General features: G+C 63.6%; 176 protein-coding genes, 1 tRNA gene and 2 pseudogenes (1 of these 179 cut by a window edge). 74 read left to right on the plus strand and 105 right to left on the minus strand.

All coding sequences use genetic code 11. From position 1 onward, the window contains the following. Positions 1 to 4,577: the 3' portion of a dermonecrotic toxin domain-containing protein gene (locus CDV46_RS05970; RefSeq protein ID WP_087722062.1), read on the plus strand. 25 nt of this gene lie to the left of the window's left edge; 4,577 of the gene's 4,602 nt are visible here — the last part of the coding sequence; the start codon falls outside the window, past its left edge; the stop codon is at positions 4,575 to 4,577. Positions 4,578 to 4,654: 77 nt separating this feature from the next. Here the strand turns inward: CDV46_RS05970 and cobA are convergent, their stop codons facing one another. The 5 genes from cobA to CDV46_RS05995 all read right to left on the minus strand — a co-directional run bounded on the left by cobA (position 4,655) and on the right by CDV46_RS05995 (position 9,691). Beyond that, the gene (gene cobA, locus CDV46_RS05975; RefSeq protein WP_087722063.1) at positions 4,655 to 5,446 is read right to left on the minus strand and encodes a uroporphyrinogen-III C-methyltransferase; all 792 of its coding nucleotides are present in this window, start codon (positions 5,444 to 5,446) and stop codon (positions 4,655 to 4,657) included. A gap of 113 nt (positions 5,447 to 5,559) precedes the next feature. Next, positions 5,560 to 6,861 (minus strand): sulfate adenylyltransferase subunit 1, encoded by a 1,302-nt coding sequence (locus tag CDV46_RS05980; RefSeq protein ID WP_087722064.1) that lies wholly within the window; start codon positions 6,859 to 6,861, stop codon positions 5,560 to 5,562. Between the two features lie 148 nt (positions 6,862 to 7,009). Further along, positions 7,010 to 7,957 carry a sulfate adenylyltransferase subunit CysD gene (cysD, locus tag CDV46_RS05985; RefSeq protein ID WP_058375508.1) on the minus strand — a complete coding sequence of 316 codons (948 nt, stop codon included), beginning with the start codon at positions 7,955 to 7,957 and terminating at the stop codon, positions 7,010 to 7,012. A gap of 114 nt (positions 7,958 to 8,071) precedes the next feature. Next, the gene (locus CDV46_RS05990; RefSeq protein WP_087688695.1) at positions 8,072 to 8,884 is read right to left on the minus strand and encodes a phosphoadenylyl-sulfate reductase; all 813 of its coding nucleotides are present in this window, start codon (positions 8,882 to 8,884) and stop codon (positions 8,072 to 8,074) included. 30 nt (positions 8,885 to 8,914) lie between these two features. Further along, positions 8,915 to 9,691 carry a sulfite exporter TauE/SafE family protein gene (locus CDV46_RS05995; RefSeq protein ID WP_087722065.1) on the minus strand — a complete coding sequence of 259 codons (777 nt, stop codon included), beginning with the start codon at positions 9,689 to 9,691 and terminating at the stop codon, positions 8,915 to 8,917. Between the two features lie 132 nt (positions 9,692 to 9,823). Here CDV46_RS05995 and CDV46_RS06000 point away from each other — a divergent pair, with 132 nt between their 5' ends. From CDV46_RS06000 to CDV46_RS06015, 4 genes are all read left to right on the plus strand, one after another. Then, positions 9,824 to 10,765 (plus strand): CysB family HTH-type transcriptional regulator, encoded by a 942-nt coding sequence (locus CDV46_RS06000; RefSeq protein ID WP_058375510.1) that lies wholly within the window; start codon positions 9,824 to 9,826, stop codon positions 10,763 to 10,765. Between the two features lie 181 nt (positions 10,766 to 10,946). Continuing rightward, positions 10,947 to 12,116: an ABC transporter substrate-binding protein gene (locus CDV46_RS06005; RefSeq protein ID WP_058375511.1), complete on the plus strand. Its 1,170-nt coding sequence runs from the start codon at positions 10,947 to 10,949 to the stop codon at positions 12,114 to 12,116. Positions 12,117 to 12,123: 7 nt separating this feature from the next. Continuing rightward, positions 12,124 to 13,008 (plus strand): NAD(P)-dependent oxidoreductase, encoded by an 885-nt coding sequence (locus CDV46_RS06010; RefSeq protein ID WP_087722066.1) that lies wholly within the window; start codon positions 12,124 to 12,126, stop codon positions 13,006 to 13,008. A 169-nt stretch (positions 13,009 to 13,177) separates the two neighbouring features. Then, a tRNA-Leu gene (locus CDV46_RS06015) sits at positions 13,178 to 13,262 on the plus strand. A 152-nt stretch (positions 13,263 to 13,414) separates the two neighbouring features. Here the strand turns inward: CDV46_RS06015 and CDV46_RS06020 are convergent. The 4 genes from CDV46_RS06020 to CDV46_RS06035 all read right to left on the minus strand — a co-directional run bounded on the left by CDV46_RS06020 (position 13,415) and on the right by CDV46_RS06035 (position 16,641). Then, the gene (locus tag CDV46_RS06020) at positions 13,415 to 13,741 is read right to left on the minus strand and encodes a hypothetical protein (RefSeq protein ID WP_087688698.1); all 327 of its coding nucleotides are present in this window, start codon (positions 13,739 to 13,741) and stop codon (positions 13,415 to 13,417) included. A 185-nt stretch (positions 13,742 to 13,926) separates the two neighbouring features. Next, complete coding sequence (locus CDV46_RS06025) at positions 13,927 to 14,391, minus strand: coiled-coil domain-containing protein (RefSeq protein ID WP_176399019.1); 465 nt, start codon at positions 14,389 to 14,391, stop codon at positions 13,927 to 13,929. Positions 14,392 to 14,629: 238 nt separating this feature from the next. Beyond that, positions 14,630 to 15,757: an ArsO family NAD(P)H-dependent flavin-containing monooxygenase gene (locus CDV46_RS06030; RefSeq protein ID WP_441339310.1), complete on the minus strand. Its 1,128-nt coding sequence runs from the start codon at positions 15,755 to 15,757 to the stop codon at positions 14,630 to 14,632. Beyond that, on the minus strand, positions 15,754 to 16,641 hold the full coding sequence (locus tag CDV46_RS06035; protein ID WP_254915945.1) for an AraC family transcriptional regulator: 888 nt from the start codon (positions 16,639 to 16,641) through the stop codon (positions 15,754 to 15,756). The genes CDV46_RS06030 and CDV46_RS06035 overlap by 4 nt, the downstream gene beginning before the upstream one ends. A 116-nt stretch (positions 16,642 to 16,757) precedes the next feature. On the opposite strand from CDV46_RS06035, the gene CDV46_RS06040 reads away from it, so the two are divergent. Continuing rightward, positions 16,758 to 18,152 (plus strand): FAD-dependent oxidoreductase, encoded by a 1,395-nt coding sequence (locus tag CDV46_RS06040; protein WP_176399020.1) that lies wholly within the window; start codon positions 16,758 to 16,760, stop codon positions 18,150 to 18,152. A 68-nt stretch (positions 18,153 to 18,220) separates the two neighbouring features. Then, positions 18,221 to 19,084, plus strand: coding sequence for an NmrA family NAD(P)-binding protein (locus CDV46_RS06045; protein ID WP_087722068.1), 864 nt, complete (start codon positions 18,221 to 18,223; stop codon positions 19,082 to 19,084). Between the two features lie 40 nt (positions 19,085 to 19,124). On the opposite strand, the gene CDV46_RS06050 is transcribed toward CDV46_RS06045, so the two are convergent. From CDV46_RS06050 to CDV46_RS06060, 4 genes and pseudogenes are all read right to left on the minus strand, one after another. Then, positions 19,125 to 19,967 carry an alpha/beta hydrolase family protein gene (locus CDV46_RS06050; RefSeq protein WP_087722069.1) on the minus strand — a complete coding sequence of 281 codons (843 nt, stop codon included), beginning with the start codon at positions 19,965 to 19,967 and terminating at the stop codon, positions 19,125 to 19,127. Positions 19,968 to 19,978: 11 nt separating this feature from the next. Further along, on the minus strand, positions 19,979 to 21,139 hold the full coding sequence (locus tag CDV46_RS27705; protein WP_441339313.1) for a glycosyl transferase family 8: 1,161 nt from the start codon (positions 21,137 to 21,139) through the stop codon (positions 19,979 to 19,981). Positions 21,140 to 21,439: 300 nt separating this feature from the next. Then, positions 21,440 to 22,156 (minus strand): annotated as a pseudogene (locus CDV46_RS27710) (tetratricopeptide repeat protein); the annotation flags it as partial. A 136-nt stretch (positions 22,157 to 22,292) separates the two neighbouring features. Continuing rightward, a complete protein-coding gene (locus tag CDV46_RS06060; protein ID WP_087722071.1) occupies positions 22,293 to 30,116 on the minus strand; it encodes an ESPR-type extended signal peptide-containing protein in 7,824 nt (2,607 codons plus the stop codon). Between the two features lie 752 nt (positions 30,117 to 30,868). Between CDV46_RS06060 and CDV46_RS06065 the strand changes: the two genes are divergently transcribed. After that, positions 30,869 to 31,414, plus strand: a complete 546-nt coding sequence (locus CDV46_RS06065; protein ID WP_087688705.1) for a glutathione peroxidase — start codon at positions 30,869 to 30,871, stop codon at positions 31,412 to 31,414. Positions 31,415 to 31,496: 82 nt separating this feature from the next. On the opposite strand, the gene CDV46_RS06070 is transcribed toward CDV46_RS06065, so the two are convergent. From CDV46_RS06070 to CDV46_RS06155, 18 genes are all read right to left on the minus strand, one after another. Then, positions 31,497 to 32,468, minus strand: a complete 972-nt coding sequence (locus CDV46_RS06070) for a VOC family protein (protein ID WP_087722072.1) — start codon at positions 32,466 to 32,468, stop codon at positions 31,497 to 31,499. Between the two features lie 35 nt (positions 32,469 to 32,503). Further along, positions 32,504 to 33,478, minus strand: a complete 975-nt coding sequence (locus tag CDV46_RS06075) for a PDR/VanB family oxidoreductase (RefSeq protein ID WP_087722073.1) — start codon at positions 33,476 to 33,478, stop codon at positions 32,504 to 32,506. 77 nt (positions 33,479 to 33,555) lie between these two features. Beyond that, positions 33,556 to 34,014 carry a Rid family hydrolase gene (locus CDV46_RS06080; protein ID WP_087722074.1) on the minus strand — a complete coding sequence of 153 codons (459 nt, stop codon included), beginning with the start codon at positions 34,012 to 34,014 and terminating at the stop codon, positions 33,556 to 33,558. Positions 34,015 to 34,031: 17 nt separating this feature from the next. After that, positions 34,032 to 35,066 carry an aromatic ring-hydroxylating oxygenase subunit alpha gene (locus CDV46_RS06085; protein WP_087688709.1) on the minus strand — a complete coding sequence of 345 codons (1,035 nt, stop codon included), beginning with the start codon at positions 35,064 to 35,066 and terminating at the stop codon, positions 34,032 to 34,034. A gap of 72 nt (positions 35,067 to 35,138) precedes the next feature. Beyond that, positions 35,139 to 35,357 carry a recombinase-like helix-turn-helix domain-containing protein gene (locus CDV46_RS06090; RefSeq protein ID WP_087688710.1) on the minus strand — a complete coding sequence of 73 codons (219 nt, stop codon included), beginning with the start codon at positions 35,355 to 35,357 and terminating at the stop codon, positions 35,139 to 35,141. Continuing rightward, positions 35,357 to 35,701 (minus strand): hypothetical protein, encoded by a 345-nt coding sequence (locus CDV46_RS06095; RefSeq protein WP_087722154.1) that lies wholly within the window; start codon positions 35,699 to 35,701, stop codon positions 35,357 to 35,359. The genes CDV46_RS06090 and CDV46_RS06095 overlap by 1 nt, the downstream gene beginning before the upstream one ends. Positions 35,702 to 35,723: 22 nt before the next feature. Continuing rightward, entirely contained in the window at positions 35,724 to 36,728 is a 1,005-nt protein-coding gene (locus tag CDV46_RS06100) for an ABC transporter substrate-binding protein (protein ID WP_087722075.1), read from the minus strand. A gap of 74 nt (positions 36,729 to 36,802) precedes the next feature. Continuing rightward, complete coding sequence (locus CDV46_RS06105; protein WP_087722076.1) at positions 36,803 to 38,299, minus strand: aldehyde dehydrogenase; 1,497 nt, start codon at positions 38,297 to 38,299, stop codon at positions 36,803 to 36,805. A 19-nt stretch (positions 38,300 to 38,318) separates the two neighbouring features. Then, complete coding sequence (locus CDV46_RS06110) at positions 38,319 to 39,137, minus strand: aspartate dehydrogenase (RefSeq protein ID WP_087722077.1); 819 nt, start codon at positions 39,135 to 39,137, stop codon at positions 38,319 to 38,321. Further along, a complete protein-coding gene (locus CDV46_RS06115; protein WP_087722078.1) occupies positions 39,130 to 40,782 on the minus strand; it encodes a thiamine pyrophosphate-binding protein in 1,653 nt (550 codons plus the stop codon). The genes CDV46_RS06110 and CDV46_RS06115 overlap by 8 nt, the downstream gene beginning before the upstream one ends. Then, the gene (locus tag CDV46_RS06120; RefSeq protein WP_087722079.1) at positions 40,775 to 41,581 is read right to left on the minus strand and encodes an SDR family oxidoreductase; all 807 of its coding nucleotides are present in this window, start codon (positions 41,579 to 41,581) and stop codon (positions 40,775 to 40,777) included. The genes CDV46_RS06115 and CDV46_RS06120 overlap by 8 nt, the downstream gene beginning before the upstream one ends. Then, positions 41,578 to 42,450 carry an IclR family transcriptional regulator gene (locus CDV46_RS06125; RefSeq protein ID WP_087722155.1) on the minus strand — a complete coding sequence of 291 codons (873 nt, stop codon included), beginning with the start codon at positions 42,448 to 42,450 and terminating at the stop codon, positions 41,578 to 41,580. Before CDV46_RS06125 ends, CDV46_RS06120 begins: the two co-directional genes overlap by 4 nt. An 82-nt stretch (positions 42,451 to 42,532) precedes the next feature. Further along, entirely contained in the window at positions 42,533 to 43,447 is a 915-nt protein-coding gene (locus CDV46_RS06130) for an alpha/beta fold hydrolase (protein WP_087722080.1), read from the minus strand. Positions 43,448 to 43,555: 108 nt separating this feature from the next. Continuing rightward, positions 43,556 to 44,113 carry a cupin domain-containing protein gene (locus CDV46_RS06135; RefSeq protein ID WP_058375531.1) on the minus strand — a complete coding sequence of 186 codons (558 nt, stop codon included), beginning with the start codon at positions 44,111 to 44,113 and terminating at the stop codon, positions 43,556 to 43,558. A 54-nt stretch (positions 44,114 to 44,167) separates the two neighbouring features. After that, entirely contained in the window at positions 44,168 to 44,959 is a 792-nt protein-coding gene (locus tag CDV46_RS06140; RefSeq protein WP_087722081.1) for an SDR family oxidoreductase, read from the minus strand. 42 nt (positions 44,960 to 45,001) lie between these two features. Further along, on the minus strand, positions 45,002 to 45,784 hold the full coding sequence (locus CDV46_RS06145; RefSeq protein WP_087722082.1) for an ABC transporter permease: 783 nt from the start codon (positions 45,782 to 45,784) through the stop codon (positions 45,002 to 45,004). A gap of 43 nt (positions 45,785 to 45,827) precedes the next feature. Then, positions 45,828 to 46,694, minus strand: coding sequence for an ABC transporter ATP-binding protein (locus CDV46_RS06150; RefSeq protein ID WP_087722083.1), 867 nt, complete (start codon positions 46,692 to 46,694; stop codon positions 45,828 to 45,830). A gap of 338 nt (positions 46,695 to 47,032) precedes the next feature. Further along, on the minus strand, positions 47,033 to 48,109 hold the full coding sequence (locus CDV46_RS06155) for a porin (protein ID WP_087722156.1): 1,077 nt from the start codon (positions 48,107 to 48,109) through the stop codon (positions 47,033 to 47,035). A gap of 501 nt (positions 48,110 to 48,610) precedes the next feature. Between CDV46_RS06155 and CDV46_RS06160 the strand changes: the two genes are divergently transcribed. The 4 genes from CDV46_RS06160 to CDV46_RS06175 all read left to right on the plus strand — a co-directional run bounded on the left by CDV46_RS06160 (position 48,611) and on the right by CDV46_RS06175 (position 52,662). Beyond that, positions 48,611 to 49,768 (plus strand): FAD-dependent monooxygenase, encoded by a 1,158-nt coding sequence (locus CDV46_RS06160; RefSeq protein ID WP_087722084.1) that lies wholly within the window; start codon positions 48,611 to 48,613, stop codon positions 49,766 to 49,768. 75 nt (positions 49,769 to 49,843) lie between these two features. Continuing rightward, positions 49,844 to 50,719 (plus strand): IclR family transcriptional regulator, encoded by an 876-nt coding sequence (locus CDV46_RS06165; protein ID WP_087722085.1) that lies wholly within the window; start codon positions 49,844 to 49,846, stop codon positions 50,717 to 50,719. Between the two features lie 346 nt (positions 50,720 to 51,065). Continuing rightward, positions 51,066 to 52,067, plus strand: coding sequence for a hypothetical protein (locus CDV46_RS06170; RefSeq protein ID WP_087722086.1), 1,002 nt, complete (start codon positions 51,066 to 51,068; stop codon positions 52,065 to 52,067). Positions 52,068 to 52,353: 286 nt separating this feature from the next. After that, positions 52,354 to 52,662, plus strand: a complete 309-nt coding sequence (locus tag CDV46_RS06175; protein WP_058375536.1) for a DUF4148 domain-containing protein — start codon at positions 52,354 to 52,356, stop codon at positions 52,660 to 52,662. A 194-nt stretch (positions 52,663 to 52,856) separates the two neighbouring features. Here the strand turns inward: CDV46_RS06175 and CDV46_RS06180 are convergent, their stop codons facing one another. After that, positions 52,857 to 53,558: an ArsR/SmtB family transcription factor gene (locus CDV46_RS06180; protein ID WP_058375537.1), complete on the minus strand. Its 702-nt coding sequence runs from the start codon at positions 53,556 to 53,558 to the stop codon at positions 52,857 to 52,859. A 136-nt stretch (positions 53,559 to 53,694) separates the two neighbouring features. Between CDV46_RS06180 and CDV46_RS06185 the strand changes: the two genes are divergently transcribed. The 3 genes from CDV46_RS06185 to CDV46_RS06195 all read left to right on the plus strand — a co-directional run bounded on the left by CDV46_RS06185 (position 53,695) and on the right by CDV46_RS06195 (position 57,816). Further along, the gene (locus tag CDV46_RS06185; protein ID WP_140413308.1) at positions 53,695 to 54,873 is read left to right on the plus strand and encodes a cytochrome P450; all 1,179 of its coding nucleotides are present in this window, start codon (positions 53,695 to 53,697) and stop codon (positions 54,871 to 54,873) included. A 182-nt stretch (positions 54,874 to 55,055) separates the two neighbouring features. Beyond that, complete coding sequence (locus CDV46_RS06190) at positions 55,056 to 56,444, plus strand: MFS transporter (protein ID WP_087722088.1); 1,389 nt, start codon at positions 55,056 to 55,058, stop codon at positions 56,442 to 56,444. A gap of 118 nt (positions 56,445 to 56,562) precedes the next feature. Next, positions 56,563 to 57,816, plus strand: coding sequence for an Hsp70 family protein (locus CDV46_RS06195; protein WP_087687443.1), 1,254 nt, complete (start codon positions 56,563 to 56,565; stop codon positions 57,814 to 57,816). A 120-nt stretch (positions 57,817 to 57,936) separates the two neighbouring features. Here the strand turns inward: CDV46_RS06195 and CDV46_RS06200 are convergent, their stop codons facing one another. The 7 genes from CDV46_RS06200 to zwf form a co-directional block, all read right to left on the minus strand. Next, positions 57,937 to 59,313 (minus strand): GntT/GntP/DsdX family permease, encoded by a 1,377-nt coding sequence (locus CDV46_RS06200; protein WP_087722089.1) that lies wholly within the window; start codon positions 59,311 to 59,313, stop codon positions 57,937 to 57,939. 193 nt (positions 59,314 to 59,506) lie between these two features. After that, positions 59,507 to 61,006: an AMP nucleosidase gene (locus CDV46_RS06205; protein ID WP_087687406.1), complete on the minus strand. Its 1,500-nt coding sequence runs from the start codon at positions 61,004 to 61,006 to the stop codon at positions 59,507 to 59,509. 148 nt (positions 61,007 to 61,154) lie between these two features. Then, entirely contained in the window at positions 61,155 to 61,364 is a 210-nt protein-coding gene (locus CDV46_RS06210; RefSeq protein WP_058375543.1) for a dodecin, read from the minus strand. 103 nt (positions 61,365 to 61,467) lie between these two features. Continuing rightward, positions 61,468 to 62,037 carry a MarR family winged helix-turn-helix transcriptional regulator gene (locus tag CDV46_RS06215; protein ID WP_176399022.1) on the minus strand — a complete coding sequence of 190 codons (570 nt, stop codon included), beginning with the start codon at positions 62,035 to 62,037 and terminating at the stop codon, positions 61,468 to 61,470. Positions 62,038 to 62,202: 165 nt separating this feature from the next. Next, entirely contained in the window at positions 62,203 to 64,074 is a 1,872-nt protein-coding gene (locus CDV46_RS06220) for a bifunctional transcriptional regulator/glucokinase (protein ID WP_176399023.1), read from the minus strand. Continuing rightward, positions 64,052 to 64,729 carry a 6-phosphogluconolactonase gene (pgl, locus tag CDV46_RS06225; protein WP_087722092.1) on the minus strand — a complete coding sequence of 226 codons (678 nt, stop codon included), beginning with the start codon at positions 64,727 to 64,729 and terminating at the stop codon, positions 64,052 to 64,054. Before pgl ends, CDV46_RS06220 begins: the two co-directional genes overlap by 23 nt. 79 nt (positions 64,730 to 64,808) lie before the next feature. Further along, positions 64,809 to 66,269: a glucose-6-phosphate dehydrogenase gene (zwf, locus tag CDV46_RS06230; RefSeq protein ID WP_087722093.1), complete on the minus strand. Its 1,461-nt coding sequence runs from the start codon at positions 66,267 to 66,269 to the stop codon at positions 64,809 to 64,811. A 282-nt stretch (positions 66,270 to 66,551) separates the two neighbouring features. Between zwf and edd the strand changes: the two genes are divergently transcribed. Further along, entirely contained in the window at positions 66,552 to 68,399 is a 1,848-nt protein-coding gene (edd, locus tag CDV46_RS06235; protein ID WP_087722094.1) for a phosphogluconate dehydratase, read from the plus strand. A 5-nt stretch (positions 68,400 to 68,404) separates the two neighbouring features. Here the strand turns inward: edd and CDV46_RS06240 are convergent, their stop codons facing one another. Continuing rightward, the gene (locus CDV46_RS06240) at positions 68,405 to 69,397 is read right to left on the minus strand and encodes a LysR family transcriptional regulator (protein ID WP_087722095.1); all 993 of its coding nucleotides are present in this window, start codon (positions 69,395 to 69,397) and stop codon (positions 68,405 to 68,407) included. Positions 69,398 to 69,498: 101 nt separating this feature from the next. On the opposite strand from CDV46_RS06240, the gene CDV46_RS06245 reads away from it, so the two are divergent. The 4 genes from CDV46_RS06245 (at position 69,499) to CDV46_RS06260 (ending at position 73,040) form a co-directional block, all read left to right on the plus strand. Beyond that, a complete protein-coding gene (locus CDV46_RS06245) occupies positions 69,499 to 70,920 on the plus strand; it encodes an aldehyde dehydrogenase family protein (protein WP_087722096.1) in 1,422 nt (473 codons plus the stop codon). A gap of 109 nt (positions 70,921 to 71,029) precedes the next feature. Beyond that, positions 71,030 to 71,470 (plus strand): hypothetical protein, encoded by a 441-nt coding sequence (locus CDV46_RS06250; RefSeq protein WP_087722097.1) that lies wholly within the window; start codon positions 71,030 to 71,032, stop codon positions 71,468 to 71,470. A gap of 79 nt (positions 71,471 to 71,549) precedes the next feature. Further along, complete coding sequence (gene dapA / locus CDV46_RS06255; protein ID WP_087687389.1) at positions 71,550 to 72,431, plus strand: 4-hydroxy-tetrahydrodipicolinate synthase; 882 nt, start codon at positions 71,550 to 71,552, stop codon at positions 72,429 to 72,431. 72 nt (positions 72,432 to 72,503) lie between these two features. Continuing rightward, positions 72,504 to 73,040 (plus strand): helix-turn-helix transcriptional regulator, encoded by a 537-nt coding sequence (locus CDV46_RS06260; protein ID WP_087722098.1) that lies wholly within the window; start codon positions 72,504 to 72,506, stop codon positions 73,038 to 73,040. A 10-nt stretch (positions 73,041 to 73,050) separates the two neighbouring features. On the opposite strand, the gene mgtA is transcribed toward CDV46_RS06260, so the two are convergent. From mgtA to CDV46_RS27045, 3 genes are all read right to left on the minus strand, one after another. After that, the gene (gene mgtA / locus CDV46_RS06265) at positions 73,051 to 75,792 is read right to left on the minus strand and encodes a magnesium-translocating P-type ATPase (protein ID WP_087722099.1); all 2,742 of its coding nucleotides are present in this window, start codon (positions 75,790 to 75,792) and stop codon (positions 73,051 to 73,053) included. A 92-nt stretch (positions 75,793 to 75,884) separates the two neighbouring features. Next, positions 75,885 to 76,064, minus strand: coding sequence for a hypothetical protein (locus CDV46_RS26755; RefSeq protein WP_140413309.1), 180 nt, complete (start codon positions 76,062 to 76,064; stop codon positions 75,885 to 75,887). A 462-nt stretch (positions 76,065 to 76,526) separates the two neighbouring features. Next, entirely contained in the window at positions 76,527 to 76,670 is a 144-nt protein-coding gene (locus tag CDV46_RS27045; RefSeq protein ID WP_176399024.1) for a hypothetical protein, read from the minus strand. A 37-nt stretch (positions 76,671 to 76,707) separates the two neighbouring features. On the opposite strand from CDV46_RS27045, the gene CDV46_RS06270 reads away from it, so the two are divergent. Further along, the gene (locus CDV46_RS06270) at positions 76,708 to 77,310 is read left to right on the plus strand and encodes a phosphatase PAP2 family protein (RefSeq protein ID WP_176399025.1); all 603 of its coding nucleotides are present in this window, start codon (positions 76,708 to 76,710) and stop codon (positions 77,308 to 77,310) included. 177 nt (positions 77,311 to 77,487) lie between these two features. Here CDV46_RS06270 and rnk read toward each other — a convergent pair whose 3' ends face one another. Further along, positions 77,488 to 77,913, minus strand: coding sequence for a nucleoside diphosphate kinase regulator (rnk, locus tag CDV46_RS06275; RefSeq protein WP_058375555.1), 426 nt, complete (start codon positions 77,911 to 77,913; stop codon positions 77,488 to 77,490). 393 nt (positions 77,914 to 78,306) lie between these two features. On the opposite strand from rnk, the gene hemL reads away from it, so the two are divergent. The 5 genes from hemL to ribD all read left to right on the plus strand — a co-directional run bounded on the left by hemL (position 78,307) and on the right by ribD (position 82,957). Beyond that, entirely contained in the window at positions 78,307 to 79,611 is a 1,305-nt protein-coding gene (gene hemL / locus CDV46_RS06280; RefSeq protein WP_087722101.1) for a glutamate-1-semialdehyde 2,1-aminomutase, read from the plus strand. Between the two features lie 90 nt (positions 79,612 to 79,701). Further along, positions 79,702 to 80,331: a LemA family protein gene (locus CDV46_RS06285; protein ID WP_058379812.1), complete on the plus strand. Its 630-nt coding sequence runs from the start codon at positions 79,702 to 79,704 to the stop codon at positions 80,329 to 80,331. A gap of 10 nt (positions 80,332 to 80,341) precedes the next feature. Continuing rightward, positions 80,342 to 81,307 (plus strand): TPM domain-containing protein, encoded by a 966-nt coding sequence (locus CDV46_RS06290; protein WP_254915947.1) that lies wholly within the window; start codon positions 80,342 to 80,344, stop codon positions 81,305 to 81,307. Between the two features lie 27 nt (positions 81,308 to 81,334). Beyond that, entirely contained in the window at positions 81,335 to 81,853 is a 519-nt protein-coding gene (locus CDV46_RS06295; RefSeq protein ID WP_170935881.1) for a TPM domain-containing protein, read from the plus strand. A 6-nt stretch (positions 81,854 to 81,859) separates the two neighbouring features. After that, positions 81,860 to 82,957 (plus strand): bifunctional diaminohydroxyphosphoribosylaminopyrimidine deaminase/5-amino-6-(5-phosphoribosylamino)uracil reductase RibD, encoded by a 1,098-nt coding sequence (ribD, locus tag CDV46_RS06300; RefSeq protein WP_087687382.1) that lies wholly within the window; start codon positions 81,860 to 81,862, stop codon positions 82,955 to 82,957. A 93-nt stretch (positions 82,958 to 83,050) separates the two neighbouring features. On the opposite strand, the gene CDV46_RS06305 is transcribed toward ribD, so the two are convergent. Genes CDV46_RS06305 through CDV46_RS06315 form a run of 3 tightly spaced genes read right to left on the minus strand, consistent with a single transcriptional unit; the run spans position 83,051 to position 84,827 of the window. Continuing rightward, complete coding sequence (locus CDV46_RS06305; RefSeq protein WP_058375559.1) at positions 83,051 to 83,812, minus strand: 2-keto-4-pentenoate hydratase; 762 nt, start codon at positions 83,810 to 83,812, stop codon at positions 83,051 to 83,053. Then, positions 83,809 to 84,618, minus strand: coding sequence for a 2-keto-4-pentenoate hydratase (locus CDV46_RS06310; RefSeq protein ID WP_087722102.1), 810 nt, complete (start codon positions 84,616 to 84,618; stop codon positions 83,809 to 83,811). The genes CDV46_RS06305 and CDV46_RS06310 overlap by 4 nt, the downstream gene beginning before the upstream one ends. Beyond that, a complete protein-coding gene (locus tag CDV46_RS06315; protein WP_023597244.1) occupies positions 84,618 to 84,827 on the minus strand; it encodes a tautomerase family protein in 210 nt (69 codons plus the stop codon). Before CDV46_RS06315 ends, CDV46_RS06310 begins: the two co-directional genes overlap by 1 nt. Positions 84,828 to 85,046: 219 nt before the next feature. Between CDV46_RS06315 and CDV46_RS06320 the strand changes: the two genes are divergently transcribed. The 6 genes from CDV46_RS06320 to CDV46_RS06345 all read left to right on the plus strand — a co-directional run bounded on the left by CDV46_RS06320 (position 85,047) and on the right by CDV46_RS06345 (position 91,278). After that, positions 85,047 to 85,952: a LysR substrate-binding domain-containing protein gene (locus CDV46_RS06320; protein WP_087687374.1), complete on the plus strand. Its 906-nt coding sequence runs from the start codon at positions 85,047 to 85,049 to the stop codon at positions 85,950 to 85,952. Between the two features lie 437 nt (positions 85,953 to 86,389). After that, the gene (locus tag CDV46_RS06325) at positions 86,390 to 87,502 is read left to right on the plus strand and encodes a branched-chain amino acid ABC transporter substrate-binding protein (RefSeq protein WP_087687373.1); all 1,113 of its coding nucleotides are present in this window, start codon (positions 86,390 to 86,392) and stop codon (positions 87,500 to 87,502) included. A gap of 104 nt (positions 87,503 to 87,606) precedes the next feature. Beyond that, on the plus strand, positions 87,607 to 88,530 hold the full coding sequence (gene livH / locus CDV46_RS06330) for a high-affinity branched-chain amino acid ABC transporter permease LivH (RefSeq protein ID WP_087687372.1): 924 nt from the start codon (positions 87,607 to 87,609) through the stop codon (positions 88,528 to 88,530). An 8-nt stretch (positions 88,531 to 88,538) separates the two neighbouring features. Beyond that, positions 88,539 to 89,813: a high-affinity branched-chain amino acid ABC transporter permease LivM gene (locus CDV46_RS06335; protein ID WP_058375564.1), complete on the plus strand. Its 1,275-nt coding sequence runs from the start codon at positions 88,539 to 88,541 to the stop codon at positions 89,811 to 89,813. After that, on the plus strand, positions 89,810 to 90,577 hold the full coding sequence (livG, locus tag CDV46_RS06340) for a high-affinity branched-chain amino acid ABC transporter ATP-binding protein LivG (protein ID WP_058375565.1): 768 nt from the start codon (positions 89,810 to 89,812) through the stop codon (positions 90,575 to 90,577). Before CDV46_RS06335 ends, livG begins: the two co-directional genes overlap by 4 nt. Continuing rightward, on the plus strand, positions 90,577 to 91,278 hold the full coding sequence (locus CDV46_RS06345; protein ID WP_058375566.1) for an ABC transporter ATP-binding protein: 702 nt from the start codon (positions 90,577 to 90,579) through the stop codon (positions 91,276 to 91,278). Before livG ends, CDV46_RS06345 begins: the two co-directional genes overlap by 1 nt. Positions 91,279 to 91,398: 120 nt before the next feature. On the opposite strand, the gene CDV46_RS06350 is transcribed toward CDV46_RS06345, so the two are convergent. Beyond that, the gene (locus tag CDV46_RS06350; protein WP_087687371.1) at positions 91,399 to 91,896 is read right to left on the minus strand and encodes an SRPBCC family protein; all 498 of its coding nucleotides are present in this window, start codon (positions 91,894 to 91,896) and stop codon (positions 91,399 to 91,401) included. Then, positions 91,896 to 92,231 carry an ArsR/SmtB family transcription factor gene (locus tag CDV46_RS06355; RefSeq protein ID WP_087687370.1) on the minus strand — a complete coding sequence of 112 codons (336 nt, stop codon included), beginning with the start codon at positions 92,229 to 92,231 and terminating at the stop codon, positions 91,896 to 91,898. The genes CDV46_RS06350 and CDV46_RS06355 overlap by 1 nt, the downstream gene beginning before the upstream one ends. 163 nt (positions 92,232 to 92,394) lie before the next feature. Here CDV46_RS06355 and ribBA point away from each other — a divergent pair, with 163 nt between their 5' ends. The 4 genes from ribBA (at position 92,395) to CDV46_RS06375 (ending at position 95,921) form a co-directional block, all read left to right on the plus strand. Continuing rightward, positions 92,395 to 93,516 carry a bifunctional 3,4-dihydroxy-2-butanone-4-phosphate synthase/GTP cyclohydrolase II gene (gene ribBA / locus CDV46_RS06360; protein ID WP_058375569.1) on the plus strand — a complete coding sequence of 374 codons (1,122 nt, stop codon included), beginning with the start codon at positions 92,395 to 92,397 and terminating at the stop codon, positions 93,514 to 93,516. A gap of 128 nt (positions 93,517 to 93,644) precedes the next feature. Next, positions 93,645 to 94,160, plus strand: coding sequence for a 6,7-dimethyl-8-ribityllumazine synthase (gene ribH, locus CDV46_RS06365; RefSeq protein WP_058375570.1), 516 nt, complete (start codon positions 93,645 to 93,647; stop codon positions 94,158 to 94,160). Further along, positions 94,160 to 94,609 (plus strand): transcription antitermination factor NusB, encoded by a 450-nt coding sequence (gene nusB, locus CDV46_RS06370; RefSeq protein WP_058375571.1) that lies wholly within the window; start codon positions 94,160 to 94,162, stop codon positions 94,607 to 94,609. The genes ribH and nusB overlap by 1 nt, the downstream gene beginning before the upstream one ends. A gap of 109 nt (positions 94,610 to 94,718) precedes the next feature. Then, positions 94,719 to 95,921: a pyridoxal phosphate-dependent aminotransferase gene (locus CDV46_RS06375; RefSeq protein ID WP_087722103.1), complete on the plus strand. Its 1,203-nt coding sequence runs from the start codon at positions 94,719 to 94,721 to the stop codon at positions 95,919 to 95,921. Between the two features lie 147 nt (positions 95,922 to 96,068). Here CDV46_RS06375 and CDV46_RS06380 read toward each other — a convergent pair whose 3' ends face one another. Continuing rightward, positions 96,069 to 97,124, minus strand: a complete 1,056-nt coding sequence (locus CDV46_RS06380) for a lytic transglycosylase domain-containing protein (protein ID WP_087687368.1) — start codon at positions 97,122 to 97,124, stop codon at positions 96,069 to 96,071. 568 nt (positions 97,125 to 97,692) lie between these two features. On the opposite strand from CDV46_RS06380, the gene CDV46_RS06385 reads away from it, so the two are divergent. From CDV46_RS06385 to CDV46_RS06395, 3 genes are all read left to right on the plus strand, one after another. Next, entirely contained in the window at positions 97,693 to 99,243 is a 1,551-nt protein-coding gene (locus tag CDV46_RS06385) for a UbiD family decarboxylase (RefSeq protein WP_087722104.1), read from the plus strand. A gap of 175 nt (positions 99,244 to 99,418) precedes the next feature. Further along, a complete protein-coding gene (locus tag CDV46_RS06390; RefSeq protein WP_087722105.1) occupies positions 99,419 to 100,930 on the plus strand; it encodes an NAD-dependent succinate-semialdehyde dehydrogenase in 1,512 nt (503 codons plus the stop codon). Positions 100,931 to 101,390: 460 nt separating this feature from the next. Beyond that, positions 101,391 to 103,007, plus strand: coding sequence for an APC family permease (locus CDV46_RS06395; protein ID WP_087687365.1), 1,617 nt, complete (start codon positions 101,391 to 101,393; stop codon positions 103,005 to 103,007). Positions 103,008 to 103,094: 87 nt separating this feature from the next. Here the strand turns inward: CDV46_RS06395 and CDV46_RS06400 are convergent, their stop codons facing one another. The 9 genes from CDV46_RS06400 to CDV46_RS06440 form a co-directional block, all read right to left on the minus strand. Continuing rightward, positions 103,095 to 105,014 carry a GGDEF domain-containing protein gene (locus tag CDV46_RS06400; protein WP_087687364.1) on the minus strand — a complete coding sequence of 640 codons (1,920 nt, stop codon included), beginning with the start codon at positions 105,012 to 105,014 and terminating at the stop codon, positions 103,095 to 103,097. Between the two features lie 404 nt (positions 105,015 to 105,418). Further along, positions 105,419 to 106,231, minus strand: coding sequence for a MetQ/NlpA family ABC transporter substrate-binding protein (locus CDV46_RS06405; protein ID WP_087722106.1), 813 nt, complete (start codon positions 106,229 to 106,231; stop codon positions 105,419 to 105,421). A 65-nt stretch (positions 106,232 to 106,296) separates the two neighbouring features. Then, positions 106,297 to 106,950, minus strand: a complete 654-nt coding sequence (locus tag CDV46_RS06410) for a methionine ABC transporter permease (RefSeq protein ID WP_058375579.1) — start codon at positions 106,948 to 106,950, stop codon at positions 106,297 to 106,299. After that, entirely contained in the window at positions 106,940 to 107,974 is a 1,035-nt protein-coding gene (locus CDV46_RS06415; RefSeq protein ID WP_087687362.1) for a methionine ABC transporter ATP-binding protein, read from the minus strand. The genes CDV46_RS06410 and CDV46_RS06415 overlap by 11 nt, the downstream gene beginning before the upstream one ends. A 166-nt stretch (positions 107,975 to 108,140) precedes the next feature. Continuing rightward, positions 108,141 to 108,563: a response regulator gene (locus CDV46_RS06420; RefSeq protein WP_087687361.1), complete on the minus strand. Its 423-nt coding sequence runs from the start codon at positions 108,561 to 108,563 to the stop codon at positions 108,141 to 108,143. Positions 108,564 to 108,575: 12 nt separating this feature from the next. Beyond that, the gene (locus CDV46_RS06425) at positions 108,576 to 109,217 is read right to left on the minus strand and encodes a response regulator (RefSeq protein WP_058375582.1); all 642 of its coding nucleotides are present in this window, start codon (positions 109,215 to 109,217) and stop codon (positions 108,576 to 108,578) included. Between the two features lie 63 nt (positions 109,218 to 109,280). Further along, positions 109,281 to 109,892, minus strand: coding sequence for a ferritin-like domain-containing protein (locus CDV46_RS06430; protein WP_087687360.1), 612 nt, complete (start codon positions 109,890 to 109,892; stop codon positions 109,281 to 109,283). A gap of 107 nt (positions 109,893 to 109,999) precedes the next feature. Next, positions 110,000 to 110,161 carry a DUF1328 domain-containing protein gene (locus CDV46_RS06435; protein WP_039374862.1) on the minus strand — a complete coding sequence of 54 codons (162 nt, stop codon included), beginning with the start codon at positions 110,159 to 110,161 and terminating at the stop codon, positions 110,000 to 110,002. 103 nt (positions 110,162 to 110,264) lie between these two features. Next, positions 110,265 to 110,441, minus strand: coding sequence for a DUF1328 family protein (locus tag CDV46_RS06440; protein ID WP_064674981.1), 177 nt, complete (start codon positions 110,439 to 110,441; stop codon positions 110,265 to 110,267). 309 nt (positions 110,442 to 110,750) lie between these two features. Here CDV46_RS06440 and CDV46_RS06445 point away from each other — a divergent pair, with 309 nt between their 5' ends. From CDV46_RS06445 to CDV46_RS06465, 5 genes are all read left to right on the plus strand, one after another. Further along, positions 110,751 to 112,274 (plus strand): sensor histidine kinase, encoded by a 1,524-nt coding sequence (locus tag CDV46_RS06445; RefSeq protein WP_176399026.1) that lies wholly within the window; start codon positions 110,751 to 110,753, stop codon positions 112,272 to 112,274. 185 nt (positions 112,275 to 112,459) lie between these two features. Then, positions 112,460 to 112,666, plus strand: coding sequence for a CsbD family protein (locus CDV46_RS06450; protein ID WP_058375584.1), 207 nt, complete (start codon positions 112,460 to 112,462; stop codon positions 112,664 to 112,666). Between the two features lie 148 nt (positions 112,667 to 112,814). Further along, positions 112,815 to 112,952, plus strand: a complete 138-nt coding sequence (locus CDV46_RS06455) for an entericidin A/B family lipoprotein (RefSeq protein ID WP_084656361.1) — start codon at positions 112,815 to 112,817, stop codon at positions 112,950 to 112,952. 67 nt (positions 112,953 to 113,019) lie between these two features. After that, entirely contained in the window at positions 113,020 to 113,601 is a 582-nt protein-coding gene (locus CDV46_RS06460) for a hypothetical protein (RefSeq protein ID WP_254915948.1), read from the plus strand. Positions 113,602 to 114,156: 555 nt separating this feature from the next. Next, positions 114,157 to 114,471 carry a hypothetical protein gene (locus CDV46_RS06465; RefSeq protein WP_058375586.1) on the plus strand — a complete coding sequence of 105 codons (315 nt, stop codon included), beginning with the start codon at positions 114,157 to 114,159 and terminating at the stop codon, positions 114,469 to 114,471. Between the two features lie 142 nt (positions 114,472 to 114,613). Here CDV46_RS06465 and CDV46_RS06470 read toward each other — a convergent pair whose 3' ends face one another. Together CDV46_RS06470 and CDV46_RS06475 are read right to left on the minus strand one after the other, a co-directional pair. Further along, complete coding sequence (locus CDV46_RS06470) at positions 114,614 to 116,026, minus strand: methyl-accepting chemotaxis protein (protein WP_087722108.1); 1,413 nt, start codon at positions 116,024 to 116,026, stop codon at positions 114,614 to 114,616. A 252-nt stretch (positions 116,027 to 116,278) separates the two neighbouring features. Then, positions 116,279 to 117,199: a LysR substrate-binding domain-containing protein gene (locus CDV46_RS06475; protein WP_254915949.1), complete on the minus strand. Its 921-nt coding sequence runs from the start codon at positions 117,197 to 117,199 to the stop codon at positions 116,279 to 116,281. A 118-nt stretch (positions 117,200 to 117,317) separates the two neighbouring features. Here CDV46_RS06475 and CDV46_RS06480 point away from each other — a divergent pair, with 118 nt between their 5' ends. The 3 genes from CDV46_RS06480 to CDV46_RS06490 all read left to right on the plus strand — a co-directional run bounded on the left by CDV46_RS06480 (position 117,318) and on the right by CDV46_RS06490 (position 120,102). Continuing rightward, complete coding sequence (locus CDV46_RS06480; RefSeq protein WP_087687357.1) at positions 117,318 to 118,088, plus strand: sulfite exporter TauE/SafE family protein; 771 nt, start codon at positions 117,318 to 117,320, stop codon at positions 118,086 to 118,088. Between the two features lie 100 nt (positions 118,089 to 118,188). Then, entirely contained in the window at positions 118,189 to 119,121 is a 933-nt protein-coding gene (locus CDV46_RS06485; protein WP_087722109.1) for a carbohydrate kinase family protein, read from the plus strand. Positions 119,122 to 119,193: 72 nt separating this feature from the next. Beyond that, positions 119,194 to 120,102 (plus strand): LysR family transcriptional regulator, encoded by a 909-nt coding sequence (locus tag CDV46_RS06490; protein ID WP_087722110.1) that lies wholly within the window; start codon positions 119,194 to 119,196, stop codon positions 120,100 to 120,102. An 87-nt stretch (positions 120,103 to 120,189) separates the two neighbouring features. Here the strand turns inward: CDV46_RS06490 and CDV46_RS06495 are convergent, their stop codons facing one another. Continuing rightward, the gene (locus CDV46_RS06495; protein ID WP_058375591.1) at positions 120,190 to 121,296 is read right to left on the minus strand and encodes an SDR family oxidoreductase; all 1,107 of its coding nucleotides are present in this window, start codon (positions 121,294 to 121,296) and stop codon (positions 120,190 to 120,192) included. 59 nt (positions 121,297 to 121,355) lie between these two features. Further along, positions 121,356 to 122,234 (minus strand): MipA/OmpV family protein, encoded by an 879-nt coding sequence (locus CDV46_RS06500; protein ID WP_087722111.1) that lies wholly within the window; start codon positions 122,232 to 122,234, stop codon positions 121,356 to 121,358. 265 nt (positions 122,235 to 122,499) lie between these two features. On the opposite strand from CDV46_RS06500, the gene CDV46_RS06505 reads away from it, so the two are divergent. From CDV46_RS06505 to CDV46_RS06530, 6 genes are all read left to right on the plus strand, one after another. Further along, on the plus strand, positions 122,500 to 123,204 hold the full coding sequence (locus CDV46_RS06505) for a response regulator transcription factor (RefSeq protein ID WP_058375593.1): 705 nt from the start codon (positions 122,500 to 122,502) through the stop codon (positions 123,202 to 123,204). A 3-nt stretch (positions 123,205 to 123,207) separates the two neighbouring features. Continuing rightward, complete coding sequence (locus tag CDV46_RS06510) at positions 123,208 to 124,509, plus strand: ATP-binding protein (protein ID WP_087722112.1); 1,302 nt, start codon at positions 123,208 to 123,210, stop codon at positions 124,507 to 124,509. A gap of 108 nt (positions 124,510 to 124,617) precedes the next feature. After that, positions 124,618 to 125,754: a porin gene (locus CDV46_RS06515; protein WP_087722113.1), complete on the plus strand. Its 1,137-nt coding sequence runs from the start codon at positions 124,618 to 124,620 to the stop codon at positions 125,752 to 125,754. Beyond that, entirely contained in the window at positions 125,754 to 126,482 is a 729-nt protein-coding gene (locus CDV46_RS06520; protein WP_249277432.1) for an ABC transporter ATP-binding protein, read from the plus strand. The genes CDV46_RS06515 and CDV46_RS06520 overlap by 1 nt, the downstream gene beginning before the upstream one ends. A gap of 39 nt (positions 126,483 to 126,521) precedes the next feature. Further along, positions 126,522 to 127,460, plus strand: a complete 939-nt coding sequence (locus CDV46_RS06525; RefSeq protein WP_237171978.1) for an ABC transporter substrate-binding protein — start codon at positions 126,522 to 126,524, stop codon at positions 127,458 to 127,460. Positions 127,461 to 127,466: 6 nt separating this feature from the next. Next, complete coding sequence (locus tag CDV46_RS06530) at positions 127,467 to 129,125, plus strand: ABC transporter permease (protein ID WP_087722114.1); 1,659 nt, start codon at positions 127,467 to 127,469, stop codon at positions 129,123 to 129,125. 77 nt (positions 129,126 to 129,202) lie between these two features. On the opposite strand, the gene ahpF is transcribed toward CDV46_RS06530, so the two are convergent. From ahpF to CDV46_RS06550, 4 genes are all read right to left on the minus strand, one after another. After that, positions 129,203 to 130,792 (minus strand): alkyl hydroperoxide reductase subunit F, encoded by a 1,590-nt coding sequence (gene ahpF, locus CDV46_RS06535; protein ID WP_087722115.1) that lies wholly within the window; start codon positions 130,790 to 130,792, stop codon positions 129,203 to 129,205. Positions 130,793 to 130,960: 168 nt separating this feature from the next. Further along, complete coding sequence (gene ahpC / locus CDV46_RS06540; RefSeq protein WP_058375599.1) at positions 130,961 to 131,524, minus strand: alkyl hydroperoxide reductase subunit C; 564 nt, start codon at positions 131,522 to 131,524, stop codon at positions 130,961 to 130,963. Positions 131,525 to 131,676: 152 nt separating this feature from the next. After that, complete coding sequence (locus tag CDV46_RS06545) at positions 131,677 to 132,351, minus strand: PQQ-binding-like beta-propeller repeat protein (protein WP_087722116.1); 675 nt, start codon at positions 132,349 to 132,351, stop codon at positions 131,677 to 131,679. 85 nt (positions 132,352 to 132,436) lie between these two features. Then, positions 132,437 to 133,666, minus strand: a complete 1,230-nt coding sequence (locus tag CDV46_RS06550; protein WP_087722117.1) for a helix-turn-helix domain-containing protein — start codon at positions 133,664 to 133,666, stop codon at positions 132,437 to 132,439. A gap of 81 nt (positions 133,667 to 133,747) precedes the next feature. Between CDV46_RS06550 and CDV46_RS06555 the strand changes: the two genes are divergently transcribed. Then, entirely contained in the window at positions 133,748 to 134,290 is a 543-nt protein-coding gene (locus CDV46_RS06555) for a cysteine hydrolase family protein (protein ID WP_087722118.1), read from the plus strand. Between the two features lie 6 nt (positions 134,291 to 134,296). Here CDV46_RS06555 and CDV46_RS06560 read toward each other — a convergent pair whose 3' ends face one another. The 3 genes from CDV46_RS06560 to CDV46_RS06570 form a co-directional block, all read right to left on the minus strand. Beyond that, on the minus strand, positions 134,297 to 135,823 hold the full coding sequence (locus CDV46_RS06560) for a YfcC family protein (RefSeq protein WP_087722119.1): 1,527 nt from the start codon (positions 135,821 to 135,823) through the stop codon (positions 134,297 to 134,299). A gap of 106 nt (positions 135,824 to 135,929) precedes the next feature. Next, entirely contained in the window at positions 135,930 to 136,739 is an 810-nt protein-coding gene (locus CDV46_RS06565) for an IclR family transcriptional regulator (protein ID WP_087687344.1), read from the minus strand. Next, positions 136,736 to 137,611, minus strand: coding sequence for an N-formylglutamate amidohydrolase (locus CDV46_RS06570; protein ID WP_087722160.1), 876 nt, complete (start codon positions 137,609 to 137,611; stop codon positions 136,736 to 136,738). Before CDV46_RS06570 ends, CDV46_RS06565 begins: the two co-directional genes overlap by 4 nt. A 378-nt stretch (positions 137,612 to 137,989) precedes the next feature. On the opposite strand from CDV46_RS06570, the gene CDV46_RS06575 reads away from it, so the two are divergent. Beyond that, positions 137,990 to 139,213, plus strand: coding sequence for a porin (locus tag CDV46_RS06575; protein ID WP_087687343.1), 1,224 nt, complete (start codon positions 137,990 to 137,992; stop codon positions 139,211 to 139,213). 131 nt (positions 139,214 to 139,344) lie between these two features. On the opposite strand, the gene CDV46_RS06580 is transcribed toward CDV46_RS06575, so the two are convergent. After that, positions 139,345 to 139,587: a hypothetical protein gene (locus CDV46_RS06580; protein ID WP_058375606.1), complete on the minus strand. Its 243-nt coding sequence runs from the start codon at positions 139,585 to 139,587 to the stop codon at positions 139,345 to 139,347. A 241-nt stretch (positions 139,588 to 139,828) separates the two neighbouring features. Between CDV46_RS06580 and CDV46_RS06585 the strand changes: the two genes are divergently transcribed. Then, positions 139,829 to 140,281: a MarR family winged helix-turn-helix transcriptional regulator gene (locus CDV46_RS06585; RefSeq protein WP_087722120.1), complete on the plus strand. Its 453-nt coding sequence runs from the start codon at positions 139,829 to 139,831 to the stop codon at positions 140,279 to 140,281. Positions 140,282 to 140,325: 44 nt separating this feature from the next. Then, on the plus strand, positions 140,326 to 142,080 hold the full coding sequence (locus CDV46_RS06590) for a chloride channel protein (protein WP_087722121.1): 1,755 nt from the start codon (positions 140,326 to 140,328) through the stop codon (positions 142,078 to 142,080). Positions 142,081 to 142,159: 79 nt separating this feature from the next. Here CDV46_RS06590 and CDV46_RS06595 read toward each other — a convergent pair whose 3' ends face one another. Beyond that, positions 142,160 to 143,542 (minus strand): MFS transporter, encoded by a 1,383-nt coding sequence (locus CDV46_RS06595; protein ID WP_087687341.1) that lies wholly within the window; start codon positions 143,540 to 143,542, stop codon positions 142,160 to 142,162. Positions 143,543 to 143,781: 239 nt separating this feature from the next. Next, positions 143,782 to 144,960 (minus strand): 4-hydroxybenzoate 3-monooxygenase, encoded by a 1,179-nt coding sequence (locus CDV46_RS06600; protein WP_087722122.1) that lies wholly within the window; start codon positions 144,958 to 144,960, stop codon positions 143,782 to 143,784. 253 nt (positions 144,961 to 145,213) lie between these two features. Here CDV46_RS06600 and CDV46_RS06605 point away from each other — a divergent pair, with 253 nt between their 5' ends. Then, entirely contained in the window at positions 145,214 to 146,173 is a 960-nt protein-coding gene (locus CDV46_RS06605; RefSeq protein ID WP_174996005.1) for a helix-turn-helix domain-containing protein, read from the plus strand. Between the two features lie 2 nt (positions 146,174 to 146,175). Here the strand turns inward: CDV46_RS06605 and pcaD are convergent, their stop codons facing one another. The 5 genes from pcaD to pcaH all read right to left on the minus strand — a co-directional run bounded on the left by pcaD (position 146,176) and on the right by pcaH (position 150,211). Then, positions 146,176 to 146,970 carry a 3-oxoadipate enol-lactonase gene (gene pcaD, locus CDV46_RS06610; protein ID WP_087722124.1) on the minus strand — a complete coding sequence of 265 codons (795 nt, stop codon included), beginning with the start codon at positions 146,968 to 146,970 and terminating at the stop codon, positions 146,176 to 146,178. Positions 146,971 to 146,983: 13 nt separating this feature from the next. Then, complete coding sequence (gene pcaC, locus CDV46_RS06615) at positions 146,984 to 147,409, minus strand: 4-carboxymuconolactone decarboxylase (RefSeq protein WP_087687337.1); 426 nt, start codon at positions 147,407 to 147,409, stop codon at positions 146,984 to 146,986. Further along, positions 147,406 to 148,782, minus strand: coding sequence for a 3-carboxy-cis,cis-muconate cycloisomerase (locus CDV46_RS06620; protein WP_087722125.1), 1,377 nt, complete (start codon positions 148,780 to 148,782; stop codon positions 147,406 to 147,408). Before CDV46_RS06620 ends, pcaC begins: the two co-directional genes overlap by 4 nt. 115 nt (positions 148,783 to 148,897) lie before the next feature. Next, entirely contained in the window at positions 148,898 to 149,497 is a 600-nt protein-coding gene (gene pcaG / locus CDV46_RS06625) for a protocatechuate 3,4-dioxygenase subunit alpha (protein ID WP_087687335.1), read from the minus strand. 3 nt (positions 149,498 to 149,500) lie between these two features. Further along, positions 149,501 to 150,211, minus strand: a complete 711-nt coding sequence (gene pcaH, locus CDV46_RS06630; RefSeq protein ID WP_058375615.1) for a protocatechuate 3,4-dioxygenase subunit beta — start codon at positions 150,209 to 150,211, stop codon at positions 149,501 to 149,503. A 140-nt stretch (positions 150,212 to 150,351) separates the two neighbouring features. Between pcaH and pcaQ the strand changes: the two genes are divergently transcribed. Then, positions 150,352 to 151,299, plus strand: a complete 948-nt coding sequence (gene pcaQ / locus CDV46_RS06635; RefSeq protein WP_087722126.1) for a pca operon transcription factor PcaQ — start codon at positions 150,352 to 150,354, stop codon at positions 151,297 to 151,299. A 10-nt stretch (positions 151,300 to 151,309) separates the two neighbouring features. Here the strand turns inward: pcaQ and CDV46_RS06640 are convergent, their stop codons facing one another. From CDV46_RS06640 to CDV46_RS06705, 14 genes are all read right to left on the minus strand, one after another. After that, on the minus strand, positions 151,310 to 152,218 hold the full coding sequence (locus CDV46_RS06640) for an amidohydrolase family protein (protein WP_087687332.1): 909 nt from the start codon (positions 152,216 to 152,218) through the stop codon (positions 151,310 to 151,312). Beyond that, positions 152,215 to 153,936: an acyl-CoA dehydrogenase family protein gene (locus CDV46_RS06645; RefSeq protein ID WP_087722127.1), complete on the minus strand. Its 1,722-nt coding sequence runs from the start codon at positions 153,934 to 153,936 to the stop codon at positions 152,215 to 152,217. Before CDV46_RS06645 ends, CDV46_RS06640 begins: the two co-directional genes overlap by 4 nt. Position 153,937: 1 nt before the next feature. Further along, positions 153,938 to 155,809, minus strand: coding sequence for a feruloyl-CoA synthase (locus CDV46_RS06650; protein ID WP_441339311.1), 1,872 nt, complete (start codon positions 155,807 to 155,809; stop codon positions 153,938 to 153,940). A 134-nt stretch (positions 155,810 to 155,943) separates the two neighbouring features. Next, positions 155,944 to 157,395, minus strand: coding sequence for an aldehyde dehydrogenase (locus CDV46_RS06655; RefSeq protein ID WP_087722129.1), 1,452 nt, complete (start codon positions 157,393 to 157,395; stop codon positions 155,944 to 155,946). 68 nt (positions 157,396 to 157,463) lie between these two features. Further along, positions 157,464 to 158,294: a p-hydroxycinnamoyl CoA hydratase/lyase gene (locus tag CDV46_RS06660; protein ID WP_058375621.1), complete on the minus strand. Its 831-nt coding sequence runs from the start codon at positions 158,292 to 158,294 to the stop codon at positions 157,464 to 157,466. Between the two features lie 161 nt (positions 158,295 to 158,455). Next, positions 158,456 to 159,592 (minus strand): porin, encoded by a 1,137-nt coding sequence (locus CDV46_RS06665; protein WP_087722130.1) that lies wholly within the window; start codon positions 159,590 to 159,592, stop codon positions 158,456 to 158,458. A 147-nt stretch (positions 159,593 to 159,739) separates the two neighbouring features. Further along, positions 159,740 to 160,996: a 3-(3-hydroxy-phenyl)propionate transporter MhpT gene (mhpT, locus tag CDV46_RS06670; protein WP_087722131.1), complete on the minus strand. Its 1,257-nt coding sequence runs from the start codon at positions 160,994 to 160,996 to the stop codon at positions 159,740 to 159,742. Between the two features lie 332 nt (positions 160,997 to 161,328). Beyond that, on the minus strand, positions 161,329 to 161,907 hold the full coding sequence (locus tag CDV46_RS06675; protein WP_249277431.1) for a MarR family winged helix-turn-helix transcriptional regulator: 579 nt from the start codon (positions 161,905 to 161,907) through the stop codon (positions 161,329 to 161,331). Between the two features lie 163 nt (positions 161,908 to 162,070). Beyond that, positions 162,071 to 162,436: a response regulator gene (locus CDV46_RS06680; protein WP_058375623.1), complete on the minus strand. Its 366-nt coding sequence runs from the start codon at positions 162,434 to 162,436 to the stop codon at positions 162,071 to 162,073. A gap of 57 nt (positions 162,437 to 162,493) precedes the next feature. Beyond that, positions 162,494 to 163,135, minus strand: coding sequence for a chemotaxis protein CheX (locus CDV46_RS06685; RefSeq protein ID WP_087722132.1), 642 nt, complete (start codon positions 163,133 to 163,135; stop codon positions 162,494 to 162,496). A 34-nt stretch (positions 163,136 to 163,169) separates the two neighbouring features. Then, entirely contained in the window at positions 163,170 to 163,736 is a 567-nt protein-coding gene (locus CDV46_RS06690; protein ID WP_087722133.1) for a hypothetical protein, read from the minus strand. A 12-nt stretch (positions 163,737 to 163,748) separates the two neighbouring features. Beyond that, positions 163,749 to 164,477, minus strand: coding sequence for a methyl-accepting chemotaxis protein (locus CDV46_RS06695; RefSeq protein WP_176399027.1), 729 nt, complete (start codon positions 164,475 to 164,477; stop codon positions 163,749 to 163,751). A 75-nt stretch (positions 164,478 to 164,552) separates the two neighbouring features. Next, the gene (locus tag CDV46_RS06700) at positions 164,553 to 167,009 is read right to left on the minus strand and encodes an MCP four helix bundle domain-containing protein (protein ID WP_254915951.1); all 2,457 of its coding nucleotides are present in this window, start codon (positions 167,007 to 167,009) and stop codon (positions 164,553 to 164,555) included. Between the two features lie 283 nt (positions 167,010 to 167,292). Beyond that, positions 167,293 to 168,222, minus strand: a complete 930-nt coding sequence (locus tag CDV46_RS06705; RefSeq protein ID WP_087722134.1) for a LysR family transcriptional regulator — start codon at positions 168,220 to 168,222, stop codon at positions 167,293 to 167,295. A gap of 122 nt (positions 168,223 to 168,344) precedes the next feature. Between CDV46_RS06705 and CDV46_RS06710 the strand changes: the two genes are divergently transcribed. The 3 genes from CDV46_RS06710 to CDV46_RS06715 all read left to right on the plus strand — a co-directional run bounded on the left by CDV46_RS06710 (position 168,345) and on the right by CDV46_RS06715 (position 171,101). Continuing rightward, positions 168,345 to 169,607, plus strand: coding sequence for a flavin-dependent oxidoreductase (locus CDV46_RS06710; RefSeq protein ID WP_087722135.1), 1,263 nt, complete (start codon positions 168,345 to 168,347; stop codon positions 169,605 to 169,607). A gap of 127 nt (positions 169,608 to 169,734) precedes the next feature. Beyond that, complete coding sequence (locus tag CDV46_RS27265; protein WP_217896718.1) at positions 169,735 to 169,962, plus strand: hypothetical protein; 228 nt, start codon at positions 169,735 to 169,737, stop codon at positions 169,960 to 169,962. Then, positions 169,890 to 171,101 carry an MFS transporter gene (locus CDV46_RS06715; RefSeq protein ID WP_217896719.1) on the plus strand — a complete coding sequence of 404 codons (1,212 nt, stop codon included), beginning with the start codon at positions 169,890 to 169,892 and terminating at the stop codon, positions 171,099 to 171,101. Before CDV46_RS27265 ends, CDV46_RS06715 begins: the two co-directional genes overlap by 73 nt. On the opposite strand, the gene CDV46_RS06720 is transcribed toward CDV46_RS06715, so the two are convergent. From CDV46_RS06720 to CDV46_RS06745, 6 genes are all read right to left on the minus strand, one after another. Beyond that, positions 171,102 to 172,739 (minus strand): gamma-glutamyltransferase family protein, encoded by a 1,638-nt coding sequence (locus CDV46_RS06720; RefSeq protein WP_087687312.1) that lies wholly within the window; start codon positions 172,737 to 172,739, stop codon positions 171,102 to 171,104. A 102-nt stretch (positions 172,740 to 172,841) separates the two neighbouring features. Further along, entirely contained in the window at positions 172,842 to 173,780 is a 939-nt protein-coding gene (locus tag CDV46_RS06725) for an ABC transporter permease (protein ID WP_087687310.1), read from the minus strand. 22 nt (positions 173,781 to 173,802) lie between these two features. Then, a complete protein-coding gene (locus CDV46_RS06730) occupies positions 173,803 to 174,747 on the minus strand; it encodes an ABC transporter permease (protein WP_058375632.1) in 945 nt (314 codons plus the stop codon). 16 nt (positions 174,748 to 174,763) lie between these two features. Further along, positions 174,764 to 176,266 carry an ABC transporter substrate-binding protein gene (locus tag CDV46_RS06735; protein ID WP_087722136.1) on the minus strand — a complete coding sequence of 501 codons (1,503 nt, stop codon included), beginning with the start codon at positions 176,264 to 176,266 and terminating at the stop codon, positions 174,764 to 174,766. A 42-nt stretch (positions 176,267 to 176,308) separates the two neighbouring features. After that, positions 176,309 to 177,388, minus strand: coding sequence for an ABC transporter ATP-binding protein (locus CDV46_RS06740; protein ID WP_087722137.1), 1,080 nt, complete (start codon positions 177,386 to 177,388; stop codon positions 176,309 to 176,311). Beyond that, positions 177,385 to 178,446 carry an ABC transporter ATP-binding protein gene (locus CDV46_RS06745; RefSeq protein WP_371328736.1) on the minus strand — a complete coding sequence of 354 codons (1,062 nt, stop codon included), beginning with the start codon at positions 178,444 to 178,446 and terminating at the stop codon, positions 177,385 to 177,387. The genes CDV46_RS06740 and CDV46_RS06745 overlap by 4 nt, the downstream gene beginning before the upstream one ends. Positions 178,447 to 178,537: 91 nt before the next feature. On the opposite strand from CDV46_RS06745, the gene CDV46_RS06750 reads away from it, so the two are divergent. Further along, positions 178,538 to 179,419, plus strand: a complete 882-nt coding sequence (locus tag CDV46_RS06750; protein WP_058375636.1) for a LysR substrate-binding domain-containing protein — start codon at positions 178,538 to 178,540, stop codon at positions 179,417 to 179,419. Positions 179,420 to 179,491: 72 nt separating this feature from the next. On the opposite strand, the gene CDV46_RS06755 is transcribed toward CDV46_RS06750, so the two are convergent. After that, complete coding sequence (locus CDV46_RS06755; protein ID WP_058375637.1) at positions 179,492 to 180,826, minus strand: MFS transporter; 1,335 nt, start codon at positions 180,824 to 180,826, stop codon at positions 179,492 to 179,494. A 159-nt stretch (positions 180,827 to 180,985) separates the two neighbouring features. Here CDV46_RS06755 and cyoA point away from each other — a divergent pair, with 159 nt between their 5' ends. From cyoA to CDV46_RS06780, 5 genes are read left to right on the plus strand one after another with little or no spacing between them, the layout of a single operon-like run. Beyond that, the gene (cyoA, locus tag CDV46_RS06760; protein ID WP_087687301.1) at positions 180,986 to 182,098 is read left to right on the plus strand and encodes a ubiquinol oxidase subunit II; all 1,113 of its coding nucleotides are present in this window, start codon (positions 180,986 to 180,988) and stop codon (positions 182,096 to 182,098) included. Positions 182,099 to 182,151: 53 nt separating this feature from the next. Further along, positions 182,152 to 184,155, plus strand: coding sequence for a cytochrome o ubiquinol oxidase subunit I (cyoB, locus tag CDV46_RS06765; RefSeq protein WP_058375638.1), 2,004 nt, complete (start codon positions 182,152 to 182,154; stop codon positions 184,153 to 184,155). Further along, complete coding sequence (gene cyoC / locus CDV46_RS06770) at positions 184,148 to 184,816, plus strand: cytochrome o ubiquinol oxidase subunit III (RefSeq protein WP_087722138.1); 669 nt, start codon at positions 184,148 to 184,150, stop codon at positions 184,814 to 184,816. Before cyoB ends, cyoC begins: the two co-directional genes overlap by 8 nt. Continuing rightward, positions 184,813 to 185,220, plus strand: coding sequence for a cytochrome o ubiquinol oxidase subunit IV (gene cyoD, locus CDV46_RS06775; protein WP_058375640.1), 408 nt, complete (start codon positions 184,813 to 184,815; stop codon positions 185,218 to 185,220). Before cyoC ends, cyoD begins: the two co-directional genes overlap by 4 nt. A 12-nt stretch (positions 185,221 to 185,232) precedes the next feature. Continuing rightward, positions 185,233 to 186,048 carry an SURF1 family protein gene (locus tag CDV46_RS06780; protein ID WP_303395611.1) on the plus strand — a complete coding sequence of 272 codons (816 nt, stop codon included), beginning with the start codon at positions 185,233 to 185,235 and terminating at the stop codon, positions 186,046 to 186,048. On the opposite strand, the gene pdxR is transcribed toward CDV46_RS06780, so the two are convergent. Beyond that, positions 186,017 to 187,477: a MocR-like pyridoxine biosynthesis transcription factor PdxR gene (pdxR, locus tag CDV46_RS06785; RefSeq protein ID WP_087722139.1), complete on the minus strand. Its 1,461-nt coding sequence runs from the start codon at positions 187,475 to 187,477 to the stop codon at positions 186,017 to 186,019. The two genes, CDV46_RS06780 and pdxR, sit on opposite strands and share 32 nt — an antisense overlap. Positions 187,478 to 187,646: 169 nt before the next feature. On the opposite strand from pdxR, the gene CDV46_RS06790 reads away from it, so the two are divergent. Both CDV46_RS06790 and ggt read left to right on the plus strand, forming a co-directional pair. Next, a complete protein-coding gene (locus CDV46_RS06790) occupies positions 187,647 to 188,306 on the plus strand; it encodes a M24 family metallopeptidase (RefSeq protein WP_087722140.1) in 660 nt (219 codons plus the stop codon). 571 nt (positions 188,307 to 188,877) lie between these two features. Beyond that, the gene (gene ggt, locus CDV46_RS06795) at positions 188,878 to 190,500 is read left to right on the plus strand and encodes a gamma-glutamyltransferase (protein ID WP_371328738.1); all 1,623 of its coding nucleotides are present in this window, start codon (positions 188,878 to 188,880) and stop codon (positions 190,498 to 190,500) included. 111 nt (positions 190,501 to 190,611) lie between these two features. Here the strand turns inward: ggt and CDV46_RS06800 are convergent, their stop codons facing one another. From CDV46_RS06800 to CDV46_RS06810, 3 genes and pseudogenes are all read right to left on the minus strand, one after another. Continuing rightward, positions 190,612 to 191,256 (minus strand): methionine ABC transporter permease, encoded by a 645-nt coding sequence (locus CDV46_RS06800; protein WP_058379821.1) that lies wholly within the window; start codon positions 191,254 to 191,256, stop codon positions 190,612 to 190,614. 73 nt (positions 191,257 to 191,329) lie between these two features. Beyond that, positions 191,330 to 192,130, minus strand: a pseudogene (locus CDV46_RS06805) (methionine ABC transporter ATP-binding protein); the annotation flags it as partial. 18 nt (positions 192,131 to 192,148) lie between these two features. Further along, positions 192,149 to 192,979: a MetQ/NlpA family ABC transporter substrate-binding protein gene (locus tag CDV46_RS06810; protein WP_087722142.1), complete on the minus strand. Its 831-nt coding sequence runs from the start codon at positions 192,977 to 192,979 to the stop codon at positions 192,149 to 192,151. Between the two features lie 353 nt (positions 192,980 to 193,332). Between CDV46_RS06810 and CDV46_RS06815 the strand changes: the two genes are divergently transcribed. Beyond that, positions 193,333 to 194,553: a serine hydrolase gene (locus CDV46_RS06815; RefSeq protein WP_254915952.1), complete on the plus strand. Its 1,221-nt coding sequence runs from the start codon at positions 193,333 to 193,335 to the stop codon at positions 194,551 to 194,553. A 49-nt stretch (positions 194,554 to 194,602) separates the two neighbouring features. Here the strand turns inward: CDV46_RS06815 and CDV46_RS06820 are convergent, their stop codons facing one another. Beyond that, complete coding sequence (locus tag CDV46_RS06820; protein ID WP_087722143.1) at positions 194,603 to 195,385, minus strand: IclR family transcriptional regulator; 783 nt, start codon at positions 195,383 to 195,385, stop codon at positions 194,603 to 194,605. Between the two features lie 225 nt (positions 195,386 to 195,610). On the opposite strand from CDV46_RS06820, the gene CDV46_RS06825 reads away from it, so the two are divergent. Then, a complete protein-coding gene (locus CDV46_RS06825; protein ID WP_087722144.1) occupies positions 195,611 to 197,068 on the plus strand; it encodes an MFS transporter in 1,458 nt (485 codons plus the stop codon). Between the two features lie 34 nt (positions 197,069 to 197,102). Then, the gene (locus CDV46_RS06830; protein ID WP_087722145.1) at positions 197,103 to 197,552 is read left to right on the plus strand and encodes a type II 3-dehydroquinate dehydratase; all 450 of its coding nucleotides are present in this window, start codon (positions 197,103 to 197,105) and stop codon (positions 197,550 to 197,552) included. Positions 197,553 to 197,556: 4 nt separating this feature from the next. Here CDV46_RS06830 and CDV46_RS06835 read toward each other — a convergent pair whose 3' ends face one another. Further along, complete coding sequence (locus CDV46_RS06835) at positions 197,557 to 199,071, minus strand: MFS transporter (RefSeq protein ID WP_087722146.1); 1,515 nt, start codon at positions 199,069 to 199,071, stop codon at positions 197,557 to 197,559. Positions 199,072 to 199,399: 328 nt separating this feature from the next. Between CDV46_RS06835 and CDV46_RS06840 the strand changes: the two genes are divergently transcribed. Then, on the plus strand, positions 199,400 to 201,481 hold the full coding sequence (locus CDV46_RS06840; protein WP_087722147.1) for an OPT family oligopeptide transporter: 2,082 nt from the start codon (positions 199,400 to 199,402) through the stop codon (positions 201,479 to 201,481). Positions 201,482 to 201,903: the final 422 nt, after the last annotated feature.

Here is a 201,903-nt window from a genome sequence, read left to right on the forward strand (position 1 = left end):
GCGCCGTACCGGGTGCCATGCCGAAACCCGCGATCAATCCGCCCCGGCACACGCCCAACAACGCGTTCCTGCAACTCTCCGAAGCGGCGCGCGAGATGCTCGATATACCGCACGATCTCGCAGCCGCACTCGGCTTCACCCTGCATGTCATCGAGTCGAGACTGTCGCAGAGCGAACTCGACCAGTTGATCAGAAACGATCTCCCCGACATCGCTCAAGTCCTCGCCGCGAACGAAGACCTCGCCCCGCTCATTCTCGATAGCCTGACGAAGGCATTGAGTCTGCGCCGCCCGTCGGAGAGCGTGCGAGACGTTATGCAACGTGCCGTATCGACAAGCGCCTTGCGCGACCTGCAACGCTCCGTTTCGCGGGTAGAGGCCGGCGACTTGGCGCATACCCTCCCCGCAGACCAGTGGCGCGCGCAGGTCACGCAATGGCTTCGCCTTCTGCACGAGGCGGCGGTACGCTTTCGCTGGGCCGGCTCCGGCCACGATCCGAAGGCGCGCCACGGCCATTCGTCCGAATCGGCATTCCCCGCAGCACAACCGCTCCCCTCCGCGCCGCGCCCGCCGAACTTCCGGGACGCTGGGGTCATGGGCTTCGTGCTCTGGTGGTTGTACGCCACACAGACGGCTACCGCGCTGGCAAGCCGGGCGGCATCCGGAACCACGCGTTCAGCGCATCTCGTCGACGCCGCGTCACCGTTCGCCGAACCATCCGGCGAAGGCACCCTCACGCGTCTGGCCGACGCGGTGCTGGCCTACCGTTCAGGGCAGTACGCGCCTGGCGTGCCAGATCAGGCATCCGATGTCATCCCGTTTCGGGACAACGTCGCGCATGTGAACGATCTGCGTGCGCGACGTAGCGCCGAGCAAGCATCGGTATCCAGCACGGCAACGCCAGCCACGCAATTCATCGAGGCATCGTCAACACCGGCCGTCGTTCCCGCGCCGCGCCCGGAAATCGACGGCATCGCATCGTCCGCGACGTTTCACGAGGAAGTGGCGGCGTTCATTGGATTGCTGCGAAATCGCACCATGGAGCACAGGACGGCTTTCCGGCTGACGCAAAACACGGTGAACCTCACGCGAATCGTCGAGACCAGTTTCACGCGACGACTGACCAGTGCAGCATCCCCGGACAAAACCGCCCCCACGCTCGACAACGTGTTCCTTTACCAATTCGACACGTTCGACTTCCCCCACCCGTCGCCAGCCTACGACATCGCACACCTGCAACGCTCACGGCCGCATCCGCCGACGCCCATCGTGGCGGCGGCAATGCGCATCGTCAGCGGCGAGACATCGATCCGGATCGAGAACTACGGCGTCTATGCCGGCAGGCTGCAAACGGACCGCAAGTATCTGGCCGGCGAGCAAGTGCCGGGACTGCCGATCGACACGCTCCTCAGGGCACTCACCGAATGGAAATGGCTGGGACAACAAGACGCGTCGAGCCCCGAAGCGCAGGCCTTTCTGGAGAAACTCGATGCGTCCCAGCGTCACATGGCCCGCGACGACCTTCAGTTGTCCTACGCCGCCGGACAGCTATCGGCGGACGCTGTCGTCCTCGGCCAGATCGTTCTGGACACCCCCGTCTACGCCAGTCAGGGACCGCTCGAGTACGTGCGCACCTACACCGTGCACCCCACCGGCTCGGGCGTATCGGATGCGCTGCCGATCGCTGCCATGTTCGCGGCCACCGAACACGAAGACGACGGACGCGCGTTGCTATATCTCGCTGGCGACGCCCACCCTTGGCGGGAATACGCAAACCTCTCGGCGTTGCAGGCGGACCTCGCGTCGGCGACATCCGGCCTGGCCGGCGCCGTACGGGCTCGTCTGCCGCTGCGCGTGACATCACCGGCCCGATCGACGCCACCAGACACTCAGCACGCCCCGCGCAACGACACAGGCTTCCACTTGAAGCCCACCGCGGCCGACCCGCTGGTCGTGGCGCGGGCCGCTTCTCTCACCGTCGTCCTCGACGACATTGCCTTCGACGTGACACGGGCCACCGCCCCCGCACGGGCGGGTGACCACGCCGCGTGGTTTGCGGGCGCGACGCCGCATGCCCGCTATCAATCACTACAGTCAGGCGCCTCACCGGGGACGAGCCTCCCCCCGGGCGCACGGCCGACCGCCCGCGTGATTGCGTTGCCGGAAGACATCGAGTCGTCCATCGAATCGCTGCTCGATCTGCGCGCACAAGTCTCGATGTTGTTGCCCGATGAGCGGCGCATTGCGCGAGCCGCCGCGCGAGATGCGCTCAAGGCACTCGACGCCGAGGCGCTAGACCCCGATCTCATCCGGCTGGAGATCTGCACGCAAACGCCGTCACCTCCCGGCACCTCATCCGGCAACGCGACCACCATCACCTCGATGAGTCTGACCAACGCCGTTCTCGAAGCGGTCAGCGGCAGGCCACCCGTTCCGCTCGCAGGACAGGTCATGCGACTTGCGCGGGTGGCACGCTCCCCCAACGCCCCGGCCGGACAAGCGACTTCGACGCCTCCCCTGCCTGACGCGAACGCTTTCATGCGCCGCGTTCCCTTCGACCATTTTCAGGAGAATTACCGGAACGCACTTGAGGATTTCATTGCCGCGCGGCACGGGTCGTTGCGTCAGGTGCTCAGGGCAAGCTTCGGTATCGATGCGCTCTCGCTGGCGTTGCAACAGAAGCTCGACCCGGCCCAAGTCGCCCTCGCCCAAGCCGTGGCCGAAGACTCGCAGCGCGGCGACAACCGCATCCCCATCGGGGTCGCACCGCCCACGCGATATTCGCGCGAGTGGATCAGTCTCGGCGGCGTACCGACGCGGCTAATGCTCTTCACGGACGCGCAAACGCATAAGGTGCTGATGTACGCCCCCGGCACGGGAAACGGTGAGGTCACGGGCTTCGACAGCCGGGCTGCCACGCAGGCGTGGCTGACGGAGCAAGCACGCAGCCCCGATGGCAGACGCCGTCTCCTGTCTTTGCTTCAACCGCATCGAAAACGCGAGGCCACCGCGAGACTGGAAGCGTTTGCCGCCGGTGCTTCAACCACGGACACACTGGCCGATACCGTTGGCACACCTGTCGACGGCGATACCTTTCAGGTGGTCGCCGACCGGATGTTGAATCATTCGAGCGCGTATCTCAACGCGACGCTGACCACCGGCAATTCGGGGGAATCGGTGGTCGGCGTAGCGCGCGCGATCCGCTGGATAGACATGACGATGGGGCTGGGCACCTGGGCCGCCGATATCGTCCGCCCGGCGTCGATTTCCGCGAGCATCTCGGACGGCATGATCGGCGCGCTTCTGGCCGCGTTCGGCGATGAAAATACCCGCCCTGAGGGCTGGAAATCGCTGGCCACCGCCATTGGCAGCCAAGGCATCTCTGCGCTGCGGCTTCAGATACTCAGCCGTCTGCCCGGCGGCGCCAAGTATCACTTTTTCGTCGACGGCCCGTTGGATGGCGTGAACGGGGTCATTGACGGGCTGTACTACGTCGACGGTGAATTCATCGCGCATGTCGACGAATTCACCTATGCCCATCTCACCTTCGATTTCGGTGCGGGCGAGTTCCGGCTGTGGCATCCCGAGACCAACGAGTTGGGACCTTACATGCAACTGGACACCATCGGCGGGTGGCGCGTGATACCGCAGCCCGAAGTCGGGGCAAGTTCGTCCCTCAACGAACCCCATCTGGCGTACGAAATCGATCAGGCCTACGGGGCACGCCTCGAAGCCGTGCGCAACGAGGCGACGCTTGCCGAACGCAAGGTCTTCAGAAACGCGAAGAACGAGGCCTATATGCGGGGGACCCGGCCCATCGGAGAGCGCGCGCCCGCCACTTATCACATGCTGCTCTTCATCGCGCCGGAGATCTCCGATTACGCCGCGCTGGGTGAGATTGCCGGCGAAGTCGAAAACGCCTTGGCCGCGGAGGCGTCCAGTGAGCTGGTGTCAGATATCGAGACCGAAGCGGCCGCTGCGGGGGCCGTCGTCACACGCGTGACCGAGATTCCCGGGGTGCCGGCCGGCACGCTCCACAACGGCATGGTGCGCGCGATGGCGGTGGCGGTACGCGATGGGGAAGAAGGGACGCTATTGGCCCATCAGAGCGAGTTCGCGATGGCGCCCGAGGCACCGGCGACGCAGCAATACGTGGACCAGATGCAAAGTCTGGGGGCGAGCGAGTACGCCGGTAGTGCCATCCACTCGGGCGCCGACAGCGTGCGCACCTTCAGCATCGACAATCTCGGCGCGGCACTCGATGGCAAAGCGAACATCGAGCGCATCTACGAGATGACGACCCCGCATCACATCATGCTGTTTGGACGCCGGGTCATCAGAATGCGCACCGAGTATTTCTTCTTCGACCCGGCGACGGGCATCGTCGTCCATCCCGACAAGTCCGTTGTACTCGAGACCACAATCCGGCACCTCAAGCGCATGAGCGCAACCTACGGCGCGTTCAGGTTTCCGGGCGGCCCTGCGGTCATGATGCGGCGCGTCGATGTCGCCCAACTGACACACGTGCCGATCGCCGAGGGGCGCAGCGTGCAGGATCTCTTCCGTCTGACGCAGTAAGGTCTTGTTCGCGGCAGGACGTGGGCCCGGTGCGTGGGGCTCCGGAACGTGCCGTTGCTTTGTTATGCCGCGAAAGGTCAGGCGGCCAACGATGCGTCGGCGTGCATCGCAGGCGAGGACGTCGACACCTGCGCCTGCGCAAACGCCTCGCCGATCAGCAGCACGCTCGGCTGCGTGCTGTCGAACCAGTTTGCCGCGACACCGCGCGAGATATCGTCCAACGTCATGACGACGCTGCGCTCCCGGGGTGTGGTCGCGGCTTCGACAATGGCCACGGGCGTGGCAGCCGGCTTACCAGCAGCGATCAGTTCGCCGGCGATGCGTTGGGCGGCGTCGCGGCCCATGTAGTAGACCAGCGAATCGGCCGACGCTTGTGCGGTGATCTCAGCCGATTCCGGCGCCCGGCTCTGCGTGGCAAAAGCCACACTGCGGGCAACGCCGCGCAGCGTCAGCGAGCTTTTCAGCGTGGCAGCACTGGCGAGCGCCGCCGTAATACCCGGCACGACTTCCACCGCAATACCGGCGGCCTCCAGTGCGCGCAACTCTTCGTCGGCGCGCCCGAACAGCATCGGGTCGCCGCCCTTCAGGCGCACCACGAGCGCATGCGTGCGCGCGTTGTCGATCAACTGCTTGTTGATGAAGTGCTGTGCGCTGGAGTGCTTGCCGCAACGCTTGCCCACGGCGATCAATTTCGCCTGCGGGCAAAGCGCGAGCATTTCCGGCTCGACCAGTGCGTCGTGAAGCACTACGTCAGCCTGCGCGAGCAAGCGTGCGCCGCGCACCGTAATCAGGTCTGCGGCGCCGGGGCCGGCACCGACCAGATAGACCTTGCCCGGAAGTGCGGCAGATTGCGAAGAAGTCACCGTCATGTTGCAGCCGTCGTCGTGAGGAGTGAGCGCCGGCCCCTTCGAGAGGGAGCCGTGCGCCGTGAAAAGCCGATGAGTACCTGTGATTGACGCGTGATCGACGCGTGGCAAACCGGTTATGCCGCCAGCGAGCGGATCATGCCGGCGGCGACCGTGTGATGCGTCGCTTCGTCGATCAGCACGAACGCGCCCGTGGCCGGGTTGGCGTCATACGTATCGGCGGCGAGCGGCTTTTGCAGGCTCAACTGCACGCGGCCGATGTCGTTCATCGCGAGCGTGGTCTTGTCCGTGCCATGCAGCAGCGTCGTCACGTCGAGCACCGTATCCACGCTGCCGATCTTCACATACACCGAGCTGGTCGCTTGCTTGAGCACGTACTTGCGCTGCGGCGCCAACGCGTCTTCATCGAACCAGCACACATCGGCAGACAGCTTGCGCGACGGTTGCAGGGCCGACTCAGCCGTGACAAATGTGTCGCCGCGCGAGACATCCACATCCTCCGCCAGACGAATCGTCACGCACTGGCCGGCAAACGCTTCTTCGAGCAGACCGCGCGGGCCGACGATTTCGGCGACCGTCGCATCGCGCCCGGCGGGCAGTACGCGCAGCGCTTGACCGACGCGCACCGAACCCGATTCCACACGGCCCATGTAGCCCCGGAAGTCATCGGCGTGCGAGCCGTCCTGACGTGCCACCAATTGCACCGGGAAGCGCAGTTCGCGGCCCGTTTGGGCGACCGGCAGCGATTCGAGTACGTCGAGCAGCGGCTCGTCCTGATACCAGGGCATACGCTCGCTGGCCAGCACGATGTTGTCGCCCTTGAGCGCCGACACCGGCACGAAGCGAACGTCTTGCAGGCCGAGGCGGTGGGCCAGTTCCAGATAGGCTGCGCGAATCGCGTCGAACGTGGCTTCGCTGTAATCGACCAGATCCATCTTGTTGATGGCAACGATCACGTGTTGCAGGCCCAGCAGCTTGACGATGGCACTGTGACGCTTCGTCTGTGCGAGCAACTCGGTCCGGCCATCGACTTCGGTCACGCGTGTGGCGTCGACCAGAATGATGGCGGCGTGAGCCGTCGACGCACCGGTAACCATGTTGCGCGTGTATTGCTCGTGGCCCGGCGTGTCCGCGATGATGAACTTGCGGCGCGCCGTCGTGAAGTAGCGGTACGCCACGTCAATGGTGATGCCCTGCTCGCGCTCGGCTTCGAGGCCGTCGGTGAGCAGCGAGAAGTCGATATCTTCGCCGGCCGTGCGCTTGTGCTTGGCACGCGCGAGGGCCGAGAGCTGATCCGTCAGCACGGCCTTGCTGTCGTACAGCAGGCGGCCGATCAGCGTGCTCTTGCCGTCGTCGACGCTGCCTGCCGTGATGAAACGCAGCACGCCGAGATCTTCTTGGTGAGGGGTGAGGCTCATGGTCAAATCCACTCGAATCCGTGGCCCCGGCGCTTGCGCGCAATCTGCTGCGCGCGCCGGCGGGCCGTTATTTCCGTTAGCTCAAAAAGCCGGGGTGCTCTGTCGCTCGACGATCACTCGTAGCTCGTGATGTCTGGCGTCATGCGACTTAGAAGTAACCCTGTTTCTTGCGCTGCTCCATCGCTGCCTCGGACGCTTGATCGTCCATGCGCGTGGCGCCGCGCTCGGTGATATCGGTCACGGCCGTCTCGGCGATGATTTCCACCGGGCTGGCGGCGACGCTGGCCACCGGGCACGTGCAGCTGATGTCGCCGACCGTGCGAAAACGCACCGACGCCAACTCGCTCGACTCATCGTCCTGTTTCGGCGTGAGCGGCGTCACCGGCACCAGCAAGCCGTTGCGGCGCACGATCTCGCGCTCATGCGCGTAATAGATCGACGGCAGATCGAGATTCTCGCGAGCGATGTATTGCCACACGTCGAGTTCGGTCCAGTTCGAAATCGGGAACACACGCAGGTGCTCGCCGTTGTGCAGACGCGCGTTGAACAGATGCCACAGTTCCGGGCGCTGCGCCTTCGGGTCCCACTGGCCGAATTCGTCGCGGAACGAGAAGATGCGCTCTTTCGCACGGGCCTTCTCTTCGTCGCGGCGCGCGCCGCCGATCATCGCGTCGAAGCCGTGTTCGGCAATCGTCTCGAGCAGCGTGACGGCCTGCGCGGCGTTGCGCGAATCGGTTTCACGACGCAGACGCACCGTGCCGCGCTGAATCGAATCTTCCACGTGACCGACGATCAGTTCGGCGCCGAGTGCCTTGGCATGACGGTCGCGGAACTCGATGACTTCCGGGTAGTTATGGCCGGTGTCGATGTGCACGAGCGGGAACGGCAGCACCGTCTTGCGGTTCGGGCCAAGACCGAAGGCCTTGAGCGCGAGGTGCAGCACCACGACAGAATCCTTGCCGCCCGAGAACAGCAGCGCGGGTTTGCGGCACTCGGCCACCACTTCGCGCAGGATGTACATCGATTCCGCTTCCAGCCAGTCCAGATGATCCATCCGCGCGCCGCTGGCCTGCGCGACTTCGTGCATCGCACCCATAGTGTTCCCTTCCTTGACGATTCCGTGATTCGTTTTGCTTCGATGCGTCGCTCGCGGCCTATTCGTGAAGCGCGGCGTCGCATCGCATGGTGTTGTTGGTCTGTCGCGTGCGCGTCAGTTCGACTGCACCGAGACCGGGATCTTGCTCAGGTTGCCCGCGTGCAGCCCGCATTCCTTGCTGTCGCGCGACTCCCACCACCAGCGGCCCGCCCGGCTGTCTTCACCGGGACGGATCGCTCGGGTACACGGTTCACACCCGATGCTCGGGTAGCCGCGCGCGTGCAGCGGGTTGACCGGCACATCTCGCGCGGTGAGGTACGCCCACACCTGCGCTTCCGTCCAGTCGAACAGCGGGTTGTACTTGGCGATACCGCGTGCCTCGTCTTGCTCGGCGAATGCCAGCTCGCCACGCGTCACCGACTGCTCGCGACGCTGGCCCGTGAGCCATGCGTCGGCATCGGCCAACGCACGGCCGAGCGGCTCGACCTTGCGAATCTGGCAGCAGGCCTTGCGCAGGTCCACGCTTTCATAGAACGCGTTAGCGCCGTGCTCGCTGACGTATTGCGCTACCGCGTCGGGCTGCGGCGTGTACTGCACCACGTCGTAGCCGTAGCGCGCCTTGATCTTGTCGATCATGCCGACGGTCTCGTCGTGCAGTCGACCAGTGTTGAGCGAGAAGATCGTGATCGGCAGTTGCTGGCGCAGAATGACGTGCGTAATCAGCATGTCTTCGGCGGCCAGACTGCTCGCAAACTTCACGTTGCGATGCAGCGAGGCGATGCGCGCCAGGCGCTCGGCCAGCACGGCCTCCATGTCATCGAGCAGTGCCGCGTCCAACTGTTCGGCGTGCGCGACGGTCGACGGCACGGCAGCCGGGGAAGCGGGCGATGCAGACACCGCCGGCTGCCAACGGGATTCGTTTCGCATGTCGCGAACTCCTTGTTTTATGTGGGGGTGTCAGCCGACCAGCTTGACTGCTGCGAGCGTGAGCGTGGCCGCCAGCGCCCCGCGCACGATGCGCTCGGGCAAATGACGGGTAAGCTTCGCGCCCAGCCAGATTCCTGGCAGCGAGCCGATCAACAAACTGCCGAGCAGTGCCCAGTGCACCGTCTCAAGCCAGATATGGCCCAGCGCCGCAATCGCCGTGAGCGGCACCGCGTAGGCGATATCCGTACCGGCGACTTCTGCCGGTTCCAACTGGGGATACAGCATCAGGATCAGCGTCGCGCCAACTGCGCCGGCGCCAATCGAGGAAATCGTCACGAGCACGCCGATGACCGCGCCCACGAGGACCGTGGCAATCGTCTGCGTGCGGCCCGTCAGTTGCCAGTTCGGGTGCGCCCGCAGTGCCGCCAGCAACTTGGCGCGGAACAGGAGCGAGAGCACCGTGAGCAGCACCGAGGCGGCAATCGTCAGTTTGATGACGTGCAAGGCGCTGTCCTCGATGCCGCCAAGGCGCTTCAACCCGAGAATGGTCACCAGCGCCGCCGGCAGCGCGCCGAGCGTGAGGCGTCGCACGATATGCCACTTCACGTGGCCGTGCGAGCGGTGTGCGACCGTGCCGAAACTCTTGGTGACGGCGGCAAACGCCAGATCGGTGCCCACGGCGACCGGCGCCGAGTAACCCAGCAGCAGCGTCAGCAGTGGCGTCATCAGCGAGCCGCCGCCCACCCCGGTCAGGCCGACCAGCAGGCCGACGCCAAATCCGGAAATGGGTTCGAGCCACAGCGACATGTATGACGTTCCTGATGGGTCTAAATGACTGAAAGGAATAACGTTATCGAAACAGTGGCACCCACTGTAATGAAAACGCTATATACTTCAAACGAATTAAAAATTGTTTGTATATTTTCTAAAGTTATACAAATGAACCTGCACCAGTTCCGTTTTGTGCGCGAGGCCGTTCGTCAGAACTTCAATCTGACGGAAGCGGCCAAGGCGCTGTTCACCTCCCAGCCTGGGGTTTCAAAGGCGATCATCGAGCTAGAAGAAGAGCTGGGTGTCGACATCTTTGCCCGTCATGGCAAGCGCGTCCGTAACCTGACGGAGCCGGGGCGCATCATTTTCGAGTCCATCGAGCGGATCTTGCTCGAGGTCGAGAGCCTCAAGCGCATCGGCAAGGACTACGCCGCACAGGATCAGGGCAACCTGACCATTGCGACGACCCACACGCAGGCGCGATATTCGCTGCCGCACGCGGTGGCCGAGTTCAAGCGTCGTTACCCGAAGGTGCGTCTGTCGATCCTGCAAGGCAGTCCGACGCAGATCGCCGAGATGGTGCTGCACGATCAGGCCGATCTGGCCATCGCGACGGAAGCCATCGCGGGCTATAAAGATCTGGTCTCGCTGCCGTGCTATCAGTGGCAGCACGTGGCCGTGGTGCCGCCTGACCATCCGTTGTTGCAACTGTCGTCGGTCGGCATCGAGGATCTGGCGAAGTACCCGCTGATCACTTACGACCCTCAGTTCGCCGGGCGCGCCAAGATCGATCAGGCGTTTGCGCTGCGCCATGTGCAGCCGGACATCGTGCTCGAAGCCATCGACGCGGACGTCATCAAGACTTACGTGGAGCTGGGGTTAGGCGTGGGCATTCTGGCGGGCGTGGCGTTCGACCCCGAGCGCGATCGCAATCTCCGCGCGCTTCAGGTCGGCCATCTGTTCGGCACGAACGTCACCCGTGTGGCGCTCAAGCAAGGCGCTTACCTGCGCGGCTATGTGTATACGATGGTCGAGCTGCTGTCGCCGATTCTCACGCGCAAGCTGGTCGAACAGGCCTTGCGCGGCGAGCACGAAAGCTACGAGCTCTGACGTCGCGCGGGGACGGCCCCGTTTAGCCCCTCCACCCGCCATCCCCCTCCCGATCGCATCAGGCGCTGCTATCCAATAGCAGCGCCTTTGTTTTATGTGGCTCGCAAGCCGGTCTTTTGACAGCGTTTGCGCGGCTCGCAGCGTACGGTATCCTTGCGTGATTCGACCAAAAGGAGACCCCATGCGCTCACCCCTTCGCGGTATTCGCCTGTCGGGCGTGTTACTCGCCATGACCCTGACGGGTGTGGTGACGGCAGCACACGCCGACATTACCGTCGGCATCGATCTGTCATCTACCGGCCCGGCTGCGGCCATCGGTATTGCCAGCAAGAACGCCATGCAGTTGTGGCCCGACGAGATCGGGGGGCAGAAGGCGCATTACATCTTCCTGGACGATGGCTCCGACCCTGGCACCGCGGTGAAGAATGCCCGCAAGCTCATGAGCGAGAACAAGGTCGACGTCATCGTTGGCCCGAACATCACGCCGAGCGCCTTGGCGATGCTCGATCCGATCTCGGAAGCCAGCACGCCGATGATCACGCTCATCGGGTCGGCCGTGGCGGTTGAGCCGCAGGATGCCAAGCGCCGCTGGGCGTTCAAGATGGCGGCCAACGATTCGGCCATGGCCGACGTGATGACGCGCTATATGGCGAACCACGGCATCAAGACCGTTGGTTTCATTGGCTTTGCCGACGCTTACGGTGAGAGCTGGTGGAAAGAATTCTCGAAGTTTGCCGAGCTGCGCAAATTGAAGATCGTCGCGCAGGAGCGTTTCAACCGCACTGACACGAGCGTGACCGGACAGGTACTCAAGGTCATGGCGGCCAAGCCCGACGCGATTCTCGTGGCTGGCTCGGGCACGCCTGCGGCACTGCCGCAGCGCACGCTGCAAGAGCGTGGGTATGCCGGCAAGATCTATCAGACGCATGGCATCGCGACCTATGACTTCGTGCGCGTAGGCGGCAAGGATGTCGAAGGCACGCTGTTCCCGACGCAACCGGGTGTTGTCGCCAAGACGCTGCCCGCAGGGCATCCGGCACGTACTGCTGCGCTGGCGTTCACGAAGAAGTACGAGACGAAGTACGGCGTGGATACGGTGACGCAGTTTGCTGCCGATGCTTATGGCGTGTGGGACTTGCTCAACGATGCGGTGCCTCGCGCAGTCAAGACGGCGCAGCCGGGTACGCCGGCGTTCCGTGCGGCGTTGCGCGATGCGCTCGAATCGACGCATAACCTGGCGATTCCCAACGGCATCATGAATCTGAGCCCGGCCGATCACGTTGGTCTGGACCAGCGCGCGGGCGTGATGGGCCAGATCAAGAACGGCAAGTTCGTGTACGTCTCGGACTGATCGCGGCATGACGACATACACCATTGCATTTATCGGTCTGGGCGCGATGGGCGGCCAGATGGTGCGTCATTTGATGGCGGCGGGTCACAAGTTGCACGTCTACGCGCGGCGCCCGGAAGCTGCGGCTGCGTACGTTGAGAATGGCGCACGGGCGTTTTCGAGCCCTGCGCAGGCAGCGGCGGAAGCCGACTTCGTGATCACCAACGTGACCACCACGCACGACGTTGAGCAGGTTCTGCTTGGCGAAGACGGCGTGATCCATGGTGCACGGCCCGGCACGATCTGCATCGACCACAGCACGATCTCGGCGGAGGCCACCCGTCGTATGGCGGTGCGTCTGGCACGCGAGGGCATTCAGTTGGTGGATGCGCCCGTGTCGGGTGGGCCGTCGCGGGCAGCGGACGCGTCGCTGTCGATCATGGTCGGAGCACCGCGCGAGGCGTTCGAGAAGGTGAAGCCGTTGCTGGCGACGCTGGGCACGACGATCACGCACGTTGGCGACACGGGGGCGGGTCAGGTGGCGAAGGCCTGCAACCAGATCGTTCAGGTGATCAACATCCAGGGGATAGCCGAAGCGATGTTGTTTGCCGCCAGAAACGGCGTGGATCAGGACAAGGTCATCGAGGCGATTTCGCAGGGACTGGCGGGCAGCCGCATGCTGGACATGATGGGGCCGAAGATGGCGCACCGGGACTTCTCGGCGGGCATTGAGGCACGGCTGCACGACAAGGACTTCTCGATGATTCTGGACGCCGTGGCGGACGCGGGGCTGGCGTTGCCTGCGCTGTCACTGGTGAAGGGACAGTTGTCGACGCTGATGGAAAACGGCTGGGGGCACGACGACACGTCGTCGTTGCTGCGCGTGCTGGAAGGCCAGCAAAAGCTGCATTGAGCATGACGAACGCCGGGTCTGGGGGACGAAATATCCGGCCCGGCGTTTGATATTGTCGATGGGCTTGTGGGCATCGAAAAATTCGGTCATAATCTCGCCTTCGTCCGGTAGCCGAACAGGCCAACAAGACGAGTATCACGCTGCGACACCGTTCGGTGAACGCACACCTGCCCAGGTGGTGAAATTGGTAGACGCAGGGGACTCAAAATCCCCCGCCGCAAGGCGTGCCGGTTCGATTCCGGCCCTGGGCACCACTCCTGCCGGTTCTGGCAAATATTCCGAATCATCTTTCAGATTCTCTGGCTTTGCTATTGATCTGTTCGTGCCTTCCCGCTTTAAACAAAAAAACGGCCCACCTGAAATGGCGAGCCGTAATCCGTACTGACGCTGTCGCTTATTCCATCGCCTATCCCATCACTGTCGGCGACATACCCGGCCCGGGCGAATGCAGTACCCGACTCGGACTGATCAACTTCGCTGACACGACGGCGGCCTGCGCAAAGGTATCGAAGTAAATCGCGTGCTCGGCGTTCTTCACATGGGCACGCCGGATTTCCTGCTCCGGTTCACTCCATGCATAGCCGAGAAATTTGCCGTGGTTCAGAAACCAGACGACGTAGCCCTCTCTTGGGAGCGCCTGAGGCACCGGATGCGGCTTTGCCGCCCCGGCGCGCTTGCCTTTGCCTCGCTTGCGCTTCGGAGGTTGCGTGTCATCATCTTTCGCGTCACTCATCGATCGCTCCTTGAACAGAAGTTGCCATACCAAAGTGGGGGCACCTCCATCATCGCAGCGAGGAGGGCACTTGAGTTTCAGTAACTTCCGAATCACGTGACACAGCGCGTTGACATTCGATAAGCGCCGGTCCTTTTCCCATGCTGTCCCACGCTTTACGCGGGAGTTCCCGAGGCATCGACCAATTAGCCACTTCTCGATATGAAGTGGGTAGCAGCGACCAACGCCGTGCAAACCGTGATCAACGTACCGATCAACCGCCACATTAGCGCCCCCATCGACTGATGCATCTCGATGCGCAATCCGTTGATTTCGGAGAACACCGTTTGGCGTAGCTCGCGGACTTCCTCCTTGACACTGCCAATCTCGCCTCGGAGCGTGGAGACCTCGCCGCCGATCTCTTGTCGGACTTTGGCAAACTCACCGCTTATCTCCTGCCGGACCTTGGCAAACTCACCGCTCATTTCCTGCCGGACCTTGGCAAACTCACCGCTCATTTCCTGCCGGACCTTGCCAAACTCCAGATTCACTTTCGCGAATCCCTGATGCATTTCGGAGCGCAGCGTGCCCACCTCGCGCGCCAGGTCTTCCTTGGTCGCAAGCGTCGGCAAGACCGCTTCGATTTTCGTTACGCGTTCGTGAAGTCTCATGCTGTCGTTCCTGTCGTGACTGTCGGCGTCGCCGATACCTGCGCGCGCTTGGCGCGGGACTAATTTCCGGAGTGTTCCCATCTCTACCTGCACCTTCCGCCGTGCCGACACGTCTGAAACGTCTCGTCACGGCAGGTTGAATACGAAGTGCAGCACCTGTTATTTCGCGAAAAAACGCGGACATTTACCAAACTCTCCGCGTCGCCCTCGCATCCATCGGGCACTGCATGGAATCACTCTATCCCGCCACCCCACCCCGCTGGTTCTGCGTAGTCCGCGCAGCCCCTTGCGCCAGACATGCCACGACGTCCTGTACCGTCGCACGCGCACTGCGCATCACACCGATGAGCGTTGCCGACGCGTAGCCCGTCCACTCGCCATAGCCGACCAACCACAGCCGCGGCTCGTCAATCGCTCGCGTGCCCTCAACGAGAATCCGCCCGGCGTCATCGGTAAGACCCAAGCCCGCCAAGTGCCCCAGCGCCGGACGAAACCCCGTACACCAGATCACCGCGTCCACCTGCGTATGCGTGCCATCCGTCCACACGACGCCATCGTCGACAAAACGCTCGAAGGGTCGCACGGCCTTCAACACACCACGCTCACGCGCCTCTCGTACCGGCGGCACCATCACGATGCGTCCCAGTCCACTGTCCGGAAATGGATCAGGCAACCCACGCTGTCTGGCTTGCCATCGTGCCGTCGCCTGCTCGAAAAGCACGCGCCCGTCGACATCGTCCGGAAGATACTCAGGCCGCGCCAGCGTGACCCACGTTGCGTCGCACATCGATGACAACTCTGCGAAAATCTGCGCCCCCGAATTGCCGCCACCAATCACAAGCACACGCGCACCACGCAAATCGCCGGCATCGCGGTAGTCGGCCGAGTGCCATTGCCGTCCGCGAAACAACGCGTGCCCCGGGTACGCCGGGATATACGGTGAACGCCACGACCCAGTCGCGCTAATCACTGTCTTGGCCAACCAAGCGCCTCGGTCCGTTTCCACTCGCAACACGCTCCCGCCCGGTTCACGAACGACGCGCTCCACCCGTACCGGCCGCTCAACAGGCACGGCGTAGCGCGCCTCATACGCGCGCAAGTACGCCACCACCTCATCGCGCGACGGATAGTGCCGCTCGCCACCGGGCATCGGCCACCCCGGCAACGAACTCCACTGCGCCGGCGAGAAAAGTCGCAGCGACGGCCACGCGCGCTGCCACGCCCCTCCCGCTTCAGGCTGATCGTCGAGCAACACATGATCGACTTGCCACCGCCGCAGGAAATACGCTGTTGCCAACGCCGATTGCCCGCCACCGATCACCAACGTATCGACGGTCCTCACGGACGACTCCCCCATGCGGCTCATGCGTCATCTCCCTCGCTCACGTGCACACGTGGCCCCACCTGCTTGAAATAGCGGCCCGGCGACTCGCCGAACGCCCGCCGGAACATGGCAATGAAATTGCTCGGGGTGGAATAACCCAACGAATCGGCAATCGTGCTGACCGACTCGCCTCTGGCCAGATGTTCCAGCGCATTCACCAGCCGCGCCTGCTGTCGCCATTGCGTGAATCCCATGCCGGTCTCCGCAACGAACAGACGCCGTGCGGTGCGCGACGACACCCCAGCATGCTGCGCCAGCGCCTCAAGCGACGCCTGCCCGCCAAGGTCTTCCAGCACGGCACGCGCGATCCGCGACACACGGGCATCGATCGGCATCGGCAAGCTCAGCGGCTCCGCCGGCGCCCGCTCGATTTCATCGACCAGCACCTGCGCCAGACGCAATTCGTCCTCGGTCAGTTCGTCGCGCGCCGCCCACGTCACCGCCCGCTTGACCAGCGCCGCCAGCAGTTCTGAAACCCCGACCACACGTGGCGTCACCGGCAGGCGCTCGCCGGCCGAAGGTGCCACCAGCACGATCCACCCGCTCACCACACCGATAAATGCCACGCGGTGCGTCATACCCGGCGGAATCCAGCCCGCGCGGTACGGCGGCAACAACCATGACCCGTGGGGCGTATGCACATGCACCAACCCCGAGTGGATACAGAACAGCTGGCCGCGCACATGCGAATGCCAGTCGAGCTCCCGCGTGCCCATCCTGAAGAGACTCCGCTCGTGGTCATGTCCGCCGAACGCCCAGATCGGCGGTCCGTCGAGCCGGTCGTTAGGCTTGTACCGCGCAAAGGGAGAGTCAGAGAACGAGATCAGCACCTCGTCCGTATTCATGGGCGTTCGGTCGGCGGTCATGAGTTTGTCCGATTCTCATTATTGAATGACCAAACGATGTTATCAGGTCAATCACCGTCGCGCAGACAATGATCGCAGTGCAACAACCGACCGCCCGAGGGGGGTCACCGAAAATCATGTCTGCCTTGCATGTCACCATCATCGGCGCCGGCCTTGGCGGCCTGTGTCTCGCGCAGGGGCTGCGCCGTGCCGGAATCCCGTTCGACGTCTTCGAGCGCGACAGCGCCCCCGCCGCCCGCTTTCAGGGCTACCGTCTGCGTATCGATGCCAACGGTTTCGACGCCATCGACCAATGCCTCCCGGACGGACAAGCACAGCGCTTGCGCCAGCACGCCGCCGTGGCACGAAACGGCGGCCATTTCGTCACGCCCGCACTGGACGATGCGGACATCGTTCTGCCGCCGAGCTGGCACGAGTCACATACCGAGTCGCCCACCGAGCCAGCGGTTGTGCGCCACCCTGCCCCTCAACAGCGCCGAAACACTGCACGCGCCAAGACCCATGACGGTGCCCCGCCCGGCGATCTGAGCATGCACCGCCAGACATTGCGCGAGATTCTGCTCGACGGCATTCTCGATCACGTGCATTTCGGCAAGACCTTCACGCACACCACACGCACTGCCGACGGGCAACGCGTCGCGCATTTCGAGGACGGTACGTGCAGCGTTCCGGGCCTCGTCGTTGCCGCCGACGGCACCCACTCGCGCGTGCGTGAGCACCTGCTGCCGGGCATGACGCCGCGCGACACCGGCAACGTCTGCTTCTACGGCCTCACCCCCGTGTCGACGGCGCTGCTCGTACTCATGGACAGCCACGGTGAAGCGACGTTGATGGAAGGCAGCACCGTCGTGTTTGCCGATGGTTTCGCCGTCGTGGTCGATGCCATGCTGTTCCGTCGCGAATCGGGCACTGGCATGTACGCGACGCCTAACCTGCAAAACGATGGCACGAACGACAGCGCCGACGACGCAGCCCGCATGCCGCTCTCGCCGGTCTCCGACTATCTGTACTGGGCGTTCATCGGTCCGTCGCAAGCGCTGCTCGGGCGCGAAGGGATGGCGGCCGAAGCCTCCGGCCTCGTGCCGCTCGCCCACATCGACACGCTCACGCGCCGCTGGCACCCGCACCTGCGGTCGCTCTTTGCGCACGCAGTGCCCGACACCGTGCGCACCATGCCGGTACGCAGCACGGCAAGCCCGCTGCCGTGGCAACTCGACGGTGTGACAGGACTGGGCGACGCCGTGCACACCATGAGCCCCGCCGGTGGCCTGGGCGCCAACACGGCGCTTTGTGACGCCGCCATGCTGACCCGCCATCTGCAAGCTGTCGCCGCCGGAGAGCAGCCGCTCGCGCAGGCCCTCACCGCTTACGAGCGAGATATGTGCGAGCGCGCACGCGAAGCCGTGAGACTCGCGGACGCAGCCGCCGCGATGCTCAATGCACGCCGCGCAGCCCCGCACGAAGCCGCGCCGACAAGCGCGTCGACCAGCGCCGACGCGGTCCACCTGTAGGCCTCCTGTGAAGCGTCGACGCTCCCGTGGTACTTTTACGGCAACGACATTGCGCGCGAGGATTGGCCATGTACACCGTAATGGGTATCACGGGGCGAGTGGGCGGCGTTATCGGACACGATCTGCTCAAGGCGGGTCTGCCGCTGCGGGCCATCGTTCAGGACCCCGTCAAATCGAGCCGATGGGCGACGCTGGGCGGCGAGATTGCCGTGGCCGAGAATGGCGACGTCGAAGCGCTGACCAACGCCTTCCGTGGCAGCGAGGCCGTGTTCGTGATGTTGCCGCCCAACGCCGACCCCGAGCCGGACTTCTCGCACGCGCGGCATCTGATCGACGCCATCCGGCAGGCGCTCGCCGCTACGCGCCCGAAGCGGGTCGTATGTCTTTCGAGCATCGGTGCCGATTGCGATGCGCCGAGCCTGCTGACGGCGCTGAGCATGTTCGAGACGGCGATGATCTCGCTCTCGCTGCCGGTCACGTTTCTGCGTCCGGCGTGGCTGATGGAGAATTTTTCGTGGGATATCGCGCCAGCGCGCGAGCGTGGTGTACTGCCGAGTTATCTACAACCGGTGGAGCGCGCCATTCCGATGGTCTCGACCAGCGACGTCGGCCACGTAGCCGCACGTGCCATGCAAGACGACATCGATGGCGAACGCGTGCTTGAGATCGAGGGGCCGGAGCGCTACTCGCCGGACGACATCGCCGCAGCGTTAGCCCGCGCACTAGTGCGAGACGTACACGCCGAAGCGGTACCGCGCGCAGCGTGGGACCCGCTCTTTCGCGCCCAAGGCATGCGCAACCCGCTGCCACGTATTCAGATGCTCGACGGCTTCAACGACGGCACGTTCCGCTTTGCTGACGATGGCCGTCATGCCGTGCGCGGCGAGGTCACGCTCGTCGAAGCCATTGCCGCGCTGGTGCGCGAAAGCTGAACCAGCGTCTGGATCTGCACGATCGGCACCATCTGCACCGCTAGCGATTCTCGCGGCATACCGGCGCCACGGCGAGCAACGCGGGCCATTGCTGCGCCCACTCGCCATCGTGGGCCACACCACTCACCACGCGGGTGCTCACGCAACGGCCACCCACAGCGGCAGCAAATCGCGTGGCCACAGACGGCGGCACAACAGTGTCTTGTGCACTACTGAAATGCACCTGCGGCATCGCAACCACTTGCGCGGCGACATCCATTGGATTGCGCGACGCCGGCATCGGCGACACACGATGCAACTGGTTCACATACTCCACATCGAGGTTACCGGCCACCGTGCGCAGTGATGCCACGTCGCGACGGCGCGCCGCAATCAATACCGCAATCGCACCGCCTCCCGAGTAGCCAATCAACTCGATACGCTGCCCCGGCACCTGCGCGGCAATACGATCGACCGCCTCGTTCATCGCATCGATCACTTCCGGAGAAAATCGCTTGCCGGTCCAGTACGGAACACCGCATCGCGGGTTCTGCGCCATCGGCGTGAACTGACACGGGCGCGCCAGATACACCACGTTAGGCGACGGATCCACGGCGGCGAGCGCCAGCCCGGTCGCGGCAACGGGCGTCGGATCGAGCGACGGTTCGGAGCGCGAGAGCCACGCCAGTCCGTCGCCCTCGATGTAAATCCGCACCGGCGCATCGGCGTGCGCAATACGGGCGAAAGCAGTCAGCACGAAGTCCCGGGTCTGCAACGTCTCGCGATGCAGACCGGCGGGCTCAGCAAGCGCTTCGGCGTGTTCGTCGCGATCGAGACTGGAGCAGCCCGACATCAGCAATATCGCGCCAAGACTCAAGCCCGCGATATACCGAATGGCGGCCATCGCAGACCACGTCACTTCGCAACCTCGCCGCGCTCGGCCACCCAACGGGTCAGATCCGCCGCCGCACGTTCGATCACCGGCTGCCATGCCGAGCGCGCAGGTTGCCTCAGCAAGCGCATGCCCGGATACCATGGCGTGTCGTCACGATCGAGCAGCCAGCGCCAGTCCGGTACGAACGGCAGCAACACCCACACCGGCCGTCCCATCGCCCCGGCCAGATGCACCGGCGACGAGTCGACAGAAATCAGCAGATCGGCCAAATGCAGAATGGCCGCAGTATCTTCGAAGTCGCGAATCTCATCGCTCAGCGACACGATCGACATGCCATCCGGTGGCGTATCGGCTTGCGGTGCCGCCGGCCCTTTCTGAATCGACAGGAACGTCGCGCCCGACGCCCCTAATGGCGCCAGTTGATCGAGATGCACCGACCGATTGCAGTCGTTCACATGCTCGGGCCGACCGGCCCAGACCAGCGCGACCCACGGCTTGGGCACATCGGCAAGGCGCGCCTGCCAATGCGAAATGCGCGCCGGGTCGGCGCTTAGATAAGGCAGTTGCCCCGGCAAGTCGTCCAGCTTGAGCCCCATCGCCATGGGCAAGCTCATCAACTCGCAATGCTGATCGAACACGACCGGCAGCGTGCCGCGCGCGACGATATCGTCCTCACCCCACATGCGCTTTGCGATGGAGAACGTTTCCTGATTGACCTCGAAGATCACACGCGCCTGACTGCGTTCGCGCGCCCATCGGGCCATTCGCATGAACTGGAACGTATCGCCGTAACCCTGTTCGTCGTGAATCAGCAGCGTCTGCCCGGGAATGGGCTGGCCATCCCAGCGCGGGCGTTGCACCTTGCGCTCGATCGACTGGGTATGTTCGAGACTGTAGCGATAGCGATACTCGCGCCAACCGCGCTCGAAGTCGCCAAGCAGCAGCAACGCCTCGGCGAGGTCGAAGCGATTGGCCAGATCTCCCGGAACTTGTTGTGCAAGCATGGCGAGCACATCACACCCGGCCTGCGCCTTGCCCTGCGCCCGCAGCACCATCGCCAGCAGGCGCCACATCGACATCGGGGCCACCCCCTGCGAGACGACCTCGCTCAACAACGCTTCGGCGGCGGCGAAGTCCTGTTCACGCACCAGCGCCAGCGCCCGTTCGTGAATCGCCACCACGTCCGAGCGCTCTTGATGGGTATTCGGCGTCGCGTGGTGCGGATCGTTCGCCTGCGCGCCCGCCTGAGTAGCCTGAGGCACTGTGCGCGACACGTCAGCGTCGGCTTGCCCGCCAGCACGTTTGTCGACTTCCGCCTGAATCGCGGCCAGCACCGCACGCGCGTCCGCACTCTCCGGTTGCAACGCTACCGCTTCGCGTGCGCTCGCCAGCGCGTCGTCCAGGCGACCGACAAGCCCCATTATTCGCGCGCGTGCGCCATGTGTGGACGGATGCCGTTCGGCAAACGCGCTCATCACCTCGACAATCTGCAACGCCCCTGCCACATTCCCGCGCGACAGCTCCACGTCGGCGAGATTGCGATAGGCGTCCACAAACTGGGGATCGATCTCGATTGCCCGGCGAGCCAGCACGGCCGCTTCGTCAAATCGTTTCGTGGCACTCAATAGCGCCGCCAGATTGCTATGCGTGTCAGCACGCTGCGGCGCCAGTTCTAGGGCGCGACGATAGTGTGCCTCTGCGGCTTCGGCACGTCCGAGCAATCGCGCCGTGTTGCCGAGATTGTTCTGTGCATCGGCCGATGCCGGTTGTAGTTCGCTCACACGCAGCAGGCACGTCATGCTCTGTTCGAGCTCGCCCGCTTCCTGCAACACGATGCCGAGATTGTTCCATCCGGCAGCGAATGCCGGATCGATCGCCACCGCCTGCTGCCCGGCCGACTTGGCGTCCTCCAGACGTCCTGCCTGACGGCACATCTCCGCAAGATCGGACCAGAACGCCGCCGGTGCACCCGGCGCGTCGCAGGCCTTTTTCAGGTGGTCGATCGCCATCTCGCGCTTGCCATAGGCATGCGCCATCAGCGCCAGCAGGTAGTGCGCGTCGGGCTGACCGGGGTCGACCTCCAGCACCCGGCGGCAGAGCGTCTCGGCCTGCGCGGCCTGTCCGGCCTGCCAATGCGACTGCGCCAGTGCGATAGCCTGAGCGAAGGTAAGTGTGCCGGGAGCGGGAGCGGAGGACATCGGGGAACGGGGTGTCGTGCTGAAGGGGAGGAGGAACCGGCGATGAGGGACTGCGCAATACTTCCACGGCGGTCGCAGCCATGTCAAATGGTGCGACCGCCGTGTGTTACATCAGCGCATCAAAAGCACTAACGCATCAGAAGCGCTGTTGCACGCGCACGATACCCGTGTGCGAGATGAAGCCCGAACCTGCTTGCAGTTGGTAGCGCACGGACGCCGTCAGGTTGTTGGCGCGCACCAGCGTGAGACCCAGCGAAATATCTGCCAGATCCGACACCGGCGTTGCGCCCACCGTCGTGAAGCCCGTCTGACCGATCGGGTCAGCCGCGAAGCTCGCCCCCGTGGCCTGACGCGTACGGTTGTACTCGTGCACCCAACGCAGGCTCAGCTCCGGCACCAGGTTGCCATACGACGTCTCGAACGGCAGGGCAAACTTCGCACCCAGCGCGCTGCGCACCGAGCTCGCCGACGCACTGCCCACCGACAACGCCGCGCCGTTACCGCCCGTTTCCGTATAGCTGTTCTGGTTCAGATAGCTATACGTGAGGCTGGCGAGCGGCGTCACGACCGCGCGGCCCACCGCCAGCGGATAACCGAACTCGGCGCTGGCCACGTATTGCTGGCCGTTGAAGTTGCCGTTGGCCATGCCGTTGAAGCCTTGCATCGTCACGATGCGCTTCGTGTCGTAGCGTTGCATCACGACCGAGCCCGACAGGTTCACGTACCACGGCTCGCCCGTAAAGGCGGCGTAGCCGATCAACCCGTAGCCGTTCACACCCGTGCTGTTGCCCGACGTGCTGCCGTCGTTGTTGATGACCGTGCGCGAGAACTGGAATGCACCACCGCCACGCCAGTGATCACCGAACGCGCGATCGGCACCGACCAGCAGGCCGCCGTAGTTGGCGCTGTAGCCATCGACACCGTCACGCGCCGACTGGCTGGCATGACCGCCGAAGGCCTGACCCCATGCCGCCCAGTTCGAAGCGCTGTCGCCAGTCGCCACACCGGTGCCACCGGCCTGCGCAACGCGCAGGCTGTTGACGTGCGAGTTGACCACACCGAGCGAATCGAACGTGGCGGCACCTGCGGCACGCGTGTGCTGTGCCGGGGCAAGTTGCTGGCCGACGCGATTGGCCGAACCCGTCGACTTATCGCTAAGCGAACCCAACGTGGCGTTGTACAGGTTGAGCAACTGCGGATCGCTCACGCCGGTATAACCCAGCAGCCCGCGCAGCGACGACACGGCATTCTGACTCGACGCGATGGTGGCATTGGTGCGCGGGTCGAACGTCGGCTGACCGCCGTTGTTGCCGCCTTCGCTGCCGCCCGGGGTACCGCCGTTGTTACCGCCGTTGTTGCCGCCGTTATTGCCACCGTTGTTGCCCGAGCCTTGCGCCAGCGTCACCACCAGATCCTGATGGGTGCCATTGGCCACCGAGGCACCGGTCGCGGCAAGCGTCGTCGAGCCGTTGACGCTGTACACCAGCGAATCGGCGTTGTAGGTCGCCGTACCGGCGGTGTCGATCACCACGTAACGCTGACCTGCGGCGAACGTGTAGCCCAACGATTGCAGCGCGACTTTCGAACCCGAGGCGAGCGTCGTGTTGCCGCTCACCACCAGGCGGCCATAACCGCTATCGGTCGTCATATCGCCCGTGGTCACGGCGTTGCCCGCCACGCCAATTTGCAACGTTGCCCCTGCCGCCTGTGCGTAGTTACCTGCGACCTGAAGCGGACGATTGATCTGCAACACCGACGAATCGTTGTAAGCCGTACGCGTTCCGCTCAGGTTGAAATTGTTGTTGATCAGCAGGTTACCGCCGTTGAAGTGCACATCCGCGTTGCTGCTCACGATGGTGCCGGGGTAGGTGGAGAAACCCGTGATCGTACCGAACGTCGAGTCGGTCGCGCCGCTAATGTGCAGATCGGTGCCCGAACGGTTGATGATCCAGCCCGCGATCGTGCCCGCGTTATTGATCTGACCGATAGTGCTGCCCGGCTCTTGGTTCGAGATCGCACCGCCCAGTGCCGTGATCACGCCTCCGGCGGCGTTGTTGATCGTGTCGATTCGGGCGGAGTTGTAGATCGCGTAGTAATCGCCCGTGATCAGACCCGCGTTGTTGATAGCACCGATCGTGCCGCCGTACAGCGTACCGGCGATAACCGATGCGCTGTTGCCAATCCCGGAGGGCAGACCCGCGCCGGTAGCGGTGATCTTGCCGCCGGCGAGGTTGTTGATCGCACCAATGTAGCCACCAAAATTCGACACACCATGCGCCGCGCTGCTGATCGTGCCACTAGCGCCCGCAAGGGTACCGCTGTTCGTCAGCGTGCCCAGCGTGGCACTCGACGTCGGGTTGCCCGCCGCCGTGACCAATATCCCGTTAAACCCGCTGATCAGCCCGCTATTGCTGAGCGAGCCGATCTGTCCGCTGCTGAGCAGACCGATGGCAGACGTCGAAACATCCGTCGCCGCAATGGTGCCGTTGTTCACGGCGGAGGTGATGACGCCATTGTTGTTCACGGCCAACGTGTTGCCGGAGATGAGCCCGTTGTTTTCCAGACGGGTCAGCGTGCCATTGTTCGTGAGCGTACCGAGCGCGCCAACGATCGAGCCGAAGGTCGTCCCCGTGACCGTGAGGTTTGCGCCGTCATACGTCCACACTGGCGAGGCATTGATCGGTGTTCCCGAGACCAGCGGCGTGTTGCCGCCGATGGTACCGACGTTGGTCGGCATGAAGAGCGTGACCACCAGATCGTTGTTGGCACCGTTGGCGACGCGTGCACCGGTCGCGATCAGCGCCGGGTAGCCGTTGACGACATAGCGCAGCGTCCCTTCGTTGTAGTCACTGGTGCCTGCCGTATCGATGACGACGTAACGCTGACCACCCGCAAAGGCATAGCCCATCGATTGCAGCGCAATGGTCGAGCCCGGTGCGATGTAGCTGTTGCCCGAAACGACCAGACGCCCGTAACCGCTGTCGGTATTGAAATTACCGGCCGTGTTGGCACCGCTCGCTACACCGATTTGCAACGTGCCCGCCGCGGCCTGAGAGTAGTTGCCGGTCACCTGAAGCACGCGATTGACCTGCAACACCGACGAATCGTTATAAGCGGTGCGCAAACCTGCGAGGTCAAAGTTGTCATTGAGCAGCAGGTTGCCGCCATTGAAATGCACGTCGGCGCTGGTGCTCACGATGTTGCCCACGCCACCGCCAAAGCCCGTGAGCGTACCGAACGTCGAGTCGGTGGCACCGCTGATGCGCAGATCGTTGTTCGAGCGGTTGATGATCCAGCCCGCAATCGTGCCCGCATTATTGATCTGACCGATGCTGCTGCCAGCGAGCTGATTCGAGATCGCACCACCCAGCGCGGTGATCACACCGCCCGCGAGGTTGTTGATCGTGTTGATCCGGTCGGAGTTGATGATCGCGTAGTAATCGCCCGTGATCAGACCCGCGTTGTTGATCGCACCAATCGTGCCGCCGTACACCGTGCCGGCAACGGCCAACGTGCTGTTCTGAATCCCGGAGGAGAATCCGCCGCCAGTCCCCGAAATCTTGCCGCCAACGAGGTTGTTGATGGTCCCAATGGTGCCACCGAAATTCCCCACACCATACGCCGATGAGGTGACGGTCGTGCCGCCGCCCCCCGCGATCGTGCCACTGTTCGTCAGTGTGCCGAGCGAGGTAACCGGTGTGGCATTGCCCGACGCCCAGTTCACGAGCCCGCTATACCCGCTGATCAGCCCGGTATTGGTGAGCATACCGAACTGTCCGGTGTTGACCATACCGACTGCATTCGCCGTGCCATCCGTCGCGGTAATCGTGCCGGTGTTCATGGCGGACGAGATCACGCCGCTGTTGTACACGCCCGACATCCTGCCCGAGATGAGACCGTCGTTTTCCAGACGGGTCATCTCCGTCACGCTATTGATCCCGGACATGTTGTCCGAGACCAATGTCCCGCCGTTGAACATCGTGCCGACCACACCGCCGTTGTAGAGAGCCGAACTGGTCGGGCCTGTCGAATGAATCAGGCCATTGTTCTCGATGCGGGCAATGCCGCCACCGTTAGTGCCAACGGACAGTGCCGATGTCCCCGTGAGCGTGCCATTGTTCGTAAGCGTACCGAGCGAGCCGTTGATCGACCCAAAGGTCGTCCCCGTGACGGTGAGGTTTGCCCCGTCAAATGTCCACGATGGCGATGCATCGATCGGCGTGCCTGCCACCAGCGGCGTCGTGCCGGCGATGGTACCGAGGTAGTTCGGCGAGAAGATAGTGACGACCAGGTCGATCTTGGCGCCATTGCCCACACGCGCACCGCTCGCGGACAACGACGGATAGCCGTTCACGACATAGCGAAGCGTCGCTTCGTTGTAGTTACTGGTGCCCGCTGTATCGATAACGACGTAACGCTGGCCGCCTGCAAAGGCATAGCCCAGCGATTGCAGTGCAATCGTGGAACCCGGTGCAATATAAGTGTTGCCCGTGACGACCAGACGGCCGTAGCCGTTGTCAGTGCCGAAATTACCCGTCGTGTTCGCCCCGCTCGCCACACCAATTTGCAACGTACCCGTGGCTGCCTGCGTGTAGTTACCCACCACCTGAAGCACGTTATTAACCTGCACCACCGACGAATCGTTGTAAGCGGTACGCAAACCGGCCAGATCGAGATTGTCGTTGAGCAGCAGGTTGCCGCCGTTGAAGTGCAAGTCGGCACTGGTGCTAAAGATGGTGCCGACACTACCGCCAAAGCCTGTGAGCGTGCCGAACGTCGAGTCGGTGGCACCACTGATGCGCATCGCACTCGACGAGCGATTGATGATCGAGCCCGCGATGGTGCCTGCGTTGCTGATCTGACCAATCGACGATGTCACTACCTGATTCGAAATAGCGCCGCCAACGCCGGTAATCAATCCGCCTGCGAGGTTGTTGATCGTGCCGATCGTGTAGTCGTTGCTGATGCCGTAGAAGCCGGAAATCACGCCGGCGTTGTTGATCGTGCCGATCGTTCCCTGAGCTGTCAGCGTGCCGACGGCAGCGCTCGTGTTGACGATCCCGCTGACAAACCCACTGGTGTCGGTCGCGGTAATCAAGCCGCCGGCCTGATTGTTGATCGTTGTGATCGTTCCGCCCATGTTGCTCACACCGCGCGCCGTGCCCGAAATCGTGCCGCTGTTCGTCAGCGTACTCAGCACCGAATTGGAATAGCCGGTCCCCCCGTTTGCCACGGCCCATTGACCGGACATCTTCCCGCTGTTGACCGCCGTACCCAACGTACCGGTGTTGGCAAGACCACTCGTCGTGCCGGCAAGCGTGCCGCTGTTGTCGAGGCGGGTCAACGAACCGTTGTTGTTCACTGCGGCAAAAGATACCGAGGAAACTTGTCCGCGATTGGTCAACGTCCCAATCGTGCCGGCATTGAAGAGGCCGGAGTTACCCGAACCGGTTGCCGCGATGGTGCCGTCGTTTTCGATAGTGGCGATATTGCCCGTACCGGCGACCGAAAACGCGTAAGTCCCGGTCAGGGTGCCCGTGTTCGTGATCGTGCCGAGGCTGCCCGCGATCGTGGTAAACGTCGTGCCCGTAACCGCAAGGTTCGAACCGTCGAAGCTGAAGACCGAAGGCACGCTGGTGGGCGTACCGGCAGTCAGCCCATACAGGCCACCCATCGTGGCGTCATAGTTCGGACCGAACAGCGTGACGACGAGATCCTGCCGCCCGTTGATGAGCAGCTGCGCACCGCTACCCGTGAGTGTCGGGTTGCTGACAAGGTAGTTCAGCGCGCCGGCATTGTAGGCGGCGGTATTCGCGTCGATGACGATAAAGCGCTGACCGGCCGCCAGCGTGTAGCCCATCGACTTGATAGAGATAGTCGAGCCCGCAGCGACCGTAGCGTCGCCATAGACCAGCAATCGACCGTAGCCGAAGTCCGTCTGAATATTGCCTGTCGTGTCGGCGCCGTTCGTCACGCCGATTTCGAGCGTGCCGCCTGCGTCCTGCTGATAGTTGCCGTAGACCGGGATCGTCCCATCGAGGTGCAACGTGGCGCCGCTGTTGTACAACGTGCGCATGCCAATCAGATCGACGGCTTCGTTCAGCACGATGTTGCCGCTGCTCAGTCGCAAATTCGAATTGGCGTTCATGATGCTTCCCATGAACGTGCCGTACGTATTGCCCGTGCCACCTGTGATCGTCAGATCTTGCATCCCGAGGTGCACAACGTCACCTTGAATGACACCCGCGTTGTTGATCGTGCCGATCCCGCCGGTGCCCGAAACGATGGCAGCCATACCCCCGAAAATCGTCCCGCCTGCCAGGTTGCTGATCAACCCGATCGTGCCGTAGCTGTTGTTGATCCCGTACGTATCGCCCGAAATCAAGCCGCCATTGGTGATCGTGCCGATCGTGGCATTAAAGGTCGTTCCCCCGACGAGGTAGCCCGAATTGTCGATACCGTGAACTTGGCTGCCAATGCCCGAACCCGAAATCGTCCCTGCGGCGACGTTACCGTTCGCGCCCGCGTTGACGATCGACGTGATGGTGCCCCCGAGGTTTCGCACCCCCGCGCTCTGTCCGAAAATCGTGCCTGCGTTGGTCAGCGTGCCGATGGAGTGCCCGTTGGCATCGTTGAACACGCCGAGATCCGACTGGATCAGCCCGCCGCTTGCGTTGCTCAGTGAATCGATGCGATTGGCGTTATACACGCCGCTGCTGCCGTTACCGGCCACGGAACTGGCAAGGATCTGCCCGCTGTTCGACAGCGTGCCGAGAATGCCGTAGTTCTGCACGCCGTTGGCCACCGCCGTAGTAGTTTTGCCCTGAATCGCGCCGGTGTTGGTCAACGTCCCCATTCGCGAGGTGTTGACCACCCCGACCGAGTTGCCAGCAATCACGCCCGCGTTGTTGATCGACGTGATGGTGCTCAGATTCTGGACACCGAAAATGCCACCCGAGATGCTTCCGCTATTTTCAATCGCGGAAATCAGGCCGAGGGCGTTGCGAACCCCGTACGAACCGGTGCCCGAGATCACACCGGACGCGTTGTTGTGAATCGTTCCGATCGTCGATGCGTTGGCAATACCGACATCCGTCCCGGTGATCACGCCGGAGTTCTCGACACGATCGAGCGAGCCGTTCACCGTAGTGCTGTTGACGTACGCGGTCGTGTTGAGAATGCCGACCTGCCCCTTGATCGTGCCCGTCGCGGACCCGGCAACGTTGTTCGAGATCGTGCCGATCGTGCCGCCCGTGTTGCTGATGCCGTTGGTGCCACCGGAAATCGTACCGGTGTTGCCGATGTTACCGAGTTTGGCAGGCACGGCAGGGTCCGCTGCCGCCACGGAAACGCCGTTGCCGCGGTCGCTCGCGCCGGCAATAGCGCCGGTATTCGTCAGCGTCCCGAGCGTGCCCGAGACCTGAACGGCAGCCGCGTTGAACAAGCCATTCGAAATCAAGCCATTGTTGACGATCGAGCCCAGCGCCCCGGCCACGGTCACGCCGGTTTGTGTTGCCGAGATGGTGCCATTGTTCGTCAGCCCCGACTGATTCGACAGGACGCTGTCCGCCGTAATGGCAACGCCCTCCAAGCCGCCGGAGATCGCGGCGCCAGCGCCCACCGCGATCTGCCCAGTCAGGTTGTTGAAGTTCACCGACTTAACGCCGGACATCGAGACGTTCAGATCGGTGCCGTTCCAGTCCCAGACCGGGAACCACCCCGTTGCGGCGCCGGGGGTCAGCGCGTAACCGTTGTTATCCGATTGGGTGAGGATCCCCGCGTAGGGCGGCGCCGCATGAGCTACCCCCGACAGTACCGCGAGTGCTGCGGCTGCGGCCGCCTTGCGCGCCCGGCGACGATCGACCGAACGCGACTTGCCGCTATGGCCGCACGCGATTTCCGATGCGACCTGATACATGCCAAGACTGGCGCTCCACACCACGCGGTAGACGTGATTCATCTGATTCCCCTAATAAGTATTCTTTTAATGCGAGAGATTGCGAATTCGGTACGGTCCACGCCTGAACACCCGTCATGCCAACGCAAAAGCTCCGCCACGCGGGCGAAGTCCGTTGATAAGGGGCGATGAAGGCGAGACGGTGCGCCGACGCTATTGCGTCATGACGCTAGACAAGCGGACGAGTCGGTCGGGCAGGACGGAAAGCGCTGACGACGCGTTGTTTTGCCGTGCAGCAAAGGGAATTTGCGCTCGTGCAAAAGCCACAAACGCATCAGACGCCTGAAAAGCAGTACGAAGCATTCGGACAACCCCGTTTTATTGACCTGCGCCGTCGATCAGCGCTGTGTGCTTGTTATATTCGGTAACTATTTTTAATTCCGCGAATACTTTCACAAGCTTTCACGACTGTCAATCGGGAATCACCGATGAAAAATAACCCATTGATTTCAATGAAATCTTCGTTGTCCTTCCGAAACAACACCTCACCAAAAAATATCGGAAAATATGTAACAGCAACGTAAGAACCGAGAAAATTCGCCAAAACAGCGACCCTCCCGATTTAACTCTCGAAGTGCAACCCGAATGTGCAACCTCTTTCGGCTTACATGTTCCTTACATCGGGGCGAAATCAACCAAATCGTATAAATCGGCACCTCATCCGGGCGCCGTCAGCACCGTTTGCGGGCTTCCGATACACTCGACTTCGTTGATCCTCGCCACTCCCGGGCCACTCTCGAAAAAGGAATTCACGCATGAGCACGAATATCGAAACCATTGCCGTCAACCGTAACGACGGCACCCCGTCCAAGCTGGGCGATTACGCCGGCAAGGTACGTCTGGTGGTGAATGTCGCGTCGAAGTGCGGCCTCACGCCGCAATACGAAGGGCTGGAACGCCTGTACGAAGACAAGCGCGGTGCGGGGCTGGAAGTGCTGGCCTTCCCTGCGAACAACTTCAAGGGGCAAGAGCCGGGCACCGATCAGGAAATTCTGGATTTCTGTTCCACGCAATACAACGTGACCTTCCCGCTGTTTGCCAAGATCTCGGTGCTCGGTGACGACCGCCATCCGCTCTACGCGGCGCTGGTCGATGCCAAGCCGGAAGCCACGGGCGAAGGCCCGTTCCGTGAACGTCTGAAAGGATTTGGCGTCGAGCGGGAGAACCCCGCCGATGTGCTGTGGAACTTCGAGAAGTTTCTGGTTGGCCGCAACGGCCAAGTCGTCGCGCGCTTCTCGCCCGACGTGAAGGCCGACGATCCGCGTCTGGTCGCCGCCATCGACGCCGAACTGGCTAAGTAAGCCGGCGCGCCGAAAAGACGCCGATAAGACAGGTGCAGGGCGCGCCGTTCCCCCCGGATCGGCGCGCCCCGCAATGACCGGCTCAGCGCTTGGCCGTGTCGGTCATGAACTTGCCGGTCGGCGCTTCGCCGCCCTTCTTCTGACGGCGCGACGTGCCGTCGATACCACCATCGACTGCCCACTCCGCGAACACCGTCGGCCCCGGCTCAAAGTCGCGCGGCTGCCACTCCGGCGTCAGCACATCCTCGTCCGCGTAATACTCGATCAACGCGCCGCACGGGTTTTTGAAGTACCAGAAGTACGCCGACGAGATCGGATGACGGCCCGGGCCGAGTTGCGTCTCCCAGCCGCAGCGATCGATGTGCATGCCGCCACCGAACACTTCGTGGATATCTCGCACCGTAAACGCCACGTGGTTCAGACCACGCTTGCCGTTCGGCAAGGCCAGCAGGAACAAATCGTGGTGCCCGCCGTGCGGTGCGCAGCGCATGAACGCGCCGCGATCCGGATAACGGTCGGATAGCTCGAAGCCCAGCTTGTCCTCGTAAAATTTCTGCGTCGCTGCAAGCGCATTGGTGAAGAACACCACATGCCCGACTTCAATCGGCTGCGCCCGCTCGTACACTGGGCTCGGCGTATTCACGCGCTGCGCGGGAATACCCCACGGGTTGGTGGGCGCGCCTTGCACGTCGAGCGCCCGCTTGGTGCTCACTTCCACGCGCACGGCCAAACCGTTCGGATCGATGCAGCCCGTCGCGCCCTGTGCGAAGTAGTACCCCGGCTGCCCCGCCAGCTTGTCGGCAATGGCCGCGACCTCGTCGGCGGTCGCCACGCCCCACGTCACCTCACGCAGCGTCGGGCCCTCTTCCATCGCGGGCGGCAGCGACGGATCGTCGTGGCGCACGGCCAGCACGCGGCCACCGTTGAGCGTTTCGAAACGCGCTCCGTCGGCGTCGGCCGAGACTTCGGTCAGGCCCCAGTCGGCGAGAAAGCGGCGGCAGGTGTCGAGGTCGGTCACCCCGTAAGTAATCTGTTCGATGCCCAGAATCGTCATGGCAGTCTCGGGTGATAAGTCGGGATAAATCGGTTTCAAAGATCCAGCGTCAGGCGGTCGCCTTTGCAACCGGACACGCAGATCATCATCACGTTATTTGCCGCGCGCTCACCAGCGCTCAGCACTGAGTCACGGTGATCGGGGCAGCCTTCCAGCACACGCGTTTCACACGCGCCGCAGATACCTTCCATGCAGCTGTGCTCTGCATCGATGCCCGCGGCAAGCAGCGTGTCGAGCAACGTTGCACCCGCAGGCACCGCAAGCTCCTTACCGCTTTTCGCCAGCTTGACGACATAGCCCTCGCTGGTCGCGGGCGGTGGCGCATCGGGTGCCGCCGCAAATCGTTCGATATGCACGTTGGCGATACCGGCGTCGGCACATGCCGCTTCGAAGGCGTCGAGCATCACGCCCGGGCCGCAGCAATAGGCATGCGTACCAGCGGGTTGTCCGGCGAGGAAGCCCGCCAACGAGGCAGGCTTGCCACCCTGCTGATCGTCGAAGTGATAAGTGACGTCGCCACCCAGCGCGCGGATCTCGTCGACAAAAGCGGCCTGCGGTGCCGTGCGCGCGCAATAGAGCAACTTCACGCTGCGCCCCAGCGCGCGCAGGCGGCGATACATACACAGAATCGGCGTGACGCCGATACCGCCCGCGACAAGCACCGTATGTGCTGCACTCTCGTCGAGTTCGAAGTGATTACGCGGCGCCGAAATATCGAGCGTCATGCCCACGCGGAAGTTGTCGTGGATGAAGCGTGACCCGCCACGGCTCTTCGGATCGGCGAGGATGCCGAGCACGTAGCGGTTAGTCTCACCCGGCGCGTTCACGAGCGAGTAGCTGCGCAACAGCCCGCTCGGCAGATGCAGATCGATGTGCGCACCCGGCGTGAAGCCGGGGAACGTGCTGGACTGTGCGTCGCCGCCAGCGGCAGGCACGAGTTCGATACTCATGATGCCGGCCGCCTCGTAACGAAGCGTGCGCACCATGGCGCTCAGGTTTGACTTGCTCATGACCCAGCTCTCTGATGTTGCTCGCAGGGGTGTCCTGCGTCGGTATTGATATTCACCGGTCCCGGGGTTCGTTCCCGTCAGCCGGCTTCGGACAAATCGATATCGAGACGCGCGAATGCCTCGATTTCCACGCGCAATTCGGGAAACACCAGCCCGCTCACTGCCACGAGCGTCGAGCACGGATACGCGCCACCGTTCGCCGCCACGTCAGCGAAAAACTCGCGGCGCGCGCGGCCCACTTCATCCTTGTCGGCGATATCGGTCACGTACACGACCAACTTGTAGATGTTGCCGAGATGACCGCCGCCCGCTTCGACCAGCGCCCGAATCTTGCCGAGCACCACCAGCGTCTGCTCGTAAGCCGTCAACGGTTGCGCGGCGTTGCGCGTTGCCGGATGCGCGGTCATACCCGACATCAGAATCTCGTTGCCGAAGCGAATGCCGTTCGTCCACGTCGCCGTGCCCAGATCGGGCACGGTCGGCGCGTGAATGCGTTCAGCCTTCGGTGCGATGGCGGCTTGTGCGTTCGATGACATGTGTCGTCTCGTGCGGCTTACGCCGCCTTACCCTGTTGCAGGCGTTCAAGCTCGGCCTTCGCCAGATTCTTCAGATGGCGGCGCAGACGCACGATGCCCATATCGTGTTGATACAAGTGCTCGTTCTGATTCGCATCGAGCTCCATGTCTTCGAGCATCACACGGTCTTGTTCCAGCACGGCCCAGTGGCGTGCCTCAAGGCGATTGCGATACAGGAAACGCCACGTATCGCGCTGCCAGTCCTGCAACTTGCGACAGCGCCAATGGAACACCGCGGCGAGCGTCGGCGAAATCGGCGTGTAGCTGCCCACGATCACGAAGTTGCCGCCCGGGCCGCCCGTCTTCGGGTACGGAATCTCCAGCCGCATCCAGTGCGTGCCAGTGTCTGCCCACTCGGTCCAGTCGAAGTTAACATCGCGCTGGCCTTCCTTCTCGAACACGAAGCCACGGTCGGTATCGCGAATGCGGAACGCTGCCGTGTTGTCCCCCTCGGCCATCGAGTGCGACTGCTTGTGCAGATACGTGCCGTGCATCGGATCCATCACGTTATCGAGCACGTAACGGTAATCGCCCTTCCACTCGGTGTAGCAGAGGAACGACGAGAATTCGCCATCGGCGTCGAGTTCTTCCGGCAACACCAGCGGCGGCGGCGTGTCGATGTTTTCCGTCGCGTTGTACAGCCAGATGGCTTCGTTGCGCTCAACGATGTGATACGCCTGCGTTGGGCGCGAGCCTTCGAGCTTGCAGCCCGGGCTGCCGGGCACACGCATCACCGTGCCGTCGCTGCGCACCTGCACGCCGTGATAACCGCAGGCGATGCGGTCGCCCATCACGATGCCCTTCGAGAGCGGCGCGCCCCGGTGTGGGCAATGGTCGTCGAGCGCGTGCACGTTGTTGTCCTGATCGCGCCAGAACACGAGCTTCTTGCCCAGACGGCGCAGCGAGACCGGCTCGCGGCCAACCATGTGCGACGGGCAAATCGGATACCAGAGATTCTTCAGACCGCGCTCGAGGATGGCGTCGGCAGTGAGAATGGGTTGTTGCATAGTCATGGGGGACCTCTTCATCGTCGGCGCCGCGCCGGGGCTTATGCCAGCGGGCGAGCGCATCGTCAGGTGATGTTGTTACGCTTCGGCCATGCGGGCGATCTGCGCCTTGTAGACCGCCTCCGTCCACAGCTCGCCCTCTTGCGGGCCGGGGCCCGTGCGATTCAGGTAGGCGACGAGGCCAGCCAGATCATGCGTACCGGCCGCATAGGCGCGCTCGATGGCGTCGCCCAGCAGGCTTTCGTATTGCGTCGGCACATGGCGACGCGCTTGATGCGGGTCAAGATAACGGTCCATTATTTCCCTCCTTGGCGAACCCGTTCGCGAATGCGTGCGTGCACGGGTACAAAGTCGTAAGTCGGATAGCATTCGGTGCGAAATACCCCCCACGCCGAGCGCTCCAGCTCGACGTTGACCACCGGCAGCAGGTGGGGCGGCAACTCCAGCGTCACGATCTGGCCGAAGCCCATCGCCACCGTCCACGAGACCACCTTCACGCCTTCCGGCGGAAAGCGCTCCCACCACTCGACGGCCTTCAGGCGCTCCTGAAACGCGTCGAGATTGTTCGACTGGTCGTGACGCAGAACCACCGTCAGCAACATCGTCTGCGGGGCATCCGCCGGCGTAACGTTTTCGGTCATCGGTTGCATGGGGGCGCCTGCCTTACTGCACGAACTGGTTGGTGTACAGGTCGGCCGGATTCGACTTCTCGCGAATGACCTTTTCCTGAGCGTAAAAGTCCTGAAGCTTCGTCACGCGCGCCGGATCGAACGCGCCGAGGCGTTGCTGGCCCGGATACACATTGCGGGCGTAGTACGTGAGAATCTTCTCGATCTCAGCTTCCTTGCCCTTGTAAGCGGGCACCGCTGCGCAGTAATCCTTCGCCGCACCGGCCGGGTCACGCATGATCTCGGCGACCGACTTGAGCGTGGCATGCACGAACTTGCGGATCATCTCGGGCTTCTCGGCAATGGTCTTGTCCGAGGCGAGAATCGCCTGCGCCATGCCCGGGAAATACTTATCGGTCGACGTCATGGTGATCTTCACGCCGGCGTCTTCGATGTTCTGCGCCCACTCCGGCGTGCCCACCATCACTTCGGCCTTGCCCGTGGCCACTTGCTGCCACACGCCTGCGGGGCCGGCGCCTTGAATGCGCGCATCGTTACGGGTGAGGCCCGCCGACGCCAGCAGCCCCAGCGTCGCGTAGAAGCCCGTGTCCTGATAAGCCAGTACGGTGATCATCTTGCCCTTCAGATCGGCCGGCGACTTGATGTTGGCGTCGTCACGCACGACCAACTGATGCAGTGTGCGGCCGCCAAGGAGTGCCACGCCCTTGATCGGAATACCGTTGGGTCGCAGCACGATGGGCGTGTCGCCCAGACCGCCACCCAGATCGCCGTTACCCGACGCCAGTTGCTTGCCAACGTCGGCGCCGCCCTGCACGGTGAGCCAGCGCACCGACAGCCCTTCGGCGGCGTAGTAGCCCTTCTTCTCGGCGAGCATCAGCGGCGCGAACGCCGGCAGATTGGCCGGGGCCGGCAGCAAATAGGTGATCTGCTGGGTCGGTTGCTGCGCCCAGACCGGCGCGGCGGCCAGTCCGGTGATGGCACACAGGCCAGCCGTCAAAAAGGCGCGACGCGCCAACGATGCACGGAAAATCGACAACATATCTCTGCCTCGCTCAAGTCTCGGGTTACCGCGATGCCCCGTGCACCGCAGCTTGTGATGCCACAGCTTGTTGTTCAGACCTGCCCCGCCCAGCCGAGCGGGTTGTCGTTCATGCCCCAGTAGAGGCTCTTCTGATTGGTGTATTCGAGCAGCCCCAGACGCCCCTTCTCACGCCCCATGCCGCTCTCCTTCCAACCGCCGAACGGCGTCGAGATCGAGAACTGCTTGTAGGTGTTGATCCAGACCGTGCCGGTCTCCAACGCGCGCCCCAGACGCCACGCGCGCTTGTAGTCGCGTGTCCAGATGCCTGCCGCCAGCCCGTAGACGCTGTCGTTGGCTTCGGCCAGCAACTCGTCTTCGTTCTCGAACGGCAGCACCGCCAGCACCGGGCCGAAGATTTCTTCCTGCACCATGCGCGCCTGATTGGTCAGCCCTGCGATGATGGTCGGCTGATAGAAGTAGCCCTTCTCGCGACCGTCTCCCGCCGGACGCTCACCACCGCACAGCAGGCGGCCGCCGTCTTCCAGCCCGATGGCCACATAACGCTCGATCGACTCGCGATGCGACGACGTCACCAGCGGGCCCATCTGCGTGTCTTCGCGCAGCGGGTCACCCACGCGCAATTGCTTTGCGCCTGCGACCAGCCTCTCGACAAACGTGTCGAAGATCTTCTTGTGCACGAACAGGCGCGAGCCCGCGATGCACGACTCGCCCGACGAACTGAAGATGCCGTAGAGCACACCGGCCACGGCGTGATCGATGTCCGCGTCTTCGAACACGATGGTCGGCGACTTGCCGCCCAATTCGAGCGAGACAGGCATGAGCTTTTCCGCCGCCAGACGCGCAATGCCGCGCCCGACTTCGGTGCCGCCCGTGAACGCGACCTTCTTGACCTTCGGATGCCGCACGAGAATGTCGCCGATCACCGAGCCCTTGCCCGGCAGCACCGACAACACACCGCGCGGCACACCCGCGGCTTCGCAGATACGGCCCAGTTCGAGCGACGCCAGCGGCGTGACTTCCGCAGGCTTGAGCACCACGGCATTACCTGCGGCGAGCGCAGGCGCAAGCTTTTGCGCGTCGGACGCAATCGGCGAGTTCCACGGCGTAATCGCGGCCACCACACCCAGCGGCTCGTGAACGCTCATCGTCAGATAGTCGCCACGCGACGGCGTGAGCGTCTCTTCCAGTGTTTCGAGGCATGCGGCGAAATAGCGGAACGTGCCTGCTGCGCTCGCAACAAGCGCCCGCGTCTCGCTGATCGGCTTGCCGTTGTCGCGGCGTTGCAGGTGCGCCAGTGCCTCGGCGCGCTGCGTGATGCCATCGGCCACGCGATGCAGTACGGCGGCGCGCTGGTGCGGCTTGAGGCCCGCCCAGTCGGCACGGCGCCACGCGGCATCGGCAGCTTCCACCGCGTCGGTCGCATCCTGTGCGCCCGCAGCCGCGATCTCGGCATTCACGCTCTCGTCGGCCGGATACAGGCTCTGATAGCGCTTGCCCGAGCCGGCACGCCATTCGCCGCCGACCAGAATGTCGCTCGAGAACCCTTGCAGCAAATCTTGATGACTCATGGTGCTTGTCCTGCGAGAACTAGATCACGCAATTCGCGACGCGGTTCTTGAGCGCGCGAATCGCCGAATAAGCGGTCAGGGCAGACGTCTTGGGGTTGTCCGGCAACGGCTTGCCGCACATCTCCAGCGACATCTCGCCAAACGCACCACGCGCCGCAATGTGATGCACGTTGCGCGAGGTGGCCGGGTCGGCAATCAGGCGCACACGCGTGGCGTCGAGCCCCAGACCGGCGATGGCCACGGTGGCCGCCACATTGGCGTTCTTCGGGTACAGACGCGCCGCATCGCGGGCGCTGCCTTCGAAGATCACCGTAGCGGTGGCAAGCGTCGTCAGATCGCACACTTGCTCGGCCGGCGTGCCCTGCCAGCCCAGCGGCGGCTTACGGCCGGTGTAGACCACTTCATCCAGACCCCCTTCGCGAGCGGCGGAGATGGCGTCGATTCCACCGATGGCACCCGAGAGCAGCGTGACGGTCGATGCGCCTTCCTTGGCGGCTTGCTCCAGCGCGGCAAGCAGTTCCGAGTCGGACAGCGCGCCGATGGAAGCCACCGCGCAATCGATACCTGACTTCAGCAATGGCACGACGTGCGCCGACAGTGCGCTGTGACCTGCGCACTCAAGGACAAAGTCCGGACGGCGGGTGAGCGCGGCGGCCGACGACACCACTTCGGTGCCTTCACGCACGCTCTCGCGCACGCGCGCCGCAGCGTCTTCGGGCACGATCACGTGGCCAATGCGCAGATTCGGATCGCCCGCGCAGGCTTCGTAGACTTTGGAGCCGATGGCGCCGAAGCCGATCAGCGCGACATCAACCGGTCGATGATTCATTTCACGCATTCGCGGGCTCCCGCACCGGCGGACCGGCAAAGTGCGACGCGAAGCTGCCGACCGACAGCATGTCGACTTCGAGCAGCACCGGCCCGTCGTGAGCCACGGCGCGCGCGACGGCACCTTCGGCCTGATCGATGGCCGTAATGCGCTCGTGCTTGAGTTGCAGGCTGGCGCAGAACGCAGCGAAGTCCGGCTGATGCAGTTGCACGTAGTGACGGCGGCCGCCGTACTGCGCATCCTGAATATTGCGAATCACGCCGTAGCACTGATCGTTCATCAGCAGGATGATGACCTGCGCTTTCTCCTGCACAGCCGTGGCGAGTTCGCCCACGTTGACCATCAGGCCACCGTCGCCGCACAGCGCCACCGTCTTCTTGGCATTGCCGGCGAGCGCCGCGCCAATGCCCATCTGCATGCCCTGACCGATACCGCCGCCCAAGGCGTGCACGCCCGCACGCGGCGAGAAAATCTTCAGCAGGCGGTTGCCCCACGTGCTGTTCGAGATCGTGACGTCGCGCACCCAGTTGAAGTCGCGGCCCAGTGCGCCTTGCAGCGCTGCCACGAGTTGGCGGTACGGGCCAAGACCTTCCGCGACCTGTTTGACGGCGGCATCGCGCGCGGCGGCCAAGTCGGCGTGGAACGCCGGGTCGACCGACAAGCGGCCTTGCAGGCGGTCAGCCAGCGCGTTCAGTACGCGTGCGGCATCGCCCTGCACGAACAAGTCGTTGCGATAGCCCCGGTTGTCCGCGAGCCCATCAGCGTCGACACGATAGAGCGGACGCGGCAGGCCGAGCTTGTACTTGAGCGTTTCGTTACCGCGCAGACGCGAGCCGACCACGAGCACGGCGTCGCACGTCTTGTAGAACGCTTCGACCGTCGGGTGAATGTTGAATGCGCCCAACGTGGCGGCGTGGTCTTCCGGCACGATGCCGCGACCTTGCACGCTGGTGACCACGCCAAAGCCCATGTCGACCAGTCGCTTGACGGCCGCCTCTGCGCCGCGCGCGCCACCGCCCAGCCAAAGCAACGGGCGATGTGCCGCAGCCAGCTTGTCGGCGAGTTCCGCCACGCGTTGCTCGTCGTGCGACGGCACTGTCACGTGCGGCGCTGCCAGATCGGCCGGCCATTCGATTTCCGCCGCCTGAATGTCGATCGGAATCTCGACGCTGACCGGGCCGGTCGGTGCGGTCAGCGCCGCGCGCACGGCTTCACGCACGGTCGAGAGTGCCGTGTCGACGCAACGCACGCGATAGGCCGCCTTCGAGATCGACTTGAGCATGCTCAGTTGATCGGGCGCTTCGTGGATGTAGGCGAGGTCGCGGTCGAGGAATTCGGTCTCGATCTGGCCGGTGATGTGCAGAACGGGTGTGCCGGCGGTCAGCGCTTCGACCATGGCACCGGCGGCATTCCCCGCTGCCGTGCCAGTGCTCGTGAACGCCACGCCCAGACCACCCGAGACACGCGACAGGCCATCGGCCATGTTCAGTGCACCGGCTTCGCCGCGTGCACCGACGTAACGGATTTTTTCGCGGCGCGCGATGGCGTCGAGAATCGGCATGTTGTGAATCGAGATCACGCCGAACGCGGTTTGCACACCGCATTGTTCGAGGAACGCCGCGATGACTTCGCCGACGGTGGTTTTGTTAGACATGTCTTGCCAAGCCTCCGGAAACATCGATATGGCTGCCCGTCGTGTAGGACGATTGCGGGCTCGCCAGGAAAAAGATCGCTGCGGCCGCCTCTTCAGGCCTGCCCAGACGCTGCAACTGGATTTGCTTCTTGCGGGCCAGCTCGCCGGTCCACTCCTTCCACGTCTTGCCTTCGCCCTGCGCGGCGAAGCGACGGCGCCACTGTCCCGACTCCACTAGTCCGATCAGAATCGAATTGACTCGCACACCGTCCGGCGCGAATTCGCTCGCCATCGAGCGCACCAGATTCTGGATACCGGCACGCGCCGACGAAGTGGCCACCATGTGGGGTTCCGGCTGAAGCGCGAGCAGCGAATTCACGCAGACGATTGCCGCATCGCCCGTCTCGCGTGCAGCGTCGCGCAGCATCGGCAAGCAGGCGCGTGTGGTGCGGATCACGCTGAAGTACTTCAGTTCAAGCTCTTCGCGCCACGCGTCGTCGGTGGTGTCGGCAAAGGTCGACACGCGGCCCTGACCGGCGTTGTTGATCAGCATGTCCAGACGCCCGAATTCGCGCTGGATACGCTCGGCGAGCGCGGCAACATCGCCCGCATCGAGCACATTGCATTGCGCCGCGATAAGGCGCGCGTCCGGATGGCGCTCGCGCAGGTGTGCTTCAGCCTGCGTCAGCCGCTCGGCGTTACGCCCGCAGATCGCGACAGCGGCACCCGCTTCGAGCAGGCGCTCGGCGGTGGCGAGCCCGATGCCGGACGAACCGCCCGTGACCAGCGCCGCGCGTGCGGAAAGGTCGATCTTGATCATTTCAATCCCAGTGACTTCATGTAGGGGGTGGTCCGGCCGTCACTGCCCGGCCGGTAATTCAGACGGTGCGACAGCGCATCGGCGGCTTCGCGCACTTGGCCGATCAGGCCCGCATCGAGCATCGACGCGTCGATGTTGGCGCGCGGAATCGTGACCGTGATGGCCGCGCAAATGCGGCCCGTGTCGCTGCGCACCGGTGCGCTCACCACACTGATGCCGCGCTCGAACGACGAGGCCGACACGGCATAGCCACGCTCCGCGTCTTCGCGCACGCGCTCGAAAAGCTCGGCGAGCGTCTCGGGCGTTTGCGGCGTGAATTTCTCGAGCGTCTTTTCCGGATAGAGCGCCTTGAGCTCGGTCAGCGTCAGATCGCCCATCAGCACGTGACCATGCACCGTCGCGTGGGCGGGCAAGCGCGTGCCGACGTTCACCTTGATCGAATTGAACACGCCCGCCACGCTCTGCGCCTTCGCCACGAAGACGATGTCGCGGCCATCGCGAATCACGATGTGCGAAGTGAGTTGGGTCGCGTCGCGCAGGCGCTCGATGATCGGAATGCCCAGATCGGTCAGCTCCAGCGAACTCAGGTATTCGAAGCCCAGACGCAGCACGGCCACGCCTAGACGGAAGTTCTTTTCACTGCCTGCGCGCTCCAGAAACCCCATGGCTTCGAGCGTCTGCAACAGACGGAATACAGTGGTGCGCGGAATGCCGAGACGCTGCGACAGCTCCGGTGCGCTGAACACGGATTCGCGCGGCGAGAACTGCGTGAGGATGCGCAAACCGCGCTCCAGTCCCGGCACGAGGTAACGTGACTCGGACGGCCCGGCATCAGCGGCATCGAGGCCTTCGGCGTCTTGGTCGCCCATCGCATCGATCGCATCGATGTCGTCGCGCGCGTCGTCTTCAGGCAGCGCGGTCGTGTTGCGTTTCGGGGTTGCCGGTGCCATCTCAACGCCCTCCCGCCGCCACCCGGTCCAGCCACGCCGCAAGTGCAGCGTTCAGAACGTCGGGGGTTTCGATATACGACGCATGACCTGCGCCGTCGATGATTTGCAACGGCACACCGGCCACGTCGGCAATGACCTGACAGGCGGCGGGCGTCGTGATGCCGTCCTGCGCGCCAACAGCCACGGCCACCGGACCTGCGTTGGCGGCCACGTACTGCGCCAACTCGCCCGCGACATCGCCGTTCGACAGCAGATGCGTTGCCTGCCGATAACCGGCGGGCAGCACACGGCTCATATTCCATTTCACCCAAGCGCGCGGCAGTTCCGCGGCATTCGGCGCGACCAAGTTGTCGCTGCGCTCGCGCGCCATACCGGCCGGCCCGAGTTTGTCGAGCATCGCCAGACGGCTATCGCGCTTCGACACGCGCACTGCCGGATCAGCCTTGCCGTAGCCGCCTGCGGGCGAGCAGAGAAAGAGGCCGCGCACGCGCTGCGGTGCACGGCTGGCGAACTTCGTCGCCATGATTGCGCCGAGTGAATGGCCAACCAATGCGACGCGATCCAGACCCAGCGCGTCGAGCCATGCTTCGAGCGCGTCGGCGTAGGCGACGGCATGCGGTTCGGCATCGCTCACATTCGACGTCTGGCCGTAGCCCGGCGCATCCCATGCATACAGCGCGACATCCAGACCGGCCGCTTCAAACTGGGCAAGCCACGACGCGGCGCCCGAGCCGATGCCGTGCAGCATCACGACCGCGATGCGGCCATCGTCAGCGTTGGCGGTACTGCGATAGCCAACCGTCCCCGCACGCGTGGCGATGGTGCGATACGCAAACGCATTCAGTCGCGCGCAAAGCGGGGCGACGATGCCGTCGTTGGCGTCGGGCAGTTCGGACTTGAGAGCTTCGGCTGACATGGCTTCGGGTAACGTCTTCTGCAATGACTCGGAGAAAATTCCTGCCGGCGTGGCGCTTGCCTGTGGCTTGCACCCGCCGGACTTTCGGGAAAAACGAGGCTCCCGCGCTTACTTCTGTTCGCGCTTGATCTTGGCGAGCGGCGAATCCGGCGGATACGTCGGCGTGACCGGCTTTTGCGAGCCGAGCATCACGCACATGAGTGCGTCTTCGTCGCCGATGTTGATTTCCGTGCGGTACACGCCCGGCGGCACCGAGATCAGATCGCGTTCGCCGAGAATGGCTTCCCACGTCTCGCCGTCGCGCTCGCAGACCACTTTCATCTTGCCGCGCATGACGAAGAAGATTTCTTCCACGTCCATGTGGATGTGGCTCGGGCCGATGTTGCCGGCCGGAATCACCATGGTCGAGAACGTGAAATGTCCGGCGGGCACCGTGTTGACATCCTTGGCGACGCCCGTGCCGCCCGTGCCGACGTAGCGCATCTGCGCACGGCGATACTTCGGGTCGTAGTCGGCCTGAAACTTGAGGGCATCCCAGTCGTACTTGCGCGTCGAAAAACGCGCCACACGCGAGTCCAGCCAGTCGCTGAACGGCTGACCTTCGGCCTGCGTCCAGCTCTCGACGGCCTGAGGCGTCGCGGTGTTTTTAGCTTCGGCTTGCGCCATGTTGTGACTCCTTTAAGGCGTTGCGAATAAGGGAAGACGATTCGTCGTGCCGCGTCACGGCATGACGAAACCGCCGTTGACCGGCAGCACCTGACCGGTCACGAAACGGGAAGCATCGGAGAGCAGGAACAGCACCGGCCCGACCACGTCGTCCGGCACCTGTGCGCGCGGCAACGCGCGTCCTTCCAGATAGTGGCGATGACGCTCGGCCGGCACGTAAGCGGTGGCTTCGACCTCCACCAGCCCGGGCGCAATGGCGTTCACGGTGATGCCGTCGGGGCCGAGTTCGCGTGCCAGCGAGCGGGTCATCGCCATGACGGCACCCTTGCTCGCGGCATAAGCGAGCAGGCGCGGTGCGCCCCAAAGTGCCGTGTCCGAGGCGATGTTCACGACACGCCCCTGCCCCGATACGCGCAGATACGGCAGTGCCGCCATCGTCATGAGCCACGTGCCACGCACGTTCACGTTCATGACCGCGTCCCACGTCTCGATGCTCAACTCGGTGGCGAGCTTGCCACCGGAGTTGGTGATGGCGCCGTTGTTCACCAGCCCGTCGATGCCGCTCATTTGTTCGGCGGCCGCCTTGGCAGCGGCTTCAACTGAGGACGGATCGGACAGATCGACGCGAACGAACGAGACCGCGCGGCCCGCATCGCGGAGTTCGGCAGCGAGCGCTTGTCCCGCGTCTGCCGCGATATCGGCAATCGTCACCTGCGCACCGCGTGCGACGGCGGCGCGTACGAAGCCTTCGCCAAGACCGCGAGCGCCACCGGTCACCAGCAGCTTCTTGCCGTCAAGCGGCGCGAGCGTGGCGGTGTCGAGCGGGAGGATGGGCAGTTTGGTCACGATGCGTTCCTTGTTGGCTGAAGAGCAGGTCGCTTCATCACGTCAGGCGATGTTCATCGATGCACGCGGCACGTAGTGCAGTGCGCGGCGCTCAAGCCAGACCACAGCCGCGTAGGCGGCGATACCGATGACCGTCAGCCCCGCGATGGCGACAAACACCATGGCGGTGTTGCCCTGCCCTTCGCCGTAGACCAGCAGATAGCCCAGCCCGCGATCGCCACCGACCAGCTCACCGACGGTCACGCCGATCACGGCGAGCGTCGATGCGATGCGCAGCCCGGCGAACAGGGCCTGCATGGCCGACGGGAATTCGACGAAGCGGAAGATCTGCCAGCGGCGGCCGCACAGCGCGCGCACCAGATTGACCATGTCGGGGTCGACCGAGCGCACGGCGCCCAGCACGTTGATCATCACGGGGAAGAAGACGATCAGTACGGCCACGAGAATCTTCGGGTAGATGGTGTAGCCCATCCACATCACGAACAGCGGCGCAAACGCCACCTTCGGTGCAATTTGCAGCGCGAGGATGTACGGCGAGAGCATGGCTTCGGTCGACGGCGACAAGCCGAGGACCACCCCGATCAGCACGCCCAGCGCCGAGCCGATCACAAAACCGGCAATCACTTCGAGGGCCGTCACGCCGACGTGCAGCCACAGGTTCTCGACCTGAAACATGCGCACGCCTTCGACGAGCGTCGACGACAGCTTGGGCAGCACGAACTCGGGCACGCCGAACGCCGTCGGGCCCCATTGCCAGGCGGCCGCGAAGAGCAGCAACAGCACGAAACTGCCAGCGGTCAGTTGGGCTTTGGTGAGGGTTTTCATAGCGGGAATTCCAGTGTCTTGGGCAAGAGATGACCGGCGAGCATCAACCGAGGTGATCGTCGCGGCCGACCTTGAGCAGTTCCATCAGATGGGCGACGTATTCGTTCATGCCCGCCTGCTTGCGGCGCTCGATGGGGTTGTCGCGATGCGGCAGATCGACGGTGATCTCTTCGATGATCGTGCCCGGGCGCTCGCTCATCACGAACACGCGATCCGACAGCGCAATCGCTTCGGCCAGATCGTGCGTGATCATCAGCGCGGTCTTGCCTTCGGCGGCCAGCATCTGCGCGAGATCCTGTTGCAGCACCATCTTCGTTTGCGCATCGAGCGCGGAGAACGGCTCGTCCATGAGCAGCACGTCGGGCTCGACGGCGAGCGTGCGTGCCAGCGCCGCGCGTTGGCGCATGCCGCCCGAGAGCTGGTGCGGATAGTGATTCTCGAAACCCTTCAGGTGGCAGCGCGCGAGCAGCGTCTTGGCCACCTCAGCGCGCTCGGCCTTGCTGCGGCCGCGAATCTGCATACCCAGCTCGACGTTCTTCTGAATCGAGCGCCACGGCATCAGCAGATCTTTTTGCAGCATGAAGGCGACCTGTTGCGACGGGCCGCGCACCGGCTTGCCGGCCAGCGTGACCTGCCCTTCGCTGGGCGCATACAAACCGGCGCCCATATTGAGCAGCGTGCTCTTGCCGCAGCCGCTCGGACCGATCAGCGAGACGAACTCGCCGGTCTTGATCCCGATAGAGACGTTGGACACCGCCGTCATTTCGCCCTTGCCCTGGCGATTTTTGAATCGACGCGTCACGCCGCGATATTCGATGGCAAACGGCAGCGGTGCCGCCGCCGGCGTGTGACGTGCGTCGGCATACGCCTCGGCTACGTTCGCGTCTTGCAATTGAATCGACCTGAGCATGGGAAACCACCGTGTTTCTGGATGTTCAACTTGCCTCGGGCAGCGTGCCGCTTCTCCTTCGCTGCATCGCCTGCCAACCTGTCCTTCGCCTTGCGGCTACGTTTCATATGTGAAACGTTGATTTACTTATGGATCAATTATAGGGAGTGACGGCCGGAGTCAAAATTGTTTTTTGACTAGGGGAAACCCCAACCCATGGGCTTTGCTGCGAGAACAGCGCGTTTGCGGGGCGAAAAAAACGCCGGCCAACGAATGCCGGCCGGCGCGAGTTGAGCCCACTTGTTGAATGCGCAAAGTGAGATCACTGGGTGATGCTCGGTGGTGAAGATCGGTGCGCGTCAGAACGCGTGATGCACGCCCGACATGATCACGACCTGATTGGCGGTCGACGACGCGCCGATGGTGTTGATGGCGGTGATTGCGCCGTTGCCGCTCGCGTGCTGATACACCCCGCTCACATACACCTGCGTGCGTTTCGACAACGCGTAGACGTCGCCCAGACTCACCTGCGTCCAGCGCTTGCCCGACATGGTCGTCGTGGCCGCCCCGAAGGTGATCGTGTTGGCGATGCTGGTGGCGTAGTTCGCGCCGGCGTCGAAAGCCTGATAGGTGTCGCTGTAGCCCGGCGATTCGAGCTTCACGCGCGTGTACAACGCGTGCAGCAACCACGCGCCAAAGCCATACGAAGCGCCCGCCCCCATGTTTTCGACGTTCGACGCCGTATAGGTTGCGACCGGCTGGTTCTGGAAGGTGGCGCCACCGAGCACGGCAACGTTCGGCGTACGGTTGTTCTCGTTCGAGTAGACAGCCGACGCCTTGAAGCCCCCGTTGGTGTAGTTCGCGGCCACGCTCCACTTCTTGCCGTTGGCGAAGTTCGCCGTGTTGCCCAGCGAGATCATGGCGCCCGCCTTGAAGCCCGCGAAGTCCCGGGTGACGTAGCGCACCGAGTTATCCACCTGCACCACTGACGTATTGGCCAGTTCGTCGAGGTTGCCCGGGTGGAACATGTACCAGTTCATGCCCAGATACGACGTGCTGAACGGGCCGAGCCAGTCGAAGTTGAACGTGGTCATGTGGCCGATCGTGACCGTGCCCAGCGTGTCCGATTGCAGACCGACCCACGACTGGCGGTTGAACATCGCGCCCGCCTTGAGGGTGTTGCCGGTGAGCGTGGAGAAACCGTTCTCCAGCAGGAAGATCGCGCGATTGCCGCCGCCCAGATCTTCAACGCCGCGAAAACCCCAGCGATCCGGCTGCGTGCCGCCTTGTTGCGCGAGAAAGTTGCTGCTGCCGCCCTGATTGTTCACGTACGCCACGCCAGCATCCATGCTGCCGTAGATCGTCACATTGCTTTGCGCATGCGCTGCCATCGGCACGCCAACGGCGAGCAGCATCGCTGCCGCCAGTTTTGTCATCCCCGAGATCCGCCCCGTCGGAAACCGCTTCATCTGTGTACTCCTGTCGTTCGATGATTCGCTGACTCGAAAACGGTGGTGACGCCGACGGCGACTCACGGCAACCCAAGCCGGTCACGCCCTTCATACCGTCGCATTTCGACGTTCCACCTATGAAACGTTGGATTACTTATGAAACCAACAATGCGGAGCTTAGGCCAGGTGATGCGTGAGTCCCGCAGCGGAGATGCACGAATTGATGACAGGAATTTGGCGTGCTACCGCGCGCGCATTCAGCCGCTGGCATCTCGTATTCAAAGCTTTGGTGAGGTGCTGTTCGTCCCGCCGGCGTTGCCGTGCGTCTGATGGGAGCGTTGTTCCGGCCGAACACGTTGCGTCCGGATTTACCCGAGGAAGGCTTGCAGTTGATCGAATCAAAAACAATAATATTTGAACATTACGTTCATATTTGAACGTTTTATTTTTCCGAATTCGTCGCAACGTTTATCAAAAGGTGTCCCCATGCAAGCTCCCCTCATCGGCATCAACGGTGCCGGCATCGGCGGTCTGGCCGCCGCCATCGCGCTGATTCGTGCCGGTTTTCGTGTGCGCGTCTACGAACAGGCTGCGCAGTTCGCCCGCGTCGGCGCCGACATCAACCTGACGCCCAATGTCGTGCGGGCACTCGATGGTCTGGGTGTTGGCGAAGCCTTGCGCGAAACCGCTGCACAGCCGAGCCATCGCATCAGCCGCACGTGGGATTCGGGTGAAGAGACCTCGCGACTGGAGATGGCACAGACGGCACAGACCAAATACGGCGCGCCGCAACTCACAATGCATCGCGCCGATTTGCTTCAGGCGCTGGAGCAGGCGGTGCCCGCAGAGAGCATCGCGCTGGGCAAGAAGCTTGTCGCCTTCGAAGCGCCGGGCGTTGGCGAGACGGGCCGCATTCGGCTGAGCTTCGCCGACGGCACGCACGACGACGTGGATGTGCTCATCGGTGCCGACGGCATTCATTCGGTCGTGCGCACGGGCCTGTTCGGACCGGAATCGCCGGAATTCACGGGGGTGGTCGCCTATCGCGCGGTCGTCCCGGCGAACAAGCTGGGCGGCGTGCCGAATCTGGGCGCGTTCACCAAGTGGTGGGGGCCTGTCGCGTCGAGCCAGATCGTGACGTTTCCGCTCAATCTCGGCCGGGACATTTTCGTGTTCGCCACCACGGCGCAAGACAGTTGGACGCTGGAATCGTGGACCGCACCGGGCGACGTGCTGGAGTTGCGCGCGATGTATGCCGACTACCATCCCGAAGCTCGCGCGTTGCTCGATGCCTGCGACAGCGTGCTGAAGTCGGCGTTGTACGTGCGCGACCCGCTGCCGCAATGGTCGCGCGGCCGGGTTTCGCTGCTTGGCGATGCGTGTCACCCGATGATGCCGTTCATGGCGCAGGGGGCCGGTATGGCCATCGAAGACGCTGTGGTAATGTCTCGCCACCTTGCTGAAGTCGGCCCGAACGCCGATGCGGATGCACTGGCTGGCGCGCTCGCCCGTTACGAAGCGGCACGTCGCGAGCGCACTGCGCGCGTGCAGATCGGTTCACGCGGCAACCAGTGGCTCAAGGAAGGCGGCAACGCCGATTGGGTCTACGAATACGACGCGTGGCAAGTGCCGTTGGCCGCTTGAGAAGCCGCTAACGCCAGCCGGTAACAGATCGTTGATCGCCCCTTCGTTTCGACACAACCAAACGTACAGCACCGCATGACGAAAGCAACGCCCGCCACCGCCCGTGATTCCAGCAATGCCAGCAATGTCAGCGCAGAGAGCGACGATCGCGACGCCACTCAGGCCGGGCTCATCACGCCGGTCATTCGTGCGCTCAAGCTCCTGCGCTTTGTGGCTGACAGTGGCTCGACGGCCAACATGAGCGAAGTGGGCCGGCGTATCGGTGTCAATCGCGTGACCGTCATGCGGCTGCTCGCCACGCTTGAGCATGAAGGTGTGCTTGAACCGCTGCCGCACGGCGGGCATCGGCTCGGTCTCGGCTTTCTCACACTTTCCGCTGCGGCGCTCGCAGGCGAGGATCATCTCGCCACGGCGCGCCGCGTACTCACGCGTGTGACCAGCGAGACCGGGTTATCCAGCTACCTCACCGTGCTCGACGGCACGCAGGTGCGGTATCTGTTGTGCGAAACGCCTGCCCTGCCCCTCGTAAGCAATATCCGTGCGGGGAGTCGTGTCACCGCGCACCTGACCGCGCCGGGGCGATCGCTGCTTGCACACTTGAGTCCCGAGCGCCGCCGGGCCTTGCTTGGCCCCGAGCCGCTCGCGGCCGCAACAGCGCAGAGTGCGCGGACCTACGCGGCGCTGGACGCCCAATTGGCGCGCGACCGGGAAACCGGCTGTGCGTGGAGTCAGGATGGCTTCGAAGCCGGTATCGACGCGTGCGCGGCGGCGGTGCTCGATGCGCAGGGACGTCCGTTGGCTGCACTGAGTGTGGCGGGGCCGCGCTCGCTCGTGGGCACCGACACGCTCAGCCGGGAGCGTACGGCGGCCGTGGTCAAATCTGGCGCAGCCGATCTCACCGTATTACTGGCAGACGCGCCAGCTTTTTTGGCGGCGGCGGAAAGAGCCTGAGTTTCAAGCCATTGCATCGGTAACCTCACACCGCGGCGAGATCGCGCAAATACAGGGGAAACGACCGCCAGACCTTCCAACGGACTGGCCTCGGTCGCAACCCCTTTCATTCCCTGACATCTTGTTTGACTAACTGTTTCGGCATGCCATACGATGTGCCGTCGCCGATGCCGTAATTTTCGGTAATTTGAAGCGGCGGCCTGTTGTCTCGCTCCGGTCCGTGGGCGGCTGCTACGATAGAACGAACATAGGCGCACCGCGTAGATGCGGCGTATCGAATACATAGCCGTCGCTAACGCTGAAGCGGCGAACCAACGCGCGTAACGCGTATTGCGGCGAATCAAACATGAAAAACAAACCATGGTGGGTGCGCTCGGCATTGGCCGGCGTCGTCTGCGGTGCATCGGCTTTCGCACATGTCGCGCAGGCGCAGGAAGCCACCGTCTATGCCGGGGCCATGAACGCCCGCAACGACGACAACGCGCACACCTACTCGTGGGGCATGGATTACCGGCAGGGGCTTGGCGAACACTTCGCCGCGAGCTTCACGTGGATGAACGAGGGCCACGTGCCCGATCATCACCGGGACGGCTTTGCGTTGCAGGTGTGGGCGCGTCAGGCCTTCTTCGACCGCCGCTTCGACGTTGCCGTAGGCGTTGGCCCGTATCGCTATTACGACACCGTGGCCGGCAATCGCGGCAAGCGCTATGAGGACGCCCACGGCTGGGGCGCCATGTTCTCGGCCACCGCCACGTACTATTTCGCGAGCCGCTGGTACGTGCAGGCGCGCGCCAACTATGTGCAATCGCCGTCGAGCATCAACACCGTTCAATACCTGCTTGGCGTGGGCTATCAGTTGGACAAGCCGTCGACGCCGGGCCCGGTCATCGGCAACATGGATCCGCCGGTGCCGACCGGCGACGTGCTGTCGGTGATGGCCGGGCTTTCGATCGTGAACAGTCTCGACTCGCAGAACGCGGCGGCGGAAGGCATCGAATACCGGCACGGGTTCGGCCGGTGGTTCGACGGCACGGTCTCGCTGATCAACGAAGGCCATAGCGACATCGGCAACCGTCAGGGCATTGCGGCGCAGGCGTGGATCAAGAACGACTTCTTCAGCGATCGCTTTAGTCTCGGCCTCGGCTTCGGCCCCTATGTCACGTGGAACAAGTACAAGCAGAACCGATCGGCGGGTGGTGCGCAGAACGTCGTGGCCGGTCTGCTGACGATGAGCATGGCGTACCGGTTTGCCGATCATTGGGTCGGACGCCTCTCATGGAACCGCGTCGTAACCGGTTACGACCGCGACAGCGACATCTTCCTCGCAGGCGTCGGCTACAAGTTCTGATCGCCCTGCTGCGCGCCGTCGCTTCTTCCGACGGCGCTGCGACATCCTGTCGCACTCCTGTTAATTAACATCTTCATTAGAGTCGGCATTCGACTGATTCGAAAACGTCGACTGCCTTGAAACCCTTTCTGCATGCGGGTTTCGAGATGGCCCGTTATCTGCAATGCATTGTTGCGCCGCATGCGGTTACTCCTGCGACGTGGTCGTCCTACCTTAGAGGCGTAGGCGGTGCCGGACATTCAAGTGAGCCGGCCGACCACCAGACAATAAAGACAGGAGAAACATCATGACCCGCACTCTTTCGCATCTGTTGATTGCCGCGACGTTGACTGTGGCAGCCGCACCGGCCGCATTTGCAGGCACTGGCGGTAACGGCTATCCGAACGAAAACCTGTTCTGGCAATCGAGCGTGTATAGCGAAAAGCTGGCCGTGCCGAGCGCACAGGTTCGTCAGGAACTGATCGAAGCCCAAGCGCAAGGCAAGCTCACGCAGACCGACAGTCAGTATCCGCAACTGAAGACTTACGGCCATTCGGTTGGGGCACGTGTCCAAGGCTCGACTGCACTGATAAATTCGACTTACGCTGGTAGTTAAAGCCAGCCTCTCGCGTCGGCGCTGGTTGACGGCGCGAGGACACGCAAAGTTTGAAGCGTGCTCAAGCGGCAACCGGCGACGACGCTACGGCGGCCAGGACGATCGACTTCGGATCCTGTCCCGTAGCCCACCGCTCCCGGTGCCTCACACCCCGCGTATTTCCGCGGGGTGTTTCTTTTTGTGCGCCTGATAAATCAGGTGGCGAAGTCGGCGAGATGGCGTTCGCCCAACGGCGTGACGCGTAGGGCACGTGGTTCGCGAGTGGGTTCAAGCCATTTGGCGTGCAGGCAGGTGGTGAGGAGTGCCGCGCCGAGTGCACCGCCGAGGTGGGGTTTGCGCTCGCTCCAGTCGGGGCAGGTGCAAGCGAAGCGACGGCGGCGGGCGCGGGCGGTGGTGAGGTCGACACCGAGGGCGGTGAGGCCGTTGACGCCCGAGTCGGTCAGTGCGACATCGCTGCCGTCGATGCGAAGCCAGCGACGCTCGCGCATGCGCGCGAACAGGTCGACGGCGACTTCCCCGGCAAGATGGTCGTAACAGGTGCGTGCGTGACGTAGCGGGGGCGGTGTTGCGCGGCTGACGGGGACCGGACGCGGGCGGAGTTCGCGTGTTGCCAATGCGGCACTCGCGAGCGCTTCGATGGCCGTGGCGGTTTCCGGCGTGGCGATGCGGAAATATCGGTGGCGTCCGCGGGCTTCTTGGGCGAGAACACCGCCGTCGACGAGACGGGCGAGATGGCCGCTGGCGCTGGAAGGAGAAAGCCCGGCAACCAGTGCCAGTTCCCCCGCCGGGCGGGCCGAACCGTCCATCAATGCCCAGAGCATGGTCATGCGGCCCGCATCGGCGAGCAGGGATGCGAGTGAACTAACGCCAGGGGCGTAATCGCGGGTGAGGTCCATGGCGGGCTCCGTAGGAGAATATGCATCGCAGTATATGTCCGGTGCCGCGCTCGACACTTCAGTGCGTGATGAAACGTGCCACGCCGACAGAACAGAAAATGGCATCACTCTCTCGCCGCATATCGAAGGATGCACCATGCACATCGACGACTCCCCCCCGACGAACGCCCTGACTGCCGTCACCCACCCCGATCCTTATCCGTACTACCGCGCGCTCGCGGCACAGCGGCCGTTCGACTTCGATGCGTCGCTCGGTATGTGGGTCGCCGCCGGGCCGGAGGCGCTCGTTGAGGTGCTGCGTCATCCGGCATGCGGCGTGCGGCCGGCGGGGGCGCTCGTGCCCGCTGCGCTCGCCTCTGGTGCGGCTGGAGAATGGTTTGGGCGGCTCGTTCGCATGAATGACGGTGCGGAACACATCACGCTCAAGCCGTGGCTCGCCACACAGCTTGCCTCACTGTCCGCCGACGCCCCAACGCTCGACCGACTCGGCTACGCCAGCGCCGCCGCGTACTCGGAAAAACTCGATGACTACGTCTTCCGCCAACCCATCTATGCACTCGCCGCTTGGCTTGGGGTTCCAGAATCGCAATGGGCCGACGTCTATGCGAACACCCACACCCTCGTCGCCGCAATGGCGGAATCGGCACGTCCTGCACCACGGGCCGAGGTCATCGCCGACGGCCACCGCGCTGCGACGACGCTGAATGATTTCGCCCGCCAATGGCTCAGCACCGACAACGCACCCGATACTTGGCTTCAGCGCACCGCGAATCTCGCCGCCCTTGAACCTGCGATTGACCCGCGTGCGCTGACGGCCAACATCGTGGGTCTGTTCACACAAACCCACGATGCCTGCGCAGGACTCGTCGCCAACGCGCTTCGCCGTCTGGCGCGCGCCGAACCGTCGACAACGGCAACCGAAGCGGGAACGCCAGCAGTCAACCGCCCCGCCACGCCCCCCCATCTCGCCACGGCCATTGCCGCCGTCCGTGACGTCATCCGCTTCGACCCGCCCGTCCAGAACACGCGCCGCTTTCTGCACACCCCGGCGGTTATCTGCGAACGGCAACTAGCGCGGGGCGATGTCGTGCTGGTTGTACTCGCCGCCGCCCCAACACCGGTCAGCCCCGACGACACGGCATGGACGTTCGGGCACGGCGGACACGCATGCCCCGGCCGGTCTCCCGCCAGTACGCTCGCCGCCGTCGGCGTGCAAACGGTACTCGCCAGCGGACTCGACCTCGCTTTGCTAGCGTCAGGCACGTCATATCACCCGCTCGGCAACGCCCGTATCGCACGCTTCGGGAATGACTGAATTCACGTGTTTTATCTGATGGAATTTATATTCCATCAGATAAAACAGACTTCAAGAAACCCAACCCCTTTGTTTATAAGGCTCCCAGCCCAGCCGACGCCGATTTCCGCGATTTCGGGCACGATTACGCTTTCGCCGGTCGTGTCGCGCTGACTCACCGGCAGTCTCGCCTCGCTGCCCTCATGTCCGAAAACTATGCCGACGGCATGCCCATGCCCGCCCGGGTCTGGGCCATCGCGACCGTCATGCTCGCCATCTCGCTTTCGGTGCTCGACAGCGCCATCGCCAACGTCGCCCTGCCGACCATCGCGCGCGACCTCAACGCCAGCCCCGCCACTTCGATCTGGATCGTCAACGCGTACCAACTCGCGATCACGATCTCGCTGCTGCCGCTCGCCGCGCTCGGTGAAATCGTCGGTTACCGGCGCGTCTATACGGTCGGTCTGGCGCTCTTCACGCTGGCGTCGCTGGCCTGTGCACTCTCCGACTCGCTCGTCACACTCACGCTCGCCCGCGTAGCCCAAGGCTTTGGCGCGGCCGGTATCATGAGCGTGAACAGCGCGCTGGTGAAAATGATCTACCCGCGCGCGTGGTTCGGACGCGGTGTCGCCCTCAACTCCCTGATCGTCGCAGTGTCGTCAGCCGCCGGACCAACGCTCGCCGCCGGTATTCTCTCCATCGCCCACTGGCCGTGGCTGTTCGCCGTCAACGTGCCGCTCGGCATCATCGCGCTGGACATCGCCATGCGCTCGCTGCCCGACAGCATCCGCGCCTCCCACGCCTTCGACTGGACCGGTGCGCTGCTCAGCGCGCTCACCTTCGGGCTGCTCATCTCCGGCATCGACTCATTCGGCCACGGTCAGGAACGCTGGCTCGTCGCCGTCGAACTCGTGGCCGCCGTCATCATCGGCACGATCTTCGTGCGGCGTCAGCGCACGCAACCCGTGCCGTTGCTGCCCGTCGACTTGTTGCGCATTCCGATCTTCGGCCTGTCGATCTGCACGTCGATGGCATCGTTCTGCGCCCAGATGCTCGCGTTCGTTGCGCTGCCCTTCTATCTTCAGGATTCGCTTGGTTTCGACCACGTGCAGACCGGCCTGCTGATGACCGCATGGCCGCTGACCATCGTTGTGGTTGCGCCCGTCGCCGGACGTTTGCTCGAACACTACAAACCCGGCCTGCTCGGTGCGATCGGCATGGCGGCCTTCGCGCTCGGCCTGCTCGCGCTCGCCATGCTGCCCGCGCAGCCGCACTCGTGGGACATCGTCTGGCGCATGGCGTTGTGCGGTTTCGGCTTCGGTCTGTTCCAGTCGCCCAACAACTACGCGATGCTCACGGCCGCCCCCGCGCATCGCAGCGGTGGCGCCAGCGGCATGCTCGGCACAGCGCGCCTGACTGGGCAAACGACCGGCGCGGCGCTCGTCGCGCTTATCTTCAGCGTGGCCCCGCAAGGCTATGGCACGCGTGCGGCGCTGTACGTCGCGGCAGTCTTCGCAGCCGTGGCCGCCGTGGTGAGCAGCCTGCGCACGCTGCCGGCCGCGCAGCCGCCCGCCAAAACATCGCACGGTTGAAAGCCCTAACTGGCCGCGAGCGGGTCCTGAAGGTATTCTGGGACACTAAATTTGGCCGGCCGCCCGGCCGTGCTACACTGCCGACCTTTTACGGCTCGCCTGCATGAGCCGCAATGCCATGAGTTTCTGCGCCATCGATTTCGGCACTTCGAATTCAGCCGTCGCTGTACGCGACGGTGCCGCCATGCGTCTGGTCGAGCTGGAAGCCGGCTACGGCACGCTGCCGACGGCCGTCTTCTTCAACGCCGACGAAGGTGGCCGCGCGACATTTGGCCGCCAGGCCGTCGCCGACTATATCGACGGCTACGACGGGCGCCTGATGCGCTCGCTCAAGAGCCTGCTCGGCTCCTCCCTCATCGAAAGCACCACCGATCTCGGCAACGGGTCGGCGATGCGCTATATCGACATCATTGCGACGTTCCTGCGTCACCTTCGCACGCACGCCATCAAGTCCGATGGCGACGACCTGCGCCAAGTGGTCATGGGCCGCCCGGTGTTCTTCGTCGATGACGATCCCCGCGCCGATGCCGCCGCACAACGCTCGCTCGAACAAAGCGCCCGCGACGTCGGCTTCAAGGACGTGCATTTCCAGTTCGAGCCGATCGCGGCCGCCTTCGATTACGAATCGCGCCTGACCGAAGAGCAACAAGTGCTCGTCGTGGACATCGGCGGCGGTACCTCTGACTTCTCGCTGGTGCGCGTAGGCCCGGACCGTGCCCAACGCCTCGAACGCAAGGACGACGTGCTCGCGCACCACGGCGTGCACATCGCCGGGACGGACTTCGATCGCCGCATCGAACTCGCCACAATCCTGCGTGAAATCGGCTACAAGGCCCTCGGCCCGGATGGCAAGGAAGTGCCGAACCGCATCTACTTCGATCTGGCCACGTGGCACCTGATCAACACCGTCTATACGCCCAAGCGCGTCGGTGAACTGGCTCTGACGGCGCACCTGTACGCCGACCCGGTCCACCATCGCCGCCTGATGCGCACGGTGGACCAACGCCTCGGTCATGCGCTGGTCGGTCATGCGGAAGATGCCAAGATTGCCGTGGCTGCCGGCGGTGAGACGCGTATCGACCTCGCCGTCATCGAGCGCGAACTCGGTGTGGCCTTCTCGGAAGCGGGACTGGTCGACGCGGTGAGCGACGAAATCGCCAGCATCACGGCGGGTGCCGTGCACACGGCATCGCTTGCCGGACTGCGCGCGGAAGACGTCGATGCGCTGTACTTCACCGGCGGCTCGACGGGGCTGCGCTGCCTGTCGGGCGCCATGTGCGCAGCGTTCCCGAACGCGACGCCGGTCTTCGGCGACCGCCTCGCCAGCGTGGCGCTCGGCCTCGGCATTCACGCGAAGCGCGTGTTTTCGTAAGCCACGCCGCAGCAACAGAGACGGCGACATCGCAAAGAAAAAGCGCGCAACCTCACGGTCTGCGCGCTTTTTTCATGGCTGGCAATGCCAGCGTCTCAGCCCGTCATGCGGGCCGAAGCATCACACCAGAATCTGCCAGAGCAACAAGGTCATCACCAGCCCCACGACCGAGACGATGGTCTGCAACACGGACCAGACCCACAGCGTCTCCTTGAGCTTCAGGCCGAAGTACTCCCGCACCATCCAGAAGCCCGCGTCGTTGACGTGGCAGAAGAACACCGACCCCGCCCCGATCGCCAGCGCAATCAGCGAGCCCTGCACGGGCGGCAGATGCATCACCAGCGGCGCCACGATGCCGGCCGTCGTGGTCGTGGCGACCGTCGCCGAGCCCGTCGCTTGACGCAATGCCACCGCGATCAGCCATGCCAGCAGAATCAGCGGCATGTGCGTGCCGACCGCCACCTTGCCGATGGTCGTCGCAATGCCTGCCGTCACCAGCGCCTGCTTCAAACCACCGCCTGCACCAATCGTCAGCAACAGACCAGCGATCGGCGGCAGCGCACGGCGCAGCGTTTCACCCACGCGGGCACGCGGCAGACCGCGTCCCCAGCCGAGTACGACAATCGCCACGATCACCGTCAGCGCCAACGCGATGATCGGCTCGCCAAGGAAGTCGAGCGCTTCGAAAACCGGCGTCTCGGGGGTGAGCGCCACCTTCGCAAGCGTGCGGCCCAGCATCAACACCACCGGCAGCAGAATCACCAGCAGCGCAGCGGCAAACGGCGGCGGCGCGAAGTCGTCGTCGCGTTTGGTGAACAGATCACCCAGTTGCTGCGGCGCTTCCACATGCAGGCGCGGCGCAAGCCACATGCCATACAGCGGCCCGGCCAGAATCACCGCCGGAATGGCGATCAGCAACCCAAGTCCCATCGTCATGCCGAGATCCGCATGCAGCGCCGACACGGCGATCAGCGGGCCCGGATGCGGCGGCACCAGCGCGTGCAACGTGGTCATGCCGGCCAGCGCCGGAATGGCCACGCGCAGAATCGGCGTGTTCGCACGGCGGGCCATCACGAAGATGATCGGCACCATCATGACGAGGCCCACTTCGAAGAACAGCGGCAAACCGATGATCATCGCCACCACCGCCATCATCCACGGCAGCGCGCGGCCCTTGGCAAAGGTAAGCAAGACGGTCACGATGCGGTCGGCCGCCCCGGTGTCCGCCATCAACGCACCGAGCATGGCCCCTAGCGCGATGATCATGCCCGCGTCGCCCAGAATGCCGCCCGCGCCCTTGCTGAAGGCACTGGCGACCGAATCCAGCGGCAAGCCGGCACCCAGACCCGCGATAAACGTGCCGATCAGAATCGACAGGAACGGCGAGAGTTTTAGCGCGCTGATGAAGAGAATGATGGCGACGAGGCCGACGAGGCAGGACAGCAATAGACGCGTGTCGTGCGCTGCCCAGGGCACGACGTGGTTGACTAGCTCCACGATGATCCTTGATGACGAGAAACAAAAACACCGGTAGAACGCACGCGGGGAAGCGGCGTCGTACCGGTGTGCGAAGGCATTGTGCTACTAGCGGCGGCCGCATGCACGCATGGGGCGCAACGCCCCGTGATACGGGGCAGGCGGGGCGCGGCGGCAAGTTTCAGGTGTCGAAACATCGCCGCCGCCGGGTGCTTTACTGGAACGCGACTTCGTTGAAACTCCGGAGCTTGCGGCTGTGCAGACGGTCCAGACCGTTATCGCGCAGCAGCTCCATGGCCTTCACGCCGATCTTCAGATGCTGATCGACACGCTCGCGATAGAACCGGTCGGCCATGCCCGGCAGCTTCAGTTCGCCGTGCAGCGGCTTGTCGCTCACGCACAGCAACGTGCCGTACGGCACACGGAAGCGGAAACCGTTGGCGGCAATGGTCGCGCTTTCCATATCGAGCGCAATCGCGCGGCTCTGGCTCATGCGCTGCACCGGCTCGCGGTGATCGCGCAGTTCCCAGTTACGGTTGTCGACGGTCACGACGGTGCCCGTGCGCATCACGCGCTTGAGCTCGAAATCGTCCAACTGCGTCACATCGGCCACGGCGCGCTCGAGCGCCACCTGCACCTCTGCGAGAGGCGGCACCGGCACCCACAGCGGCAGGTCGTCGTCGAGCACATGGTCTTCGCGCACATAACCGTGGGCCAGGCAGTAATCGCCCAGACGCTGCGAGTTACGCAGGCCCGCGCAGTGGCCCAGCATGACCCACGCGTGCGGGCGCAGCACAGCAATGTGGTCGGTAATGGTCTTGGCGTTCGACGGGCCCACGCCGATGTTGACCATCGTGATGCCGGTGTTATCCGGGCGCACGAGGTGGTACGCCGGCATTTGCGGCAGACGCGGCGGCGGTGTGCCCTCCGAATCGCGCGCGGCAATGTTCTGGTTCCAGTGGATGACGTTGCCCGGCTCGACGAATGCCGTGTACTGGCTGCGATACTCGCGCTCCGCCGGGTCGTCGCTCGCACTCATCAACTCGCGGCCCAGTTCGACGAATTCGTCGATGTAGAACTGGTAGTTGGTGAACAGCACGTAATTCTGGAAGTTCTCGGGCGACGTGGCCGTGTAGTGGCGCAGCCGATGCAGCGAGTAATCGACACGCGGCGCGGTAAACAGCGCGAGCGGCAGAATTTCGCCGGGCAGCGGATCACGCGTGCCGTTGACGATGCTGTCGTCCATCTTGGCGAGATCGGGCACGTCGAACGCCGTGCGCATGGCGCGCAGGTGTGACTGGTCGAGATCGCCTTCGAGATACACGCCGTCACGATAAGCGAAGTGCACGGGAATCGGCTCGTCGGATACACCGACTTCGAACGCTACGCCGTGGTTGTGCGTGAGGCGGCGCAACTGCTCGATGTAGTAGTTCTCGAAGAGATCGGGACGCGTGACGGTCGTCTGATAGCTCCCCGGGCCCGAGACGAAGCCATAGGACAGGCGCTTGTCGAGCTGGGTGATGTCTTCGGTGGTGATGCGGATGAAAGGATAGTGCGCGCTGACACGGCGCGCCGCGTCTTTCTCGGTGGAAAAGCGCTCGAAAGCCGCCCGCAGATACGCGGTGTTGGCGTCGTAGATCGTCTTCAGATAGTTGACGGCTTCCACCGGGTCGGAGATCGATCGGGTGGCGTGGACCGGTTCTTGTTCGGACATGCGCAAACCTCTTCTGTCTTTTCGTGTTGTCGAGTATGCGCCTATTGTGGCACGACTGTATGACGCCCGCGGTGCCGTGTTTTGAGCCTGATTTGGCTTGCGTTAGCTCAATTCCCGGCCGCCGCGAACGCCTTCCCGCCACCCGCCGTCAGTCCTCCAGACGCATGCCGACCTTGAGCGTCACCTGCCAGTGAGCCACCTTGCCGTTTTCGATATGGCCGCGTGTTTCCGTGATCTCGAACCAGTTCAGATTGCGCAACGTCTTGCTCGCGCGCTTGATGGCCCCTTTGACGGCGTCATCGATGGACTTCTCCGACGAGCCGGTGAGTTCGATCTGCTTGTAGACATGCTGCGTCATGACTGCCTCCCGAGAGGTGGTTGGAACGACTCCTCATGCTAGGCGCATGCCTCCCCCACGGCAAGTCGGGCTTGTCCGATAGGGTTGTCGGGATTGTCTTGCGTCAGTTGGCGGGGATGTCGTCGTCCGGCCCGCCGTCCGGATCGTCGTTTTGGCCATCATTGGCCGTCGCGGCGGGTGAATGGTCCGCAACGTCGATCCCCCGCAGCGCCGCCGGCAGCACGGTATCGAGCGGCTTGGGCACCACACTCGTGAGGTTGCGGCGCACCTTTTGCAGCAACTGCATGAGCTGCACCGTCTCGAAGGCCGTCAGCCCGGTCAACGCCTCGTTGCGCACCTCATCGGAGAGCTTGCGCGCCACCGCCAACTGTTCGACCGCCGCACGCGTCACGTAGAGACGATGCAAGCGAGGGTCGCGGACGTCCGGGCGGCGACGCACCCAACCGGCCTCTTCCATCCGTTCAAGTGAGCGTGCGAGCGTCTGAGGGGAGACTTCGAGAATATCGGCCAGCACGGTCTGGCTCACGCCGCGATTGTCGGCGAGATAGACGAGCAGACGGCACTGCGCGCGCGTCATCGGCAGCGCGCGTTGGGCAAACTGCTCGAAGCGGCGCCCGTACAGACGCTGAACGTCTGCCACGAGAAAGCCGAAACGTTGGGCGGAATCGGTCACTTTCATAGGCCGCATTATGATAAACATGTTTACGAATATCAAGCAGCCAAAACAGTCTCAAAAATCGTATACGGATTACGTCGGACTCCTTGACTGATACCGGCGATTCAAACGGTCGACTGACCCGAACGAGCCGATCGAATCGCGACCCGCCACGCCATCGATCTACGCCGCCGCTTCGTCCGCCGCGTCCTGTCCGCTGCCGTGACCGAGCCAGTCGAGCGCCCCCTCGCCAGCCGTCTGTGCCCCCGGGCCAGCACGCCGGATCGCAACCCCCACGGCCAGCACGTCGATCGTCGCGAGATGCAGAATGCGCGCGATCATCGTGACGTGTGCGCCCATCGTCTCCACGTGATCGTTCGGCAGCACTAGCGTGGCCTTGCGTGCGAGTGGCGAATTGCGCGAGGTTAGCGCAATGACCTTCGCCCCGCGCCCGACAGCAATATCGACTGCGCGGTTCAGATCGGCCGAACGGCCCGACGCCGAGATCGCCACCACCACGTCGCCTTCATTCAGCAACCCCGCCGACGCCTGCAACAAATACGGGTCGCCGTAGGCAATCGTCGGCATGCCGAACCGGAAGAACTTGTAGTGAGCATCCTGCGCAATCACGCCCGAATTGCCCAGCCCGTAGAACTCGATACGGCGAGCACTATCAAGCAGCGACACGGCCGCCTCAACGGTGCGTGCGTCAAGATGCTCGCGCAGTTGCAGAATCGACGAGACGGTGTTGTCGAGCACCTTCGCGCTGAACTCCGCAGCCGAATCGCCGACATGCACCTGACCGTGGCGCACCGGCAGCGTCCCCGTCAGCGCGCTCGCCAGCTTCAACTTGAAATCCGACAGCCCCTGACAGCCCAGCTTGCGGCAGAACCGGATCACCGTTGGCTGGCTCACGCGCGCCAGCCGTGCGATTTCAGATACCGGTTCGGCCAGCAGTGCGCGAGGCTGTTTTAGCGTGAGTTCCGCGACCCGTTGCTCGGCCGGGCTAAGCCGGTCGCGCAAGCGATGCAGGCGGTCGATCAACGCGCCCGCCCCTGCCGCGTGCGTGCCCAACTGCTCCGCAAGAATCGCCGAGGTGCCGAGAAACGCCGGATGATCGGCGGTGATCACGAACGTCGGAATCTTCTTCAGATACGCTTCAAAACGCCCCTTCGCCTCGAAGCGCGCGCGAAATGGCGAGTCTCCGAAGAGCTTGCCAAGCTTGGGAATCACACCGCCGCCAAGGTACACGCCGCCGACGGCGCCCAACGACACGGCGACATTGCCGGCCAACGTACCGAGCATGGCGCAGAAGCAATCGACCGTCTCTTTGGCGAGCGCATTGCCCGCTTGAGCGAGTTTCACGATGTCGGGCGTTTCCAGCGGTTTGACGCGCTTTTTCGCACGAAGGGCCAACGCCTGATAGACCAGCGCCATGCCGGGCCCCGCGACCAATCGCTCGAACGACACATGGGGAAAGTGCTGCCATGCGTAGCGCAACACGTCGATCTCGCGCTCGTCGGCCGGCGCGAACGTGGTGTGTCCGCCCTCGCTGCCTAACGCGATCCAGCGGTCACCGGCCGGGATCAGACCCGACACCCCAACGCCGGTCCCCGGCCCCAACAGGCCGAGCACACCATTCGGCCGAGGCTCACCACCACCGATCTGATGCTTCTGCGTGTCGTTCAGATACGGCAGCGCCATCGCCAGCGCCGTGAAGTCGTTGACGACGAGCAGCGTCTCGAACCGCAGCGCACGGCGCGTGGCTTCGATGGAGAAGTGCCAGTCCCGATTGGTCATGCGGACTTCGTCGCCTTCGATGGGATTGGCAATCGCAATCGCCGCGTGGCGCACGGGTTCGGCGTGATCGGCCTCATCGAGATAGGCGCGGATGACTTCCGGCACGCCGGAATAATCGTCGCAGGCGTAGTCGCGAATCTCGACGAGATCGCCCGGTGCAATCTCAAGCGCGAACCGGGCGTTGGTGCCGCCAATGTCGGCGAGCAGCCGCGGGCCGCTCACATGCGGGGGATTATTCCTCACTCCAGAAGACATCGATCTTGACTCCTTCACGGTGAATCAGCCGGGAGATAGCGTTGTCCTGCGGTTGCGCCTGCGCAGCTTCGAGCACGGCGCGTTTGGCCTTGCCCTGAATCTGCAACAGCAACCGCTCGCTCGACGCCAGCGCAGACAACGACCACGACACGCGCGTGTACGGGGCGTGCTGCGGCTGCACGAGGACGAACTTGTCATGGGTAGTGATGGCGTCGTGCCATTGCGGCGCGTCGGCGAAGAGCGACGCGGTGTGACCGTCTTCGCCCATGCCCAGCACGCAGACTTGCGGCACGCCGTGCGTCCATGTGTCGTTGAGCGTGCGCACTTGCAATTCGGGGGCAGCGGAGGTGTCGACAAGCGGCAGCCACTGCGCCCCCTTGGCGCCCGGCAGCAATGTTTCACTCACCAATCGGGCATTGCTGTCAGCATGCGTATCGGGCAGCCAGCGATCGTCGACGAGGGTGATGCCGATGTCGCGCCACGCCACGGGCAGGCGCGCGAGTTGAGTGAGAAACGGCTTGGGGCTCGTGCCGCCCGAGACCGCGAGCAGCGCACGCGGGCGAATCGTCGGCGCCTCGTCGAGGCCTGCAACCACCGCATTCGCCAGCGCATGCGCCTGCGCTTCGCGGGTCGGATACATCCGCCAGTGAATCATGTCTCGCTCCTTATGCTTGCTGACTTCGCCGCCTCGCCGGTCTGTTTGCCTGACTTCGTGCGCGCTCGGCTGTCTTTTATCAGTTGTCTTCCTCTACCCAGCAGGTGCCGTATTGCGCGAGCAGTGCGCTCGCGGCGGGCGGCCCCCAAGTGCCGGCGGCGTAGCGCTTCGGCCCCTTGTGCTGGCGCGCCCAGTACGCCTGAATCGGTGCCACCCAACGCCATGCCTGTTCCTGCTCGTCGCGGCGCACGAACAACGCCAGCCGGCCGTGGATCACGTCGAGCAGCAGGCGCTCGTAAGCATCCATGGTGTGGCCTTTGAAGAACTGGTCGAACGCCAGATCCAAATGGACCGTTTGCAGATTCATGCCCTCGCCCGGCTGTTTGGCCAAGCAATACAGGCGCATCGATTCGTTCGGCTGCAAGCGAATCACGAGACGGTTAGCGCCCGCATGCGCGGTGGCTTCGCCCAACAGCGGATACGGCGTGGGACGATAGTTCACCACGATCTCCGCCACGCGCTCGCCCAGCCGCTTGCCGGTGCGCAGGAAGAACGGCACGCCAGCCCAGCGCCAGTTGTCGATCTCGACCTTGAGCGCAACGAAGGTTTCGGTCTGACTGTCAGACGGCACGCCGGGTTCGTCCGTGTACGCCGGCACGGCTGTCTTGCCGATGGCCCCGGCGCCGTACTGGCCGCGCACCACGTTGCGCGCCACCGTATCGTCATCCAGCGCACGCAGTGAGCGCAGCACGCGCAGCTTCTCGTCGCGAATGGCGTCGGCGTCCATCGCGAACGGCGGCTCCATCGCGACGATGGCGAGCAGTTGCAGCAAGTGGTTCTGCACCATGTCGCGCAATGCGCCGGTCTGCTCGTAGAACTCGCCGCGCCCTTCCACACCCAGCTCTTCGGCAATCGTGATCTGAATGCTTTCGATCAGATCACGCCGCCACATCGGCTCGAAGATCGCATTGCCGAAGCGCAACGCGAGCAGGTTCTGCACCGCCTCTTTCCCGAGGTAGTGGTCGATCCGATAAATCTGGTCTTCGCGGAAAATTGAGCCCACGGCGTCGTTGATCGCCACGGACGAGGCGAGATCATGACCGAGGGGCTTCTCCAGCACGATGCGGCCGTTCTCGTTGAGCTTGGCGCTGCGCAGCCCTTCGCAAATTGGAATGAAAAGCGACGGCCCGGTCGCCAGATAGAAGATGCGCACACCGTCGCGCTTCGCCAGCCGTTCGGCCAGCGTATTGAATTCTTCTTTGCGGCCCAGATCGAGCGGCAGGTAGTCGATGGTGCCGAGAAAGCGCTTCCACTGCGCCTCGTCCCAGACGTCGGCCCCGATATGTGCGCGCACATGCTGCTCGCACCATGCGTGATACGCCTCGGCGTCCATCGGACTGCGCGCCACGGCCAAAATGTTGCCGACCTCCGCCAACTGGCCCGTGCAGAACGCCCTGAACAGTGACGGAAGCACCTTGCGCAGCGACAAATCGCCGGTGGCGCCGAACAAAACAAAGGTATAGGGTGAAGGCGTGTTCATGGAGAGCGTGGACTCCGTGCGGTCGGAACGTGAAACCACCCGCGCCACTAAGGCTTACCGGCGTTGCGAGTGGTTTCTGACGTCACTGGGAAGGCGCAACTTTGACACTGCATTGTAGTTTAACTACACTGCAATTCAACTAAATCTCGTGCTTTGACTACATCGTCAACCGGTTTTTGGGGCGACGCAGGACAGAGCACTTCCCAGCCAGCATGCGGGCCGCGCGCCGCAGGTATCGAGCGCGCGAGACGTATGGGCGACCCACAACGTCCCGGAATCCCCATGACCCAGTCTTCGCACAACGTGTCGCTGCATCCGGTGGTCAAGCGTGTGACAGAACGCCTGATCGAGCGCAGCCGAAAGTCACGGCAGGCCTATCTGGCAGGTGTCGAGCGCGCCACCCAAGGCCAACCCGGGCGCGAATCGCTCGGCTGCGCCAACATGGCCCACGCACTCGCCGCCGCGCCCGCCGACGACCGCCTGAAAATCCGCTCCGAACGCACCCCGAACATCGGCATCGTCACGGCTTACAACGACATGCTCTCGGCGCACGCGCCGTTTGTCGAATTCCCCGACATCATCAAATCGGCCGCCCGTGCGCATGGCGCAAGCGCGCAGGTCGCCGGCGGCGTGCCCGCCATGTGCGATGGCGTGACACAGGGTTACGCGGGCATGGAGCTGTCGCTGTTTTCGCGCGACGTGATCGCCATGGCCTCGGTGGTCGCACTCTCGCACCAGATGTTCGATGCCGCCATGTTCCTCGGCGTGTGTGACAAGATCGTGCCCGGGCTGGTCATCGCCGCGCAGGCGTTCGGACACTTGCCCGCCGTGTTCACACCGGCTGGCCCGATGCCCTCTGGGCTGCCGAACGACGAGAAGTCACGCATCCGGCAGGAGTTTGCCGCCGGGCGCGTCAGCCGCGCCGCGCTGCTCGACAGCGAGCTTGCCGCGTATCACACGGAAGGCACCTGTACCTTCTACGGCACAGCCAACAGTAATCAGATGCTCATGGAATTCATGGGACTGCATCTGCCGGGGGCCTCGTTCATCAATCCGCATACGCCCTTGCGTCACGCCCTCACGCAGGCCGCGACCGCACGCGCCGTGGCGCTGGCCAAGACGGGGATCAACACCTCGCACATTCTCGACGAGCGCGCCTTTATCAACGGCGTAGTCGGCCTGCTCGCCACGGGCGGCTCGACCAATCACACGCTGCACCTCGTTGCGATGGCGCATGCGGGCGGCATTCTGCTCGACTGGCAGGACTTCGCCGAACTCTCCGACGTCACACCGCTGCTCGCGCATGTGTACCCGAACGGCAAGTCCGACGTGAACCAGTTTCATGCGGCGGGCGGGCTGAATTTCCTTATCCGGGAACTGCTCGACGCAGGCTTCCTGCACAACGACGTGACGACCGTCATGGGACACGGCTTGCGCGCCTACACGCAGGAAGCGACGCTGCGCGACGACGTGCTCTCGTGGCAGGACGCACCCGCGCAGAGTCTTGATGAGAACATCGTGCGCCCGGCCGCCCGGCCGTTTGCACACGAAGGCGGCTTGCGCATGCTCGCGGGCAATCTCGGCCGCGCCGTGATCAAGTCGTCCGCCGTCAAACCGGAACACCAGAAAGTGCGCGCACCGGCGCGGGTGTTTCCCGATCAGGAATCGGCGCAAACAGCCTTCAAGGCGGGCGAGCTCACACGTGATGTGATCGTTGTGGTTCGCTTCCAAGGGCCGCGTGCGAATGGCATGCCGGAGCTGCACAAGCTCATGCCGATGCTTGGCCTCTTGCAGGACGAAGGCCATCATGTCGCGCTGGTAACTGACGGGCGCATGTCGGGCGCGTCGGGCAAAGTGCCCGCCGCCATCCACCTGTCACCGGAAGCGGAACAAGGCGGCATGCTCGCGCGCGTGCAGGACGGCGACATCATCACCATCGATTGCGAGAAGAACCTGCTTCACATGGAAGTGGACGCTGCCGTGCTCGCGGCGCGCACGCCGGCGCCGACGCCGCAACGCGCGTTCGATCCGTGGCGCAACACGTTCGGCCTGTTTCGGAACAACGTGGGCGCAGCACCGCACGGCGCTTGCGTGCTGTTCAACGACGCCGAGTATCCGCCGAGCGCCTGAGCGCCCTAGGCTTTTTTGTCGTTCGCCTTGCGCGACAGGCTGCGCACTCGCCCCTTTGACGCGGGCGGGCGCGCGGGCTGAACGCCAAGCTCTCCACGCTTGCGCTCCACCTCGGCGTGCTCACGAATCATGTCGATGAGCGCTCGCAACCCCGCGGGCGCGTGGCGGCGGCTCGGGTAGTACAGACACACGCCATCGAGCGGCGGCGTCCACGCCGTCAGCACCCGCACCAGCGTGCCCGCTTGCAGGTCGGCCGCCACGTTCCATTCGCTCAGATACGCGAGCCCCAGACCGGCGCGCGCCGCTTGCAGCATCAGGTCGGGTTCATCCAGCGTCAACACACCGTCGACGTCGATGCGCGCCACTTCGCCGTGCCGCTCGAACTCCCAGTGATAAATCACGCCACTCGGCATGCGCATGCGAATACACGCATGGGCCAGTAGATCGGCGGGCGCGCGCGGCGGCTTGTGCCGGGCGAAGTAGTCCGGGCTGCCGACGACGGCAAAGCGCAGTGCGCCACCGAAGGGCACCGCCACCATGTCTTGCGGCACGGCTTCGGCCAGCCGGATACCCGCGTCGAAACCGCCCGCGACAATGTCGACCATCTTCCCCTCGGTGACGATATCGAGCGTCATGTCCGGGTATCGCTGCAAGAACTCGAGAAAGAGCGGCATCACCACACGCGCAGCCCCTGCGGAGGTGTTGATACGCAACACCCCCGACACCGAGTCGCGAAAACTGCCCGCCTGTTCGATCGCCACGCGAATGGTGGAAAGCGCCGGAGCCACGCTGTCAACGAACTGCGCGCCCGCCGCCGACAGCGACACGCTGCGTGTCGTGCGGTTGAACAGGCGTACACCGATGCGCGTCTCCAGACCGGCCACCGCATGGCTGAGTGCCGATGTCGAGACACCCAATTCGGTCGCCGCTGCGCGGAAATTGCGATGGCGCGCCACCGCCAGCACCGCTTCAAGCTCACCCAGACCGGAGGTTTTCATTGTCCTGAATCTCTCAACGTGACATGCCGGATTGTACGGCTACTCAACACAATGCTGCGCACCTATGATGAACCCATCCCCTCACGCCACCGCGAGTCATCATGCAGATCATCGACAAGATTTATATCGACGGCGCGTTCGTCACCCCGCACGGCGACGAATCGTTCGACCTCTTCAACCCGGCCACTGAAAAAGTGATCGGCCGCGTGCGCCTCGCCGATGCGCAGGACGCGCGCGATGCGATTGCCGCCGCGAAGCGGGCCTTTCCGGCGTTCTCCCGCACGAGCAAGCGTGAGCGCATCGAGATGCTCAAACGCATGCACGCCGCCGTGCTCGCAAGAGAAAACGACCTGCTCGACGCCATCGTCGAAGAATATGGTGCGCCGGTCTCGCGCGCCGGATGGATGGCGCGGCACGCCAGCGACGTGCTGCTCGAAGCCGTGAAGGTGCTCGAAAGCTACGCGTTCACGCGCCCGGCGGGCACGGCCGAAGTTGTGATGCAGCCGCTCGGCGTCGCTGGCCTGATTACCCCGTGGAACAACGATGCAGGCTTTATCTGCGGGAAGCTCGCTGCCGCGCTGGCGGCGGGTTGCACGGCCGTCATCAAGCCCAGCGAGATGAGCGCCATTCAGACGCGCATCGTGACCGAAGCGTTGCACGCAGCCGACTTGCCACGCGGTGTGTTCAACATCGTTACGGGGCGGGGCGAAACGGTCGGCGCCGAAATCAGCGCGCACCCTGATGTCGCGAAGATTTCGTTCACCGGATCCACGGCAGTCGGAAAGACCATTTTGCGCTCGGCGGCTGAATCGTTGAAGCGCGTGACGCTGGAGCTCGGCGGCAAGTCGCCCTTCGTCGTGCTCGACGATGCGAACTTTGACGACGTGGTACCGATGGCGCTCGGCGCGGGCTTCATGAACAGTGGTCAGGCGTGCATCGCGGGCACACGCATTCTCGTGCCGCAACACCGGCTGGCCGAATTCGAAGCCCGCGTGCGCGAGGAAGTGGCGCGCACGCAAGCGGGCAACCCGCGTGATCCGCAAACGGCCATCGGGCCGATGGTCAGCCGCAAGCAATGGGAGCGCGTGCAAGGCTACATTCGCATCGGCACCGATGAAGGTGCGCGCTTGATTGCGGGTGGCGAAGGACTGCCGGAAGGCGTGGATGGCGGATGGTTCGTGCAGCCGACCGTGTTCAGCGATGTGTCGAACGATATGCGCATTGCCCGCGAAGAAATCTTCGGCCCGGTGCTGTCGATCATTGCCTACCGCGATACCGAAGACGCGATCGCCATTGCGAACGACACGCCATACGGCTTGCAGGCGTATGTGTTCGGTGCCGATAAGCAACGTGCACGCGAGGTTGCTGCGCGGCTCGAAGCCGGCCGTGTGATGGTCAATACGCTCAACCACGAGCCCGCTGCGCCGTTCGGCGGCTTCAAGCAGTCGGGGATTGGCCGCGAGTACGGCACGTACGGATTAGAGGCATTTCTCGAACCGAAGGCCGTGCTGGCCGCGTCCTGATTCCCTCCGGCATCCCTCCAAGATGGCGTCAAAAATCTTGACGCCATTTTTATCCCCTCCTACTTAGACTGGCCTCGTTGTCACTTCAGTCGCTTGTCGACACGCAGCCATGCCTACGCTAGCTCAACGCGCCAGTCTCGAACCTCCCGGTGCTCGTCTCGCACCCGCTGGCGCCCCGTTCGAATCGCACGACGCCATCGGGGCCATCGGGGCCATCGATACGCCCAACTCGCGCACGCCGCAAAGCCTGCAAAGCCCGCGTCCGGCGCCTACCGTACGGCAACGCAACCGGCACACGCCGCGCGCGCGTCTGGACGCCACGCTCGATATCACGCTCAGCCGCGCCGCCGTTTCTACGCTGGCCGTCACGCTGGCGATGAGCCTGCCGCTGCCGTGGCGCGTGGAGACGATTCGACCGATCCGGCGCGATACCGCCGCCGTCGTGTCGATTGCCCTGCCGCGTGTTGAAGCGTCGCGCGCCATGCATGTCGTCATGCAGTCGCTGCCGGAAGCCGAGTTCGGTGCGCTACGCCTGCGCCCGGCTGTCTGAGCGAACCGAATTGAACTGACTTGAATGAATACCCGTCGTGCCTCAAGGCCGACGGGCTGCCCTCACCCGACATCACGTTATGAACACTGCCATCTTCGAAGGCGTGTGGATTCCGCTCGTTACTCCCATGACCGGCGCCAACGGCGCGACCATCGACCACGATGGGTTCAAGCTGCTGGTCGACTACTACCTCTCGGCCGGTGTGAACGGTCTGGTCGTCGCCGGTACCACCGGTGAGGGCACGCTGCTCACCGACGAAGAGCGCTACTGGCTCGCCCAGACCGCCTGCCAGTATGCCAACGGCCGTACGCCGGTGATGGCCGGTGTGGGGGCCGCCGATACGGCCAATGCGGCACGCCAGATTCGCCGGCTCGACGATCTGCCGCTCGCCGGCTATCTCGTGCCGCCGCCCTACTATCTGCGTCCGTCGCAGGAGGGCATTCTCTGGCACTACCGCACGCTGGCCGCCGGTACGCACAAACCGATCGTGCTCTACAACGTGCCGCTGCGCACGGGCGTCACCCTCGGCGTGGACACCATTCGCGAACTGGCCGCGCACGAGTCGTTCCCCTGCATCAAGGAATGCGACGCGCATCCGCTGCTGCATCTGCCTTCGCAAACGACCATGCGCGTGATGTGCGGCGACGACATGCAGTGGCTCCCCGCGCTACAAGCGGGCGCCGTCGGCGGCATCTCTGCTGCCGCGCATATCCGTCCCGATCTGTATCTGAAGTTGATGCGCTATGTGCGCGAAGGCGATATGGCGCACGCCAACACGCTGTTCAACGGCATGAAGCCGTTGATCCGCCGCCTGTTCTCCGAACCCAATCCGGTCGCGATCAAGGCTGCGCTCTCGTCGCTGGGGCTGTGTTCGCCGATCGTGCGCCGTCCGCTCATGCCATGCAGCGCCGCCCTGCGCAAAGACATCGACGCCCAACTCGAAGTGATGATGGCGTTCTGATCAACGACCCGTTGCACTGATTGCGCTCACTGCGCTGACCGCTCTGATCGCTCTGACTTGAGGACATTCGCCATGGATGACATCGAACAACGCCACCGGACTGTCGCACGCCTGCTCATCAAACTCTCGGGCACCACGCTGGCCCGGCTGGCATATGCCACCGGCATCACCGGCAACACGATCTCGCGCTGGGTGCATGGCGACTACTGCGTGCTGGGCGCGCAGGGGCGTGACAAGCTGCTCGCCGCACTCGGGGCGTCCACCGATGGCACGAACATCCGGCTGGCACCGCGCGCGACCGGCGCTGCGCAACCGATGTTTCACATCACGGGGCTCGTGCAGGCCGAGCGCTTTGCCACGCTCGCGGCGCTAACGTCGTCGCGCTTCGTCGCCGCACGCGAAACGTGTCAGGGGCAGACGCTCGTGAGTCTGGTCACCGATGCCGACGGCCAGACCACGGCGCTGCTCATCGGCCCGCGTGAAGCGCTCGACGAGGTGTACGCCGAGCTGGGGATTGCGATGTCGCCGAAGCGCCAGCGGGAGCCGGCGATCGGCCACTACAGCGCAGGCGGCGCAGGCAGCGAAACTGCACGTGCGCACTCGCATTGATTTTGACGCCTCACTGCCAGCCGAACCGCCGTGCAAACATGCCCTTCATCATCTGCGTCAGCACGGCATAAGCGAGCAGAATCGCCGCGAGCAGCGGGAAGTACGCGAGCGGCAGCGCTTGCATCTTGAAGGTATCGGCGAACGGCGACATCGGCAGCATCAGCCCGATGAGCATCACCGCGCCGGTCATCATCAGCAGCGGCCACGCGGCGCGGCTTTGCACGAACGGAATGCGACGCGTGCGGATCAGGTGCACGATCAGCGTCTGCGAGAGCAGCCCTTCGACAAACCAGCCCGACTGGAACAGCGTCTGATGCTCGGCGCTGTTCGCGCCGAACAGATGCCACATGGCGACGAACGTCAGCACGTCGAAAATCGAACTGATCGGCCCGAAGAAAATCATGAAGCGCGACAGGTCGGCCGGGTTCCAGCGCTGTGGCTGCGTGAGTTGCTCGGGGTCGACGTTGTCGAACGGAATCGTCGTCTGCGACAGATCGTAGAGCAGGTTCTGCGTGAGCAGTTGCAACGGCAACATCGGCAGGAACGGCAAAAACGCGCTGGCGATCAACACCGAGAAGACGTTGCCGAAGTTCGAGCTGGCCGTCATCTTGATGTACTTGAGCATGTTCGCAAACGTGCGACGCCCTTCGATCACGCCCTGCTCCAGCACCATCAGGCTCTTTTCGAGCAGGATGAGATCGGCGGCCTCCTTGGCGATATCGACCGCCGTATCCACCGAAATACCAATATCGGCGGCGCGCAACGCCGGGGCATCGTTGATACCGTCGCCCATGAAACCGACGACGTGACCATTGGCGCGCAACATGCGCACGAGCCGCTCCTTGTGGGCCGGCGTGAGTTTCGCAAACACGTTGGCGCGCTCGACCGTCTGCGCAAGTTCGGCGTCGCTCACGTTTTCGATGTCGTCGCCGAGCACGCAGCCGTCGACCTTCAAACCGACTTCACGGCACACCTTGGCGGTGACCAGATCGTTATCGCCGGTGAGTACCTTGACGGCCACGCCCGAGGCGGCCAGCGCCTTGAGCGCAGGTGCGGTCGACTCTTTGGGCGGATCGAGAAACGCGATGTAACCGACCAGCACGAGCTCGCGCTCGTCGGCAATGCCGTAGCTCTCCTGCACCGGCGGCAGATGGCGTGTCGCCACTGCCACCACGCGCAGGCCCTCGGCGTTCAGGTCGGCCGTCACACGGCGCAGACGCGCAAGGACATCGGGGGTCAGCGGTTCGACGTTCGCACCGTGTTGCACGCGGTCGCACACGGCCATGACCTCTTCGACCGCACCCTTGCAGATCAACTCGTGATGCTCGCCGTTCTCGCTGACCACGACCGACATGCGACGGCGCTGGAAGTCGAACGGAATCTCGTCGATCTTGCGATAGCGGTTCACCACGTCGAGCCGCTGATGCAGTTCGCCATGGTCGAGCACGGCGACGTCGAGCAGGTTCTTCAGACCGGTCTGATAGAAGCTGTTCAGATAGGCGTACTCCAGCACGTATTCCGAGGCGTGGCCCCACACGTCGGTATGGCGCTCCAGACAAATCTTGTCCTGCGTGAGCGTGCCGGTCTTGTCGGTGCACAGCACGTCCATCGCGCCGAAATTCTGAATCGCATCGAGCCGCTTGACGATGACCTTCTTGCGCGAGAGCACGACGGCACCTTTGGCAAGCGTGGCCGTCACGATCATCGGCAGCATTTCGGGCGTGAGCCCCACGGCCACCGACAGCGCGAACAGCGACGCTTCGAGCCAGTTGTGTTTGGTGAAGCCGTTGATGAGCAGCACGATGGGCGTCATCACCAGCATGAAGCGGATCAGCACCCACGACACGCGGTTCACCCCCTGCTGGAACGACGTGACCGTGCGCTGCTGCGCCGTCACGCGCTGGGCCAGCGAGCCGAAGAACGTGCGCGCGCCCGTCGCCACGACCACCGCCGTGGCCGAACCGCTCACCACGTTGGTGCCCATGAAGGCGAGATTGTCGTAGGCCAGCGGGTTGCTGCCGCCCGCATCGCAAACATGCGCGAATTTCTCGACCGGCAAGGCTTCGCCCGTGAGTGCCGATTGCGAGATGAAGAGGTCTTTCGCGGCGAGAATGCGCACGTCGCCGGGAATCATGTCGCCCGCTGCGAGCAACACGATGTCGCCGGGCACCAGTTCGGCCAGCGGAATTTCGCGGCCCATGCGCGCCGAGCGGGCGCCTTGCCGGGTTGACGCTTCGCCAGCGATCTCAACGTCGCGGCGCAGTACGGTGGCGGTGGTGCTGACCATCGCCTTGAGCTTCTCCGCCGCCTTGTTCGAGCGCGCTTCCTGCACGAATCGCAACACCGTGGAAATGATCACCATCGTCGCGATGATGATCGTTCCCTCGGTGTCGTCGGTCGCATACGACACCGCTGCCAGAATCGAGAGCAGCAGGTTGAACGGATTGCGGTAGCAGTGGAAGAGGTGCAGCCACCAGGGCAGCGGCTTTTCGTGCTCGACTTCATTGCGGCCGACGTGCGCGCGAACGGTCGCGGCTTCGTCGTCGGAGAGCCCTTCGCGGGTCGTGCGCAGACGCACGAGCAGATCGGGGCCGGCAACGCGGGCAGCGTCGGCCAGACCTGGCGGTGCCTCGTGGCCGTGCGCCGGCGCATCGAGGGTTTCGAGCATGTCGCGACGGCGGAAGAAGCGCAGGCCGAGGCGCGCGCCGAGTACCGTCATCAGACGCTCGCTGAGCGTGAGGGTTTGTTGCATCGGAGACATCCTGAAGGATCGCGGGCGCCGGCCCCGGTCTGTCGCGACCGGGCGGCGCCCGAGGGCTGGGTTTTATTGTTTGAAGGCCCGGCTCAGCGCACCGGCGCAGCCTTGCGCGTCACCGCACGCCACCACTGGTGCAGACGCGAGCCTTGAGGGGCCTGTGCGTCGATTTGCGCTTGATGGTCGACGTGAAAGTGATGCAGGCACTCGGTGGGCAGCATCAGGGCTTGCGGATTGCTTCCGCGAAAGGTCATGGAGTAACGGAACACGGTGAATCTCCCGGCCGCACAGCACCCTCCGGCCCGGCACGCGCGGTCAGTTCGCGGTCCTGCGTGGCAGACGGTCGGCAGAAAGCGACAACCGGCGTGCGCGCGGAATGCGAACGAACCTGCGTTACGAGGCGTGAGACGGCCCGAACGGCAGACGTAAAACAAATAAGGGAGCGTGCTACGAACGACGGTCAGCTTCGGACTTGCCCTGCCCGGCTTGGCCACAATGGCAAAGCAGCAACGTGCAAGGCGATCGAAACGTACGTCAGAGGTGCGCGCCAACCCGACAAATGCGAGTTAGCGGCGGGGAGATACCCGGGGGACTAACTCGCGGTGATGGTGTCGACCTGCGTCGACCGGCAACTACCACTAGAACAACTGTCCACGGAGAAATCTCCTGAGAGCTATGACGGCGCGATTTTACCTCCGAGTGCGTCGAAAGAAAAGTGACAAATCAACGTGTTACAAAATGATGACAAAAGCGGCTTTCCTCCGCGCCGGGGTTCGTCCAGAATCTGTCATGCTTTCGTCATAAACCGCCTGCCGGCGGCCGTCGATGCGCCGGCTCAAGGGTTTCAACCCAAGTTTCAGCCAGCGTTTTGCCACGGGTCTCCGGTGCGGACTTCTCGCCCCTCGACGCCCTATGGAACAACTCAATCGCGCCCTCTTTCTGGCCATCAACGCCTCGCCGGCTGTCAGCGACGGTGAACTGGCCATTGCCATCTTTCTCGCCAAATACCTGATCCTGCTGCTGCCGGCCGGTCTCGTCATGCTCTGGCTGGCGGGCGGACGCGATCGCGAAGGCGCGGTGCACGGCCTGCTGGGCGTGGGGCTCGTCCTGCTGATCAACTTCGTGATCGGGCTGGCTTGGTTCGAACCGCGCCCGTTTGTCGTCGGTGTGGGTACCAATCTGCTGGCCCATGCGCCCACGAGCGCGTTCCCGAGCAACCATGCCTCGATCATGTTCGCGTCGGCCTTCGTGCTGATGGGCACGGCCGCTCGCTCGCCGCGCGGGCTCGGCAAGTTGCTGTTGCTGTGCGCACTGCCGGTTTGCTGGGCGCGTGTCTATCTGGGCGTGCATTGGCCGCTCGACATGCTCGGCGGGTTCTGCGTCTCGATCGTGGTCGCGCTCATCATGCGCACGGCGTCGGCACGTGAGACGAGCCGCATCGTGGCCGCCATCTTCGAAGGCATTTATCGACGCTTGCTGGCTTGGCCGATTGCGCGCGGCTGGCTGCGTCGTTAAGGCTTAAGTCGCGTAAGACGGCAAACGTTTCGCGAGAAAACAAAACGGTACGGCGGGGATGTTCGGCGGGACCTGCAAGGGCACTGCGGAAAAACTACCGGGAAACTGCGGAACTGCGGAAGAGAGTTGGGAGACTCGGGAGATCCGAATCTCCCAATGGTGCTGCGGAGATGTGATTTAGCGGTGGTACTCGCCAGCGGCTTCAGGCTGGTAATCGATGCCGAGCAATTCCAGCTCGATCAGGTGGCCGCCCGGCACTTGCCAGTGAATCGACTCACCGATACGCAGGCCGAGCAGCGCGCTGCCGACCGGGGCCAGTACCGAAATACCGCCTTCCGTGGCCGCCAGATGCTGCGGATAGACGAGCGTCACGCGATGCTCCTGCTGCGTGGCGAGATCACGGTAGCGCAACACCGAATTCATCGTGGCGACGTCGGCCGGCATTTGCTCGGGTTCGACGACACTCGCCCGGGCGAGCTCTGTTTCGAGTGCCTCCACATACGGCAATGCCGCGCGCGGGGCCTGCGCCATGAGCGCTTCGAGGCGGTCAAGGTCGAGAGTCGAGACAGTGATCGGAGGACGTTGCGAATTGACGGTGGACATGTCGATGGCCTTGTTTTTCCTTGAGCGTTGGGTAAATCGGTTGAAAGGTTGGCCTTCAATCTAACAGAAGCCCCGCGCCGCGAGAAGCCCTTGCCAGCCGGGCCGGCGCGTGCATCGGGCACCGCCACACGGGGCTCACAGGGGCTACAAGCGGGGCATATTGGCCCGAGTGGGTCCGGTTCCGATAGAATCGACGCATTCGACGCCGCTGACCGACACCTGCCCGCGCGCCCTGCATGACGCGGGTGCTGCGCGACAAATGCCGGTCATCGGCGCGGCGTATTCTCCCTCTTCAACGCCGGCGAACCGACGCCCGACGTACCGCCTGCACAGTGCACCCGCCGTACGCCGCCGCGCATCGCCCAGCCGGCCTCATCAGGTAAAGCAGAAGTCATGTCCGCACACACTACGAACGACGCCCTTTTTGAACGCGCCCAGCAAACCATTCCCGGCGGCGTGAACTCGCCGGTCCGCGCGTTTCGCTCGGTCGGCGGCACGCCGCGCTTCATCGCCCGTGCACAAGGTCCGTACATGTGGGATGCCGAAGGCACGCGCTTCATCGATTACATCGGCTCGTGGGGCCCGATGATCGTGGGTCACCTGCATCCGGAAGTGCTCGCCGCCGTGCAAACGGCCATGGCACAGGGCTTCAGCTTCGGCGCCCCGACCGAAGGCGAAGTCGTCATGGCCGAAGAAATCTGCCGTCTGGTGCCCTCCATCGAGCAGGTGCGTCTGGTGTCTTCGGGCACCGAGGCGACGATGAGCGCGCTGCGTCTGGCACGCGGCTTCACGGGCCGCAACAAGATCGTCAAGTTTGAGGGCTGCTATCACGGCCACGCCGACAGCCTGCTGGTCAAGGCCGGGTCGGGCCTGCTGACGTTTGCCGATTCGACGCGCAACGCGCCGTCCTCAGCCGGCGTGCCGCCCGAAGTAACGCGCGACACGCTCGTGCTGGAGTACAACAACGTCGAGCAACTGCGCGAACTGTTCGCGCAACAAGGCGGCGAGATCGGTGCCGTGATCGTGGAGCCGGTCGCCGGCAACATGAATCTCGTGCGCGGTTCGCGCAACTTCCTGCAAACGCTGCGTGAGCTCTGCACCGCGCACGGCGCCGTGCTGATTTTCGACGAAGTGATGTGCGGGTTCCGCGTGGGTCTGGGCGGTGCGCAGGCGCTGTACGGCATTACTGCCGACCTGACGTGTCTGGGCAAGGTCATCGGCGGTGGCATGCCGGCGGCAGCCTTCGGTGGGCGCCGCGACATCATGGCGCATCTGGCACCGCTCGGTGGCGTCTATCAGGCGGGCACGCTCTCGGGCAACCCGCTCGCTGTCGCTGCGGGCCTCGCCACACTCAAGCTGATTCAGGCGCCCGGCTTCTATGAAGACCTGTCCAAGCGCACCTCGAAGCTGGTCGCCGGTCTGGTCGACGCCGCACAAGAGGCGGGCGTGCCGTTCTCTGGCGACAGCGTCGGCGGCATGTTCGGTCTCTACTTCCGCGCCAACGTGCCCGCGAGCTTCGCCGAAGTGACCACGTCCGACGTGCCGCGCTTCAACAAGTTCTTCCATGCCATGCTCGATCGCGGCGTCTATCTGGCGCCGAGCGCGTTCGAAGCAGGCTTCGTCTCTGCCACGCACGACGACACCGTGCTCGAAGCGACCCTCGACGCCGCCCGTGCTGCGTTCAAGACCATCGCCTGAGCGGGGCGCGATCCGTGACTGCATTACCGCATTTGTTGCCGCATTACATAACGATTCACTCCTGCTAAAACAAGGACACACATCATGCTCATGCTGCTGCCGACAAAGTTCCGTCAGACGTTCGCCGCCCGTCGCGGCACGTTCGCACGCTGGCTGGCGCTGGCATTCCTCACGTCGTTCCTCTCCGCCTGCGGCTACAACGACATTCAGGTCAAGGACGAAGCCGTCAAGGCCGCGTGGAGCGAAGTCGTCAACCAATATCAGCGCCGCGCCGATCTGGTGCCGAATCTGGTGAACACGGTCAAGGGCTACGCCACGCACGAGCAGACCACGCTCACCGACGTGATCAACGCGCGCGCCAAGGCGACGAGCATTACGGTCACGCCGGAAACGCTCAACGACCCGGACGCATTCAAGCGCTTCCAGCAGGCGCAGGGCGAACTCTCGGGTGCGCTCTCGCGCTTGATGGCGGTCTCGGAGAACTATCCGAACCTGAAGGCCGATGGTCTGTTCCGCGATCTGCAATCGCAACTGGAAGGCACCGAAAACCGCATTACCGTGGCGCGCAACCGCTACATCCAGTCGGTGCAGGACTACAACGTGTACGTACGTCAGTTCCCGAACAACCTCACCGCCAAGATGTTCGGCTACGGACCGAAGCCGAACTTCACGGTCGAGAACGAGAAGGCGATTTCGACGGCGCCGACGGTCAAGTTCTGAGGATCGGGCCATGGCTGACGTCCTGATGCGTCGTTCGTTGCAATCGTGGGGCCTGTCTGGCCTCACGGCCTCAGCGCCTTCACTCGGGCGCGGGCTCGCGCGCCTGCTGTGGGCGCTGGCCCTCGCCTGTCTGTGCTGGCTGGCGCTGCCGGCCGGTGCCGAATCGCTCGTCGCGGTGCCTGCCCTCACCGCGCGCGTGACCGACCTGACCGGCACGCTCACGCCCAAGCAACGCAATGCGCTCGAGACCCAGCTCGCTCAGTACGAACAACAGCGCGGCAGCCAGATCTTCGTGCTGATGGTGCCGACGACGGCGCCCGAGACGATCGATCAGTACAGCATCCGCGTGGCCGACGCGTGGAAGGCCGGTCGCAAGGGTGTGGACGACGGCGTGATCATGCTCATCGCGAAAGACAATCCGAACGACTTGCGCAAAATGCGCATCGAAGTCGGACGCGGTGTGCAGGGCTCGCTCACCGATGCGATCTCCGGGCGTATTCTGCGCGACGTGATGGCACCGTACTTCCGCAATGGCGACTTCTTCGGCGGTCTGGCCGCCGGTGTCGCAGCGGTGGAAGCGGCGATCAACAACGAAGCGCTGCCGGCACCGCAATTGCCGTCTACGCGTGCGCCGCACTCCAATCTTTCCGACTTTCTGCCGCTGCTGTTCATCGTCTTCATCATCGCGATGGTGGTGATCATGGAAAGCCGCCGGCGCTTCAAAGGCCCGGGCCTGCCCGGCGCCCTGAGCGATCCGAACGACCCGCGCTCGCGCGTGCTGACCGGCCAGCGCGGCCGTATCGGCCCGGGTGGCTTTGGTGGCGGACTGGGTGGCGGTATCGGCGGCGGCTTAGGCGGTTTGGGTGGCCTTGGCGGCTGGGGACGCGGCGGCGGTGACGATAGCGGTGGCGGCGGTGGATTTGGCGGCGGAGGCGGCGGCGGTTTCGATGGCGGCGGCTCGTCAGGGAACTGGTGAACGGCGATGGCACACGAGGAAATCGCGATGCAACATCGGCAACACAATCTCTCGCGCTGGCTGCGCCATCTCGGCACGTGGCGCGCGCACGCCCGCTGGCTGTTCTCGGATAAGGCGCTCGATACGCTCGAAGCTGCGATTCGCGATTCCGAAGCCGATCATCGCTGCGAGATTCGTCTGGTGATCGAAGCGGCGATGCCGCTCGGCGCCGTCTGGCAGGGCCACACCTGCCGGCAGCGCGCCTTGCAGTTGTTCCGCCAGCTCGGCATTGCCCACACGGGCGACCGGACCGGCATTCTGCTTTACATCAACATTGCCGATCACGATATCGAGCTGATCGCCGACAAGGGTGTCAATGCGCTGGTGGCACCGCGCACGTGGGACACCGTGGTCGCGCAGATGAGCGCCGGTTTTCGTGACGATCAGTATGTTCCGAGCGTGCTCGACGCTCTGAACACCTTGCGCGGCATTGCGCGCGAACACCTGCCGGCGCATGCCGGCGCGGCCCCGGACAATGCCTTGACCGACCGGCCGCTGATGATCTGACGGACCATGTTCTCGGAACAGGATTTTGCTTACATGCGCCGCGCACTGGCTCTGGCCGAGCGCGGCATGTTCACCACCGCGCCGAATCCGCGCGTGGGGTGTGTGATCGTCAACGAAGGCCGGGTGATCGGCGAAGGCTTCACACAGCCGGCGGGTCAGGACCACGCCGAAGTGCAGGCCATGAAGGACGCCCGCACGCGCGGCGAATCGCTGCGCGACGCCACAGCCTACGTCACGTTGGAGCCGTGCAGCCATTACGGACGCACACCGCCGTGCGCAAAAGGCTTGATCGAAGCCGGCGTCAAGCGCGTGATCGCCGCGATGGAAGATCCGAATCCGCTCGTCGCCGGGCGCGGCCTGACGATGTTGCGCGATGCCGGTATCGAAGTGCGCTGCGGGTTGCTCGAACAGGAAGCGCGCGAACTCAATATCGGGTTTGTCGCGCGCATGACGCGTGGCACGCCGTGGGTGCGCATGAAAGTGGCCGCCAGCCTCGACGGCAAGACCGCGCTGCACAACGGCGTGAGTCAATGGCTGACCGGGCCTGCCGCACGCGCCGATGGCCATGCGTGGCGCGCCCGCGCTTGCGCGATTCTCACGGGCATCGGCACGGTGCGTGAAGACGATCCGTCGCTGACAGTGCGTGAAGTGCCGACGCCGCGTCAGCCGCTGCGCATCATCGTCGACTCGCGGCTGGATATTTCACTGACCGCCAAAGTGCTTGCCGACGGCAACGCGCTCGTGGTTTGTGCAAACGGCGACGAAGCGCGGGTGGCACGCCTGCGCGATCACGGCATCGATGTGCTCGACTTGCCCAACGCCAGCGGCAAGGTCGAACTCCCGGCGCTCATGCGCGCGCTCGGCGAGCGGCAGATCAACGAGTTGCACGTGGAAGCGGGCTTCAAGCTCAACGGGTCATTGCTGCGCGAGCACTGCGTGGATGAACTGCTGGCGTATTTCGCCCCCTGCATCGTCGGCGACGCCCAAGGCATGTTCAATCTGCCCGCGCTCACGTCGCTCGACGACAAGATCCCTCTCACGTTCTCGGACGTGCGGATGATCGAGGGCGATCTGCGCGTCATGGCGCGCATCAAGCGGACCTAAGACAACGCAACCGGCAAACGAAAAGCGGGGCGTGTCGATGCGACACGCCCCGCTTTTTCATTCAACCGCTTCGTGGTTTCGTCAGGGTGACGCTCAGACGTGGAAGCCCACGCTGCCCAGCTTTTCCATTTCAACCGACACGTACTGACCCGGCTTGATGTACTCGGCCGGCGTTGCGCCGCCTGCCATCACGATCCAGCCGGCTTGCAGCGGCTCACCGGCAGCAGCCGACAGACGTGCCGCCGCGACCAGCGAACGCAACGGATGACCGAGCAGCGCCGCCGTCGAGCCAACCTGCACCGTACGGCCGTTGATCGTCATCGCCAGCCCCAGATTCGAGAAATCCGTGCGCGGGTCGTGCCATGCGCCGATCACGAAGCCGCTCGACGAGGCGTTGTCCGCGATCACTTCCGGCAACGTGAACTTGAAGTCCTTGTAGCGCGAGTCGATGATCTCGATGGCCGGCGCAATCGCTTCGACCGCAGCCAGTGCCTGCGGGCCGGTCACGTTGCCTTCGAGCGGCTTCTTCAGAATGAAAGCGATCTCGGGTTCGACGCGCGGATGCACAAAGCGCTTGAAGTCGATGGCCGTACCCTCTTCCACTTGCATGCCCGACGTCAGACGGCCCCAGATCACGTCCGAAAGGCCCATCTGAACCATCTTGGCGCGGCTGGTGAAGCCCATCTTCACGCCGACACGCGTCTCGCCGCGCGCCGCACGCCGAGCCAGCGAAGCGGCCTGAATGGCGTACGCGTCGTCGAGCGAGAGGCGGTTGTCGGTATCGAACTGTTCGACCTCGTGCGCATGATGCGCGGCGTCGTCGAGCAGCTTGGCGTAATCCTGAATATGGCTCATCGTGCGGCCTCGCTGGCGGGTTCAAACACGGCGCGGACCGAGCCCAGGCCGTTGATACGGGTCTCGAAGATGTCGCCCGGCGTGACGGCCGCCATCGGGCCGAGTGCGCCGGAGAGCACCAGATCGCCCGCCTTGAGCGGCGTGCCCACGGCGGCCATCGTGCGGGCCAGCCACACCACCGCGTTGATCGGGCTGCCCAGACACGCGGCACCGGCGCCCACGGAGACGGGTTCGCCGCGACGCTCCATCACCATGCCGCACAGGCGCACGTCGAACTCGGAGAGCTTCTTCGGCGTGTTGCCGAGCACATAGGCCGACGACGAGGCGTTGTCGGCAATGGTGTCGGTGATGCGGATATTCCAGTCGGCCACGCGGCTGCCCACGATTTCGAGTGCGGGCAACGCATATTCGATGGCGTTCAGCACATCGAGCTGGCCCGGGTTCTCGACATTCAGATCGCGCCCGATCACGAAGGCGATCTCGGCTTCGATCTTCGGCTGCGTGAGAATCGACGCGGGAATCGGTTCGCCGTCGCCAAAGCCCATGTCGTCGAACAACAGGCCGAAGTCGGGCTGGTCCACGCCAAGCTGCTTTTGCACGGCCACCGACGTCAGGCCGATCTTGCAGCCAACGATGCGGCGACCCGCAGCGAGACGGCGCTCGGTGTTAATGCGCTGGATGGCATAGGCATCTTCGATCGACAGCGGCGCGAAAGTCTCGCGCAGCGGGGCGATGAAGTGGCGTGACCGTTCGGCTTCGACGAGGGCGTCGGCGGCCGCTTGCAAACGTTGCTTGTCCGTCGCCATTACGCGCCCGCCTTGGCCGGTGCGGCCGGCTCGTCCTTGGTGCGCTCACCCACGGCCCAGTGGGCGGCGGGGACCTGCGTCGCATAGACGCGAATCGATTCGAGCGGTGCGCCAAGCGTCTCGTGCACGGTACGTGCCACGGCCTTGACGCAGGCTTTCACGGTGGCGTCGTCGCGACCTTCCACCAGATTGATATGTACGATAGGCATGACCCTGTCCTCGGAAATTGCCGCATTGATGCTGTAACTCGTCGCTATAACGCGCAGCTGAAACGAGCGGCTTCGACGGGCAATGATGCGCGCGCAACGAGATACCGTCCAATACCGTTTTTCCAGAATCTGATACCTTTTCGGTATTGAGTTTGGATTGAGCGTTGAGGCTGACATCCGCCATGAAGGCGGCCAATGCCCATCGCGACAGGGGTATTCATGGACATCAAGCAGATGCGGTACTTCCTCGCTGTGGCCGAGGAAGGCAATTTCGGACGCGCCGCCGAGCGGCTGAACATGGCGCAGCCACCGCTCACGCGGCACATTCAGGCGCTCGAAGCGCAACTGGGCACGCAGTTGTTCGTGCGCACCCCCAAGGGCGCGACGCTCACGGCAGCGGGCGAAACGCTGCTCGCCGAGGTGCCCAACATCCTGTCGCTTGCCCGGCGCGCGGAAGAACAGACGCGTCTGGCCGGCGAAGGCTATATCGGGCGGCTCGACGTCGGTATCTTCAGCTCGGGCATTCTCAATGTGATTCCGCGCCTGCTGGCCAACTTTCACACCGCCCGGCCCGAGGTGAAGATCGGGCTGCATAACCTGTCGAAAGCCGAGCAGATCGCCGCGCTTCGCGAGCGCCGTATCGCTATCGGTTTCAACCGCCTGATTCCGGACGAGCCCGACATCGCCGTCGACTGGATTCATCGCGAGCCATTTCTCGTGGCGCTCTACGAAGGGCATCCGCTATGCAAGCGAACTTCGCTCTCGCTCGCCGATCTCGATAACGAACGGATGATTCTTTATCCGAACGCACCGATGCCGGGCTTAGCCGAAGAAGTGACGGCGGCGTTTCGTGCGGAGGGGGTGACGCTGCGCGTCGAACAGGAGGCGGAGGACGTGGTGACGTCGATCGCGCTAGTGGCGAGCCGCTTCGGTATTTGTGTGACGACCGAGTCCGCGGCGAACCTGCGCCTGCCCGGTGTGGTGTACCGGCCGCTCAAGTCGCAGCGCCTGCGCTCCATTGAACTGAACTGCATGTACCGGCGCGACGACACGTCGCCGATTCTTGCCGCATTTCTGGCGCTGATCCGGCAGTCGAGAAATCAACGGCACGCGCTGACGATGTGAGGCTGCGACGGGTGATGTCCGCACTGAAAACCAGGCCGCTGAAATATACGCAATCGGATGCAAAGTAAAAACTTTGGATTTCATCGGCGAGCGGATTGTATCCAAAATGTCCTGATGTCCTAGGGCGTCTCGTAAATCATCGTGGCCCCGATTTGTGCGGCAAGTCGAAATGCTGCGCTGCACCCATCTGCGTAGTACTACGGAGTGTCCTTGTGACGCCTCCGATATTCGTCATCCGACCCCTTTGAAATCCTTTATCCATGCGGGTCTCCAGCCCCCTTGGGATAGTGGTTCCAATTGGACTCCGTATTACGCTAACATGGCGCATCGTTCGCACCTCATGGGGTGGGAATGATCGAATAAACAGGTTCAGCAGTCGCTTAAGACCACCGCACGCCCGGGTAGTCAAAAAAATACAAATCAAGGAGATGTCCACAATGCAGTTCCGTCACAAATCCCTGTTCGTCGCCGCTGCGCTCGCCTTCATTGGTACGGCTGCCAATGCCGAGACCGTCAAAATCGCCATCGCCGGTCCGTTCAGCGGCTCGGTTGCCCAATACGGCGACATGGTCAAGGCCGGCGCGCTGACCGCCATTGAAGAAATCAATGCGGCCGGTGGCGTCAACGGCAACAAGTTTGAAGCGGTCATGATGGACGATGCATGCGAGCCGAAGCAGGCCGTCGCCGTCGCCAACAAGATCGTCAGCCAGAAGATCAAGTACGTGATCGGTCACGTGTGCTCGGGTTCGACGATTCCGGCATCGGACATCTACGAAAACGAAGGCGTGGTGATGATCACCCCGTCGGCCACGGCCCCGCAACTGACCGAAGGCAAGAAGCGCCACTTCATCTTCCGCACGATCGGTCGTGACGATCAGCAAGGCCCGGCGGCTGCCCAGTACATCATCAACAAGGTCAAGCCGAAGAAGGTTGCCGTGCTGCACGACAAGCAGTCGTACGGTCAGGGCATCGCCACCTCGGTGAAGAAGGACCTCGACGCGGCCAAGATTCCGGTCGTGCTGTTCGAAGGCATCAACGCCGGCGACTCGGATTACTCGGCAGTCATCACCAAGCTCAAGGCGCAAGGTGTCGACTTCGTGTACTTCGGCGGCTACCACCCGGAAATGGGTCTGCTGCTGCGCCAGGCACGTGAGCAAGGCGTGAAGGCCACGTTCATGGGACCGGAAGGCGTGGGCAACAAGGACGTGACGGCTATCGCCGGCCCGTCGTCGGAAGGCATGCTGGTCACGCTGCCGGCCGACTTCGCTGCCGACCCGGCCAACGCGAAGCTGGTGAAGGCATTCGCCGACGCCAAGCGGGATCCGAACGGCCCGTTCCAGATGCCGGCTTACACGGGCGTGCAACTGATCGCCAAGAGCATTGCCGGCGCGAAGAGCACCGACTCGGAGAAGGTTGCCGACTACCTGCACAAGAACACGTTCGACACGCCGATCGGCAAGGTGTCCTACGATGCAGCCGGCGATCTGAAGTCGTTCAAGTTCGTCGTCTACACGTGGCACAAAGACGCGACCAAGACGGCCGCCAACTGATTCCCTGACGCTTTAAAGGCCAGCGAATCACCCCCTGCCGCCCGCCGATTCCGGCGGGCGGCGCGCATTCGCGCTCGGCCCCCGCACGTCGCGAGGCTTCCCGCATGAACGAATTTTTCCCACAGCTCGCCCAGCAACTGGTCAATGGCCTGACGCTGGGTGCGATCTACGCGTTGATTGCCATTGGCTACACAATGGTCTACGGCATCATCGGCATGATCAACTTTGCCCACGGCGAGATCTATATGATCGGTGCCTACGTCGGGCTTGTCACACTGACTGCGATCGGTACGTCGGCGGGTTATCCCCTGCCCCTCGTGCTGGGCGCAGCGCTGCTGGTAGCGGTGCTGATCACGGGCCTTTACGGCTTCGCGATCGAGCGGGTGGCGTATCGCCCGCTGCGCGGCGGCCCCCGCCTCGGACCACTGATCTCCGCGATCGGTATGTCCATCTTCCTGCAAAACTACGTGCAGATCGGTCAGGGCGCGCGTGACGTGTCCGTGCCGATGCTGATCTCGGGCTCCATCGATATTCCGATGGGCGACTTCACCGTGACCATTCCGTACGCCCGCATGCTGATCATGGGTGTCACGCTCGCGTTGATGATCGCGCTCACGCTGTTCATCGCCAACTCGCGCATGGGCCGTGCCTGCCGCGCGTGTGCCGAAGACATGCGCATGGCCAACCTGCTCGGCATCGATACGAATCGCGTGATCTCGTTCACGTTCATCCTCGGCGCCATGCTCGCGGCCGTGGGCGGCGTGCTGATCGGCCTGACCATCGGCAAGCTCAATCCGTATATCGGCTTCATTGCCGGCATCAAGGCCTTCACGGCCGCAGTGCTCGGCGGTATCGGCAGCGTTCCCGGCGCCATGCTGGGCGGCGTGCTGCTGGGGCTGGCGGAAACGCTCGCGTCGGGCTACATGCCCTCCGAGTACAAGGATGTCGTGGCCTTCGGCCTGCTGGTGCTGGTGCTGCTGTTCCGCCCGACCGGCCTGCTGGGCAAGCCTGACATCGAGAAAGTCTGAGGTCGACCATGACACAACAACTCACGCTCAAGTCCGGCGCCGTCAACCGTGCGCCGGCCGGAGAGACGCTCAAGGGCGCGGTCATCGCCACGCTCGTGACGATCATCCTCACGGCCCCCATCCTGGGCCTGCAACTGAAGCTCGAAGGCTATCAGGTCGTGCTGGAGCAACACTGGCGTCCCGTGTGGATCGCCGCCGCGATCGTGTTCATCTTCCAGATGATCAAGCCGATGCTGCTGCGCTCCAAGCGTGCGGTGAAGCTGCCGACCATGCCCACGCTGGGCCGCCGTCAGCAACTGCTCGCGATGTGGGTGCTGCTCGCCATCGGACTCGTGTGGCCGTTTGTCGGCTCGCGCGGTGCGGTGGACGTGGCAACGCTGGCGCTCATCTACTGCATTCTGGGTCTCGGCCTGAATATCGTGGTGGGCTTCGCCGGTCTGCTCGATCTGGGCTATGTCGGCTTCTACGCCGTCGGTGGCTACACGTATGCGCTGCTCAATCAGTACTTCGGCCTGACGTTCTGGGAATGCCTGCCGCTGGCCGCACTCATGTCGGCGACGTTCGGCTTTCTGCTCGGCTTCCCGGTGCTGCGTCTGCGCGGTGACTATCTGGCCATCGTGACGCTCGGCTTCGGCGAAATCATCCGCCTGCTGCTCAACAATCTGACGAGCATTACGGGCGGCCCGGACGGCGTGTCGGGCATTCCGAAGCCCAGCGTGTTCGGCTTCGAAATGGCGCGCTCGTCGAGCGTCGAAGGGGCGAAGACTTTCCATGAGTTGCTGGGCATGTCGTACAGCGGCTCGCACATGGTGATCTTCCTGTACCTGCTCGCGTTCGTACTCGTCGGCTTCACGCTGTTCGTCACCAGCCGCCTGATCCGCATGCCGATCGGCCGTGCGTGGGAAGCGCTGCGCGAAGACGAAATCGCCTGCCGATCGCTCGGTCTGAACCCCACGCGCATCAAGCTCTCGGCGTTCACGCTGGGTGCGTCGTTCGCGGGGCTGGCCGGTGCGTTCTTTGCGGCGCGACAAGGGCTCGTAACGCCCGAGTCGTTCACGTTCATCGAATCTGCGCTGATTCTCGCCGTCGTGGTGCTGGGCGGCATGGGCTCGCAGGTCGGCGTGATTCTCGCGGCCATCCTGCTCACCGTGTTGCCGGAAGTGGCGCGCGGTTTTGCCGAGTACCGGATGCTGATCTTCGGTCTGGTGATGGTGCTGATGATGATGTGGCGTCCGCAGGGCCTGCTGCCCGCCACTCGCCCGCATGTGGAGTTGCCGCAATGAGTGCAGACCTGTTGAAACTTTCCGGCTTGCAGATGCGCTTCGGCGGTCTGCTGGCTGTCGACGGCGTCGAGTTCGCCGTGCGCAAGAACGAAATCTTCGCCGTGATCGGCCCGAACGGTGCCGGCAAGACCACCGTGTTCAACTGCGTGGGCGGTTTCTATCGCCCCACCGCCGGTTCGATCATGCTCGACGGTGGCGACATCACGGGGCTGCCGAGCCATATGGTGGCGCGTCGCGGGCTGGTGCGCACGTTCCAGAACATTCGCTTGTTCCGCCAACTGACGGTAGTCGAAAACCTGCTGGTCGCGCAGCACATGCGCGTGCACAGCGGTTTTCTGCAAGGGCTCTTCTCGACCGGCGCATTCCGCCGTGCCGAGCGCACCGCCCTTGAGCGTGCCAAGCACTGGCTCGACCGTCTGGGTTTGACGGCCGTGGCCAATCGCGAAGCCGGCACGCTCTCGTACGGACATCAGCGCCGGCTGGAAATCGCGCGCTGCATGATCACCGAGCCGCGTCTGCTCATGCTGGACGAACCGGCTGCCGGTCTGAATCCGCAGGAAAAGATCGAGTTGCAACAACTCGTCGACAACCTGCGGCATGAGTTCGGGATCTCGGTGCTGCTGATCGAGCACGACATGAGTCTCGTGATGGGTGTCTCCGACCGGATTCTCGTGATGGAACACGGCAAGCCGATCATGACCGGCAAGCCCGACGAGGTGCGCAACGACCCGCGCGTCATCAAGGCCTACCTCGGGGAGGAATAATGCTGAAGCTGGAACAGATCCACACCCATTACGGGGCCGTCGAAGCGCTCTCGGGCGTATCGATCGAAGTGAACAAGGGCGAGATCGTCACGCTCATCGGCAGTAACGGCGCGGGCAAGACCACGCTGATGATGACGGTATGCGGCACGCCGCGCGCATCGAGCGGGCGCGTGATGTTCGAGGGCAATGACATCACCGGCAGCCCGACGCACGAAATCATGCGCATGGGCATGGCAATTTCGCCGGAAGGCCGTCGCGTGTTCCCGAGTCTGACCGTCATCGAGAACCTCAAGATGGGCGGCTTTTTCGGGTCCAAGCATGAGATCGAAGCGGGCATGGAGCACGTCTTCAAGCTGTTTCCGCGGCTGGCGCAGCGCGGCAAGCAACGCGCGGGGACGATGTCCGGCGGCGAGCAGCAGATGCTTGCCATCGGGCGCGCGTTGATGAGCCGTCCGCGTCTGCTGCTGCTCGATGAGCCGACGCTGGGCCTCGCACCGCTCGTGATCGCGCAGATCTTCGACATCATCCGCACGATTCGCGAAGAAGGCGTGACGGTGTTTCTGGTGGAGCAGAACGCGAACAAGGCCTTGCACGTCGCCGATCGCGGCTACGTGCTCGAAACCGGACGCGTGGTGCTCGCCGACTCGGCCGACAACCTGCTGGCGAACGACGACATCAAGCGCGCGTATCTCGGCGCGTGATGGGTGCAGTCGCCGCGCGAAGGCGACGTCGACACGTCATGTGAGCGATAAGGCCTGAGTGCAAAAAGGGGACACGTTTTCGCGTGTCCCCTTTTTCATTTCAACGCCCGCGCATCAGCGTCACTTCATCAGTTCGACCAACTGATCGAGCGCCTTGCCCCAACCGTCGTGGAAGCCCATCGCTTCGTGCTGCGCGCGCGTGGCCTCATCGCCATGCATCGCGATCGCCGTGTAACGGGTGCCCTTGCCATGCGCCTCCATCAACACCGCCGCCGTGAAGTGGAAACCGCCATGTTCGGCGACCGGCGCAGGCGCGGGACGAAAACCCGGCAGCACTGCGTTGGTCCACACGAGACGCGAGTTCTCCTCCACTTCCAGATAGCAGCCCACGTTGGGGAATTGCTGCCCCTCCGGCGAGCGCATCACGGTATGAAAAAGACCGCCCGGGCGCAGATCGATCTCGCACTCGACGGTCTGCCACGGCGCTGGAGTGAACCACTTCTTGAGATGTTCCGGCTGCGTCCATGCCGCCCAGACACGCTCACACGGCACGTCGACGTAACGTTCGAGCACCAGATCGAGTTTGGGGTCGACCGAGAAGAGATTGGCATGGCTCATTAGGGTGTCTCCTTCATCTGCAACAGGTAGTTGTCGAGTTGATCGAGCCGGCGGGTCCACTTGTCACGCTGCAATTGCAGCCAGTCCTGCGCGCTCGCCAACGTTTCGGTCTCGAGCGCATAGGTGCGCACGCGGCCCGCTTTGGTTGACACGACCAGCCCGCACTCCTCAAGCAGCTTCAGGTGCTGCGAGAACGACGGCAACGCCATCGAAAACGGTTGCGCCAGCTCGCTCACCGACGCCGGACCGAACGTCAGACGTTCGACCACCGCCCGGCGTGTTGGATCGGAGAGCGCCTGAAAGACTCGATCGAGAGGGATGGAATGGTTAGTCATGTGCCTAACTATAGTGATCGACATTACTTAGGTCAAGACCTTTGTTTTCAAATGTCCTTGATTGCCGGTTTTCAGGGCGATTCGACACGAGAATCGGGCGCAGCCGTGCACCGGCTTGGCGTAGAATAGAGCCTTTCCAAATTCAGCCCCCGCGTTGCCCGCTATGCCGTTGGCCACTACAGAAGAAATCATTGCCGAGCTCAAGGCCGGCCGCATGGTTGTCCTCGTCGATGAAGAAGATCGCGAGAACGAGGGCGATCTCGTCATGGCAGCTGAGTTCGCAACCCCGGAAGCCATTAACTTCATGGCGAAGTACGGGCGCGGGCTGATTTGCCTCACGCTCACGCAGGCGCGCTGCAAGCAACTGAACCTGCCGTTGATGACCTATCGCAATGGCACGCAGTATGGCACCGCCTTCACGCTGTCGATCGAAGCTGCCGAGGGCGTGACCACCGGCATTTCGGCCGCCGACCGCGCTTATACCGTCAAGACCGCGATTGCCAAGGAAGCGCGCCCGGAAGACATCGTCCAGCCGGGCCACGTGTTCCCGATCATGGCGCAGCCGGGTGGCGTGCTGGTCCGCGCGGGTCACACCGAAGCCGGCTGCGATCTGACAGCGATGGCCGGTCTCACGCCCGCCGCTGTGATCTGCGAGATCATGAACGACGACGGCACGATGGCACGCCTGCCGGAACTGCTGGTGTTCGCCGAGCAACACGACATCAAGATCGGCACCATCGTCGATCTGATCCATTACCGCAGCCGCACCGAGTCGATGATCGAGACGGTTGCCACGCGCGAAATGCAAACCGCATGGGGCCCGTTCCAGGCCACGCTGTACCGCGACAAGCCGAGCGGCAACCCGCATCTCGCGCTGGTACGCGGCACGCCGTCGCCGGACGACGAAACGCTGGTGCGCGTGCACGAGCCGCTGTCCGTACTCGATCTGCTCGAAACCGGTGTGTCGACCCACTCGTGGACGCTCGCCGGTGCGATGAAAGCCATTGCCGAAAACGGCAAGGGTGTGGTCGTGCTGCTGAATTGCGTGGAAACGCCCGACCATCTGTTCGGCCAGTTCGAAGCCCTCGACGAAACCGAGAAGGCCGCGCGCGCCAAGCGCCGCCCGGTGGACTTCCGGACGCACGGCGTCGGCGCGCAGATCCTGCGCGAGCTGGGTGTCGGTAAAATGCGAGTGCTCTCCAGCCCGCGCAAGATTCCGAACATGGCAGGTTATGGCCTCGAGGTCACCGGCTTCCAGCCGATGCCCGGCGCCGAAGTTGCCTGAGCAACATTGAATCATTGCCCCGCCGTCTGACGGCGGGGGTATGACAACGCCGAGCGGCGCTCCTCGCGGGCCCGCTGGCACAACGTAGGCCGCACCGCCTGGACGGTACTTTTTTAAGGAAGCCCATTATGGACATCGGACAATACCAGCCGGAACTCGACGGTGAAGGCCTTCGCGTGGGCATCGTGCAGGCGCGTTTCAACGATGCGGTTTGCACGGCATTGCGTGACGCCGCCATCGCCGAACTCGACCGTCTGGGTGTCGACGGCGAAGACGTGCTGCTCGTGTCGGTGCCCGGCGCACTGGAAATCCCGCTGGCATTGCAGAAGATGGCCGAAAGCGGTCAGTTCGACGCACTCATCGCGCTGGGCGCGGTGATTCGCGGCGAAACGTACCACTTCGAGCTGGTCTCGAACGAAAGCGGTGCCGGCATTACGCGCATCGGCCTCGATTTCGGTATTCCCATCGCTAACGCGGTGCTGACCACCGAAAACGACGAACAGGCCGAAGTGCGCGCCGCCGAGAAGGGTCGCGATGCGGCCCGCGTGGCGGTGGAAATGGCCAATTTGCTCGAAGCCCTGGATGTACTGAACGGCGACGACGAAGCGGATGAAGACGAAGACGAAGAAGAGGAAGATCGGTAATGAAGAGTGCTCGCCGCCGCGCGCGCGAATTTGCGCTGCAAGGGTTGTATCAATGGCTGCTCTCGCGCGACCACGCGGGTGAGATCGATGCGCACCTGCGCACCACCCCGGGCTACGACAAGGCTGACCGCGCCCACCTGGATGCCTTGCTCCATGGCAGCATCCGTGAAGCGGATGCCTTGTCGCTGCAACTGCAACCGTACCTTGACCGTCCGGCAGCCGAGCTGTCGCCGGTCGAGCACGGGGTGCTCGTGCTCGGTGCCTACGAACTGATTCACCACCTGGACATTCCGTACCGCGTGGTGATCAACGAGGCAGTGGAGTTGGCCAAGACCTTTGGCGGCGTGGAAGGCTTCCGTTACGTGAACGGTGTGCTCGACAAGTTCTCGGCCGAAGTGCGCCCGGACGAAGTCGCCGCCAATCGCGGCGGACGCGGCAAGAGCGCCTGATAGCGTCTGAAGTCCCGGGAATTCGTCAGCACCCATGTGCGCCGGCGAATTCCCGCCAGTTCTCCCCGCCGTATCCCCCCTCCACCCTCTCCATCCGCCCCCCGCCAACATGGACCGTACGCCCGACCTCGCCCCCGCGCTGAAACTGGCACAACGTGTCGACGACATCGCGCCGTTCCACGTCATGGAGCTTGCCAAACAAGCCGCCCTGCGTGAAAAGGCCGGACACGACGTCATCCACATGGGCATTGGCGAGCCCGATTTCACCGCGCCCGAGCAAGTGATCGAGGCCGCGGCGAAGGCGATGAGAGACGGGCGCACCCAGTACACCAGCGCGATGGGATTGCCCGCGCTGCGCGAAGCCATCTCCGACTACTACCGTAGTTACTACGGGGTTGAGGTCGACCCGTCGCGCATCGTCGTGACGGCGGGTGCCTCAGCGGCACTCGTGCTAGCTTGTGCCGCACTGGTCGGCGTGGGTGACGAGGTGCTGATGCCAGACCCGTGCTACCCGTGCAACCGGCACTTCGTGTCGACGTTCGACGGCAAACCGGTGCTGATTCCGTCCGGCCCTGCCGAGCGTTTTCAACTGACCGCCGAGCGTATCGAATCGCACTGGGGCCCGGCGACACGTGGCGTGTTGCTGGCTTCGCCGTCAAACCCGACCGGCACGTCGATCGAAACCGCAGAGTTGGGCCGCATCGTCAAATCGGTACGGGCGCGCGGTGGCTTTACGCTGGTCGACGAGATTTATCAGGGGCTGAGTTACGACGGCAAGCCCACCACGGCACTGAGCTTCGGCGATGACGTGCTGGTGGTGAGCAGCTTCTCGAAGTATTTCAATATGACGGGATGGCGTCTGGGCTGGCTGGTTGTGCCGCCCTCGCTCGCGCCGACGTTCGAGAAGCTCTCGCAGAATTTGTTCATCTGCCCGTCGGCGGTTGCGCAGCATGCGGCGATCGCCTGCTTCCGCCCCGACACGCTGGCGATTTACGAAGCCCGCAAGGATGCCTTCCGCCATCGCCGCGACTATGTGGTGCCGGCACTTGAACGACTCGGCTTCAAGGTGCCCGTCATGCCGGACGGCGCGTTTTACGTCTACGCCGACTGTTCGGGCGTGCAGCATCCGGACGCTGGCGACAGCGACCGCCTCACGCAAGCGCTGCTGCAACAGGCGGATGTCGTGCTGGTGCCGGGACTGGACTTCGGTTTTGCCGAACCCCGCAAGTACATCCGGCTGTCGTACGCCACGTCGCTCGAAAAGCTGCGCGAGGCTATGGGCCGTATCGAACGGGTCTTCACCGGCGGCTGATCTAAAGCCCCCTAAGGCTCACCAAAAACAAAAAACCCATCGAATCGCTTCGATGGGTTTTTTGTTGGTCCGCATCCCCTTCTATATAGAGAGCGATGCGTTCCGGGCGGCGATGCACTGGCCATCGTGCATCAGAGCGGAGTTCGCTCAGGCTGCCGTGCTGTCATCCGCTTCGAGCGGCTTGGCAGCGGCGGCCTTGCCGGTTGCCGACACGCTCGGTGCCGGTGCGGATTCCGCGGCCGACTCATCAGCCTTGCCTGCCGAGACCGGCTTGGTCACAGGCTTTGCAGCGCTGACGATCACCGGCGCTTGCGGCGCGTTCGGCGAGATCTTGCGGCCCATGGCCACACCACGCAGACGATCACGCTCGGCGAGCACCTTCGCACCGTAGCCGCCGTCGCCCGCACTGGTCGAGCCGACATACAGGCGCAGGCCGCCGGCGAGTGAACCGCCACGTGCGATGCATTCCTTCAGAATCAGCGCGCCGACCTTGATGTTGGCGAGCGGATGCAGTGCCGCTTCCGGACCGCCGAAGTATTCCAGCTTGTCCTGATGCACCTTCGACATGACCTGCATGAGGCCCTGGGCGCCAACGGTGCTTTCGGCATACGGGTTGAAACCCGATTCGATCGCCATGACCGCCAGCAACAGCAGCGGGTCGAGACCCACTTCCTTGCCCGTCGTGTAAGCGGCGCGCACGAGGTTACCCGTCACGTCGCCGGCCACGCGATAACGGCGGGCCAGATAATCGCCCACGGCCACTTGTTCGCGCGTGTCGAGCACCTTGCCGGCACGGGCATCGGCTGCCACGCGCTGGTTCGGGATATAGGCAGCGAGAACGGCTGCCGAGGGCACGTGTTGTGCGGCTTGCGCCATCATCGTGGCGTCGGAGGGCATGCCCTGCGCCACGGTGCTGCCGTTCGCACCGCCGTGATTGGCCGCATTGGCCGACCCGGTGGCTGCTTCGATCAGCGGACCGACACGCGACGCCAGATCGGCGCGCCACGTCGGTCGGGCCCACAACGCGAGCGTACCGACCACGGCGACAAGACCGACAGCGCTGGACGTATACAGTCCAACACGACCGCCATGCCACGCGAGGCGACGCCAATCGCGGCGAGCCGCGGCTACCGTTGCCACGCCACGCGCTTGCAGCGCACGGACAGCGGCCAGTAGCCAGGGTGATAAACCAGACTTCTTCATACTGCGTACTCCGGTTACGCCGTCACCACGGGGTGGTCCCGCGGCGTAAGGAAACGAGCCGGGATGCCCGCCAGGCATTCCGTGAAGCGCTCATTTACGGCATAGGGAAAAAGGCGGTGCACCGTGTTTGTCATCAACGATGCCACTACCGCCGCAGCGCGCCGACCTGTTCGGTCCCCGGCGCTGACGAGCTATCGCTCGCGCTGCTTCCTAAAACACTGGTTTCCCGACCTCGGTGAGAAAACCAGCCACTGAAAATCCACGTCGATGTTGTAGTTGTCGCTAAGCTCGATCGGGTTGGCCTACCCGTCATCGAAGCCGCCTTTCTGGATTCAACGGGCGGATTGTAGCAGCGATATATAATCCGTCAATACTATGAATTAGAAAAATCATTACTAAAAGTAATTTGTAACAGGTGTTTTGCCGTGTCGTTTCAGGCTTCCGAACGGTAGAATGGCCCGCACTAGCCTGCGTTTACGGGGCAAAAACCCGCCCTTCCGCGAATTCGAACGGTCGTTTTCAGCGCCTGTATGAATTCCGTAAAAATTTTTTGGTAACCGTTTGTTTCATGAAATATCTCGATCTTCGTGACTTCACCACGCAACTGGAGCGATCCGGGCAGCTTCGTCGTGTAGACGTGCCTGTCTCGCCGGTGCTGGAGATGACGGCGCTGGCCGATCGCGTACTCAAGGCGGGCGGCCCCGCGCTCTGGTTCGAGCGGCCGACCGGTTACGACATGCCCGTGCTCGCCAACTTGTTTGGCACCCCTGAACGAGTGGCGCTCGGCATGGGCGTCGAAAAAGGGGAAAACGCACTGGGCTCGCTGCGCGAACTCGGTCAGCTTCTTTCGACACTCAAGGAACCCGAACCGCCTCGCGGCCTGAAAGACGCGGGTAAATTGCTCAGCATGGCCAAGGCAGTTTGGGATATGGCACCGAAAGAAGTCAGCAGTCCGGTGTCTCAGGAGATCGTCTGGGAAGGGGACGACGTGGATCTCGCGCGTCTGCCGATTCAGACGTGCTGGCCCGGCGACGCCGCCCCCCTGATTACTTGGGGACTCGTCATTACCAAGGGCCCGCACCGCAAGCGCCAGAATCTGGGCATCTACCGCCAGCAGGTCATCGGCCGCAATCAAGTCATCATGCGCTGGCTCGCGCATCGCGGCGGCGCGCTCGACTTCCGTGAGTTTGCGCAGGCGAACCCCGGCAAGCCGTTCCCGATTGCCGTGGCACTGGGCGCCGACCCGGCCACCATGCTCGGCGCAGTCACGCCGGTGCCCGATACGCTCTCGGAGTATCAATTCGCCGGTCTGCTGCGTGGCAGCCGCACGGAGTTGGGCAAGTGCCTGACCCCGGGGCTGGAATCGTTGCGCGTGCCGGCCCGCGCCGAGATCGTGCTCGAAGGCTTTATCTATCCGTCGGATCAGTCGCCCGAAGTGCCGAAGGGTGCCCCGCCGCCGCCCTCGCGCGGCGCGACCGCCGGTTACGCCCACGCCCTCGAAGGGCCTTACGGCGATCACACCGGCTATTACAACGAGCAGGAGTGGTTTCCGGTGTTCACCATCGAGCGCATCACGATGCGCCGCAACGCCGTCTACCACTCGACCTACACGGGCAAACCGCCCGACGAACCGGCCGTGCTGGGCGTCGCGCTCAATGAAGTGTTCGTGCCGCTGCTGCAAAAGCAGTTTCCGGAGATCACCGACTTCTATCTGCCGCCAGAAGGTTGCAGCTACCGCATGGCCATCGTGCAGATGAAGAAGGCCTATGCCGGTCACGCCAAGCGGGTGATGTTCGGTGTGTGGAGTTTCCTGCGCCAGTTCATGTATACGAAGTTCATCGTCGTGGTCGACGAGGACGTCGATATCCGCGACTGGAAGGAAGTGATCTGGGCGATCACGACGCGCGTCGATCCGACCCGCGACACCACGCTCGTGGACCAGACGCCCATCGACTATCTCGACTTCGCCTCGCCCGTGGCCGGTCTGGGCTCCAAGATGGGCATCGACGCCACCAACAAGTGGCCCGGTGAAACTTCCCGCGAGTGGGGGCGTCCCATCGAAATGACCGCAGACGTCGACGCTCGGATGGCCACGCTATATAAAAACCTCGGCCTGTAAGCTCCGCTGACTCCGGGTCACTCGCGCCGTCACAAAGCGCGAGTGACATTGGAGTAAGCTGGCGACCGACGTATTGACGTACTGACGCACCGACAAGCCGTATCCGTTTCCGTCCCCGAGCAGCGCCCCTGTCTATATATAGGCAGCGCTGCCGGATATCGAGAGGAGAGCTATCGTGTCGCACCCCCCGCATTCCCCCCAGTCCACGCATTCCCCCCATCAGAAGCACCCCGCCCTCAGCCGCCTGAAAGACCCCGGCCTACTCAAGTCCGACGCCTACATCGACGGCGCATGGACCCCTGCCGACTCCCACGCCACCTTCGCCGTTACCGACCCGGCCACCGATGCCGAAATCGCCCATGTGGCCGATCTCGGCGCCAAGGAAACCGAGCGAGCCCTCGTCGCCGCCGAAACCGCCCTGCCCGACTGGCGCAGCAAGACCGGCAAGGAGCGCGCCCGCATCATGCGCCGCTGGTTCGAATTGATCATGCAGGCGCAGGACGATCTCGGCGCCATCATGACCGCAGAGCAAGGCAAGCCGCTGGCCGAAGCCAAGGGCGAAGTCGCCTACGGCGCGTCGTTCATCGAGTGGTTTGCCGAAGAGGCCAAGCGCGTGAACGGCGACGTGCTCAGTTCGCCCGAAGGCGGCAAGCGCATGTTCGTCATCAAGCAGCCCATCGGCGTGTGCGTCTCGATCACGCCGTGGAACTTCCCCATCGCGATGATCACGCGCAAGATCGCCCCGGCCATTGCCGCCGGGTGCACGATCGTGGTCAAGCCAGCCCGGCTCACCCCGCTCTCGGCACTGGCGCTTGCCGAACTGGCCGAGCGCGCCGGATTGCCCAAGGGTGTATTCAACGTCGTGACGTCGAAACACTCCGGCGACGTGGGCGACGTGCTCACCGCCAGCCCGCGCGTGCGTCACCTCTCGTTTACCGGCTCAACCCCGGTCGGTGCCAAGTTGATGGAGCAATGCGCCCCCACGATCAAGAAGGTGGCCCTCGAACTGGGCGGGCTCGCGCCGTTCCTCGTCTTTGACGACGCCGACGTGGATGCCGCCGTCGAAGGCTGCATTGCCTCCAAATTCCGCAATGCCGGTCAGACCTGCGTGTGCGCAAACCGCATCTACGCGCAGGACGGTATCTACGACGCCTTCGTCGAGAAGCTCACCGCCGCCGTGGGCAAACTCCGCGTAGGTAACGGCTTCGAACCGGGCGTGGCCGTCGGCCCTCTGATCGAAGACGCCGCCGTCGAGAAGGTGGAGCGCCACGTTGCGGATGCGGTCAGCAAGGGCGGGCGCGTCACCGTCGGCGGCAAGGTGCTGCATGGCCGCTTCTTCGCCCCGACCGTGGTGGCCGACGCCAGTGCCGACATGCTCGTCGCACAGGAAGAAACCTTCGGCCCGCTCGCCCCGGTGTTCCGCTTCAAGGACGAAGCCGACGGCATCCGCCTCGCCAACTCGACCGATTTCGGGTTAGCGTCGTACTTCTTCGCCCGTGACGTCGCACGGGTCTGGCGGGTCGCCGAAGCGCTCGAAGCCGGCATGGTCGGCATCAACACCGGACTGATCTCGAACGAAGTCGCGCCGTTCGGAGGTGTCAAACAATCCGGTCTGGGGCGCGAGGGGTCGAAATACGGCATCGACGAGTACCTTGAAATGAAGTATCTCTGCCTCGCGTCGACGTGACGATCATCCGACCCTTTAATACTTTGTAATAGGCGTTGTCCCGCTCTGAGAACCGCGCCATCGCTGGCTTGCATGCATTTCTACGAAATGTCGTGCATCAGCCGGCAATGTCGAAAGTGTTACAAAGTCCCACAGATGGACACGGCCTCGGGTAGAATCGCGCTTTTTTCGCGAACAGCGACTCCGACCCTCATTTCGCTCTGTGTAACGGCTTGCCTCCGATACACCTGCGAAACCCGCAAAATCGCCACCGGAAATACGCCGGTGTGTGGCGAAGGGCCAGAGCGGAATTCGCGAAGTCCGATCAACAGAAGTCACGTCCGGTAGCGCCGCCCCCCGCGTCGTCACGCCCTGTGATGACATCCGGCCTGCCGACGGTTTGTCCGCCCTCGCGTAACTCGCCAACCCGCCCTCATCGGTGCTGGCGTGTTGCTCCCCCCGGGCGTGGAGAAGACATCGAATGGATAACAACCCATCCCTCATGCGCAACATCGGGCCGTTCGCCCTGATGTTGACGGGTCTTGGCTCGATCATCGGCTCCGGCTGGTTGTTCGGTGCCTGGAAGGCGGCGAAGATCGCCGGACCCGCGGCCCTTTTGGCCTGGATCATCGGCGCCGTCGTCATTCTGGCCATCGCTCTCACCTATGCCGAACTCGGCGCCATGTTCCCCGAATCGGGCGGCATGGTCCGTTACTCGCGCTACTCGCACGGCAGCCTCGTCGGCTTTATCGCGGCGTGGGCCAACTGGATCGCCATCGTCTCGGTCATTCCGATCGAAGCCGAGGCCTCGATCCAGTACATGAGCACGTGGCCGTACGACTGGGCACACCAGTTGTTCGTCGACGGCACCCTCACCACCAGCGGCCTGTTGTTATCCGCCCTGCTCGTGATCGTGTACTTCATGCTGAATTACTGGGGCGTGAAGCTGTTCGCCCGCGCCAACACGGCGATCACGCTGTTCAAGTTCGCGATTCCGGCGCTCACCATCGCCGGTCTCATCATCGCGGGCTTCCATCCGGGCAACTTCAACATTGCCGAGCATGGCGGCTTTGCCCCGAACGGCATGTCGGCCGTGCTCACCGCCGTGGCCACCTCGGGCATCGTGTTCGCGTTCAACGGTTTCCAGAGTCCGGTGAATCTGGCCGGTGAAGCGCGCGACCCGGGTCGCAGCATCCCGTTCGCCGTGGTCGGCTCGATCCTGCTCGCCACCGTCATCTATCTGTTGCTGCAAGTCGCCTACATCGGCGCGCTCTCGCCCGAGCAGCTCAAAGGCGGCTGGCACATGGTGAGCTTCAGCTCGCCGTTCGCCGAACTGGCGATTGCGCTGGGCCTGAACTGGCTGGCGATCGTGCTCTATTTCGACGCCTTCCTGAGCCCGAGCGGCACCGGCACCACGTATATGGCGACCACCAGCCGCATGATCTATGCGATGGAGCGCAACCGCACGATGCCCGCGATCTTCGGGCGCGTGCATCCGCTCTATGGCGTGCCGCGTCCGGCGATGTGGTTCAACCTCGCCATCTCGTTCGTGTTCATGTTCTTCTTCCGCGGCTGGGATACGCTGGCCGCCGTGATCTCGGTCGCTACCGTGATCTCGTACCTGACGGGCCCGATCAGCGTCATGGCCCTGCGCCAAGCAGCGCCGGAGCTGCATCGTCCGCTGCGCCTGCCGGGCCTGTCGCTCATCGCGCCGTTCGCCTTCGTGTGCGCGTCGCTGATTCTGTACTGGGCCCGTTGGCCGCTGACCGGCGAAATCATCGTGTTGGTGGTCGTCGCCCTGCCGGTGTACTTCTACTATCAGGCGCGGGACAAGTGGAAGGGTTTCGGCCACGACCTCAAGGCGTCGTGGTGGCTGATTGGATATCTGCCGATGATGGCGCTGCTCTCGTATATCGGCAGCAAGGAATTCGGTGGCCTCGGCGTACTGCCTTACGGCTGGGACATGGTCATCGTCGGCGCGCTTTCGCTGGCGTTCTACCACTGGGGGGTGCGCTCGGGCTGGCGCACGCCGTATCTGGATGAAGAGCGCGAGCAGGACGCCGCGAGCATGGACGGCATGCCGGCGCTGTCACACTGAGACAGTGATGCATTGATGTCGTGACGCCGCAAAGAAAAAGCCCGCCACACCGGCGGGCTTTTTTTCGTCTTGCGATCGCGTCCGATCTCACCGATGCGCGCGACGCCGCTCGATAAACAGGCTGTTGCCGAGCGCGCGCTTGGCCATTTTCTTCGCATCGGCCGCGGCGGCCGAGACTTCCACGTGCGACGGAAAACTCTCCGGCGTGACCGCCACCACACCGATCGACAGACTCGTGATCGGGTGAAAGATCACCATGCCGCGCCGGTCTTCCGCCTCGAAGCCCCCCGCTGCGATCTGATCGGGATGGAAGTATTCCGTCACCGCCTCGCCAAACCGCGTGAGGGCTTCGCGGCAACGCGCTTCCCAGTCGGGGCTGCGGAACAGGATCAGAAAATCGTCGCCGCCGATGTGTCCGAGAAAATCGCGTTCGGGGTTACGCACCGCCATCAGCACACGCGCCACCAGTTGAATCAGATCGTCGCCGCGCCGGTAACCGAACACGTCGTTGAACGGCTTGAAGTTATCCAGATCGACATAGCAGGCGTGAAACGACTGACGCTCGCCGATCATGCGATCCATATAGTCGTCGATCGGCACATTGCCCGGCAGCAGCGTCAGCGGATTCGCGTAACGCGCCGCATCGAGCTGCATGTCGGTGATATGCCGCATGAGCGCGTGCCCCTGCGCGACGCCGAAATAACGCCCCTGATCGGTCACGATGAACCCGGCCGTAATTTGGCGGCTGGCACCCTCGGCGATCATGCGGCTCAGGTCTTCCACCCGCGCGGCTTTGTCGAACGTCAGCGGGCGCGGTTCCATTACCGCCGAACACGGCTTGCGCCCATACAGTTCGCGCGTGAAAGGCCGCGCAAAACGGCCGATCAACGAGGCGCGTCCGATCAGGCCCACCGCGCGATCGCGCTCCACCACGGGCAGCACTTCCAGCGCCGGATCGCTCTCGAAACGCGCCACTACGTCTTCGCTGCGCGTGTCTGGCGACACGGGGGCAACGTACGACGCAATGCGCTCCAGCGTCACGTTGCCCGCACCGAGCTGACTCGGTTGCTGATGCACATACGCGCGCCGCTCGTTCACGACTTCCTGCACACTCGTCGTAATCGCCCGTTGCGGTTGCGCTTCCGGGCGTGCGATGAAATAGCCTTGGCCGAGAAAAATACCGAGATCGCGCACCACCTGAAGCTCTTCGGCGTGTTCGATCCCTTCTGCAATGACGCGCGTGCCGCTCGTCTCGGCGATCTGGCGCATGGAGCGCACGAACTGAAGCTTGACCGTGTCGCTGTCGATGCCGTCGACGAAATGCCGGTCGATCTTGACGTAATCGGGGCGCAATTCCGACCACAGCCGCAAGCTCGCGTAGCCCTCACCCATGTCGTCCAGCGCCACTTCGAAGCCGAGCGCCCGATACGCCGTGAGCGACGCCCGCGTGCTCGCGATATCGAGCGTCGGCGCATGTTCGGTGAGTTCGAGCACCACGCGCTCGGGCGGCAGACGGAACGATTGCAGCATGGCAAACGTTTCATCCAACCCGAGCGACTCAGTCACACCACCGCCCGGCTGAGCCCGCGTCACCGGCCCGATGTTCAGAAACAGCCGTTCGGGCAGATCCTGATCGACGAACCCGCGCAGCACCGTGCGGCGGCACGCCAGTTCCAGCGGGCCACTCAACCCGTGGCGACGGGCGGCAGCAAACAGCGCCAATGGCGAATGAATTGCCGTACCGGCCGGGCCGCGCACTAACCCTTCGTAACCGGCAATGCCGGACGTGCGAAAGTCAATAATCGGCTGGAACACGCAGGTGAGGCCGATGCCCTCGCACAACTGCGCGAGCAACACGCTCTCGTCGGGTTCGTCGAATTGGGAGAGGGAAGCGAGGGCCGCAGCGGAAGCCGATGCGGCAGAGGCCGTGGGAGGTGCTTCGTGCGATGCCGCAGGGGCGCCGAAGCGCTCCGACGGACGAATCGCTACAGGCGGGGGACGGTTCAACTGGTACTCCGTAAGTCGGTGCGGTGCGCGCCCGTCATGCCAACAGCATTGCGTCGTGCGGGCATGCCGCCTCGTGCGCGCGTGCGCCCCGAGGGCGAGATGGTGCGCCATGCAGCGCCCTCGCCCGGTCCCCGTGCTTCGCTTGCGGTAGCTGCTCTCAGGCCCATGTCCGCGTCTTGTGACGGTGCCCGCGGGCACCCTCTTTTACTTGCCGCACAGGCTATCGCCGTTATTTGACAAAACCATGACAGTGTCAGAATTGCCACACACGCGAGCTTGGTATTTCGGCTGTCAGACGAGCGCTCGACTTTTCGTCCGGACGAAAAAAAACGGCAGCGCCGTGAAGCGCTGCCGTTCCGGGAGATCGCATTAGCGTCTGCCGACTGTCTGCCGACTTGCCAAACTTACCAGGCCGTCACCACCGAGCCGCCAAACTTCTGCTCGATGAACGCCTTCACTTCCGGCGAGTGGTACGACTTGATCAACTGGGCCACCCACGGCTTGTCCTTGTCGGCCGCGCGCACGACGAGCACGTTGGCGTACGGGCCATTGGCATCTTCGATGGCGATGGCATCACGCTTCGGGTTCAGACCGGCTTCCATAGCGAAGTTGGTGTTGATGACCGCCACGTCCACGTCGTCGAGCGAGCGCGGCAGTTGGGCGGCATCCAGTTCCACGAACTTCAGCTTCTTCGGATTCTCGATCACGTCGATCGGCGTCGCCTTCAGGCCGGCGTCGGGGCGCAGCTTGATCAGGCCGTTCTTTTGCAGCAGCAACAACGCGCGGCCACCGTTGGTCGGATCGTTCGGCAGCGACACCTTGGCGCCGGCCTTCAGGTCGGCCAGCGACTTGATCTTCTTCGAGTACACGCCCATCGGGAAGATCACGGTCTTGGCAATCGACACGAGCTTGTAGCCACGGTCCTTCACCTGCGCGTCGAGGTACGGCTGGTGCTGGTAGCTGTTCACGTCGAGATCGCCCGACGACAGCGCGGCATTCGGCTGCACGTAGTCGCTGAATTCGATGACCTTGAGATTCAGGCCGTTCTTGGCGGCGACCTTCTTCACTTCATCGAAAATCTGCGCGTGCGGGCCACCCGTCACACCGACCTTCAGGTTGACGGCATCGGCAGCAGCGGCCGGTGCGGCGAGTTGCGTGGCGAACACCGTGGCGGCACCCACACCGGCCAGCAGTTTGAAAATCGTACGACGTTGCATGAGAAAAACCCCCGCGTGTAAGTGCCGGCTCGCCGGCGACGATGTTATTCCGAAAACAGAATGAATTACTTGTGGCTCAGGCGGCGCACCAGCCAGTCGCCGAACGTCTGCACCAGTTGCACGAAGACGATCAGGATCAGCACCACCGTGATCATCACTTCGGGCAGGAATCGTTGATAACCGTAACGAATCCCCAGATCACCCAGGCCGCCGCCACCGATGGCACCGGCCATGGCCGAGTAGCCGACCAGGCTCACGAACGTGATGGTCAGGCCGGCGACGATGCCGGGCAGCGCCTCGGGCAGCAGTACCTTCATGACGATCTGACCCGTGGTCGCGCCCATCGATTGGGCGGCTTCGATCAAACCACGGTCGACTTCACGCAGGGCCGTCTCGACCAGACGCGCGACAAACGGCGCAGCGGCGATGGTCAGCGGCACCACGGCGGCCATCGTACCGATCGACGAACCGACGATCAGGCGCGTGAACGGGATGACGGCGACCAGCAAGATGATGAACGGCGTGGAACGCACGGCGTTGACGAGAATGCCGACGATGCGATTGGTCGGCAGGTTCTGCAACACGCCATTGCGATCGGTCAGATACAGCAGCACGCCTAGCGGCACGCCGACCACTGCACCAATCAGGCCGGAGATCCCGACCATGATGATCGTCTCCCAGAACGACGAGACGAACAGATCAAACATTTCACTCCACATGGCTCATCTCCTCGACAACGACGCCTTGACTGGCGAGGAACGCCATGGCTTCGGCCACACGGGCCGGGGTACCGCCGGCCATCACGGCGAGCGATCCGAAAGCCTGCCCCTGGATCTCGTCGATCTGGCCATGCAGGATATTGAAATCGAGTTCGTAGCGTCGAATCGCTTCCGAGAGCAGCGGCTGATCCACCCCGGCACCCGAGAAAGCCAGCCGGTACAGGTGATCGTGCCCGTTGCCGATGCGCGAAGCGATACGCTCGCGCACGCCTGCCGGCAGCTCTTGGGCGATCACGTCGCCGATCATGGCGCGCGTGACTTCGTGACGCGGACGCAGGAACACGTCGATCACGCGGCCCTGTTCCACCACGCGGCCGGCGTCGAGCACGGCCACGCGATCGCACACCTGCTTGATCACTTCCATCTGATGGGTGATCAGCACGATGGTCAGACCGAGTTCACGGTTGATGCGCTTGAGCAAATCGAGAATCGAGCGCGTGGTCTCCGGGTCGAGCGCCGACGTGGCTTCATCCGAGAGCAACACCTGCGGTTCGCTGGCGAGCGCCCGGGCAATGCCCACGCGCTGCTTCTGACCGCCGGAAATCTGCGCCGGGTAACGATCCTTCTGCGCCGTCAGGCCCACGAGTTCGAGCAGCGGCAGCACCTTCGCGCGAATTTCATCCGCCGACAGGCCGGCCAGCTCCAGCGGCAGCGCGACGTTGTCGTACACCGTGCGCGAGCTGAGCAGGTTGAAATGCTGGAAGATCATGCCGATACGGCGGCGCGCTTTGCGCAATTCGTCCGACGAGAGGGCGGTGAGATCCTGCCCGTCCACGCGAACGCTGCCGTCGCTCGGACGGTTGAGCAGGTTGATCACACGCACGAGCGTGCTCTTGCCGGCGCCGCTTCGGCCGATGATGCCGAAAACTTCGCCGCGCTCGATCGACAGGCTGATATTGGAGAGCGCGTCGATCGGCCCCTTGGGCCCAGCGAAGCGCTGGGTAATGTTCTGGAGTTCGATCATGCAAAAAAATAGCAGCTCACTGCCGAAACTACCCGCAGTGCGCCGCCGTTGACCCGGTATTTAGCGCAAAGGCGATATTTTAGCCCATGCACCTAAATAGTTGAAAATAATAAAATTCGATCCCTTTATATGGGAATTCAACGGTAGTCCGGGAAAGGTCCGCCGCTCAGGCCTGCCGGCCGGTGGCGAAATCGTCGAGAACCTCGATCACGCGGTCGAATTCGAGCGATTTGTCGAAAAAATACTGCACGCCAAGCTGCTGGCAACGCTTGCGATACGTCGCCAGCGCGTAATTCGTGAGCACAATGGCCATCAGGTGAGGCAACAGGCCGGCGTCGTGCAGGTAGGACAGTACGTCCATGCCTGAGCCGCGCCGCAGTTGGATATCGACGATCACCGCGTCGTACGAATCCTCCTTAAGCGTGCGAACCGCGTCGTCGGCGGTTTCCGCAACCCCTGCCACCTCAAGCATCCCGGTCGAACCGAGTGCTTCTGACAGGCTCTCGCGAATGACCGCCGAGTCCTCGATCAACAGCACCTTAAGGGGAGAGCGGGACCCCGTCAGCGTTGTCGCTTTCCCGGTTGACATAACTGCCTCTCATCAACTGATCAGACCGTTCTTGAGCGCGTAGAGCGTCAGATCGGCATTGGTTTTCAAATGCATCTTTTCGAGCACGCGCGCGCGATACGTGCTCACGGTCTTCACTGACAAATGCAGTTCCTCCGCGATCTCGGTGGGCGTACGGCCCTGCGCGAGCTTGCAGAACACCTGAAACTCGCGCTCGGAGAGCTGCTCATGCATCGGCTCGTCGATCGGTTGATCGAGCTTCTGCGCGAGCAAATCGGCGGTGATCTCGCTGACATAGCGGTGGCCGCGCGCCACCGTGCGAATCGCCCGGATGATCTCTTCGGGCGCCGCATCCTTCATCAGATAGCCGTTGGCACCGGCGCGCAGCAGATTCACTGCGTACTGCGCTTCCGGATACGTCGACAGGAACAGCACCCCCTGCTGCGGACGCAACTGCTTGATCACACGCAAGGTGTCGATGCCGTTCTTGTCAGGCATGGCGATATCCAACAGCACGACATCGAACGCCGTATCGCGCACGGCACGAATCACTTCGTCGCCGCTCGCAGCCTCGCCCAACACTTCCATGTCCGACTCGTCCGCGATGAACTGCTTGAAGCCGGTGCGAACGATGGCGTGATCGTCGGCAATCAGGATTTTTATTGTCAGTGACATCTAAGCTCCAGAGACTGTCCCCATCGGTCCGGTCGCTACCCTTCGGCGCGTTGGCCATGACCTTCACTCCCGGTCGAGCAGGTCGCGCATATCGTCGGCGTGCTCTTCCTCGACAGCCAGAATTTCCTCGAGCATACGCCGCGTCGTGGTATCCCGGTCGCCCAAATAATGAATCATCTCGCGGTAACTCTCAATCGCGATGCGTTCCGCGACGAGATTTTCGCGAATCATTTCGCGCAGGTTCTTCCCGGCGACATATTCGGCATGGCTGCGCGCCGACAGGCTGTCCGGCGCGAAATCGGGCTCGCCGCCCAACTGCACGATACGCGTCGCAATGCGGTCCGCGTGGTCTTGTTCCTGAGCGGCGTGCTCGGCAAATTCGGCGGCAACCGGCTCGGCATGGATGCCGGTGGCCATGAAATGGTGGCGCTTGTAGCGCAGCACGCACACCAGTTCGGTGGCGAGCGCGTCATTGAGCATATGCACGACAGCATCGCGATCGGCGCGATAGTCTTCCGTCACCGCACCATCGTCCAGATGCTCGCGGGCACGCTCACGCAGGGCACGGACATCGATTTCGAAGTCCTCGCCGGCGTGAGCGCTATGACCGTTGCCCTTGATGGCGGGCTTGCCTTGCGTCTTGGCGTGTTGCTTGGCGTGCTTGGCGGTATGCATGAGCGAATTCTCCTGCGAGTGTTTTGTGGGGAAGGGGCGTTCAGGCCCGGGAGCCGGTCGTCAAATCACTATCGGACGATCGATCTCCCGGCACCGGCCGCACCCGGCTATCGTCGGACCACGCCGAACAGCAGCGTGACCAAAAAGATCACGAGGAAGATGAAGAACAGAATCTTGGCGATTTCGGCGGCGCCGGCGGCAATGCCGGTGAAGCCGAACACTGCGGCGATCAGCGCGATCACGAAAAACACGACGGCGTAGTGAAGCATCGCTAGCTCCTTGCAAAAATGACGGCCCAGACCAGCATTGACAGCGTTGGCAGCTTATTCGGGCCGCCTGGGCCCCCTCGACGGGTGGCCCGGGCGGCACCGGCTAGTCGACGATCTTCTTGGCGACGGTCAGACCGAGCAGCAGGAAGATCACGAACAACACCAGGAACAGCACGAAGAGGATCTTGGCGACCCCAGCCGCACCGGCGGCGATCCCTGTAAAGCCCAGCAGGCCCGCCACGATCGAGATCAGTGCGAACAACAAAGCCCACTTCAACATAGCGTTCTCCTTGTTTTACCCTTCACTTCCCTGAGGCTTGCGTGTGCTCCGCGGCGCTTGGCGTGCCCATGTATCCCGTCTTTCGGGTGGCGCACATGGCATGCAAAACGTTCGGCGCTGAATGTATGGTAGAAAAACAGCGCCGCCGAGAATGCCCGGGTGGCGCTGGTTTTTACGTAGGAATTGGCTGACATTTCGCGCTATCGGTTGATTTTCGACTTATGATCGAAGCGCCCCCTACCCTCCCTTGGCCCTTCAATGCCCCGTTTGTTCACGTCCTGGTTGCGTCGCCGAAGCTGGATCATTGCCATGATCGCCGCGATCGTGATCACGGTCGGGAGCCTGATCGGGCTGGAGTCGGCGCACCGGCGGCTGGCCTCGACTTACGAGGCCGCGCTGCAAGCGATGACCGCCGCCAACGAGCTCAACGAGATCATGGCGCGCACCTCCACGGTGGTATCGAGCCAGCGCGGTTATCTGCTCACGAACAACCCGATCTATCTCGACCCGTACCTCTCGGCCGTACGCCGCATTCGCGATCTGGCCGCGCTCGTCATCCAGCATTACGAAGATGTGCACGACGCGCAGGCGGCGCGCGAATTCGCCGACGTGATGACGCTGTTCTCGCAGCGCATTACCGCGATGGAAACCGCTCGCGCTGCCGTCAGGCAGGGCGAAATGAATCTCGAAGAAGCGCTCGCCCCGAACAATCTCGGCATCGGCACGATGGAACCCGTGCAGAACGCCATCACCGATCTGTACAACCGTGAACTCGCGCGCGCGCGCACCGCGCAGGACGACGGCCGCTTCGATCAGGCCATCTCCGCCATCAGCGCTGGCGCACTCTCGGTGCTGACGATTCTGTTGTTCATCCTGCTGTTCCGCACGCTTGGCCGGCAGATGCGTCAGGAGCAACTCGCGCGCGATCAATTGCATGAACAACAGGCGCACCTCGACCGCCTCGTGCGCGAGCGCACCGAACAGCTCGACGAACTGGCCACACACTTGCAGAACGTGAGCGAAGACGAGAAGACGCGGCTCTCGCGCGAGTTGCACGACGAGCTGGGCGCGATCCTCACCGCATGCAAGATGGACGTCACGTGGGCGCACCACAAACTGCGCAACACCGACACCGTCATCGCCGAAAAACTCGCGCGTGCGCAGCGCAATCTCGACTCCGGCATCCAGATCAAGCGCCGCATCATCGAGAATCTGCGCCCCACGGTACTGATCAATTTCGGTCTCGTGACCGCCCTGCGCTCGCTCGCGGAAGAAGCCGCCGACCAACAGCACTGGCAGCTCGATCTCGATCTGCCGGAAGAAGATTTCGCCCTGCCGGAAGCCACGGCCATTGCGCTGTTCCGCGTGGCGCAGGAAGCGCTGACGAATGCGGGCAAATATGCCCGCGCGACGACGATTCGGGTCGCGCTCGCCTGCGACGATCAGCGCGTGCGCCTCGAAGTCATCGACAACGGTATCGGCCTCACGCCTGACCAGTTCAACAAGCCGAAGACGCATGGTCTGTTCGGCATGCGTCAACGCGTCTCGGCGCGCGGCGGGCGCATCGATATCCACTCGCTGCCGGAGCGAATCGGCACCGAGATTCAGGTGGTGATGCCGCTGTGCAACCCGGCCGATGCGCTCGACATGACCGACCCGGGCAATGTGATTTATGGCGCGGATAGCGCCAATCGCACTGACGCCCCCAATTCCCCCAGTTCCACCGATTCCACCACCCCGGCATCCCCTGCCGTCCCCTCCGATCACACCGCGCAGGCCGATCAAGCCGACCGGCCCGACGGCACGCCGCCCTCCCCCGTGGGAATGCGCTGACAGCGCTACCCGACTCCGCCTACAGCGCGACGCTGGTCTCACTGACAGCGCGAACGATTGGCACTCCCTACCATGGAATCAACCGCCGCCACACCGGGCGGCAACTGCGGCGACGGCGCAACGGCGCCATCGCATGAAGCAGTCAGTACCTCGGAGTACCCAATCCCAACCGGAAAGGAGTTGTTATGAACTCGGATCAGATCAAGGGCAAGTGGAATCAACTGAAGGGCGAAGCCAAGAAGCAGTGGGGCAAGGTGACCGATGACGATCTGCTCAAGATCGAAGGCAACCGCGACAAGTTCGTGGGCGTGATCCAGGAACGCTACGGCAAGGAAAAGGCCGAGGCGGAACGTGAAGTCGACACCTGGAACAAGGACCACAAGCTCTGGTAAGCACCACGGTCGCGTCCGTAGGGAGGCGGACGCACCGGCAGCAGGTGCCGAACGGCATCGAAGCGCCATGGAGCGCTTCCCCGGCACCGTTGTTAGCACCCTTGGCCACTATCGCCGCCGCTATCGCTATCTCTCAAGGAGAACTCAAATGAAACGACTGATCGCCATCGCTCTGCTCTCCGGCTTCGCGCTGGGTCTTGCTGGCTGCAACACCGTCCACGGTGCGGGTACGGACATCGAAAAGGGTGGTGAAGCCATCCAGGGTGCCGCCGACCGCAACAAGTAACGGCTAGCGAAGACAACGAAGCCCACGAAGACATCAACTATCTGCTCGTTCACTGGAGGACTTTGACATGCAACACCGACTCGCTCTGAACTGGCTGACCTGTGCCGTGCTGGCCGCAAGCGCCTTTGGCGCTGCCTCGGCCAGCGCCGCCGACGCCGCCACCAAAGACCGCTACGACGCCGCGCAGAAATCTGCCGAGGCCGACTACAAGGCATCGGTCGCGCGTTGCGAAGACCTGAAGGACAACGCCAAGAAGGTCTGTGTCGAGAACGCCAAGGGCAACGAGAAGGTTGCCAAGGCCAATGCGGAAGCCGACTACAAGAACACGCCGAAGGCGCGTTATGACGCGGCAGTCGCGAAGGCCGATGCCGACTACAGCGTCGCCAAGCTGCGCTGCGACGACAAGAAGGGCAACGAAAAGGATGTCTGCGCGAAGGATGCCGACGCCGCCAAGACCAAGGCTTATGGCGACGCCAAAGTGATGCGCACGAGCCGCGAGTCGTCCAAGGACACCGCGACTGCGCGTCAGGATGCCAACGCCGATGCGAACAAGGCCCAGTACAAGGCTGCCGTGGAGCGTTGCGACAGCATGACGGGCAACAGCAAGGATGCCTGCATGGCCGACGCCAAGGTGCGCTTCAATCAATAAACAAGACGTAGCAAAGACGTTGACGACAGCAGTACCCGAACCCGCGGCGGTGCCGCGCCCGGTTTAGCAGGGGAGGAGAGGTGTCTCGGCAGGCGCGCGGTCCGACCGTTGTCCACGGGGACAGCACGCCCGGCAGGAAGAGGCACCGACGGCAGGCGGATGTCGCGCAAGCGGCATCCGCCGCTGTTTTTGCACCACAGCGCGCAGGCGGCCATGTAAATGAATGTAACAAGTGCCGCGCCGCTGTCACCCGTTTCGCGCATCCACGACCACCGCTGTCGTCAACCGAAACGAGCGCAAACCGTTGATTCTGAATAGAATGGGTGCGCGATTCACACGTTTGGCGGCCGCTTTTCCACGCCCGAACGTTCCCCACCCCGTGCGAATGCGCATACTTTGCAACAATTGCGCAGCACCCGCGTTTCGGAACTTCAGTAAAGTTAAGCCAAGGAATCTGACAAACCCAAGGTGCCGGCGGGCACCCGGCGAGTCGGCCGGCATGGTGCCGTCCGGGCGCTGTTATCAGTACGCTGCCAAGTCCGCAGGAGAAATATCATGAAAGCCAAGTTTGCCGCCCTTGCCATCGCCGGAGTCGCGCTCGCCGCGGGTGCGATCGGAACTGCGCAGGCACACGTCTCGGTGGGCATCGGCATCGGTGTGCCGCTCGTCGTCCCGGGCCCGGTCTACGCACCGCCGCCCGTCTACGTGGCACCGCCCCCGCCCGTCTATGTTGCCCCAGCGCCCGCCTACTATGGCCCGCCGCCGGTTTATGTCGCCCCGGCGCCGGTGTACTACGGCCGCCCCTACTACGGGCGCCCCTACGGCTACGGCCGCGGCTACTGGCGTCATGGCCAATGGTACGGCTATTGATATCGGCCAGAATCGATCGACGAATGAGGACGACAGACGCATGACCTGATGCCCTCATTCAAAAAAAAACGCGCCACCGATGCTTTCGTCGGTGGCGCGTTTTTTCATGGGCACGCGGCGGCAAGCCCCTGCATCTGCTTGACTACGCCATCACGCGATACGCGATCCGGAAGCCGCCCCAGTGACGCCCGTTCACATAGATGGGCGCAGACGCATCCTTCATCACCACGAACTCGCCCCCGCCCATATCGCGCCGATACGTCTGCAACAGCAGCGGTTTCGTGTTGCTCCCGGCGGCCGCGCCCGTGCGGTCGTTGAACAATCGCCGGTTGCGGCAATGTGCCGCATTCCATACCGGATCGTTGGTGGGCGATTGCGAGAACTTGCGGTTATGCGTCGGCAGATAGCCGTTCTCGTCGACGGCGGCGCAAAAGGCGATGCGCTCGCTCAGTGAGAGCAACGGCTCTTGAATCGTCGGCAGCGTTTCGTCGGTAAAGCGCGTGAAGCGCGCCATCAGTTGCTGCGGGTTCGACCCCGGAATTGGTTCGTAGCGACGATCGAACAACTCCTGTTCGCTGATCTTGCCCTTGGCGAGCGCCGCCTCGAAGGTCTCGCCCACCTGCTTCGCGGCGCGCCGTACTGCGCGAATGAACGGTGTGTCTTCCGTTTCCACATCCGCCTCGGCAATCAGGCCGATCAGGTGCTCCGATACCGAGAGCAACCCGTTGATCCGTTCGCGTGCGTTCTCAACATGCTCGGCGGAGTGTGCGACCCCATCGGCCATTTCATCGACGTGCGCGACGAGCGTGCTGCATTCGTTCTCGATGGCTTCGCTCGCCTGCACGATCTGCCCGGCCTGACGGTCGAACGTGTCGAGCGCGGTGCCCGCCGTCTCGATCACACTCGCAATGGCTCGCGTGCCTTCGCGCGCTTCATTTGCGCGGGCCACGTTGGTGTTGCTCTCGCGCATCAGCCGCTGGGTGCGCTCCGCCAGTGCGGCGAGCGTTTGTTCGATTTGCTGAGTGGCTTCCGAGGTCTTGCTTGCCAACTGTTTGACTTCAGTGGCCACGACCGCAAAGCTGCGACCCGCGACACCGGCGCGGGCGGCTTCGATCGCAGCATTGAGGGCGAGAAGATTGGTCTGGCGCGCAATGACCGAAATGCCTTCGGCCACCTTGCCCACGTGTTCGAGTGCATCGCGCAGACCGGCAATTTCACCGGCCATGCCCGACACCCCTTCGACCAGCCCGTGAATGGACGCGAGCGAAGCGTCGGCAGTACCGCGCGACGCGGCAATCTCGGCGCTCGCCCGATCGGCGACGTCGCGGGCTTCGCGCGCGGCGGCGGCAATCTGCTGATTCCCTTCGCTGGTGTCGGCGGCGGCGCGCTGAAGCTCCTGAAACACTTCGGCCTGCCGTTTGATGCGCACGGCGATTTCGTCGACATTACCGGCGATATCGCACAGCTCGATGCCAAGGGTGCCGGCACTGTCGGCCACCTCGCTCATGATTGTGACGGTCTGCGCGGCTGCCCCGCGGCGCGTGAATAGCCCCATCGTCGTCTCCTCGCATCTCTGATCTGATTTTTATGGCGAAGGTGCGCGCCTGCCGGTCCGGCGTGCGCGCCCTGCGCTGATGTGTCGAAAAGTATAACGGGAGAAAAAACGGCCGACTTGAGGGTTTCCTCGCTTCGCACAAGCCCGTCCGCGACGCTGTCGCAGCCGGCTTGCGGGCCTGCCCCGCGTGTTTTCCGCACCTTATGGGGGCACCCTCTCATGCACGCCTTACGCGGGACTTACTGCGGGGGTTCAAAGTCCGTCAGGGATTGCGATAGCGCATAGTGCAAGCTTCAGCGCGTCCCCCAACGCCACGGCAAGCGCCCCGGCATCGCGGCGGCGCAGCAACGCGACTTCGCACACGGCATGCGGGTCGTCGAGCGTCACCCGGCAGACCCCGGGCCCTGCCATCGCGGCCAGACTTTCCGGCACGATGGCCACGCCGAAGCCCGCCTCGACCAGATTCATTTGGGCGATTTTGCGCGAGGTCGCCGCCGCCGCGCGGGGAAAGAACCCATGCTGCTGGCACAACTGCGCTACCCGGTAGCTCAGGCCGCCGCGCTCGCGATGAGGAATTGAGACAAAGGGCTCGTCGGCGAGCGCCGCCACACGGATGGACGTCTCACGGGCCAACGGATGCCCGCCCGGCACCAGCAACACCAGACGCTCGACGGCGATGCGCTCGCAGATCAGCGACGGCGCGGGGCGCAGCACCGGCAAACGCACGAGCCCGAGATCGATGCGGCCGGCTTCGATTTCGTCTTGCTGCTGCTCGGACGACAACGTCGATATCTCAACACTGACCCCCGCGTTGGCAGACAAATGCGCGTGCAACGCGGCAGGCAGTTCGCCCGCAAACGGCACCGAGGTGGAATGCGCGAGGCGCACCGAACCCTGCTCACCGCGCGCCACGCTGCGTGTGAGCGCCACCGACCCTTCGAGTTCGGTGAGCACACGGCGCGCTTCGTCGACGAACGTGCGTCCGGCGGGCGTCAGCGCCACGCCCTTGGAAGAGCGCTCCAGCAGTACCGCCTGCAATTCGCGTTCGAGTTCCGAGATCTGACGGCTCAGCGCCGACTGCGCGACAAACAGCCGTTCAGCGGCCGCGCTGAAGCCGCCCGCATCCACCACTTCGAGGAAATACCGCAACTGCCGCAGCGACACCATGGTCATGCCGTTTCGAGATCGAATATCGCCACATTCTATATTGGCGCGGTGCAGCACCCCGGCCCTATGCTGACGGAAAGCGCAGGCCTTCGCGGCCCCTCCCCGATTACCCGCCCCCACCCTTATGCCGTTCCCTCAGTTCGACACCTTCATCGCGGCACTCCCCTCGCTTCACGCCTGGCTGTTGATGAGCGCGGCGCTTGTCGTCGCCTACCTCATCTTCGGCATTGCAGGCTTCGGCACTGCGCTGGTCGCGAGCCCGGTGCTCGCTTACACCTTGCCCGTGGCGCAGATCGTGCCGATGCTCGCCCTGCTCGACTTCAGCGCCGCCTCGGGCAACGTGGTGCGCAATGCCCGCGCGGCCGACACGAGCGAATTGCGCCGTTTGCTACCCGCGATGCTTGCCGGCAGCCTCGCGGGTGCGGCGTTGCTGCTGCACCTTCGCCCTGAAACACTGCTGCGCGCGCTCGCGTGGTTCGTGTGCGGCTATGCCGTGTTTGCGCTGATCGGCCCGCGCGCCAAATCGCGGCTCTCGCAGAAGTGGGCGATCCCGTTCGGCACCGTGGGCGGCGTGTTCAGCGCGATGTTCGGCAGCGGCGGCTTCATTTATGCGATCTACCTGACCAGCCGTCTCGAACGCGTGGAGTCGATGCGCGTCACGCAGGCCACGCTCATCGGCTTCAGCACGCTGGTGCGTGCCGTGTTGTTTCTGCTGGCGGGCGTCTATGCCGATCTGTCGATGCTGGTGACTACCGTCACGCTGGTGCCCGCGATGATGCTTGGCATGTGGCTGGGCAAACGCGTCACGCTGCATCTGTCGCGTGCGCAGTTCGTAAAAGTCGTGAATCTCGTGGTGCTCGCCGCGGGTGTGGCGCTATTGCTGCACAGCAAATAGTCGCTGCACCGCCGAGCAGCATCTCGCGCAGACAGCGCCCGTACGGCCTCATCGAAGGTATGCTGACGGCCTCAGCCCTACTGCGTTCGATGTTGTCACCATGACCCTGCCCGCACTGCTTGTCTTCGGCGAAGCCCTCACCGACCTGATTCGCCAGCCGCAGGGCGATGGCCGCCAGTGGGTGAGCCGTGCCGGTGGCGCTTGCTGGAACGTGGCACGCGTCACCGCCGCCATGGGGGTGCCAACGGGCTACGGCGGTGCCATCAGCACCCATGCGCCGTTCGGCACCGAATTGCTTGCCCTGTCTGAAGCCGCAGGTCTCGATGCCCGATTCCTGCAAGCCGTGGACCGACCGCCGTTGCTCGCCGTCGTGCATCGACACGATCCCCCGGCCTACTTCTTCCTTGGCGAAGGGGCCGCCGATCTGGCCTTCGACCCGCAGGCGCTGCCCGAGGGTTGGCAGGCAGCAGCCCGCGTCGCGCACTTCGGCTGTATCAGTCTCGTGCGCGAGCCGCTCGCCAGCACCCTGCTCGATTTGGCCGAACAACTGCATGCGCGCGGCGTGGCCATCAGCTTCGATCCGAATCTGCGCAACCTGATGGGGCCGGACTATCTGGCGACTTTCACCCGTATGGCACGCCTTGCCACTTGGCTAAAGTTGTCCGTCGAAGATTTGCGCGCGCTGTATCCCTCACAAGCTGACGCCGCCGCATTGACTGAAGTCCGACGTATCGCGCCACGAGCCACGTTATTGCTGACCGATGGCGAACACGGCATGCGCTTGCTCACCCCTGACGGCGTTGAGCTCGCGCAACCGGCCTACCGAGTCGTAGTGGCTGACACAGTAGGCGCGGGCGACGCCACCATTGGCGGCTGGCTCGCCAGCCTTTCGCGTCTACCGGACGCGCCCCTTGCCACGCACCTGCGCCACGCGGCGGCAGCCGCCGCACTGGCCTGCACCCGCACCGGGGCGCACGCGCCGACTTGGGACGACGTTCAGGCGCTCGTCGCGGCGCAACCCGGCCTCACCTGAGACTCCCCGCGCCGATTATCGAAAAAATGGCTATGATGGCCACCAATCATCACCATTTCCGATGAATTCGATATGACGCCGGACCAATTGCTGACCTTCGCGACGGTGGCCGAACTGGGCAACATCAGCCATGCCGCCGAGGCATTGCACCTGTCGCAGCCGGCGGTCTCCGGGCAGTTGCGCTTATTGCAGGAATCGTTCGGCGAGCCGCTGTACCGCCGCGACGGACGCGGCATACGGCTGACCGCTGTAGGCGAACAAGTCGCGGCGTATGCGAACAAGCTGCGGCAGGACTATCGGCAGGCGCTGGCGTTGCGCGACAGCCTTCGCGGGCTGGAAACAGGAGCCTTGCGCATCGGCGCGAGTACCACGCCTGCCAGCTATCTGTTGCCGTACGTCATCGCGGAATTCCATCAACGCTACCCCGCCGTCGCGCTGCATATCGTCGACGGCAACACGAGCGAAATCGTCGCTCAGCTCGACAGTCTGGACGTCGCCTTTATCGAAGGCGCGGTGCCGCCCGGCCTGTCGCCGGAAATTGCCGTGCGTCCGTGGCGCGACGACGAAGTCGTGGCCATCGCACGGTCCGACCACCCACTCGCGCAGTTGCCGGGCGGCGCCTCGCTGCAAAGCATCGCGGAGTATCCGCTGATCCTGCGCGAACCGGGCTCCGGCGTACGGGCGCTGGTGGCGCGCGCCTTCTCGGTATCGGGACTGGAACCCCGTGTCGCACTGGAATTGGCCGGGGTGGAAAGTATCAAGGAAGCGGTGCGTGCCGGCATGGGGATCGGCTTCGTTTCCGCCATGTCGATGCGTCATGAAGATGGCGCGCTGACCTCCGTTCGCATCGATCCGCCGCATGGCCTCAAGCGCCTGCTCACGGCACTGGTGCCGCACGCGGACGCGCTCAGCCGTCCGACCGAGCGCTTTCTCGCGCAATGTTTTGCGGCAGACGCCGCCAGTCCGGTCGCCTCACGCTGAAAGGCGGCAGCGACCCCATCGTACGCTGCACGCCCCGCAGCCAGCCGACCGGACCGGCGCGTCGCCTGTCCCGTCCTCCAACGAGACTCACTTGAAATCCCACGCCATCTGCTCGGCCACCGACGTGGCGGCCGACGAGCGCACACAAACATCGAGGTAATCGGTGACGGGCGGCGGCGGCGAGGTGCCTTCGCCCAGCAAACGATGGTTGTCAAACACGTAATCGAGCGAGGCAAACGCGCCATAGCGACGCAACGCCTTGGCCATCAACCGGCCGTTGCCATTGCCGAGCTGGCGCGAGAGCGCCGGTGTCAGCCGCTCGATCTCCGCGTCGCCGATATGCCGGAAGCGCTCGCCCAGCGGCGCCACACCGCGCGCACGGGCAAGGGCCGCTTCAATTTCGCGAATCGTGCGCGTCGACGACTGCCCTGCCGACACGTGATACAGGTCGTGGCGCAAGCGCGGCAGAAATGCCAGATCGATCAGCGCATCGGCGCAGAAATCGACTGGCACCACGTCGAGCCGGTCATCGAGACCGCACGTGAACGCACCCAGCAACTGCACCATGCGGAACATCCAGAAGATGCTGCCCGACGGCTCGCAGCCGAGTTTGGTATGACCCACGACAATCGACGGGCGCGCAACCACCAGCGGCAGCCCGGGCCATTCGCGCCGCAACCGCGCCTCCGCTTCGGCCTTCGACGCCGTGTACGGCACCAGTTGATGATCGGCGCGCGCCAAATCGTGCGACTCCTTGACCACGCCTGACATCGCGTCGCCGCAGGCCATTGCGGTGCCCACGTACACGAAGCGCTCCAGCACCGGCGAAGCGGCCACGGCGCGCGCGAGCGCCAGCGTGCCCGCGACATTCACGGTATCGAGTTGCGGGTGTGCCGAAAACGAGGCAATAGCCCCCGCGTGGATCACGTGGGTCACGCGGCGCATGCGATGGTCGTCGTCGAACGAGATCGGTTGCGCGAGATCGCCGCACACAATGTTCGCTTCGGTGAGCGAGAGCCGGTGCACCGGGGCGACGCGAAACCGGTCCATCGCGGCGCGCACACGCGCAAGGCCGTCGGAGCTGGTGCGCGCACGCACCAGCAGCAACAACGACGGACCGAAGCCGTCTTTGAGAAGTTGAGCGACGACGGCGCCGCCCACAAAACCGGTACTGCCGGTGACGAGAATTCGCATGGCTATTGCCTCGCAAGGCTAGAAAACAGGACCGCCGCACATCACACGAGTACAGACGCTCAGAACGTGTAATCGAGCGTGGTGGCGACCTGATAGTTGGTCTTGTTGAACACGATGGGACTCTTCGATGCGTTACCGGTGTAGCGAATCAGGCCGCCGGCAACCGTAGTGCTCCAGTGCTTGTTGAATTTGTGCGTCCAGTTCGCCGTCAGGCTCACGCCGTACAGGCCACCGCCGACGGCATACTGCCGATAGCCGGAATTCAGGCTCTGATTGGCCGTCACACCGAAATACGTCTGCGCATACTTGCCGCTGGCAAAGTGCGCCGTTGCGCTCACGCCGACCGAATCTTCGGCCGTCTTGAACAGCACGCTGTCCACCGCAAAGCGATAGACATTGCCGCGATCGCGGTTGGAGAGCGGAATATCGGTCGCGACGCTCACAACGGCCAGATCGCCGATGGCGTAGCCGGCTTGCAACGTGGTGAACACCGAGCCCTTGATGTCGCCCATGCCGCGCAATTTGTCCGAGCCGGAATCGAGCCCCTTCTTCTGGTCCTTTCGACCGCCGTCGTACGACAGCGCAGCCGACACGAAGAAGCCGGCCGGCAGCGACAGCCGGTAGCCGATGCCGCTCAGCCCGACGAACACGCCATACGGGGTTTGCAGCGCCAGATTCAGCGCGGGCGTCACGCGGTACTCATTACTGCCCATGTAGCGCGGCGAATAACCGACACCGCCACCCACCGTGAACTCGTAACCGCTTTCCGGCGCCTGCGTGGGCAGGCTCGCGTCGGGCTGGATGCCGCTGTAGCGGCCCGGGTCGACGGCGAACGCCTGCGGGGCGACACCAGCAAACACGACACCAGCGGCGCTCAGTGCAGCAACGCGGGGAAACAAGCGGAGATAGCGCGGATAGCGAAGGGGGCGGTTTTTCATTGGATTCCTACAAATTATTGGAAGATTGCAGCCGGTGAACGTAATGACGCGAGAGGAATCAAGACGAACGAACTGCAAGGTGAACGCATGGTAGGCGCGAACCGGCGGCGTGACTGTTATTCGATTTAGGAGAGTTGTGAACAAATGTTTTCAATTGTTCGCAGGTTTGAAACGCCCGCCGGGCGGGGCTCCCGGGCAGTAGAATGCGCTTCACGGGAGTGCCGCCCAACACTGCGGCACAGCACAACAGGAAAGGAATACGGCCATGTACCGTGTCTTGCTCGTCGAGGACGATGCGCGGCTTGCCGCACTCGTCACCGAATATCTGCACGCTTATCGATTTGAAGTGACGGTGGTGGCCAACGGCGCACGGGCGCTGGAGCGCTTTCGCGCCTTCTCGCCCGACGTCGTCATCCTTGACCTGATGTTGCCCGGCATGGACGGCATGGAGGTCTGCCGGCAGCTTCGCGCCGTCAGCGCCACGCCCATCCTCATCCTGACGGCACGCGAAGACACCTACGATCAGGTCGCCGGGCTCGAAGTCGGGGCCGACGATTACGTCGTCAAGCCGGTTGAACCACGGCTGCTGCTGGCACGCCTGCGGGCGCTGTTGCGCCGCGCCACCCCACTCGCCGAGATCGAAGAGCCCACCGAAGACGGTCTCGCGTTCGGCCAGTTGCGCATCGTGCCGCGCGACCGCATGGTGTTCTGGCGCGGCCTGCCGGTCGAATTGAAGTCGAACGAATTCAGCCTGCTGCTGATTCTGGCGAAGGGTGCCGGGCGCGTGGTGACCCGCGACGAGATCCTGCAACAGCTGCGCGGCATCGAATTCGACGGCATCGACCGCACGGTGGACGTGGGCATTTACCGGCTGCGCAAACGCTTCGAAGATACCGATGGCGAGCCGCAGCGCATCAAGACCGTCTGGGGCCGGGGCTACCTTTTCAGCCCGTCGGCCTGGGAGAGTTGATTCATGTTTCGCATTCTTTTGAAGCTGTACGGGTTGGTCGCGCTCGCCGTGGTCGTGGCGATCTTGCTGATTAACAACACGTTCGGCTTTTTCTTCTACGACATCCTGAACCGTTCGGCGCAGAAGCAACTGGGCGCCTATGTCTGGCTCATCAACCAGTCGCTCGAGAAACTGCCGGAATCCGAGTGGCCGGCGTTTATTGCGAAGTTTGAATCCCACGGCAACGACAAGATCGAGATCAAGCCGCTCAAAGGCCTGCCGCTGCCGTTCGAATATGCCCGCAAGGATCTCGAAGCCGGGCTCGTCGTCGCCAACGGCATCGACGGCGATCATTACGCGGTACGTCTGCGCAACTCCGACTGGGTGCTCACCTCGGCGACCGGCACCGACCTGAATCTGCGCCAGATCAACTACCTCGCATACACCGTAGTGGCATTGCTGATCCTGCTCGCCGTCCTCACATGGTCGCGCTGGTACTGGACCGACGTGCAGTCGCTCAACCGTGCAGCTTTGCGTTTCGGCGAAGGCGATTTCAGTTCACGCGCACGCGTCTCGCGCTTCTCGAATCTGGCCGCCCTCGTGCGCGTGTTCAACACGATGGCCGATCGCATCGAGCGCTCGATCACCACGCAGAAAGACATGATCAATGCTGTGTCGCATGAACTGCGCACGCCGATCGCGCGGCTCGACTTCGGGCTGGAAATTCTGCAACAGCGCCGTCACGACGCCGATGCCGACGATCGTATCGTCGCGCTCAAGGGCGACATTCGCGAGCTTGACGAGTTGGTGACCGAGTTGCTCTCGCTGGCCCGCCTCGATCAGATCACCGCGCCACCCACGCGTCATAGCGTGTCGTTGCGGCTGATGTTCGACAGCCTCGCCGCCAATTGCACCGAAGTGCTCGCGTCGCGCTCGATTGCGCTCGATATCGCAGCGGAACCCGGTGCCGACTGCGTCGAAGTCGAACCCAAGCTGCTTGCCCGCGCCGTGCAGAACCTGCTCAACAACGCCATGCGCCATACCTCGCGGCGTATCGTGTGCGGTGCGAAAACCTGCGACGACGGCGGTGTGATGATCTACGTCGACGACGACGGCGAAGGCGTGCCCGCCGAAGACCGCGCGCGCATTTTCGAGCCGTTCCACCGTCTCGACAGCAGCCGCAACCGCGCCACTGGCGGCTTCGGGCTGGGGCTGGCCATCGTGCGGCGTATCGCACTGCTGCACGGCGGCAAGGTCGGCGTGGAGACTTCGCCACTCGGTGGCGCCCGCTTCACCATCACCCTGCCCGGCCCGAACACGATCTGAGCGGCAAGCATTGCAGGACCTCTTTCGGATGACGATCGATTGTCATGTTGGCGACATGTTGGCCGCTTAACCTGACGGCTCAATTGAATCCCAAAGAGGACTCCTGTAATGAAACCCAACTTCCGCATTGCGGCGGCGGGGTGCTGCCTGGCTTTCGCCAGCAGCCTGCCCATGCCCGCCTTGGCCCAGTCAAACGTTCAGCTCTACGGGCTGATCGACTCGGGTGTCGAATTCCTTACCAACGCCGACAAGAACAGCGCCGGCAACACCGTCAGCCTCTCCCGTGTCACCTCGGGCAACCTCGCCGGTTCGCGCTGGGGCCTCAAGGGCTCTGAAGACCTCGGTGGCGGCAACAAGGCATTTTTCCTGCTCGAAAACGGCTTCAACCTCGGTAACGGCACGTCCCTTCAGGGCGGTCGCGAGTTTGGCCGGCTGGCTTATGTCGGTTTGTCGAACAACGCCTTCGGCGCGGTCTCGATCGGCCGTCAGGGCGGCGTGTTCCTTGACTGGGTGAGCAAGTTCAACCCGCTCAACAACGCCGTGTACGCCATCAAGATGCAGGACACCGCGTTCTCCGATCGTCTGGACAACAGCCTGCGCTACACGGGCAAGTTCGGCGCCTTCGAAGCGATGGTGCAGTACTCCAAGGGCTATGACGACGTGAGCTTCGGCGCGTCCAGCACCACGCCGGGCGACAACCGCCGTGCGCAAGTGGTCGACGCCGGTCTGCGTTACGCCAACGGCCCGCTGTCGTTCGTGATCGCCTACGACCAGAAGAACGGCGGCTCGGTGCTCCCGAACGCTGCGCTGACCTCGAAGGTCGGCGGTTACGAAGGCAACGTCGATCGCCGCATCGCCGCCGCCGTGCAGTACTCGCTGCAAAGCGTCGACCTGTATGTGGGCTACCGCTACCTGAACGCCAAGGCGATCCACCTCTCGGCCCTGAACAAGAGCCCGGTGGAAGCATCGAGCTACTACTGGCTGGGCACCACGTGGCACGCCACGCCGGCGCTCGACCTGTCGGCCACGGCCATGTACCAGAACTTCTACGGCACGAATCGTGACCCGTTGTCGTTCCAGGTCAGCGCCGACTACAGCTTCTCGAAGCGTACCGACGTCTACGTCAACATGGGCTACGTCGTGAACCGTAACGGCTCCGACCTCGGTCTGAACGGTTTCGGCACCAACGTGGTGGCCGGCAAGAACCAGTTCGGTACGATGGCCGGCGTCAAGCACGTGTTCTGATGAAGCGCGACACACGCCTGTCGCACGGCGAGGTGTCGCCGGCAAGCATGGCAAGCAGCGGGGTTCATCTCTCGCTGCGCGCGCTGCACCAGACGTTTGGTGCAGCGCGCGTGCTTGACGGCATCGATCTCGATGTTCCGGCCGGCACCACGACCGCCTTGCTCGGCCCGTCCGGCTGCGGCAAGAGCACGCTGCTCAAACTGCTCGCGGGACTGCTCGCGCCTACCGGCGGCGAAATCCGCTTTGACGACACTGTTGTCGCCAGCGACACCGTTTGCCATTCGCCCGAATTGCGCTCGCTCGGCATGGTCTTTCAGGACTATGCACTGTGGCCGCACATGACCGTGGCGGCCAACGTGGCGTTCCCGCTCGAAATGCGCGGTGTGAAACGCGCCGAGCGCGCGCAGCGCGTGGAAGAAGCGCTGACGCTGGTCGGCCTCGGCGGCTACGGCACACGCCGGCCGCAAGCGCTTTCCGGCGGCCAGCAACAGCGTGTCGCACTGGCGCGCGCCATCGTCTCGGCCCCTCGCCTGCTGCTCTTCGACGAACCGCTATCCAACCTCGATCGCGATCTCCGCACGCGCCTGTGCACCGACATCGGTGCCCTGCTCTCGCGTCTGGGCACCACGGCTGTGTACGTGACCCACGACCGCGAAGAAGCCGAAGCGCTGGCCGATCAGATTGTGATCCTCGCCCACGGGCGCGTTGACAAACGTATTACGAGGTAGCCCATAATGCTCCACCGCAAAATTATCGCGACACTCACCATGGCCTTTGCTGCAAGTGTCGGCGCACAACACGCCCATGCGCTGACCGTCTACACCGCCGGCCCCGGCAACCTGAGCAAGAAGCTTGCGACGGGTTTCGAGAAGAAGACCGGCATCAAAGTCGATGTATTTCAGGCCACCACCGGCAAGGTGATGGCACGTATCGAAGCCGAACAGGCCAACCCGCGTGCCGACGTCCTCATCTCCGCCTCGTGGGACACCGCACAAGATCTCGAAAAGCGCGGCTGGCTCGCCCCGTTCCAGAGCGCCAACGCCGCCCGCGTGCCGGCCCCGTTCAAGACGACGCATTACGTCGCACAGGGCCTCTCGGCGCTCGGTATCGTGTGGAATGCAAAGTCGGGCACGCCCGAGCCGCACGACTGGCGCGATCTGACCAAGCCCGCGTATCGCAATCTCGTGACCATGCCTGACCCGGCCCTCTCGGGCGCCTCGGCCGACTTGTTGCTGGGTCTGCAAGCACGTCTGGGCGGCGAAGCGTGGAAGCTCTTCGACGATCTGAAGCAAAACGGCATGGTGGTGTCGGGCCCGAACGCGCAGGCGTTGAACCCGGTGCTGCAAGGCGCGAAGGCGGCCGTGTTCGGTGCGGTCGATTACGTGGCTTACGCAGCAGCCGCAGGTGGCGAAGCCGTGAAGGTGATCTTCCCGACGAGCGGCACGGTGATCGCCCCGCGTCCGATGATGATTCTGAACACGTCGAAGCTGCAAAGCGAAGCGCGTCAGTTCATCGACTACGTGCTCTCCGACGAGGGTCAGCAACTGGTGGCTGAAGCGTGGCTGATTCCGGCACGTGAAGACATTGCCATCAAGCGCGCCTCGTTCAAGGATCTGCGTTTGCTGCCGCAAGGCGACGCACAGTCGTCGAGCGCTTCGCGCGCGGAAGTGCTGGCCCGTTTCGCAAAACTCAACGGCCAACACTGACCCCACGTGAAATCGTTCCGACTTCTCCCGACAGCGACGGTCGCAGCCCTCGCCGTCGTGGTGGCATTACCGGTCGCGTTCGTGCTGTTGCAGGCCATCTTCCCGCATCTCGCACAGGGCTCGTTCGACGCGCCCTTCTCCGCCGTCTGGCCGACCCTCGCGCATGACAGCACGTTGCCGCTCATCGGCAACACGTTGCAGCTCGGGGTGTCGGTGGCGCTGGGCACAGCCCTTGTGGGCGGCGCGCTCGGCGCGGTGCGCGGCTTGTTCCATGTGCCGTATGCGCGGGTGTGGGATCTGTGTTTCCTGCTGCCGTTTCTGGTGCCGCCGTATCTCGCAGCGCTGGGCTGGATGCTGTTGCTGCAAACCGGCGGTTACGCGCAGCAGCTCACCGGGCTCGATGCCGGACGCTTCCTCTTCTCGCTGCCGGGCCTCGTCTTCGTGATGACGCTCAACATCTTCCCGGTCGTGTACTTCGCCGTGTCACGCTCGCTGGCCACCACGGGCTCGCGGCTGGCCGACGTGGCACGCGTGCATGGCGCGTCGGCATGGCGGGCGTTTGCGCGTGTGACGCTGCCGCTGGCACTGCCGGCGTTTGCCGCCAGTCTGTTGCTCGCGTTCACGATGGCCATCGAAGAGTTCGGTGCCCCTGCCGCTTTGGGGGCACGCGCCGGGTTTTCGGTGCTGGTCACGTCCATCGAAGGCCGCTTTGCCGACTGGCCCATCGACCTGCCGGGCGCATCGATCCTGTCGGTCGTGCTGGCGACGCTGGCCTTGCTGGCGTTCGTGTTCCAGCACCGGTTGTCGGCAGGCAAGGACTTCGAGACGCAAACCGGCAAGCCGATCGCTTCACCGCCGCGTGCGTTGGGTCGCTGGCAACTGCCGGTCATCGTGGGGTTCGGCTTTGTGGCGCTGCTGGCCACCGTCGCGCCGTTGTTCTCGATTCTCGCGACGGCCTTCTCGGGCACGCTCTCGGGCGGCCTGTCGATGGCGAACCTGACGACGGCACACTTCGCCGCACTGCTGGGTCAAGGGGCAGAAGGGGTCGAAGCGTTGCTGACCAGCTTGTCGCTGGCGCTGGGCACATCGCTCGTCACCGGCGTGCTGGGCTTCCTGTGTGCGTGGTGTGTGGTGAAGTCGACCATGCGCGGCCGCGTGCTGATCGATGGCTTGTCGCTGTTGCCGCACGCGCTGCCGGGCATCGTCGTGGGCGTGGGCCTGATCCTCGCGTGGAACCTGCCGTTCTGGCCGGTCACGCCGTACAACACGTGGGGAATTCTGCTGCTCTCGTACAGCTGCCTGTTGCTGCCGTATCCGGTGCGTTACACGAGCGCCGCGTTGCGTCAGACGGCGGCCTCGCTGGAAGCGGCTGCCCGCGTGCACGGGGCACCTGCCGGTGTGGCCCTGCGCCGCATCACGCTGCCGTTGGTGATGCCCGCGCTCGCGGCGTCGCTGATGATCGTGTTTGCGATTGCGTCGCGCGAGCTGGTCACGTCGTTGCTGCTTGCGCCGAGCGGCGTGCAGACAGTGTCGATCTTTGTGTGGCGACAGTTCGAGCAGGGCTCGATCGGTCAGGGTATGGCGATGGGTGTGGTGTCGATGGCGGTGAGCGGCACGCTACTCATGCTGGCGTCGCGCCTGACCGGCAAACCGGCCAACGCCTGACGTTTATCACCTTGATGTCTTGATGCACGAGGGCGCAGCCATCCGGCTGCGCCCTCGCTTTTTCCCTTCCTGAATCGTCAGACCGCCACAGCTTCACGCTGCGCGTCGACCTCGTCATCCACCGAGCTGAGCATCAGGTGCTCGAACGCGCCTAGCGATGCCTTCGCGCCCTCGCCTACCGCAATGACGATCTGCTTGAACGGCACCGTCGTCACATCGCCCGCCGCGAACACGCCCGGAATCGACGTGGCGCCCTTTGCATCGACTTCGATCTCGCCGTGACGCGACAGGGCCAGCGTGCCTTTGAGCCATTCGGTATTCGGCACCAGACCGATCTGCACGAACACGCCTTCCAACGCCACCGTCGTCGTTTCGCCCGAGGCACGGTCGCGATACACCAGACCGTTCACCTTCTGGCCGTCGCCGACGATTTCCGTCGTTTGCGCATTCATCAGCACGCGCACGTTCGGCAGGCTGCGCAGCTTGCGCTGGAGCACTTCGTCAGCGCGCAGTTGCGTGCCGTATTCGATCAGCGTGACTTCCTTGACCACACCGGCCAGATCGATCGCCGCTTCCACGCCCGAGTTGCCGCCGCCCACCACGGCCACGCGCTTGCCCTTGAACAACGGGCCGTCGCAGTGCGGGCAGTACGCCACGCCGCGATTGCGGTAGTCGCGCTCGCCCGGCACACCGATTTCGCGCCAGCGCGCGCCGGTGGCCAAAACGATCGAGCGGGCCTTGAGTACCGCACCGCTGGCGAGACGCACTTCGTGAATCTTGCCCGGCACCAGCGCGGCGGCGCGTTGCGTATCGATCACATCGACGTCATATGCCTTCACGTGCTGTTCGAGCGCGGTGGCAAACTTCGGGCCTTCCGTGTGCGTGACCGAGATGAAATTCTCGATCGCCATCGTGTCGAGCACCTGACCGCCGAAGCGCTCGGCCACGACGCCCGTCGTGATGCCTTTACGCGCCGCGTAGATCGCAGCGGCGGCACCGGCCGGGCCGCCGCCGACGATCAGCATGTCGTAGACCGGCTTGTTTTCAAGCGCTTTCGCTGCCCGTGCGCTCGCACCGGTATCGAGCTTGGCGAGCAGTTCCTTCACGCTGGTACGGCCTTGCGTGAACGACTCGCCGTTGAGATACACCGTCGGCACGGCCATCACCTGACGGGCTTCGACTTCGCCTTGGAACAGCGCGCCGTCGATGGTCACCTGCTGAATACGCGGGTTGATGAGCGCCATGACGTTCAGCGCCTGCACGACTTCCGGGCAGTTCTGGCACGACAGCGAGATATAGGTTTCGAAACGGAAATCGCCGTCGAGCGCGCGAATCTGTTCGATGGTGTCGTCGTCGAGCTTGACCGGGTGGCCGCCCACTTGCAGCAGCGCCAGTACCAGCGACGTGAATTCGTGCCCCATCGGCAAACCGGCAAAACGGATACGCGGTGCCTCGCCCGGTGCACCGATGGCGAACGACGGACGGCGCTCGCCGGCGTCATCGCGTGCCACGACGGTAATGCGCGGCGAGAGCGGTGCGATCTCTTCGACCAGCGCCTTCATCTCGGCTGCCTTGGGGCTGTCGTCGAGCCACAGCGCGATCTCGATCGGGCGCGTGACTTTCTGGAGGTACGTTTGCAACTGGGCTTTGAGGTTCGCGTCCAACATGGCGTGTCATCCGTCTCGATAGGGTGAACAGGGGCAACCGCATCAGCCGGAGGCTGGCGATGGCGACGTCGTTATTCGGGGGAGGTGCCGGCACACCCGGTTCAGGGGGGACAGGTGCGCCGGCGGGGCGCCGCGCTGTGACGAGCGCGGCGTTTGCTGCGGTAAAACTTAGATCTTGCCGATCAGGTCGAGCGACGGGCTCAACGTTTCAGCGCCCGGCGTCCACTTGGCGGGGCAGACTTCGCCCGGGTGAGCGGCCACGTACTGGGCAGCCTGCACCTTGCGCAGCAGTTCGCTGGCGTCGCGGCCGATGCCGTTGTCGTGGATTTCGCACAGCTTGATCTCGCCTTCCGGGTTGATCACGAACGTGCCGCGCAGGGCCAGACCTTCTTCTTCGATCAGCACGTCGAAGTTGCGCGAGATCGCGAGCGTCGGGTCGCCGATCATCGGGTACTGGATCTTCTGGATCGTGTCCGACGTGTCGTGCCAGGCCTTGTGCGTGAAGTGGGTATCGGTCGACACACTGTAGATCTCGACGCCCAGCTTCTTGAATTCTTCGTAATGGTCAGCCAGATCACCCAGCTCGGTCGGGCACACGAAGGTGAAGTCGGCCGGGTAGAACACCACAACCGACCACTTGCCCTTCAGGGTGTCTTCGGTCACGGTGGTGAAATCGCCATTGTGGTAAGCGGTGGCTTTGAACGGCTTGATCTGGGTGTTGATGATCGGCATGTCGTTGTCTCTCTGACTGGGTGGAAAGTGTTGCCAGTATGCCGAATGCTATCGATCAATAGAAATTGATTATTGAAATCTATGAGATAGGCGGAGGCTATCGCGCTCGATAGCCTCCGCCCGTGTGCCTCGAAAAATCAGCCTTTCGGCGATCAGTCCTTCGGATAGCGCACGGCGCGCACCTTGCCGCTCATACCACCGCCACAGAAGAAGCGATCGGTCCCGTTGTATTCCAGACCGCTGACGCCGATGCCGTCCGGCATTACCACGCGCGCCAGCACTTCGCCGCTGACCGGGTCGACGTGGCGCAGTTCGCTCTCGTCGTTTTCCCACGTGCCGTGCCAGAGCTCGTCATTCGCCCACGTGATGCCGGTGACGAAGCGGTCCGACTCGATGGTGCGCAGTACGCGTCCGGTCGCCGGGTCGAGTTGCAAGATCTTGCGGTCGCGGTACTGCCCGACCCACAGATGGCCCTCCGCCCATGTCAGGCCCGAGCTGCTTCCGCTATCGGGTGCAGGAATCGTGTGCACGACCTTGCCCGTCGTGGGGTCGATCTTGTCGATGCGCGATTCGGCGATCTGATAGAGGTGTTTGCCGTCGAACGCGGTGCCGGCGTCGCCCGGCATATCGAGCGTGCGGCGCACTTCGCCGTTGGCCGGATCGAAAGCGACGAGATGCGGGCCGGTCGATGCCCAGACGGACTGGCCGTCGTAGGTCACGCCGTTGATGCGGTCCGCGCCGTTGAAGGGGCCATATTCACAGAGGATATCGGCCGCGCTCACGGTAGTGGCAGCGGTCCGGGCGCGTTGTTGGGGTTGGCTCGTCATGGTGGACTCCAGTTGTCAGTTCGTCGATGTGTCGGTGCATCAGTTCGTCGGATCACTTGCCCGGGCCCGGGGGTGCGACTTCACTTTAGCTAAACGACCACGCAGCAGGGAGTAACAATATCGTCGTGAATTCGGTCAGCGGCGGCGAGATCCAGCGCCTCGCTCTGGCCTGCCCGACGGCGCGCACGCGCCCCTCGTCGTGCAATGCCGAAAGGGCTCGCTGGACGGTGCGCTGATTGACGCCGAGCGCGAGGGCAATGGCGGACGTGGACCACGCCGCGCCATCGGCGAGTAACGCGATCACCGAAGCGAATTCGCCGTCGATCGGTGGCACGAGTACGGCAACCGGCCGGTCGTCGACGCTTCGCAGCACGAAGCCGCGCGGGGTTGCGTCGATCGTCGCCACGCCTTTGAGCAGCGCGCGCAGACGGCCGATTTCCACGCGCAGGCGGGCACGGTGCGTATCGTCGATATCGTCGGGCCGCCGCAGTCCGAAGGCTTCCGCAATGAGGGTTTCGCGGGGCACGTCAGTTGGCCACGTCTGTGCCAGACACCGGATCAGTGCGAAGAGCACCGGACGCCGCGCCAGTGGCCGCCACGTGTTTCCCGCACTCACGCCGCGCCGGCATGCATCGACCATCAGCGCACCGGACTTGAGCAAGCGGGCGACGTCGTCCAGACCCAGTACCTGCTCAGTGTCCGGATGCCAGAGACGCGCGACCGGCCGTGCCAGCACCGTGCGCACGTGTTCGACTTCGGCGCTCAGGGCGGGCACGTTCGCGATGTCGGCAGCCGCCTGTGCGCGTACCAATGCAGCGTGCGCCTCGTCGATGCGCAGCGAGCGCAGGGCGAATTCCGTGGCAATGAGTTCGAAGACTGCGACAAGGCGTGCGGGCGCGTCATGCGCCTTGATCTCGTACAGCGCTTGGGCGGCGGCGTCGAGCCTACCGAGCAGTAGCAAACGACGCGCCATGACCAGACGGGCGAGCATTGCGTTGGCGGCATCGGCATGCGTGTCGAGCGTGGCAGCGGCGGCTTGCACGGCGCGAAGCGAACCGCTGAAATCTCGCGTGGCGAGGGCGATCTCGGCGTCGGCGACGATGCAACGCGCGCGTGCCATGGCCTCATGCACGCCGAAGCGACGCGCGGCGCGTTTGAGCAACTCGCGGGCGCGCGGGTATTCGCCCAACTGCGCCATGGCGATACCGCGCAGCGCGAGCGCAGGCGGGTCGTCTCGCAGCGCAACGCGCTGCAAGGCACCCAACGGGTCACCGGCGGCCAGTGCCCGGGCGGAGGCAGCGATCAGGGAGTCCATCGCGGGATATTACCTCGCGTCGGAGGTGGCCCACCGCGTTGTTATCGGCGAACTAGAATATGCCTTTCCACGGAGACAGCCATGACTTCAGCATTGCTTGTGATCGACTATCAACGCGGTCTGATCGACGACGAACCGCGTCCGGGCGACGCCGATCGAATCACGGAAAACATCAACGTGCTGATGACGAACGCCCGCCATGCCGGCGTACCCGTGGTACTGATTCAGCATGAGGACGACAAGACGTTGGTGCGGGATTCGTCGCCGTGGGAACTGGCGAGTGCATTGGACGCAGGCGCAGGGGATTTCCGCATCGGGAAACGGACGCCGGATTCTTTTCTGGGAACGGAACTTCAGCCGCTGCTCACGTCACTTGGCGTGACGCATGTCGTCGTGTGCGGCTATGCGAGCGAATTCTGCGTCGACACCACGGTGCGGCGGGCCGCCGCGCTGGGCTACCCCGTGACCATTGCGGCCGACGCGCACACCACGCACGACAAACCGCATGCCACCGCCGCGCAGATTCGCGAACATCACAATGCCACGCTGTCGGATATCAGAAGCTTCGGCCCTAGAATTTCCGCCGTTCCCGTGGCATTGCTGGATTTCAACGCATTGATCTGATCGCCCTCAATACCCGCTGAGCACGGCAAAGGCGAGCGCCCCGCCCGACAGGATCAGCAACACGAAGAACAGCGGCAGGATGAACTTCAGCCACTGGCCGAAACCGACGCGCGCCGTCGCCAAGTAGGCCAACAACATCCCCGACGTCGGCGTGATCATGTTGGTCAGGCCGCCGCCCAGCAGGAACGCCAGCACCGACGTCTGGGGACTCACGCCCGAGAGTTGTGCGATCGGCCCGATGATCGGCATGCTGACCGCCGCCTTGCCCGAGACCGACGGAATGAACACGTCCAGCGCCATCTGCACGCCCATCAGACCATTAGCCACGGCCACCGCCGATTGCCCGCGCACCCGCTGCGTGAAGTCGTTGATCAGCGTATCGAGCACATAGCTGCCGTGCAGAATGATCTCGACGGATGCCGCCAGCCCGATCAGCAGCCCCGCGAGCATCATGCCCTTGAGCCCTTCGACGAACGCGTCCGCTGCCGTGCGCGAATCAAGCCGCCCCACGACCGCCGTCACCAGACTCGTCAGCACATAGAACGCCGACAGTTCCAGATTGCCCCACTTCAATTCACGCGTGCCGTACACCAGCATCGCCGCCGCCACGGCCAGCACGAGCAGCGTGGCCTTATGACGCGTCGAGAGTCGTGCATGCAGATGGGCCACTTCCTGCATATGCGCCCGCGCCTCGGCGAGCCGATAGTCGCTGCGATACACATGCCAGAGAAAGTACGCGATACCCAGCGTGAGAAAGACAACGAAGATGGCCACTCGCAGGCCAAGCCCCGAGAACAGCGGCAGGCCGACCAGCGGCTGCGCCACCGCCAACGCAAGCGGGTTGGTCACCGACGCGATGTAGCCGATCTTGGCGGCAATGGCCACCAGCGCTACGGCAAACAGATTCGAGAGCCCCAGACGGCGCGTGAGCACCATCACCATCGGAATGACCACGAGGTATTCCGAGATGAACCCGAGCAACGTGCTGCCCAACGCAATCAACACCATCAGCAACGGCGCCAGCACGTACATGTTGCCCGAGGTCAGTTGCAACAGACGATCGATACCGGCATCGATGGCCCCGGTCTTGCGCATCACCCCGAACATGCCGCCGACGAACATCACCATGAAGATCAGCGGCGCGTTCTTCACCAGCCCCTGCGGCACCGAGAGGAACGCCGACACCACGTTGGCGGGCTGTGCCTGCTCCGGCGTGCTGTGCGTCGCTTTCGGTGCAACGAGCAAGCCGACCTCATGCGTCTTGGGCACCACCTGATAGGTGCCCGGCACGACCAACTTGCCCGCGCGCTCAAAGCGGCCCGCGTCGACCCACCAGGTCAGCGCCACGGCCATGATCAGCACCCACAGCATCATCACCACAGGGTGCAGCATCTTGCCGTGCGGCTTCTCTTCGCGGCCGGCAGCACCGTCGCCGTGATCGCCGCCACGGGCGGTGTCACCCGGGCGCTCCGGCGCGGAAAGTGATGCGGAATGGGAATGCCCGTCGACGGGCGTCGGCGCTAGCGCTGTCATGGAAGTTCTGCCTGTTGTCTCGTATTGATTTTGAAATGACGTCGCGCCGCGCCTTGCCGAGCGCCTGATCAGCCGAACGCATCAGACCCATCGGCCTTCAACTGCGCTACGCCACCCGATTCGCGGGTTGCGCGACGTTCGAGGCGGCGGCATTCGTTGTGCCTGCCGCCGTGCCGACATACCCCAGTTCTGCCGAAATCTGACGGCTGCACGCTTGCAGACGCTCCAGATAATCGGGAATCTCGATGCGGCTGATACGCGCCTCGGGCCCCGAGATCGACAGCGCCGCCACCACGTCGCCCGATACGTCGCGCAGCGGCACGGCAATCGCCACGGCACCGCTCGTCACTTCGCCCGCGCTCATCGCATAGCCCTTGCGCGCCACACCTGCCAGTTCCTCGGCAAACGCCACCGGCTCGACGGCAGTCGGCAAGTGCTTCATCCGGGCAAAAAACTCGTTGCGAATCGCGTCTTGCGCAAACGCCAGCAACAACTTGCCGGACGCGCCCGAAATAATCGAACGGCGATTGCCCACTGCGCCGACCGAGCGCACCTGATGCGTGGTTTCGCAACGCGCGACGCACACCGTCTCGAGCCCTTCGCGCACGCGCAGCACGATCGTCTCGTTGATCGACTGATTGAGCGCGAGCATGTACTTCTGCGCGGCCCGCACGAGAATGTTCTGTTGCGACGCGGCCACCCCGATCACGAATGCCTGCGGCCCGAGCGCGTACGTCGTCGTGCGCTCGTCCTGCAACACGAAACGGTTGTGCTCCAGCGTGCACAGCATGCGATACGTGCGCGACTTGTTGATGCCCAGTCGATTGGACAACTCGGTCACGCCGAGCCCCGGGTGCTCGGCCACCAGCGAGAGCAGCTTGAGGGCGCTGTCGACGGAATCGACGATGTAGTTCATGAGATTTCCTTCGGGCTTAGCTGCGCTCGCACCCAATGGGCCAGCGCAGCAGTGAACGTTTCCAGATTGCGCCCGAGCGTATCAAATCCGGCGTGCTTCACAAAGCGCGCTTCGTCCATGTAAAGCGCCCGGTTGATTTCGATCTGCACGCTGGAGCGGCGCTGCGCCGGGTCGCTCACCGCCGTGAGCAGGTCGCCGCCCTGATACGGCGTGTTGACCAGCACGCGATAGCCGAGCCCGCGCAATGCCTCCGCCACCCACGCCGTGAATGCCGGGTCGGCGGTGGTGCCGAGCCGGTCGCTCACGACCATGTCCGGGCGCTGCGCCCCTTCATCCACATTCATCGCATTGCCGCGCGACTTCATCGAATGACAGTCCACGTGCCACAACGCCCCGTGCTGTGCGACCGCCGCATCCGCGGCGTCGGCGAGGGCGCGGCGGTACGGCAGGTAGTACGCGTCGAGACGGTGCTGCACTTCGGCCACCGTCAACTTGCGGTCGTACATCGGCATGCCCGGCAGCGCATAGCGGCGCAGCAAGCCCATGCCACGCGCCGAGTACTTCTCCGGCTCAATCGCACCCGGCCAGGGCGCATCGAGCATGTCGGCATCGATATCGGTCGCCGCGCGATTCGCATCGATGTACGTGCGCGGAAACGTCGCGCCGATCAGCGTGCCGCCATGACGCGGGACACAAGCCCACAGCTCGTCGACGAAGGCGTCCCATCCCGAGAGCAACGCTTCGTGCGGCGCAATCGTGCCGAAGTCGGCCGGCATCTCGATGCCGCTGTGCGGCGAGTCGAACACGATCGGCAACGACTCGCCCTGAGCGCGCGTCACGAAGCACGCCGTGTTGTTTTCTTGCGTCACCATCGAAATTTTTTCCAACGTTCTGATCACCACTTTGCAGCCGGAAATCGTCTGCATCGACCGCCTCAAACTGTTCGTGTTTTATTTGTTAAAACAACGTATTAAAAATTAAGCCTCAAAAAATTTGGCGGGTCAAGCACCCTCGACATCCTTTTTGCCCGGCCATCGATGCCGTCACACACTAAAACCCCGCCCAACATGCCCGATAGTTGGATGTTTCAGTGATTGAAATGATGCGATCAGTGCACTGACGTGATCTTCAGGTCGCTAATTTTTTCTCCCCCGTTGACGACTTCACGCCCTCGAATTGATAATTTTCAAAACGTCGTTTTAATCATTAAAACATTCGAGTCAATCACTCAAAACACCCGGAGGGGGGATATGAATCACAAGGCATGGTCAGTCGCACGCATGGCGTTTCTGGGCCTGGGCACGGCCGCAATCAGCGCATCGGCAGCCGCGCAATCGAACGTCACGCTCTACGGCCTGATCGACAGCGGGGTGACTTACGTCAGCAAGGTGGCAGGCCCGAGCGGCACGGCCACAGGCAACCGGTTCAGCGTGGATAGCGGCGATCTCCAGCAATCGCGCTGGGGCATGAAGGGCACCGAGGATCTGGGCGGTGGCCTGAAGGCCTTGTTCATCCTTGAGGGGGGCTTCTCGGTGGCCAACGGCACGGCGGGTCAGGGCGGGCTGCCGCTCGGCCGCACGTCAGTCGTCGGCCTGTCCAGCCCCTACGGTACGGTTCAATTGGGCCGCCGCAAGGATTACATCGATGAAATCGCGACGTGGTATTCGAGCGTCTACAATTTCGGCGTCTTCATCAACGGCGTGCACGACAACAACCTCGACCGGGTCGGCGGCAACCGTTCGAACAACTCGATCCGCTACGACTCGCCCGACTTCAACGGCCTGACCGCCAACGCGACCTACGGCTTCGGCGGCACGCCCGGCTCGATGTCGACGGGCCAATCGCTCGGCTTCGGTGCCAACTACAAGTACGGCGGTTTCGGCATCGGCTTTGGCTACTGGCAGTCGCGTCTGGGCACAGGGACGGCCGCTACCAACACGTCGAGCGACGTGGGCGCCAGCTCAGGCGCCGGCTGCGATCCGGCTTACGGCAATTCGGGGGATGTGTGCATCCGCACGTGGATGGTGGGCACGAGCTACAAGTGGGACAAGGCGCGCGTCTACGCCTCGTGGTCACGCACGCTGCAACCGCTCGCGCGCTTTGGCGGCACGTCGGCACCGTTCGCCACCACGTTCACCAGTGCAGCGAGCACCGGCGCATTTGCCGCCGCAGGCTCGAACAACAGCGCGACCAATGTGTTCGACGTGGGCGTGAACTACTGGGTGCTGCCGAACCTCGAGTTGGTCGGCGCGGTGCTGCATTCGCGTTATTCGTTCGTTGGCGCGCCGGATACGGGCCGCCTGCTCCAGTTCAACGTCGGGGTGGACTACTTCCTGTCCAAGCGCACGGACATCTACTCGTACTTCGCCAACCTGCGTGCGTGGAACATGTACAACCCGGGCATCACCGGCGGCGCACCGGGACGCGACGCCACGCAAAGCGCCATGACCATCGGCGTGCGTCACACGTTCTGATCGCAGCAACGCAATAAACGAAAAAAGCCGCGCCCTGCAACGGGGTGCGGCCCGGATGCCTGCACGAGCGCGAGCTTGCGCGGGCATCGCTTCATTGTCTGCCGTAGTTCATTCCCCGCAATGCTGAAGGCTCAGTGCGACGTCGTCTTCACACCGGGGCGGCAACCGCTGCCTTCGCAGGCAGCCGGCGGCGCGCGTGTCTGTGCGACTGGCGCAGGTGCCGCGTCAGCGCGTCCGAAGCCGATCTGCTGGAAAACACCGCCACCCAGCTCGAAGCCTGTGGCGTAGTGATAAGCGGCGATCGTCGAGCCCAACGCCACCGAAAGCAACAGCAACGTACCCGTACGCCAATGGCGTCGGACCGTGGAAGCCATGTCTCCTCCCTGTCAGAGGTCGGCCCGCTCGGACGGCGCTCGTCACCAGCGCATGGCGACGTCTCGGCGGGGATCGAGTTCCAGTCACTACTGAGTCTCGTTTTTTCGCGATTCTGCACGCGCCGCCCCCCTTTTGTCATCCCCGGCTATCCCTAAGCCCTGAATTTATATCGTGATGTGATATATTTTTTGGCTTTCGGGCCTACGCCTGATAACGCATTCCTTTGGACCTTTTCGGAACATGTCCCGCGACACTTCTCCCGATGCGACCGACCCTGCCGCGCCGATCACGGCCAATGCCCTGAACAAGAGCGACTTCGAAGCCCTCTCCGAATTTCGCTATCGCCTGCGCCGGTTCCTGAACTTCAGCGAGACCGCGGCGCGCGAGGGCGGCATCACGCCGCAGCAGTATCTGTTGCTGCTGCACGTGAAAGGTATACCGGGACGTGAGTGGGCGTCGATTAGTGAATTAGCGGAGCGACTGCAAGCCGTCCATCACAGCGTGGTTGCGCTGGTGGCCCGCTGCGAAAAGGCCGGGCTCGTTACACGCCGGCAAAACGAGAGCGACCGGCGCGTGGTGGAAGTTCATCTCTCGCCCGCCGGTGACGCGCGTCTCGCCAAGCTCGCCGCCCAGCATCGCAACGAGCTGACCACCTTCGCCGACATCTTCCACATTCGTGGCGTTCACCTGTAGGCAACGGTCCCACCATGTCATCTGCTTCCGATACGACTTCACCGATGGCACCACCGGCCCACGCGCGCGACTTTGCGCGCACGCCGGGGCTGTCGCGACTCATTGTGCTGGCCGCGTTCATCGGCTTTTGCGGTGTTCCCGCCGCGTGGTTGCTGCTGCACCTGATTCAGGGCTTCACCAACCTGTTCTTCTATCAGACGCTGTCGTTCGCGCCGACCTCGCCCGCGCACAACACGCTGGGCCTCGCCGTCATCGCATTGCCCGTCATCGGCGGGTTGATCGTCGGCGCGATGGCGCGCTTCGGCAGCGACAAGATTCGCGGCCACGGGATTCCGGAAGCCATCGAGGCGATCCTCTTCGGCAAGAGCAAGATGTCGCCGCGCGTGGCTGTGCTCAAGCCGTTGTCCTCAGGCATCGTGATCGGCAGCGGCGGACCGTTCGGGGCCGAGGGGCCGATCATCATGACCGGCGGTGCCATCGGCTCGCTGATCGCGCAGGTCTTTCACCTGAGCGCCGCCGAGCGCAAGACACTGCTGGTCGCCGGGGCGGCCGCCGGCATGACCGCCGTCTTCGGCACACCGGTTGCCGCCGTGCTGCTCGCGGTGGAGCTGCTGTTGTTTGAATGGCGCCCACGCAGCCTGCTGCCCGTCATCGTGGCGTGCGCCGTCGCCGGTTTTGCACGGCCGCTGATGCTTGAAGCCGGACCGCTGTTCCCGATGACGACGCCGCCCGTCGTGCCGATCGCCTTGGTGTCATGCGTGATCGCGGGTGTGTGTGCCGGTGTGCTGTCCGCAGGCATGTCGCGCGCCCTCTACGCGATCGAAGATGCGTTTCACAAGCTGCCGGTGCATTGGATGTGGTGGCCGGCCATTGGCGGCCTCGCGGTCGGCATCGGTGGCTATTTGCAGCCGCGTGCGCTCGGTGTGGGTTATGACGTCATCGCCGACTTGCTCGCGGGTCACTTCACCCTGCACGCGGCGCTCGCGCTATTGCTGGTCAAGGCGATCATCTGGGCGATTGCGCTGGGGTCGTGCACGTCGGGCGGTGTGCTTGCCCCGCTGCTGATGATCGGTGCAGGGCTCGGCACCTTGCTCGCCCCGGTACTGCCGGGCGGCGACGTGTCGCTCTGGGCACTCATCTGCATGGCGGCCACGCTGGCCGGCGTGCTCGGTGCGCCGCTCACCGCCATCGTCTTTGCCCTCGGCCTGACACACGACGTCAACGCGTTGCTGCCGCTGCTTCTGACCTGCGGTGTGGCCTACGGCGTGACGATCTGGATCATGCCGCGCTCGATCATGACGGAGAAGATTGCGCGGCGCGGGCGGCACATTCATCGCGAGTACGGTGTCGATCCACTTGAGCGGCTGCACGTCGGTGAGCTGATGACGCGCGAGCCGGTTGCCCTGTCGGCGGACATGACGATCGACGCCGCTGCCACACAAGCGTTCGGCGCGAGTCAACGTCATCGGGCCTACCCGGTGACGGATGCGACGCACGCCGTGCTGGGCATGGTGGACCGTCAGGCGCTCACGCGGGCACAAACGGCCGGGTTGCAAACGCTGGGGCAGTTGTATGGTGTAAATCCGCCGCTGGTGGCGTTGCCGGGCGAGACAGGGCGCATCCTCTCGGCACGCTTTGCCGCGCATGGTCTTGAGCGTCTGCCGGTTGTCGCCGATGCCGCCTCACGCCGTCTCATCGGCATCATCAGCCGCAGCGATCTGGTCAAGCCGGCCGAGCACTGGCGTGCCGAAGAGCAGGTACGCGAGCGCATGCTTCATCTCGGACGTAAGCACAACTGAAGTCTGCCAATTCAGAGTCCCATAAAAAACGCGGCGCACAAGGCGCCGCGTCAACACTGCTACTACGGTCAATCGGTTGTCAGTGCATCGCCGCCGACTTGCGCGCCTGAGCGGCGTCGTCGGACGACAGTTGATCGCCACGTGCACGCTCCCACGCATTCTTGGCGAGCAAAGCGATGGTCGCAATCACCGCCGGAATCGCCAGCAGCGAGAACGTTGCCGAGAAGCCGAGGTGGCGGCGCATCAATTCCGCGCCCAGCAGCGCACCCGCAATGCCGCCGAAGCGGCCGATCCCGAGCATCCACGCCACGCCGGTGGCACGGCCGTGCGTCGGGTAGAACATCGCGGCGAGCGACGGCATCGACGATTGCGCGCCGTTCATCGCCGTGCCTGCGAGGAAGATCAGCGTGACAAGCATGCCGATGTCACCCATCGCCTGCCCCACGGCGTAGACCAGCACGGCCGTCAGCGCATAGCCGACCGCCACCACTTTCTGCGCATTGAACTTGTCCATCAGCCAGCCCGACAGAATCGTGCCGACACCGCCGCCCAGCGGGAACAGTGCGGTAATCAATGCGGCGCGTTGCACGGTGAAGCCGGCATCCTTGAACAGAATCGGCATCCAGCTCGTGAGCAGGTAGAAGATCACCAGCCCCATGAAGTAGGTCAGCCACAGCATCACCGAGCCGAAACCGTATTGCTTCGACAGCACCACGCCGATGGGGGAACCCGCACGCTTCGGCGCGGCTTCGTTGACGGTAAACGTCGTCACGTCATCCATCGACTCCCCGGCAATGCGCGACAGAATGCGACGCACGCGCTCGACCGGCTTCTGATGCACGACGAGATACTTCACCGACTCGGGCAGCAGGAAAATCAGCAGCACCGAGAGCAACAGCGGCAGCACGCCGCCAAGCACCAGCACGCTGTGCCAGCCGAACGTCGGAATCAGCCACGACGCGACAAAGCCGCCGACCGATGCGCCCAGCGGAAACCCGCAGAACATCGTGTTGACGATCACGGCGCGGCGCGCTTCGGGCGCAAACTCCGAGATCAGCGTCACGGCATTGGGCATGGCTGCGCCCAGACCAAGTCCGGTGAGAAAGCGCAACACCGTCAGCGTCGTCAGATCCTGCGCGAAGGCGGTCGCCAAACTGGCAACACCAAAGAACACGACCGACAGCACGAGCATCGTCTTGCGGCCGACGCGATCGGCGAGGGGGCCTGCAAAGATGGCACCGCCAGCCAGACCGAACAGCGCCGCCGAGAGCACCGGCCCGAGCGAGCCCTTATCGATGTGCCATTCCTGCACGAGCGCGGGCGCGATGTAGCCAATGGCGGCGGTGTCGAAACCGTCGATGGCGACGATGAAGAAACACAAGATCAACACCAGCCACTGAAAGCCGGAAAACCGTTGTGCGTTGATATAGGCGGGCACATCCACCGTGCGCGTCTGGGTCATGAAGCTGTCTCCTCGGAGCTTTGCCGCTCCGTATGTCGTCGTTCTGAAACCGGGTTACGTCCCTCTGAGGGGGCGCGGGGGGTCCCGATTTCTGCCGCTACTGTACGTGTTTCGCCCGCCTCTCGAAATGATCTTTCGTCAGATCATCCATAACGGGCGGTTATGTCCCCGGCAGGTGCCGCCGGGGTGCGAGAACCTTATAGCACGGCCAGTCATCAAGCCGTCAGGCCATCAAGCCATCAGGCCAACGGCAGCCCGACGTAGTTTTCCGCCAGCGTCATCGACGCCGCACGCGAGCTCACCACGTACTCCAGCTCGGCGCGTTGCATCTTTTGCTCGAACGGCGACGCGTCGTCCAGACGGTGCAGCATGCGCGTCATCCAGTACGAGAAGTGCTCGGCACGCCAGATCCGCTTGAGCGCCGCCTCGGAATACCCCTTGAGCGCGCCTTCCGTATCGCGATGGAAGAAGTCGTCGAGCGCACGGGCCAGACGCCACACGTCGGCGACGGCCAGATTCATCCCCTTGGCGCCCGTGGGCGGCACGATGTGCGCGGCATCCCCTGCGAGAAAGAGCCGGCCGTGTTGCATCGGCGTTGCCACGAAACTGCGCATGGCGATGACGCCCTTCTGGAAGATGCGCCCTTCCTTGAGTCGCCAGCCATCGTCGCTCTCGGTGCGCGTGTGCAGTTCGTGCCAGATGCGCTCGTCGCTCCACGTCTCGGCACGCTCGGCCGGGTCGCACTGGAAGTACATGCGCTGCACCATCGGCGAGCGCGTGCTGATGAGTGCGAAGCCACGTTCGTGCGCGGCGTAGATCAGTTCGTCGGATGACGGCGGTGCCTCCACCAGCACGCCGAACCAGCCGAACGGATACACGCGCTGATATTCGTTGCGCACGTCCGACGGCACCGCTGCACGGCACACGCCGTGGAACCCGTCGCAACCCGCGATGAAATCGCAGTTGAGGCGGCGCGTCTGTCCGCCCACCGTGAACTGCACGCTCGGTTGCGTGCTGTCGACGTCGTGCACCGAGACGTCGGACACCTCGAACAGAATCTCGCCCTGCGCCGCCTCGCGGGCCGCGATCAGGTCCTTGATGACCTCGTGCTGCGCGTAGACCGTGATGGCACGGCCGGTCAGTTCGGTGAGCGCAATACGGTGGCGAGCGCCGCCAAATGCCAGCTCGATCCCGTGGTGCAGCGCGCCTTCGCGGCGCATGCGCTCGCCCACGCCCGTCTCGTTGAGAATGTCCATCGTGCCCTGCTCCAGCACACCGGCGCGAATGGTCGACTCGACGGCTTCGCGCGAGCGCGATTCGAGCACGATCGATTCGATGCCCTGCAAGTGCAGCAGATGAGAAAGCAGCAGGCCGGCAGGACCGGCACCAACGATGACGACGGGGTAATGGGTACGCATGAGGTTGTCTCCTGAAATTTGCGTCGCCCTCTCGAGACACAAACGGCATGCGCGAATGTTGTATTTCTTGACTGCGCTTCACGCATTGCACCAACTTAGGACTGCGCGTAAACGAGCATGTCGAAACACGCGCGCACGCCTTGTCATGAGGGGCGAATGCGTCATATCTTATGGACCGCGCGCGTCGCATTGAATGGATGAATCGACGACTTTCTTGTACTTTTCCGACAACTTCGCCCAAGGGAAAACCAGTATGTCAGGCTCGTCATCCCGGCTGCGCGCGGCGCGCGACACGATTCCGGAGTTTTCGCTTTACGGTGAATTGCACGAGACCGACAGCGCCGATTTCGTCCATATCGAGTGGATCGAAACACGCAGCCGTCTGTACGACTGGCACATCGACACGCATCGTCATCTGGGACTGTTTCAGGTACTCGCGATCTTCGAGGGCACCGTCGAGGCGAATGTCGACGACGAGACGTGGGAAGTCGAAGGCCCGGCGGTGATTACCGTGCATCCGTCGGCCGTGCATAACTTCCGCTTCAGTCGCGGCGCGCACGGCTTTGTGTTGACGATGGCACAGAGCGTGCCGTTCGATGCCGCGTTCGGGGTCGATGCCGATGTCGAATCGCTGCTGCGAAAGCCGTGGCTCTTCGCGCTGGCTGACGCGCCGCAAACACGCGACCGTCTCTATACCCTGCTGGGCCTGATCATGGACGAGTTTTCGCGCCCGCAACTCGGGCACGCGGAGATGGTCGGCTGGCTCACGCGCAGCGTTTTGCTACTGCTCACGCGACTGCGCGCGCATCACGATTCGGCCACGCGCACCGGGCGGACCGAGCTCGATCTGTTTGCACGATTTCGCGCGCTGGTGGAAACGCACTACACCGAGGCGTGGAGCGTGCCTGCGTACGCTGAGCGGCTGCATGTGACGGAGAGCAAGCTCAACCGCCTATGCCGGCGCATCGCGGGCAAATCGGCGTTCGATCTGGTGCAGGACCGGCTCATGCTCGAAGCCCGCCGCAAGCTGATCTATATCCCCGCACCGGTCTCGCACGTCGCCTACGAACTTGGCTTTCAGGACCCGGCGTACTTCTGCCGGGTGTTCAAGCGGCACGTGGGCGTCACGCCCTCGGCATTCCGGCGCTCGGCCCAGCATGAACATCTCGGCGACGAAGTGCCGGCCGAGATGTCGGATGAAACGCAGGACTAGACTTAAGCCGCCCCGCGCAGGAACGACGACAGCGCGGTGGTGACCGCCGAGGCGCATTCGATGTTCGACAGATGCGCGCCCGGCACCACCACCTGCTGCGCGCCGGCAATGCGCTCGACGATGGCTGTCGACATCACCGGCGGCGTCGCCATATCTTCCGACCCGGTAATCACCAGTGTCGGCGCCTTGATGGCGGCAATCTCATCGAGCTGATTCATATCGCGCACCGCACCGCAGGCCGCCGCGTAGCCTTCCGGCGAGAGCGAGCGGAACATGGCCTTCATGCCGTCCACGGTGGCGGGCTCACGCTGCGGATACGACGGCGTGAACCAGCGCGACACGACGGCATCGGTCACGGCGCCCATGCCGTCAGCAAGCACGGTACGGATACGGCCGTTCCAGCCATCCTCGCCGCCGATGTGCGCCGACGAGCAGACGATCGCCAGCCGATCGAGACGCTCCGGCGCATGAATGCCCAGCCACATGCCGGTCATGCCGCCCATCGACACCCCTGCCAGACTGGCACGGGCAACGCCGAGGGCATCGAGCAGTGCCACAACGTCACGCCCCAATTGGGCGATGTTGTACGGCCCCGGCGTCACCGACGAGCCGCCGTGTCCGCGTGTGTCGTAACGAATCACACGGAAGTCTCGTGCGAGCTCGCTCACCTGCGGCGCCCACATCTCCAGCGTGGTGCCCAGCGAATTGGACAGCACCAGTGCGGGGGCGTGGTCGGCCCCATCGATCGCCACACGCAGCGTGGCGTCACCCACGTCGATCAGACGTTCTACGGTCATTCGAATCGTCTCCTCAACCTTGTGCGTCGTCACGCGCACGCGTGGTCGAACCCGGCTCGGCCGCTTCCATTTCCGCGAACACCTTCTCGGCATCGTGAATGGCCTGATTCGCCGCAGGCAAGCCGCAATACAGCGCGGCGTGCATGAACAGCTCTTTCATCTCGTCGCGGGTCACGCCGTTGTTGAACGCGGCGCGCACGTGCATGCGAAACTCATCGCCGCGATTGAGCGCGATGAGCAGCGAGAGCGTGATCATGCTGCGCATATGGCGCGTCAGCCCCGGACGCGTCCAGATATCGCCCCATGCGAAGCGCGTGATGAAGTTCTGAAACTCGTCGTTGAATTCGTTGCGACGCGTGAGCGTGCGGTCGACGTGCGCGTCGCCAAGGACGGCGCGACGCACCTGCATGCCGTTGTCGTAGCGTTCCTGATCGTTCATTGAGATGTCCCGCCTTGAAGAGAGTCAGGGGCCGCCGCGTCAGCGAGCGCCAATACGCGGCTCACGAACGTCTCGGCAGCGCCCAGATAGTGTTGAGGGTCCGTCAGACGCACGAGGGCGTCGTCGGAGAGAACGCGCGTGATCTCGTCGTCTTCGCGCAGCACGTCGAGCAGATCGCGCTGTTGGGCCACGGCGTCGCGGCAGCGGGCTTCGATGCGGCGATGCGCCTCTAACCGCCCCATAGATTCGCCGAGCGCCATCGTGACCGCCTCCGCCATGATCAGGCCATGCGTGAGATCGACATTGGCGCGCATGCGCGCACCGTCCACGGTCCATCCGTCGATCAGCGTGCGCGAGGTGGCCAGCGCGCCGCCGCACAACATGAGCAGTTCGGGCAACGTTTCCCACTCGGCGTGCCACGTGCCCAGCCCGCGCTCATGGTCCTGTTGCATCGCGCCGAACAACGTGGCGACGAGTTGGGGCGTGCGTGCTGCGGCGGCAAGAATGGCCGCACATCCGACCGGGTTGCGTTTGTGCGGCATGGTCGACGAGCCGCCCCGGCCCGGACCGGATGCCTCGCCGATCTCGCCCACTTCCGTTTGCGTGAGCATGGCCGTATCGCGCGCGAACTTGCCGAGCAGGCCCGTGAGCGATGCCGCCCAACTGCCCACGCGCACGATGCGATCGCGCTGGCCGTGCCACGGCGTCGCGGCGTCGGACAAACCGAGATGTTTCGCCAGTGCAGCGCTCACCGCCGGGCCTTGCGTGCCCAGCGACGCGAGCGTGCCTGCCGCGCCACCAAACTGCACGCACAGCACTTGCTCCCGCAACGCGAGCAGATCCGTGCGCGCGCGCAACAGCGCGTCGAGCGTGCCGGCCAGCTTCAGGCCGAAGGTGATGGGCAACGCGTGTTGCAACCACGTGCGGCCAATCATGAGCGTCGCACGATGCGCGCGCACCTGATCGGCGAACTGCGCAATCAGACCGTCGAGGTCCGCGCCGAGATCGTCGAGTGCGCCACGCACTTGCAGCACGAGACCGGTATCGATCGCATCCTGACTGGTCGCGCCCCAGTGCACGAAGCGGGCCGCTTCGGGGTCGAGCGCTTTCACGCGCGCGGTCAGTTGCTTGACCAGGGGAATGGCGAGATTGCCCGCGCACGCGGCGGCGTCGCGCAGCGCCGGCCAATCGAGATCGGCCGCGTGGGCCGAGGCAGTAATGGGGGCGACGGCGGACGCCGGGATGAGGCCGGTATCGGCTTCGGCGCGCGCGAGCGCCACTTCGAAGTCGAGCATGCCCTGAAGCGTGGCGTCGCGCGAGAAGCGCGCCGACACGGCAGCGCCGCGCAGCAATGAGTCAAGCAGTTCCGTCATCGGAGAGTCGATGGTGGTTGTTGCATTGCAAAAATGCAGAGACGGCCACGGGCCGCCAGCACTTTCATGCCGGTGGCCCGAGGCCGCGCCAATGTCAGAAAGACTTCAACCGACGTCAGAGGTCGAGGAAGACCGTCTCCGCATTGCCGCCGTGGCTCTGCATACGGATATCGAAACGGTACGTCACACGCCCGCCGATCACCTCGCGGCGCGCCACCAGCGTGTGGCGCCGCTCGGCCGGTACCTGTTGCAGCACGGGGTCTGCCGCGTTGGCAGTTGCCTCATCGTCGAAATAGATACGCGTAAACAGATGATTCAGCAAGCCCCGCATCGTCAGCACCACGTCGATGCGCGGTGCCTCGCCCTGCCCGGTCGAGCCCGGCTTGATCGTCTCGATCACGAAACGGTTCTCGGCGTCGGTGCCCGTGCCGCAACGCGCGGCACCCGCAAAGCCGGTGCGCTCGATGTCGTCGGCCGTCTCGACATACCGCCCGTCGGCGTCGGCCTGCACGATCTCGATGAGCGCGTCGTTGATCGGGTTACCGGCACCGTCGATCACCTGACCGATCACGCGGATGGCTTCACCCTTCGCACGGTCGGTGGCGGCCACCGGCGTGAAGGCGCTCTTGAAGTCGTACAGGTACTGCTCGGGCGAGAGGCCATAAGCGAAGTACGGGCCGACGGTCTGCGACGGCGTTTGCTTGTAGTCGGACATGGCTCAGGACTCCATCGGCGTTTGGTCGGCACCGCGCAGCACGATGTCGAATTCGTAACCCAGCGCGTAGTCGGGCTCGGTGATGTCCATCGAGAAACGCGCGATCAGGCGGTTGCGGGCATGCGCCGGCGTGGCCTCGAAAATCGGGTCGTAGGCGAGCAGCGGGTCGCCCGGGAAGTACATCTGCGTCACGAGCCGGGTCGCGAAGTACTGGCCGAACACCGAGAAGTGCAAATGCTGCGGACGCCACGCGTTGTGGTGGTTCTTCCACGGGTACGCACCCGGCTTGATCGTCAGAAACTTGTAACGCCCTTCGGCATCGGTCATCGCGCGGCCGGCACCGAGGAAGTTCGGATCGAGCGGGGCGTCGTGCTGATCGACCTTGTGCACGTAACGGCCGCAGGCGTTCGCCTGCCACAGTTCAACGAGGGTATTGGGTACCGGACGGCCGCCTTCGTCGAGCACGCGGCCGGTGACGATGATGCGCTCGCCAAGCGGTTCGCCGTTGCGCACGGCATTACGCGTCAAGTCGCTGTCCAGCGCCCCGATGATGCCGTTGCCGTAGACCGGCGAGCGCAGGTCTGCGAGATTCTGTTTGACCGGAACCAGCAGTTCCTTGGGGCCTCGCAGCGCGGTGGACTTGTACCCGCTGTCGATGAGTTTGGGATGGGAGTCCCAATCGCGCGGGCGCAGGACGGTTGTCGACTTCGACATGGTCTCACTCCATTTTGTGTTGACGGGCCTGGCTAGGATGAACAAATCCTTCCAGTGTGTTTAGTTCGTTTGCAACACTATATCCATAATCAACGGATATATTTATTGACATTTTCTTAGGCTTTTCATAACTTTTCGGCATGGAAAGACACTTACTCGACGGGCGTATCAAGCTGCGCCATTTGCAATGCCTGCTGGCGGTCGCACAGCACGGCAGCCTGCAACGGGCAGCCGAAGCGCTGTCCATCACCCAGCCGGCGGTGAGCAAGACCATTGCCGAGCTTGAAGCGCTGCTCGGCGTGCGCCTGTTCGACCGTGGCCGTAATGGCGCGCGCCCGACTGCGCAGGCCGAACTCTTCCTGCGCCATGCGGGCGCCAGCGTCAGCGCGCTGCGGCAGGGCATCGATGTCCTCTCACGCGCCGTCGGTCAGACCGGCGGTGTGATCGAGATCGCCGTACTGCCCACGCTGGCGGCGGCGATGATGCCGGCCGTGCTCGACACCTTCCGGCGGGAATGGCCGGGCATCGTCGTTCAGGTCCACACCGGCGCCAATCAGCAGTTGCTCACACAGTTGAAATCGGGACAGGTCGCGCTCGCGTTGGGGCGTCTGTCCGGGCCGGAAGGCATGACCGGCCTCACGTTCGAACATCTCTACGCCACCCCGCTATGCATCGTGGTGCGCCCCGACCATCCGCTGGTGAAACAGCGCACCGTGTCGATTGCCGATATCGCCCGCTACCACGTCGTGCTGCCGCCCCACGGCACCATCCTGCGCCATACCGCCGACAGTTTCCTGCGCGCCCATGGCGTCGGCGCGCTGGACGACTATTCGGAACTGCTCTCCATGTCGCTCGCCCGCGCCATGACACTGCGCGACGACGTGGTCTGGATCGCCTCGGAAATCACCGTGCAGGACGATTTGGCCGACGGTGTGCTGTGCGCCCTGCCCTTCGCCACCAAAGGCACCGAGGAATCCATCGGCATTCTCTGGCGCAACGACACCATGCCCACGCCGCCCGAGCAGACGCTCATCAGCGCCATGCGCGAAGCTGCGCGCGTGCGTTACGGCGTGCCCGGGCTTCGTTGAGCGCCGGGGTTCACACCACCACTGCGGGCGATGTGTCCGCACTGGCACCCAGACCCAGCATGCGCACGGCGTTCTCCTTGAGCACCAGTGGTTTGACTTCATCGCGAAAGCCCGCCGTCTCGAAGTCGCGCAGCCAGCGGTCCGGGGCAATCAACGGAAAGTCCGAGCCGAACAGCATCTTCTCCCGCAGCAGTGAATTCGCGTACTGCACCAGCTCCGGCGAGAAGTACTTTGGCGACCAGCCCGACAAGTCGATATACACGTTCGGCTTGTGCAGCGCGATCGAGAGCGCCTGCGATTGCCACGGCCACGAGGGGTGCGCAATCACGATGTTCATTTCGGGAAAATCGGTCGCCACGTCGTCGAGATGAATTGGCTCCGAGTACTTGAGCCGAAGCCCGCCGCCGCCCGGCATGCCCGAACCGATGCCCGAATGACCGCTGTGAAACACGGCGGTTAGTTGGTACTCCGCGATCAGCTCGTACATCGGATACGCCATCCGGTCGTTGGCGAAGAAGCCCTGCATCGTCGGGTGGAACTTGAACCCGCGCACACCAAACTCTTCGACCAGACGGCGCGCTTCGCGCACGCCCATGCGTCCCTTGTGCGGGTCGATGCTCGCGAACGCGATCATGATGTCGGCGTTCTCTTGCGCATAGCCCGCGATTTCCTCGTTCGGAATACGCCGCCGGCCGATGTTGGCCTCGCAATCGACCGTGAACATCACGAAGCCGATATTGCGCTCGCGGTAATGCGCGATGGTCTCGGGAATCGTCGGCCGGCGGTTCTGCTTGAGCACGGTGCCGAAATATTTGTCCGCCGCGTCGTCGAATGCTTTGCCGAACAAATCCGGAGGCTGACAGCACGACACTTCGGCGTGAACGTGCGTATCAATAGCGACGAGTGTGTCGAGATTCATGCTGCGGTCTCCGGTTCGGCAATCTGCGCCGCGATGATGCCCATCGCCCGCCGTGTGTCGGGGAGTTCGAATTTGAGCCAATAACGCGCTGCGCTGCGTTTGCCGTGGACATCGCCGCCATCGGCGAGCGCCGCCTGTGCCCAGAGGCCAGCCATCGACAAGCCGTGCACGACACGCATCACCTCTCCTGCAACACATAGCGCCGCACGGGGCGATGCTTGTGCCAGCGAAATCGCATTCGGCATCAGTGCCCGCCATTCGTCGAAGCAAGCTAGCGCTGCGTGGAAGCCGCCGAGTGCGTGATCGGTCGAAACCTCGCAAACCTGAGCGCGCGCCCGGTCGAGCCACTGCCCCAGCGTCACGCCGTTGTCGCGAACGATCTTGCGCATGAACAGATCGATGGCCTGAATCTCGTTCGTGCCTTCGTAGATCATCGGGATGCGCGCATCGCGCATGATTTGCGAGATGCCCGTTTCTTCCACATAGCCGTAGCCGCCGAACACTTGCAACGCCGCGCTAGCACCTTCGAACGCCTGCTCCGTGAGCATCGCCTTGACGACCGGCGTCAGCAGCGCAGCGAGCGCATTGGCTTGCTGCCGTACTTCAGGCGTCTCGGCGTGATGCGCTTCGTCAATCGCGAGTGCTGCGCGATACAACAACAGGCGAGCGCCTTCGACTGCGACGCGTTGCCCTTCAAGCAAACGCCACACGGCCGGATGCGCCGCGATAGGGGCTCCCGCAGCCGCCCCCGGCACACGCGACTGCACGCGCTCGCTGGCGTGTCGCGCAGACATTTCGAACGCGCTCTGTGCAAGGCCTAGCCCGGAAGCGCCCACATGCAGCCGCGCCGAATTCATCATCGCGAACATCGCTTCGAGTCCCCCGTGCGGTGACCCGACGAGATAGCCCGTCGCGCCCTCGAATGCCATCGAGCAAGTGGCGCTGCCGCGAATGCCCATCTTGTGTTCGATACCGGTGCAGTGCACGGCGTTGCGTTCGCCGTCGGGCAGCCACTTCGGTACGAGAAAGAGCGACAACCCGGCGCTACCTGCCGGGGCGTCAGCCGTGCGCGCCAGCACCAGATGCACGATGTTCGGCGTGAAGTCCTGCTCACCGCCGGAGATGAATATCTTCTCGCCGGTGACGCGCACCGTCTGATCGTTCAACCACTCAGCGCGCGTGCGGATCTGGCCCAGATCGCTACCGGCGCCCGGCTCGGTCAGGCACATCGTCGCCAGCCATTCGCCGCTCACCAGCGGCGCAAGCCACGCGTCCTGCAACGCCTCGTTGCCGAAGCGGTGCACACACTCGTACGCACCGTGCAGAATGCCCGGGTACATCGTCCACGCGAGATTCGCCCCGGCGGTCAGTTCCTGCAACGCTACCTGCGCGACGATCGGCAGACCCTGCCCGCCCACGTCGGGATCACAAGGCAGCGACGGCCAGCCCGCTTCCCGGTACTGGCGATAGGCCTCGGCAAACCCTGCCGGGGTGCGCACCTCGCCGTCTTGCCACTGGCAGCCGTCACGATCGCCCGCTGCGTTGAGCGGCGCCAGCACGTCGCGTGCAAAGCGCCCCGCTTCGTTGACCACCTGCATGAGCGTTGCCGTGTCGAACTCGCGAAACGGCGCCAATCGGGCAAGCGCATCGCCCACGCCGAGCCGCGTCATCACGAACGCAATATCGTCCGCCGCACTACGCACTTCCCGATAGACCATTTCAGCGTCTCGCGGGGGCCAAAATGGCGCGCACGTCGCCAGACTGGGCAGCGTGCAACGCGTCGACGGTTGCCGCACGATGATCCTGCACCGCGCGCTGATTGATCGAGCCCTTGTCGGTCACCTCGCCGCGATCGAGCGACGGCGGCGTGTCGAGCAACCAGAGCCGCGCCACATACGTCGCGCTGCCGCCCGCCTGCACGTTCAGTTGCTGCATCAGGCTGGTAAAGAACTCGCGCACTGGGGCAGAGGCCACCACCTCGGCCATCGGTGCACTCGCCGGCAGCCCGCTGAGCCGTCGGCAATCGTCGACGCGCGGGAAGACGAGCAGGCCGATGTCGTCGCGATTGATGCCGGTCACGACCGCGTCCTGCACGTACGGCGCGCCTTCGGAAATCACACGTGCGCGCAGCGGCCCGACACTCACGAACGTGCCCGAACTCAGTTTGAAGTCTTCGGTAATACGGCCGTCGAATTGCAACCCGATTTCCGGATGTGCGATATCCACGAAGGTTGCCGCGTCGCCGGTGCAGTAGTAGCCCTCTTCGTCAAAGACCGGATCCGTCGCCTCATGACGCCAGTAACCGCCCATGACATTCGGGCCGCGAAAGCGCACTTCGAGCTTGCCGCCGACAGGCGCGAGTTTCACCTCGCAGCCGGGGGCCGGAAGTCCGATATACCCGGCGCGCATGATCGGCCCGGTTGTGAACATGCAACTCGGCGACGTTTCCGTCATGCCCAGACCGGACATGATGCGAATGCGCTCGCCGCAGTGCGTTTCCGTCACACGCTCCAGCCGATCCCATGCCGCTTGTGACAGCCCGGCACCGCCAAAGAAATACAGATTTACCTTCGAGAAGAAACGCTCGCGCAACGCCGCATCTTTCTCCAGCGCGATGGCGAGATCTTCCCAGCCTTTGGGCACGTTGAAATAGACCGTCGGCGAAATCTCGCGAAGATTGCGCAGCGTCTCTTCGAACTTGCCAGCGACGGGTTTGCCGTCGTCGATATACAGCGTGCCGCCGTTGTACAGCGCAATGCCCACGTTGTGACTGCCGCCATACGTGTGATTCCACGGCAACCAGTCGATCAGCACTGGGGGCGCCTCGCCGAACGTCGGGAACGTTTGCAGCAGCATTTGCTGATTGCTGCACAGCATGCGCTGCGTGGTCGGCACGGCCTTCGGCTGACGCGTCGAGCCGGAGGTGAAGAGAATCTTGGCGATGGTCTGCCCATCGACCTTCGCATGCGCCGCATCGATATCGCGCGGCACGGTGTCGAGCAATGCGTCGAAGGCCAACGTGCCATTCGCGCCATTGCCCGTCACGCGAATCACATCGTCACCGAGGACGGCATCCATCGCACGTCCGTAGGCGCTGGCATCCGTGGCATAGACAAGCCCCGGTTGCAGCAGACCCAGCGTATGGCGCAACTTGCCGAAATCGGTCGACACGATGGAATACGCGGGCGAAATCGGCGCAAACGGCACGCCTGCGAACATCGCACCGAGCGCCAGTTGAAAATGTTCGAGATCGTTGCCGGAGAGAATCGCAATCGGGCGCGTCTGCGACAGCCCACGATCGAGCAGCGCCTGACCGATGGCCCGCGCGCGTGACAGCATCTCGGCGTACGTGATGCCGACCCACTCGCCGTCAGTGCCACGGCGGGCGATGAGCCATCGCTGGGGGTGCTGCGCCGCGCCGCTCACGAGACGGTCGGTCAGCCGCTCGGGAAACTCACCGAGCGCTTCGCGCGAACGCAGATACCAGAACTCGCCGTCGCGAAGCAGTTCCACGCCGGGGTTACCGATGGCGACGTGACGATAGCGATGCGCAGCAGTGTCGGCTGCGGCCGGGATGTTGCCTTGGTTCAAAACACTGTCTCCTGCTTCCGGCCTGCCGCGCGGCGCTCTCGGGCGCATGTCGCGACGGGCACTTCCTAAGTGGCTTTGCAGACAGAGGCGCGATCCCTGTGAATCAAGCGCCCTGCCGCAGATGCCGTCTGCGATCAGATCGGGTAATGCCGGGGCGTGGTCTGCACGGTGATCCAGCGCAGTTCGGTGAACTCGCCAATCGACGCCTTGCTGCCGAACCGGCCGTAGCCGCTCGACTTCACACCACCGAACGGCATCTGCGCTTCATCGTGAACCGTCGGGCCGTTGATGTGGCAGATACCCGACTCGATCCGCTTGGCTAACTGCAACGCGCGCGACACATCGCGGCTGAAGATCGCCGCCGACAAACCGAACTCGCTATCGTTAGCCACACGGATGGCTTCGTCGTCACCGTCGACACGTTGAATCGTGACTACGGGGCCGAACGATTCTTCGCGATAGAGCCGCATCGAAGGGGTCACGCCGTCGACAATCGTCGCCTGCATGATGGCGCCTTCGACACGGCAGCCCAGCGGCAAACGCGCGCCGTGTTCGCGGGCGTCTTCCACCAACGCTGCCACCCGCGAGGCCGCTTGCGCGCTGACCATCGCACCCAGCACGCTGTCGGGCGATGTCGGCGAACCCGCGTGAAGCGTCGCGGCCTTGGCCGTCAGCTTTTCAACGAAGGCATCGGCAATGCGGGCGTCGACGATCACGCGCTCCGTCGACATGCAGATTTGCCCTTGATTGAAGAACGCACCGAAGGCGATACCGTCCACGGCAGCGTCGAGGTCGGCGTCGTCGAGCACCAGCACCGGCGCTTTGCCGCCCAACTCCAGCAACGCAGGCTTGAGATGCTCGGCGGCCACGCGCGCGATGATGCGTCCCACATGCGTGGAACCCGTAAAGTTCACCCGGCGCACGGCCGGATGCGCGATCAGCCGCGCGACGATCTCGCCGGCATCGGCAGGCGCATTGGTCACGATGTTGACCACGCCGTCACCGAGGCCGGCGTCGTGCAGACACGCCCCAATCAGCGCGTGAACGCCCGGGCATTGCTCCGACGCCTTCAGCACCACGGTGTTGCCGCAGGCGAGCGGCATGGCCAGCGCACGTGTGGCGAGAATCACCGGGGCGTTCCACGGCGCGATGCCCAGCACCACACCGACCGGCGAGCGCACCGCGAGCGCGAGACTGCCGGGCACATCGCTCGGAATCACGCTGCCGTCGATCTGCGTGGTCATCGCCGCGGCTTCGCGCAACATGTTCGCGGCGAGCATCACGTTGAAGCCATACCAGTTCGCCATCGCGCCCGTCTCGGCGGCCCCCACGGCGATGAACTCGGCGGCGCGGGCATCCATGCGCTCGGCCGCGGCCAGCAGACGCGCACGGCGCGCCCCCGGCGACAGCGCCGCCCACGCGGGAAACGCGGCCTGCGCGGCATCCACCGCTGCGTCGGCGTCGGCCAACGTCGTGGCCGGGGCGCGCGAGGCGACTTCGCCGGTAACGGGGTCGATGCGCTCGAACGTGGCGCCGTTCTGTGCGTCTCGCCACTGCCCGCCGATCAGCATCCGGACTTCATGCATTGCTTTGTCTCCTCTCGCTTCCACTTATCATCGCGGGCAGATCGCACCGCGCAACCGTCCAACTGCCCTCAACGCTTGTAGGCTTGCAGGCCCGGCTTGATCGACTTGTCATCGAGAAACTGCTTCAGGCCCTGCTCGCGGCCATGTTCCGGGTCGCGCAGTTGTGCCTGATCGAGCTTGGCGTACAGATAGTCTTCGCACTGCTCCCACGTCAGCTCACGCGAGCGCTTGAAGCCATGCTTGGCCGCGCGCAGCACCACGGGGTTCTTCTCCAGCAGCTTGCCCGCCAGCGCGATGGTTGCCTCGCGCAGTTGGGCGAGCGGCACGCTCTCGTTCACCAGCCCCATCTCGGCGGCTTGCGCACCGTTGAAGGTGTCGCCGGTCATGATGTAGTGCAGCGCGCGACGATGACCGACCGTGTCAGCCATCGCCTTGCTCACCAGGTTGCCCGGCGGAATGCCCCAGTTGATTTCCGACAGACCGAACACGGCATCGTCGGCCGCAATGGCCAGATCGCACGCCACGAGCGGCGAGAAGCCACCGCCGAAGCACCAGCCGTTGACCATCGCGATGGTCGGCTTGGCGTACATGCGCAAACGGCGCCATTGCCAGTCGGAGGCGTCGCGGCGAATGCGCTCCTGCACGATTTCCGGGCCGCCGTCGATCTCGCGGAAGTACTCCTTCAAGTCCATGCCGGCCGTCCACGCTGCGCCTGCACCGGTGAGCACGACCACGCGGGCATCGCCGTCGAGTTCGAGCGCATCGAGCACCTGAATCATTTCGCTGTTGAGCGTCGGGCTCATCGCGTTGCGCTTCTCCGGACGATTGAAGGTGACCCAGCCAATGCCGCCTTCCACTTTCACGTCGATCGTTTTCCAGCGTCCTTCGTATGCATTCATTTTGCGTAAATTCCAAGTGTCCGGCGTTCTCTCGCCGCGCGCCGGGAGTGGCGCAACGGTGCTGCCTATGGACACATTTAATATCAGGTAGCCTTACATTGCAAGCTCGATGATTTCAGGGGAAACCCTGAGCTTGCAGCGTGGGGATCAGTTCATAAGGCTCAGAACGTATGACGCATGCCGAGCATCACACCGGTTTGACCGACTCCTGCGGGCGGCGTCGTACCGCCACCGCCGCCGCTGACCGAATAGGCCGCCTTGGCGCTGTTGAACAGGTAGGCGCCTTGCGCGTAGACCGCCGTGCGCACCGAGAGCGAATACGTCGCGCGCAGCGTGGTCATGGTGCCGCGCGTGTCGTGGTCGCTGTTGACGATGCGATAGACCTCGCCATCGACCAGCCATGCAGGCGTGACGTTGTACGCCGCGCCGAGATAGAACAGGTTCGAGTGCGTGTTGACCGATGCGGTCGTCACGCTGCGGCCCAGCCACCCGCCACCGACCTTGAGTGCGCCGTATTTGTAGTACGCGCCCAAGGTGGTGCGCGCGTCCTTGTCGCTGCTGCTGGTGAGCGCGGTCGGCGCGAGCCCGTCGAAGAAGTTGGCGGCGGCGTTGGTGCCGCCGCGTTGCTCTTCATACGACGCCGCGACACCGAAGTTGCTCGCGTCGTACTTCAGCATGACCGACCAGTCGCGGCATTGCGTCGATTGCCCCGGCACTTGCCCGGCACAAGTGCCTTGCCCCGGCGAGTTGCCGGTGCCGCCGCTGTCGCGCCCGAACGAATAAGCCACACCGAACGACAGGCCCTGCCAGCCGACCTGATAGGCGATCGAGTTATCGGTACGGGCGTTCGGAATATAGGCGTCGAACGAGCCCATGCCGTAGATGTCCGGGCCCAGCACGTCGGAGCCGAGCAGCGCGTAGTACGTCATCGAATACTGACGCCCGATGGACAGCGTGCCGTAGGGGCTCTTCACGCCCACGAATGCCTGACGGCCAAACAGGCGGCCGCCCTGCCCCAGATCGCCGCCACGCAGGTTGAAGCCGCTCTCCAGTTGGAAGATCGCCGACAGACCGCCGCCAAGATCTTCCGAGCCGCGCAGACCCCAGCGCGAGGGCAACTCGCCCGTCACCCCCGGCATGCGCCATACGGCGCCGTTGGCGCTCGCGTGCGAGACGTATTCGATACCGGTGTCGACGATGCCGTACATCGTGACATTCGATTGTGCGGCGGCCAAGCCGGGTGCCACGAGCGCGGCAGCGGCAGACAGAATGCCCAGCGAGCGTGCGGAAAGTGCCATGCGAGTCTCCATTGCTATCGATGTTGTTTTGGTGTTTTTGTCGTCGGCAAGATCAAACGGCGTGCAAGGGCTGCACGCGAAAAAACGCGACGGGGGCGTGCCGTACGCCATCCGTCGCGATAAGCGAAGCCGACCGGTGATGCCCGATCAGTCGGCTGCGCGGGGACGACGGATAAGCGTGAGTGCCGCGAGCGCTGCGACGATGACGACCGGCACGCTGGCGCCGATCACTACGGCAGCGCTGCTACCCACGGCGAGCAACATGCCTGCGGCGAGCGGTCCGACCACCGAGCCGATACGCCCGATCGCCACCGCCGCGCCCACACCGGTGCCGCGCATGGCAGTCGGGTAGTAAGCCGCCGCCAGTGCATACAGCACCGACTGGCCGCCGATGATGAACATGCCGGCGAAGAAGGCCGCTGTCGCCAGTACGGCGAAGCCTTGCGCCGCCGCCAACCCGATCAGCGAGGCAATCATGCCGAGATACATGCCACCGATGACGACCGACATGCGCACGCGGTCCATCAGCAGGCCAAGGCACAGCACCCCGACGGCGCTGCCGACGTTGAAGAGAATCTGCACCCAGCCGATTTCACCGCGGGCGAGACCACGCGAGCCCATGAGCGACGGCAGCCAGTTGAGCAGGAAATACAGCACGATGAGCGTGCAGAAGTAGCTCAGCCACAACTGCACCGTCGACACGCCGCGCCCCTCGGAAAACAGCACCGACATGAACGGTGCAGGCGTGGTGCGCTGACCTTGCGACGTGGCCGCGGCGAATGCCTTCGACTCGGGCAGGAACATGGCGAGCAACGGCAACAGCAGCAACGGCCCGACACCGCCGACGTAGAAGATGTGGCGCCAGTCGGCATCGCTCACGGCGAGCATGCCGATGGTGGCGGCAATGCCACCGCCCAACGGAATGCCGCAGTACATGATGCTCACCGCCGTGCCGCGCAGACGCGGCGCGACGGCTTCGGAGGAGAGTGCGATCAGGTTCGGCATGGCACCGCCGAGGCCGATACCCGTGAGCACACGCACGATCACCAGCATCCAGAAGTCGGACACGAACGCGGTGGCAATCGACAACACCCCGAACAGCGCTGCCGAGAGCATCAACACGCGCTTGCGGCCGATGCTGTCAGCCAGCCGCCCGCCGACCATGGCGCCGGGCAACAGCCCGAACGTGCCAGCCGAGAAGGCAATGCCCATCTGCGCGACGCTCAGCCCGAACTCCTTGGCCATGCCCCGTGCGGCCACCCCGACCGATTGAAGGTCAAGCCCTTCGAGCAGTGCGACCGCAAAGCACAAGCCCAGCGTGAGCACCACCGTGTTGGCGGTGCTGCCCGTGCGCTCACTCGCAGGCAATATCGCCTGCGCTCCACGCTCCCGAGTCGATTCCATAGTGTCTCCTGTGATCTTCATGGACTCCGGCTACCGCCTGCCAACCCGTGACACGTGGCGCCCGATGTAGTTACCTGCGAGATTGGTCGCCGCCACACATCATTTAATCAGGAAACCTGATATTAAGGACGCAAGTGCAAAGGGCGTGACGGTGCCGCAGCGGACTCCATTTAATATCAAGCTACCTGACAATACAAGCGCTCAGCGGGTCGGGACAAACCCGAAGCGCACGCCAACGGCGGCGTGCCAGGGCAGGCGCAAAAACGACTGAAAGCCGGGAGTCGGGAGACGGCTCAGGAGAACCGTCAGGAGACAACGTGGATGACGAGGGCTTAGTCGCGCAGATTGCGCACGAACATTTCCAGATGGCGTTGCACGGCGGCGGCGTCTTCGCGACTGACGTCCGTGCGCATGCGGGCGTCGATCTCCTTGGCCACCGCTTCGCATTGCGCGAGCACCCGGCGGCCTTCGTCGGTCAGTTGCAGGAGCACGATGCGGCCGTGGTTCGGGTCGGGTTCGCGCGTGATCCACTGGCGCGACGCCATGACGCCCACGACCTCATTGGCCGATTGCGGCGTGATGAACGAGCGTTGCGCGAGTTGCGCGTTGGAGAGTTTGCCGCGTGCGTCGAGCACCGACAGCGCGGTGAACTGCGCGAGGGTGAGACCCAGCGGTGCGAGCGCCTCGGACATGTGGCGACGCAGCAGACGATCGAGGCTGGCGATGACGTACGTCAGGCGCAGCTTCGAGCGGCGCGGACGGCCATCGGCAGCATTGGCAGTATTGGCCGTCTCGGGCGTCACTTCGGCACCGGCGCCACCGGACGCCGGCGCGGCCGTCTCGGCCAGATCAGCCAAACCGGACGCAGCGGCCGCAGCGGCCGGCTTTTTTTTCGGGGAAACGACGCTCATGGTGAATAGCGAGAATGCGAGGACTCTCGCGCGATACGGGAAAGACAGCAGTGTAACGCCGACGCCACGCGGTGGCGACGGTCTTCCGCCCGAATCATCGTACCGATGAGCGCCGCGAAATCACGATGCGAAGCCGCCTTCGTTTTCGGCGGAATCGCTTCGCTCAGCTCGCCAGCTTGCGGAACGTCTCCAGCACGGCGTCGCCCTTGAACGGCTTGACGATCCAGCCGCGCACGCCGGCGGCCTTGCCGCGCTCCTTCATCGCCGGGCTGCTCTCGGTGGTGAGCATCACCACGTTGACCGAGCTGTTGGCGAGTTCGCCGCGAATCTTCTCGACCATCGTCAGGCCGTCCATGTTCGGCATGTTCACGTCGCTGATGACGAGTTTCACGCCCGGGCTGGCCTTGATCTTCGCGAGGCCGTCCTTGCCGTCGACGGCCGTGTCGACATCCAGGCCGTTCTTGCGCAGGAAACCCGCGACTTCGTCGCGCACAGTGCTCGAATCGTCGACCACGAGAATCTTCGACATGGTGTTGTCCTTGAGAATAGGTAAGTGAATATGAGTGTGAATGGGTGAGCCCGTGGCTCAGAACATTTCCAGCGCGCCGGTCTCGACCGGTTCAGCCACGGTCTGGGCCGCTTCGCGAAACGCTTCGGGCGACCAGTTCAGGCTGAAGACAAAGTGTTGATGCAGCGTGACGATCTGACCGCTCACCGGGTCCGTCAGCTGATAGACGAAGCACAGTTGCGGGTTATCGGTGCCGAACGAGATGTACTTCTGCTTGTGGTTGATCAGCAGCGGCACCTGCACCTGCGTGTGGTCCACGGCCGCCGGGTCGCCCATGAAGCGGCTCTTGAACGCGCCCCAGATGAGATTGGTCATCTCGCCCAGCATGCCGTTGAGCTCACGAAACCCGGCCTGCCCTTCGCAGCGGCCCGTGTGTTCGAGCAACTGCATGAACGGCACCTGCTCGGCCTGCATCATCATGTAGCCACGGCACCAGGCGCTCTCCAGCGGAATCAGGCTGAAGACTTCGCCGAAGATGATGCGATCGCGCACCACGCTCGGCGACTCGCAGGTTACGGTGACATCGCCGAACAGGCCGCGAATGGCGCCATCGGTGATATCGATCATCCCGCGCACGAGCGCTTCGGGATATTCGTGTTCGACGTTGTCGTCGAGGATCAGGAAATGGTTGACCGACTCGCGGGGGGTGGTTCGGTTCATCGTATTGGGTTCCTTGCCAAGACGTGGGGCGAATTCAAAACAGTTCCAGCTCACCGCCGCTGTCCTGCGTCTCGCTCACTTCGGCGACGAAGTCGAGCGGCGCATGCGCGCAAACGCACAGCGTGGCAGCCAGGCGGACCGAGCCGTCGAGAGTGATCTCCCACGACGCCAGGTGATTCGGCTTGAGTTGAGTCAGATGCGGCACGCAGCGCGCGCTGAGCACATAGGGCGTCGACATGCCCAGATCGGGAAAGTAGTTCAGCAGTTCCTGATTGATCGCGCCGCAGCACAGATTGCTGATTTCGAGAAACGCCTCGCGGAACGGCTTGTCCTGCGCTTCCCCGAGGAAGTAAGCCGCCGTCGCGTCGTCCTCGTCGAAATGCAAAATCAGCAGCATGCGAAAGCCAATCGACGAAATGGTGAGCACCACCACGTTCGCATGCCGTTTGGCGAGATCGACCTCGGCATCGTTCGCGGGCTCGGACTGGCGCGTGCGCAACGGCACGATCTCGCAAGGCGCGTCGATCGAACGGGCCAGCCGCGTACGTGCCGCCTTGTGCAGAATGCGCTCGAAACTGTCGCGTGCGTGAGTGCTGATCAAAACGCCACCTGCCTAGTGAAGACGGGAATGCAACTGATGCGCCAGCGACTCGACGCTCGAGAGCGACGCGGCAATCATCTTGCCGCCCGCCTGAATGTCCTGAAACGTCGCTGTGGTCGTCACGTCGTTGCGGTGCAGGCTGTCGCGATAGCTCTTCGACAGTTCTTCCGAGCGCGTCGCTAGCGAACGCACTTCGCTGGCGACGATGCCGAAACCTCGCCCGGCCGTGCCTGCGCGCGCCGCTTCGATCGACGCGTTGAGCGAGACGATCAACACGTGCCGCACGATCGATGCCAACTCGTGGTTCTTCGCGTGCATGTCCTGATTCTGGGTCATGAGCGAGATCATCTGCTCGTGCCAACGCTCGAACGTCGCTGCGAGCCCGCGCAGACGCGCCGCTTCACCGGCGATGCGCTGGGCCTCTTCCTGCCACTGCGTTTTGGCGTCGAGCACTGAGGCTTCGGACTTGCGTGCGACTTGCAGATCCGACTCGGCTTGCGTCAATTGCGCTTGCAGCGCCGCCAATGCGGCGGCGTGCGCTTCGGCGATCTCGTCGCTGCCCGCCTGCGCGGCGCGTTCGCGCTCAAGCGCCTGTTCGAGGGCTTCCTCGTGCGTTTTTTCCAGCGCGCGCCAGTGCGCGACGGCCTGCGCCATGCGCCAGCGATGCACGATGAAGCCGATCACGCCCGCACCCGCCACACCGGCGAGGGCGCCCGCCGCGATCCATTCCACTGCTGCCATGCTCTTGATGCCTCCGAAAGCGGCGCGGCGGCCGCAGACCGGTCAGGTCTGCGCCGCCGTGCATTCATACTGGGGTCAGACCTTGCCGGCGTTCGAGAGATTGGACAGGTCGTCGCGAACCTCATGCGTTTCGACCTTCCCGAGCGTATCGATTGACTCGAGCGGCGCACTCGGCAGATCGACCGCGTCGGCCGCCACGCTGTTCAGGTCGAAGCCATCGACCACCAGATTGTCCGGCAGGCACACCACCGTCTGGAACTGACGGAATTCCGCGCCCTTACGGTCGTCGGTGAAACGCAATTCGATGCGGCCATGTTCGCGGCGCACGAAGTCCTGCACGGCATCCATACCCACGCCGCGCCCCGACACTTCGGTCACCTGCGCGGCCGTGGAGAAGCCCGGGCGGAAAATGAACTGCGCGATCTGCTCGTCCGTCACATAAGTTTCCGACGTGATCCAGCCACGCTGCACGGCGATGCCGCGAATGCGATGCAGCGCCAGACCGCGACCGTCGTCGGTCAGCGTGACTTGCAACATGTTGTGATCGAGACCGACTTCGATGTCGATGGTGCCCGCGGCGGGCTTGCCCTTGGCACGGCGCTCATCACCACTTTCCAGCCCGTGGTCCATCGAGTTGCGCAGCAAGTGCATGAACACGTCGCGCAGAATTCGCACGGCCGGCGAGCGCAGGCGATATCCGTTGTCGTCGATACGCACGGCCGGGGCCGGTTTGCCGAGCTCACCCGCCAGCGACGGCAGCGAATCGAGTACACCGCCCAACGCTTCGCCCACGCCTTCGGTACCCAGCAGTCGCAGCGTCTGGTGCACGGCGTCGCGCATCGCAACCAGTTGATGCAGATCGTTCGGGTCGGCCGCTTCGAGCATGCGCAGGCTGGCGCGGATATGACCGCGATCCACCACCATCGACTGCTCGTCAGCCGTGCGGCCCGGGCCCTTGCGGCCCAGACTCATTTCGTTGATATGGGCGTACGTGTCGACCGCGTTGCGCACGCGTTCGAGTTCGCGCATCAGGTGGTCCTGATCCCACGGCAAGCCCGCTTCCGGATGACGCAGCTCGTGGTACTGCTGCTCGGTCTCGTGCACGACGTTGGTCAGGTATTGCAGGTTGTACGTGCGCGCATTGCCCTTGATCGTGTGCATGTTGCGGAACAGCTCCGCAATGGCTGCGCTGTCGGCCTGCGAGTGCTTGCGGATGATGCGCTCGTTCTCGCGAATGAAGTCGGTCGAGCTTTCGATGAAGTGGTGGAACTTCTCCTGACTCACCGCCAGAATCTCGCCGATCATTTCGAGACGCTGCTTCTGCTGGTTCGCTTCGGCGGCCAGTTCACGCAGTTCGGTGACGTCACGCACGCACAGCATCAGGCGCAGGATCGTGTCGGTCTCGTCGGTAATGGCCGACCACGTCAGGTCAAGCTGCTTCACGCGGCCATCCGGCATGCGCTTGCCGATTTCGCCCACGAGCAAGTGTTCGTTGAAGGCGAAGTTGATGGCGTCCTGACCGATGCACGCATCGACGGCGGCTTCGACTTGCGACAGCGCGTCGGAACCTAGATCGCTGTCGCCGAACACCAGTTCCATCACGCCACGGCCCGCGATGTCCTGCGTTTCGAAGATCGCTTCGAGATAGGCCGAGTATTCGGCGTGCACCTTCGAGCCGTCGACCACCGTCAGAATGCCCTGCTGCATGTTCTGCAACATCGCCTGAATATCGGCCGTCTTCTGCTTGAGTTGCGCCGAGCGCTCCTGAATCTTCTCGATCATGCCGTTGAACGCGACGATCGAATGACCGATCTCGTCCATCCGGCCAACCGGCACGCGGCGGGTGAAGTCCTGGCTGCTGGCGATCTCGCTCATCATGCCCTGCATACGCGAGAGCGGGCGGGTGATCTGACGGTAGAGCAGCGCGCCGATGGCGGTCAGCAACAGGATCGCGAGGCCCGTGACGATGGCGATGGCCGTCGTCGTGGTCGAGAGCGTGTCGTTGAGCGTGGCAATCGCGGAATCCTTCTCGCGGTTCTTCTCCACACGCAGCGTGTTGACCACGCCTTCGAGTTCGTCGCGATACTGCGCGACGTTCGCAAACAGGAACGCCTGCGCCATCTCGGCCTTGCCGGCCTGTTTGAGCTTGGCGGTATCGGTGATCGCGTTGAAGTAGTTGTCGACGCTCTCGCGGGCCTGTGTCACCAGCCCCTTCTGTGCGGCGCTGGCGGCGCCGTCGGCTTGACGGGCAAGCGATTGATCGATGTCGGCGCGCAGCTTCTTGAGACTCTCGAGCGCCTGTTCGACGACGGTCTCGTCAGGCGCATAGACCAGCGTCATCGTGGCGATCTGGACTGCCTTGACTTGCGAAACAAGGTCGGCAGAAGCGAGCGCGCTCGGTACCACACCTTCGGTTACCTGCCGCACTTTCTGAGCGCTGGCACGCGTCTGGTACACCGCGTAACCACCAATGATCGAGAGCGCGACAAACGTCAGGATCACCAATAGCGTTATTCGATGACGGATGGTCATTGCGTCATTTCCCCGGGTCGCACCGGCGCCCGGTGCCCCGCGTGATTGACGCAGTAGATCGGCCGCCGAATTAGTTTGTAAATTCCTCGTGCGACGTGATTATCAGGGGCGAACTGTGACGATTCGATGAATCAACGGAAGCTTCACGTATCACCGGATCGGCAATGGCGTGTAGGAATCCAAGATGGGTAAGCACTAACTTTCCGAGGGGTGAGTGCTTGCTATTTAGGCGCATCGTCCTCACCACGTCCCCCTCGCGAAGATGGCTTCACGATGACTTCGCTTAACGTGCGCCTTCATCGGCCATTGCATCGATACGGCGTAATGACCCTGCCGCCAACTCGGTGAATTGACGCCATAGCTCCGGCTTGGCGCGACCGCGTTTGACGATGCGGTGAAAGCCGAGCGCCACTTCGGGGGAAGTGAGCACATCCCAACGCACCGCACGCGCGCAGCAGGCCGGCAAGGTGAACGTCGGCACGATGGCGGCGCCGAGTCCGGCTTCGGCCATACCGATCAATGTCTCGAAGCGGCGAAACACCGCACGCGGCTCGTCAGCGCGGCCGATGCGCGCGAGATGCGTCTCCACGAGTTGCTGAATCGGATTGTCGGGCGGCAGGCTGATGAGCTTCTCGTCGCGCAGTTCATCCCATGAGATGCCGCCCTTGGCCGTCTTGCGCGACGCTCGCCTGCCTGCCGCCGTCACGCGCATCAGGCGAAACGATTGCAGCAGCGTGCGCTCGATGCCGTGCGACGCTTTCGTGAAGAACCCGAAGCCCAGATCGGCTTCGCCCTGCTCGACCAGCGCCTGCACTTGCGCGAGTTCGGCCTCCACCAGCCGCAGATCCACGTCGGGATGTTCGCTCGCAAAGGCGCCGAACCATTCCGGCATCAGGTGCGACGACACGAGGGGCGTGGCGGCAATGCGCAACGTCTTGCGTGCCACCTGACCAAACGCGGCGATCTGTCCGGCCACCGCATCGAGTTGCCCGACGGCCGCACTTGCCACGGGCAACAACGCGTGACCGGCCTGCGTGAGGGTCACGCTGCGGGTCGTCCGGTCGAACAAACGGCTGCCCAACTGCGTTTCGATCTCGCGCATCATCACCGACAGCCCGGCCTGCGTGATGTGCAGGCGCTCCGCCGCGCGGGTGAAGTTGCCCAGCGTGGCGACCAGCACGAACGCTTTCAATTGACGCAGCGAGATGTTCATCCGTCACTCATAACTATCGAATATGAATTCATATGATAGTCAAAATTCCCTAATGACTGGCTGCGCGCTTTAATGGTGTCCATTCCAACCTCACCGCGCATTGCCGCGCAGGAGACACCTCCATGTCCTCATCCGTCGATGTAGCCATCGTCGGCGCCGGTATCGGCGGCCTGACGCTCGCCCTCACCCTTCACGAAGCGGGCATCGCCTGCCGCATCTACGAAGCCGTGGCCGAGATTCGTCCGCTGGGTGTCGGCGTGAACATCCTGCCGCACGCGGCGCGTGTGCTCGACGAGCTTGGCCTGACTGCCGCGCTGCGCGACGTCGCAGTCACCACGCGCGAATCGGCGTTCTTCAATCGGTTCGGTCAACTCGTCTATCGCGAGCCCGCTGGCGAATATGCCGGCTATGCGTGGCCGCAGTTCTCCATCCATCGCGGCGATCTGCAAGGCATTCTGCTTGCCGCCGTGCGCGCGCGCCTTGGCGCCGACGCGGTGGTCGAGGGGCATCGTTGCACCGGCTTCGAACAAAACGACGACAACGTCACCGTCCGGTTCGCATCGCCCGATGGCGACGCGCTGCCGCCAGTCAGCGCGCGTCTGCTCGTGGCGGCCGACGGCATTCACTCGGTCGTGCGCAAGCAGTGCTATCCCACCGAAGGGGCACCGCGCTATTCGGGCGTGAACATGTGGCGCGGCAGTGTGGTGCTGCCCCCCTTCCTCTCGGGTGCGACGATGGTTCGTGCGGGTTGGCTGTCGGTCGGCAAGATGGTGATCTATCCGATTCGCAACAACGTCGACGGTCAGGGCAATCAATTGGTGAACTGGGTCGCCGAAATCGAATCGCCACAGCCGGCGCGCCGCGACTGGAATGGCGTGGGGCGGCGGGAGGATTTCTTCCCGGCCTTTGCCGACTGGCATTTCGACTGGCTCGACGTGGCCGGGATGATCGAGGCCACCGAGACCATTCTCGAATATCCGATGGTCGATCAAGACCCGCTGCCGCGCTGGACCTTCGGGCGCGTCACGCTGCTCGGCGACGCGGCGCACCCGATGGTGCCGCGTGGCTCGAATGGCGCTGGGCAGGCAATTCTCGACGCGCCGTGTCTGGCGGCGCAGCTTCGCGAGCACGGCCTGACCACGGCGGCACTCGACGCTTATGAACGCATTCGCGGCAAGGCCACCGCCGATGTCGTGCTGATGAACCGCACGGCGCCGCCGGACGCCATTCTGCAAACGGTGCACGACCTGAGCGGCGACAAGCCGTTCGCGCGGATCGAAGACGTCATCAGCAACGCCGATCTCGCCGCCATTTCGAATCGCTACAAGAATGTCGCCGGGCTCAATCGGGAGACGCTCAATGCCAAACAGGCGGCGGCCCGCTGACGGCTGACCGGCGCGCCAGAACGGCCCCGACAGCGACTTGCGTGCGCGCCCGCCGGCCCGCACGCTTTTGCATTTCCCACACTTTCGACAGAGCCTCGCCGACGAGGCCATTCGTGGAGACAGACGTATGCCTACGCCCCGCATCGACCTGCGAGCGCTCATCGACGAGCGGCCGTTCGGCCGCTATCAGTTGCTCGTCACCGCGCTGTGTGCGCTGATTGTCTTTCTCGATGGCTTCGACACGCAGGCCATCGGTTATGTCGCCCCGCCATCGTGCACGCGTTGGGTATCGAACGAGCAGCGCTCAGTCCAGTCTTCTCGGCGAGTCTCGTCGGCCTCACGCTCGGCGCACTGATCGGCGGCCCCTTATCCGACCGGCTGGGACGCAGGCCCGTACTGATCGCGGGCATGCTCATCTTCGGCGTCATGTCGCTCGCGACGGCGCTCGCGCAATCAGTCACGGCATTGCTCATCTTGCGGCTCGTGACAGGCATCGGACTGGGCTGCGTGATGCCCAACGCCATCGCCCTTACTGGTGAGTTCGCGCCGGAACGTGTGCGCTCGACGGCGATCATGGTGATGTTTTGCGGCTTCTCGCTGGGTGCCGCGCTGGGCGGGCTCGCGGCCGCCGGGTTGATTCGCGACTTCGGCTGGCAATCGGTGTTTGTCGTGGGCGGCTTGTTGCCGCTGGCCGCCACCGTGCTTGCGTGGCGATGTCTGCCCGAATCGCCTCGCTTTCTGATCGCCCGCGCGAAAGACCCAGCCCGCCTGCGGGCGGTGCTGCGCAAGCTCGCCCCCGATCTTCCGGCCGATGCGCAGATCGACGGCGGCGTGGACGTTCATGCGTCGGGTCATGCAGGCGTGCGTGCGCTATTTGCCGACAAGCGAGTGCGTATCACCCTGCTGCTGTGGCTGATCTTCTTCATGAGCCTGATGGATCTGTACTTCCTGTCGAGTTGGCTGCCGACCGTGATTCACGATGCGGGCATCCCCCTCGATACGGCCGCCCTCATCACGTCGATGCTGCAAATCGGCGGCACGCTGGGCACGCTCACGCTGGGACGCGTCTTCGACCGCGTGCCGCCCTTCAAGGCGCTCAGTGCGGTGTATCTGTGTGCGGCGGTGTGCATCGTGCTGGTGGGGCTGGCAGGCACCTCGGTGGCCGTGCTGGCGGCAACGATATTCGGTGCGGGCTTTTGCGTGGTCGGCGGGCAAATCGGTGCGAATGCGCTGTCCGCGCGCACCTACCCGACGACGATTCGGGGTACGGGGGTCGGCTGGGCACTCGGTATCGGCCGCATTGGCTCCATCGTCGGGCCGATGGTCGGCGGCGTGTTGCTGGCGCTGCAATGGGACCCGCAGCACCTCTTCATGATGGCTGCCGTCCCGGCGCTGATTGCCAGCGTTGCGGCACTGGCGATCAGCGTGGGCGTTCGGCGCCCGGGTGGTGAGGAAGCTCGCCGACCCGGTGCCGCTACAACAGAAACTGCCTGATCAGAAACCGGCGGCGAGGCCGTCGCGACGGCTGTCGCTGGCGGCCACGTAGCCGCGCTCCGGATCGTTGCGATCCAGACGCCAGATGTACTGCCCCGAGCCGAAGTCCATATACGGATCGTCGATGGACTTCAGCTTGTGGCCCAGTGCGAGCAGCCCGGCCACCGTCTCACGGTCGAGCGTGGATTCCACGTCGATGGTGAAGTCGCGGTTGACCTTCCAGCGCGGTGCGTCGCACGCCGCCTGCGGCTGCTGGCCATAGTCGAGCATGCGCACGATCGACTGCAAGTGGCCTTGCGGCTGCATGTCACCGCCCATCACGCCGAAGCTCATCACGGCCTCGTGCTGGCCGTTGACCTTTTGCGTGAGGAACGCCGGAATGATCGTGTGGAACGGACGCTTGCCGCCTTCGACCACGTTGGCCGACTTCGGGTCCATCGAGAAGCCGCAGCCACGGTTTTGCAGCGCGATGCCCAGATCGGGCACGACCACGCCGGAACCGAAGCCCATGTAGTTCGACTGGATGAAGCTGACCATCATGCCGCTCTCGTCGGCAGTCGACATATAGATCGTGCCGCCGGCCTTGGGCATGCCGAAGTCGAACTGCGTGGCGCGGTCCGGATCGATGAGCTTCGCGCGCGCCGTCAGGTAGGCGTCGTCGAGCATCTGCTCCGGCGTGACTTCCATCGAACGCGGGTCGGCCACGTACTTGTACAGATCGGCAAACGCGAGCTTCATCGCCTCGATCTGCAAGTGCTGCGAGTGCACGCGGTCGACAGCAAGACGCGACACGTCGAACTTCTCGAGAATGCCCAGTGCCATCAGCGCGGCAATGCCCTGCCCGTTCGGCGGAATCTCATGCACGGTGTAGCCGCGATAATCCTTCTCGATCGGCTTGACCCAATCGGCGCGGTAGTTGCGCAGATCGTCGGTCGTCATTGCCCCGCCATGCTCGCTCGACCAGCCGACGATGCGCTCGGCGATCTCGCCTTCGTAGTAAGCGCGCGGCCCTTGTTCGGCCAGCATGCGCAGCGTGCGCGCGTGGCCCGGGAAACGCATCATTTCACTCGTCGCCGGTGCACGGCCATGCGTCATGAACGTCTGCGCGTAGCCCGGCTGGTCTTTCAGTTCCGGCACGGCGGCGGCCCACTTGCGCGCAACGATGTTGGCAACCGCGTGACCCCGCTCGGCGATCTCGATGGCCGGTGCCATCAGATCGGCGAACGGCAGCTTGCCGAACTTCGCGTGCAGCGCTTCCCAGCCGGCGATCACGCCGGGCACGGTGACGGTGTCTACACCACGCGTCGGTTGCTTCGCGATGCCGTGCTGCTCACCGTATTTCTTGCGGAAGTAGTCGACGTTCCACGCCTCGGGTGCCACACCCGAAGCGTTCAGTCCGTGCAGCTCCTTGCCGTCCCAGATGAGCGCGAAGCAGTCGCCGCCCAGACCGTTCGAGACCGGCTCGACGATGGTCATGCAGGCCGCAGCGGCAATGGCGGCGTCGACGGCGTTACCGCCCTGCCACAGGATGCGCAGGCCGGCTTGCGCGGCGAGCGGGTGCGACGTCGACACGATGTTGCGGGCGAACACCGGCAGGCGCGGTGTCGGATAAGGGTTCTGCCAGTTGAATTGCGTCATGACGCTTTCACTTACCTTTGTCTCGAATGGGTGGAGTTGGCTGCCGGGGAGGCCCGCGCTGCAACGTTAAGACGCTCACATTACGCGCGGGGGACACCCTCGTTACTGTTCGCGCGGATCGAGCGCATCGCGCAAACCGTCTCCCAGCAGGTTGAATCCGAGTACCGTCAAAAAGATGGCGATACCGGGGAAAATCGACATCCAAGGCGCTTGTTCAACGAAGTCCTTGGCCGTATTGAGCATCGAGCCCCACGAGGGCATCGGCGGCAATTGTCCGAGCCCCAGAAACGACAGGCTCGCCTCGGCAATGATGGCCGTCGCCACCGTCAGGCTCGCCTGCACGATGATCGGGGGCAGCACGTTGGGCAGGATGTAGCGCACGATGATGCGCGTATCCGACAGGCCGATGGCGCGCGCGCCTTCGACATATTCTTCCGCCTTGACCGTGAGCGCTTGCCCTCGCGCCAACCGCACGAAACGCGGCATGGCGGACACGCCGATAGCGATCATGGCGTTGGTCAGGCTCGCCCCGAGAAACGCCGCCATGGCGATGGCGAGAATCAGGAACGGGATTGAGAGCAGCGCATCGGCCAGCCGCGACACGATGGCATCGACCCAGCGGCCGAAGTAACCGGCGAGCAGCCCCAGCGGCACGCCGATGATCACGGCAATGCCTACCGACACGACACCCGCCGCGAGCGACGCGCGGGCGCCGTAAATCATGCGCGCGAGAATGTCGCGCCCGAGTTCGTCAGTCCCGAACCAATGCAGCGCGCTGGGGGCCTGACGCACCGTCATGAAGCTTGTAGCGATCGGATCGTAGGGGGAAATCAACGGTGCGAGCAGTGCGACAAGCACGGCGAACGCGACGATGATTGCCCCGGCAACCGCCGCACGGTTGCGCGCGAATTTACGCAGCCCGCGATGACGGCGGCGCGGCAGACGCTCGGCGCTCGCTGCTGCCGATGCAGACGCAGCAACAGAGGCGGGCGGCGTGGGCGGCGTGGACGGTGTGGAAGGAGTCGTGGGCAAGGCGGCCATGTTCAGTCGGAAAGAATAAGCCTCAGGCCCGGCGCAGGCGCGGGTTGAGCAACACATACAGCACGTCGGCCACCAGATTCAGCGCGATGAAACTCACCGCCGTCACCAGCACGACGCCCTGCACCACCGCGTAATCGCGGTTGAACACCGCGTCGACCACCAGCTTGCCGAAGCCCGGGATCGTGAAGACCTGTTCGGTCAGCACCGCGCCGGCGAGCAGTTCGCCGAAGAGCAGCGCCAGCACCGTGACGATCGGGATCAGCGCATTGCGAAACGCGTGCTTGAGCACCACGGTGCCACGCAGCAAGCCCTTGGCACGCGCGGTGCGAATGTAGTCGGTGCGCAGCACGCTGAGCATGGCACTGCGCGTATGACGCATCAGTTGCGCACCCAGCGCCGCCCCCAATACGAAGGCCGGCATGATCATTGTCTTGAAGCTCATCCACAGGTCTTCGCCCGGCGGCACGTAGCCCGACGACGGCAGCAACTGCCAGCGCACCGACACCAGAAAGATCAGCAGGATGCCCAGCCAGAAGTTGGGGATCGACATGCCCGACAGCGCCAGCACGTTGGCGCCGTAATCCACTGCCTTGCCGCGATTCGCCGCCGACAGAATGCCCAGCGGAATACCGATACCGATGGCGATGAGCAGACCGAGCGAAGCCAATTGCAGCGTCACCGGCAGCTTCTGCGCGATAAGCGTCGTCACCGGCTCGCCGGTGCGCAGCGAATTGCCGAGGTTGCCATGCAGCACGTCACCCATCCACAGCGCGTATTGCGTGGGCAGCGGCTTGTCGAGGTGATACTTCTCGCGCAGCGCGGCGATGACCTGCGGGTTCTGGTCCTCGCCAGCCATCGCGAGCACGGGATCGCCGGGCAGCATTTTTTGCAGCCCGAAGATCAACATCGACACGATGAACAGTGTCGGAATGGCGACGAGCGCGCGATGGAGGACGAGACGCAGCATGGCTTACCTCGCTCCCTCAGCCCTTGAGGCTCACGCCGCGCAGACGGATCAGACCGTCGGGATACGGCACGAAGCCCTGCACCTTCTTCGTGAGCACATACGGCCACGGCTGCACGTACAGATACAGAATCGGGTTGTCGTCGGCGAGGATCTTGTTGGCAGCGTCGTACAGCGGCTTGCGCTCGGCCACGCTGGACTTCACGCGGGCGTCGTTGAGCAGCTTGTCGACGTCGGCATTGCAATACTGGCCGTAGTTCAGGTTGCCCTTGCAGGTCACAAACTGATGCAGGTTGCCGTCCGGGTCCACGCGGCCCGACCAGCCGTTGTAGAGCACATCGAAGTCGCCACGGTGGGCGGCGTCGAGTGCAGCGGCGTAGTCCATCGGACGCAGCTTCAGGGTAATGCCCGCCTCGGCGAGCATCGCCTGCAACATCTGCGCCATCTGGTTCGACACGGTGTTGTTGCCGAAGCTCAGCGTCACGTCCACCTTCTCGAAGCCTGCCGACTTGAGCAGTGCTTTCGCTTTCGCCACGTCGCGCTTGGTCGATTTGATCGCCGTGTCGTAGTACTGGCCGCTCTTGGGCAGCGCTTGATTGGCAGGGGTGAAGATGCCGCCGCCGATCACCTGATTGATGGCGTCGCGGTCGATGGCCAGATCGAAGGCTTCACGCACGCGTTTGTCGCGCAGGGCCTTGGGCGCGTTGGCCGCCACGTTGAACGTCAGGCCGTAGTAGCCCAGACCGTCGATGGTCAGGAAATTCAGATTGGCGTCGCGCTTGACCGACTTCACGTCGGACGGCGACAGACGCTCGAGCATGTCGAGCGAGCCGGAGCGCACGTTCGCGAGACGCACGGTGGTGTCGGGAATCGGCAGGAACGTGACCTTCTGGATCGGGTATTTGTCTGCATCCCAGAAGCCCGCGAATTTCTCCAGCACGACGCGGTCGTTCTGCACGCGCTGCACGAACTTGTACGGGCCCGAGCACACCGGGCGTGCTTGCACGGCGGCGTCATCCGCCAGTGTCTTGGGGGCCAGCATCATGCCGGCGCGATCGGACAACGTGGCGAGCAGCGCCGAGTCCGGGGCCTTGAGCACGATGTTGACGGTCGAATCGTCCACCACGTCGACGTGATCGATGGACGACAGTTCGCTCTTGCGATTGCTCGCCGGCATGCTGCGCGCGCGATCGAGGTTGGCCTTCACGGCCTTGGCGTTGAACGGCTCGTCGTCGTGGAACTTCGCGCCCTGACGCAGCTTGAACGTCCACGTCTTGCCGTCGGCGCTCACGCTCCACGACGTGGCCAGCATCGGCACGAACTTCAGGTCCGGCGAGATATCGACCAGCGAGCTGCACAGCGAGCGCAGCACCATGCGGTCGACGACCTGCGAACTGCGCGCCGGGTCGAGCGAGCCGATATCTTCCTGCAAACCAATGCGGATGGCCGACTGGGCCATCGCCGACGCGGCGCCCGTGGTCAGTGCGGCAGCCAGAGCGAAATCGAGCAGAACGTTGCGCATGCGTGAGGTCTCTCGTGAGTGTTTATCGGAATCGTGTGGGTGTTAGCTGACGATAGCCGCGTCGGCCTGCGCCTGCCGTGCGCGATACAGCGCCAGACGCGCCGTCAGCTTTTCGCTTGGCGGCGTGACGAGTGTGGGGCTAGCGCCCGCATTCTGGATGTCCCGCCAGAAGTGACACGCGACCTGCCGGCCGTCGGGTAATACCTCGTCGATCGGGCGTTGCTCGCGGCACACCTCGCGCGCATGCGCACAGCGCGGGTGAAAACGGCAACCGGGCGGCGGTGCCGTCGGGCTCGGCAACTCGCCGCCCAACGGCGCGCGGCTGCGGCGCACGTGCGGACTGCTTGCCGGAATCGCCTGCAACAGCGCCTGCGTGTACGGATGCAACGGGTTGTCGAACAGCGCATCGGCGCTGGCCAGTTCCACAATCTCGCCCAGATACATCACCGCAACCCGGTCGCTCATATGACGAATGACGGCCAGATCGTGCGCGACCATGATGAGCGTGAGCCCCAGATCGTGCTTCAGACGTTCGAGCAGATTGATGACCTGCGCCTGCACGGACACGTCGAGCGCAGAGACGGGTTCGTCGCCAATGATCACGCGCGGCTCACCGGCAAGCGCCCGAGCGATGCCGATGCGCTGGCGCTGTCCGCCGGAGAATTCGTGCGGAAAGCGCTGCGCATAGTCCGGTTGCAGACCGACGGTGCGCAGCAGGTCGGCCACCCGGTCGTCGCGGGCGCGGCCATGCGCGAGACCGTGCAGCGCAATCGGCTCGGCAATCAGGCTGCCCACGGTCATGCTCGGGTTGAGCGAGGCGAACGGGTCTTGAAAGATGATCTGCAATTCACGCCGCAGACGCCGCATCGCTCCGGCGCCCAGCGTCATGATGTCTTCGCCCTGATAGCGCACTTCCCCGCGCGTGGCATCGAGCAAACGCAGCAGCAGTCGGCCGAGCGTGGATTTTCCGCAGCCCGACTCGCCGACGATGGCGAACGTTTCGCCCGCCTGCACCGAGAACGAGACGCCATTCACGGCGTACACCGTAGGTGCGCGCGAAAAACCGACGCGGTGGCCGCCGAAGTGTTTGGTCAGATCGCGAGCTTCGAGCAGCGCTGTCATGCGGCCACCTCTTCCATCGGGGTTGCGGGCGGCGTGAGCGCGTCGACCGGTGCCAGCCAGCACGCGACGCGATGCGTGCCGGACAGGGTGCGCTCGACCGGCGCCTGTTGTGTGCAGCGCGCCTCGGCAAACGGACAGCGCGGCGCAAAGCGGCAACCGGCCGGCATGCGCTCGGGCGACGGCACCGAGCCGCGAATGGTAGCGAGCGTGCCTTCGCGCTTGCCGATGGACGGAATCGCGCCCATCAGGCCAATCGTGTAAGGATGCTGCGGATCATCGAAGATCTCGTCGACGCTGCCGTATTCCACGATGCGCCCCGCGTACATCACGGCGACGTGATCGGCCACTTCTGCCACCACGCCAAGATCGTGCGTGATCAACACCACGGCGGTCCCGGTCTCGCGTTGCAGCGTCTGAATCAGCGTGAGCACCTGCGCCTGAATGGTGACGTCGAGCGCGGTGGTCGGTTCGTCAGCGATGAGCAGGGCAGGACGGTTGGCGAGCGCCATCGCGATCATCACGCGTTGGCGCATGCCGCCGGAGAGTTCGTGCGGATAGTTGTCGAGCCGTGTCTCGGGCGCCGGAATGCGCACCAGTTTCAGCATCGCGAGCGCTTCGGCACGCGCCGCTTTGCGGTCGAGACCGCGATGACGGCGAATGCCCTCTTCAATCTGATGGCCGATGGTGAACGCCGGGTTCAGCGACGTCATCGGCTCCTGAAAGATCATCGCGAGCCGGTTGCCGCGCATATCGGCGAACTCGCGCTCCGGCAACGCCAGCAGATCGTGCCCTTCAAACATTGCGCGGCCCGCGACCAGATTGGCCGGCGGGCTCGGCAGCAGGCCCATGAGCGCGAGCGACGTCACGCTCTTGCCGCAACCCGACTCGCCTACGATGCACAGCGTCTTGCCGGGGTGAACCGCGAACGAGACACCGTCAATCAGATTCGGCGCATCGGCGGCGCGGGAGAACTTCAGCGACAGGCCGGTCACATCGAGCACCGGCGCGGGTTCTGCGGGCAGGGTCATGGGTGCGTTGTTATGGGCTGGCTCGGTCATGAGCGGAATGCATGACACGATTATGTCCCCCACGGATCAATAGAAAATATTAATATTTCTTTTCGATACGTAAATTATTTTTACTTCCCAAATGCTCACACTGCGCATGATGAAAACGTTCCGGCTGGTGGCCCAAACCGGCTCGTTTGCCGCCGCTGCCGAACGTGCCGCGCTCACGCAGGCGGCCGTGAGTCTGCAAATGCGCGGACTTGAAGATGCCGTCGGCCAGCGCCTGTTCGACCGTCGCGGGCGGCAGATCACGCTCACCCGGCAGGGGCGCGAACTGTTTCCGCGCGTCGAGCAGATTCTGGCGCTTACCGCCGACCTGACGGCCTCGCCTCTCGATGCGATGCAGGGGCCGGTGACCATCGGTGCCGTCGTGTCGGTCATCGGGGCGCTCTCGCTGGTCGTGGCCGAACTGAAGACCGCGCACCCCGGGCTCGATGTTCGGCTCACGTCCGCACGCTCGGATGAGCTGACCGATCTCGTCGAACAGGGCGAAGTCGACATTGCCGCCGTGGTCGCCCGCGCCGACGATGCCCGCCCCGACGGTCTGGTGTGGACGCCGCTCTATACCGAACCGATGGTGATGGTCGTCAATCGGGAGGTCTGGGATGCCACGCCGGACGCCAATCCGCAGTCCGTTCTCGATGAACACGCGTTCCTGCGCTTCGACCGGCGCGTGCGCACGGGGCTGGTGGTGGAGCAGGCGTTGCGCGCAGCGAAACTGACCGTCACGGAATATCTCGAATTGAACTCGATCGAGACCATCGTCGCGCTCGTGCGCAAGAACGTCGGCGTGTCGGTATTGCCGCTGCTGCATCGTGGCGACTGGCAGGCCGACCCGCTGCTGCGCATCGTGCCGATTGCGGCACCGCCGTTGTTGCGCACGGTCGGCATGATTCATCGCGAGCACGACTCGCGCACTCGCGACATCACGGCGGCGATTGTCGGCATGCTGCATGACGTGTGAGGCGTGAGATGTGTGGCGTGGAAATGAAACGGCGCGGTCAACGCCGCGCCGTGGTGAGGAACGCTGAAACAATCAGTCGCGGGTTTCCAGCGCTTTGTTGATGCGCAGCGCCAGCAACGTGCACACCGTGCCGGAGAGCAGATAGACGCTCACGGCAACCAGCCCGAATTCGGCTGACAACCCCAGCGCGACGAGCGGTGCGAATGCCGCGCCGAACAGCCACGCAAAGTCGGTGGTAAGCGCCGCCCCCGTGTAACGGAAGCGCTGTTCGAAATTCGACGTCACCGTCCCCGCCGCCTGCCCGTACGACAGGCCGAGCAACCCGAAGCCCACCAGAATGAAGATGTCCTGCCGGGTCGAGCCGCCGCCCATCAGGTAGGGCGCGAAGAGCGCGAAGATGCCGATAAAGATCGCAAAGAGACCGAGCGTGGTACGCCGCCCGAGACGGTCGGCGATGCGCCCCGAAATCACCGTGCAAATAATGGCGATGACGGCACCGCACAGTTGCACGATCAACACACTGTCGAGATCTTGCGTGTTTTGCAGAGAAATCCACGACAACGGGAACACCGTCACCAAGTGAAACAGCGCGTAGCTGGCGAGCGCAGCAAACGCGCCGAGGAAGATGTTGTAGCCCTGCGAGCGCACCATCTCACGCGTGCTGATCGGCTCCAACTGCCCTTCTTCGAGCATCTCGGTGTACTCGTTCGTGACCACCAGACGCAGGCGCGCAAACAGCGCCACCACGTTCACAGCGAAGGCCACATAGAACGGATAACGCCAGCCCCACGTGAGAAAGTCGTCGCTTTCCAGACTCCAGTGCAGAAACAGGAACAAGCCGCCCGCGATGAGAAAACCGATCGGCGCGCCCAACTGCCCCATCATCGAATACCAGCCGCGACGGTGCGGCGGCGCGTTCATCGCGAGTAGCGACGGCAGACCATCCCACGAGCCGCCGAAGCCGATACCCTGCACCAGACGGAAGAACGCGAGCAGCCAGATCGCACGGTCGCCCAGCACCGCATAGCCCGGCAGAAACGCCATGCCGGCCGTCGCTGTGCCGAGTACGAACAGCGCCGCCGTGAGCTTGACGCTACGGCCCCAGCGCCGCTGCACGTTCATGAACAGCGTCGTGCCGAACGGGCGCGAAATAAACGCGAACGAGAAGATCGTGAACGAGTACAGCAGGCCGTGCAGGCCGTCGGCAAACGGGAAGAAAACGTGCGGAAAGACGAGAACGGCAGAAATGCCGAACACGAAGAAATCGAAGTACTCGGAGGCGCGTCCGACGACAACGCCTACCGCGATTTCCTCAGGGGCAATGCGAGACTTGTTGCCGTGATCGTGCGCAGTCGAAGCACTCGGCGAACCGGGTGGGGTCGGCGATTGATGAGCACTGCTTGACATTATCGGACCCCCTTGCGGATCGGGATGACGATGACACTCGTGCCCGAAAAGCATCGCAGGTTACTCGAATCGACGCTATCGGGTTTACCCTAGTATCTTGCATCGGGGTGTGAAGTCCATGATGGGTCCGGTCCACGGCTACGGTTCATCGATCGCAGCATGACTTCCCCCAAGTTCCTTCGCGGGGTACTTTTGCTCCCCGCCGCCGCTTTGCTGTCCGGCTGCAATACCGTTTTGATGTCGCCTGCGGGCGATCTCGCGGTGAGGCAGCGGGACATCATTATCGTTTCCACCATCCTGATGCTGCTGATCATCATTCCGGTGATCGCGCTCACGCTGCTCTTTGCCTGGCGATACCGGGCATCGAACAAAGACGCCGTCTACACGCCCGAATGGGATCACTCGACACTGCTCGAGCTGCTGATCTGGGCGGCGCCCCTGCTCATCATCATCGCGCTCGGCGCCCTCACCTGGGTGAGCACGCACAAGCTCGATCCGTATCGGCCACTGGAACGGATCGACGCCAAACGCGAGATTCCGCCCGACACGCGCCCGTTGACGGTGCAAGTGGTGGCGATGGACTGGAAATGGCTGTTCTTCTATCCCGATCAAGGCATCGCCACCGTCAATGAGCTGGCCGCGCCGGTCGACCGCCCGATCCGCTTCGAAATCACGTCGACGACGATGATGAATTCGTTCTTCGTGCCCGCGCTGGCCGGTCAGGTCTACGCCATGCCGGGCATGGAAACGAAGCTGCACGCAGTGATCAACAAGCCCGGCGTCTACGACGGCTTCTCGGCGAACTACAGCGGCGCGGGCTTCTCCGGCATGCGCTTCAAGTTCCACGGCATGACGGCAGAAGAATTCGACGCGTGGGTGCAACAGGTCAAGGCGAAGGGCCAGAATCTCTCGCGCGACAAGTACGAAGCCCTCACGCAGCCCAGCGAATGGGTGCCGGTGCAGTACTACGGCGACGTCGCACCCAATCTCTACGATGCGATTCTGAACCGCTGTGTCCAGGCCGGGCAGCCTTGCCTGAAGGACATGATGGATCAGCCCAATCACAAGCATGCGGCCAACGAAGCGCGTGACGGCAAAGTCGGCAATGTCGGCACGACGTCGTGGAAGATGCGCGGCGGCAAGACCGATGCGCTGCTCGCCGACGCCATGTGCACCGCCGACAACACTTCCCAGTTTGCAACCCGTCTGAGCGGCGGTCCGCTCGCCGACGCAACGCTACGGCGTGCCCCCGGCGAAGGGCTCACACAGTGAGGCGCCGCGCGCCCAACCCTCGACAATGACGCGCCCCGCGCGCGAATGATCCTATGCTCGAGCACCTGGACATCGTCAAACTGATCTTCGGCCGTCTTACGCTGGAGGCCATCCCCTACCACGAGCCCATTCTTCTCGCGACGTTTGCGGGGGTCGCCTTCGGCGGCATCGTGGTACTGGGTGCGATCACGTACTTCAAACTCTGGGGCTACCTCTGGCGAGAGTGGTTCACGAGCATCGATCACAAGAAGATCGGCATCATGTACGTGATGCTCGGCATCGTCATGCTGCTGCGCGGCTTTGCCGACGCGGCGATGATGCGGCTGCAACAGTCGGTGTCGTTCGGCGACAACATGGGGTATCTGCCGCCGCACCACTACGATCAGATCTTCACCGCGCACGGCGTGATCATGATCTTCTTCGTGGCGATGCCGCTCGTCACCGGTCTGATGAACTTTGTGGTGCCGCTGCAAATCGGTGCGCGCGACGTGGCGTTTCCGTTCCTCAATAACTTCAGCTTCTGGATGACCACGAGCGGTGCCGTGCTCGTGATGATGTCGCTGTTCGTCGGTGAATTCGCCCGCACGGGCTGGCTGGCGTATCCGCCGCTCTCGGGCATTCTGCAAAGCCCCGACGTCGGTGTCGATTACTACATATGGGCGTTGCAGATCGCCGGGATCGGCACGTTGCTATCCGGGATCAACCTGCTGGTAACCATCGTGAAGATGCGCGCGCCGGGCATGTCGATGATGCGCATGCCGGTGTTCACGTGGACCTCGCTGTGCACCAACGTGCTGATCGTGGCTGCGTTCCCGGTGCTGACCGCCGTGCTCGCCCTGCTCGCGCTGGACCGCTACGCCGGCACCAACTTCTTCACGAACGATCTCGGCGGCAACGCCATGATGTACGTGAACCTGATCTGGATCTGGGGCCACCCCGAGGTCTACATTCTCGTGCTGCCGGTGTTCGGCGTGTTCTCCGAGGTGGTGTCCACTTACTCCGGCAAGCGCCTGTTCGGTTACGCGTCGATGGTGTACGCCACGGTCGTGATTACCGTGCTGTCGTATCTCGTGTGGCTGCACCACTTCTTCACGATGGGCTCGGGCGCGAGCGTGAATTCGTTCTTCGGTATCACGACGATGATTATCTCGATACCGACCGGGGCGAAGATGTTCAACTGGCTGTTCACGATGTACCGCGGGCGCATCCGCTTCGAAGTGCCGATGCTCTGGACCCTCGGCTTCATGGTGACGTTCGTGATCGGCGGCATGACCGGTGTGCTGCTGGCCGTGCCGCCCGCCGACTTCTCGCTGCACAACGGCCTGTTCCTGATCGCCCACTTCCACAACGTGATCATCGGTGGCGTGATCTTCGGCATCATGGCCGCCATCACCTACTGGTTCCCGAAAGCGTTCGGCTACAAGCTCGATCCGTTCTGGGGCAAGTGTTCGTTCTGGTTCTGGTTCATCGGCTTCTACGTCGCGTTCATGCCGCTGTATCTGCTCGGCCTCATGGGCGTGACGCGCCGCATGAGCCACTTCGACGATATGTCGTTGCAGATCTGGTTCCAGGTGGCCGCCGTCGGCGCCCTGCTCATCGCGCTGGGGATCGGTTGCTTCCTCATCCAGCTGGTGGTCAGCTACCGTCGCCGGGATGAATTGCGCGACGATACCGGCGACCCATGGAATGGCCGCACGCTGGAATGGTCGACGTCGTCGCCGCCGCCGGTCTACAACTTCGCATTCACGCCGATCGTTCACGACAACGACGCCTGGTGGCAGATGAAGCAGCACGGCTTCAAGCGGCCGGAGTCCGGTTTCCTGCCGATTCACATGCCGAAGAACACCGGCGCGGGCATCATCCTCGCCGGGCTGGCGACGGTGTGCGGCTTCGGGCTGATCTGGCACATGTGGCTGATTGTGATCGTGTCGTTCATCGCGCTGCTGGCGACGGCGATCGGCCACACGTTCAACTATCACCGCGAGTATTACGTCCCGGCCGATCAGGTCGAACACACGGAGGCAGCGCGCACGCAGCTGCTCGCCCAGCATGTCTGATACGACCGCACCCTTCCCCGTCGGCGGCGCACCCGCCGCAGCGCACACGCCCGCGCCACCGCGCGAAGGCGAACTGCGCTTCATGATGTCGAGCGATTACCATCCGCCCAACGGCACACTGCTCGGCTTCTGGCTCTATCTGATGAGCGACTGCCTCGTGTTCGCCTGCCTGTTCGCGGCGTACGGGGTGCTCGGCCGCAATTACGCGGGCGGCCCCACCGGTGCGGAGTTGTTCGAGCTGCCGCTGGTCGCGGTGAACACCACGTTCCTGCTGCTCTCGTCGATCACGTACGGCTTTGCGATGCTGGAGATGCAGAAGCGCCGCCAGAGCGCGGTGCTGGGCTGGCTGGCGGTCACCGGGGTGCTGGGCGCGGCCTTCCTCTCGCTCGAACTCTACGAATTCGCCAACCTGATTCATGAGGGTGCCGGACCGTGGCGCAGTGCGTTCCTTTCGTCGTTCTTCACGCTGGTGAGCACGCACGGGCTGCACGTCACGTTCGGGATCATCTGGCTCATCACGCTGATGGTGCAGGTCGGCAAGCATGGCCTGACGGCGTCGAACCGGCGCCGCCTGATGTGCCTGTCGATGTTCTGGCACTTTCTGGACGTCGTGTGGATCGGCGTCTTCACGTTTGTCTATCTCATGGGAGTGCTGCCGTGAGTTCGCACGATTCGACGCTGCACGGTGCCGAAGGGCACGATCATGGTGACGACCATGGCCACGAGGACGAAGGGCCGCACAGCACGTTCCGTGGCTATGCGACCGGCTTCATCCTGTCGGTGGTGCTCACCGCGATTCCGTTCTGGTTCGTGATGGGCGGGGTGTTCGAGAAGTCGAGCACCACCGCGATCATGATTCTTTTTTTGGGCGCCATTCAGATCGTGGTGCACATGATCTACTTCCTGCACATGAACGGGAAGTCGGAGGGCGGCTGGAATCTGCTCTCGCTCATCTTCACGATCGTGCTGGTCGTGATCGCGCTCTCGGGTTCGCTCTGGGTGATGTATCACCTGAACCAAAACATGATGCCGGGTATGATGCAGGATACGAAAAACCTCCCTTGAACGGCATTACCCTTGAGCAGCAGTCAACTTCGTGATTCGGGGGACGCCCGCCGGCGTCCCTCCCCCCTCCGGCTGGTCTTTCTCGGCGTCATCACGCTGGTCCTGATCTCCGTGTTCGTATCCCTCGGTACGTGGCAGTTGCATCGCCGCGCGTGGAAGCTCGAATTGATCGAGCGTGTGAATACCCGCGTGCATGCGCCACCCGTCGCCGCGCCCACTCGCGCGCAATGGCCGGCCATCACTGCGGCTGACGACGAATACCGCCACATCTCGCTCACCGGCACCTATGCGTTCGACAAAGACACGCTGGTGCAGGCCGTCACCGATCTCGGGGGCGGCTACTGGGTGCTCACACCGCTGCGCACGGCAGATGGCAGCGAAGTGATCGTCAATCGCGGTTTCGTGCCGCCGGGCTGGAAGGAAGCCGTGCCGCCCGCGCCATCCGGCGACGTGACGGTCACCGGGCTGCTGCGCATGACGGAAGCCGGTGGCGGCTTTTTGCGCAAGAACTCGCCCTCGGAAAACCTCTGGTATTCACGCGATGTCGCGGCCATTGCCGCCGCACGCGGGCTGTCGGACGTGGCACCGTATTTCGTGGATGCCGACGGCCCCGCCGGTACCGCGCGCGCCGTACCCAATGGCGACGGCGAGGCCACGACGGGCAACATCACCAATACACAAGCGCGCGACTACCCGGTCGGCGGGCTCACCGTGGTGCAGTTCCCCAACAACCACATGAGCTACATGCTCACGTGGTACGCGCTGGCCATCATGTCGGCCGTCGCCGGATGGTTTGTCATCCGGCTGGAACTGCGTACGCGTCGATAACCGTCGCCACCTGCTTCGCCACCTCGATGACGCGCGCGTCGTCGAAGGCGGCGTAGCCCAGCACCAGTCCGGGCGCCATGCGCTGTGCCCGGGCAAATTCCCCCAGCCCTTCGACAAACACGCCCTGTGCACGCAGCGCGTCGACTATCTGCGTCTCGTCGATCTGCTGCGGCAGCCACAGCACGAAGTGAAACCCGGCATGTTCGCCCGTGACATGGCACGGCGTGCGCAGATTAGCGCGCAACGTATCGAGCATCAGATTGCGACGCCGCAGATACACGCTGCGTGACGCGCGCAAATGGCGGGCGAAATCGCCAGCGTCGATATAACGCGCGAGCGCCATCTGTTCGATCAGACTGTTGGCGCGGCCCGACGCCGAGCGCAACGCGGCAATTCGCGGTAACAGCGCAGGAGGTGCGAGCAGAAAGCCAATGCGCAGCGACGGGAACAGCGACTTGTTGAAGCTGCTGCAATGGATCACGCGTCCCTGCGTGTCGATCGCCTTGAGCGCCGGCAGCGGCGCACTGCCGTAGCTGAACTCGCTGTCGTAGTCGTCTTCGATGATCCACACGTCGCGTGCCTCGGCCCATGCCAGCATCTGCATGCGCCGGTTGATCGACATGGTCGTGCCCAGCGGGGCCTGATGCGCAGGCGTCACGTAGGCGATGCCCGGGCAGCCGACGCGATCCGCCGCTTCCGCGCAAAACCCCTCATCGTCGATGGGAACACCGACGCAACGCTCAGATGGTGCGCCAATCAGCGACGCGAGGTTCTTGTAGCCGGGATCTTCGAGGTAATAGGTCGTGTCGGTATCAGCCAGCACGTCGGTCACCAGATCGATGGCGTGGCGAATACCCGTGGTCATCACGATGTGACCGGCGTCGCAGGTGATGCCGCGCGTGACGCGCAAGTACCGGGCGATGCTCTCCCGCAAGGGTCCGTAGCCGCGCGGATCGGTGTCGGCGAGTTCTGCCGAGGTCACCGTGCGCAGCGCGTAATTCATGTGCCGGCGCCACGCGGGCAACGAGAACAGTGCCACGTCGACCGAGCGGCCCGTCTTGAGCGACAGTGACGCCGCCGTCTCGAACAGGGGTAATGGGGATATTGGGGATGGCGAGGCGCCTACGTCGTCGCGCGCTACCGTTGCCACCGGCTCGCTCAAATCGGCGACCACTTCTGTCCCCGCCCCCACGCGGCTCGCCACGTAGCCTTCCAACGTGAGTTGCTCGAACGCCAGCTCGACAATGCCGCGCGACACCCCCCAACGCTCTGCCAGCGTGCGCGTGGACGGCAACCGGTCGCCGCGTCGTAACTCCCCTGCCACGATGCGCTCGCGCACGCAGCGGTACACCCACGCCTGCCGTGTTTCCTTCTCGCGCCGTTCGGTGAGCGGCAGTTCAAGCGATTCGCTGATGTGACGTCGACGCATGGGAATGAGAGGCTGCGTGAATTCAAAGTGGCCCAATCAAACGACCGGGAAATGGCGCTTCGAATTATACAAGTTAGTCATTATCCTGAACGCCGTGACGCTCGCCTCCCCCCGGCCTTTCACGGCGGCGAGCGCTCCCCACAAGTGTTGAATATCGCGGAGAAATGAGATGGAGTTGGCAGAAAGAGAAGCCGTCGGGGCAAAATTCAGCGCCGCCGCCATGCAGCGCGCCCAAGCCCTCACGTGGGACGCCACGGAAAAAATCTCGGCCCTGATCAAGCCGGGCATGCACGAGTCGGAGGCTATCGCCGCCAGCAAGGCGTTGCTTGGCGAACTCGGCATGGACCGTATCTGGCACCCGGTGCTGATCCGCTTCGGCAAAAACACGCGGCTGACCTTCAGCGAGCGTAGCGACGACGATCCGGTGCTGGGCGACGACGACATCTACTTCATCGACATCGGCGTGGTGTTCGGCGCGCACGAAGGCGATTGCGGCTTCACGCGCACCACCGGCAGCGACCCGGAAATGCAGCGCTGTGCGGATGACGCCAAGCGCTTGTTCGGGATCGTGAAAGACCACTGGCGCACGCATGGCGTGAGCGGTCAGGCGCTGTACGAGTTCGCCAAAGCGCAAGCCGAGATACTGGGCTGGGTGCTCAACTTCGACATGAAAGGCCATCGCGTGAGCGACTTCCCACACGCGATCTACAAGGCCGGCAAGCTCGCCGATCTGGCCGACACGCCCAGCGGCGGCCTGTGGATTCTCGAAATCCAGATCGCCCATCCGACGCGCCCCTTCGGCGCGTTCTACGAAGACCTGCTGGTCTGATTCCGGTTTGATTCCGGTTTGATTCCGATCGTCGCCACGCCTGCGTTTTTTCGCCGTCAAACCGGCGTGGCGACGATGCAACAGCCCTTTGGCGATTTCACACGCCGGCCCCATCGTTTCGGCGGCCAAACGCTCGCATCCATCTGACCCCATATCGAACTCAACGCTTACCGGCGAAGGGTTTGACGCACTCCGCACATTTGTCCAGTGCCACGCCAATACGCGCAGTGGCCCGTCGTCCGGACTTTTGACGCATCTTTCCCCAATTACGCAATTTGCGTTACCGTCTCGTTTGCCGACGGAACTTTTCCGCACGACGGCAATAAGGCAGCGGAGACATCGCCCCCCCGACGGTGCCAGCCTCAGGCACCCGTCAGTTCGAGCGAGCTGCCCGTCCGTGCGAAACGTCGCGCGCGCAATCAAGCAGTTTCCTTATGTCGCTCAATCGCTCAAGAACAGAAAGACGATGAAAAATCAAACCTTCTCCAAAGCGTTACTGGCCACAGCCCTGAGCTGTGCGCTGTTCAACGTTCACGCGGCGTCGCAGGCGCCGGTGGGTGCCGAGAACGGCATGGTCGTGACCGCGCAGCACATCGCATCGAAGGTCGGCGTCGAAGTGCTCAAGTCCGGCGGCAACGCGATCGATGCCGCAGTGGCCGTGGGCTATGCGCTGGCCGTGGTGTATCCGGCAGCCGGCAACATCGGCGGCGGCGGCTTCATGACGATTCAACTCGCCGACGGCCGCAAGACCTTCCTCGATTTCCGCGAGAAGGCCCCGCTGGCTGCCACCGCCAACATGTACCTCGACAAGGACGGCAACGTCATCAAGGGTGCCTCCACCACCGGCTATCTGGCCGTGGGTGTGCCGGGCACCGTGTCGGGCATGGAATACGCACGTGAGAAGTACGGCACGAAGACACGTCAGCAGCTGATCTCGCCGGCCATCACGCTGGCCGACAAGGGCTTCGTGCTCGATCAGGGCGACGTGGACATGCTGTGGACGTCGACCAAGGACTTCGAGAAAGACCGCGCCAACTCGGGCGCCATCTTCATGAACAAGGGTCAGCCGTTCCAGCCGGGCGAGCGTCTGGTGCAAAAGGATCTCGCGCGCACGCTGCGCCTGATCAGCGCCAAGGGCACCGATGGCTTCTACAAGGGTGAAGTCGCGAGCAAGCTGGTGGCCTCGATGAAGGCAGGCGGCGGCATCATCACGCAGGCCGACCTTGATCAGTACAAGACGCGCGAACTGGCCCCGGTGGAATGCGATTACCGCGGCTATCACGTGGTCTCGGCCCCGCCCCCGAGCTCGGGCGGCGTGGTGATCTGCGAGATCATGAACATTCTCGAAGGCTATCCGATGAAAGAACTGGGCTATCACTCGGCCCAGGGCGTGCACTACACCATCGAAGCCATGCGTCATGCCTACGTCGACCGCAACAGCTATCTGGGCGACCCGGACTTCGTGAAGAACCCGCTCGCGCATCTGCTCGACAAGGACTACGCCGCGAAGATTCGTGCCGCGATCAACCCGCAGAAGGCCGGTATCTCGCAAGAGATCAAGCCGGGTGTTCCGCCGCATGAGGGCAGCAACACGACGCACTACTCGATCGTCGACAAGGATGGCAATGCCGTGTCCGTCACCTACACGCTCAACGACTGGTTCGGCGCGAAGGTCATGGCCAACGGCACGGGCGTGCTGCTCAACGACGAGATGGACGACTTCACCTCCAAGGTGGGTGTGCCCAACATGTACGGCCTGATTCAGGGCGAAGCGAACGCCATCGGCCCGGGCCGTCGCCCGCTGTCGTCGATGAGCCCGACCATCGTCACCAAGGATGGCAAGACGGTGATGGTCGTCGGTACGCCGGGCGGCAGCCGCATCATCACGGCCACGCTGCTCACGATGCTCAACATGATCGACTACGGCATGAACCTGCAAGAAGCCGTGGATGCGCCGCGCTTCCACCAGCAGTGGATGCCGGAATCGACCAACATCGAAGCGTTTGCTCTGAGCCCGGATACGCAGAAGATTCTCGAGAGCTGGGGCCAGAAGTTTGCCGGCCCGCAACCTCCGAATCACATCGCTGCGATTCTGGTCGGTGCCCCGTCGCTGGGCGGCAAGCCGATCGGCAAGAACCGCTTCTACGGTGCCAACGATCCGCGCCGCAATACGGGTCTCGCACTCGGGTATTGATGGTTTGATCACCTGAACGCTGCATGACAATGGGGCCGCCTGATTCACTCAGGCGGCCCCATTTTTTTGATGCCGTACTTGATGACGCACACGCGTCGCAGGGTGAGTGGCCTATCGCCGATGATCGACGCGGCGCGCGAGACGCTCGCCCGCAAATTGCACGAAGGTCACCAGCGCCACGAGAATGATGATCACGTTGAACATCACGCTCGTCTCATAGCGTTCGTAGCCGTAGCGCACGGCCAGATCGCCCAGACCACCCGCCCCGACGGCACCGGCCATGGCCGACGCGCCCACCATCGCGATCACCGTCACCGTCGCACCGCCGAGAATGGCAGGCAACGCTTCGGGCAGCAGCACGTGGCGCACGATGTGCCAACGGCGGCACCCCATCGCACGGGCCGCTTCGATCAGCCCCGGATCGATTTCGCGCAGCCCCACTTGCGTGACGCGCGCAAAGAACGGAATCAGGTGCACGGCAAGCGGCACCACCGCCGCCCAAGTGCCCATGGTCGTGCCGACGAGCCAGCGCGTAACCGGCAGCAGCGCGACGAGAAGAATGATGAACGGCACGGCGCGAAACAGATTCACGACCACCGACAGGGCGCGATTGAATCGGGGACGCGGGGCCAGCCCACCCGGTGCGGTGAGCACCAGCACCACGGCAATCAGCATGCCGGCGGCGAAAACGATGGCGCACGCGCTGGTGACCATCAACAAGGTCTCGCCCAACGCGCGCAGATATTTGTCGATCATGATGTGATATTTCGGTTGGCGTTCAGACGGCGCGCTGACGTGTCGCCGCTGCGGCATTGCGGCCCTGCCACGCGTGTTGCAGCGGTCGCAGCAGTGCGCGGGTGGCCTCGGCCAACGGGTTCTCGAACACTTCGTCGATCGGGCCCAGTTCGGCAATCCGGCCCTGATCGAGCACCAGCACACGGTCGCAAGCCTGATGAATCACACCCATGTCGTGCGTGATCAGTACCACCGTCAGGCCGAACTCGCGTTGCACGTCGCGCAGGAGTGTGAGGATGGCATCGGTCGTCTCCGGGTCGAGTGCCGACGTCGCTTCGTCGCACAGCAGGATTTCCGGCCGGTGCACGAGCGCCCGCGCAATCCCCACGCGTTGTTTCTGCCCGCCCGAGAGCATCGCGGGGTAGGCGTCCGACTTCCCGGTCAGCCCGACCAGCGACAACAGTTCGTTTACGCGCGGCGCAATCGCGGCTTTCGGCACGCCAGCCACACGCAGCGGCAACGCCACGTTCTCGAATACTGTCTTCGCCGAAAGCAGGTTGAAGTGCTGAAAGATCATGCCCACACGCTGGCGCAAGCTGACGAGGGCATCTTCGTCCAGCGTCGCCACGTCGACCCCGTCGACTTTGACGTGCCCTTCGCTCGGGATTTCCAGTGCGTTGATCGTGCGCAGCAGCGTAGATTTCCCCGCCCCGCTGCGGCCGATGATGCCGAAGCTCTCGCCGCGCCGCACGGCAAACGACACGTCGTGCAGTGCGGCGCTCGATGCGCCCGGGTACACCTTCCCCAGTGCGTCGAAGGTGATATGGGCGATCTCGCGCGTCGCCGCCGTAGGCAAACGCGTGACGGGGGCGGCGGCAGTCTGTCGTAACGTCATCGCGTATTTTTCCTTGGTTCAGAAGGCCGGGACGACCGAGCCCTGATACTTGGTCTCGATGAACTTGCGCACTTCTTCCGACTGATAAGCCTTGATCAACGGGGCGACCCAAGGCGCGTTCTTGTCCTTCTCGCGCACGGCGATGATGTTCACGTACGGGTTGTTCTCACGCTTTTCCACTGCGATGCCGTCACGCGTGGCGATCAGCCCGGCTTGATACGCGAAGCTGTTGACGATGGCCGAGGCGTCGACGTCGGGCAACGAGCGCGCGAGCACCACTGAGGCACTTTCGATGAAGTCGAGCTTGCGCGGGTTGGCGGTGACGTCGGCCAGCGTGGCCGTGCCGGTGTACGGGTCGAAGCCGTCGCGCAGCTTGATCAGACCGTGGTCACGCAGGATGACGAGCGCACGCGTCTGGTTGCTCGGGTCGTTCGGCAGGCCGATCTTGGCGCCGACCGGCAGCGATTCGAGCGACTTGTACTTCTTCGAATAGAAGGCGATGGGCGAGATCAGCGTGTCGCCCACGGCCACGATCTTGTAACCGCGCTGCTTGACCTGATCGCGCAGGAACGGGATGTGCTGGAACGAGTTGGCGTCAAGGTCGCCGCTGTTGAGCGCCTCGTTGGGGCTGGCCGTGCCGGTGACGACAACCGTCTCGACGTTCAGGCCGCGCGACTTCGCCACCTTCGTGACCACTTCCCAAATCTCTTCGTCAACGCCACCGCGTACGCCCACCTTGAGCGGTTTGTCGGCGGCTATCGCGTTCGTCACGCCGAGGGTGCCCATCGTGCCGATGGATAGCGCCAGTGAGAGACTGCCGAGCAAGCGAATGAGTTGGCGGCGTTGCATTGTGATTTCCCCTGACGTGATTGCGTTTGACTGCGTTGTATTGGTGTGCCCGATTCAGGCGAAGAGACAGTCTAGGAAGTGGGCGCGGGGAGCGTCCAATAACCAATTTCGGAAAGCTAATTCATCCGGGCACGCGGAGCTTTCGTGCGCCGCTTGGCAATCACTTGTAACTTTTTGTAATACGCCACGAGAAAGAGCAGGAACTCCAGCGCCTCGTATCGTCCAACAGGGATTCCCCAAGTGTTGCACCCGCCTCTCGTGGGCGGCTCTCGTGCGCCGTTCTGCGCTGCACGAGGTGACCGCTTTTGTGTGCGACTGCCATCCGCCCCCTCTTTTTCTGGAACCGCCCGAAGATGTCTGCTCTGTGGGACCCAACGTTGCCCCTGCTGTTCAGCCCCACTCTGCCGCGCCTGTATCGCGTGTCGCCGCGTGTGGTGGCGCTCGCTCGCCTGATGCTGTTCGGTATCGTCCTGCTCATTGCGGGGCTGCCCGTCAGCGATGCGCTCGGCGCGACCGCGCATCAGACCAGCGCAGGAAAACGTCGGCAGGATGTGACGAAGAAGAAAAAGGCAGCGGCGAAGGTGGCAGCGAAGAAGCCCGTCAGGAAATCGGCGGCGAGCGCGCGTACCAAAGCGTCACGCAAGGCAACACCGCCGCCGCGTGCTGCGAAGGCCGCCAAGCGTGGAGCGCCCGCTGCAAAACGACGCACGGCAGCGGCATTACCGGTGACAGCGGCGGCCACGGCATCTGCACAGGCGTCGTCTGGCAAGCAGATCAGCACTGATGCGCAACCTCGTCTGCTCGCGCGCTGTGGCTTTACACCGGCCTCGCGAAAACGGCTGTTCTCACGGGCGGTCTATATCGTCGATGAGAAAACACATACGCCGCTTTTCGCTCAGAATGCCGATCGTGTGATGCCCATCGCTTCGGTTTCCAAACTGATGACAGCCGTCGTCTGGCTCGACAATCAACCGTCGATGCGCCAGTCGCTCACCGTCACGCGAGATGACCTCGATACGCTGAAATTCACGCATTCACGGCTGGCCGTGGGCTCGACGCTGACGCGTCGCGACATGCTGCATATCTCGCTGATGGCGTCGGAGAACCGCGCCGCGGCGGCGATGAGCCGAGATTATCCGGGCGGTCGCCCCGCGTTTATTGCAGCGATGAATGCCAAGGCGAGGACGCTCAACATGCCCAACACGCGCTTCGAGAATTCGACAGGGCTCTCACCGCGCAACGTGTCTACCGCGCGTGAATTGGCAAGACTGGTGCGTGCATCGAACGGCTATCCGCTCATTCGCCAGTATTCGATCGATCATCAGCAACTCGTGCGCACGGGCAAGGGGCAGTTGCAGTACGTGAATACCAATCGGCTGGTGCGCTACGGCAAGGTGCATGCGAGCGTGCAGAAAACCGGCTTCATCAATGAATCCGGTCACAACATGGTGATGCGCGTGATGGTGCACAAGCGCCGCCCCGTCATCGTCACGATGCTGGGCAGCGACACGCCGGAAGGCTCACGTCTGGACGGCGTGCGCATCGCGCATTGGTTGTCGTGCTCGTTGCAGTGAATGAACAGCGTGTGGTTGCGGTCGATCTGTCGACAGGTCGATAAGTCGATCAACTGATCCGCTCGAACAGCGGTGAGGCGTGGCTTGCGGCGGCAAGCTCGGATGCTGCCGCCATCAACGCAGGACCGAGCCGCGCCATACGCGCCTCGTCGAGCCGAATCAGCGGGCCGGCAATACTGATCACGCCCAACGCCGGATAGCCCCGACGCAAAATCGGGGCCGCCATCGCGGTCATCCCGGGTGCGAACACTTCGTTGATGGTGGCGTAGCCGCGCTGCCGGGCGGCGTCGAGAAACGTGAGCAGTCCCTGCACGGTCGTCGGCGCATTGGGGCCATAGTCCTTCGGCTGCCCGAATCCCTGACGGCTCACCAACGCCATCGCGCGCTCGTCGCTCATCGTCATCATCCACGCGTGACCCGTGGCCGAGCACGACAGCACGGTGTCCATCCCCATGTCCGGGTCGTACTTCAGCCCCTTCATCGCGCCCTGCGCTTTCGCGACCCACGTGAGGCGATCGCCATCGACGATGGCCAGACGCACCAACTCACCCGACGTTTCGGCGAGTCGATCGAGAATCGCCTGCGCCATGTCGATGATCCCCGATGTGCTCAGGAAACTCAGGCCCAGCCCCACCAGCTTGGTCGTCAGCACATAGTCGCCATGCTCGCGCAACTGGCGCACATAACCGAACCCCTTCAGGTCGGTGAGCAACCGGTGGCAGGCACTGCGCGGGATGTCGAGTTCATCGGCGATGAACGCCAGCGGCGTGCCGCCGACTTGCTGCGCCAGCAGTTCCAGAATCGCGAGGGTGCGCTCCATCACGCCGTTCATACCGTCTCCGTTGGTTAATCACTGTTCGATTTTTCCGCATTGTGACATGCGATTCCAGTCTGGAATAGTGTTCCAACAGGCTCATTACTATCTCGCTTGCCAGCCCGGGACACGCCCGGGCGGTCCCCATCTTCGACTCACAGTGCTGGGAGATGCCGATTTTCCCGGCGCTCCGCAACTGCGACGATGGGGCATGACGACAGATCAAATAGTCAGGAGACAGGCATGACACACGTAGCGACCTCTGCGTCGGACGCGTCGATGCAGACACGGGCGGTCACCGCCGCCACCATCGGCACCGCGCTCGAATGGTTCGACTTCACTTTGTACGGTGCGTTGGCGGCGACCTTGCTGCCGAAGCTGTTCTTTCCCGCGATGGAGCCGACATCGGCCCTGCTCGCTTCGCTGGCGACGTTCGGTGTCGGACTGGCGGCACGCCCGTTGGGCGCAGTGATTTGCGGCTCGCTCGGCGACAAGTTCGGGCGGCGCAATCTGATGCTTGCCACGGTATCGGTCATGGGTGTGGCGTCGGTGCTCATGGGCTTGCTGCCCACGTACGCGCAAATCGGCGTGTGGGCGCCGATTCTGCTGGTGGTGCTGCGCATCGTGCAGGGCTTCGCGCTGGGTGGCGAGTCGACGGGCGGGCAACTGATGGCCATCGAACACGCGAGTCCCGACCGGCGCGGCCGATATTCCGGGTTGCTGGGCATCTGCTCCCCTGTCAGTCAGATACTCGCCAACGCGGCGCTGTTCGGGCTATCGGCATCGCTGTCGACCGAGGCGTTCGAGTCTTGGGGATGGCGTGTGCCGTTCGTGATGAGTGTTCTGCTGGTGATCGTCGGCGTATACATCCGGCTCAAAGTGCACGAGACACCGGCGTTTGCCGCGATGAAACAAGCAACGCAGGTCGTGAAGGTGAGCAACCCGCTGCGCGATGCCGTACTCCTGCATTACAAGCCGCTGATTCGCTGGACGCTGTTCTTTTGCGGCCCCGCGGCGATCTTCTATCTGATCGTGGTGTTCTCGCTGAGCTACATCACCAAGACGCTTGGCGTGCCGAAGCAGACGGCATTCATGCTGCTCATGGGCGCGAATATCTTCGCCATTTTCGGTGCGCTGATCGGCGGCACGCTGAGTGACCGGATCGGCCGCAAGAAGGCGCTGGCGATTGGCTCATGCGCCACGCTGCTGATCTCGCTCGTGTATTTCTCCGTACTGGATACGCGCAGCTTCGTGCCGATGTTGCTGATCATGGGGCTCTTTCTCGGCTTCACGCAGTACCAGAGTGGTATTCAGCCGGTGGCCTTTGCCGAGGCGTTTCCGACCAACGTCCGTTACTCGGGCTCGGCGCTCGCCTATACCGGGGCCAATCTGCTCACGGGCGGGCCGATGCCGATGGTCGCGGTCTGGCTGCTCTCGATCAGCAACGGATCACCTTGGGCTGTGGTGGCGTTGTGCGCCACGCTCAATGTGATTTCGCTGGCCGCCATTCTCATTGGGCCGGAGACGCGCGGCATCGACATGCACCGCACCGACTCGACGCATGCGCTCACCGGCGATGCTGCGGAGGCTGAACACTTGGCGACGCTCGGTAGCGGTAGCGGTAGCGGCACCGGCAGCGCGGCCAATGTCTCGCGCGTCGCGCCAGTCGACGGTGCGCATGGCATGCGCAACAGCCATTGATTATTTGTCTTTCACGGGAAACGCATTCACCACCATGTCCGATCTTGTCTACATCCTCAACGGACCGAACCTCAACATGCTCGGCAAGCGCGAGCCGCACCTCTACGGGCACACCACGCTCGCCGAGATCGAAACGACCGTGCGGTCAGTGGCAGCGCAGCTTGAACTGCGTTGCGAGTTCCGGCAGACGAACAGCGAAGCCACGATGATCGACTGGTTGCAGGAAGCGTTCGAAGCCGGCGCGGGCGTCATCCTCAACCCGGCCGGCTTCTCGTTCCGATCCATTCCGGTGCTTGACGCTGCGAAGCTGATCGAGCGCCCGTTGATCGAGGTACATATCACCAACATCCACAAGCGCGATGAGATTTACCGGCACTCGTTGATTTCGACCGTGGCGACGGGCGTGATCTGCGGTCTCGGCGTGCAGTGCTACCCGCTGGCACTGCACGCGATGGCCGGGATGTTGAGGGCAGCGCGTTCTTAAATAACTAGCGCGCCCGGGCGTGCCAGCGGCCCCACGCGGCGGTGGCGATCAGCAAGATGGCTGCCGCCGTGATCACGGCATTGAAGCCTTGATCGAAGGCGGTATTCGCCAGACGCGTGAGCGACTCGGCGAGTGCCGCCGGTAATTGTTCGGCAACGATCTGCGCCTCGTCGAGGCTATCGCGCACTACGCTCGGCAGTGCATCGGTCTGTGGCACTTGCATGCCACGGGCGTACACGAACGACAGCAGACTGCCCATGAACGTCACGCCCAACGCGCCGCCAAGTTCGTACGAGACTTCCTCAACCGAGGCCGCCATCCCGGCACGTTCCGGCGGCGCACTCTGCATGATCGTACTCGACGCGGCGGTCATCGTCGCGCCGACGCCAAAGCCGAGAATGGCCAACGTGATGATCGACGGCATCAGCCCCATGTCACGCACGAACAGATAGCCCGCCATCCCGATCCCCGAGATCAGCAACGCGATCGGCAGCATGCGGGCGCCCCCCAGACGCGGCAACAGTTGACCGGCAATCGGCCCGGCGACGAAGGCAGCGAGCGGCAACGGCACGATGGCCCAACCGGCTTCGAGCGGCGAATAGCCGAGTACCAGTTGCAGACGCTGACTGAATACCAGTTCCATCCCGATCAGCGATGCCGACGCGACCAGCGCCGCGACGACAGCACTTGCGAATGCCGGATTGCGGAACAGTTTGAAGTCGAGCAACGGGTGAGCACTGCGTTGTTGACGGCGCACGAACGCCGCGAGGAAAACGCCACCCACGACAAGCGCCACGCCCACCGTCGACCAGTCAGGCGAAGGCTTGCCGGCCGACTTGATCGCATAGGTCAGACCGACCAGGCCCACCATGAAGAGCACTGAACCGAACCAGTCCCACGGCTGCGTCGACGTCGCGCCACCCTTCGGAATCAGCCAGTACGCCAGCGGCAACGCGAGCAACACGATGGGTACGTTGATCAGGAAGACCGAGCCCCACCAGAAGTGTTCGAGCAACGCACCACCGACGACCGGGCCAAACGCGGCACCGCCTGACGCGACCGATGCCCAGATGCCGATGGCCAACGCACGTTCGCGCGAATCGGCAAACGTGAGGCGAATCAGCGAGAGCGTGGCCGGCATCATCATCGCGGCACCTACACCAAGCAGTGCGCGAGCGGCAATCAACAGGTTGGCGTCGGGCGAGAAAGCCGCCGCCAGTGAGGCGACACCGAAGACGGCCAGCCCGGCGATGAACAGACGCTTGTGACCAAGGCGGTCGCCGAGCGTGCCCATGCCGAGCAACAGGCCGGAGACGACAAGCGCGTACGCGTTGACGATCCACAGCTTGGCGGACGCCGTCGCTGCGAGATCGTGGGTCAGACGCGGCAGTGCCGTGTAGAGCACCGTCATGTCGATCACGATGAGCAGCAGCGCCACCGAAACGATCGCGAGCACCAGCCAGCGACGACGGTCGCTGGTTTGAGGCACTGGATGCGAAGAGGTATGCAGACTGGACATCGAAGAACTCCTTTATGCGCAGATCCGTTCGTACTCGCCTTGGCGGATCCGGGCTTTGTTATCACCCAAGGGAAAACCCGAATCATCCATCATTAAAGGAATTAGGAAAAGTTAGATTCCATCCGAAAACTAGATGGATATGCGCAGTATTTGGTCAATTCTTGCGGTGAATGGGTTATTGCATTGGATTAGCCGGTGCATTTGGGATTTAGAAGTGGGATTCGAGCAGACGCACAATCACGGCCGTCAAGACTGGCGGCATGACAGCCGGACGCATACAATCTGCGCCACATTCCCATCGGGCGAAAATCCCCCCTAATTCGTACACATGGCTTCTCAACCGACTCGTATTCCCGACGCAGTTTCGCTACCCGAATTAACGGTACGCGGCATGATTCTCGGCGCGCTGATCACTGTGGTGTTCACCGCCTCCAATGTTTATCTCGGCTTGAAAGTCGGTCTCACCTTTTCATCGTCTATTCCGGCGGCCGTGATCTCGATGGCCGTGCTGCGCGCACTGCGTGGCGGCAATATCCTCGAGAACAATATGGTGCAGACGCAGGCGTCTGCGGCCGGCACGCTCTCGTCGATCATTTTCGTTTTGCCGGGCCTGTTGATGATTGGGCATTGGCAAGGTTTTCCGTTTGGTTTGACGCTCGCGATTTGCGCGTCGGGCGGCATTCTCGGTGTGCTCTTCACGATCCCGTTGCGACGCGCGATGGTGGTGGACAGCGATCTGCCTTATCCGGAAGGTGTGGCGGCGGCTGAAATTCTTCGTGTCGGCAGTGAAGGCGACGATGCGTCGGCCTCGAATTCCGCTAACGGTCAGTCGGATCGTCAATCGAATGCGGCGGGTGGCAGTGGCGTGCGCGAGATTGCGTTTGGTGGCGTGGTATCGGCGTTGTTCGCATTCGCCACGAATGGTCTGAAGATTTTTGGGGAAAGCATTACCGCGTGGATTCCTGCTGGCACGGCGGTCTTTCGACTGACTAGTGGCTTTTCGCTGGCACTGATCGGGGCGGGCTATCTGATCGGTATTGTTTCGGGTCTGGCGATTCTGCTCGGCATCCTATTGAGCTGGGGCATTGCGGTGCCGGTGCTGACGTCGATTACGCCCAATACCGATGGGCAGGCGATGGCCGCGTTCGCGAACGGGCTCTGGCAGCACAAGGTGCGGTTCATTGGCGCGGGCACCATCGGCGTTGCCGCCGTGTGGACGCTTATTACGCTCGCCAAGCCCATGGTCGAAGGCGTCAAGACGTCGTTCGCGGCGTTGGGGCACTCGCGGGCTCGTGGCACGGGCGTGAAGCTCGGCCGGACGGAACAGGATCTTTCGCCGCGCTGGGTCATTGGCTTGACGCTGGTTTGCGTTGCCGTCTGGGTGGTGACGTTCGGTGTGTTCCTTGCGGACGCACCGTTGTCGATCGGCGGCATTGCGACGCTGGTGGCTTGCAGCGTGGTGTTTGCCGTGGTCTTCGGCTTTTTGGTTGCTGCGGCTTGCGGTTATATGGCGGGCTTGGTCGGGTCATCGGCGAGTCCGATTTCCGGCATCGGTATCGTCGCGGTGGTGCTGGTCTCGTTGTTGATTCTCAGCGTGAGCCAGGCGAGCGGTCTGCTCGATACGACCGCCGGCGGCAAGCTGGCGATTGCGCTGGCGCTCTTCACGACGGCGGCTGTTATCGCAATTGCCACGATTTCGAACGACAACCTGCAAGATCTGAAGACGGGTTGGCTCGTGGGTGCGACGCCGTGGCGCCAGCAGGTGGCGTTGTTGGTGGGTTGCGTGGTCGGCGCGGCGGTGATTCCGCCGGTGTTGAATCTGCTCTACAACGCGTATGGCTTTACGGATGCGTTGCCGCGCGCCGGGATGGATCCGTCGCAGGCCTTGTCGGCGCCGCAGGCCATTCTGATGACGGCGATCGCCAAGGGCATCTTCACGCATCAGCTCGACTGGTCGATGCTCGGCATTGGCGCGGTGGTGGGACTGGTGATGATTGCCATCGATGCGATGCTGGCAAAGCGCGGTGGCGTTGCGCGCTTGCCAGTGATTGCTGTGGGGATTGGTATTTACCTGCCGCCGACGATTGGTTCGGCGTTGGTGATTGGTTCGGTATTAGGTTGGATTTCGCACCGGGTGATGAAGGCGCGTGCGAAAGCGCATGGCAAAGACTTCGGACCGTATGCGGACGCCGCTGAGCGACGCGGTGTGTTGTTAGCGTCGGGGCTGATTGTCGGCGAAAGCCTTGTGGGTGTCGCGATGGCGATGGTGGTTGGCTTTACTGGCTCGGATGCACCGTTGGCGATCGTAGGCAGCGGGTTTGCCGGGACAGCCGATTGGATCGCATTCGCAGCATTTGTCGCCGTATGCGTCGTGCTAGTTCGCCGTGTATTGGCGGCGGTACCGCGATAAATAGCGGCAGTTCGCGATCGCTGTTGTTTGTGATGTTTTTCTATTCGCGATAGTTGTTAGCGCTAGGTCGGATGTCGAAAGCTTCGATATCCGACCGACACCGGCTTAGACGCAACGTCAGCGGTAGCGCTTGGTTCTGATGTGATGGAGGGTCATTCTCGCCGTCACCGTAGATCAGAGCCCTTCCCCGCAGACCCTCTCTTCCCCCAGCTTCATCTCCTAACGCGGCACGACACTGCGAGCACTGCGAGTGAACGCGTTCTGGCATTAGTCAACGCAACACCGCTTCAGCGCGATTTCGAGTCCTGACGCCTATTCCGCATTCCACTCCACGCGAAGGCGCAGACCGGCCGCCGAGCCAACTCGAGAGACCAAGTGCGCCAAGAAGGAGAACACCAGAAGGGATCTGAACGCGAAGCAAA

Source organism: Pandoraea sp. PE-S2T-3, from assembly GCF_002179965.1.
GTDB lineage: Bacteria > Pseudomonadota > Gammaproteobacteria > Burkholderiales > Burkholderiaceae > Pandoraea.

Excerpts from the sequence above, each read along its gene's own strand:
- pcaG (WP_087687335.1), bottom strand. The coding sequence starts at position 149,497 with ATGTCCGACTACAAGCAAACGCCGTCGCAGACCGTCGGCCCGTACTTC.
- ggt (WP_371328738.1), top strand. The coding sequence starts at position 188,878 with ATGGTCGTGACCGCGCAGCACATCGCATCGAAGGTCGGCGTCGAAGTG.
- CDV46_RS06155 (WP_087722156.1), bottom strand. The coding sequence starts at position 48,109 with ATGACAAAACTGGCGGCAGCGATGCTGCTCGCCGTTGGCGTGCCGATG.
- CDV46_RS06030 (WP_441339310.1), bottom strand. The coding sequence starts at position 15,757 with ATGAGCCGCATGGGGGAGTCGTCCGTGAGGACCGTCGATACGTTGGTG.
- CDV46_RS06705 (WP_087722134.1), bottom strand. The coding sequence starts at position 168,222 with ATGAACATCTCGCTGCGTCAATTGAAAGCGTTCGTGCTGGTCGCCACG.
- CDV46_RS06525 (WP_237171978.1), top strand. The coding sequence starts at position 126,522 with ATGGCCTTTGCTGCAAGTGTCGGCGCACAACACGCCCATGCGCTGACC.
- CDV46_RS05980 (WP_087722064.1), bottom strand. The coding sequence starts at position 6,861 with ATGAGCCTCACCCCTCACCAAGAAGATCTCGGCGTGCTGCGTTTCATC.
- CDV46_RS06575 (WP_087687343.1), top strand. The coding sequence starts at position 137,990 with ATGAATCACAAGGCATGGTCAGTCGCACGCATGGCGTTTCTGGGCCTG.
- CDV46_RS06070 (WP_087722072.1), bottom strand. The coding sequence starts at position 32,468 with ATGACGATTCTGGGCATCGAACAGATTACTTACGGGGTGACCGACCTC.
- CDV46_RS06060 (WP_087722071.1), bottom strand. The coding sequence starts at position 30,116 with ATGAATCACGTCTACCGCGTGGTGTGGAGCGCCAGTCTTGGCATGTAT.
- CDV46_RS06125 (WP_087722155.1), bottom strand. The coding sequence starts at position 42,450 with ATGGGCGACCAAGACGCCGAAGGCCTCGATGCCGCTGATGCCGGGCCG.
- CDV46_RS06210 (WP_058375543.1), bottom strand. The coding sequence starts at position 61,364 with ATGACGCAGCATGTCTACAAGCAGATCGAACTCACCGGCTCGTCGGAG.
- CDV46_RS06430 (WP_087687360.1), bottom strand. The coding sequence starts at position 109,892 with ATGCATACCGCCAAGCACGCCAAGCAACACGCCAAGACGCAAGGCAAG.
- CDV46_RS06180 (WP_058375537.1), bottom strand. The coding sequence starts at position 53,558 with ATGGACCTCACCCGCGATTACGCCCCTGGCGTTAGTTCACTCGCATCC.
- CDV46_RS06005 (WP_058375511.1), top strand. The coding sequence starts at position 10,947 with ATGCGCTCACCCCTTCGCGGTATTCGCCTGTCGGGCGTGTTACTCGCC.
- CDV46_RS06490 (WP_087722110.1), top strand. The coding sequence starts at position 119,194 with ATGACGCCGGACCAATTGCTGACCTTCGCGACGGTGGCCGAACTGGGC.
- CDV46_RS06095 (WP_087722154.1), bottom strand. The coding sequence starts at position 35,701 with ATGACCGAAAACGTTACGCCGGCGGATGCCCCGCAGACGATGTTGCTG.
- CDV46_RS06565 (WP_087687344.1), bottom strand. The coding sequence starts at position 136,739 with ATGAACTACATCGTCGATTCCGTCGACAGCGCCCTCAAGCTGCTCTCG.
- CDV46_RS06485 (WP_087722109.1), top strand. The coding sequence starts at position 118,189 with ATGACCCTGCCCGCACTGCTTGTCTTCGGCGAAGCCCTCACCGACCTG.
- CDV46_RS06165 (WP_087722085.1), top strand. The coding sequence starts at position 49,844 with ATGACGAAAGCAACGCCCGCCACCGCCCGTGATTCCAGCAATGCCAGC.
- CDV46_RS06755 (WP_058375637.1), bottom strand. The coding sequence starts at position 180,826 with ATGTCAAGCAGTGCTCATCAATCGCCGACCCCACCCGGTTCGCCGAGT.
- CDV46_RS06710 (WP_087722135.1), top strand. The coding sequence starts at position 168,345 with ATGTCCTCATCCGTCGATGTAGCCATCGTCGGCGCCGGTATCGGCGGC.
- livH (WP_087687372.1), top strand. The coding sequence starts at position 87,607 with ATGAACGAATTTTTCCCACAGCTCGCCCAGCAACTGGTCAATGGCCTG.
- CDV46_RS06385 (WP_087722104.1), top strand. The coding sequence starts at position 97,693 with ATGAAATATCTCGATCTTCGTGACTTCACCACGCAACTGGAGCGATCC.
- CDV46_RS06435 (WP_039374862.1), bottom strand. The coding sequence starts at position 110,161 with ATGCTTCACTACGCCGTCGTGTTTTTCGTGATCGCGCTGATCGCCGCA.
- CDV46_RS06655 (WP_087722129.1), bottom strand. The coding sequence starts at position 157,395 with ATGCATGAAGTCCGGATGCTGATCGGCGGGCAGTGGCGAGACGCACAG.
- CDV46_RS06590 (WP_087722121.1), top strand. The coding sequence starts at position 140,326 with ATGGCACCACCGGCCCACGCGCGCGACTTTGCGCGCACGCCGGGGCTG.
- CDV46_RS06045 (WP_087722068.1), top strand. The coding sequence starts at position 18,221 with ATGTACACCGTAATGGGTATCACGGGGCGAGTGGGCGGCGTTATCGGA.
- mgtA (WP_087722099.1), bottom strand. The coding sequence starts at position 75,792 with ATGCAACAAACCCTCACGCTCAGCGAGCGTCTGATGACGGTACTCGGC.
- dapA (WP_087687389.1), top strand. The coding sequence starts at position 71,550 with ATGAACACTGCCATCTTCGAAGGCGTGTGGATTCCGCTCGTTACTCCC.
- CDV46_RS06510 (WP_087722112.1), top strand. The coding sequence starts at position 123,208 with ATGTTTCGCATTCTTTTGAAGCTGTACGGGTTGGTCGCGCTCGCCGTG.
- CDV46_RS06415 (WP_087687362.1), bottom strand. The coding sequence starts at position 107,974 with ATGATCGAACTCCAGAACATTACCCAGCGCTTCGCTGGGCCCAAGGGG.
- CDV46_RS06555 (WP_087722118.1), top strand. The coding sequence starts at position 133,748 with ATGACTTCAGCATTGCTTGTGATCGACTATCAACGCGGTCTGATCGAC.
- hemL (WP_087722101.1), top strand. The coding sequence starts at position 78,307 with ATGTCCGCACACACTACGAACGACGCCCTTTTTGAACGCGCCCAGCAA.
- CDV46_RS06325 (WP_087687373.1), top strand. The coding sequence starts at position 86,390 with ATGCAGTTCCGTCACAAATCCCTGTTCGTCGCCGCTGCGCTCGCCTTC.
- CDV46_RS06335 (WP_058375564.1), top strand. The coding sequence starts at position 88,539 with ATGACACAACAACTCACGCTCAAGTCCGGCGCCGTCAACCGTGCGCCG.
- CDV46_RS06350 (WP_087687371.1), bottom strand. The coding sequence starts at position 91,896 with ATGAGCCATGCCAATCTCTTCTCGGTCGACCCCAAACTCGATCTGGTG.
- CDV46_RS06035 (WP_254915945.1), bottom strand. The coding sequence starts at position 16,641 with ATGACCGCCGACCGAACGCCCATGAATACGGACGAGGTGCTGATCTCG.
- CDV46_RS06040 (WP_176399020.1), top strand. The coding sequence starts at position 16,758 with ATGTCTGCCTTGCATGTCACCATCATCGGCGCCGGCCTTGGCGGCCTG.
- mhpT (WP_087722131.1), bottom strand. The coding sequence starts at position 160,996 with ATGGAATCGACTCGGGAGCGTGGAGCGCAGGCGATATTGCCTGCGAGT.
- CDV46_RS06380 (WP_087687368.1), bottom strand. The coding sequence starts at position 97,124 with ATGAAGAAGTCTGGTTTATCACCCTGGCTACTGGCCGCTGTCCGTGCG.
- CDV46_RS06170 (WP_087722086.1), top strand. The coding sequence starts at position 51,066 with ATGAAAAACAAACCATGGTGGGTGCGCTCGGCATTGGCCGGCGTCGTC.
- CDV46_RS06595 (WP_087687341.1), bottom strand. The coding sequence starts at position 143,542 with ATGACCCAGACGCGCACGGTGGATGTGCCCGCCTATATCAACGCACAA.
- CDV46_RS06665 (WP_087722130.1), bottom strand. The coding sequence starts at position 159,592 with ATGGCACTTTCCGCACGCTCGCTGGGCATTCTGTCTGCCGCTGCCGCG.
- CDV46_RS06825 (WP_087722144.1), top strand. The coding sequence starts at position 195,611 with ATGACACACGTAGCGACCTCTGCGTCGGACGCGTCGATGCAGACACGG.
- CDV46_RS06820 (WP_087722143.1), bottom strand. The coding sequence starts at position 195,385 with ATGAACGGCGTGATGGAGCGCACCCTCGCGATTCTGGAACTGCTGGCG.
- CDV46_RS06000 (WP_058375510.1), top strand. The coding sequence starts at position 9,824 with ATGAACCTGCACCAGTTCCGTTTTGTGCGCGAGGCCGTTCGTCAGAAC.
- CDV46_RS06720 (WP_087687312.1), bottom strand. The coding sequence starts at position 172,739 with ATGACGCAATTCAACTGGCAGAACCCTTATCCGACACCGCGCCTGCCG.
- CDV46_RS06445 (WP_176399026.1), top strand. The coding sequence starts at position 110,751 with ATGATCGCCGCGATCGTGATCACGGTCGGGAGCCTGATCGGGCTGGAG.
- CDV46_RS06245 (WP_087722096.1), top strand. The coding sequence starts at position 69,499 with ATGCAGATCATCGACAAGATTTATATCGACGGCGCGTTCGTCACCCCG.
- CDV46_RS06640 (WP_087687332.1), bottom strand. The coding sequence starts at position 152,218 with ATGAATCTCGACACACTCGTCGCTATTGATACGCACGTTCACGCCGAA.
- CDV46_RS06460 (WP_254915948.1), top strand. The coding sequence starts at position 113,020 with ATGCAACACCGACTCGCTCTGAACTGGCTGACCTGTGCCGTGCTGGCC.
- cyoA (WP_087687301.1), top strand. The coding sequence starts at position 180,986 with ATGACTTCCCCCAAGTTCCTTCGCGGGGTACTTTTGCTCCCCGCCGCC.
- CDV46_RS06455 (WP_084656361.1), top strand. The coding sequence starts at position 112,815 with ATGAAACGACTGATCGCCATCGCTCTGCTCTCCGGCTTCGCGCTGGGT.
- CDV46_RS06405 (WP_087722106.1), bottom strand. The coding sequence starts at position 106,231 with ATGCAACGTCGTACGATTTTCAAACTGCTGGCCGGTGTGGGTGCCGCC.
- CDV46_RS06285 (WP_058379812.1), top strand. The coding sequence starts at position 79,702 with ATGCTGCTGCCGACAAAGTTCCGTCAGACGTTCGCCGCCCGTCGCGGC.
- CDV46_RS06250 (WP_087722097.1), top strand. The coding sequence starts at position 71,030 with ATGCCTACGCTAGCTCAACGCGCCAGTCTCGAACCTCCCGGTGCTCGT.
- CDV46_RS06025 (WP_176399019.1), bottom strand. The coding sequence starts at position 14,391 with ATGAGACTTCACGAACGCGTAACGAAAATCGAAGCGGTCTTGCCGACG.
- CDV46_RS06680 (WP_058375623.1), bottom strand. The coding sequence starts at position 162,436 with ATGTCGAAGATTCTCGTGGTCGACGATTCGAGCACTGTGCGCGACGAA.
- CDV46_RS06315 (WP_023597244.1), bottom strand. The coding sequence starts at position 84,827 with ATGCCTATCGTACATATCAATCTGGTGGAAGGTCGCGACGACGCCACC.
- CDV46_RS06560 (WP_087722119.1), bottom strand. The coding sequence starts at position 135,823 with ATGACAGCGCTAGCGCCGACGCCCGTCGACGGGCATTCCCATTCCGCA.
- CDV46_RS06810 (WP_087722142.1), bottom strand. The coding sequence starts at position 192,979 with ATGCAACGCCGCCAACTCATTCGCTTGCTCGGCAGTCTCTCACTGGCG.
- CDV46_RS06470 (WP_087722108.1), bottom strand. The coding sequence starts at position 116,026 with ATGGGGCTATTCACGCGCCGCGGGGCAGCCGCGCAGACCGTCACAATC.
- CDV46_RS06440 (WP_064674981.1), bottom strand. The coding sequence starts at position 110,441 with ATGTTGAAGTGGGCTTTGTTGTTCGCACTGATCTCGATCGTGGCGGGC.
- CDV46_RS06465 (WP_058375586.1), top strand. The coding sequence starts at position 114,157 with ATGAAAGCCAAGTTTGCCGCCCTTGCCATCGCCGGAGTCGCGCTCGCC.
- CDV46_RS06010 (WP_087722066.1), top strand. The coding sequence starts at position 12,124 with ATGACGACATACACCATTGCATTTATCGGTCTGGGCGCGATGGGCGGC.
- CDV46_RS06130 (WP_087722080.1), bottom strand. The coding sequence starts at position 43,447 with ATGTCAGCCGAAGCTCTCAAGTCCGAACTGCCCGACGCCAACGACGGC.
- CDV46_RS06675 (WP_249277431.1), bottom strand. The coding sequence starts at position 161,907 with ATGAGCGTCGTTTCCCCGAAAAAAAAGCCGGCCGCTGCGGCCGCTGCG.
- CDV46_RS06605 (WP_174996005.1), top strand. The coding sequence starts at position 145,214 with ATGTCAGGCTCGTCATCCCGGCTGCGCGCGGCGCGCGACACGATTCCG.
- rnk (WP_058375555.1), bottom strand. The coding sequence starts at position 77,913 with ATGTCCACCGTCAATTCGCAACGTCCTCCGATCACTGTCTCGACTCTC.
- CDV46_RS06160 (WP_087722084.1), top strand. The coding sequence starts at position 48,611 with ATGCAAGCTCCCCTCATCGGCATCAACGGTGCCGGCATCGGCGGTCTG.
- CDV46_RS06695 (WP_176399027.1), bottom strand. The coding sequence starts at position 164,477 with ATGGCAGCAGTGGAATGGATCGCGGCGGGCGCCCTCGCCGGTGTGGCG.
- CDV46_RS06220 (WP_176399023.1), bottom strand. The coding sequence starts at position 64,074 with ATGTCTTCTGGAGTGAGGAATAATCCCCCGCATGTGAGCGGCCCGCGG.
- CDV46_RS06205 (WP_087687406.1), bottom strand. The coding sequence starts at position 61,006 with ATGTCCGAACAAGAACCGGTCCACGCCACCCGATCGATCTCCGACCCG.
- CDV46_RS06290 (WP_254915947.1), top strand. The coding sequence starts at position 80,342 with ATGGCTGACGTCCTGATGCGTCGTTCGTTGCAATCGTGGGGCCTGTCT.
- CDV46_RS06495 (WP_058375591.1), bottom strand. The coding sequence starts at position 121,296 with ATGCGAATTCTCGTCACCGGCAGTACCGGTTTTGTGGGCGGCGCCGTC.
- CDV46_RS06375 (WP_087722103.1), top strand. The coding sequence starts at position 94,719 with ATGGACCGTACGCCCGACCTCGCCCCCGCGCTGAAACTGGCACAACGT.
- CDV46_RS06175 (WP_058375536.1), top strand. The coding sequence starts at position 52,354 with ATGACCCGCACTCTTTCGCATCTGTTGATTGCCGCGACGTTGACTGTG.
- CDV46_RS06050 (WP_087722069.1), bottom strand. The coding sequence starts at position 19,967 with ATGGCCGCCATTCGGTATATCGCGGGCTTGAGTCTTGGCGCGATATTG.
- CDV46_RS06320 (WP_087687374.1), top strand. The coding sequence starts at position 85,047 with ATGGACATCAAGCAGATGCGGTACTTCCTCGCTGTGGCCGAGGAAGGC.
- CDV46_RS06240 (WP_087722095.1), bottom strand. The coding sequence starts at position 69,397 with ATGAAAACCTCCGGTCTGGGTGAGCTTGAAGCGGTGCTGGCGGTGGCG.
- CDV46_RS06600 (WP_087722122.1), bottom strand. The coding sequence starts at position 144,960 with ATGCGTACCCATTACCCCGTCGTCATCGTTGGTGCCGGTCCTGCCGGC.
- pcaH (WP_058375615.1), bottom strand. The coding sequence starts at position 150,211 with ATGTCGAAGTCGACAACCGTCCTGCGCCCGCGCGATTGGGACTCCCAT.
- CDV46_RS06120 (WP_087722079.1), bottom strand. The coding sequence starts at position 41,581 with ATGATCAAGATCGACCTTTCCGCACGCGCGGCGCTGGTCACGGGCGGT.
- CDV46_RS06075 (WP_087722073.1), bottom strand. The coding sequence starts at position 33,478 with ATGAGCAAGTCAAACCTGAGCGCCATGGTGCGCACGCTTCGTTACGAG.
- CDV46_RS06185 (WP_140413308.1), top strand. The coding sequence starts at position 53,695 with ATGCACATCGACGACTCCCCCCCGACGAACGCCCTGACTGCCGTCACC.
- CDV46_RS06020 (WP_087688698.1), bottom strand. The coding sequence starts at position 13,741 with ATGAGTGACGCGAAAGATGATGACACGCAACCTCCGAAGCGCAAGCGA.
- CDV46_RS06100 (WP_087722075.1), bottom strand. The coding sequence starts at position 36,728 with ATGTTGTCGATTTTCCGTGCATCGTTGGCGCGTCGCGCCTTTTTGACG.
- cyoC (WP_087722138.1), top strand. The coding sequence starts at position 184,148 with ATGTCTGATACGACCGCACCCTTCCCCGTCGGCGGCGCACCCGCCGCA.
- CDV46_RS06725 (WP_087687310.1), bottom strand. The coding sequence starts at position 173,780 with ATGGCCGCCTTGCCCACGACTCCTTCCACACCGTCCACGCCGCCCACG.
- cysD (WP_058375508.1), bottom strand. The coding sequence starts at position 7,957 with ATGGGTGCGATGCACGAAGTCGCGCAGGCCAGCGGCGCGCGGATGGAT.
- livG (WP_058375565.1), top strand. The coding sequence starts at position 89,810 with ATGAGTGCAGACCTGTTGAAACTTTCCGGCTTGCAGATGCGCTTCGGC.
- pdxR (WP_087722139.1), bottom strand. The coding sequence starts at position 187,477 with ATGCGTCGACGTCACATCAGCGAATCGCTTGAACTGCCGCTCACCGAA.
- CDV46_RS06745 (WP_371328736.1), bottom strand. The coding sequence starts at position 178,446 with ATGACCGAGCCAGCCCATAACAACGCACCCATGACCCTGCCCGCAGAA.
- CDV46_RS06150 (WP_087722083.1), bottom strand. The coding sequence starts at position 46,694 with ATGCTCAGGTCGATTCAATTGCAAGACGCGAACGTAGCCGAGGCGTAT.
- CDV46_RS06545 (WP_087722116.1), bottom strand. The coding sequence starts at position 132,351 with ATGACGAGCCAACCCCAACAACGCGCCCGGACCGCTGCCACTACCGTG.
- CDV46_RS06310 (WP_087722102.1), bottom strand. The coding sequence starts at position 84,618 with ATGGCGACGGACAAGCAACGTTTGCAAGCGGCCGCCGACGCCCTCGTC.
- edd (WP_087722094.1), top strand. The coding sequence starts at position 66,552 with ATGACCCAGTCTTCGCACAACGTGTCGCTGCATCCGGTGGTCAAGCGT.
- pcaQ (WP_087722126.1), top strand. The coding sequence starts at position 150,352 with ATGGAAAGACACTTACTCGACGGGCGTATCAAGCTGCGCCATTTGCAA.
- CDV46_RS06395 (WP_087687365.1), top strand. The coding sequence starts at position 101,391 with ATGGATAACAACCCATCCCTCATGCGCAACATCGGGCCGTTCGCCCTG.
- CDV46_RS06480 (WP_087687357.1), top strand. The coding sequence starts at position 117,318 with ATGCCGTTCCCTCAGTTCGACACCTTCATCGCGGCACTCCCCTCGCTT.
- CDV46_RS06270 (WP_176399025.1), top strand. The coding sequence starts at position 76,708 with ATGGAACAACTCAATCGCGCCCTCTTTCTGGCCATCAACGCCTCGCCG.
- CDV46_RS06740 (WP_087722137.1), bottom strand. The coding sequence starts at position 177,388 with ATGACAGCGCTGCTCGAAGCTCGCGATCTGACCAAACACTTCGGCGGC.
- CDV46_RS06425 (WP_058375582.1), bottom strand. The coding sequence starts at position 109,217 with ATGTCACTGACAATAAAAATCCTGATTGCCGACGATCACGCCATCGTT.
- CDV46_RS06410 (WP_058375579.1), bottom strand. The coding sequence starts at position 106,950 with ATGTGGAGTGAAATGTTTGATCTGTTCGTCTCGTCGTTCTGGGAGACG.
- CDV46_RS06355 (WP_087687370.1), bottom strand. The coding sequence starts at position 92,231 with ATGACTAACCATTCCATCCCTCTCGATCGAGTCTTTCAGGCGCTCTCC.
- CDV46_RS06345 (WP_058375566.1), top strand. The coding sequence starts at position 90,577 with ATGCTGAAGCTGGAACAGATCCACACCCATTACGGGGCCGTCGAAGCG.
- pcaD (WP_087722124.1), bottom strand. The coding sequence starts at position 146,970 with ATGACCGTAGAACGTCTGATCGACGTGGGTGACGCCACGCTGCGTGTG.
- CDV46_RS06570 (WP_087722160.1), bottom strand. The coding sequence starts at position 137,611 with ATGGTGACGCAAGAAAACAACACGGCGTGCTTCGTGACGCGCGCTCAG.
- CDV46_RS27265 (WP_217896718.1), top strand. The coding sequence starts at position 169,735 with ATGCCTACGCCCCGCATCGACCTGCGAGCGCTCATCGACGAGCGGCCG.
- CDV46_RS06700 (WP_254915951.1), bottom strand. The coding sequence starts at position 167,009 with ATGACCATCCGTCATCGAATAACGCTATTGGTGATCCTGACGTTTGTC.
- ahpF (WP_087722115.1), bottom strand. The coding sequence starts at position 130,792 with ATGTTGGACGCGAACCTCAAAGCCCAGTTGCAAACGTACCTCCAGAAA.
- CDV46_RS06620 (WP_087722125.1), bottom strand. The coding sequence starts at position 148,782 with ATGACGGAACTGCTTGACTCATTGCTGCGCGGCGCTGCCGTGTCGGCG.
- CDV46_RS06830 (WP_087722145.1), top strand. The coding sequence starts at position 197,103 with ATGTCCGATCTTGTCTACATCCTCAACGGACCGAACCTCAACATGCTC.
- CDV46_RS06505 (WP_058375593.1), top strand. The coding sequence starts at position 122,500 with ATGTACCGTGTCTTGCTCGTCGAGGACGATGCGCGGCTTGCCGCACTC.
- cyoB (WP_058375638.1), top strand. The coding sequence starts at position 182,152 with ATGCTCGAGCACCTGGACATCGTCAAACTGATCTTCGGCCGTCTTACG.
- zwf (WP_087722093.1), bottom strand. The coding sequence starts at position 66,269 with ATGAACACGCCTTCACCCTATACCTTTGTTTTGTTCGGCGCCACCGGC.
- CDV46_RS06145 (WP_087722082.1), bottom strand. The coding sequence starts at position 45,784 with ATGAAAACCCTCACCAAAGCCCAACTGACCGCTGGCAGTTTCGTGCTG.
- ribH (WP_058375570.1), top strand. The coding sequence starts at position 93,645 with ATGGACATCGGACAATACCAGCCGGAACTCGACGGTGAAGGCCTTCGC.
- CDV46_RS06260 (WP_087722098.1), top strand. The coding sequence starts at position 72,504 with ATGGATGACATCGAACAACGCCACCGGACTGTCGCACGCCTGCTCATC.
- CDV46_RS06450 (WP_058375584.1), top strand. The coding sequence starts at position 112,460 with ATGAACTCGGATCAGATCAAGGGCAAGTGGAATCAACTGAAGGGCGAA.
- CDV46_RS06840 (WP_087722147.1), top strand. The coding sequence starts at position 199,400 with ATGGCTTCTCAACCGACTCGTATTCCCGACGCAGTTTCGCTACCCGAA.
- CDV46_RS06135 (WP_058375531.1), bottom strand. The coding sequence starts at position 44,113 with ATGGCGCAAGCCGAAGCTAAAAACACCGCGACGCCTCAGGCCGTCGAG.
- CDV46_RS06110 (WP_087722077.1), bottom strand. The coding sequence starts at position 39,137 with ATGCGTGAAATGAATCATCGACCGGTTGATGTCGCGCTGATCGGCTTC.
- CDV46_RS05990 (WP_087688695.1), bottom strand. The coding sequence starts at position 8,884 with ATGCGAAACGAATCCCGTTGGCAGCCGGCGGTGTCTGCATCGCCCGCT.
- CDV46_RS06750 (WP_058375636.1), top strand. The coding sequence starts at position 178,538 with ATGCTCACACTGCGCATGATGAAAACGTTCCGGCTGGTGGCCCAAACC.
- CDV46_RS06420 (WP_087687361.1), bottom strand. The coding sequence starts at position 108,563 with ATGTCAACCGGGAAAGCGACAACGCTGACGGGGTCCCGCTCTCCCCTT.
- CDV46_RS06515 (WP_087722113.1), top strand. The coding sequence starts at position 124,618 with ATGAAACCCAACTTCCGCATTGCGGCGGCGGGGTGCTGCCTGGCTTTC.
- CDV46_RS06790 (WP_087722140.1), top strand. The coding sequence starts at position 187,647 with ATGGAGTTGGCAGAAAGAGAAGCCGTCGGGGCAAAATTCAGCGCCGCC.
- CDV46_RS06550 (WP_087722117.1), bottom strand. The coding sequence starts at position 133,666 with ATGGACTCCCTGATCGCTGCCTCCGCCCGGGCACTGGCCGCCGGTGAC.
- pcaC (WP_087687337.1), bottom strand. The coding sequence starts at position 147,409 with ATGAACGATCAGGAACGCTACGACAACGGCATGCAGGTGCGTCGCGCC.
- CDV46_RS06685 (WP_087722132.1), bottom strand. The coding sequence starts at position 163,135 with ATGAACCGAACCACCCCCCGCGAGTCGGTCAACCATTTCCTGATCCTC.
- CDV46_RS06730 (WP_058375632.1), bottom strand. The coding sequence starts at position 174,747 with ATGCTGCGTCTCGTCCTCCATCGCGCGCTCGTCGCCATTCCGACACTG.
- CDV46_RS06065 (WP_087688705.1), top strand. The coding sequence starts at position 30,869 with ATGAGCACGAATATCGAAACCATTGCCGTCAACCGTAACGACGGCACC.
- CDV46_RS06815 (WP_254915952.1), top strand. The coding sequence starts at position 193,333 with ATGTCTGCTCTGTGGGACCCAACGTTGCCCCTGCTGTTCAGCCCCACT.
- pgl (WP_087722092.1), bottom strand. The coding sequence starts at position 64,729 with ATGATTCACTGGCGGATGTATCCGACCCGCGAAGCGCAGGCGCATGCG.
- CDV46_RS06080 (WP_087722074.1), bottom strand. The coding sequence starts at position 34,014 with ATGTCATCGAACGCACAAGCCGCCATCGCACCGAAGGCTGAACGCATT.
- CDV46_RS06735 (WP_087722136.1), bottom strand. The coding sequence starts at position 176,266 with ATGCGCAACGTTCTGCTCGATTTCGCTCTGGCTGCCGCACTGACCACG.
- CDV46_RS06580 (WP_058375606.1), bottom strand. The coding sequence starts at position 139,587 with ATGGCTTCCACGGTCCGACGCCATTGGCGTACGGGTACGTTGCTGTTG.
- CDV46_RS06295 (WP_170935881.1), top strand. The coding sequence starts at position 81,335 with ATGCAACATCGGCAACACAATCTCTCGCGCTGGCTGCGCCATCTCGGC.
- CDV46_RS06835 (WP_087722146.1), bottom strand. The coding sequence starts at position 199,071 with ATGTCCAGTCTGCATACCTCTTCGCATCCAGTGCCTCAAACCAGCGAC.
- ribBA (WP_058375569.1), top strand. The coding sequence starts at position 92,395 with ATGCCGTTGGCCACTACAGAAGAAATCATTGCCGAGCTCAAGGCCGGC.
- CDV46_RS06660 (WP_058375621.1), bottom strand. The coding sequence starts at position 158,294 with ATGAATGCATACGAAGGACGCTGGAAAACGATCGACGTGAAAGTGGAA.
- ahpC (WP_058375599.1), bottom strand. The coding sequence starts at position 131,524 with ATGCCGATCATCAACACCCAGATCAAGCCGTTCAAAGCCACCGCTTAC.
- CDV46_RS06115 (WP_087722078.1), bottom strand. The coding sequence starts at position 40,782 with ATGTCTAACAAAACCACCGTCGGCGAAGTCATCGCGGCGTTCCTCGAA.
- cobA (WP_087722063.1), bottom strand. The coding sequence starts at position 5,446 with ATGACGGTGACTTCTTCGCAATCTGCCGCACTTCCGGGCAAGGTCTAT.
- CDV46_RS06475 (WP_254915949.1), bottom strand. The coding sequence starts at position 117,199 with ATGACCATGGTGTCGCTGCGGCAGTTGCGGTATTTCCTCGAAGTGGTG.
- CDV46_RS06645 (WP_087722127.1), bottom strand. The coding sequence starts at position 153,936 with ATGGTCTATCGGGAAGTGCGTAGTGCGGCGGACGATATTGCGTTCGTG.
- CDV46_RS06105 (WP_087722076.1), bottom strand. The coding sequence starts at position 38,299 with ATGAGTCATCAAGATTTGCTGCAAGGGTTCTCGAGCGACATTCTGGTC.
- CDV46_RS06500 (WP_087722111.1), bottom strand. The coding sequence starts at position 122,234 with ATGAAAAACCGCCCCCTTCGCTATCCGCGCTATCTCCGCTTGTTTCCC.
- CDV46_RS06520 (WP_249277432.1), top strand. The coding sequence starts at position 125,754 with ATGAAGCGCGACACACGCCTGTCGCACGGCGAGGTGTCGCCGGCAAGC.
- CDV46_RS06305 (WP_058375559.1), bottom strand. The coding sequence starts at position 83,812 with ATGAGCCATATTCAGGATTACGCCAAGCTGCTCGACGACGCCGCGCAT.
- CDV46_RS05995 (WP_087722065.1), bottom strand. The coding sequence starts at position 9,691 with ATGTCGCTGTGGCTCGAACCCATTTCCGGATTTGGCGTCGGCCTGCTG.
- ribD (WP_087687382.1), top strand. The coding sequence starts at position 81,860 with ATGTTCTCGGAACAGGATTTTGCTTACATGCGCCGCGCACTGGCTCTG.
- CDV46_RS06190 (WP_087722088.1), top strand. The coding sequence starts at position 55,056 with ATGTCCGAAAACTATGCCGACGGCATGCCCATGCCCGCCCGGGTCTGG.
- CDV46_RS06800 (WP_058379821.1), bottom strand. The coding sequence starts at position 191,256 with ATGATCGACAAATATCTGCGCGCGTTGGGCGAGACCTTGTTGATGGTC.
- CDV46_RS06585 (WP_087722120.1), top strand. The coding sequence starts at position 139,829 with ATGTCCCGCGACACTTCTCCCGATGCGACCGACCCTGCCGCGCCGATC.
- CDV46_RS06195 (WP_087687443.1), top strand. The coding sequence starts at position 56,563 with ATGAGTTTCTGCGCCATCGATTTCGGCACTTCGAATTCAGCCGTCGCT.
- CDV46_RS06090 (WP_087688710.1), bottom strand. The coding sequence starts at position 35,357 with ATGGACCGTTATCTTGACCCGCATCAAGCGCGTCGCCATGTGCCGACG.
- nusB (WP_058375571.1), top strand. The coding sequence starts at position 94,160 with ATGAAGAGTGCTCGCCGCCGCGCGCGCGAATTTGCGCTGCAAGGGTTG.
- CDV46_RS06085 (WP_087688709.1), bottom strand. The coding sequence starts at position 35,066 with ATGACTATGCAACAACCCATTCTCACTGCCGACGCCATCCTCGAGCGC.